Annotated in this window: 105 protein-coding genes and 1 rRNA gene; 31 read left to right on the forward strand and 75 right to left on the reverse strand. The window is 47.2% G+C overall.

Features of this window, described 5'->3' with window-relative positions; genetic code table 11:
* The first annotated feature begins 218 nt into the window (after positions 1-218).
* The 3 genes from G9G57_RS12760 (at position 219) to G9G57_RS12770 (ending at position 2,800) form a co-directional block, all read left to right on the forward strand.
* Positions 219-731 (forward strand): histidine phosphatase family protein, encoded by a 513-nt coding sequence (locus G9G57_RS12760; RefSeq protein WP_164965027.1) that lies wholly within the window; start codon positions 219-221, stop codon positions 729-731.
* A gap of 28 nt (positions 732-759) precedes the next feature.
* Entirely contained in the window at positions 760-2,172 is a 1,413-nt protein-coding gene (locus G9G57_RS12765; protein WP_031463480.1) for a hypothetical protein, read from the forward strand.
* A gap of 199 nt (positions 2,173-2,371) precedes the next feature.
* Positions 2,372-2,800: a VOC family protein gene (locus tag G9G57_RS12770; RefSeq protein ID WP_044786539.1), complete on the forward strand. Its 429-nt coding sequence runs from the start codon at positions 2,372-2,374 to the stop codon at positions 2,798-2,800.
* Positions 2,801-2,873: 73 nt separating this feature from the next.
* Here the strand turns inward: G9G57_RS12770 and G9G57_RS12775 are convergent, their stop codons facing one another.
* Complete coding sequence (locus tag G9G57_RS12775; protein WP_017428532.1) at positions 2,874-3,257, reverse strand: winged helix-turn-helix transcriptional regulator; 384 nt, start codon at positions 3,255-3,257, stop codon at positions 2,874-2,876.
* A 231-nt stretch (positions 3,258-3,488) separates the two neighbouring features.
* On the opposite strand from G9G57_RS12775, the gene G9G57_RS12780 reads away from it, so the two are divergent.
* Positions 3,489-4,064: an NAD(P)H oxidoreductase gene (locus G9G57_RS12780; RefSeq protein WP_016818994.1), complete on the forward strand. Its 576-nt coding sequence runs from the start codon at positions 3,489-3,491 to the stop codon at positions 4,062-4,064.
* Between the two features lie 74 nt (positions 4,065-4,138).
* On the opposite strand, the gene G9G57_RS12785 is transcribed toward G9G57_RS12780, so the two are convergent.
* The 4 genes from G9G57_RS12785 to G9G57_RS12800 all read right to left on the reverse strand — a co-directional run bounded on the left by G9G57_RS12785 (position 4,139) and on the right by G9G57_RS12800 (position 7,766).
* A complete protein-coding gene (locus G9G57_RS12785) occupies positions 4,139-5,146 on the reverse strand; it encodes a FecCD family ABC transporter permease (RefSeq protein WP_164965028.1) in 1,008 nt (335 codons plus the stop codon).
* Positions 5,143-6,168: a FecCD family ABC transporter permease gene (locus G9G57_RS12790; protein ID WP_017428530.1), complete on the reverse strand. Its 1,026-nt coding sequence runs from the start codon at positions 6,166-6,168 to the stop codon at positions 5,143-5,145. The genes G9G57_RS12785 and G9G57_RS12790 overlap by 4 nt, the downstream gene beginning before the upstream one ends.
* Before the next feature lie 33 nt (positions 6,169-6,201).
* Entirely contained in the window at positions 6,202-7,185 is a 984-nt protein-coding gene (locus G9G57_RS12795; RefSeq protein ID WP_017428529.1) for an ABC transporter substrate-binding protein, read from the reverse strand.
* A gap of 131 nt (positions 7,186-7,316) precedes the next feature.
* The gene (locus tag G9G57_RS12800) at positions 7,317-7,766 is read right to left on the reverse strand and encodes an immunity 63 family protein (RefSeq protein ID WP_164965029.1); all 450 of its coding nucleotides are present in this window, start codon (positions 7,764-7,766) and stop codon (positions 7,317-7,319) included.
* A 177-nt stretch (positions 7,767-7,943) separates the two neighbouring features.
* Here G9G57_RS12800 and G9G57_RS12805 point away from each other — a divergent pair, with 177 nt between their 5' ends.
* Positions 7,944-8,378 (forward strand): hypothetical protein, encoded by a 435-nt coding sequence (locus tag G9G57_RS12805; RefSeq protein WP_164965030.1) that lies wholly within the window; start codon positions 7,944-7,946, stop codon positions 8,376-8,378.
* A gap of 47 nt (positions 8,379-8,425) precedes the next feature.
* Here G9G57_RS12805 and G9G57_RS12810 read toward each other — a convergent pair whose 3' ends face one another.
* The 9 genes from G9G57_RS12810 to G9G57_RS12850 form a co-directional block, all read right to left on the reverse strand.
* Entirely contained in the window at positions 8,426-9,346 is a 921-nt protein-coding gene (locus G9G57_RS12810; RefSeq protein WP_164965031.1) for an aminoglycoside phosphotransferase family protein, read from the reverse strand.
* A 216-nt stretch (positions 9,347-9,562) separates the two neighbouring features.
* Complete coding sequence (locus G9G57_RS12815; RefSeq protein WP_164965032.1) at positions 9,563-11,584, reverse strand: oxidoreductase; 2,022 nt, start codon at positions 11,582-11,584, stop codon at positions 9,563-9,565.
* 288 nt (positions 11,585-11,872) lie between these two features.
* Positions 11,873-12,403 (reverse strand): hypothetical protein, encoded by a 531-nt coding sequence (locus G9G57_RS12820; RefSeq protein ID WP_019687171.1) that lies wholly within the window; start codon positions 12,401-12,403, stop codon positions 11,873-11,875.
* Positions 12,404-12,543: 140 nt separating this feature from the next.
* Positions 12,544-13,419 carry an N-carbamoylputrescine amidase gene (gene aguB, locus G9G57_RS12825; protein ID WP_016818981.1) on the reverse strand — a complete coding sequence of 292 codons (876 nt, stop codon included), beginning with the start codon at positions 13,417-13,419 and terminating at the stop codon, positions 12,544-12,546.
* A gap of 29 nt (positions 13,420-13,448) precedes the next feature.
* The gene (locus G9G57_RS12830) at positions 13,449-14,480 is read right to left on the reverse strand and encodes an agmatine deiminase family protein (RefSeq protein WP_164965033.1); all 1,032 of its coding nucleotides are present in this window, start codon (positions 14,478-14,480) and stop codon (positions 13,449-13,451) included.
* Positions 14,481-14,596: 116 nt separating this feature from the next.
* On the reverse strand, positions 14,597-15,148 hold the full coding sequence (gene yfcE, locus G9G57_RS12835; RefSeq protein WP_107735026.1) for a phosphodiesterase: 552 nt from the start codon (positions 15,146-15,148) through the stop codon (positions 14,597-14,599).
* A 166-nt stretch (positions 15,149-15,314) separates the two neighbouring features.
* Positions 15,315-15,902, reverse strand: coding sequence for a sugar O-acetyltransferase (locus G9G57_RS12840; protein ID WP_019687167.1), 588 nt, complete (start codon positions 15,900-15,902; stop codon positions 15,315-15,317).
* A 156-nt stretch (positions 15,903-16,058) separates the two neighbouring features.
* On the reverse strand, positions 16,059-17,474 hold the full coding sequence (locus tag G9G57_RS12845; protein WP_016818977.1) for a glycoside hydrolase family 1 protein: 1,416 nt from the start codon (positions 17,472-17,474) through the stop codon (positions 16,059-16,061).
* A gap of 259 nt (positions 17,475-17,733) precedes the next feature.
* The gene (locus G9G57_RS12850; protein ID WP_031463469.1) at positions 17,734-18,642 is read right to left on the reverse strand and encodes an ROK family protein; all 909 of its coding nucleotides are present in this window, start codon (positions 18,640-18,642) and stop codon (positions 17,734-17,736) included.
* 319 nt (positions 18,643-18,961) lie between these two features.
* On the opposite strand from G9G57_RS12850, the gene G9G57_RS12855 reads away from it, so the two are divergent.
* From G9G57_RS12855 to G9G57_RS12865, 3 genes are all read left to right on the forward strand, one after another.
* Positions 18,962-19,297 carry a ribosomal protein L7/L12 gene (locus G9G57_RS12855; protein ID WP_090891228.1) on the forward strand — a complete coding sequence of 112 codons (336 nt, stop codon included), beginning with the start codon at positions 18,962-18,964 and terminating at the stop codon, positions 19,295-19,297.
* Positions 19,298-19,313: 16 nt separating this feature from the next.
* Complete coding sequence (gene ybaK / locus G9G57_RS12860) at positions 19,314-19,793, forward strand: Cys-tRNA(Pro) deacylase (RefSeq protein ID WP_016818974.1); 480 nt, start codon at positions 19,314-19,316, stop codon at positions 19,791-19,793.
* Positions 19,794-19,882: 89 nt separating this feature from the next.
* Positions 19,883-21,073 carry an oxalate decarboxylase family bicupin gene (locus G9G57_RS12865; RefSeq protein WP_029514310.1) on the forward strand — a complete coding sequence of 397 codons (1,191 nt, stop codon included), beginning with the start codon at positions 19,883-19,885 and terminating at the stop codon, positions 21,071-21,073.
* Between the two features lie 13 nt (positions 21,074-21,086).
* Here the strand turns inward: G9G57_RS12865 and G9G57_RS12870 are convergent, their stop codons facing one another.
* The 3 genes from G9G57_RS12870 to G9G57_RS12880 all read right to left on the reverse strand — a co-directional run bounded on the left by G9G57_RS12870 (position 21,087) and on the right by G9G57_RS12880 (position 23,812).
* Positions 21,087-21,947, reverse strand: coding sequence for an NmrA family NAD(P)-binding protein (locus tag G9G57_RS12870; RefSeq protein WP_107735024.1), 861 nt, complete (start codon positions 21,945-21,947; stop codon positions 21,087-21,089).
* A 390-nt stretch (positions 21,948-22,337) separates the two neighbouring features.
* The gene (locus G9G57_RS12875) at positions 22,338-22,922 is read right to left on the reverse strand and encodes a TetR/AcrR family transcriptional regulator (protein WP_025364796.1); all 585 of its coding nucleotides are present in this window, start codon (positions 22,920-22,922) and stop codon (positions 22,338-22,340) included.
* A gap of 170 nt (positions 22,923-23,092) precedes the next feature.
* Positions 23,093-23,812 carry a YebC/PmpR family DNA-binding transcriptional regulator gene (locus G9G57_RS12880; RefSeq protein WP_025364795.1) on the reverse strand — a complete coding sequence of 240 codons (720 nt, stop codon included), beginning with the start codon at positions 23,810-23,812 and terminating at the stop codon, positions 23,093-23,095.
* Positions 23,813-24,001: 189 nt separating this feature from the next.
* Between G9G57_RS12880 and G9G57_RS12885 the strand changes: the two genes are divergently transcribed.
* The gene (locus G9G57_RS12885; protein ID WP_031463465.1) at positions 24,002-24,766 is read left to right on the forward strand and encodes a spermidine synthase; all 765 of its coding nucleotides are present in this window, start codon (positions 24,002-24,004) and stop codon (positions 24,764-24,766) included.
* Here G9G57_RS12885 and G9G57_RS12890 read toward each other — a convergent pair.
* The 4 genes from G9G57_RS12890 to G9G57_RS12905 form a co-directional block, all read right to left on the reverse strand.
* Entirely contained in the window at positions 24,763-26,508 is a 1,746-nt protein-coding gene (locus G9G57_RS12890; RefSeq protein WP_164965034.1) for a proline--tRNA ligase, read from the reverse strand. The genes G9G57_RS12885 and G9G57_RS12890 overlap by 4 nt on opposite strands.
* Before the next feature lie 323 nt (positions 26,509-26,831).
* Entirely contained in the window at positions 26,832-27,527 is a 696-nt protein-coding gene (locus tag G9G57_RS12895) for an adenylate kinase (RefSeq protein ID WP_017428508.1), read from the reverse strand.
* Positions 27,528-27,625: 98 nt separating this feature from the next.
* Positions 27,626-28,669 (reverse strand): carbohydrate kinase family protein, encoded by a 1,044-nt coding sequence (locus G9G57_RS12900; protein ID WP_031463462.1) that lies wholly within the window; start codon positions 28,667-28,669, stop codon positions 27,626-27,628.
* A 238-nt stretch (positions 28,670-28,907) separates the two neighbouring features.
* On the reverse strand, positions 28,908-30,197 hold the full coding sequence (locus tag G9G57_RS12905; protein ID WP_090891209.1) for a glycoside hydrolase family 27 protein: 1,290 nt from the start codon (positions 30,195-30,197) through the stop codon (positions 28,908-28,910).
* 210 nt (positions 30,198-30,407) lie between these two features.
* Here G9G57_RS12905 and trhO point away from each other — a divergent pair, with 210 nt between their 5' ends.
* Both trhO and G9G57_RS12915 read left to right on the forward strand, forming a co-directional pair.
* Positions 30,408-31,301 carry an oxygen-dependent tRNA uridine(34) hydroxylase TrhO gene (trhO, locus tag G9G57_RS12910; protein WP_017428505.1) on the forward strand — a complete coding sequence of 298 codons (894 nt, stop codon included), beginning with the start codon at positions 30,408-30,410 and terminating at the stop codon, positions 31,299-31,301.
* Between the two features lie 207 nt (positions 31,302-31,508).
* On the forward strand, positions 31,509-32,435 hold the full coding sequence (locus G9G57_RS12915) for an AEC family transporter (RefSeq protein WP_025364789.1): 927 nt from the start codon (positions 31,509-31,511) through the stop codon (positions 32,433-32,435).
* Between the two features lie 16 nt (positions 32,436-32,451).
* Here G9G57_RS12915 and G9G57_RS12920 read toward each other — a convergent pair whose 3' ends face one another.
* The 3 genes from G9G57_RS12920 to G9G57_RS12930 form a co-directional block, all read right to left on the reverse strand.
* Positions 32,452-33,231, reverse strand: a complete 780-nt coding sequence (locus tag G9G57_RS12920) for an ABC transporter ATP-binding protein (RefSeq protein ID WP_017428504.1) — start codon at positions 33,229-33,231, stop codon at positions 32,452-32,454.
* Between the two features lie 237 nt (positions 33,232-33,468).
* Positions 33,469-34,494, reverse strand: a complete 1,026-nt coding sequence (locus G9G57_RS12925; protein ID WP_017428503.1) for a cupin domain-containing protein — start codon at positions 34,492-34,494, stop codon at positions 33,469-33,471.
* Between the two features lie 193 nt (positions 34,495-34,687).
* Positions 34,688-35,551: a YheC/YheD family protein gene (locus G9G57_RS12930; protein WP_107735022.1), complete on the reverse strand. Its 864-nt coding sequence runs from the start codon at positions 35,549-35,551 to the stop codon at positions 34,688-34,690.
* Between the two features lie 209 nt (positions 35,552-35,760).
* On the opposite strand from G9G57_RS12930, the gene G9G57_RS12935 reads away from it, so the two are divergent.
* Both G9G57_RS12935 and G9G57_RS12940 read left to right on the forward strand, forming a co-directional pair.
* A complete protein-coding gene (locus tag G9G57_RS12935) occupies positions 35,761-36,597 on the forward strand; it encodes a DUF6492 family protein (RefSeq protein WP_017428501.1) in 837 nt (278 codons plus the stop codon).
* A gap of 69 nt (positions 36,598-36,666) precedes the next feature.
* Complete coding sequence (locus G9G57_RS12940; RefSeq protein ID WP_017428500.1) at positions 36,667-38,025, forward strand: sugar phosphate nucleotidyltransferase; 1,359 nt, start codon at positions 36,667-36,669, stop codon at positions 38,023-38,025.
* A gap of 112 nt (positions 38,026-38,137) precedes the next feature.
* Here the strand turns inward: G9G57_RS12940 and G9G57_RS12945 are convergent, their stop codons facing one another.
* Both G9G57_RS12945 and G9G57_RS12950 read right to left on the reverse strand, forming a co-directional pair.
* Positions 38,138-38,863 carry a succinylglutamate desuccinylase/aspartoacylase family protein gene (locus tag G9G57_RS12945; protein ID WP_164965035.1) on the reverse strand — a complete coding sequence of 242 codons (726 nt, stop codon included), beginning with the start codon at positions 38,861-38,863 and terminating at the stop codon, positions 38,138-38,140.
* Between the two features lie 5 nt (positions 38,864-38,868).
* On the reverse strand, positions 38,869-39,903 hold the full coding sequence (locus G9G57_RS12950; RefSeq protein WP_017428498.1) for a glycosyltransferase: 1,035 nt from the start codon (positions 39,901-39,903) through the stop codon (positions 38,869-38,871).
* 353 nt (positions 39,904-40,256) lie between these two features.
* Here G9G57_RS12950 and G9G57_RS12955 point away from each other — a divergent pair, with 353 nt between their 5' ends.
* A complete protein-coding gene (locus tag G9G57_RS12955; RefSeq protein ID WP_017428497.1) occupies positions 40,257-40,730 on the forward strand; it encodes a C40 family peptidase in 474 nt (157 codons plus the stop codon).
* An 82-nt stretch (positions 40,731-40,812) separates the two neighbouring features.
* Here G9G57_RS12955 and G9G57_RS12960 read toward each other — a convergent pair whose 3' ends face one another.
* On the reverse strand, positions 40,813-42,189 hold the full coding sequence (locus G9G57_RS12960) for a sensor histidine kinase (RefSeq protein WP_044786570.1): 1,377 nt from the start codon (positions 42,187-42,189) through the stop codon (positions 40,813-40,815).
* Positions 42,186-42,899 (reverse strand): response regulator transcription factor, encoded by a 714-nt coding sequence (locus G9G57_RS12965; protein ID WP_107735020.1) that lies wholly within the window; start codon positions 42,897-42,899, stop codon positions 42,186-42,188. Before G9G57_RS12965 ends, G9G57_RS12960 begins: the two co-directional genes overlap by 4 nt.
* Positions 42,900-43,046: 147 nt before the next feature.
* Here G9G57_RS12965 and G9G57_RS12970 point away from each other — a divergent pair, with 147 nt between their 5' ends.
* The gene (locus G9G57_RS12970; RefSeq protein WP_016818951.1) at positions 43,047-43,697 is read left to right on the forward strand and encodes an undecaprenyl-diphosphatase; all 651 of its coding nucleotides are present in this window, start codon (positions 43,047-43,049) and stop codon (positions 43,695-43,697) included.
* A 38-nt stretch (positions 43,698-43,735) separates the two neighbouring features.
* On the opposite strand, the gene G9G57_RS12975 is transcribed toward G9G57_RS12970, so the two are convergent.
* The 5 genes from G9G57_RS12975 to nadA form a co-directional block, all read right to left on the reverse strand.
* On the reverse strand, positions 43,736-44,407 hold the full coding sequence (locus G9G57_RS12975; RefSeq protein ID WP_016818950.1) for a phosphatase PAP2 family protein: 672 nt from the start codon (positions 44,405-44,407) through the stop codon (positions 43,736-43,738).
* Between the two features lie 108 nt (positions 44,408-44,515).
* Positions 44,516-45,292: a GNAT family N-acetyltransferase gene (locus tag G9G57_RS12980; protein ID WP_107735019.1), complete on the reverse strand. Its 777-nt coding sequence runs from the start codon at positions 45,290-45,292 to the stop codon at positions 44,516-44,518.
* 189 nt (positions 45,293-45,481) lie between these two features.
* On the reverse strand, positions 45,482-46,315 hold the full coding sequence (yidC, locus tag G9G57_RS12985) for a membrane protein insertase YidC (RefSeq protein WP_016818947.1): 834 nt from the start codon (positions 46,313-46,315) through the stop codon (positions 45,482-45,484).
* Positions 46,281-46,601 (reverse strand): hypothetical protein, encoded by a 321-nt coding sequence (locus tag G9G57_RS12990; RefSeq protein WP_017428493.1) that lies wholly within the window; start codon positions 46,599-46,601, stop codon positions 46,281-46,283. Before G9G57_RS12990 ends, yidC begins: the two co-directional genes overlap by 35 nt.
* A gap of 121 nt (positions 46,602-46,722) precedes the next feature.
* Positions 46,723-47,829 (reverse strand): quinolinate synthase NadA, encoded by a 1,107-nt coding sequence (gene nadA, locus G9G57_RS12995; protein ID WP_164965036.1) that lies wholly within the window; start codon positions 47,827-47,829, stop codon positions 46,723-46,725.
* 167 nt (positions 47,830-47,996) lie between these two features.
* Between nadA and G9G57_RS13000 the strand changes: the two genes are divergently transcribed.
* Both G9G57_RS13000 and G9G57_RS13005 read left to right on the forward strand, forming a co-directional pair.
* Positions 47,997-49,151, forward strand: coding sequence for an IscS subfamily cysteine desulfurase (locus G9G57_RS13000; RefSeq protein WP_019687145.1), 1,155 nt, complete (start codon positions 47,997-47,999; stop codon positions 49,149-49,151).
* A complete protein-coding gene (locus tag G9G57_RS13005) occupies positions 49,148-49,687 on the forward strand; it encodes a transcription repressor NadR (protein ID WP_016818943.1) in 540 nt (179 codons plus the stop codon). The genes G9G57_RS13000 and G9G57_RS13005 overlap by 4 nt, the downstream gene beginning before the upstream one ends.
* A gap of 129 nt (positions 49,688-49,816) precedes the next feature.
* Here the strand turns inward: G9G57_RS13005 and greA are convergent, their stop codons facing one another.
* Entirely contained in the window at positions 49,817-50,296 is a 480-nt protein-coding gene (gene greA / locus G9G57_RS13010) for a transcription elongation factor GreA (protein WP_013371005.1), read from the reverse strand.
* A 370-nt stretch (positions 50,297-50,666) separates the two neighbouring features.
* Here greA and G9G57_RS13015 point away from each other — a divergent pair, with 370 nt between their 5' ends.
* Positions 50,667-51,014: a hypothetical protein gene (locus G9G57_RS13015; RefSeq protein ID WP_016818941.1), complete on the forward strand. Its 348-nt coding sequence runs from the start codon at positions 50,667-50,669 to the stop codon at positions 51,012-51,014.
* 231 nt (positions 51,015-51,245) lie between these two features.
* Here the strand turns inward: G9G57_RS13015 and G9G57_RS13020 are convergent, their stop codons facing one another.
* On the reverse strand, positions 51,246-54,281 hold the full coding sequence (locus G9G57_RS13020; RefSeq protein WP_164965037.1) for a chitinase N-terminal domain-containing protein: 3,036 nt from the start codon (positions 54,279-54,281) through the stop codon (positions 51,246-51,248).
* 102 nt (positions 54,282-54,383) lie between these two features.
* Positions 54,384-56,285 carry a serine hydrolase domain-containing protein gene (locus G9G57_RS13025; RefSeq protein ID WP_017428490.1) on the reverse strand — a complete coding sequence of 634 codons (1,902 nt, stop codon included), beginning with the start codon at positions 56,283-56,285 and terminating at the stop codon, positions 54,384-54,386.
* A gap of 102 nt (positions 56,286-56,387) precedes the next feature.
* Here G9G57_RS13025 and G9G57_RS13030 point away from each other — a divergent pair, with 102 nt between their 5' ends.
* Positions 56,388-56,528: a hypothetical protein gene (locus G9G57_RS13030; protein ID WP_164965038.1), complete on the forward strand. Its 141-nt coding sequence runs from the start codon at positions 56,388-56,390 to the stop codon at positions 56,526-56,528.
* A 22-nt stretch (positions 56,529-56,550) separates the two neighbouring features.
* Here the strand turns inward: G9G57_RS13030 and G9G57_RS13035 are convergent, their stop codons facing one another.
* The 12 genes from G9G57_RS13035 to G9G57_RS13090 all read right to left on the reverse strand — a co-directional run bounded on the left by G9G57_RS13035 (position 56,551) and on the right by G9G57_RS13090 (position 123,297).
* Complete coding sequence (locus tag G9G57_RS13035) at positions 56,551-67,758, reverse strand: non-ribosomal peptide synthetase (protein WP_164965039.1); 11,208 nt, start codon at positions 67,756-67,758, stop codon at positions 56,551-56,553.
* Between the two features lie 165 nt (positions 67,759-67,923).
* Positions 67,924-110,292: a non-ribosomal peptide synthase/polyketide synthase gene (locus G9G57_RS13040; RefSeq protein ID WP_164965040.1), complete on the reverse strand. Its 42,369-nt coding sequence runs from the start codon at positions 110,290-110,292 to the stop codon at positions 67,924-67,926.
* Positions 110,293-110,343: 51 nt separating this feature from the next.
* Positions 110,344-112,209, reverse strand: a complete 1,866-nt coding sequence (locus tag G9G57_RS13045) for an ABC transporter ATP-binding protein (protein WP_164965041.1) — start codon at positions 112,207-112,209, stop codon at positions 110,344-110,346.
* Positions 112,184-114,013 carry an ABC transporter ATP-binding protein gene (locus G9G57_RS13050; RefSeq protein ID WP_164965042.1) on the reverse strand — a complete coding sequence of 610 codons (1,830 nt, stop codon included), beginning with the start codon at positions 114,011-114,013 and terminating at the stop codon, positions 112,184-112,186. Before G9G57_RS13050 ends, G9G57_RS13045 begins: the two co-directional genes overlap by 26 nt.
* A gap of 211 nt (positions 114,014-114,224) precedes the next feature.
* A complete protein-coding gene (locus G9G57_RS13055) occupies positions 114,225-115,049 on the reverse strand; it encodes a thioesterase II family protein (RefSeq protein WP_017428487.1) in 825 nt (274 codons plus the stop codon).
* Between the two features lie 813 nt (positions 115,050-115,862).
* Positions 115,863-116,840: a class II fructose-bisphosphatase gene (glpX, locus tag G9G57_RS13060; RefSeq protein ID WP_117289914.1), complete on the reverse strand. Its 978-nt coding sequence runs from the start codon at positions 116,838-116,840 to the stop codon at positions 115,863-115,865.
* 217 nt (positions 116,841-117,057) lie between these two features.
* Entirely contained in the window at positions 117,058-117,861 is an 804-nt protein-coding gene (locus G9G57_RS13065) for a pyruvate, water dikinase regulatory protein (protein WP_016818475.1), read from the reverse strand.
* Positions 117,862-117,874: 13 nt separating this feature from the next.
* Positions 117,875-118,489, reverse strand: coding sequence for a helix-turn-helix transcriptional regulator (locus tag G9G57_RS13070; protein ID WP_238799288.1), 615 nt, complete (start codon positions 118,487-118,489; stop codon positions 117,875-117,877).
* Between the two features lie 239 nt (positions 118,490-118,728).
* Positions 118,729-119,940: an ABC transporter permease gene (locus G9G57_RS13075; protein ID WP_017428484.1), complete on the reverse strand. Its 1,212-nt coding sequence runs from the start codon at positions 119,938-119,940 to the stop codon at positions 118,729-118,731.
* Positions 119,937-120,656 (reverse strand): ABC transporter ATP-binding protein, encoded by a 720-nt coding sequence (locus G9G57_RS13080; RefSeq protein ID WP_016818473.1) that lies wholly within the window; start codon positions 120,654-120,656, stop codon positions 119,937-119,939. Before G9G57_RS13080 ends, G9G57_RS13075 begins: the two co-directional genes overlap by 4 nt.
* A 6-nt stretch (positions 120,657-120,662) precedes the next feature.
* On the reverse strand, positions 120,663-122,120 hold the full coding sequence (locus tag G9G57_RS13085; protein WP_117289918.1) for an efflux RND transporter periplasmic adaptor subunit: 1,458 nt from the start codon (positions 122,118-122,120) through the stop codon (positions 120,663-120,665).
* Positions 122,121-122,133: 13 nt separating this feature from the next.
* Complete coding sequence (locus G9G57_RS13090; protein WP_117289920.1) at positions 122,134-123,297, reverse strand: TolC family protein; 1,164 nt, start codon at positions 123,295-123,297, stop codon at positions 122,134-122,136.
* 318 nt (positions 123,298-123,615) lie between these two features.
* Here G9G57_RS13090 and G9G57_RS13095 point away from each other — a divergent pair, with 318 nt between their 5' ends.
* The gene (locus tag G9G57_RS13095; protein WP_019687137.1) at positions 123,616-123,804 is read left to right on the forward strand and encodes a hypothetical protein; all 189 of its coding nucleotides are present in this window, start codon (positions 123,616-123,618) and stop codon (positions 123,802-123,804) included.
* A 181-nt stretch (positions 123,805-123,985) separates the two neighbouring features.
* Here the strand turns inward: G9G57_RS13095 and G9G57_RS13100 are convergent, their stop codons facing one another.
* From G9G57_RS13100 to G9G57_RS13110, 3 genes are all read right to left on the reverse strand, one after another.
* Entirely contained in the window at positions 123,986-124,309 is a 324-nt protein-coding gene (locus tag G9G57_RS13100; RefSeq protein WP_016818470.1) for an MGMT family protein, read from the reverse strand.
* Positions 124,310-124,425: 116 nt separating this feature from the next.
* Positions 124,426-125,586: a rhamnogalacturonan acetylesterase gene (locus G9G57_RS13105; RefSeq protein WP_117289922.1), complete on the reverse strand. Its 1,161-nt coding sequence runs from the start codon at positions 125,584-125,586 to the stop codon at positions 124,426-124,428.
* A gap of 268 nt (positions 125,587-125,854) precedes the next feature.
* Entirely contained in the window at positions 125,855-126,277 is a 423-nt protein-coding gene (locus G9G57_RS13110; RefSeq protein ID WP_016818468.1) for a hypothetical protein, read from the reverse strand.
* Between the two features lie 168 nt (positions 126,278-126,445).
* On the opposite strand from G9G57_RS13110, the gene G9G57_RS13115 reads away from it, so the two are divergent.
* The 4 genes from G9G57_RS13115 (at position 126,446) to G9G57_RS13130 (ending at position 130,204) form a co-directional block, all read left to right on the forward strand.
* Positions 126,446-126,871 (forward strand): CHRD domain-containing protein, encoded by a 426-nt coding sequence (locus G9G57_RS13115; RefSeq protein WP_016818467.1) that lies wholly within the window; start codon positions 126,446-126,448, stop codon positions 126,869-126,871.
* A 199-nt stretch (positions 126,872-127,070) separates the two neighbouring features.
* Complete coding sequence (locus G9G57_RS13120; protein ID WP_016818466.1) at positions 127,071-128,264, forward strand: acyltransferase; 1,194 nt, start codon at positions 127,071-127,073, stop codon at positions 128,262-128,264.
* Between the two features lie 107 nt (positions 128,265-128,371).
* Positions 128,372-129,082, forward strand: a complete 711-nt coding sequence (locus G9G57_RS13125; protein ID WP_016818465.1) for a response regulator transcription factor — start codon at positions 128,372-128,374, stop codon at positions 129,080-129,082.
* Positions 129,083-129,097: 15 nt separating this feature from the next.
* The gene (locus tag G9G57_RS13130) at positions 129,098-130,204 is read left to right on the forward strand and encodes a sensor histidine kinase (RefSeq protein ID WP_016818464.1); all 1,107 of its coding nucleotides are present in this window, start codon (positions 129,098-129,100) and stop codon (positions 130,202-130,204) included.
* Positions 130,205-130,219: 15 nt separating this feature from the next.
* On the opposite strand, the gene G9G57_RS13135 is transcribed toward G9G57_RS13130, so the two are convergent.
* From G9G57_RS13135 to G9G57_RS13170, 8 genes are all read right to left on the reverse strand, one after another.
* Positions 130,220-130,975 (reverse strand): LutC/YkgG family protein, encoded by a 756-nt coding sequence (locus G9G57_RS13135; RefSeq protein ID WP_016818463.1) that lies wholly within the window; start codon positions 130,973-130,975, stop codon positions 130,220-130,222.
* On the reverse strand, positions 130,968-132,488 hold the full coding sequence (locus G9G57_RS13140) for a LutB/LldF family L-lactate oxidation iron-sulfur protein (protein WP_016818462.1): 1,521 nt from the start codon (positions 132,486-132,488) through the stop codon (positions 130,968-130,970). The genes G9G57_RS13135 and G9G57_RS13140 overlap by 8 nt, the downstream gene beginning before the upstream one ends.
* Positions 132,485-133,213, reverse strand: a complete 729-nt coding sequence (locus G9G57_RS13145; protein ID WP_016818461.1) for a (Fe-S)-binding protein — start codon at positions 133,211-133,213, stop codon at positions 132,485-132,487. The genes G9G57_RS13140 and G9G57_RS13145 overlap by 4 nt, the downstream gene beginning before the upstream one ends.
* Before the next feature lie 166 nt (positions 133,214-133,379).
* Positions 133,380-134,138, reverse strand: coding sequence for a DeoR/GlpR family DNA-binding transcription regulator (locus tag G9G57_RS13150; protein WP_016818460.1), 759 nt, complete (start codon positions 134,136-134,138; stop codon positions 133,380-133,382).
* Positions 134,139-134,158: 20 nt separating this feature from the next.
* Positions 134,159-135,634, reverse strand: a complete 1,476-nt coding sequence (locus tag G9G57_RS13155) for a rhamnulokinase (protein ID WP_164965043.1) — start codon at positions 135,632-135,634, stop codon at positions 134,159-134,161.
* Positions 135,631-136,851: an L-rhamnose isomerase gene (rhaI, locus tag G9G57_RS13160; RefSeq protein ID WP_164965044.1), complete on the reverse strand. Its 1,221-nt coding sequence runs from the start codon at positions 136,849-136,851 to the stop codon at positions 135,631-135,633. The genes G9G57_RS13155 and rhaI overlap by 4 nt, the downstream gene beginning before the upstream one ends.
* A gap of 393 nt (positions 136,852-137,244) precedes the next feature.
* Positions 137,245-139,314, reverse strand: coding sequence for a bifunctional aldolase/short-chain dehydrogenase (locus tag G9G57_RS13165; protein ID WP_164965045.1), 2,070 nt, complete (start codon positions 139,312-139,314; stop codon positions 137,245-137,247).
* Between the two features lie 273 nt (positions 139,315-139,587).
* The gene (locus G9G57_RS13170) at positions 139,588-140,601 is read right to left on the reverse strand and encodes an LLM class flavin-dependent oxidoreductase (RefSeq protein ID WP_164965046.1); all 1,014 of its coding nucleotides are present in this window, start codon (positions 140,599-140,601) and stop codon (positions 139,588-139,590) included.
* A gap of 245 nt (positions 140,602-140,846) precedes the next feature.
* On the opposite strand from G9G57_RS13170, the gene G9G57_RS13175 reads away from it, so the two are divergent.
* The 3 genes from G9G57_RS13175 (at position 140,847) to G9G57_RS13185 (ending at position 143,263) form a co-directional block, all read left to right on the forward strand.
* The gene (locus G9G57_RS13175; protein ID WP_016818455.1) at positions 140,847-141,323 is read left to right on the forward strand and encodes an RrF2 family transcriptional regulator; all 477 of its coding nucleotides are present in this window, start codon (positions 140,847-140,849) and stop codon (positions 141,321-141,323) included.
* Between the two features lie 30 nt (positions 141,324-141,353).
* Positions 141,354-142,235 (forward strand): Hsp33 family molecular chaperone HslO, encoded by an 882-nt coding sequence (hslO, locus tag G9G57_RS13180; protein WP_025364754.1) that lies wholly within the window; start codon positions 141,354-141,356, stop codon positions 142,233-142,235.
* 158 nt (positions 142,236-142,393) lie between these two features.
* The gene (locus G9G57_RS13185) at positions 142,394-143,263 is read left to right on the forward strand and encodes a class I SAM-dependent methyltransferase (RefSeq protein WP_164965047.1); all 870 of its coding nucleotides are present in this window, start codon (positions 142,394-142,396) and stop codon (positions 143,261-143,263) included.
* A 1-nt stretch (position 143,264) separates the two neighbouring features.
* Here G9G57_RS13185 and G9G57_RS13190 read toward each other — a convergent pair whose 3' ends face one another.
* Positions 143,265-146,594, reverse strand: coding sequence for an S-layer homology domain-containing protein (locus G9G57_RS13190; protein WP_164965048.1), 3,330 nt, complete (start codon positions 146,592-146,594; stop codon positions 143,265-143,267).
* A gap of 314 nt (positions 146,595-146,908) precedes the next feature.
* On the opposite strand from G9G57_RS13190, the gene G9G57_RS13195 reads away from it, so the two are divergent.
* Positions 146,909-147,778 carry an aminoglycoside 6-adenylyltransferase gene (locus G9G57_RS13195; protein ID WP_164965049.1) on the forward strand — a complete coding sequence of 290 codons (870 nt, stop codon included), beginning with the start codon at positions 146,909-146,911 and terminating at the stop codon, positions 147,776-147,778.
* Between the two features lie 103 nt (positions 147,779-147,881).
* On the opposite strand, the gene G9G57_RS13200 is transcribed toward G9G57_RS13195, so the two are convergent.
* The 14 genes from G9G57_RS13200 to G9G57_RS13265 all read right to left on the reverse strand — a co-directional run bounded on the left by G9G57_RS13200 (position 147,882) and on the right by G9G57_RS13265 (position 159,915).
* On the reverse strand, positions 147,882-148,226 hold the full coding sequence (locus tag G9G57_RS13200) for a cupin domain-containing protein (RefSeq protein WP_016818451.1): 345 nt from the start codon (positions 148,224-148,226) through the stop codon (positions 147,882-147,884).
* Between the two features lie 114 nt (positions 148,227-148,340).
* A complete protein-coding gene (locus tag G9G57_RS13205) occupies positions 148,341-148,676 on the reverse strand; it encodes a YolD-like family protein (protein ID WP_016818450.1) in 336 nt (111 codons plus the stop codon).
* A 12-nt stretch (positions 148,677-148,688) separates the two neighbouring features.
* Entirely contained in the window at positions 148,689-148,883 is a 195-nt protein-coding gene (locus tag G9G57_RS13210) for a hypothetical protein (RefSeq protein ID WP_017428465.1), read from the reverse strand.
* A 104-nt stretch (positions 148,884-148,987) separates the two neighbouring features.
* A complete protein-coding gene (locus G9G57_RS13215; protein WP_016818449.1) occupies positions 148,988-149,476 on the reverse strand; it encodes a hypothetical protein in 489 nt (162 codons plus the stop codon).
* Between the two features lie 84 nt (positions 149,477-149,560).
* Positions 149,561-149,923 carry a response regulator gene (locus tag G9G57_RS13220; protein WP_014599711.1) on the reverse strand — a complete coding sequence of 121 codons (363 nt, stop codon included), beginning with the start codon at positions 149,921-149,923 and terminating at the stop codon, positions 149,561-149,563.
* A gap of 271 nt (positions 149,924-150,194) precedes the next feature.
* Positions 150,195-150,617: a MarR family winged helix-turn-helix transcriptional regulator gene (locus G9G57_RS13225; protein ID WP_013370959.1), complete on the reverse strand. Its 423-nt coding sequence runs from the start codon at positions 150,615-150,617 to the stop codon at positions 150,195-150,197.
* Between the two features lie 11 nt (positions 150,618-150,628).
* Entirely contained in the window at positions 150,629-152,890 is a 2,262-nt protein-coding gene (locus tag G9G57_RS13230; protein ID WP_044786612.1) for an ATP-binding cassette domain-containing protein, read from the reverse strand.
* A gap of 202 nt (positions 152,891-153,092) precedes the next feature.
* Entirely contained in the window at positions 153,093-154,091 is a 999-nt protein-coding gene (locus G9G57_RS13235) for a metal ABC transporter substrate-binding protein (protein WP_016818448.1), read from the reverse strand.
* A 35-nt stretch (positions 154,092-154,126) separates the two neighbouring features.
* Entirely contained in the window at positions 154,127-154,975 is an 849-nt protein-coding gene (locus tag G9G57_RS13240) for a metal ABC transporter permease (RefSeq protein WP_016818447.1), read from the reverse strand.
* Positions 154,921-155,628, reverse strand: coding sequence for a metal ABC transporter ATP-binding protein (locus G9G57_RS13245; protein WP_170973163.1), 708 nt, complete (start codon positions 155,626-155,628; stop codon positions 154,921-154,923). The genes G9G57_RS13240 and G9G57_RS13245 overlap by 55 nt, the downstream gene beginning before the upstream one ends.
* Positions 155,629-155,844: 216 nt before the next feature.
* Entirely contained in the window at positions 155,845-156,864 is a 1,020-nt protein-coding gene (locus tag G9G57_RS13250; protein WP_019687115.1) for an ABC transporter substrate-binding protein, read from the reverse strand.
* A 68-nt stretch (positions 156,865-156,932) separates the two neighbouring features.
* Positions 156,933-157,721 carry an ABC transporter ATP-binding protein gene (locus G9G57_RS13255; protein ID WP_019687114.1) on the reverse strand — a complete coding sequence of 263 codons (789 nt, stop codon included), beginning with the start codon at positions 157,719-157,721 and terminating at the stop codon, positions 156,933-156,935.
* The gene (locus tag G9G57_RS13260; RefSeq protein ID WP_019687113.1) at positions 157,718-158,830 is read right to left on the reverse strand and encodes a FecCD family ABC transporter permease; all 1,113 of its coding nucleotides are present in this window, start codon (positions 158,828-158,830) and stop codon (positions 157,718-157,720) included. The genes G9G57_RS13255 and G9G57_RS13260 overlap by 4 nt, the downstream gene beginning before the upstream one ends.
* Positions 158,827-159,915, reverse strand: coding sequence for a CobW family GTP-binding protein (locus G9G57_RS13265; protein WP_019687112.1), 1,089 nt, complete (start codon positions 159,913-159,915; stop codon positions 158,827-158,829). The genes G9G57_RS13260 and G9G57_RS13265 overlap by 4 nt, the downstream gene beginning before the upstream one ends.
* A 231-nt stretch (positions 159,916-160,146) precedes the next feature.
* On the opposite strand from G9G57_RS13265, the gene G9G57_RS13270 reads away from it, so the two are divergent.
* From G9G57_RS13270 to G9G57_RS13280, 3 genes are read left to right on the forward strand one after another with little or no spacing between them, the layout of a single operon-like run.
* On the forward strand, positions 160,147-161,148 hold the full coding sequence (locus G9G57_RS13270) for a permease (protein ID WP_164965050.1): 1,002 nt from the start codon (positions 160,147-160,149) through the stop codon (positions 161,146-161,148).
* Between the two features lie 8 nt (positions 161,149-161,156).
* Positions 161,157-162,134: a TIGR03943 family putative permease subunit gene (locus tag G9G57_RS13275; protein ID WP_019687110.1), complete on the forward strand. Its 978-nt coding sequence runs from the start codon at positions 161,157-161,159 to the stop codon at positions 162,132-162,134.
* Positions 162,135-162,152: 18 nt separating this feature from the next.
* Entirely contained in the window at positions 162,153-163,262 is a 1,110-nt protein-coding gene (locus G9G57_RS13280) for a CobW family GTP-binding protein (protein ID WP_164965051.1), read from the forward strand.
* 240 nt (positions 163,263-163,502) lie between these two features.
* Here the strand turns inward: G9G57_RS13280 and rrf are convergent.
* Positions 163,503-163,576 (reverse strand): 5S ribosomal RNA (gene rrf / locus G9G57_RS26410); the annotation flags it as partial.

The following is a 163,576-nucleotide window of genomic DNA, read 5'->3' on the forward strand; positions in this document are numbered from 1 at the left end:
TCAGTCCTGATCTACTATAAAACTGGATAAGTAGCTTTTAATCGTTTGTTATAGTTATATTTTTTTTGATTTTTAGATTTTAACTTCGCAAAAATTAGGTGTCAAAAAAAGGACAGCATAATCATGTGAAAGCTCACACATGTTAGTCTCTGGGCGAAAAAAATGTTTACTTAAATTCCTTTAAAGGATAATTTTATCCGAAGAAAGAGGGGTGTTAAATGAGTACTGATGTAAAGCTATATGTGGCTCGCCACGGTATTGGAACTGGTAACGAGCCAGATGCTCCACTCAGTTCAGATGGCTTTAATCAGGCGGAACAGTTAGCTGGTTTTCTGTCCCAAATGGAAGATTTACATGTAGACCGTTTCATTTCCAGTCCATATACGCGAGCCTGGCAGACTGCGGAAATCATCGAAGAAAAATTAAAAATCAAACTTGGTCCACCTGGAAACCGCCTTAGAGAGCAAGGAGTAAGAGGCGTTACCGAAGAGGAATCGGATGAAATGGTTATCGCCCGGGTCACTTCCCTAACGGAAGAATTGCTGAAAAGCGATCAACACACCTTTCTGTTAGTCACCCATCGCTTGATCCTAACACTTCTGTTGCATCACTATGCTCCAGATTTTGTTCTGGAGGAGATAACAAATCCGGATCTCTATCTTTTAACGTTTCGTGATGGAAAGTGCCAGGTAAAGCGTTTGTGGAATACGATGCAGCCTGTTGTAGTTTAATTCAAAAAAACTGGGAGGTAAACTAATTATGCAAGGAATGCTGGAAAGAAATCGCATCACTACTGTTACCAAACCGGATGTATCCAACATGTCTCTTTGTATCGAAAATGTGAAGAAGGCTGTGCTCTCCAATCTTCAGGGACCGTCAGATCCTACAGACTATCATCAACTGATGGGAAGACTCCACGCGGCCAAAGCCAAGCTGCCTAAAATATATCAAGAAACGGTTGCAAGTCCGTTTATTAAAGAACTGGACGAGCTCGGGCAACAGGGCTTCACTGAAATTTTAATTCAGGACCCAAGCAGAACTAGAGCTGCTGGACTCATGCTGGATATCGCTCAGAGCATTTTGCAAAATGGAGAAGGCTACAATGTCCTCGCGACCGATGCTTTTCAGGAAATTGTGAGCGACCTGTATGACGGTTTTCTTAGCGCAGAAGATCGCCAAGGAATAAAAGAACCAGATCTCAGCATCATTCCAGCTCTTGTAAAATGGGGAGCGCCGGAAAATGGCCCATACACATGGCCCGCTGACGCCACAGCTGTATTTAAAGTGCAAGCAGCTATAGTTAGCCTTCCTCCTGCACATGCGACAAACGGTCTAATGGCTTGGTCCAGTATCCCGCATGAAGTATGTGGTCATGATATTTTGCATGCTGATCTGGGTCTACTTCAAGAGTTGGCCAATGTCGTCAGAAACAGATTAAACAGCGAAAATATTGGACAAGGGCTACCGGACTACTGGGCTTCTCGCATTGATGAAACCGCGTCTGATGTATTGGGTGTCCTAAATTTGGGACCAGCAGCTGCCATTGGTTTAGTCGGTTATTTTCGGGGTATGAATGCCGCGTTTTCCGGCAGGGCTCAACTTCGAAATGAGGGACCTGCCCGTGATCCACACGCCGCAGATATTTTACGGGGATACTTGGGTGCCTACGCCACTGCACTGTTGGAATTTGACCAAGCTGGAGCATGGGCGGAAATCATTGAATCGGAAACCGACAAGGATTTGTCCAATATTAAACTTAACGGCAGAGCTATCGACGCTAACACAGCAAAACGTTCTGCACGTATTGTGGCAGAATCCATAATGAAGACTAAACTTATAAGCCTCGAAAACCACAGTCTGGATGAAATCCAGAACTGGAGAAACGAGGATGAGAGCGTCGCCGCACATTTACGAACCTTGCTGCAAACTACAGGTTCGCTTACTGACGAGCACCGTTCCGGCTTCTACGCTGCGCATGTGGTAGCTGCTGCTATCACCGAGGGTCTTTCTCGCGAAGCGGATCTGCAAGTTATATTTAATCGGATGATATCGCTGTTAAAGCTGATGCACGACACCAATCCTGCTTGGGGACCACTTTTCGTACAGCATCCCGGCGACATTTCACGTCATCTGCTCTATCATCCAGCCTCTCCAAACTTGATTTCCATCTAGCCAATCCATAATCATAACCCGCAAAAAGTTTGTTTAAGGGCAAGCATCCTTTTTGCGGGTTACTTTCCTTTAAAAGACGCTCCCCCCTTAACGGCTACGTGTTAGGATGTCAGCAAGAGTGTATTTTTGCTTGTGCACAGGTTAATAATGAAAATAAGAAATTAGCCTGTAAAAAATCAGCCAAAAGGGAATGACGCAGATGTCAGTTGATGTTTATCTTAACTTTAATGGAAACTGTCGCGAGGCAGTAGAATTTTACGCACATGCTTTTGGGACTGAGAAACCAAAGATCATGACGTTCGGGGAAGCACCGCCCAACCCCGATTATCCTCTAACAGAAGAAGCCAAAAATCTGGTCATGCATACGCGGCTTCAAATTGATGGAAGTAATGTGATGTTTTCAGACGTTTTTCCTGGTATGCCTTTTGTTGCGGGAAACAACATCAGCCTCGCCATCGTCAATAAGGACGAGGAGAGAATTCGTTCATACTTTCACAAATTAAAAGAAGGCGCGACCGTAAACATGGAGCTTCAAGAAACATTCTGGAGCAAATGCTACGGTAGCCTTAAAGATAAGTTTGGAATTGAATGGCAATTAAGCTATGATAACGAAATGACCGGCAGATAGGCCTTTTATATTGTCATACGACAGTGGAGCCTTCGCAAGCTTTTCTGATTGAATGCTTTGTGAGGGCTTCATATCAATCGCAGCCTTGAAATTCTTCCAAAACCTTGGATTTGTCTCCATGGATCTTATCCAGGTGATTCTCTCCCCAATAGCATAAATGGTCTAGTGCGGGTTTTAATCCCCAGCCGTACTGCGTTAACTCATACTCCACTTTAGGTGGGATTTCATTATAAACCTCTCGTGTAACAATCTCATCCTTTTCCAGGTTTCTGAGCTGAGTGGTCAGCATTTTTTGAGTAATGCCAGGCATTAACCGACGAAACTCAGACGATCGTTTCCGTCCTGTCATCAGATGGTAGATAATTAAAGGCTTCCATTTTCCTCCCATTACCTCTAAAGCTGCTTCCACTCCAACTTGATACTTCTTTTGAACCCTATTTTTGGTCGGTTCATTCATTCCTTTATCCTCCTTTAGAAGGCTACGTTTGCTAAAAACAACCCATCACTTCAATTCGTGACTCAGGTCAATTTAGGTAATCTACCTAGGGCACTTCCATGTTCCTATGGCACCTGTATTATCCTATAGAACGTAAAAGTGCGTACTTCCAGATTATTTTCCTAATGTTTATAATAGCAGCAAGCATGGAGCATGCCTAGAAGTTAGCCTATTGAGAAAGGTAGTGAAAACATGAAAGTACTAGTCGTTGTTTCACACCCAAGAAAAGATTCCCTGACCTTTAAGGTTGCCGGTCGTTTCGTACAAGGTCTTGTCGATGCGGGCCACGATTATGAGATATTGGATTTGCATGGGATCGGTTTTGATCCTGTTTTAAAAGGAGTAGATGAACCGGATTGGTCCGTTGCGGAGCAGTCTTTTTCCCCTGAAGTAGAAATGGAAATAAGGCGGTTGAAAGAGCATGATGCGTTGGCATTTATTTTTCCACTTTGGTGGTGGCATTTGCCAGCTATGCTGAAGGGTTATATTGACCGTGTATGGAACAATGGGTTTGCGTACGGTTCGAATCACCTTCATCATCAGCATATCTTGTGGATTGGCTTGTCCGGCGTTTCGAAAGAACAGCTGAAAAAGCGTAGATATGATGAAATGATTACTCATTTGCTGAATGTGGGTATTGCAGATTATTGCGGTGTTTCCAACTCCAAGGTTGAATTCTTAGATGAGACTCTGGGTTCAAATTCTGCTCATTATGAAATATTGCTGGACCAAGCTTATCGCTTGGGTCTGAATTATGCCAAGGATTAGGCTTTATTTACAAGCCGCTAACCCATCCATATTTTCCATGGAAGTGGGTTAGCGTTTTTTTCGTTTATTAAACTTTAACTGGCCTTCGACAACAAATAGAGAAAATAAGGGGTAACCAAGATAGTGATTATGATTCCGGTTGGAATATCAGCACCAAAACTGATCGTGCGTGTAAGGGTATCAGCAATCAATATAACGAGCGAGCCAACCAATGCAGTAGTAGGTAACAGCAGCTTATGATTGGGTCCTACCAACCTGCGAGCCAGATGGGGACTAACCATGCCCACAAAAAAGAAATTCCCACCAAGTGCCACGCTACCAGAAGCCAGAGCCACTGCTGCGATCGTCAAGCCGATAAATTCCCTTTTAATGGCTACGCCAAGCCCCGATGCTGTCTGATTGCCCAAGTTCAGCGTATTGAGTGTGTTAGACCTGTAAAAAACATAAAAGCAGATGGCCAGCACCCAGGGAAGCAGCACCATAATATAGTTCCAGTCGTCCCCCCACAGGTCTCCAGCCTGCCAACGCAGAGCAAAATCATACTGTTGCTTGTCTAGTCGGAGCGTCAGTAGCAGCGACAATGCGCTGTAGCCACTCCCCATAGCAACACCCGTTAAAATTAGGCCTGTAGGTGAAATGTCTCTTCCCCGCCTAAAAGCAAACATAAAAATCAAAAATGCTGCTGTGAGCCCACCTGCAAAAGCCAGCCCTGGAAGAATAATAGGCGATAGTAATCCCTCACTAGCGAACAGCGTAATATATAAAAGCACGAATAACCCCGAGCCCGAGCTGATGCCTAGTGTGCCCGGACTGGCCATGTCGTTTTTGAGCAAGCTTTGCATAATACAACCCGACATCCCCATGCCAATACCCACTAATACGGAAAGCACAATACGTGGCAGTCGAAATTCAAATACGATCAGATTCTGCTTGCTCGTTCCTTCGCCGATGATGACCTTGAAAACTTCGAGTGGGGACAGATTCATTTTCCCGACATTCATGCTGAGTACAGCAACCAGCAGTGTCAACACAGTTAACAGTAAAATAATGCTTATACCCCTGCTATTGCGGGACAGATTCAACTAAACTCCCTCCTTTGCTTGCGCACAAGGTAGAGAAAATAGGGTACGCCGACCAAAGCAAAAATTATGCCTAGCGGCGTTTCATGAGGGCGATTAATCATTCGACCCAGCAAATCTGCTGCCAGTAGAAACACTGCTCCATACAACGCTGAGGCGGGAATAATATATCGATAATCTGTACCGACCAGATAGCGTATAATGTGTGGCACGATCAAACCTACAAACCCAACAGGACCGACTACAATAACCGATAACCCCGTTAAAATTAATACGATTAAGGTTGAAAATAGCTTGATTCTATTCGCTCGAATTCCTAGGCCTGATGCCACCTCCTCTCCAAAGCTCAAGATCGTAATGGAGGGAGACAGGGCGATAGCACAGACCAAGCCCACTACAAATAGTGGTGAAATGAAAGCCAGTTCACTCCACTTGGCACTGGCTGTACCACCAGCAGACCAATAATCAAGTGCTTGACCAATCTCATACTTAATTGCGAGAAAAGTGCTGAACGCACCAAAGAGCATAGAGATGGACATTCCTGCTAGCACTAAGCGCTGAGGCGTCATCCCCCGTTTGCCTATAGACGCGATGTAGTACGTAATTCCTGTGGTGGTTGCTGCGCCCAAGCAAGAATACAGCATGGTTTCACCATAGGTGCGCCCTGGCAAAAAGACCATACATAGTGCAATAGCAAATGTCGAGCCTGAGCTTATACCAATGAGTCCCGAGTCGGCCAATGGATTGCGAGTCGTTCCCTGCATGATCGCCCCGCACACAGCTAGGCTACACCCAACAATGATGTCCGCCACAGTGCGTGGAAAACGCAATGTATGAATAATTTGGTGTTCCGTAATATTGGGATCAAATTGAAATACAGCCCCCCATGCCAGCTTCAAGCTCATTTCCGCAGCACCAAAGGTGATGGATGCTGCGGAAACTATCATGAGCAGAAACACGCCCACAATCATGTAGCTTACAAAATGAAATATTCCTTTTTTATTTCGTTCTTTGTGAGTAGACATTGATTACACCCTTAGTTGGTCACATATGCATCATTACTTCGTTTGCTCCAGTAATTTTCCAATAATATAATCTAGCTGTCCTGTCATACTAGCAACGTCCGAATAGTAGAACAGTCCTGCATATTTCGCTGGAATTTCGATGATGTGCCCATTTTTGACGGCTGGAATACTGCTCCAGATTTTGGTTTTCGCATATTCGGATTCTTTGCCTTCCTGCTTAAACCACAGGACATAATCGCCAAAGTATTCAGCAGCTACCTCGTAGGATAAAGAACCTCTCCCCTCTCCAGAATTTTTAACCAATGTGTTGAGTTTTTTCGGTTTGTGAAGTCCTAGATAATCGTAAATCAACGTTCCTCCACGTGAGCCTGTTTCATAATATATTCCGTAGGAGCCACTGCCCCAGTCCTCAAAAATGCTAAACGTTTTGTCTTTGAATATGTCGGAATTTAGTTTTTCTTTGGCCTCACTCAACTTGCTTTCAAACTGTGAAATCACTTTATCCGCTTCTGCTTCATGTCCTGTGGCCTGACCAAGGAATTTCATCCGTTCCACAGACGTCATCTTACCCTCAGGTATTACAAGAACAGGTGCAATTTTGGACAGCTTATCATAATCCTTTGTATCATATGTAATGATGAGATCTGGATCGTACTTCATAATTTCCTCAGTCTCCCATTTTTCAATAACAGGAATCCCGTTAAACTTATCGTAAAAAGGCATGGTTTCTTGTTTCCAACCAAATACCGCAGCTGGCTTGATTCCCAGCGTGAATACATCGCCAATATACCAGTTCACCACTACCCGTTGGGGGTTAGCAGGCACCTTTACATCTCCTTTTATCGTAGACACTGTACGTGTACCAGACTCACTGCTTGCCTCTTCCTTCGCCGAAGATGCAGGTTGAGCAGATGAATCTGAGGAACTGCCAGCATTTCCACACCCTGAAATAACGAAGATTATTACGAATAATGCACACAAAATCATGTAAAATTTCTTGCTCATCATATAATGCATGTTGTAAATTCTCCTTTAACATATTGTAATTGTAGAGCATACTTAAAATTAGTGATATTGATAATCATTATCACTAATATAAAATTGTAAATTTCACCTCCAAGATTGTCAACTGTTTCTTTACGTTTTAGTTACTTTAATGGATTTTCCAACGTTGCCCTTCTATTCGCTTCATGCCATTCCTGATAGATTCCTCCAATTTCAAAAAATGCTTTATTTATTTCAGTTGTCAGCTCCTTCATGATCTCCTTGGTATATTTTAGATGAGTATTTCGGTTATCTACTTTATATTTACGAAGCAGATTTAGGTGAGCAATGATATGAATCGTATCTTCGATGATCCAATACATCACATCCTCTACATCTTTGGTAAGCTTATTTAGCATCTGTACGCCTCTTTCATACATTTGGAGCGTGTACCCCTGTTTGCCAACTTTCACATGCGGACTCAGATCATCATAAAAACCTGTACGGAAAGGTCGGCTTACATATTGCTCATACTGTTCTTCGTACATCGAAGTTTGTTCGAGCAGCTTAACGGTCATTTCTATGATTTCTTGTTCATTGTATATTTTTCTCATCCTATTTCATCTTCCTTTTCTATACTAAAATTTAAGTCATCATCATATTAGGTTATAAGTAATGCAATAAAATACCAAACTATTTTTTTACCAACCATTAACAATTCTTTTTGCTGCAAACGATAATTAGAATAGAGGGAATTTCCCTCGATATTTCATATTGAAAGGGACAGGCAAATGAATAAAGTATGGGCGAAAGCATCGGCTATTTTATTGGTAGTGGTATCCCTAATCTTCAATGGAACATACGCGCTCGCAGCTTCAGCAGCATCCACGTATATCATTACGTTTCAGCAAGCAACCCTGGTCTCGAATGACCATGTAGGCAACGATTGGGCCATCGCTGCCCAGGTGGCTGGTCAGTCCATTAGTGAAGGTAACAGTGTAAAAGTAAAAGCCAAGTCGGGTAGTAGCATTAAGCTGTATGCGTACGCTGAGGAACAAGACAAAATTCCTGATGTAGGCGAAACCACGAAAAATGTAAAGGTCTCTTCGGTTTCTTCCAAAGGTTCTACCGTTAAGTTAAGAGTCACTGTTACTGAAAATCGTGGACGATACTCAGGTCATCAAGCCGTTTGGGAATTCACCTATAAGATTAAGAAACAATCATAAAGCACTATAAATAGACCGTCACTCTCAGGAGCGGCGGTCTTCATATTTTACAAGTCAGGACAACTAGGTAGATACCATTTCGGGATATAGATTTGAAAGCAATCATATGCCTCCAAAACCTCTTCTGCTTGTTGTACCATATCGTCTACCTCTTCTTTGCCAAATGGAATGGCCCAGGGAATCGATGAAAGCTGATTGCTTGCAATATACAGTGCCATTAATCTAAAAAATAAATCCGGTACATCATTATGGAAATAACCGTGAATACGACCTGAAGCAAATAATGGGCTTAATCCTGCACACCAGGTAATACGGTTGAATTCTTCCCAGGGATCACCATAATCCAGCCTATTAAAATCAATGATCCCCAGTTCACCAGATGGGGTAACCACCATATTTCCGACGTGATAATCCCCGTGCTGAAATGTCTGGGGGCGATTTTCTAATAGATGACGGTTTTGCTCAATAAAGCTTATCGTTTGGTCTGCTCCCTTTAAAGCAATACCGCATGACTTAAAGTTTCTAATATATCTGTTGATTTTGGCATTATAATGTTCAGCCCATGGGACCAGGTCCTGCTCTGCATGAATCTCATGCAATTTAGCCAATACCTCTCCCGCCTGAAACCCGAGTTGATACTGCTGTTCGGCGTTTAACGATGGGATAACACCTTCAGCATCTTCCCCGTTGACCCAGGTAAATAAAGAGTATACCGACTGTCCGTTGTTGCATATCCCAAAATCAAGCGGACGGGACATTAGAATATTATCTATATGATGCAGCTTTTTTACGGATTCAAATTCTCGCTGTTTCTTGTCATATTGGGCGATATCCGAAATTCTCAATAGTAACTCCCTACCGTCAGCGGTTTGAATATGATACTTGTTGTCACTGGACCAGCCCTTATGTATTTCTTGCACGTTGCTCCATGCGCTGGCACCCGGTATTTCCCTCAAGAGTTGACTCACGCTCGCATCCCTCCACGCTAATAATAACCTTGCTTGCTATGCCTTCCATAGTTTACCTTCAAAATGAGGGAGGAATCAATCTTCTTGCCAGCATAAACCCAAATAAAAAAGGCTGAAAAGAAAAATTATCTCTTCAACCTGACTATAAAATGAGTTGTTATCATAAATACCCATTATAATTACCTATCATAAGTACCTATCACTTATACCCTCAATTTAGTAAGCATAGGAAAACTCATTTTTAAATTCGTCTACCCGTTGAATAGTTTTCAGAATATTCCGACCTTCACGGGTACCATCAATAATACGACGTGCTTGTTTGCTGTCTCCGATGTTTACAACTTCCACTTGATGCTCTTTTCCATATTGAAGCAAGCTATCCATCAGTGGAGTGTATGAACGCATACCCAAACATACGAATCCGAGATCAAAAGGAATCTCAAACACCTGTTCTCCACGCTTTACTTTGAAACGGTCGCTGCACACTTCCGTCAAAGCTGTCTCTGTATGGACGTTCACTTCTCGTTCCTCCACCATTTTCATCATTGAAATGCGGGTAATCATATCCAGGTCCTTACCCAATAAAGGCATCATTTCAATAATGGAAACTTCTTGAGCCCCGCGTTCTGCATAATATTCTACAACATCCAGTCCCACGGCTCCACCACCCACTACAGCAATACGTTTGCCTTCAAACTCTTGAAAGTTCTCCATATTGTTCAACAGATCAAAGATAGAAAATACTTTTGTACCCGGTTTTCCTAGTTGATCGTGCAGACCTGCAATCGGTGGAAGCAGCGGTTTGGCCCCCGTTGCATTAACAATAATATCAGGGTTCAGAGCACTAATCATCGTCAGATCTGCTCGTGTGCCTGTGACAATATTCAGATTGGTTAATTGCTTGGTGCGCTGAATCAGATAATCTGGGAAGTCATTGATGCGCGTTTTGTCTGGTAAGCGTGCAATATCACGCGCAAGGCCACCCAGTTCTGCCTTTTCTTCAAAGAGGGTTACTTGGCAGCCTACCTCAGCCGCTGTACAGGCCGCTTCCATTCCCGCGGTACCCCCACCGATCACAACGACTTGGACATTGTTTCTAACTCGTTGTTTCCGGTATTCAGCTTCCTTGAACAAATCTGGATTTACCGTACAGCAAATTGGTTTACTTTTGGAGATACGGTGATCGGCACAACCAATGTTGCAGGAGATGCATTTTCTAAGCAAATGCTCGTAGCCGTTTTGCACTTTGAGTACCCAGTTCGGTTCTGCGATCAAGCCTCTGCCCATTGCCAGAAGATCAGCGTCACCTCTTTCCAATATGTCCTGCGCAGCCTGTGGGCTCCGTATATTACCTGAGGTCATCGTGACCTTTCCGAATTTATCTTTTACTGCTTTAGCCATATAAGAGCGCCAACCATCTGGCAGGTTCATCCCGTCTATCTGGTACTGAATGGAATCATTTAGAGCTGCAGAAACGTTCAAAATATCTACCTCATCATTGAGATACTCCAGTAACTCCAGTGTATCTTCCAAGGTATTCCCACCTTCTGTAAACTCCTCCGCACTAAAACGTAAGCAAATGGGGAAGAATGGACCCACCACTGAACGAATTTCATCAATGACTAATCTGGCAAAACGAGTACGGTTTTCTGCGCTGCCGCCAAATTCATCCGTACGTTTATTGTACACCGGCGAAAGAAACTGACTCAGCAAGTAGGAATGTCCCGCGTGAATTTCAACACAGTCAAATCCTGCTCGCTGTGCTCTTCCCGCTGCTTCTCCGTATTTACGTACAATGGCATAAATTTCTTCTTTTTGCAAAGGTCTTGGAATCGCTCCACCCTTTTTAGAAGGAATATTCGAAGAAGAAACGGGTTGAACTCCGTTCAGTCGTCCAGCATAAGCCGAAGCACCCGCATGGTTAATTTGTACAGAAACACATGCTCCGTAAGAGTGCAGAGCTTCTGTTAATCTAAACAGGCCAGGAATAAACTGATCATTATCCATCCGCAGCTGGGTTGTTCCGTTCGTACCCATAGGGAAATCCAAACAAACATTTTCTACTGTGATCAGGCCGGTCCCCCCTTTGGCCCGTTGTACGTAATAGTCAATATGATCCTGAACAAAGCTTCCATCCATGGCAGCAAAGTTGGTTCCCATCGGGGGCATTACAATCCGATTCTTCAAGGTCATACGCCGTATGGTCAGAGGTTCAAATATCGCAGGATAGTGGTTCATAGTTCTTCCTCCTTGCAGTTTTGCAAATTTCATTCATTTTCAAGTTTCATTACATAACTCATATATGTGATTTTTTTCACTTTAAAGAATATCGAAGTTTTATTGAGTACGATCATTCCTTATGACTTGATTTTATATTATTCGATCTATAAATTCTAATGCTATTTTATACGCTGAATCATAGTTTCAGTCTATAGATAAAATGTAGTCCTACATAAAAAAAGGAACCATCCTTTAAGAAATGTTCCTTTCAGCTCAAACCCAAATCATACTTTATTCGTTATTCACCTATGTATCCGTTCTTTTGAAACCGTAGGGCCTACGCTCCAATATTCCTTCCCTAACATATCTGTCCAACAGTTCACACATTGTAGCATATCCATTTTTGCTAAATGAAGGTGTGTAGGCTTTGGCTTTAGGAGAGGTGTTCAGATATTGAAGGAAGAATCCCTCATCTATCACCTGCGTATCGTAAATATAAGCTTCAATCGATGTATGCCGTTCTGGGTGATGCTCCCCAATATTCACAAACAGACAATGATCACCATGTAAATCAGCTGACCATATTCCATCTATAATCAAGTCTGTTTCTCCTTGTTCCAGCCATTCAAACTGAGTTGGGAACGGAACGTACTCAGAAGGTCTCATTTGATGGGTTTCGGTAGCCATTCGTTCACATAAACGCTGCGCAGATAGCGTGTACTCGTCCCAAAAGCCCAAAATAGCCATATCTCTTGCGCGCGAGTATCCCCATTCTTGATTTTCTTCTGTCGAAGTTTTGAACTGTGCTAACGATTGGTCTATCCTCTTATGCCTCATTGCTGTTCTCCTTCCTCCGATCTATCACAAGATGTACTCCCATTTAGAAACCAAAAATCCCCCGCTCGAAAAGCCGTGTGAGTTCAAAAAAGAAACATCACGGCTTAACGGCAAGGGAAATATATCTATCTGTATACAGATTATACTTTTAGATCACCATCATAGGTGGCAATCATTTTGTATAGTTCGGGACGACGGTCACGGAAAATACCCCATTCGATCCGCCCTACTTCCAGCTCGTCCAGATCAAATTCGGCGGTAAGCACTTCCTCATCGGTACGACCAGCCTCTGCTATCTTATTCCCTTGAGGGCCAGCGATAAAGGATGAGCCGTAGAAATTGATGCTGGATTCTTCATCGGTTTCCTTTCCGATACGGTTGGAAGCAATGACTGGAATCAGATTGGAAGCTGCATGACCTAGCATGCAAGTCTGCCAGTGGTCCTTGGAGTCAATGGAGGAATCTTGTGGTTCTGAACCAATCGCTGTCGGGTAAAATAAAATTTCTGCGCCCATAAGCGCCATACAGCGGGCCGCCTCAGGATACCATTGATCCCAGCACACGCCTACTCCGATTTTGGCATAACGTGTATTCCACACTTTAAAACCGGTGTCGCCCGGATTAAAATAAAACTTTTCCTCATACCCAGGGCCGTCCGGGATGTGGCTTTTGCGGTATTTACCTAACACTTCACCATCTGCATCAATAACAGCAAGACTGTTGTAACGAGCATAGTTCTTCTTCTCGTAGAAGCTGATTGGCAGCACAACCTGCAATTCCTTGGCAATCTTCTTGAAATGGTTAACCGCTTTGTTGTGCTCCAACTCAGTTGCATATACATAATAATCAGACTTTTCCTTCTGGCAGAAGTATGGAGTTTCGAACAATTCCTGCAGCAAAATTATTTGCGCGCCTTGGGCCGCCGCTTCACGTACCAACTTCTCTGCTTTGCTGATATTTTCTTCGATATTGGTAGAACAGCTCATTTGAGTTGCTGCCACTTTTACTTTTCTCACCTTAGTCCTCCTTATAAATGTTGTATCGTTCAACGCTTTACAGCAGGCATCTGCTGGGTTGTACAGTGTACGTTACCGCCTTCACGGATAACTGCCATACCATCTACAGTGCGGATCTTGCGATTCGGGAATAATTTTGACAGCACTTGCTGGGCTGCAAGATCACTCTCAGCAGCAGTTCCGCCAAACACAGGCAAAATAATGCCGCCATTCACAAAGTAGAAGTTAATATAGCTCAGTGTCAGTCGGCTGTCTTCATAATCCACACGCGGCGGTTGGCCGATCTGAATCACTTCCAGCTTACGACCTTTGGCATCCGTTGCTTGCTCTAGAATACGCAGATTTTCCTGCGTGATTTCATAATTTTCATCCTCAGGATCATCACATACTTGCATAATGACCTTGCCAGGAGCAGCAAAGCAAGCAATATTGTCCACATGACCATCCGTTTCGTCGCCACTGAGTCCACGTTTTAGCCAGATAATTTTCTCGGCACCTGTATATTCGCATACGTACCGTTCTATTTCTTCTCGGCTTAATTCCGGATTGCGGTTGGGATTGAGCAAGCACTCTTCGGTTGTAATTAGAGTACCTTCGCCATCTACATGCAGTGAGCCGCCTTCCATTACTAGCGGTGCATCTAACCGCGGAACTCCAAGTTTGTCCAGTATTTGCGGCGCAACCTGGTCATCCAGATCCCATGGAGCATATTTGCCGCCCCAAGCATTAAACTTCCAGTTAATACCTGCCAACTGACCCTGCTCATCCGTCAGAAAAGTTGGACCGTTATCACGTAGCCACGCATCGCTGTGCTCTATTGGTAACAGTTCTACCCGTTCCCCGAGCTCAAGCGCTTTAACGCTCTCCAGATCATCTGGATTTACGACTACGGTAACTGGTTCAAATTCCGCCATAGCACTTACGATTTCGGCATAACCCTTACATACCTCGGCATGCATATCGGGGTAAACCATTGAAGATTTTACAGGCCAGGAAATATACGTACGTTCATGTGGCACCCATTCAGGCGGCATCTTATAATGTGAATCCTTAATTTGCATGTATTGAAACTCTCTTTCTTTTCAGAATGTAGACTCCGCTCCTATCATACAATAATATGATCTTTGTCTCAATCGAAGCGGAAAAGTTTTAATAATTTACATTGAAATTTGAGAAATTACTTTGAAAAGGTGATTGCTTTCACCGTACTGCCATCAAAATCCTTCACGGTAAATTGTGCTCCCTCAAGCACACCATAAGAGGATGGATAATTTTCTTTTGGTAATGCGATTGAACCAGGGTTCAGTACAAAGACCCCATTTTCCACATCTGCTACCGGAATATGAGTGTGTCCTTGAATGAATACATCACCCGCTTCTAGTGGCGGTAAATTTCCGATACTAAAACCATGTCCATGCGTGATATAGATTCGCCGTCCTTCATGGTACAGTAAAGCATAATCACCCATCATCGGAAAATCCAGCAACATCTGATCCACTTCTGCATCGCAATTCCCGCGTACCGACACCGCAATGTGGGATTTATATTGGTTCAGCATAGCAGCCACTTCCGCCGGGTTATATCCTTCCGGTAACGGATTACGCGGTCCATGGTACATATAATCTCCAAGCAAGACAAGGCGGTCAGCTTTCTCCTGCCTAAACTTTTCCAGTGCCAATTGCAACCAATACAGTGAACCGTGAATATCTGATATAAACATTAATTTCATAGTTTTTCCTTCCTTTCTGAATAGGCCATAGTAATTTGGAAATATTCCTCTTACGTTCATTATTACATTATTCCCTGAACAAATCTGTGCAAAAATGTTTCTTTACGTTTGGTAGTTCTCTGTAAAGACGCAAAACTACAGTTCCAAATGAACTGTAGTTTTATGGTTAATTTCTTTTATACTTGTGCTTGTCATCTTCGGTAATTTTACGGATGACCTTGCAAGGGTTCCCTGCGGCAATCACACCAGAGGGAATATCTTTGGTAACAACGCTTCCTGCACCAATAATTGAATCATCCCCTATCGTGACGCCCGCCAGAACGCAAACATTACCACCGATCCAAACATTATTGCCCACAGTAATTGGAAATACAATTTCCAACCCTTCATTACGTTGTTCCACATCAAGAGGATGACCCGCAGTATAAAATCCGCAGTTAGGAGCAACAAATACATTATCACCGAACACTATTTTTGCCCCATCAAGCATGATCGTATTGTGGTTACTATAAAAGTTTTCACCGATTTCGATATTATACCCATAGTCACACACAAAAGGCTGCTCAATCAAGAATCTATCCGTTGTCTTTCCTAGTAAAGTTTTGATGAGTGTTTCTCGTTCTTCCATATTTCTAGGATGGAGCTGATTATATTCGTAGCAGAGACCTTTGGCGTATAGACGTTCCTCAATCAATTCTTCATCATAATTAGCATTGTATAGGAGTCCTAATTGTGATTTTTCTTTTTCTGTCATCGCTTGTCCACACTCCGTTTATGTAGTTAGATTCTCGTGGTAAATGACGCTCATAAAAAAATTGGCGACCGCTTCCCCCATAATAAAGCAGAGGCGGTCGCCACGTAAAAAACATCATTATGTTTTTTATAATTTAGTTACTGGTTTATTAATAAATTAGCGTTTCAAGCTTCCACCGTTTGTGGAAATAACCTCTTTGTACCAGTGGAACGATTTTTTCCGGTATCTTTCAAGTGTACCGCTGCCATCATCATGACGGTCAACATAAATGTAACCATAACGTTTTTTAAGCTGAGCAGTCGACGCGCTGACAAGGTCGATACAGCCCCAAGATGTATAGCCCAGAACCTCTACTCCATCTTCAATCGCTTCCCCAACTTGAACCAAATGATCATTCAGATAGTTGATCCGGTAGTCATCTTCAACCGTTTTTTCACCTTTTTCATTGGTGATAAGCTCGTCCACAGCGCCCAGACCATTTTCAACGATGAACAGTGGTTTTTGGAAACGATCATAGAATGTATTCAGCACATAGCGCAGACCTTGCGGATCAATTTGCCAGCCCCACTCACTTGCCTCGAGATGCGGATTGCTCACCCCACCGAGGATGTTACCTTCACCTTTGACTTTTTTAGCTTCGTCTGCAGTCTCACAAGTACTCATGTAATAGCTGAACGAGATAAAATCAACCGTATGCTTCAGATCTTCAGCATCACCTGGCTCAAAATGAATAGAGATTCCGTTTTCTTTGAAGAAACGTTTCATGTAACCTGGATATTGACCTCTTGCATGAATATCGGCAAATGCCATGTTTCTGTGATCAAATTCCATTGCTGCAATTACATCGTCTGGATTAGGTGTCAGCGGATAAGTAGGCATACTCAGTACCATACAACCAATTTTGAAATCAGGATTAATCTGATGACCGATTTTTACCGCTCTTGCACTCGCTACCAGCTCATGGTGAATCGCTTGATAAAGATCTTGTTCACTAAGTTGATCTTTTGGTGTGCTAATCCCGCCACTCATGAAGGGTGCTTCAAGAATGGAGTTGATTTCATTGAATGTCAACCAGTATTTTACTTTATCTTTGTAGCGATTAAATACAGTTGTTGCATAGCGCTCATAGAAATCAACAAGCTTACGGTTTACCCAACCATCGTATTCTCTGGACAAATGTAAAGGTGTTTCATAGTGAGATAATGTAACGAGTGGCTCAATGCCATATTTATGAAGTTCATCAAACAAATCATCATAAAATTGCAAGCCTTGTTCATTAGGTTCCAACTCGTCACCTTTAGGGAAGATACGTGACCAAGCTATGGAAGTACGGAACACTTTAAAGCCCATTTCCGCAAAAAGTTTAATATCTTCTTTATAATGATGGTAAAAATCAATACCGATCAACTTCATATTATCTTCTGTTGGTACATCCGTAACCGGCCCCCAGCCACCACGAGGAGTTACATCCTGAATGGACCAGCCTTTTCCGTCTTCTTGATAAGCGCCTTCGAGCTGATTAGCAGCAACTGCTCCGCCCCACAGGAAATCTTTTGGAAACTGTGTACTCATATTTTCTCCGCCTTTGCTGATGTTTTTTCATTAACTAGGACATAAACACGTTACCTCTACGCTAATGTTTATAAAGTACTTCTAATTGAATCTTAAGGTTTGTAACGCGTTTCATGTCAAGTATTATTTTAAAAACTTGCAGAGTCTATAATCGTATTATCTCCAATACTTACTTCCATATTTATAACAACGTCCCGACCCATCTATCCGTTAATTACCAATTGTAACTGGGTGAGCTATTCTTCAAAGCGGAAGGCTTCTATTTTCTTTTTTCCACCAATTGTAAATTGTAGGTCAGGCTTTCAAGGGTAACTGAAATCAACCCATACATGTATTCATCGTGCGTATCGTTTTTTACAAAAATCTCAGGCATATGTTCTTTGGGTACATCTTTAAGACAGCCGTTATAAATATCATCCAACAGTGCTGGCTTAGATAACTCTCCAGTCAAAGCGATCGATACAGGGTCTATAATCGCAATAATGGATGTTATCGTTTTGATCGCCAAAGGAACAAATTCCTGTGTGCTATTTAACTGTTTAAGCTGTTCCTCTCTCGTTATGCCAAAGGGTAAAAAGGAAACTTCCCCAGCAAATTTGGTATTTCCTTTTAACAAATGTCCATCGACAATAAAACCCGCTCCCGGAAAATTATCCTTGGGAAACGTAACAATAGCAAAGGTTTTGTCCTCATCATAATTTTGCATGTTATAAAATCCATAGACGGTCAGATGCATATCATTTTCAATGGTGACTTCTAACCCGTATTTATCTTGAAGGCGTGGTCCTACAGGGACTCCTATCAGCAGATCAAGGTCACAGACATCAATAACCCCTTGATGAACAACCCCCGGAATGCCAATACCAACGGCTTTGACGTTTCCATAGGTATGAATTAGCTCTCCGACTTGGTCATCTATAACTTCATAATCAATATGCGGCACAACGGATGTATTCTCTGCGATAATATCGCCAAGCATATTGGCCACAGCATAAGTAAGAGAATGTACTCCTCCTTCTGTTTTCACAGTTAAACAAATAATATAGGAATAATCAGCGTTATATTTGTACCGTCTAGCCGGGCGACCGCCACTCGACTCTTCCAATTCCATCTCTAATACTTCTCCGGTTTGAAGAAGCTCATTCAGAATATTCCCACAGGTTGCCACACTAAGTCCTGTAATACTGGCTATAGACGACTTGGTTGCAAATTCCTTGGATTTCAGTGTGTTTTTAACTAGCTCTACATTAATTCGTTTGACCCGAATGGTATTATTGGAGACTGGTTGTATTTGAATACACCCCTTTTGAAGTGATTATTAAAAGGTTAATAATAAGCTGTAATATAACGCCCGGTCTGCAATAAGTCAATTTGCACAACCCGTACGCAAGAATATGATTCTCCATTCGATTAGTCGATCATCATGATATACTATGGATAAGAGACAAAAATTTAGTGATAAAACTAACAAGAAAAGGGAGATTCTATTGGCAACTAGCGAATATGTAGCAATCATTGCGTTGATCCTCTCCGTCATACTTTTGTTCAAGGTCTACCGTCTTCAATCTCGACTTAATGATTTGAAATCCGATGTGGAGCGTCTTGAGAACCGTTCAGGACCAACGGAAACATCGATGTCAAGTACAATTACTCCCCCTCCTCCACATTTCCTAGACGCAGAAGCTTCAAAAGAAATCAATCAAAGGCTGCTTCTACTGATCAGGGAAGGAAATAAGATTCAAGCCATAAAAGAATTAAGAATCGCTAAGGATCTGTCTCTTAAGGATGCAAAAGATTATGTAGATCATTTGGAAAAGCTTTAAGAAAGGAAGAATTAAAATGAGTGTCAGCAAAACAAACGCCATGCGCATATTAGACGGGCAACACATCCACTACAATATTTTGAGTTATGACCATCAAGATGGAAAAATAGACGGTATGAACGTAGCCGAAAAGATCCAAAGAGCACCGGAATCCGTTTTTAAAACCTTGGTTGCACATAGCAAACAAAATCTGTTTGTTTTTGTGATTCCTGTACATAAAGAGCTTGATCTCAAAAAGGCTGCCAAATCTGCGGGAGAGAAAAAAATTGAAATGCTTCCTGTTAAGGAGTTGCAAAAGCATACAGGATATATTCGCGGTGGCTGCTCTCCCATAGGAATGAAAAAGCTCTACCCCACTTATATCGACCAGCCCGCAGTTGAACTGGAAACGATCGTTGTAAGCGGCGGGAAAATTGGAACTCAGCTGGAACTGAGTCCGCACGATTTGGCTCAAATCATTCAAGCACAGTTTACAGATCTATCGCACACGGTATAAAACTCATCATGTCATCATAAAATCTTTATGCGTATTTTCTCTTAATCCTATGCTTCATCATGCTTCAACCTAGAGAGGAAGATCAAATGATGCATAATGATTGCTCAAAGAAAGTCGGAATCCCCCAACCCATCAGAAGTGATGGTGCAGGGGGCATCGACAAGGGTCCACGTGATGTGATGAGGGATTTACAAAATCCGGATATGCTGGTTCCTCCCGTAACGGACAATGGTCTCATACCGAATATGCGGTTTTCTTTTTCAGATGCTCATATGCAGCTTAATCATGGTGGGTGGTCAAGAGAAGTTACAGTAAGGGAGTTACCCATTGCCACAACTCTTGCCGGAGTGAACATGAGTTTGACACCGGGCGGTGTCCGTGAGCTTCACTGGCATCAGCAGGCAGAATGGTCTTATATGCTGTTAGGAAGTGCACGTATTACGGCAGTTGACCAAGATGGACGTAATTTTATTGCTGATGTGGGCCCAGGCGATCTCTGGTACTTTCCACCAGGCATCCCGCATTCTATACAGGGCCTTGAAGAAGGCTGTGAGTTTTTGCTGGTTTTCGATGATGGCAGTTTTTCCGATCTGAACACCTTATCCATCTCAGATTGGTTCGCCCATACTCCCAAAGAGGTGATTTCTGCAAATTTCGGGATTCCAGAAACCGATTTTGCAGCCATTCCTCAAGACCAAGTCTACATCTATCAGGATTCCGTTCCCGGTTCAATCCAAAGTCAAGCGGTTCCCTCTCCCTATGGGACGTTGCCCCTATCCTTTAAGCATGAATTACTAGCTCAGCCCCCGATCAAAACACCGGGCGGAAGCGTACGGATCGTCGACTCCTCCAATTTTCCGATTTCCAAAACTATCGCAGCTGCCCTGGTTGAGATTGAGCCCGGAGCCATGCGAGAGATGCACTGGCACCCCAATAATGATGAATGGCAATACTACCTTGCAGGGCAAGGACGGATGACTGTCTTTGGCGGTAATGGTGCAGCCCGGACATTTGATTTTAGGGCCGGGGATGTTGGATATGTGCCTTTTGCTTATGGTCATTACATTCAAAATACTGGCTCCAGCACACTATGGTTTCTTGAAATGTTTAAAAGTGACCGTTTTGCAGATGTGTCCTTAAATCAATGGATGGCTCTGACACCTACAGAGTTGATTCAAAGTAATTTACACGTTGGTTCTGATGTAATCTCTAATTTACGAAAGGTCAAATGGCCCGTCGTCAAGTATCCTGGTTACTCTTATGACCCTAAAAATAAATAAAGGAATCACTTCGTCATGATGTCTTCCAGCTGTTTCTGTGGCTCAGAACAAACTGCTCAAATGAGACCGGACAGCGCCCAGTGACAAGCTTAACGGTATCGGTCACTTGATCTTCACTTCCGTTTTCACGTATCCTTCTATCCAATCCTGCCAGCATATCTGCATATTCTTCAGGCATTCCAGCGCGAACCATGCCCGCTTTCAACTCTTCATCAGACAAAGAGATATGCTGGATCGGTTGGACTGTTGATTTCCCAATAATTTCAGCCACTTCGTTATATGTTAGTGTTTGAGGTCCAGTGATGACATGAGCTGTGTTGTGTGGTTTATCGTCAATAAGAGCCCTCACTCCCACTTCTGCAATGTCATCTGCACTTACGAAGCCTATTCTCCCGTTTTGGGTTGCACTATAAATGGCCTTGTTGTTTTTGATCGTTTCCACATGCTGGCCTTCTGTGAAATTCTCCATAAAGTAGGATGGCTGTAATACAGCCCACTCTGGAGCTAATCTACGAAGTGCTTGATGCACAGGTCCAAATACTGGCCCGTCCTCAGGCACAGATGCGCTGCCTAAAAGCACGAATCTTTGCACTCCTTCTCTCAAGGCCCTCTCAATAAAAGGAATCATCACTTTGGCGGGATTGACGTCCAACACAGGTACTACCAAATAAATTTTATCTACATTCATCAGCGCCTGTGTATGTGTTGATTCATCATACCAATCAAAATATACATAATCTTCTTCTTCCCAATTGCCAGGTTTAGTACGCCCAGCCAAACGTACTGGATACTGAAGTTGCGTAAGTTTGGCAGCTACACGGCTGCCTGTTTTGCCGTTTGCTCCTGTAATCAACGTTATATTTCTGTCTTTCATAAAATTCAACTCCTATTTAAATTTTTTATCTTAGTCTAGATTTTCATATCTCCATGAGGCTTGAACTCTTTCATTCATGATTCCAAGGCTTCAAGAGCGACCAAAGGGTTCCAGTAATCTTTGTAGTGAGTAATGCTCCATATTTTCTTCTAACATGTTGCTCATAAATTTATGCATGACTGTTTGCGCTTGCTGTTTTGCTTTGTCGGTATTCGGATTGATTGTCATAGTAGACACCTCGCATAATTATTTTTAGTTCCTGCTTAAAACAAATTCAAGACAGAAATTAAACATAAGAATTCTAGATTGATCAGTCTATAATACTCAAAAAAATTTGACTAATCGGTCTAGAATATTCAAAAAATAAACGCTATTAAGCGTTTATAAAGATCACTCCAAAATCGACAGCGTCGTACGCACAATATCTCTAAGCACCTCAGGGCTTGCGCCTGTCTTGGCGGTAAATGTCAGCGATAATCGGGCATGATTTAGAAATCTGGCGATTGACAACAGTTCAGATTCCGTAGCATGAATCTCCCCCTCACTTTGGGCGCGGACTAGGGCGTTGTAAAAAGCAAGTTCAAGCTTTTCAGTGTTTTCAGTAATAAAAGCTTTGATCTCATGATGATGCGGAGCCTGTTCAATAGCACTGTTCATAATAAAGCATTCCTTCGACAGCCTCTTATCCATCAAGACTCTAACAGATTCATTAAAAATCATCGCTATTGCATCCTTAATGCTCCCAGGTTGACTGAGCAGATGTACTACGGCTTCGGTTTTGTCACGTATGTAAAGCTGAATAGCCGAAAAAAACAAATCATATTTCGTGCCGTAGGTATCATAAAGACTCTGCCGCGCTATACCCAGCTGATCCAGTAAAATGGTCAGAGAAGTTCCCTCATACCCATGCTCTCCAAATACAGCCATAGCTTTTCGCAGAACACTTTCAGTATCAAATTCTTTAGCTCTTCCCAAACCTCATGTTCACCTCCTTGCTTATGATTATAATTTTTTCAGACTGATCAGTCAAGAAAATAAAATTGATTTTATATAATTTTATTTACAAAAAAACCATCGTACCGAAATACGATGGTTTAGGTATGTTTATTTTATCCAAACGCTCAGGTGTAAATGATGCAATCTGACTATTCCTCAGAGTCTACGTTATGGTAAACCTGCTGAACATCCTCCAAATCTTCTAATGCATCAATCAATTTATCAAATTGAGCCTGTGCATCCTCTGGAAGAGTAATATCATTTTGGGCAAGCATGGTGAGCTCGGCAACGGTAAACTCCGTTACTCCTGCCTGCTTGAAAGCTTCCTGAACAGCATGGAATTGATCAGGTTCTGCATATACGATGACAGCTTCATCTTCTTCGATGATGTCACGAACCTCGACATCTGCCTCCATCAACAGCTCCAGCACTTCATCTGGAGTTTTACCCACCAGACCAATAACTGCTGTTGAATCAAACATATAGGCTACAGATCCGCTCACGCCCAGGCTACCGCCATTTTTAGTAAAAGCAGAACGCACATCTGATGCTGTACGGTTTACGTTATTGGTCAGTGCATCTACAATGACCATGGAACCGTTCGGTCCGAAACCTTCATAACGAAGCTCTACGTAGTTTTCATCGCCAGCACCTTTTGCTTTTTCAATAGCGCGGTCAATGATCGCTTTCGGTACATTGTACGTTTTTGCACGTTCTAACACGACTCTTAGGACCCGATTGGATTCAGGATCAGGCTCGCCCTGTTTGGCTGCCACATAAATTTCCACGCCAAATTTAGCATATATACGACTCGTATTAGCATCCTTGGATGCCTTCTTTTCTTTAATGTTATTCCACTTACGTCCCATAATATCCCGCTCTCTTCCTGTATGAATATACACAACGAACTTCATTATATCCTTGTATATTATATCTCCTAAAGGACATACGAACAAGTTCAAACACTCCGTTATGGAAAAATAAACAATTCTGCCTACAATCCTCCTCATCTATGGACAACAATCCTATGAATGTCTAAGATGAGGAGGAAGTCTGACTTGAAGGAGATTATTCACTTGGATGTCTTATATAAAAAGTTGAGCAATAACCATGAAATCACGGTATATGAAACCACGGAGCTGTATGGTGAAAAGGGGTTATTTCGTGTGATGGAATTTTCAAATGCGGCTGTCCAAGGTGCGCTAGATTTGAATCATCCGCAACGCATTCTGTTCGAATATCCCAGAGCAATCATCCATCTTATGGAGCTGAACGATCCGTCATTTGAAGACGTGTTTGTTATCGGGCATGGTATAGGCACGATTGCGGGTCACTTTACAGATAAACGTTTTAAGATTGCCGAGCTGGATTCGCAAGTAGTAGAATTCAGCCGAACATTCTTTGGGTACGACCAGAACAATGTGACTATTGGCGATGGACGTCGCATCCTGGAGAAGGAGGCCCCGGATGCTTATGACTATATTATATTGGACGCCTTCACGGAGCAGGGTACACCCTTGCATTTAGTATCCTGGGAATTTTTCAAGATGGCTAAAGAAAAGCTGGATTCCGAAGGATCGCTAATTATGAATGTAATGGGCAAAAGTGAACACGATCATCTAGTCCATGCCATTCACACAACGTTGCGTGAAGAATTCGCCTATGTCACAACGTTCTCTCTACCATCGGAAGGCGTTGCCGACATTCAAAATATCATTATGATAGGTCGAGACAAGCCCATTCGTTTTCAGGCACGTCAGATGGCGGACTTTCATGAGATTACACTTGGAGAAGGTCATATTCTGCGGGATACAGATGCTTAGTGTTGTATGAGACTCAATATTCTTCTCTCTACATCATGGATATGAATCGACTCTTTGTTGCTGTTTCTTCGCTCTACGAATTCTACTTTTCCGTGTTCAGCATCTTTACCAACGACGATGCGCACGGGAATACCTACTAAATCTGAATCTTTAAATTTAACTCCTGGACGTTCGTCACGATCATCTAGCAGAACCTCTATACCGCGATCCTGTAGTTGGCTGTATAGCTCCTCGGCTATTTGCATCTGAAGCCTGTCTTTCACTGAAATCGGAATGATATGAACCTGAAACGGAGCCAGTGCGTGGGGCCATATCATTCCGTTCTGGTCATGATTCTGCTCTACAATGGCGGACAGGATTCGGGAAATGCCAATACCATAGCAGCCCATAATCATCGCTTGATTGGTTCCAGACGCATCTAGAAAGGTCGCCCCCAACTTCTCACTGTACTTGGTGCCCAGTTTGAATACGTGTCCAATCTCAATTCCACGGTGGAGTACCAATTTCCCTTCGTCACATCGAGGACATCTATCCCCTTCTATAACATTACGTAAGTCTGCCACATGCCGAAGATCTAGATCGCGCCTTGGATTCACATGCCGATAATGGTAGTCCTGCTCGTTCGCGCCTGCGAAACCGCTGGACATTTGGACAACGGCGTAATCCACCCACACAGGGATTGTCAAGCCGCATGGACCTATGGACCCGGGTGGGGTTCCAGTTGCCTTTGTGACGGCATTTGCACTTGCTATTTCGAATTTTTCACTACCTAAAATTCGTTTAACTTTTACTTCGTTGACCTCATGATCTCCTCTGACAACTACCGCAATCGGCTGATCGTCAGCCATATAAATCAATGTTTTGATGATTTCTTTAGGCTCTATGTGAAGGGTATCAACCAGTTGATCTATGGTGCGTAGACCTGGAGTATACAGTTTTTCCATTTCATCTGTATCGATAGAAGGATGGCTGTCATGTTCATTTTCATCGAAGACAGAAGATATTCCTATGCTTCCCGTCGAACGCGGCTCCGCCTTCTCAAGATTGGCAGCATAATCACAGCAGGTACACGCCACTATGGTATCCTCTCCTATATCAGCCAGCGCCATAAATTCGTGGGTTTCACCTTCACCACCAATAGCACCAGCATCTGCTTCGACGGCGCGAAAATTTAGACTGCAGCGGGTGAAAATACGTTGGTATGCCTGGAACATGGCCCAATAAGTGTGATCTAGTCCCTCCCAATTGGCATCAAACGAATAGGCATCCTTCATCAAAAATTCTCTGCTGCGAAGCAACCCAAACCGAGGACGTCGTTCATCCCGAAACTTGGTTTGAATTTGATACAGTGTTACAGGCAATTTCCGATAGGAATTCACTTCATTTCGTATTAAAGACGTAATGACCTCTTCATGTGTAGGCCCTAATGCAAACTCCCGATCATGTCGATCTTGCAGACGCATCAGCTCTGAACCGTACACATCGTATCTCCCCGATTCTTGCCACAGTTCCGTTGGCTGTAATACAGGCATCAGCAATTCTCCAGCTCCTGCACGATCCATCTCATCTCGTACAATTTGTTCCACTTTTCTGAGTACCCGTCTGCCCAGTGGCATATAGGTATACATTCCAGCCGCCAATTGGCGGATAAATCCTGCCCGCAGCATAAGCTGATGACTAATCACTTCGGCCTCTGCAGGTGCTTCACGCAAGGTTGTCAGTAATAATTGGCTTTGGCGCATGTGTGGCTTCCTCCTTGTAAGAACGATAAAATGTACGCAAAAAAGACACATCCGTCAGGGACGAATGTGTCGTGGTACCACCCTTCATTTGACCGTAACCATATTCGGCACGGTCCTTCTTTAGATAACGGCATCTGGCCGGTAACGGTTTATCTTACGCACCGCTACAGCTCGCAAGGCAGGAAAACGTTCATTCGCGGCGAGAAACCTTTCAGCCCATGGGTTTCTTCTCTGTACAGCGGGTAATTGAACCTTTGATCCTTGGTCTACACTATTCCTATATATTACAATTTTCACCACTTTACTCGAAACGCAGATTCAAGTCAAGGAGATAATTGTCTATCTGGGCTCAGCCAAGGACATGAACGATATTTAGATTTTAAGATAATCAAATTCCTTTCATTACCATATTGCAAAATGAGCGGCCATATTTTAGGACGGATACGCCTGCGAAAACCCAGAACAAATCGGACAAACCGAGGTGAAATATCCCAAATACGAACGGCTTCTTGCTCTACTCCTTTGGGTAGCTCCTTGGAAAATAAAAAACGGTTAAGCGAACGCGTGATAACACCTGATATCGCCTCAATCGTGCTGACATCCATTACGATGATTGTGTCGGAACGCTGGAGTCGCTCGGTAAAATAACGTTCATGATAATTGCCTTCGATAATCCACTCTTCCCCTTGCAGGACTTCACCCAGCTGTTTATGAAATTGTTTGTCTGTACTCCGCTTCCACTCCGGTCCCCAATACAAATCATCCAACGAAATATACGGCAAATGAGTCCACATCGACAGTCGTTTGGCCAAAAAAGTCTTGCCGCTCCCCGGTGAGCCGATTACGATAATACGTTTAGCATGCTGCACAGCTAGAAGCTCGTCACTCACTTCCCCACGTAAGGTTAGCGTTGAATAGATCAGTCGATATAGAAATCCTACTGCCAAAGCCCCTCCCTTTAAAAGCAAATAAAGAAGAAACAGCGGCAGAAAAACAATAGCGTATTTCACACTGTCCATCAGACAACCTGCCCCTTTTATACATTCAATATTTGAGATCATTACATCTGTGAAGCTCTAAATACACGCTGTTGTAGGTTAAGTGTTCTCTTCTTTACTTATGTATTTTTCTTTTTAAAATACACACCCTTAAAAAATACAAAATTTTGCGAATGTGTGCCATACAGCTCCTGGAACCTAGAATGGAGTTTATTCACAGAAATGGTGTCTGAGACTGTCCGATCCGTTTGTATGGTTAAGTCGACACAACTGATTCCAAACTGGCACACTTGCTCCATAGGATAACCTTGGGTAATTCCATAAATCATCCCGGCAATAAACGCGTCATCTGCGCCTGTGACATCAATGACCTGTTGAACTGGAGGGATAGGGATTTGTCCATGAGTTCCATCCTGAGAAGCAAACAACACATGCTCAGCACCGCAGATAATAATGACATTTTGAACCCCTAGTTTGTGAAAAACTCGAGCTGCGTCCAATATCTGCTGGTCATCTTTAAGTTCCAGTCCCAAATAAGCTTCAGCCTCTTCCGGTTGGCATACCAGCCATTCCACCCCATGCAAATTTCGGGGAAGCTTTCTCATCTTGGAAGCCGACACCGATGAAACGACAAGCGGAACCTGATGTTCCTGACAGACATGTATGGTGGCCGCTATTACGTTCATAGAGAAATTAGTGTCCAGCAGAACAAGTCGGGACGAGGCGATTAAAGGAATATTTTCAAAAATTACTGAAGGACGAATCTGATCATAAATCTCCATTTCTGCTGTCGCTACAATCATCTCACCATGCTCGTTTAGCAAGGCAGTATAAACGCCAGTTGACGACTCACCTTTGACTTGAAGAGGAATCACATGCATGTAACGGCTAGACTGTTCGATGATAAATTCGCCTTCCGCATCATCTCCAACTGCGGTTAGCAGGCTGACCCGTCGGCTCAACCTCCCTAAATTTTCAGCTACATTCCGTGCTACCCCACCGCAAGATTGCAGCCTAGTGCTGCTCGGATTGGAGGTGTGAAGCTGAAATGTACCCTTAACCATGATTTTACGATCCAGATTTGCCCCTCCTATACACAGTATTTGTTCGCTAGAGGGCCAAGGCTCGTCCTGTTCATTTTTGTGAATTTTTTTTAATTTCATCATTTGACTCCTTTCTCGACTCTATTCGGCTAGAATGATTTAAATTTGTGCAGAAATAGGCACTCTATAAACCTAACATGTTCTAAATGTCAAATTCCCAAGAATCATGTCGAGTCCGTTAAAATATCAAAAAGTTACACATGCTAAAAAAGTCACCTCATCGTAAAGATACCCTCCACTTTACGATAAGATGACTAGAACTGAACTTGCAGCTTAGATCCTTCTTCCTAGCATCCTGTTATTTTATAGAGAATAGAGCAGCTCCATGAGGGGGTAAATCTGCGGACAGTTCCTGCACTATAACACCTAAATCCACATGGTTCCACAAGTCTCTGGCACTTGCCTGCCCTTCAATTCCAAGCTCCTGTAGGGATACACGGACTGTTGAAGCTTCATCTCCAACATTAAATAAAGCCGCATATACGTGACCTTCCTCATTGTGAGAAGTCCAAACGATATGTTCATCCTTTCTGTAGACCTGTCGCGCATTCACACCGTTGTGATGAACATCGAGCACTTCTTTGTTCGTCAGCAATGAAAGTGTCCATGCGTCATTATCACGCAGTTCTCCTCCGAACATCAGTGGAGACCGGAAAATGCTCCATAAGGTCATCATCGTCAGCTGCTCATCCTTCGTAAAGCGTGTCCAACGATCATGACTGCCAGAATCTACTGAATCTACCGAACGAATACCTAAATGTCCGAGCGGCAACATGTCGCAATCCGGCCAGTGACCTGGACCTACATGTTCCGCCCATTTCTCGCAGCGTTCGAACATACCATACAGTAAAGGCCATACATCCCAGAAATCATCAGTCATACGCCACATATTCGCATTTGCGATTAAATCAGATGCATGTTCCAGCGGTGCGGGACCAGGCGATAGACTTAACACCATCGGACGTCCGCATTGGGCGATAGCCCGCTTAATCATTTCGATTTCCGCCAAATGAATACCATAGAGACGTGATGCAGCAATGTCATCTACTTTGACAAAATCGACCCCCCATTCCGCATACAGGTCAAACAAAGAATTATAATACTCCTGTGCGCCTTCCTTGGATGCATCTACCCCATACATATCTGTGTTCCAAGGACAAATAGAGTTAGGATGTGCAATTTGTCTGGCCGTAGCTGTAGTTCCCAAAATCGGGGTATCCTGATGAACCGCCTGTCTAGAGATGCCCCTCATAATATGTATCCCGAATTTCAATCCCAAACTATGCACATATTCTGCAAGAGCATGGAACCCACGACCGTCTGCTGCCGAAGGGAACCGATTCACCGCTGGAATCAGACGTGAAAATGAATCCATTTCCAATGAAACAAATGGTCGGTACTGTGAAGATACTGCTCCCGACTCATACCATTGAATATCCACCACTACATATTCCCATCCATACTCCTTCAGGTGCTCCGCTATATATTGAGCATTTCCCCGTACTTCCTCTTCCCTTACTGCTGCGCCATAGCAATCCCAGCTATTCCATCCCATAGGTGGTGTATGCGCTGTCAAAAGATGTTCCATTGAATTCATCCTTTCATCTGTTAGACCTTAACCTGTTACCGCAAATCTCATCAACCCCACAATACCATTATAATGTAACCCCTTACTTTTGTCGCTCGTCATCTTTTCCATTTCCACTTTTTATACATTTATGTTGACTAACTTAAAGAATGTGGTACATTTAAACTTGCTTGTTAAAAAACTTTGACTTGAATCAGAGGGTGATTTTACATGTGTGAACATGCTTATCGAATTTTGTTGTTTTACAAATATGTCAATATTGAAGATCCTGCCACCTTTACGGCAGAGCATCTGGCTTACTGCAAAGAGCTGGGCGTCAAGGGAAGAATCTTGATTGCTGAGGAAGGAATCAACGGAACACTGTCCGGTACAGTAGAGCAAACGGAGCAGTATATCCGTGATTTGCGCGCCAATCCGAAATTCCACGATATCGTTATTAAAATAGATGAATCTGACGGTCATGCGTTCAAGAAAATATTTGTACGTCATCGCCAGGAACTGGTTACGCTACGTCATGAGGACGAGCTGGACCCTAATGTAATTAGCGGCAAGCGTCTGTCACCAAAGGAGTTTTATGAACAGCTTCAAGATGAAGATGTCGTGGTTCTGGACGGTCGTAACGACTACGAATATGACATCGGTCATTTCCGCGGAGCCATTCGCCCCGAAGTTGAATCGTTCCGTGAATTTCCACAATGGATTCGCGATAATATGACTCAATTTAAGGATAAAAAAATCCTGACATACTGTACTGGAGGTATTCGTTGCGAAAAGCTGTCCGGTCTGCTGATTAAAGAAGGCTTTGACGATGTAGGCCAGTTGGATGGCGGCATTGTGACTTACAGCAAGGACCCTGAAGTACAAGGGCGTTTGTTTGACGGTAAATGCTATGTGTTTGACGAACGGATTTCGGTTCGGATCAACCATACGGATGAAGACGTTATTGTCGGTCAATGCTATCACTGTGAAACGCCAAACGATCATTATATTAACTGCCCGGTGTGCAATCTCCAACATATCGTGTGCCCAGACTGCGAAGAACAGCATCAACACTATTGTTCTGACGAATGCCGAACGAAAGCAAAAACCATGGCTTCTGCTTAAACCATTAGAATACTCGGTTTCACATAAAAGGGATGTTCCTACTAGCCGTTCAACATGGCTGTGGACATCCCTTTTGTTGTTCTCAGAATAAGTGCGTTAAGCTTCATAGTATATACCTATAACCTTAATTGTTTATCCATCTTGGACGGGCTCAAAAGTAGCGCCTTATAATGGAAAATGTCATTACAGAAAGGATGGGTGGAATTCATGATTCAAATCGTACTTTCAACTCTTTTATCCGTTATCGTTCCGCTGTCCATTCCGGTGATTGCCGGATTTTTACTCGGCAAATTCATGAAGCTGGAAACAAAACCGCTCTCGACTTTGTACTTATATTTTTTAAGTCCTGCTATGATTCTGGACACACTGCTCAAAGCGCAGCTTTCCTGGCATGATGTGACACAGACAGCCGCTTTTTCATTACTCAACCTGCTACTATTGTGGGGAATTGCACAATTAGCAGGGAAAATCTTTAGGCTGAGCGCCCCGGAAACGGCTGGGCTCACCTTAATCTCCACACTGACCAATAGTGCAAATTATGGGTTGCCGCTCATTTTACTTGCCTTTGGGCAGCTTGGTCTGGATAAAGCCTCTGTATATGTCGTCATCCAAATGATTATGGTCAATACTATTGGCGTTTATTTTGCAGCCCGCTCTGAATTTTCTGTTCAAAGTGCCGTGAAGTCGGTATTTTCTCTCCCTGCAATTTATGCGGCTCTTCTCGCACTGGGACTTCGAGCACTGGATTGGCATCTGCCCTCCGGCATTCAATCGAGCGTCTCAATGATTGCAGCTGCTTATTCTCCGGTTGTGCTGGCGATTCTGGGTACCCAAATGGCTTATGTGAAAATACTCAAGCTGGAGCCATCTATTAAAAAAGCCAGCTACGCAGGACTAACAATCCGACTTCTGCTTTCCCCGCTCGCGGCTTGTCTTGCCATGCTGATACTGGGAATTTCAGGTCTTTTGTTCTCCGTTCTCTTCATTCTGGCCTCGATGCCAGTGGCTGTGAATGCAGTCATTTTAGCCGAAAAATTTAATGCATCGCCAAAACTGGTTTCCACCTGCATCTTGTGGAGCACGCTTGCCTCATTCCTGGTTCTGCCCATTCTGATTATGCTGGTAGCAGGTTAGACAGACAAAAGGCTCTCTACACCATAGAGAGCCATGCACGATCCTGTCTCCAGTCTACTTGCACAGGTGTTTCAAAAAAAGTACTAAGCGTTTCACTGCTCAGGATATCAGTCGTTTTACCTTTGGCAAACACCGTACCCCGGCGAATCAGAATCGTATGTGTGTACATCGGTAAAATTTCTTCAATATGGTGTGTAACATACAATAAATTGGGAGAACCCGGCGTCTCGGACAGTTGACGAACGCTATCCAATAATGCTTCTCTAGAGAAAAAATCCAACCCGTTGCACGCCTCGTCCAAAATCAGCAGCTTGGGCGAGGCCATTAACGCGCGAGCAATAAGCACTTTTTGCTTTTCTCCCTGTGAGCATCCCTGATACAACCGATCGACGAGATGAGCACAGCCCAGTTGGCTCATAAGCTGAACGGCCTGTTCATAATCTATATCCGTCGTCTGGTCATACAGTCCAATGGAGGCAAATTTACCGCTGATGACGACATCCTGTGTACGCTGGCTTCCATTAATCCTTTCCTGTAAAGAGGAACTGACCCAACCAATAGATTTGCGCAATTCCCTCAGATCTACATCCCCAAAAGTATGACCCAATACACCGACACTACCTGTGGTTGGCCATATGTAGCCATTTATCATATTGAGCATCGTTGTTTTGCCTGATCCATTCAAGCCGAGTACAGCCCAATGCTCTCCCTCAGATACCTGCCAATTGATTTGATCCAGTATGGTACGGTTATCTCTCTTCCAGCTTACATTGTTAAGCTCAATGACAGAATTCATGGCTGTACATCCCTTCTATACATCGTATCATCAGATGTTTTTAGGCGTAATAATATATCACTTTTACTGCGTTAATCTTCACTTTCGTATAAGAATAGCACAGGGTTGCAGGTTGTTCAATTTTAAATTCACTATATTGCTTTCTACAAAACAATAGAAATAGAATCAAGTTCAATAGCCCGCTTAGGCTAACTTGGAATAAGGTAGTCTAAGCGGGCATTTTAGTTGTTTTAAGATTTAAGATTTCGAAGCGATGAAGACCGATTTATGAGGTAGTTTATGCGCTATTTCTCGAGGAAGGCTCAGATTCGTTGCCAATACATCAACAGGGTTGCCAGCCATCCACTCACTCAAATCAATGGCCTCGTAATGACCACTGTTAAAACCAATCAAAATACGGCATACGTCCGATCCGGTATTTTTAATATAATGCCCGGCTCCCATAGGTACATACCCTACATCTCCGGCCTCAAACTGCTCTGTCACTGCATTCCCTTCTGCCAGAAATACAGTCATTTCTGCTTTGCCGTCCAAATAGTACTGCCATTCATCCGCATTGGGATGCCAGTGCATTTCTCGCAATCCGCCCGGCTCCAGTTCAATTACAGATCCGGCCATCGTCGAAGAAATAGGAAAATCTTCTACTGTAACGGTCCGCTGAGTCCCTCCACCCGGTGCCAATCTGGGCTGTTTGGCCATTAAAGGATAGCGGTGTTTAGTAATCAGATCAGAAGAAATGCGCGGATATGCATCATGAGATGCGGTAGATGGGACAGGCCCTTTTGCAAAATAAGCTTCCTTCTTTGGCAAAAGAGCGAGCTCGTCGGCTGCAAATCCGAGATTCTGCATGACAACATCTGCGGGAGTCTGAGCGATAAAATCAGTAATGCTGAACGTATGGTCCTCCGAAAAATCACCATTATCGAAAATCAGGATAAAATGACACTCTCCAGGACCAAGACCTTGAATGGAGTGACCATAACCACGCGGGAAATACCATACATCACCGGGGTTAAAAATATCGACATAGGAAGTACCGTCTGGATGGATAACAGTTGTCCGACAGGAACCGCTAATCACATAGGCCCATTCAGCTGCATTGGCATGCCAGTGAAGCTCGCGCATTCCACCCGGCTCCAGACGCATCGAAACCCCTGCTATTCCTTCTGATACAGGGAAATCATGGACTGAAGCCCCACGTGTGATACCCCCTGGCCCGATTCTGGGTTCCTTTTTCTCCAAAGCATACTTAAATGATTTCATCGCGATTCCTCCTTAAAATCATTCTTCCCATATGTCTTTATTCACTTATTGATGCTGTGCAGGTCTATTATATACTTTTAATGTTAAAGAGATCAAATTTGTCCATTTTTTTCATCAAACTATGTCCGAATCGCCCCCTCGCGGTTAGGATTAGGGTAAATAGGCAAGAGAAAAAGGATGAATCATAAACAATTCATCCTTTTTTTGATTTAGTTTCTTTATTTGTATGATCAGCTTTATTTGCATTTTTATCTTTATTCTTGTCGTTATTCTTCTTATCCTTGCTTGGGACTGTAACTTTCTTTTTTTCATTAGCCAGTCGCCAATAGCTTATTACTTTTCGGTACATAGACTTATCTGTCAATTGGTTAAAAATGTATGGGTCTGGCTTCGTGTTCACCTCAATGATCCACGGGATAAAGCGATGATCCAATCCAATGTCCACACCAATTTGCCGGAAATTCGGATATGTTTTTTGTAGTTGTGTGGCAATGGTAATCCCCAGTTCATTGAGCTTCTTAACCAGCTCAGCCTGCTTACTTTGCGATAAATGGGATTTCAGTAGCTGTTCCAAGGCCATCGGCTTACCACCACTATGATAATTGGTCACGATTTTACGGGGATGGCCCAAGCGTCCAATAATTCCGGTAGATTCCCATGTCCCTTTTGCATTACGCTGCACCATGACCCGGATATCAAAATAACGATTTTGATGGCGCAGTAAATGAATTCCCTTTTGAATGAGATAACTTTTTTTACCCATGTGTTTCGATAGGCTGGTAATCAGTGCATCCAACTGTTTGAATTCCAGACGTTTTTCCTCATATTGGTAGGCGAAGCGCTGACCTGCCTCCTGTTCGACTTTCATCACACCTTTGCCAAAGGTACCTCGATCAGGCTTTACATAGACCATCCCATACTTCTCCAACATTGATTTCACAGTTATTTTGCTGTATTTACGGGTTTCAGGTACAAAAGGCTTGATACTGCCATGCTGGAGCAACAATTGGGTTTTATGCCATTTGCTACGCAACGCCTGCGCTTGTGAAGAATTCACTTGCCCCTCTCCTCTCTACTCTCAGGGTAGAACGCTCCTGTTAAAAAAGATCAATCTATCGTATGCGCCAAAACCCCATTCGAAGCTCCATTCGCCCTCTTCTACACAGAATTAGACAGTTGGCCTTGCCCGGTCGAAAGCGCCTGTCCAGGCATACAATAATATGAGATACCGGTAGCGTATATTTACACGTATAGGGAGTGAATAACATGTCTGCGCAATCCGATGGGCTACAGAAGGGTTCCCTCTCAATCGATGTTCTAATCCCCGCAATTGAAAAAGATCTGGCTACACTACCACTAGTAATTGACAGTCTGCGCCGTCACGTGCAGCACCGAATTGCAACCATCTATATCGTTTCACCGCAAAGCACCAAACTTCGCAGTCTATGTGCAAACAAGAAGTGCACATTTATAGACGAAAAAACGGTGTTGCCCATCACTAAAAAGCATATTCATTACGGAACAACGCGCTGGGATCGCTCAGGCTGGCTGTATCAGCAATTGCTCAAAATGAATGGCGACAAAATCAGTAAATCGTCTTTTTTTCTCGTCATAGATGCGGACACCATTTTGATTCGTCCACATACGTTCCGTAAAGACGGAAAAACAATTTTTTACTATCGCAGCTGGAGTCAACCTGAGTATTTTCGAACTTACCGTAAGCTGATGGGTGCTAAAGCTCCCTCACCAAAGTCCTTTGTCACTCACTATATGCTTTTTGAAAAAACACGGCTCACCCAGCTCAAGCAAATTATTGAGGCCAAGCATGGGAAACCTTGGTACAACGCCATTATTCAAAGTATAGACCGGACAAAACAGTTTGGATTTTCCGAATATGAAACGTATGCCAACTATCTATACAGCAATCAGCCCTCTCGGATGATTTTGCGCAAGTCATTAAATAAAGCGCTTCATAGTCGTGCTTCTTCGCTGTCACAAAAACAGTTGGATATCTATGCCCAAAGCTACCGCTCCTTATCTTTTCATCAACGCAAAGTGTACCAGCTAGCTTCAAAAACAAGGATTCAATCTTCATTGAAATAGTTCCTAAAATAGAAAATCCCGCAATTGTTGATGCAATCTAATGGATTTGCATTGAAGGAGGAAACGTCTGTGCGCATCGTATTGTTATGCGGTGGTGCCGGAAAACGGCTGTGGCCATTATCCAATGATATTCGGTCAAAGCTGTTTCTCCGGTTGTTGCCCGCTCCTGACGGGCAGCAGGAATCTATGCTCGGCCGGGTGTATCGTCAGCTTACCTTAGCCGGACTAGATTCCTCTGCCCTGCTTCTGGCTCATCAGAGTCAGGTAAATCTAGCCTTTCGCCATACAGAAGGTCGTCTGCCTGTTCTTGGCGAGCCGGCTAAACGGGGAACCTTCACAGCTGCTGCACTCGCTGCTGCTTATTTTCACACAAGAGGCATGGGGCTGGATGAAGTTCTCTGTATTGCTCCAGCAGATATGTTTGCAGGCGACGACTTCTTCCACAGCATAGCAGCGCTCTCCGGTCTATTGCTCGAGAGCGGAGCCGATCTAGCTATGCTTGGGACAAGGCCTACCCATGCCTCAGACCAATATGGCTATGTCGTTCCGGGTCTGCAAATGAGGCAGGAAGGGAAATCGGCTTATGCACAAGTTGCTCGCTTCACTGAAAAGCCGGATCTCTCTGGGGCGCAGCAGCTTATTAACCAAGGCGCACTGTGGAACTGCGGTATTTATGCTTTTACGTTACGATATATGCTGTCCTGTATGGAGCAAAGTCAATTGCCGCTGAACGATAAAGAACTGTGCGCAATGTATGATACCCTCCCGGTTCGCAGTTTCGATGAGGAGATTGCGGAGCGTACTGAACGGGCCGTTGTCCTGCCTTACGAGGGCGAATGGCACGACATCGGCAACTGGCAGACCTTAACAGAGCAGCTAGGAAGCCAAGTGATCGGGCGCGGACAAATCAGTGGTCAAACTCACGGCACACACATCGTCAATGAGCTGCCCTATCCACTTCATGTCATTGGTGTAGAGGATATTATTGCTGCTGCAAGCCTTGACGGTATTCTCATTGCATCCAAAAGCCATGCCCACGCGATCAAGGAACAGCTAGGCAAACTCCAACTTCACCCCATGCATGGTGAAACCTCTTGGGGCAGTTACCGGGTGCTGGACGAATTTGAGCACCGAAGCCCAAATGACATATTAGCTATACGACTGACGGTGTTGCCGGATCATCGCTTGAATGGACGTATTCACGGCAGCGGACTTAAAGTATGGACGATCGTATCCGGTCGGGGAGAGGTTATGCTGAACGGAGAACGCTTTGCTGCGGCAAGCGGCTCTGTATTTAGCATTCCGGTCGATACGTATCACACGATCCGCGCCGATCTGGATTCAAAACTGGAACTAATCGAGGTTCGCCTAGGTAACAGTTTGGTGAGCGCCTTCTATAAATCCGATTCCTGCAACACGGAGTTATAACATCTAAACAGATCGATTTCTGCACGAAGATCACACATCAAAAAAATCGCTCTTGAGCAAGGTGAGTAACATCCTTTGCTCATGAAGCGATTTTTTTTTGTAATATTACATCTCATAAGGAAACCGTTCTAACCTTGCCAGATAAATAAACCTTGTTGGCCTTAATCATCCCGGCCTCTCTTAAAAAGTGCTGCACGATCTTCATCTGATAGTGTATGCGTTCTTTCTGGGGCAGGCTCCACCCTGTTTCCACGGTTACCGCACGCGCCCCTAAAATACGGGCTGCAGCGGTACGAGAGGAACCTGGGAGCTCATGCAACCGCATGTTGAAATGGCATTCTTTCACCTTGATCGAGCGATTCATTCGCTTAATAATCCGGCGCGTCGTGGGAATTATCGGATTGCCCTTATTGGAGATCAGCGTTTGGCCAAGCACCTTGGCATCCTTTTGTGATAATCCATTCGCCTCATGCAAGTCGAGATACCAATCAGGGTGATGCTTTTGTAATAATTTGAATAGAGCAGTGGAAAGCGGTTGTGTTGCCGCCTGCTTTTTCCGGCGCGGAAAGGTTCGATTCAGATCCGGTTTTCCTCTAATCTGCTTGCGATAAGCCTTTTGATTCACAATTGGCACAATAATAAGCTTGCCATGGCTGAATCTCAGCTTTTGCTCATTCAAAAGCTTTACCAGTTTCTCAGCCGCACGTATACTTGCTATTTCATTACCATGTATGCCTGCAACCACCATCGCACACGGACCTTGTTGTCCCTCTATGGCTACATAATAAGGAGTCGCCCAAGAAGAGCCCTTTCCAAGCATATATCGTTTGACCTGCATCCCCTTCACCTCCGTATAGGCTTTCGGTGTCCTCTCTTCTGTTCTCGCCGACGAATGATTTCACGGTATAGTCTCAAGTAGTTGCTGGTCATCTGTTTGTTGGTAAATCTTTGGCTAACATACAATCGAAGCTGCGCGGGTGACGGGTAATTCTTTTGCTGTGCCTTTCGTGCCATTTGTCCAACTGATTTGCAAATCAACTGCGGAAAGCCTGATAGCACCTCGGGAACAGAGCCATTTTTTAGTGCCAGCACCGGTGTTCCACAAGCCATAGCCTCTACCATTACAAGTCCGAACGGTTCTTCCCACAGTGATGGAAACAACAGACACTCTGCATGTTTCAGAAGCTTCTGTTTCCGATCACCCCCAACTGGTCCCACATAGCGTATATTCGGATTGCGCTGAATTCGTGTCTGAATCTCTCGGCGAAAAAATACAGGGGCTTTGATGGGACCCGCAATAAGCAGTCTTTTTCCTGTTCGCTCTGCAACCTGAATGGCCTGCAATACACCTTTATCCGGTATAATTCTGCCCATGAACAGCAAGTAGCTGCGCTTCTCACTGCTGAACTCGTATTCATGCGTGTTGATGCCGTTATAGATATAAAATCCTTTGCCCCCGCCCATCAGCTGACGTGCTCGTTTACTGACATATACCGGGTTTTTACCGTGTCTTCTCACTGGAAGATGAACGGTACACAATGATGAGCAAGGCAGCTTCCTACGCGCTACAGCAGAACGAAAAGTATGGTCATGAATGATATGTGTGCCGGAAGGCATATGCCGAAGTACATATTGGGGGATCTGACTATGTTTCAAACCCTTGGGATAAGTAATCAACCGCGCGCTGCTCCTGCTCCCACGGGCGGCAAAAAGAGATACATGATGCCCTCGTCTCACTAATTCCTCTGTTAATTCATGCACGACCTTTTCCGTTCCGCCCTTGATGGAGGGAACAGGCTGTGCATCGGGATAGTTGGATATGACCTGCACAATGGTTAAAGGTCGGTTTTTGAATGCTTTACTCTGCTTTGAAGCCATACGAATTCCCCTTCCTGACCGGAAATACGGTGTGATCTTTACGATGTCAACGGGAATCTGAGCATACTCCCGTGCAGGTTATAAATTGTAGTATATAGGTATGTATGTTTTGCATGATTGCTTGTGCCAATCGTCTGCAAGTCACTTTTTGTCATACGAGCCTAGTCATAAGGGGGCGTTATTTAATTTGTCAAGCTAAAGTTAAGGAGAAAATTCTCATCGTTTTCTAATAAAGCAGTGCAAAACGTTGGGGTAACAGGATTGTAACCATGAGTGGTAAATTCCGGATATTTTATTTGTGTTATTGTCATTTCAGGACATCAACACAATACGAATAACGGAGGAAATTATATATGAAACGTACTTCTAAAAAATTGTGGATGGGTATTTGCTTTACGATGACTTTGGCACTGAGCGCTGGGAGCTTCGTCGTTGGACCAGACACCACTCATGCCGCTTCGACAAGTAAAGCTGATCGGATTATCTCAAAAGGCTCCCAGTATATGGGCGTCCGTTATGAACATGGAGCTCCAGCTGGCAGTACAAGCTCTTTTGATTGCTCTTCGTTCACTCAGTATGTTTTTGCACAAAATGGAATCAAGCTTCCACGTTCGTCCAAACAGCAGTCAACTGTGGGCACTTATGTACCGCGTAGTCAGCTTAAAAAAGGTGATTTAGTCTTTTTCTATGCGCCAATTCATCATGTAGCCATTTACATGGGAGACGGGAAAATTCTGCATACGTTTGGTAAAGGCGGCGTAACGGTTACAGATCTAAATTCGGGATGGTGGAGCTCCCATTACACAACAGCACGTCGTGTCCTTTAGGATCATTTTGGATGATCTCCCATCCACCGAACGCATAACTTACAAATAACATTAAAAAGGCTGTTCCTTTGAGTAGAGATGTCTACTGGAGGGACAGCCTTTCCTGTTGTTTTTGAGGCAGCGTAACGATGACATCCGTCCCTTCGCCTTCTGCGCTTTCCATGCGTATCGTACCCTGGTGAGCATCTGTTATTGCCTTGGCAATTGGTAACCCAAGCCCGGTTCCTCCGGTTTTACGATGTCTGGAGCTGTCTACTCGATAAAATCGTTCAAAGACACGCTTGATCTCACTCTCAGGAATGCCAATTCCGTAATCCTTAACGCGGAGGTGAACATCTTTTTCATCTGTAGATAGCCATATTTCGATTTCTTCCGAGCTATACTTTAACGCATTATCCAGCAAGATGACTAGTAACTGCTTGATTTTTGCAAGATTAGCATCCAGCCAAATTTCCTTCTCTTCTGTAAAAATAGAAATTTGGCGCTCATGTACAGGCTTGAGATGTGCTACCACCTGTTGACAACAACCGACCAGCTCTACCCGCTCATACGGACCGGAATCTTGCTGCTGTGAGGAGGCCAATGTCAGCAATTGCTGTGTCATCGTACGCATTCGCTGAGTTTCTTCATAGATCGATTCAATCGATTCCTTGCGTATGTCCTCGTCACGCGTACCCCACCGCCGCAGCATGTTGGCATAGCCCTCAATAATCATCAATGTCGTATTCAGTTCATGTGAGGCGTCGGAAACAAACTGCTGCTGGCTCTGAAAGCTTTCTTCCAATCTCTCCATCATTCGATTAAAAGTAGCGGTCATTTGGGATAATTCATCTTGATTAGGACTGCCAGCAGGAATTTTTTTGAATTTCAAGCTTCTTTCGATTTCCTGCATCGTTTGAATACTACTGGCAATGGGCAGCAATATCGCATTTGCCAAAATCGTGCTGCCCACCAGACTGAGCAACATAGCTCCAACAGTCGATGTGATAAGAATTGTATTTAAGATATCGAGATTGTTTTCAAGCGCATCCCATTTTTCTACGATCTCCAGTGTCCCCTTTTGACTACCTTCTGGTGAAAGCACTGGAAGATGGATAATCAGGATTTTATGATCCTGTAGATCCGTTAGTTGAGAGCTTTGAGAAAGGTTAAAATGTATATCGTTCAGCTTAAAGCGGGACTGACGGCTTACTTCATACAAAAGACGAGATTGCTGATCAAATACCCTCAGAATGGTGTCCGCAGAAAGTTCATCTTTCAACTTGGACCCCCAAGCATTTTTCAGAATCATCGTAGCTCCTGTTTCGGCAATGATTTCGGTCCATTTATTTTGTAGCACTTCTCTTTCATTACGAGTAGCAATTTTGACAAATAATAGATGAACCGTGACGTCCACAAACAGGAGAATCGTCATCACTAAAATAGAACTAAGCAGGGTAATTTTGGTCCGCAGCTTCAATGGTCTTCCTCCCGGATACAGTACCCAACACCGCGAACGGTTTTAATCAGTTTCTTTTTGTATCCATGATCAATTTTTTTGCGAACATACCGGATATATACATCTACCACATTCGTATCACCGACAAAATCAAACCCCCACACATCCTGAATCATTTGATCCCGATGCAATACCTGATTTTTGTGCTCCATCAGATAGAGAAGCAGATCAAATTCTTTGGGCGTAAGTTCGATACGTTTTCCTTCCCTCACCACGGACCGCGTCTTGGGTTCCAACACCAGGCTATCGACTTGAAGTTTGGACTGCTGCTTTTCCTCTTTTTGCGAAGTAGTAGCTGCCGGCTCCAACTGATTCCTCATACTGGCCCGCATCCGCGCTAATAATTCCTCAATTTCAAAGGGCTTTGTAATGTAATCATTAGCTCCTTCATCCAGACCTGAAACTTTTTCAGGAGTCGTGTTACGTGCAGTGACCATAATTACCGGGGTATAATTGTCCACTTTTCGAATCTGCTTCAGCACCTCGACACCGTTCATCTCGGGCAGCATCACATCCAGTATGATAATATCCCATGTAAGGGATAGTGCTTTTTCCAATCCTTCTTTTCCCGTCTGTGCAATTTCAACCGCATATCCTTCGTGGGATAACTCCAGTTGAAGCAATCTGGATATCTTCGCTTCATCATCAATGACCAGCACCGACTTTTCCATTGCAAAACCACCTATTTTTTATAGAGAAAACTAATAAGCAATGCACATACCATTCATTTTTTATTTGATTTTAAGCTTTTATCCGTATAGTCGCTCTATAATATAACTTTGTAATTTAATTTTTTGAGGTTAAGGAGTAATTTATTCATGTTAATTAATGTAGACTTTGCTTTGTTTCACTGGATCAATGAATTGGCTAATCACCTCGCCTTTTTGAATGGAACTATGCGTTTCTTGGCGCAATATGCACCGTATTTATTTGGAGTGGCTTTACTGCTATACTGGTTCACCTTTAAAATGCCGCATCGGATGATGGTTTTAGAAGCCGTTATAACGGTTTGTATCGGTTTTACAATTAGCTGGTGTCTTGGACATTTGTTTTACAGAGATCGGCCTTTTGTCGGACACTCTGTCATTCAGCTGATTCATCATGATCCCAATGCTTCATTTCCGAGTAACCATGCACTTGGAGCTTTTGCTTTGGCAGCAATTCTATGGCTTCATCATCAAAAATATCGTGTCCTCTGGATTGTCTTGGCTGTGCTTATTGCGATATCCCGCGTATGGACCGGTGTGCATTATCCTTCAGATATTTTGGCAGGGGTGCTCATTGGGGCAGGTTGCGCAGTTGGTGTTCACAAATTCATTCGCAGTCGGAAGCTTCCAGGCATCTTCATCCAAGCAGCTATTATTTTTTATGAAAAATGGGAGCAGAAGCTAGGAATAAAGCATGTAGAACAGACGAGAACAAAGATGACCCAATCTACTTCCTCTGTGCAAATAAAAAGCAGACGCTAATGCGTCTGCTTTTTTTAGCCTCATGATTTATGCACTCATTATGCAGTCGATTTGGTACGAAGTGGTAGCATTCGTTCTTCATACCGCTGGTAGAACCAAATGCAAGCCGCCATCCAGCAACCACTCATGAAATAGCCACCCACAACGTCACTCGGATAATGAACACCCAAATAAATGCGGCTTGTCCCGATCGTTACAATTAGTAGGCTACTGAGCACAACAAGAAGGATACGACCTATCCTGGAAGGAACGTGCTTCCACAATAAAAACGTCAGCGCCGCATACATACTGAAAGCGGTCATGGAATGTCCGCTTGGAAAGCTATATCCATTCGCTTCGATAATACGGTTGATTTCAGGCCTCGCACGCCGAAATAGCATTTTTAGTACCGTATTCAACAGCACTGATCCCAGCACAGCAACCGCTAAAAAAAGCAATTCTCGTCGGTGTCCCAATACACTATAGAGCACGAACATGGCAATTAAAATGATGATTACCACTGGAAGCCCGCTGCCGATAATAGTGAAACATTTCATAAGACGTGTCATGAAAGGCGATTCCAGTTGTCCAATAGCCGTAATGATCTTGTGGTCAAAATGCCGTACTTGCTGGTCGCTAACCCATAATGCGATTAAGCCAAAACCAAGGGCACATACTATACATGTAAGTAGAGCCACGGAAATCGGTAGCTTTGTATATATTTGCTTCATTTTTTAGAGGTCCTCCATGAAATTCATCCCGTGATCAAACAAAACGCAGCATTCACATCGTCCATGTATTTACTTTACCCACTTTTCTTGTATCATTTCATAAAAAGATTAGCTTTTAGAATAAAGCATGGTTAGCTTTTTGGCAAAAGAACGAGGAGTCATCCTGTGATATGAAATCAATTCCCCATTACAGATCACGTGAAATACGCCATACGGTGTCGGAGACAGTTCCATGAGTTGTGAACGATCTCGTATATCAATAATCTCGGGTTGTATCCCCACAGTCTCAGCTGCTTCAATCACATTGTGCGTGGCTATTTCCAGATAAGGGCATTGATGAGTTCGTAAAATGGTTAAGCCTTCACTAAAATGATCCAGACGTTGAACCCAATTATTAGGGAAATAAGGATCTGAATGCTCTTGATTAAACTTATAAACATACAACTGAAAAGAATATGGAGCATCCTCCACATGCCGGAATCCGTTTTTCAGAAAAATTTCGGGACCTGGCGCCCAGGAGGTATCTATATTTGTAACGACTGCCACTCCCTTCTTCCCCAACGTAATAGCATCTTGAATGCAGCGTTGAATAAGCTGTGAGCCTAATCCCAAGCCGGTTACAGCAATCCAGATACAATGAATTACTAGATATCCATCCGCATGAACAGCTCTCCATGCTTGTTCACCCGATGCATACTCTATAAATCCTGCTGGTTTATTGTCTTTTCTCAATTGTATGTAAGTCAAATTTTGAGTGAATTCTTTTTCTGTCCAATTCATTTTTTGTACATATCCCGGTGCTTTTTGCATGCTTCTCATGCAAAAACAGCCGTCTTCCCTTATTTGATTTTCATACCATTCAATGGTTGTTGTTGAATTTTCCATTTAGTCTCTCCTAACTTTATGAATATTGATATAAGGATTTCATAATGATTACAAAACCGCAAGCGAAATATAGTTAAAAAAACAGCAAAAAAAAGACACCACTCAAGCCTTATTGGCTCGAATGGCATCTGTCATTGCATGTGAGACACTGCTAACACAATTCTATGTCAAACAAATAGCATCTTCTTATTAGGTTGGCGTGACTTCACCAAGTTTAATCTTATTCTCTGCTTCTTCAATTGGATAGCGTTTGCGGAACCACAGCGATTGAAGCAGCAAAAAGGTGCCGCTTACGGTCCAATATAAAGGCATGGCCGCAGGAGCGTTGAAGGAAAAGACCGCCATCATAATCGGTGAAAGATAACCCATAATAGCAAATTGCTTGCGCTGGTCAGCCGTCATCTGTTGCTGAGAAAGCTTAGCCTGTGCCAAGTATACAACTGCGACGACAATTGCCAGAATCCAGTCCGGCTGTCCGAGCCGGAACCATAAGAATGAATGTGACGCCAACTCCGGCGTGAGTCGGATGGCAGTATACATACCGCTTAAAATCGGGAGCTGAATGAGAATAGGCAGACAACCGATATTGAGCGGATTGAATTGATGCTCTTTGTACAGCGCCATCATTTCCTGCTGCATACTCTGCTGGCTGGTGGTATCTTTTTTATTCTCATACTTCTTTTTAATTCGGTCCAAGTCGGGCTGCATAGCGCTCATCTTGCGCTTCATACCCTGCTGGGCACGCGTTTGACGCATCATTAGCGGCAATAAGGCCAGACGGACAATGAATGTCAAAGTCATGATCGCCAGCCCAAAACTTCCACCAAACCATTCCGCCAAATGCTGAATGAGCCAAGAAAGTGGGAATACCACGTAATGATTAAAAAAACCAGGTGTCTGTGCATTAATCTCCGCAGCATTCGCACCACAACCAGACAGCAGCATGACCACCGCCAACGCTACGATTAAACCCAATATCCGTTCTTGTTTACCCCAAAAAGTGAATCCCTTGAATCGTTTCATATGTTCCTCCTCGTTGATTGGCTGTGCCATTTTTCAACAAGGGGGAACAATCGGAAGCATCTTCATCTGGCGCTTCCTTCCGCCGAATGTGACGTGCTAGCCGGACAGGCATGTCCTGTCCGCGGGCAGACATCGGCATCAGTGGAGAAGCATGCGAGCGAACGGGGCCGCCTTCGACCCAGCATTCAGCTACGCTGCCATGCAAATGAGCAAGATACGTATATGTCACTGTGCACAGCAAGCCGATCGTAAGCAAATAGGGGAGTAGGTCCTGAAGCTCAAACAAGGGATTCACCTCCTTCGGTATGTTGCTACAATTATAGCACGAAACCGGACAATCGACTAATCTTTAAATAGAGATAGAGATCGGATTACACAAAAAAGTACGCTCTACGTAACGGTAAAACTTAACGTATAGCAAGCATACGATTCAGTGCCTGTACAGCGTCCTGTCTGATCTGAGCATCCACCCGAATTACACCTACAGGCTCTCCCCGATCAATCTGTTCCATTGCCCACAGCAAATGCGGAAGATCGATCCGGTTCATGGTCAGACAAGGACACATATCGGGATTGAGCGATTCAATCTGCTGTTCAGGGTGCTGTTGTCTAATTCGTTGCACGAGATTCATCTCTGTGCCAACGGCCCAACGGGTTCCCGGCTCTGCCGCACGGATCGTATCGATGATGAATTTGGTGGAGCCAGCACAATCTGCGAGTTGTACAACCTCATAAGAGCATTCGGGATGAACGATGACTCGGATATTTTTATCGCGTTCACGGACGTTGCGAATATGATCTACCGTAAATTTTTCATGAACTGAACAATGCCCTTTCCATAAAATGATTTTTACGGTTGCCGGGTTTCGTTCAGTCTCCAACTGATCGGTCATAGGATTCCATACAGCCATTTCATCTAGCGGAATTCCAAGATCATGGGCTGTATTGCGTCCCAAATGTTGATCCGGCAAAAATAAAATACGTTCCTTTTGTTTCAGTGCCCAGTCTAGCACCTGCTTTGCATTCGAAGAAGTCACGGTAGCCCCGCCATGCCGTCCTACAAAGGCTTTAATCTCTGCTGTGGAATTTACATATGTTAACGGAATGATCGTATCACCAACCAACTCCTGCAAATGCCTCCACGCTCGTTCCGTCTGCTCCATATTCGCCATATCTGCCATTGAGCAGCCTGCGCGCATATCCGGCAGAACAACGGTTTGCCGGTCGGTAGTCAGCATATCCGCTGTCTCCGCCATAAAATGAACCCCGCAAAACACAATAAACTCCGCTTCCTGATTTTGTGCCGCCATTTGAGCGAGCTGTAGAGAATCTCCTGTTATATCAGCAAATTGGATAACTTCGTCTTTCTGATAGTGATGGCCCGGAATGAGCAGCTTTGAGCCCCATTTTTGTTTCAGCTCGGCTACGCGTTGCTCCATGTCAGCAACCGTCAGTGTTTTATAATGCTCTGGCATAAGTCCACGATTTCCTTGTAAAACGTCTAGCATAGACATTAGATTCCCTCCATATCGTTGCGGCTGACTGTCCCTCGCTCACGAATAGATAACCGCTATGTGTACAAAACATATTTACATGTGTCTTGACACCTATATTTACACATGCCTACAATAATCTCAAGAGTTTTTGGAATGGAATTATTTTTAAGCGGGGAGGATTTGCTGTGATTTACCTGGACTACGCCGCTTCCACACCCATGTGTGACGAAGCTTTGCATATATATAGCGTAATGAATAAGGAAATGTTCGGAAATGCCAGCAGCCTCCATGATGCAGGCGGTCAAGCAGCCTACACACTAGATTACAGCAGGCAACGAATGGCAAAAATGATTGGCGGGCAAAAGGAAGGCATCTATTTTACATCAGGGGGCACAGAATCCAATATGGTGGTCGTGCAATCAATCCTGAACGGGCTGCCGCCAGACAAAAAGCATTGGATTATGAGCGCTTTGGAACATCACTCGATGTATAATCTTGCTACTTTGCTAGAACATCAGGGCTATGAGCTAACTATTATACAACCGGATCGGGAAGGACGAATAACCCGTGAAGTTCTTGTACCCCATCTTAGAGACAACACCGGGCTCGTATCGATACAACACGCCAATTCGGAGACAGGGCTGATTCAGGATCTTGCTGCCTTGTCTCCCCTGCTTCACGAACGTGGTATTATGTTGCACAGTGATGCGGTACAAACATTTGGGAATGTTCACATAGATGTAGAAGCCATGGGAGTGGATGCACTCTCTATATCAAGCCATAAAGTATATGGCCCCAAAGGTGTCGGTGCTGCATATCTCAAACCCGGAACCCCATGGCGTCCGTTGTATCCTGATACACTGCATGAAAACGGATTTCGTCCTGGTACAGTTAATGTTCCTGGGATTGCAGCCTTTGTCGCAGCGGCAGAAATGATGACGGAACAGATGGAGATGCATCAGGAGCGATATGCTACCCTGCGAAGATACTTTATTACGAAAATTCAGGAAAGATCCATTCCATTACGTTGGGTCGTAGAGGAAAGCGAAAAAAAAGCAGTGCTTCATCATATTGTAGGATGTTTTTTTCACGGTTACGAGGGACAATATGTTATGCTGGAATGTAATCGTAGCGGTGTCTGTATATCTACCGGAAGCGCATGTGCCGCCGGACATCACGATCCTTCACCTGCCTTACAGGCACTTGGAGCATCTGAACGTGAAGCCTTACAATTTATCCGTATTTCTTTCGGCAGGACAACCACCATCGAGGAATTGAATGTACTGGTAGATATTTTGACAGACCTGACGCATCGACAAGAAAGGAGCTTATCCCGTTGACTGAATCTTTAAAACGGTCAGGTACGGATCGCCGCGAACAGCTGCTATTGTGGCTCAAAAGCGAGTCACCGCTGACCGGGAGCGAGCTGGCACGCAGGTCCTCCGTTTCCAGACAAGTAATTGTACAAGATATTTCCCTGTTAAAAGCAAGCCAAGAGCCTATACTTGCAACGAGTCAAGGATACATTTATATGGAACCTGCGGCTCAAGCCGCTCCCTTAGCCTCTCGTATTATTGTGTGTAATCACCGACCTGAACAAACAGAAGAAGAATTAAAGCTAATTGTAGACTACGGTGTCAGTGTGCAGGATGTTATAGTTGAACATCCAGTATATGGAGATCTGACTGCTCCAATACGGGTCGGAACTCGCAAAGAAGTGGACGATTTTATACGTAAGATCAGCTCCACCCAAGCCACGTATTTGTCCCAGCTGACCGGAGGCATCCACCTGCATACCTTGCATGCGTCGGATGAAGATAAAATTAATGATGCCTGTGCTGCATTGGAGCAAGCCGGCTTCCTAATGACAGATTGATCTTAATACGATAGCAAAGCAATAAAAATCCTTTCCAGTTTGTGGAGTGCAAATGCACTCCGCAGGGATGGTATGTAAATAGCTTGAAATGAAAAATCCCGGCCCCCTATAAAGGGAATCGGGAATGGACTAAGTGAGCTTAATTTCTAGCAACTCATATTTGATTACAGCCATAGGTGCATCGACATGAATGATACTGCCCACTTCTTTCCCCAAAAGTGCCTTACCTAAAGGACTCTCATAGGAAATTTTGTTGTCCAGAACATCTGCCTCCGCAGGACTTACAACTTTGTATTCCACCTTCTCCGAAAATTCGATGTCATTCAGAATAACAGTAGAACCGATACTGACCGTTTTAAGATCCAGATTACTTTCATCCACTATCCGAGCTTTGGTCAACATTTTTTCCAAGACCATGATTCGTGTTTCCATAAACGCCTGATCGTCCTTGGCTGAGTGATATTCACTATTTTCCTTCAGATCTCCATAGCTGATGGCCAACTTGAGGCGTTCGGCTAGCTCCTTGCGTTTTACTGTCTTCAGTTCCTTGAGCTCTTCCTCCAGCTTGGCTAATCCCTCTTTAGTTAACAATACTTCTTCATTCGACATGGTCTTATTTCAACTCCTATTTCAGCACTTTGCATAATTCAAGTTCAATACTCGAAGGTACAATATATACGAGCTAAACCGTTAGGGTCCATCTATTGCTAATTGGATAAAGCTCCTGGAATTGATGCAAAATGCTCATTTAGCTTGCTTTATTGTAGTTTACTCTAAATTGGACCAACATGCGAAAAGAAATTCAGGAAATAGCAATCAGCTACCTTCGACCACTGTGATCCATATGGTAACCAAAGCTTTCTTGTTCGCATATCGTATGATCATAACGTATTTTAATGAGCACGTGCAGTGCCACTGCCCTTGTCCCAAATTTCATGCAAATCAGGCAGGAGCAGTGTATGGCGGGAGGAAGGATTCAATGGCTTCCTTAGGAAAGAATGGCAATGGGAACGGGAATCGCAAATCCAAATCCCCCCCTAACGGTCAAAAGAAAAATGGATTAAACAGTAATTCGGCTATCTTTTCAGCACTTCAAGGAAAAAATGTAGAGGTCCTAGTCGCAGCCCTCCTACTAACAGGAAAACTAAACGTCGATTCCGTGACTTTATACAGACAAGCAACATTATTTTTAGGTCTCACAGGAAAATACAAAACATTAGCATCTGCCCCTACTAATGTCGACAATATGGTGAAATTTTTAAATGATAACGGCAATATGACGTTGGATCAGGTGATACAAGCCTTTTCGCAGAAAATAAATAATTAACAGGTGGCGAAAGGAGATAGTTGTGGTGAGTGAGTTTGATGGAGAATCTTTTGCAGAGTTTATCATTATTGTGATTCTAGTTGCCATGATCTTCTATGGCTCCTCAGATATAGAGGGACTTTCCGCTTCGCCAACCCAATCCTAAAATGCTAATTCCCGCAAAAAAGAGCATCTATAGACTCTCGCGAGGTCAATAGATGCTCTTCCTTTTTAACGGCTCATTATTTCGAATTAACGTTCCTTCACTTCTACACTTATGGTTTGACTGGAAACCTCTCCTGCAGCATTGACTAACTCGGCCCGATACTCATATATACCCGGCTTTTGATTTTGGATGTTGGTCACAGCACTTTGGGCCTGCGGACTTTGGCTCGACAGATCCTGCGTGTCGATCAGCTCTCCATTTTCATACAGGTTGTATTGGGTTGCATTCGTACCCCACCACATGTTCATTGTCAGGGTATAGTTGCCGTCACCATCCCAATTGTTATGAGACAACACCGGTATGCCAGGAGTAGCATCGATCACTTCGACAGTTAACGGGTCGCTGACCGTTTTACCGGAAGCGTTGATCAGCTCAGCAGTATACGTGTAGGTTCCATTGCTCTTGCCTGTAACAGAAATGACTGCATGCTGTGCTTCAGGGGAAGCCGCTTGCAACGATTGGGTCGCGATCAGCTTGTCATTTTCATACAACTTGAGTTCATCACCATTCGTGCCCCACCACAGATTCATGGTGATATTGTAGTCTCCATCCTTCAGTCCGGTGTCCTGACCGTTATCATGAGACAGCACCGGTTTACCCGGCACTTCACCTACAGTGTTTTTCTCGACTCTAACGGTTACTGGATTGGATACGACCGTTTTACCGTCCAAGGTGACGCTCGCTGTAATCTCGGCGCTCCCCTCTTTTAGGGCCCGAAGCTCTCCATACGTATCCAGTGCAACAGATTCATGGCTGCTGATATACTGAACAGAGGCATTACTTAAATCAGCTTGGCTGCCATCTGTGAGCGTACCCTTGAGATGTGTGGCTGCTGTATCCCCAACGTTAAATGTTGTTTGATCCAGTGAAAGCACTACTTCCTGCAAAGCTGCGCCTATCTGAGCTGAAAAATCATCTAGCCCGCCCGGCTTTAACTGATAATTTCCTTTGAAAACCGCCGAAATTCCCTTCAGCTTCACTTGCTGTCCTTCTTGATACGGAAAAGATGTCCGTGTTAAGCCTGTACGTGCATCAACTCGCACATGATGGCTAACCTCACCCGCTACTACATCAAATTCAAACGAACCTACAGGAGTTGCATCTATTATATTACGAATAATGGCAGTAGGAAGCTCAACCAGCTGTCCTTGGTTCGCATCGCTGAGTTCAGTGACCTGCACAGCTTGCGGAAGTTGTCCTTCTCCCGTTTTTTCAATAGCCACTGGATCAGTCAACTCGACTTCACCATTGTACAGTGCCAAACTTGCTGTAATCTTTACTCGATCACCTTGGTGAAAGCCGCTTTGGTTTTGATAAACATAAATGCCGCCACTTTCATCCTGCATATAGAAGGCTTGACCGCCAAAAGCCCCTGGTTCTATCGTCACAACACCCTCCAAGGTCACAACTTTGCCAGCCGAAAGATTCCGCGCTTCTGCGACACTGATTCGAGCTGGAATTGTATTGCCATCCTCAGGCAACGGCTGGGCTGGGACATCTGCCAGCACGACGGATTGGGTCAGCAGGTTGCTGCCATTTTGTCTCAGCCTAAGATTAGCTGCACCACTGGTACCCGGCTTGATCCGCACCGTCAGGTCCCTATAGGCATGCCCCTTGCTGTCGGATTCCAGACTAAATGTTCCGCTATAACCGTAAGAAGTCGGCCAGCTTCCATCCGGATTTTGAATCTGGGCTACTTGATTGCCGCCCGCTACATAAATACCTGCACTGAATCCGCTAATCGTACTATTGGGAGCCAGTTGGTCGGCAACTATGCGAATTTGAAAAGGCTGTGCATTCGGTAGTTGCTCCTGCCGAACGATGCTGTACACAGGCTGCGCACTGGCTGTAGGTCCGCCATAGGAGCCGGCCTTGAACGTTCGCTGATCCCACCATTTGTAGCCGGCTGCAGGAGCGGACCAAGGCTCGGCTTGCGGTTCCGTGGAAGCCTGAGGAGCTTCAAAAGACAGCAATGCCGTCGGCTGATCTAGCTGTAAGTTTTTTACATCCGACAGGCTGGTATACTCCTCCTTCTTGGACAACCAATCGACGATATTGACCAGTAACACAGCGTCATCCTGCTCCTTAAAGCCGTCATACGTTGTCTTCTTGGTTCCTGTCTCTTCACGCAGATATTTCGGCGTTGCATCTTCAACAGGAGATGAATCCCCAATGAAAGCAGCTTTGCCTAGACCTACTTTTGCTACAGCTGCATAAGGTCCTTCCGCTATACCACCTCCGTTATAAACGCCCTGATCTACTGCATTCCCCCAAGCCTGATTGGTTTTAGGCAGATATACGATCCCCTTGGCTTTGGTCGGGTCAATAATCGCCAATGTTGATCCTGCGTGCATTGCCACATTACTCACTCCTGCTGTAATGCCGAACGCCTGGACAGGTTCAACAATCTGATTAGCCGTGATATCGCCTAATGCATTGTAGCGAAAGCGTATACCAAACTGGTTACCCAGCCAATCTGAGCTAACCACGCCCTGCATCGCTGCCGAGCTTTTTTCTTCCTCACTCATTCCCTTTGCAGGGTCTTCCCATGCACCACGACGGTACCCATTGATACTTTCCGATCCGTCCCAGCGATTCTTGTTGCGGTCGGCGTTATAATGATCACCAATGAAAAAAATGCTATTGCCTGCTTTAACATACTGTTCCATTGCGGCCTGTTCGCTTTGTTTAAAAGGAATATTCGGCTCCGCTGTCACAAATACATCATAATTCTTTAAATCATTATAAGTAATGGGTGTAGATTGGCGAAGTTCATGAACATCGTAGCCATTGTTTGCAAGGGCTTGGCCAAAATCTGAAAATCCACCATCAATCACCCAATCTGCTGCGCCGGCTGTCTGTCCATGTGTATTATCGAACAACACTTTTTTACCAGCGTTTTCGTTGACCACTTTGGCTGCAATGAAAGGGGCCGGGTCTGCCGGACCTTCTGCGCGTGCCGGTTGCATGCCGCCCACAACACCAGCGTACAACGATAAAGTGAAAACCATAGCTGTTGCGTATTTGAAGCTGCGGGATGTAAAACGACGAAAGATTCCCATTCTATTCCTCCTGTTAATTGGTTTAAGGCCCCTCTCAAGAGGGGCACTAAATATAAATGTTAGCATTCATTTATGTGTGGACATGCGTTGTTTTGTAAATCTTTAGGAATAATGAAAAGGGAGGAAATTCCAATAAAAAAGGTAGGCTGTATGCAGCAAAGTGAGTATCGCAAATACAATTTTCCCGGCAGCCCGGGTTCTTTTTTCCCCTGTAATCAGCTTGGTGCCATTCACGATCAATACCCACACGGCAATGAGTGCTGAAATGAGCGGCAGCGTACAAATTCCCCAGATATACCAGGCGGAATAGCCATACACCATCTGATTGTTACCATAGACGACCTGTACCCCGAGAAAAATCGTATTTAGTAACGCGATGTATGCCAGGTTGGACGAAATGTGATTATTCGTTTTGCGGATAGCTCTGATCACATATCTTATGATCCATATCAGTAGGGTTGTGACGAAAAATAAGGATGCGGCTGCATAGCTGACGAGTAGCGTCCAGGTACGGTGCCAAAGTGTCGTCTGCTTCATGGTCTTACTATCCGGGGCAATCATCATCCACGTACCCTTTTCCTGATACAGCAAAATTTTAAGCTGGCCCCCCTTTTCCACAAACAGCCCATCACCTGCTGCTTGAAAAACTTTGTCTGTTGCTTCATTCTGATCCGGGTATTTTCCTTTAACAATTAGCGTATGATCATCTTGAATATGAACGGTGTATTTAATGCTTCCCAGTATCCGAATCCATTTTCCCCACCCATGAACAGGAGTAGTATCCACCTGATATACGCCCTCGATCTCTGGCGAAAGCTTCACTTGCGTGACAGAACGAGCCAGTGACTGAGAAGCGGCCTGTGGCTTTACGGGCAGCATTTGAGCTATCGTATTGATGACTTTTCCATGAAGCAGGGTGTCTGTGTCAGCTGAATTGATGGTCACAAAAATACCGATCTTTTGGGATGGAATCAGTACCATTTCGGAAATAAAATCATCAATTTCTCCAGTAGCCCACAACATGGGTACTCCCGTCTTCAGTTGACCACGGAAAAATCCGTAGCCCAAGCCATCCAGACGGGCATCCGCTGCAAATTGCTGTGCATGCATCACTTTTACCGTTTGTGGCTGGAGTACCGCTTTGCCCTCATACTCTCCTTGGTTTAAATGAGTGATCAGATAGTGGGAAAATTCGTTGGGTGTGACGTTCAACGCTCCTGCTCCCGGCAGATTGATATACGATAAGGGTTGTTTCACATAAGCTCCATGCTTCCACTGATACGATTGCGCCAATTCTGGATGATTTAATGGCAACTCCAGTGTCGCGCTGGGCATATTCATCGGCTGGAATAGATGTGTACGAAAGTAATCATTCAGTCCCTGACCGGTTACTTGCTCCACGATATTACCGATCAGACCGAAGGCGACATTACTGTATTCATACTGAATTCCAGGTTTGCGGATAGGTGGCTGATTTTGAAAATACGTGCTGAGATACTGCTCTGTAGGTAAAACGCCTGCGCGAGTTGAGCTGTTAATGTCGTATATCGCTTCATCTAATCCCGCAGTATGTGTCAGAAGCTGATGCAGATTAAAAGGATGATTTTGGTATTGCGAAGCTTTATAGCTGTGAAGATAGCTGTTCACGTCTTCATTCAAATCAAGCTTGTTTTGCTCGACCAGTTGCATTGTGGCACTTGCACTAAATGATTTGGTTAGCGAGCCAACACGAACAATGGTCTTTGCCGGGTCGAATACCATTTTCCGCTCCAGGTCTGCATATCCATATCCTTTACTAAAAAGAATTTGGTCTTCCTGGGTCACAACGACGGCCGCTCCCGGAATATGCAATTTTTCCAATTCTATACTCATGATATCGTCCACTGCTTTTTCCACTGAATTAGGTGTTATACTATCTGCTGCCCATGCTGAATTAATGAGCAGATTCCAAAGAAACAACGTTGTTAAGAATGCGGATAGGTAGCCAATACCTCTATTCTTCATATTGAAGTACCCTCCTTACCTATGAAGTTGATTTCATGATTTAAACCGTGCGGTGATTGCATAGCGGAGCAGATATTTACACTCCGTATGGGAGCCATCAGCATGGCGCTATGGAATCATCGCACTTCCCTCGCGGGAGTGCGCATGATAAAGCGAATCCTGATCGAATCGCGTAAGCAGAAGGCTTCTTACCTGTTCGATCAGGATTCATGCATTACAGATAAAATTAGTAATTCCAGTTAGTTAAATCATCGACTGTAAGTTTTCAAGAATTATGATGGGCCAAACCTTGTGTCACGTCTTTGCCCATGCTCCGGGTTATCTTGTGTATTGTGGCACGGATACATTTTACATTTTCTTCGATAAATCCGGGTTCCAGCAGTTCATAATGATTACCAATCAAGCTATGCTCTTCATAGCTTCCTTGTGTAGCATCTTTCCATAAAAGTTTATTATCTCCTGTGCCCTTCACCGTTTCCGATCCAGCGGCAACAAAGCCATGAATATTCGCCTGAACATTTTCTGTGTTCACAAGCTGGTTGCCATACACCGCATAAGCGATCATTTTACGCTGGTACGTTTCATTCAACAGCTCACGATAGGATTCGGGAACCTGTTCCAGCATGGCATGAATTTCCTGCTCTGTTTCTTCATCTGTGAAAGGCAGAGCTTCTGCCCTTTTGACCGAATCGAGCATTAAAATATCGGATACAGTATGACCTTGACGCTCCAGTGTGTCGGCAACCTTATGCGCCAGATTCCCACCTATAGAATAACCAAGCAGCACATACGGACCTTGCGCCTGCGTGCTGATGATTAAATCAACATATCGTGCCAACATTGCCTGCTCATCCGTAACATCATCTACGAACTCTAATCCATACACAACTGCATCTTGGTCCAGTTGTTTTGCAAGCTCTGCGAACGACAGTCCGTATCCAAGCATAGGAGGAAAGCAGAAGATGGAAACCGGACCGTGTTCATTCAACCGGATGATTGGACTATCGACCTTGTAGTCCAGATCGGCTTTCAATAATGTGAGCGCCTGCTCTTCTATGGTCGAGAACTCCAGAACACTACGGATGGGCAGCTCAATATCTGTAGCAAGACGAACTTTGCGTATAAGCTCCAGTACTTTCAAGGAATGTCCACCCAACGTGAAAAAGTCATCGTGGATTCCCACTTGCGGGATTTCAAGCACCTCCTGCCAAATAGCTGCCAGCAACTGCTCCACATCGGTTCGTGGTGCGACATATTCTATCCCCGTGTGCAATGCTTTGTCCGGCACAGGTAAAGCTTTACGGTCAATTTTGCCGTTAGTCGTTAGCGGAAACCGATCCAGCTGTACAAAAGCGGACGGAATCATATAGCTCGGCAGACTGGCCGACATCACAGTTCGAAGCTCACGGATGGTCAGCTGTTCATCGGCAGTGAAGTAAGCACATAATTGCTGCTGACCTGCTCCATCCCGCAAAGCGATAACAACGCTATCCCGTACAGAAGGTACACTTGCCAGTCTCGTCTCCACCTCGCCCAGCTCAATCCGGTAACCGCGAATTTTAACCTGTTGATCAATCCGTCCAGCGTATTCCAGTATGCCGTCTTCACGCCAGCGAACAAGGTCCCCAGTACAGTACAGGCGATCTCCGTCCACCCACGGATTAGCAAGAAATCTCTCAACCGTCAGTTCAGGGCGATTCAAATAACCACGCGCAACTCCGTCTCCACCAACAACCAGCTCACCCCAGGCTCCGACCGGTTGCAAGTTAAATGATGAGTCCACAACATACGCCGTCGAATTGCAAATGGGACGTCCGATTGGCACAGAATCTCGCTGTTCTTCCGTAATGTGATATGTCGTCGAAAAGGTTGTATTTTCCGTTGGTCCATAGCCATTAATGATGTTCATATGCGGATTATCGCGCAGGACCCGGTTAATATGGGGTGCAGACAAAACATCACCACCAACCAACAAATACTTCACATCACCAAAAAGTTTACTATCCTGCTGCGAAAGCTGATTAAATAACGGTGTAGTCAGCCACATCATGTTGACGTGATGATCCTGTATCGTCTCTTTCATCTTGGCTGCGTCCAAAAGATCATCCTTATGCAAGAGAACAAGCTGACCGCCGTTCAGCAGTGCACCCCAAATTTCAAATGTAGATACATCAAATACAAACGCACATGTCTGCAGCATTCGGGTTGATTCATCAAATGGGACATAATCCGTATTGCGGACGAGACGCACAACACTTCGGTGCTCAACTACGACACCCTTAGGCTTACCTGTTGAGCCTGAGGTATAAATGACATAAGCGGCATGATTACTCGCTCCATCTATACCCGGATTGGAAGCATCTGCACTGTACGACTTATCATCATTCAGATTGACAATCTGTCCGTCAAAATAGCACCGATCCAATAAATCCTGCTGAGCCAACAGTAGCTTGGCTCCCGAGTCCTCTAGCATATAACGGATACGATCCTCTGGATATTGAGAATCTATCGGCACATACGCGCCTCCAGCCTTCAAAATGGCAAGTGTTCCCGTAATCATATCCAATGAGCGCTCCGTCAAAATGCCAACAGGTTCATCAGGTTTGACCCCTGCATCCCGCAGTATACGCGCTAATCGATTGGCTGTCTCATTGAGCTCCCGATAGGTCAATGTTTGATGATCCAAAGCTACGGCAATATGATCTGGTGTGTGTTCTGCCTGCTCCTCAAACAGTTTATGAATCGTCTGATTGTCTGGATAGGCAGAGGAAGTGTCATTAAACTCTCCAGTAATTTGCTGTTTTTCTGCCGCTGTAACCAGTTCCAGCTCTTCTACGCGAACATTTGGGTTAAGCAAAGTTTGCTCCAACAGGTTCACAAAATGTCCATGCAGACGCTCAATGTCTGTTTGATCATAATTTAACGCATTATACATAAAACGAATCTTCACGCATTCTCCCGGCATTACAACTACATTCAGATCATAGTTGGTCTGCTCAAGAGCTACCACGTTGGAAATCGGGGAAAGTTCCTGCCCATCAATTTCCATCTCCTCGACCTGCTCATCCACCGGATAATTTTCAAACACCATAATATGGTTAATTAAATCCTGTTTCTGGTCAGTCAATGCCTGAATTTCAAACAGTGGGTACGTATCATACGCATGAGAAGCCAGCGCCTGTTCCTGCGTTTTCTTCATAACTTCTGCAAAAGATTCCCCTGCCTCACTAAGGATGCGAACGGGAATGGTATTAATGAACAAGCCGATAATACCCTCGACTCCGATAATATCCGATGGGCGGCCTGAGACGACACTACCAAATACGACATCACGGTGGTTGTTATATTTTTGCAGCACAATTCCCCATACGGTTTGTAATAACGTATTCATGGTTACCTGATATCGCTTAGCCGTCTCCTCCACCCGGAGGGTAAGCTCACGCTCCAAAACCGTCACCCAATCACTAGCTGTATAGCCTCCACTCTTGCGGCCGGATTTTACAGCTGGTAATGCTGTTTGCTGCTCATACCCGGATAAATAGCTGCTCCAGTAATCAGTTGCCGCCTTGCGATCCTGTGCTTCCAGCCATTCAATAAAGCGGCTGTACGGCACTGCCGGTGCCAGCTCTGGCACTCTGCCCTCCTGAAGTGCTGCATAGCTCTCAAACACTTCTTTATTTATTAGGGACAGACACCAGCCGTCCATGACGATATGATGGAAGCTCCACACAATATGGTAACTGTCTTCCCCGGTGCGCAAAATCGCTATACGCATCAGGACATCCCGACGCAGATCAAATCCCCTTGCTTTATCTTCCAACTTGAAGTTCTTCAGCCAAATGCCCCTTGTATCGCTATCCAACTCGCGTAAATCTTCATAATAGAAGCCACAATCCCGATTTCGGTAGACCACCTGCAACGGCTCCGTATCCCGGCCGAAATAAAAATGTGTACGTAGCACCTCATGTCGCCGAACCAGCATATTCAGACTTTCTGCAAAATTCCCGATGTCTATCCGACCCCGCATATCATAAGAAACCTGCTCAAAATACGCGTCATTCGCGGCTGCTTGACTATCAAGCTGGCTGTGAAACAACATTCCTTTCTGCATCGGGGTTAGTGCATATACATTGTCGATCTCACCCGCAGCGCCCATTTCAGATAACAGGCTGTCCAAGCCCTCCACACTCATTCCTTTATAGGAAATATCACTTGGGGTCAGCTCTGGGTGTTCTTTATGGGTGCAATGTGTCAAAATTTCGCGCAAGCTCGATTCCAGTAATCTCGCCAATCGCTCAATCGTCTCTGGTCGGTAGCTGGTACGGCTATAGCTAATTGTCAGCCCCAACTGACCTCCCGAAATGATGCCGCCAAAATCCAGTGTATATGTCCGAGCCATTGTCGGGCTAAGTGGCATCCCCCCCTCATATGGGGATGACTGCAAGTCGTTTCCTTTCATATCCTGATCGAACTGTCCCAAATAGTTAAAACTAATTTCAGGAGCTGTCGTAAATATGGCTGAAGGTCCCTCCGATGCCTGTGTCTGACTGTCGAATAAATATTTCAGTGCGCCGTAGCCGATCCCTTTTTGCGGGATACTGCGCAGTCCTTCCTTCACATGTTTGATTCGCTGTGAAAGAGCAGTCTCTTCTGGCATATCGAGTAAAACAGGATATTGGCTTGTAAACCACCCTATCGTCCGGGTAATATCCACCTCTGATAAAATGGGTTCACGTCCATGTCCCTCTAGATTTATCAGGAAACGATCATTTCCGCTCCATGCCTGTAACGCCATTCCTACCGCAGTCAGCAACAGGTCATTAATTTCTGTACGGTAGGCACGATTGGCCTGCTTGAGCAGTTGCTCTGTCTCTGCATTTGTCCATAAAGCAGTAACCGACTCACTATCGCCAATCAATGGCTTATCGTGCTCGTTATGTCCGTAATCCTGCGGCAAAGGAGCCAGTTCCGCTTGTGCAAGCTCCTCCCAATACGCCCGCTCACTTTCCATAGCTGGGCTGTTGGCATAGGCGTGCAGCTTTTCGGCCCACGTTTGGAACGAATCCGTCTTGTGAGGTAACTGAATCACCTGCTCACCCTTGGAGGCTTGCTCATAAGCTGTCGCCAAATCCTCAAATAAGATGCGCCAGGACACTCCATCTACCACCAAATGATGAATTGCGACCAGCAGATGATCCCCATCCGGGCAACGGAACAGGCCGAGCCTCATCAACGGCCCTTCGCTTAGAGAAATACCAGATTGAATTTCATTGCATTTGGCTTCAATTATCTTCGCCAAGTTCCCTTCAATAGCATCACTGTTCCTATAGTCAAAGCACTCCAAATGGTACGGTTCGCCTTCATCTACACCTCGGTTCCATGCTGTATATCCGTTCTCCGACGACCGAAAAATCATACGCAATGCATCATGATGCGTTGTAATCTGATGGAGCGCCTGCCGAAGTGCCTGTTCGTCATAGCCTTCCTGCCGATAGAGCATGACCGATTGGTTGAAATAGTGTGGTTCACCTGTTGGCTGTTCAAAGAACCAGCGCTGAATCGGTGTAAGCACAACATTTCCGGTAACCTCGCCCTGCTCGGCTACTCGGTTAACTGGCTGAATATAAGTACTTAGATCCGCAATTGTAGGGTATTTAAACAAGTCCTTCATTTCCAGCTTGTATCCAGCCTGAAACAAGCGAGACGACACTTGAATGGCCTTGATGGAGTCGCCACCCAAATGGAAGAAGTTATCCTGTATCCCAACCTTCTGAATGCCCAAGATGGCTCCCCATGCCGCAGCCAAAGCCTGTTGAACATCCGTTTCAGGTGCCACATAATCCATGCCTGTATCGACATTAGGCTCAGGTGCAGGCAGTGCCCTGCGGTCTACTTTGCCATTCAGTGTCAAAGGCAGTCTGGAAAGCCGTACAAAGTAAGAAGGCACCATATAGCTCGGCAGATCCTGTGATAGAGCGTTACGTAAGTCGCTAGCGCTTAGTTCGCTGTCTGTTACAAAATAGGCACACAGCTGTTTTTGCCCGTGATCATCCTGTCGCACTATCACAACCGATTCCTTCACACCTGCAATCGTGGACAAACGGGTTTCAACTTCACCCAGTTCGATGCGGTAGCCGCGAATTTTGACCTGCTCATCCATTCTTCCCTTGTACTCCAGTACGCCATCAGCACGCCAACGCACCAAATCCCCTGTACGGTAGCAATATTCTCCAGGCCGGAATGGACTTTCAATAAACTTTTCTGCCGTAAGCTCAGGCCGATTCAGATACCCGAGTGCCACGCCATCGCCACCGAGAAGTAGTTCGCCCCATGCCCCCACAGGCTGCAATTTTAACGAACGATTGACCACATAAACGGTGGAATGATCAATCGGACGCCCAATGGGAACACCTTGAGTTTGCGGTTCCATAATTTCATAGGTGGTGGAAAAGGTTGTGTTCTCCGTCGGCCCATAAACATTACTCAATCGAAGGTGCGGGTACTCCTTCAGCACGCGGTTAGCGTGTGGTACGGACATCACATCACCACCCACGAGCAATTCCTTCAGGGATGCAAACACTTCAATGTCTTGCTGTGAATGCTGATTAAATAAAGCCGTGGTCATGAACATGGTGTTAATCCGATACTTATTCATCGCCTGTTTGAACTTGGCAGCATCCAAAATAGTGTCATGATTTACTACATATAATTGGCCACCGTTCAGCAGCGTTCCCCAGATTTCAAATGTGGAGGCATCGAATACAACTGCACCCATTTGCAGCATACGCGTATTTTCGTCAAGCGTGGCGTAGCTAGTGCTCTTCACCAATCGTACGACATTACGGTGATTGACCATAACGCCTTTCGGCTTGCCTGTCGTACCAGAGGTGTATATGACATGCGAAAGATCTAAGGCAGATCCCCCATTTGAAATAGCATCTGATCCATGGGTATGAGTGTAGCCTTCAAATTCACTGCTCCATAGTTGCGCATCGCTCAAATCGATGACTGGAATACCTGGTTCAAAAAAAACCTGCTCACGTCGCTGTGACAGTAACAGCTCGGCACCGGAATCCTCTAGTAAATAACGGATGCGTTCTTCCGGATACTCGGGATCAATAGGAACGTAAGCCCCCCCTGCCTTCAAAATAGCCAGCATGCTCACGACCATTTCAATGGAACGCTCAGCCACTATCCCTACTCGCTGTATCTGAGTCCCGGACCCGTGCCGTATCCCATGGGAAGTAAGGATGCATGCCAAACGATCGGAACGCTCATTCAGCTCGTGATAAGTGAGTTGTGTGTCCGCAAAGGTGATCGCTAGTCGATCTGGCGACTGTGCAACCTGTTCCTCGAACAGCACATGCATTAATTGATCCCGTGGATACGGAGAGTCTGCTGCTGTAGTGCTGAATTGCTTCACCAGCTGCTCTTTTTCTTGGGTCGAAACCATTTCTATAGCCGCAAGAGCGATCTCCGGCTGTTCTATAACCACATTGATTAGCTGCTGTAAATGTACAGCCAGTCGTTCGATGGTTTCGCGTTTGTACAAACGGGTTCCGTATTGAAAACCGCAGGCAATTTGTTCCCCATCCTCCTGCGCGAACAGACTTAGATCAAATTTAGCCGTCGTTTGTTCACTTGGATAAGGTGCTAATTGCAGCTCTGCCAGCTGCTGCTCTGTTTGTTCCAGGTTTTGTAGAGCAAACATGGTATCAAATAACGGATTGCGGCTTAAATCTCGATCCACACCCAGCTTTTCTACTAGCTCTTCGAACGGATAATCCTGATGTTCAAAAGCCTTTAACGCGTTATCCTTGACCTCCAGCACATAATCGCGGAATGTTTTCCCGCCTTCCGGATAATTACGGATTGCCAGTGTATTGACGAACATACCGATCAGATTGCCAAGATCAGCATGAGGCCGTCCCGCGATTGGTGAACCGACAATGATATCCTCCTGCCCGCTGTATTGGCTAAGCAAAGCCGTATAGGCAGCCAACAGCACCATATATAAAGTCGATTCGGTCTGCATCGCAATGCTTTTTAATCCTTCGCTTTGCCGTTGATCGAGCGTAAATTCTAGTACATCCCCTTCAAAGCTTCTCACCGCCGGACGTGGATAATCAGTCGGAATATCCAGCACAGGCAGCTCTCCTGCAAAGGTATTGAGCCAGTAGTCTTCCTGTTCTTGATAGCGTTCACTTTGTTGCTGCTCCCGCTGCCAAGCAGCGTAGTCCTTATACTGAATACGCAGCGACGGAAGCGTATCCCCTGCATATAAGTGGATGAAGTCCTGAATCAATACATTTATAGAGGTGCCGTCAGAAATGATGTGATGCATATCCAACAGCAAAATATGATGCTCTGGACTAATTTCAATCAGACCAGCCCGGAACAGCGGAGCCTGCTCAAGATTGAATGGCTGGACAAAGCCATGCACCAGCTCATCTGTCTCCCTCTGGTCAGCTCCGGGGGCATGAATCAACTCCACGCGAAAAGAAACCTCGTTATGTACTCGCTGGACAGGTTCACCATTCATGGTCTCAAAGCTCGTTCGCAATGTTTCATGGCGGTCAATAAGCTGACGGAACGCATTATCCAGTGCCTTATGATCAAGTGAACCGATCAGTGTCAGGGCTCCGGGTATGTTATAGCTAATTCCCGCTCCATCAAGCTGATTGAGAATATACATCCGTTTTTGGGCCGAAGATACCGCATAAAATGGCTTATTCTCCGAAACAGGGATGGATTCATAGGTGGTTTGCTCCAGTGCTTCAATAACCTGCGCAAACTGTTCGATGGTTGGGTGCTGGAATAGATCCTTTAGCTGCACATTTTTATGCAATTGCTTATGGATGAGTGATATGACATGTGTCGCCCGCAGGGAATGTCCTCCTGCTTCAAAAAAGTTATCCTTAATGCCAATACGTTCAATTTCAAGCACTTCTTTCCAGATTATGACCAGTTGTGCTTGTAATTGATTTTGAGGAGGTACATATTCTGCGCCTGAGCTTATGCCTCCCTCGGGTCGCGGCAACGCCCGGCGATCCACCTTGCCATTAGGTGTCAAGGGTAATTGTTCCAGCTGTACAAAATACGACGGCACCATATAACTTGGTAGCTCTCGGTTCAAAGCACTGCGAAGCTCACTTAACTGTACATCCGCATGGGTTACCACATAAGCGCAGAGCTGCTTTTGCCCCTGCTCATCCTCCCGTGCAATCACAACTGCTTCTCGGACTGCCTCCAGCTTCAACAGCTGCGCTTCCACCTCGCCCAATTCAATCCGATAGCCCCGGATTTTCACTTGTGCGTCGATCCGCCCTTTGTATTCCAGCGTTCCGTCCGCATTCCACCGCACCAGGTCCCCTGTTCGATAGCAGCGTTCGCCGTTACAAAACGGACTATCGATGAACTGTTCAGCCGTCAAGTCCGGACGGTTGCGGTATCCACGTGCCACCCCATCACCGCCCACTAGCAACTCACCCCATACCCCGACGGGCTGAAGCTGCATCGAACGGTCCACGACATATGCTGTCGAATTATGGATCGGTCTGCCAATTGGCACAGATTCCGATTGCACACCGTTGATCGCATGCACTGTGGAAAAGGTCGTATTTTCAGTTGGGCCATAGATATTACTGATTCGCAGGGACGGATGAGCCTTCAGCACCCGATTCATATGTGGTACGGACATCACATCACCGCCGACCAGCAGCTCCCGTATCCCCTCGAACAACGCCAGATCCTGCTGAGACAGCTGGTTAAAGAGCGGTGTGGTGAGAAACATCGTGGTAATGCTGTGGCTGCGTACAGCTTCCTTAAGCTTGAGCACGTCCAAAATGACATCCTGACTCACTAGCACAAGCTGTCCACCATTTAGCAACGCCCCCCAAATTTCAAAGGTGGACGCGTCAAAGACAACAGACCCAGTCTGCAAAATGCGCGTGTCCGCATCCAAACGTGCATAGTTTGCATGTTTCACCAAACGAACGACATTGCGATGTTCCACCATTACCCCTTTGGGCTGGCCTGTTGTTCCTGAGGTGTACATAATATAGGCCAAGCGATCAGCTGCGGTCGCCTTCGGTTGTTCTTCAGCTGCATAAACCTGCTGTATTGGTTTAGCTTGTTCTGATTGCGTATCTTCTGTTGGGATAGTTGTAGTAGAAGCAAGTTCGGGACTAGCAGAAATAGAATAGAGTGGGTTTAAGCAGTCCACATATCCCATATTACCCGTATCTGTACTCATCCCGTTATCATACGACAAAACGGAATTGCAGCGATCAGCATCATCTGTTTCATAGATCGCATCATCACTCAGGTCAAGTACTATTCCCTTAAAATCTGTGGGCCGATGCTCCATTTTTTGTACAAGCAGTATCTTGGTCTCGGAATCCTCCAGCAAATAACGCACGCGCTCGTCCGGGTAATCAGAGTCAATCGGAACATACACCCCGCCTGCTTTAAGAATCGCGAGCATGCCTACAATCATCTCAATTGAGCGCTCAGCTACAATGCCGACTGTCTGTTCGGTACGGATTCCCTGCTTACGTAAAAAATGAGCCAGTCGGTTGGCCTTTTCATTTAATTTTTCATAGGTTAGGCTATTGGGTCCAGACACTACTGCCACCTGCTGTGGTACCTGCTTCGCCTGTATCTCGAACAATTCATGAATGGAAGCATCACGTGGATAATCTACAGCTGTATCGTTGAAAGTATGAACCAGCTGCTCTACTTCTTGTTCTGACAGCACTTGTGCTGTGCAAATCTCCAACTCTGGCTGATGTAAAACAACGGTATACAGCCGTAATAGCTGCTCAACAAAGCGTTCAATCGTCATCTGGTCGTAACGGTCGCTACTGTATTTCACGTTTAGAGAAACTGCAGCATTTTCCCATTGAAATTGAAAATCTAGCTCAGATTGCACGTGATGTAGAAAATCAGAAATGTGAATATTTCGCAAGGAGGCCGTGGTGTGGATAAGAGGCTTGTCGTCCTTGTTACGTAGGATTTCAAGCCCCTCGGTATAGTTCCAAAAAGGAATATTTTGGTGTTCAATAGCTTCGCTGACAGAGGTTTTGATCTGAGACAGCAAGGTTTTGAAGGTCGTTGAAGAATCCAGCGTATTTTTCAATAAAAGCAGATGGTTGATTGGCTTGGTAGCACCGTTGCCAGACTTGGCTACTGGAATGCCCAGCAGCACACTTTCCTCACCTGTGTATTTATGCAATAAGCTCTCAACTCCAGCCAGCAGAACCATAAACACGGCCCATGGAGCTCCACCTGTTATAGATAATATTCTTTGGGAAATTTCAGATGGAAATGTGAGCGTGTACGTAAGAAAATTAGAACTCGTTGCAGCTGTATCCTTGGACACATGATTGGTGTATGGCAAGCAAGTGATATGATCCTCAGATTCCAGCTTATGACTCCAGTAGTTTTTTTCCTTCTCAAATAAGGCTTTCAATGACATCCCTCCTGCTTCATGGGGTCTGTACCCCTGTTGGAATGGTGCTTTGTTACGTAATTGAGCAATGTGTCGGAAAATTAATACTTTGCAGGCAAGGGCAGTCGGACAAGCCGCCGCCCTCTGCGCATGCAAAGTGAAATCATTTCTTTTTAGAAAACTGATTTAGAAAATAAAGTCGATGGAATCTGGCGAGAAGCCTTCCGGCTGCTCGCTCGAGTTCACCTGAATATCGCTTAATAGCAAATCTGGATTAGCTCCAACCTGGGACAGGATCGCTATCAAATCTCCGGTTAATCGTTCAATAGCATCTGCGCCAAACAGCTTTGTGCAATATTCGAAGGAACCCTTGATCTGCCCGTCTTCATCACTCATGGACAAGGTCAAATCGAATTTGGAAATACGATGCTCCTGAACATACGGACTAAAGGACAGTGTTTCAAGCTTCGCTTCCTGTGACTCCGTATTTTGCAGTACAAACATGGTGTCAAACAACGGATTACGGCTTGCATCCCGCGCTACATCCAGCTTTTCCACCAACTCCTCAAGCGGATAATCCTGATGCTCGAAGGCTTGTAGCGTACGTTCTCGGGCTTCCAGCAGGTAGCTGTGGAACGTTTGGTCGCCCTGCGGCTGGTGCCGGATGGCTAGTGTATTGACGAACATGCCGATCAGTGGCTCCAGTTCTGGCAACAAGCGGCCTGCTACCGGCGTACCGATGATCAAATCGTCCTGACCGCTGTATTTGGACAGCAGGACGGTATAGGCACTCAGTAGCACCATGTACAGCGTACTTCCGGTCTGTGCCGCGATTCGGCGCAGTTGCTCGGATACATTCGAGTCAACAGTAAAATCATACATTGCTCCCTCGAAGCTGCGAACAGCAGGTCTAGGGTAAGCAATCGGCAGCTCCAGTACAGGCAACTCTCCGGCTAAATGCTCCAGCCAGAACTGTTCCCGGCGTTGGTATGATTCACGCTGCATTTCCTGCTGCTGCCACACCGCATAGTCCTTGTACTGAATGGGCAGCGGCGCCAAGGCCTGTCCCTCGTACAATTGTCCCAGCTCCTGCACGATATTGTTAGACGACACACCGTCTGAAATAATATGGTGCATGTCGTACATCAGGAGGTGACGTTCGGGTCCGGTTTGAATGAGACGGACACGCAGCAGAGGTGCCTGCTGAAGATCGAAGCTGCGTACAAAAGACTCGATATAGGCTTCGGCTTCGGACTCATGGGCCTGCAGGCGCTCTACTGCAAACGCTACCTGATCGTAAACCCGCTGAACAACCTCGCCGTCCACCATTTCGAAGGAAGTTCGCAGCGTTTCATGGCGGGCTATTAACTGACGGAACGCATCCTCCAGTCGATCTGCCTGAAGCGGCCCCTCCACGACTAATACACCCGGCATATTGTAGCTGACCTCCCCACCGTCCAGATGGCTCAAAATATACAGTCGTTTTTGAGCCGAGGAAGCAGGATAGTAAGACTGTTTGGCAGCTGTAGGGATCACCGTATAGGTGTCTGTGCCCTGCGCGGTGATCAGCTGGGCTTGCTGCTCAATCGTAAAGTGCTGGAACACCTCACGCAGTGTAATTCGGCTGCCCAGTTCCTGATGGATTTTGGCCACCAGCGTCGTGGCCCGCAGGGAGTGTCCACCCACATCGAAGAATGAGTCGGTGACTCCTACGCTGGACAGCTTCAAGACATCCTGCCAGATTTGGGCTAGCTTGGCCTCCAGTGGCGTCCGCGGTGCCACATACTCCAGGCCTCCTTCAAGGCGTGCTTCCGGTGCTGGCAATGCCTTCCGGTCAATTTTCCCGTTTGGCGTCAGCGGGAAACGATCCAGCTGTACCACATACGTCGGGATCATGTAATCCGGCAGCTTCGGCTGCAGCGCATTCCGCAGTTCCGGTAGACTCAGCGACTCCGAAGCTACGATATAGGCACACAGATCCTTGTGTCCGTCCTCGTTTTCCCATGCTGTGACTACGGCTTTCTGAATGCCGTCCACGGTCAGCAGCTGTGCTTCCACCTCGCCCAGCTCGATCCGATACCCGCGAATTTTGACCTGATGGTCGATCCGGCCTAAATACTCGATACTGCCATCCGGCAGCCACCGTGCCAGGTCGCCTGTCCGGTACATCCGGTTTGCGTAAGTGCTGTCCGCTGGATCAGCGGCCGTCGCATCAGCAAACGGATTCGGGACAAACTTCTCAGCCGTCAGTTCCGGCAGGTTGAGGTATCCTCGTGCGATACCTGCCCCTCCGATATAGAGTTCACCCGCGATCCCTATCGGTACCAGCTGTTGTCGAGTGTTCAAGATGTACACAGCCTGGTTGGCTATCGGCGTTCCGATGGATACCGTGTGCTCCCCTTTTTCCAGCAGTACATTCAGCGACTCTACATCTTCAATCGTATAGGCGGTCGTATCTACGGTCGCTTCGGTCGGACCATACACGTTCGTAATGACCGGACGATACCCGGACCATTTGTGCAGGAACACATGGACCAACTGCACGGATAAGGCTTCGCCCCCGATCAGGTAATGCTTCACATCCGGCGCTTCTGTCACGCTGACGCTTTCGTTCAAAATATGCAGATGCGCTGGTGTGCCGTCCGACAGATCAATCCGGTGCGTGCGGTAGTAGGCGATCAAATGCTCTCCGCTCAGGCTGACGTCACGGGACACCACATGCAGGGTATGACCTAGCAGCAAGCTGGCAAAGATTTGCTTCACCGAAGCGTCAAATACAAATGCGGACAGCCATGCGATGTGAAGCGGCTGAGCATACCGACTGTACACTCGCTCATATAAAGCGTCTACCAGATTGCCGACACTGCCTTGCTCAATCATAACCCCTTTCGGCTGACCGGTTGTACCTGACGTGTAAATCATATAGGCCAGGTTATGCAGGCCGGCGACAGGGATCAGGTTGCTCGCATCCTGTGCTCCCCATTGAGCTTGAACGTCCTCATCGTCAAGAACGATAGCTTGTACTGTCGATGGCAGTTCGAGTGACAGGTTGGCAACTCTGCTGGTGATCACGACCTTGGCCCCACTGTCTTGAAGCATGTAGTCGATCCGTTCCTGTGGATACATCGTATCCATTGGCACATACGCGCCTCCGGCTTTCAGTACTCCCAGAATGCTCACCAGAAGATCCGCAGAACGTTCCAGCAGTACGCCTACCGGTTGATCTGCTTCAACTCCTTCTGCCCGTAACACACGGGCCAACCGGTTCGCCTGCTCATTCAGCTCAGCGTAGGTTAGACCTATGTCCCCAGATACAACGGCTATCCGCTCAGGGCTGTTTTTCGCTTGCTCTTCAAAACGCTCGCTGAGCGACAGACCTTGGAGTGTTCCACGCACGCTGTGCGCGTTCGGATCATTGAACACCTCCAGAATCTGTTCGGTTTCTTCGGTCGTAATCAGTTCCAGCTCACCCAGCTTCGCATCCGGGTTTGCCGCCACGGCTTCGGCTAAGCGAATAAAGTGACGTGTCATCCGTTCAACGGTTTCCCGTTGATACAACGCAGTTGCATATTGCAATCCGAACTGGATGCCTGCCTCTTCCTCTCTGGCTTCCAGCGTAAAGTCAAACTTCGCTGGTGTTTGCTCCAAGCCGTATGGACGGAAGCTCAGGTCTGCCAGTTGCAGTTCGCCTTCCTCGGTCGTTTGCAGAGTAAACATCGTATCGAACAATGGATGGCGGCTCATATCCCGCTTCACATTCAGCTTTTCCACCAGTTCCTCAAATGGATAGTCCTGATGCTCGTAGGCTTGCAGGGCCCGAACCTTCACTTCTTCCACGTAGCTGCGGAAGGTATGTTCCGCTGTCGGATAGTTTCGCAATGCCAACGTACCGACGAACATCCCGAGGATTGGCTCCAAATCGGCATGCGGTCGTCCGGCAATCGGCGTGCCGACAACGATGTCCTCTTGGCCGCTGTATTGATGCAAGAGTGCGGTGTATGCCGCCAGCAGCACCATATACAGCGTAGAGCCTGTGTGCGCCGCCAGTTCCTTCAGGCGTTCGCTCACTTCGCGTTCCAGCCCAAACACCACGGTATCGCCTGCCGTACTTCGTATCGACGGACGGGCAAAGTCTGTCGGTAAATCCAGCACAGGCAGTTCCCCCCGGAAGGTGTCCAGCCAGTAGGCTTCCTGACGCTGCATCCATTCCTGATGGGTCTCACTTTGTTGCCATACAGCATAATCTTTGTACTGAATCCGCAATGGCGCTAGCTGTTCACCGTCATACAAGCGGACAAATTCATTAGTTAGTACCCCCATAGACACCCCATCCGAAACGATGTGGTGCATGTCGAGCATGAGTACATGCTGCGGTTCCTGCTCAGTTCCGGATACGCCTAGATCTACCAAGCCTACCCGCAGCAGCGGTGCAGCTTTGAGATCAAACGGACGGACAAAGCAACTCACCAGCTCTTGTACTTCCTTGTTGACCCTCGTGTCTGTGTCCGTAGTCGCACCCTCAGCTTGTACCTTCGTAAATTCGACCTCGAACGGTACGGTGTCCTCAATAGACTGCACTGGCTCGCTGTCCACCAGATCAAAGCGGGTACGCAACGTCGCATGACGGGCAATCAGTTGACGGAATACGTCCTCCACTCGCTTCACGTCCAGCGGACCGCTCACTTGCAGCACCGATGGCATGTTGTAGTTCACATCCTGCGGATCGAACTGATGCAACACATACAGTCGTTTTTGCGCCGAGGACAAGGGATAGAAGCTGCGCTCTTCCGTTACTGGAATGGACGCATATGTTACTTGATCCAACTGTTCCAGTACGACTGCCAGTTGCTCAATCGTTGGTGCTTCAAAAATACTGCGCAGTGGAAGCGGCTTGTTCAGTTCCTTGTGAATCTTCGAGGCCAGTGTGGTCGCCCGCAGCGAGTGTCCGCCAATCTCGAAGAAGTTTTCCTTCACACCGACCTGAGTGAGGCCTAGTACATCCTGCCAAATTTGCGCCAGTTTCACTTCCACCCACGTTCGCGGTGCGACATAGTTGGCTCCGGTTTGCAGGCTGCCTTCTGGTGCTGGCAGGGCCTTGCGGTCGATTTTACCGTTCGGTGTCAGCGGCATTTGCTCCAACTGTACCAAGAAAGAAGGCACCATGTAGTTTGGCAGCTCCTCACCCAGTAAACTGCGCAGTTCACCAGCGCTTACTTCTCTTTCAGCGACATAGTACGCCACCAGTTGATTTTGTCCCTGCTCGTCCGCTTGGGCCAGGACGATGACCTCTTGTACGTCCTCCACTTTCAATATTTGTGCCTCGACTTCGCCCAGCTCAATCCGGTAACCCCGAATCTTTACTTGATGGTCAATCCGGCCCAAGTATTCGATGTTTCCGTCTGGCATCCATCTTGCCAAGTCGCCTGTGCGGTACATCCGCTCATACCCGGCTTCGCCAGCCGCAAACGGATTCGGTACAAATTTCTCCGCCGTCAGCTCTGGACGATCCAGGTAACCACGTGCCAGACCCGGACCAGACACGCACAGCTCACCCGCTACGCCTATCGGAGCCAAATGCCCGTGTACATCTACCATGTATACCCGATGATTCGGCACAGGACGTCCAATGGAAATCAGCTGTCCTGCTCTCTCATCCTTGGATACCGGCCAGATGGATGTCGCTACCGAGTTTTCAGTTGGACCATAGCCATTGTAGTACGCCACCTGATCCTTCCACTTGTATACCAGCTCTGTTGAAGCGGCTGAACCCGCAGTGACCAGAATACGCAGATTTGGCATCCGCTGCGGCTCCAGATACACCGCATAGGTAGGCGGCAATGCTGCCACCGTGATGTGGTGATCCGCCATATATTGTTCAAACCGTTCGTAGTCCAAAATCGTCTCTGACGTTGGCACGTACAACGTGGCTCCGCAGAATAGAGCTTGGAAGATTTCCCAGCAAGCCGCATCAAACGAGTAGCTGGCGAACAGCAACATATGATCTGAGGTACTGATCTCGAATTCCTGATCAAAATAGGTTTTCAGATTGCATAGCCCGTGATGCTCCAGCATAACACCCTTCGGCTGCCCCGTTGTCCCCGATGTATAGATCACATACGCCAGATCGTTCGGACCGGACAACGGCTCCAGGTTAGAACCATCCTCGTGATACACACTTTGTGCCCCATTCAGCACCAGCATGTGACCGTCGAAAGCTACTTTGTCCACCAGATGACCTTGAGTTAACAACAGCTTCGCTCCCGAGTCATCCAGCATATAGCGGATACGCTCTTCCGGATAGGTTGGATCGATAGGTACATATGCTCCTCCGGCTTTCAAAATCCCGAAGATACCCACGATCATGTCTATCGAGCGTTCGGTCATCAGACCTACCAAACGATCATTCGTCACACCTTGACTGCGCAAGGTACGAGCCAAACGATTCGCGCGTTCATTCAGCTCGCGATAACTCAGTTGCTCTCCTTCGAAGTACAACGCTGGCTGCTCTGGTGTGTGCGCCGTTTGTGTCTCAAACAGACCATGGATCGTTTGCTCGCTTGGATACTCGGCGGCTGTATCTCCCCATACGCTGAGAATTTGCTCGCGTTCCTGCTCGCTTAACACCTCCAGCTCTTGCACCCGAATGGCCGGATTCGCTACCACCTGCTCCAACAGCTGTATCAAATGCCCCTGAGTCCGTTCCACGGCTTCCCGATCAAATATTTTTGTATTATATTCGAATCGGATTTTCATCGCTTCCTGCGGCATAACGACCAGATTGAAATCATAGTTCGTTTGTTCAATCATGCCTGCATTGCTGATTACAAAATCCGACGCTGCACCTTCGCCAAGCTGCTCGACCTGCTCCTCCACCGGATAGTTTTCAAACACGATAATGTGGTTGATCAGCTCTTGCTTTTGCTCGGTCAAGGCTTGAATTTCATACAGCGGATACGTTTCATAATCTTGAGAAGCCAGCGCCTGCTGCTGATTCGTTCTAATCAGGTCGGCAAAGGTGTCCTCAGCTCCACTGCGGATACGTACGGGAATGGTGTTAATGAACAAGCCCACCATATTTTCGATCCCCGGAATATCAGCCGGACGACCCGACACGACACCGCCAAATATAGCATCATCACTACCGTTGTACTTTTGAAGCAGTAAGCCCCAGGCTGTTTGCAGTAATGTATTCGGGGTCACGTGGTACTGCTTGGCTACCATTTCCATGCGTCCTGTCAAATCCTTACCTAGATCGCACAACACATGCTCAAATTGTGCACCGTCCGCTTTCGTGCCGACTTTTCCGGTTGGAATCGACGTTTGTTGATCATAGCCCAGCAAATAATCTTTCCAGTATGAGGCTGCTGCTTCTACATCCTGGGCTTCAAGCCACTCAATATACTGACTGTATGGAGTCACCGGGGCGAGCTTTGGTTCTCTATGTTCTACGGCTGCAAAATAAGCCTCAAACACCTCATCCGTTACCAACGCCACACACCAGCCGTCCATTAGGATGTGATGAGAGCTCCACACAAAGTAATAATCCTCATCACCTGTCCGTAAAATCGCCACGCGCATCAACGCATCCCGGGACAAATCGAATCCGGCTGCCTTGTCCTGGCGAATAAATTCCTGCACATACGCGTCACGTTCCTGATCATCCAAATGACGCAAATCTTCATAGCTGAAACCAACATCCTTGCGCCGGAAAATCACCTGCACGGGCTCATCCTGCCAGCCGCTAATGAAATTAGCTCTAAAGATCTCATGCCGCTGCGCCAAATGATTCAAGCTATCTTGGAAAATATCTGCCTGGAAGCATCCACGCAAGTCAAAGGTCGTTTGTTCAAAATAAGCCCCTGACGCTGCATCCATCAGGCTATGGAACAACATGCCTTTTTGCATCGGTGTCAAGGCATATACATTTTCCAGTTCCCCGATGTCACGAGTCCGCTCTACTAACTGATCCAGCTCGGCCAAGGTTACAGGTTTAAGCATCACATCGCTTGGCGTCAGCTCCTGCTGTTTGCGACCCGCGCAATGTGCGATGATGTCCTGCAGGCTGGTTCTGAGCGCTTCGGCTAGCTGTTCCATCGTTTCCTTGCGATATTCCTGATGGCTGTAGCTGATCGTCAATTGCAATTGACCTTCTGAAATCAGTCCGTTCAGATCCAGCGTGTGCGATCTGGCTGCATGTGCGCTCAGCTCGGCACCGCTAGCGTAAGGAGACACGCCAATGGATTGATTTTGCATATCCTGATCAAATTGTCCCAAATAGTTAAAGCTGATTTCAGGTTCGGTTCCAAACCGCTCTTGCTCACATGCCGCGGACAGGTATCTCAGCATACCGTAGCCAATACCCTTTTGCGGAATCCGGCGTAGCCCTTCTTTCACCTGTTTGATGCGCTGTGAAAGGTCTTGCCCTGCGCTCATATCCAGCACAACCGGGAATTGGGTCGTAAACCAGCCTACCGTACGCGTAATATCCAGCTCTGGCAGAATGGATTCCCGTCCATGGCCTTCCAGGTTGACGAGCACTCGTTCAATCCCCGCCCAGCGATGAATAGCCAGGCCGAGTGCGGTCAGCAGCAAATCATTCATATCCGTGTTGTAGGCACGATGCGCTTGTTTTAACAGCTGCTCCGTTTCTTGAGCTGTCCACGTGACTGTCATGAGCTCGCTGTCTTTATTCAAGGAATGAGAAGGTGATTCGTCTTTTGGAAGCGGCTCATACACACCCTGCTCCATTTCTTGCCAGAAGGCGAATTCTGCTGCCATTTCTGGACCGTTCGCATAGTGAGACTGTCCCTCAGCCCAGGTACGGAACGAATCCGTTTTGTGCGGAAGACGAGCCGGTTGTCCGTTCAACGCCTGTTCGTAGGCTGTCGTAAGATCCTCGAACAAAATGCGCCAAGAAACGGTATCTACTACTAAGTGATGAATAACCATCAGCAAATGATCTCCATCTGGGCAATGGAACAGCCCCAGCTTCATCAGCGGTCCTTCGCTTAAATGAATCCCCGCCTGAATTTCATTCGCTTTGGCCTCAATCGCCGCAGACACTTCCGACTCCTTCCTGAAGTCTGCCTGATCCAGCGTATACAGCTCACCCTCACCCACCGCGCGATTCCAAGCTTCATACCCGTGTTCGGTAGGACGGAAAACGATCCGCAGTGCATCGTGATGACTAACGATGTGATCCATCGCTGTGCGCAGTGCCGCTTCATCAAAACCATCCTTGCTATGCAGCATGATGGACTGGTTGTGATGATGAGCATCCGCCAGGTTTTGCTCCAAGAACCAGTGTTGAACGGGTGTCAGCTTCAAAGCGCCTACCACTTCACTCTGATCCGCCAATCGGGTAACGGATTGGACTTTCAGCGCCAATGCAGACACCGTTGGATGGCTGAACAGGTCTTTCATCTCCAGTCGATAGCCTGCTTGTAGCAAGCGGGACGATACTTGCAGCGCTTTGATCGAATCGCCGCCCAGCTCGAAGAAGTTATCCTGCGTGCCTACGGCCTCCACGCCGAGCACTCCGGCCCATACCGTAGCCAATACTTGTTCCACCTTGGTACGCGGGGCTACATAGGCTGCTCCCGTATGGATGCTGCCTTCCGGTTCCGGCAAGGCCTTACGGTCAATTTTGCCGTTGCTGGTCAGCGGGATCGTCTCCAGTCGCATCAGCCGTGCTGGCACCATGTGCGCTGGCAGTCCGGCTTCCAGCTCTGCTTGTACTTCCTCGATCCGCAGCTCGGTTTCTCCCGTGATGTATCCGCACAAATACTTGTGTCCACGCTCGTCCGTCCGGTCGATGACTACGGCTTGACGCACACCCGGTACCCGCTGGATCGCCGTTTCAATCTCGCCCAGCTCGATCCGATAGCCCCGGATTTTGACTTGATAGTCCATCCGGCCGATAAAGTCTACATTGCCGTCCGGCATCCACCGTGCCAAGTCGCCGGTGCGATACAAACGTTCACCCGGTACGTACGGGTTCGCCACGAATTTCTCGGCTGTCAGGTCCGCACGGTTCAGGTACCCCCGTGCGACCCCGATGCCGCCGATGCACAACTCGCCCAGTACACCGATCGGTACCGGGTTCAGCTGGCTGTCTACGATGTAGAAGCGTGCGTTCAGCCACGCCTGTCCAATCGGCACATTCCCGCTGCTTGGCAGTTTCGGCAGCTCTTCATCGTAGAAGCTGGAGTCAATCGCCGCTTCCGTGACACCGTAGCTGTTGATGATGCGGATATCTGCGCCAAACCGTTCTTGCAGCACCCGGTAGTCCGTCACGCTGCAGCTATCCGAGCTCGTGATCAGCAGTTCCAGACTGCTCATGTCCAGCCCGTGTTCATGCACATGCTGCATAAACGGTACGATCAAGGCTGGAGTCGATTCGAACACGGTAATCTGATAATCGCGAATCCAGCCGTACAGACGGCTTGGATCAATCCGATCCTCTTTCGGACAGATGACCATCGTGCCGCCGTTATAGAGAGTCCGTGCAATATCGCCGACGAACACGTCAAAGGAGAAGCTGGCCAGTTGCAGCAGTCGGACCGGGAACTGGTTCAGACGGTAATCCCGGCGATAGGCCGCAGCCGTGTTCACCAAGCTGCGATGCTCGATCATGACGCCTTTTGGACGTCCCGTTGTCCCGGACGTATAGATCACATATGCCAGATCGTGCGGCTCGTTGATGTGATCGACGTCTGTGACATCTCCGGTATACAGCGACTCATCGTCTAATGCTAGTACAGTGTGCAGACGCAGCCCTGTTGCCAGCTCGGATGCTGCTTCGCGGCCAGACTTCGAATCTGATTTCAAGCTTACGCCTTCATTCAGGCGGTCTCTTTCCATCGTTTCAGCGCTAACCGCTGTTTCCAACTCACCCTCGGTCTTTCCTTCGCCCAGAGCCCCTTGGCTTTCATTCAGCCATGCTTGCGTGCGCTCCTGCAAACTGGTTTGGGTCAACAGCACCGTCGCACCGCTGTCCTCCAGCATGAAACGAATGCGCTCGGACGGATAGTCTGCATCCAGCGGCACATAGGCGCCTCCAGCCTTCCATACCGCTAGTACGCCGACCAGCATGTCTACCGAGCGTTCACTCAAAATGCCGACAATCGATTCGCGTCCAATGCCTTCCTTTCGCAATTTACGCGCCAATTGGTTCGCACGCTCGTTCAGCTGGCGGTACGTAAGCTGCTGCTCCTCGTACACCACCGCCACATGATCTGGCACAAGCTGTGCCTGTTCTTCCACATAGGCATGGAATAAGACTTCTGCTTCAGCCGCAACCTCCGATACGCCTACATCTCCAAAACCATAGAGGATTTGTGCCTTCTCCTCGACGGTTACCATATCCAAAGCTGCCAGTGGCTGCTGTGGATGAAGTGTAATGGCACGTACGAGTTCGGTAAAATGCTGTGCAAAGCGTGCAATGGTCTCCGGCTTGTACAGCGCCGTGCTGTATTCCAGACTGCACAGAATGCCTTCTGGCTGCTCTACGGCATCCAAGGTCAGATCAAATTTGGACGTAGGATTGTCCGTCGGATACGGCTTAAAGGTTAGGCCTTCCAGCTCGAACTCCTGCTGCTCAAATGTTTTCAGCTCAAACATCGTGTCAAACAGCGCATTCCGGCTCGTATCCCGCGTTAAATCCAGCTTTTCAACCAGCTCTTCAAACGGATATTCCTGATGCTCATACGCACGGAGCGCATGCTCTTTGACCTCTTGCAGATAATCCAGGAACGTTTTGTCGCCACACGGAGAATTGCGAATCGCCAGCGTGTTGAGGAATACGCCTACCAGGCTCCCCAGTTCCGCATGTGGTCTTCCGGCAATCGGCGTGCCGACGATGATGTCCTCTTGACCCGTGTATTTATGCAAAAGCGTGCTATACGCTGCCAGCAACACCATGTACAAGGTGGAGCCGGTTTGTGCGGCCAGCTGCTTCAACTGCTCACTGTCCTCCATACGGATCGCAAACTCAAATCGAGTCCCTTCCAGACGCTGTACAGCAGGTCTTGTAAAATCCGTTGGCATATCCAGCGCCGGGATTTCACCAGACATGGTTTTCAGCCAATAGCTTTCTTGCGCACGCAGACGTTCACTTTGCATATCTGCATGCTGCCAAACCGCATAGTCCTTGTACTGAATCCGCAGTGGCGGCAGTTCCTGGCCTTCATACAATTGAGAGAACTCCTGCACGATAATGCCTTCCGTGACGCCATCCGAAATAATATGGTGCATATCATAGAGCATGACGTGACGCCCCGGTCCATTTTCGATCAACTGAACCCGCAGTAACGGGGCTTGTGCGAGATCAAATGCACGTACAAAGTCCTGTGCGTACTGCGGTGTCTCTTCTTCGCTTGCCTGTACATACTCCACGCTGAATGGGGCGCTGGATTCAATCCACTGAATCACCTCACCATCCACCATCTCGAATCGGGTTCGGAGGGCCTCATGACGGGCAATCAGCTGGCGGAAGGCTTGTTCCAGTCGTTTTTTATCCAAGGAACCTTCGATAATCAAAGCTCCTGGCATGTTGTAGCTAACCTCTCCACCTTCCAGGTGACTCAGAACGTACATCCGTTTTTGTGCCGAGGAAACGGGGTAATATTCGCGCTCCTCTGCCACAGGGATAGATACATACGTTTGCTGGGTCTGATCTTCACCCATCACCTGTACCAATTGCTCAATTGTTGGATATTGGAAAATATCTCGCAAGGCCAGCTTGTGATTCAGCTCCTGATGGATTTTCGCCATTAGTGTTGTAGCGCGCAGCGAATGTCCTCCCACTTCAAAGAAGTTATCCTGGATGCCTATTTGGTGATGATTCAGAACGCTTTTCCAAATACGGACCAGCTGCTCTTCCAGCTCTGTGCGCGGCGCAACGTACTCCGTGCCTCCTTCGAGGCGCGCTTCCGGTGCGGGCAACGCTTTGCGGTCGATTTTCCCATTCGGTGTCAGCGGGAAACGATCCAGGGGTACGACGTAGGTCGGGATCATATAGCCCGGCAGTTTGGGCTGCAGTGTGCTGCGCAGCTCCGGCAAATTCAGCGCCTCCGAGGCTACGACATACGCACACAGATCCTTGTCTCCGTCTTCGTTTTCCCAGGCGGTGACGATCGCTTTCTCAATGCCAGCCACAGTCAGCAGCTGCGCTTCCACCTCGCCCAGTTCAATCCGGAAGCCCCGGATTTTGACCTGATCATCCATCCGGCCGATAAAGTCTACATGGCCGTCCGGCATCCACCGCGCCAAGTCGCCGGTACGATACAGTCGTTCACCCTGCACGTACGGGTTCGCTACGAATTTCTCCGCCGTCAAGTCCGCACGGTTCAGGTACCCCCGTGCGACCCCGGCTCCGCCAATGCACAGCTCGCCCAGTACGCCGATCGGCACTGGATTCAGCTGACTATCCACGATGTAGAAGCGTGCGTTCAGCCACGCCTGACCAATCGGCACATGGCCGCTACTTGGCAGCTTCGACAACTCTTCGTCATAGAAGCTGGAGTCAATTGCTGCTTCCGTAACACCGTAGCTGTTGATGATGCGGATCTCCGCACCAAACCGCTCCTGCAGCACCCGATAATCCGTCACACTGCAGCTGTCTGAGCTCGTGATGAGCAGCTCTAGACTACTCATGTCCAGTCCGTGTTCATGCACATGCTGCATAAATGGTACGATCAAAGCCGGTGTGGATTCGAACACCGTAATTTGATAATCACGAATCCATCCGTGGAGACGGCTAAAATCAATCCGGTCGTCTTTCGGACAGATGACCATCGTTCCCCCGTTATAGAGTGTCCGCGCAATATCGCCGACGAACACGTCGAAGGAGAAGCTGGCCAGTTGTAGCAGTCGTACCGGGAATTCGCTCAGGCGATAATCTCGGCGATAGGCCGCAGCGGTATTCACCAAGCTGCGATGCTCAATCATGACGCCCTTCGGACGTCCGGTTGTCCCAGACGTGTAGATCACATACGCCAGATCGTGCGGCTCGTTGATGTGATCGACGTCTGTGACATCTCCGGTATACAGCGACTCATTGTCCAATGCCAGTACGGTGTGCAGACGCAGCTTTGTTGCCGATTCAGATGCTGCTTCGCTGTTAGGCACCGAATCTGATTTCAAGCTCAAGCCTTCATTCAGGTTGTCCCTTTCCATCGTTTCAACGCTAACCGCCGTCTCCAGCTCACCCTTAGCATTTACATCACCCAAAGCCCATTGGCTTTCATTCAGCCATGCTTGTGCGCGCTCCAGCAGGTCGGTTTGAGTTAACAGTACCGTCGCACCGCTGTCCTCCAGCATGAAACGAATCCGTTCGGATGGATAATCTGCATCTAATGGTACATATGCACCTCCGGCTTTCCACACCGCCAATACACCGACCAACATATCCACCGAGCGTTCACTCAAAATGCCGACAATCGATTCGCGTCCAATACCTTCATTTCTCAGTCTGCGCGCCAATTGGTTCGCACGCTCATTCAGTTTGCGGTACGTCAGCTGTTGCTCCTCGTACACCACCGCCACGTGATCTGGTACAAGCTGGGCCTGTTCTTCCACATAGGTATGGAACAGGGCTCCTGCTTCAACAGCATCAGCACCTAGTACCCCCACATTTCCAAATCCATCGATGATTTGTGCCTTTTCCTCGGCGGTTACCATATTCAAAACTGCCAGGGGCTGCTGTGGATGATAGGCAATAGCTCGAACGATTTCCGCAAAATGCTGTGCCAATCGCGTCATGGTCTCCGGCTTATACAGCGTCGTGCTGTATTCCAGACGGCACAGAATACCTTCTGGCTGCTCTATGGTCTCCAAGCTCAGATCAAACTTGGCTGTATGATTGTCCAGTGGATAGGAGCTCAAGGTCAGACCTTTCAGCTCGAACTCCTGCTGCTCCATTGTTTTCAGCTCAAACATCGTGTCAAACAGCGCATTCCGGCTCGTATCCCGCGTTACATTCAGTTTTTCAACCAGTTCTTCAAACGGATAGTCCTGATGCTCATACGCACGGAGCGCATGCTCTTTGACCTCTTGTAGATAATCCAGGAACGACTTGTTGCTGGACGGATAATTGCGGATCGCCAGCGTGTTAATGAACACACCCACCAGATTACTGAGCTCTGCATGCGGTCGTCCGGCAATCGGTGTGCCAACGACGATGTCCTCTTGAGCTGTGTATTTGTGTAAGAGCGTAGTGTACGCCGCCAACAACACCATATACAGAGTAGCGCCGGTGTGTGCCGCCAGTTCTTTCAGGCGTTCACTAACCTCACGTCCCAGTACAAATTCGATCGTATCCCCTGCCGTACTCTGCACCGCTGGGCGGGCAAAGTCAGTGGAGAGATCCAGTACAGGTAGTTCACCTTGGAAGGTGTTAAGCCAGTACGCTTCCTGACGCTGCATCCATTCCTGATAGGCTTCGCTTTGCTGCCATACGGCATAATCTTTGTACTGAATCCGCAATGGCGCTAGCTCTTCACCGCCATACAAGCGGACAAATTCGTCGGTCAGGACCTCCATGGATACCCCATCCGAGACGATATGGTGCATGTCAAGCATAAGCAGATGTTGAGCTTCCTGCTCTACTCCCTGAGCGCCCAGATCCACCAAGCCTACCCGCAGCAGCGGCGCAGCTTTGAGATCAAACGGACGAACAAAGCTCCGTACCCGCTGTTGCGCTTCTATGTTGACTCTTGTGTACGTATCTGTAGTTGTGTCCTGATCTGTGTCCGCAGTCGCACCCTCTGCCTGTACCTTCGTATATTCCACCTCGAACGACACAGTGTCCTCAATCCATTGCATTGGCTCGCTGTCGATCAGCTCAAAGCGAGTACGCAAGGTCGCATGGCGGGCGATCAGTTGACGGAATACATGTTCCACTCGTTTCACATCCAGCGGACCGCTCACTTGCAGCACCGACGGCATGTTGTAATTCACATCCTGCGGGTCGAACTGATGCAGCACATACAGTCGCTTTTGTGCCGAGGACAGTGGGTAGAAACTACGCTCCTCCGTCACCGGTATGGACGCATACGCCACCTGATCTAGACCTTCCAGAACGGCTGCCAGCTGCTCAATCGTTGGCGCTTCAAAAATACTGCGCAGAGGAAGTGGCTTGTTCAGCTCTTGGTGAATCTTCGAGGCCAGTGTCGTCGCCCGCAGCGAATGTCCGCCAATCTCAAAGAAGTTTTCCTTCACGCCGACCTGCGCCAGACCCAGTACATCCTGCCAAATTTGTGTCAGCTTCACTTCCACCCACGTCCGCGGTGCGACATAGTCGGCTCCGCTTTGCAGGCTGCCTTCCGGTGCCGGCAGGACCTTGCGGTCAATTTTTCCATTGGGACTCAGCGGCATTTGCTCCAGCTGTACAAAGTACGATGGCACCATGTAGCTTGGCAGCTCTCGGCCCAGCTCACTTCTCAGCTCGCTGGCACTGATTTCTTGCCCCGCGACATAGTACGCCACCATTTGTTTTTGGCCCGTTTCATCCGCACGAGCCATGACCACCGCTTCTCGTACCGATTCCACTTGGAGTAGCTGCGTTTCGACCTCGCCCAGCTCAATTCGGTACCCCCGGATTTTCACCTGATGGTCAATCCGGCCTAAGTATTCAATATTGCCGTCCGGCATCCATCTCGCCAAATCACCAGTGCGGTACATCCGTTCATACCCAGCTTCCCCGCCGGCAAACGGATCGGCAACGAATTTCTCGGCCGTTAGCTCCGGACGGTTCAGATAGCCCCGTGCTACGCCGACACCACCGATGCACAGTTCCCCTGCAACCCCAATCGGCTGCAATTGCTCCGTGCCTTCCTTCACGATGTAGAGACGGATATTTTGAATCGGTTTTCCGATCGGGATCACCGCATATGCCTCATCCGGCTCGCAATCGAAGTACGATACGTCCACCGTCGCTTCGGTTGGGCCATACAGGTTGACCAGCTTCGCTCCGGCCAGGCTCGATACGAGCCGCTGGAACCGGGCCACATGCTGTGGCGGCAACGCTTCACCACTGGCAAAGACATGGCGCAGCGTGCCCAGCTTCGCTTGCATCACTTCCCGCGGCTGCTGCTCCACATACTCCAGGAACGCATGCAGCATGGCGGGTACAAAGTGCATCGTGCTCACACCGTCGCGGGCAATCGTGTCCACGATGTCTTCCGGGTTCTTTTCCCCGCCGACGGACAACAGGCTTACCTTCGAGCCGACCATCGACCACCAGAACAGCTCCCACACCGACACATCGAAGGTGAAGGCGGTCTTTTGCAGGATCGTATCTTTCGCGCTTAGGCCATAACGTTCATGCATCCACAAAATCCGGTTCAGCACGGAATGGTGCTCCACCATCACGCCCTTCGGTTTTCCCGTGGAGCCTGAGGTATAGATGACATAAGCGACATGGTGCGGTCCGGCCAGTGGCTCCAGATTCGAACCATCTTCGTGATAAATGTGCTTGTCATCCTGCTCCTGACGATCCAGCACCAGTACCTGGCCGTCGAAACTCAGCGAGGCTTGCTCCGCCAGATGTGATTGTGTCAGCACCAGCTTCGCTCCCGAATCCTCCAGCATAAAGCGGATGCGATCAGCCGGATATTCTGGATCGATTGGCACATAGGCTCCGCCGGCCTTCAAGATCGCGTAGATGCCTACGATCATGTCCAGTGAACGGTGGACCAGAATACCCACGGGCTGATCCGGCTGAACCCCTTGCGCACGCAAGGTCCGGGCGAGACGGTTCGCTCGCTCGTTTAGCTCACGGTAGGTCAACGACTCCGCTCCGCACAACACCGCCACTTGCTCCGGTGTATTCGCTGCCTGCTGCTCAAACAGACTGCTTAGCGTCTGATCCTGCGGATAGGCTGCCGCCGTATCTCCCCACACCTGAACGATCTGTGCCTGCTCTTCCGCTGTCACTAGTTCCAGCTCATTCACTCGGATATGCGGATTGTCAATAATTTGCTCGATGACATGCAGTACATGTCCCTGCATCCGCTCGATCGTCGCTTGATCGTATACATTCGCGTTGTATCTGAACATGATCTGGAAGGTTTCATCTGGCATCACAATTAAGTCCAGATCATAGTTCGTTTGCTCGACAACCTCTACATTCGTAATGTCAAACGCGGATGGACGAACTTCACCCAACTGCTCGACTTGCTCCTCGACCGGATAGTTCTCAAATACCATAATGTGGTTAATCAGATTTTGCTTCTGTTCGGTCAGCGCCTGAATCTCATACAGCGGGAAGCTGTCATAGACGCCTGAAGCCAGCGCTTGCTCCTGCGTTTTGCGCATGATGTCCACAAACGTGGCATTTCGCTCACTTTGAATCCGCACTGGGATGGTATTAATGAACAGCCCGATCATATGCTCTACACCCGGAATATCCGTCGGACGTCCAGATACGACACTACCGAATACAACATCCTCGTTGTTGTTATATTGCTGCAAAATAAGGCCCCACACGCTCTGCATCAGCGTATTGATCGTGACTTGCTGCTGCTTCGCAATCCGGTACATGGCTTCGCTCCACGTTGGATCCAGCTCTACCGTTATTTTTTCAGAAACATATTTGCTGGTATCGCTTGTTGTCGTAGACAGAACACTTTCGCTGCTATCCGCCACTTGGTCTTTCAATGAAGTATCCGCTCCAGGTAACAACGTCTGCTGTTCAAAGCCCGCCAAATAACTGTTCCAATACTCTTTTGCCGCACGTTCATCTTGACGCTCTAGCCATTCGATATATTGGCCATACGGTGTAATCGGAGCAAGCTCCGGCTGTTTCTGCTCCAGCAGCGCAAAGTACGTACCAAACACCTCGCCCGTAACAAGCGATAAGCACCAGCCGTCCATGACAATGTGATGGAAGCTCCAGACCAAGTGATACGTTTCTTCATCGGTCTGCAACACTTGTACGCGCATCAGTGCATCCGTACCGAGATTGAAGCCTCTCGCCTGATCCTCCTGCTTAAACGTCTGGATATATGCCTGTTGCTCCGCTTTCGGCATGTTGCGTATATCCTCGAAGGAAAGATCGCTATTTTTATGACGGAACACGATTTGCAATGGCTCCAGACCGTGTCCTGTCTCAAATTGATGGAAATTCGTCCGCAGCGCTTCATGACGCTGTGTCAGCAGATCCAGACTCTTACGGAAAATAGCAACATCAAAGCTACCTTTTTGATCAAACGACGCTTGCTGGAAGTATGCGCCTGAGTCCGGCTCCATCAGACTATGGAACAGCATCCCCTTCTGCATGGGAGAAAGAGCATACACATTTTCAAGCTCGCCCACAGAAGCTGTTTGCTCCGTCAATTGCTCCAGCTGCTCCAGTGTCAAGCCTTTGAACAAGACATCGCTTGGCGTTAGCTCACTCCGCTCTTGGGAGGCACAATGCTTGATGACTTCCTGCAAGCTTTCCTGCAATAGCCGGGCAAACTTCTCTACGTTTTGCTGTTGGTATACATGGCTGTCATAACGAATTTCCAGGGTCAGCACGCCTGCTGTAATCATGCCGTTCACATTCAGCGGCTGCTCCAGTACGGTGCGGTCACTCAACGGCTCTCCACCTGGATGTGAAGACAGCGTGATCTCCCCATTTTCCAAGTCCTGATCAAATTGTCCCAAATAGTTAAAGCTGATCTCAGGCTGCAGGCTCCAGGAAGAGGTAGCATCATCCGAAGACATATACTTCAACATACCGTAGCCAATGCCCTTATGCGGTACATGCCGCAGGTCCTCTTTTACCCGCTTGATGCGCTGCCCTACTTCTAACTTTCCATCCACATCGAGGAGTATCGGATACTGACTCGTAAACCAGCCCACGGTACGTGTGATGTCGATATCGGGAACAATGGCCTCCCGGCCATGGCCCTCCAGATTGACCAGCACTTGCTCCTGCCCGCTCCAGTTGTACAATGCGGTACCGAGTGCGGTTAACAGCAGATCATTGACCTCGGTGTGGTACGCACGATGTGCTTCCTGCAGCAGCAGTCGGGTGTCCTGTTCGCTCCACGCCACGCTCACCGTCTCACTGTCTCTGACCACAAAATGCTGTCCTGCCGCTCTTTCTTGATCCTTAGGTAGCGATGCGACTTCCGCGTGGGCAAGACGCTCCCAATATTCGCGTTCTTTGTCGATGGCCGGACTGTTGGCATATTGAGACAAACGTTCTGCCCAAGTGGAGAACGAGTCCGTTTTATATGGCAAGCGAATCGCTTCTCCCCGAGCGGCCTGCTCATATCCAGTCGCAAAATCCTCAAACACAATCCGCCATGAAATGCCGTCTACAACCAAATGGTGAATGGCAATCAGTAAATGATCTCCATCCATGCAGCGGAAAAGTCCCAACTTCACCAGTGGTCCTTCGTCTAGACGAATGGAGCTTTGAATGGCATTGGTTTTCGTTTCAATGGTTGCTGTCACCTCTGCAAGGGTTGGCATATCTGTCAAATCCACAACGTCCAGATGATACAGCTCGCCTTCATTCAAACCGCGATTCCACGCTTCATAGCCCTGTTCGGTCTGACGGAAGACCATACGCAGCGCATCATGATGCTCCGTCAACTTGGTCACCGTGTGATGCAATGCGGCTTCATCGAAGCCTTCTGCTCGATGCAGCATCACCGACTGGTTGAAATAATGCGGCTCTGCCGAGGCTTGTCCAAAGAACCACTGCTGGATCGGGGTCAGCTTGACGCTGCCTGATATCTCGCCCTGATCGGTCGTACGGCTAACTTTTTGTACACGACCGCTCAGCAGCGAAATGGACGGATATTGGAACAAATCCTTCATATCCAGCTTGTAGCCCGCTTGCAGTAAGCGGGACGATACCTGGATCGCTTTGATCGAATCGCCGCCGAGGTCAAAGAAATTATCCAAAATCCCGATTGTCTTCGCTCCTAAGACAGACTGCCAAATCGAAACCAACGTCTGCTCCAGTGCTGTGCGCGGCTCTACATAATCCGCTCCGCTTTGCAGGCTGCCCTCCGGTGTCGGCAGGGCCTTGCGGTCGATTTTTCCGTTCGGTGTCAGCGGCATCTGCTCCAGCTGGATGAAGTACGAAGGCACCATGTAGTTGGGCAGTTCCTCACCCAATAAGCTGCGCAGCTCACCCGCGCTGACTTCTCTTTCAGCGACATAGTACGCCACCAGTTGGTTTTGTCCCTGCTCGTCCGCTTGGGCCAGGACGATGACCTCTTGCACGTCCTCCACTTTCAATATTTGTGCCTCGACCTCGCCCAGTTCGATCCGGTAGCCCCGGATTTTCACCTGATGATCGATCCGGCCCAAATATTCAATGTTGCCGTCCGGCATCCATCTCGCCAAGTCCCCCGTACGGTACATTCGTTCATACCCTGCTTCGCCAGCCGCAAACGGGTTCGGTACAAATTTCTCCGCCGTCAGTTCTGGACGATCCAAATATCCACGCGCCAGACCCGGACCAGACACGCACAGTTCACCTGCTACGCCGACCGGAGCCAAATGTCCATGTACATCCAGCATGTACACCCGGTGATTCGGCATAGGGCGTCCGATGGAAATGAGTTGGCCTGCCCTTTCATCCTCGGATACCGGCCAGATGGACGTTGCCACCGAGTTTTCGGTTGGACCGTAGCCATTGTAGTACGCCACCTGATCCTTCCATTTGTATACCAGCTCGGTGGAAGAGGCTGAACCCGCGGTGAACAAAATACGCAGATTTGGCATCCGCTCCGGCTCCAGGTACACCGCATAGGTCGGCGGCAAAGCGGCCACCGTAATCCGGTGATCGGCCATATATTGCTCAAACCGCTCGTAGTTCAAAATCGTCTCTGTCGTTGGCACATATAACGTAGCGCCACAGAACAGCGCTTGGAAGATTTCCCAGCAAGCTGCATCAAACGAGTAGCTGGCGAACAGTAGCGCATGATCCGACGTACGGATCCGAAGCGTCTGATCAAAATACGTTTTCAGATTGCACAGGCCGTGGTGCTCCAGCATCACGCCCTTCGGCTGCCCGGTTGTACCTGACGTGTAGATCACATAGGCTAGATCATCTGGACCGGCCCCCGGCTCCAGGTTGGAACCATCCTTGTGGTACACCGATTGTTCCCCATCCAATACCAGCACTTGACCATCGATAACTGCTTTGTCCACCAGATGACTTTGTGTCAACAGCAGCTTCGCACCCGAGTCGTCCAGCATATAGCGGATACGTTCCTCCGGATAGGTTGGATCGATAGGTACATAGGCGCCTCCGGCTTTTAAAATCCCGAAGATGCCCACGATCATGTCCACCGAGCGCTCAGTCATCAGACCCACCAAACGATCCTTCGTCACGCCTTGACTGCGCAAGGTACGAGCCAGACGATTGGCGCGTTCATTCAGCTCGCGATAAGTCAGCGTTTCTCCTTCAAAGAATAAGGCTGTCTGCTCCGGTGTCTGCGCCGTTTGCGCCTCGAACAAGCCGTGAATCGTTTGCTCGCTTGGATACACTGCTACTGTATTGCCCCAGACCTCAACGATTTGCTCGCGCTCCTGCACCGTAACCATATCCAGCTCACACACGCGAATGTCTGGATTCGCTGTCACTTGCTCCAGCAGCTGCACCAGATGACCTCGAATTTGCTCTACGCTTTCCCGTTCAAAGGCCAGGGCATTATACCCGAAGCTCATGTGAATGGTATTCCCCGGCAGCACTACCACGTTAAAGTCATAGTTGGTCTGCTCGACAGACTCGGCTCCTGTGATGGTGAAGCTGGACGCCTCACCGCTACCTAATTGCTCGATTTGTTCCTCGACCGGATAATTCTCAAAAATAAGAATATGATTAATCAAATCCTGCTTAAGCTCCGACAGCCCCTGAATTTCATACAGCGGATACGTATCATACACATGGGAAGCAATCGATTGCTCCTGGGTTTGCTTCATCACGTCGGAGAATAGATTGTCCACTTGACTGCGGATACGCACCGGAATCGTATTGATAAACAGACCAATGATATGCTCCACGTTCGGAATGTCTGCCGGACGTCCAGCTACCACGCTGCCAAACACGACATCATCGGTGCCATTATATTTTTGCAGCAAAAGGCCCCAAACGGTCTGCATCAACGTATTGATGGTCACCTGATAACGCTTGGCTATACGCTGAATACCAGCGGTTAGCTCTACGCCCAAATCAAAATCCAGACGCTCCGCCTGATACCCTGTTTTGCCCTGGATTTTTGCCTGTGGCAGACGGGACTGCTCCTCATATCCATCCAGAACCTTGCTCCAATAACTTGATGAGGCCTGACGATCCTGCTGCTCCAGCCATTCGATATATTGACTGTACGGGGTTACAGGGGCCAGTTTCGGTTGTTTATGAGCCAGGATCGCAAAATAGCTTGCAAACACTTCGTTTGTCACCAGTGACAAGCACCAGCCGTCCATCACGATATGATGGAAGCTCCATACAAAACGGTACGTATCCTCACCTGTGCGCAACACAGCGACACGCATCAAGGCGTCTTTTGCTAGATCAAAACCTCTTTGCTTGTCTTTACGTGTAAATTCGAGCATGTACTCGTTTTGCTGCTCTTCCTCCATATCCCGCAAATCCTCAACATACAGTTCACTGCGCTTATTCCGGTACACAACCTGAAGTGGTTCATCCTTCCAGCCGCTGTAGAAGTTCGTGCGCAGTACCGTATGCCGCTGCACCAAGACATCCAGACTGGCCGCAAATGCAGCGATATTAAAATGCCCTCGCAGATTAAAGGATGCCTGTTCAAAATACGCTCCCGATTGCGAATCCATCAGATTGTAAAAGAGCATCCCCTTTTGCATTGGCGTCAGTGCGTACACATTTTCCAGCTCACCGATATGTGCCGCTTGTTCCGCAATCTGCTCCAGCTCTCCCGTCGTCAGACCTTTGAAGGACACATCACTTGGCGTCAGTTCCGGTTTTTCCTGAACGGTGCAATGCGCAATGACCTCTTGCAAAGCGGATTGCAGCAGTCCCGCCACACGCTCCAGCGTTTCTTTACGATACTGCTTACGGCTGTAAGCAATTGTCAAACGCAGCGTGCCTTCCGAGATCATCGCGTTTAAATCCAGCGTGTACGGCAAGCGGGAATGGGCATCCTCTGTCTCCCCTGCATGGTAGGACGACAACGTGATTCCACTGTTTTGCAGATCCTGATCCACCTGCCCCAAATAGTTAAAGCTGATTTCCGGTTCGGCTGCAATCGCACGGTCATTCGATCTGGACCCAGAGGACAGGTAACGCCAAATGCCATAGGTCAGCCCTTTATGCGGAATCCGGCGCAAGCCTTCCTTGGTTTCTTTAATCCGCTGAGCCAGTGTCATTTCCTTGCCGGTCTCCAGCAGCACCGGATACAAGCTCGTAAACCAGCCTACGGTACGCGTAATATCCACCTCTGGCAGGATCGCTTCCCGGCCGTGTCCCTCTAGGTTCACCAGCACATGGCCTGCGCCTGTCCAGTTGTGGAGCGCGAGTCCCAGCGCGGTCAGCAGCAAATCATTGACCTCGGTGTTGTAGGCGCGATGGGCCTGCTTCAGCAGTTGCTCGGTTTCAGCTTCGGTCCACGCTACGGTCAGCACTTCGCTGTCTGCGTTCAAGGAGCCCTCGTAGGCAAAATCCTTAGGCAGCGGCGCAGCTCCCGCTTTGGCCTGTTCCAGCTGCTTCCAGTACATGTCCTCCGCTGCCGCCTCTGGACGGTTGGCGTAAGAGGATAGCTCCCGTGCCCAAGTTTGGAAGGAATCCGTTTTATACGGCAATCGTACGGGCTCGCCCTGGATCGCCTGCTCGTAGCCTGTCGAGAAATCTTCGAACAAGATCCGCCACGACACCCCGTCCACCACCAAATGGTGAATGGCGATTAGCAGATGGTCGCCCTCAGTGGTTCGGAACCATCCCAGCTTCACCAACGGTCCTGCGGACAGGTCCATGCTGCTTTGAATTTCCGTTGCCTTCGCTTCCAGCGCTTCCGCATAGTTTTCCTGTTTACGGTAGTCCACTGTTTCCAGCGTATACAGCGTGCCTTCCTCTACAGCCCGTGTCCAAGCCGTATAACCAGCGGAAGTCTGACGGAAGACCATACGCAGCGCATCATGATGCTTCACGAGGTGATCCATCACTTGACGAATCGCCGTCTCCTCAAAGCCCTCAGCGCGATAGAGCATGACCGCCTGATTAAAGTGCTGCGGACGCTCGCGCTCCTGCGCAAAGAACCAATGCTGGATCGGAAGTAGCGCCGTTTCCCCGCTCACTTCTTCTTGATCTGCCATACGACGGACCTCATGCATATGCGGTGCCAGGGCTGCAACTGTCGGATATTGGAACAAATCCTTCATGTCCAGCTTATAGCCGGCCTGGAACGCACGGGATGCGATTTGGATGGCTTTGATCGAATCACCGCCCAGATCAAAGAAATTGTCCAAAATACCGACCGTCTGTAGTCCCAGTACGGACTGCCAGACCGCGACCAGCGCGCGTTCTTGCACCGTACGCGGCTCTGCATAGTCGGCTCCGGTTTGCAGGCTGCCTTCCGGTGCTGGCAATGCCTTGCGGTCGATTTTGCCATTGGGACTCAGCGGCATTTGCTCCAGCTGTACAAAGTACGATGGGACCATGTAGCTTGGCAATTCTCGGCTCAGCTCACTTCTCAGCTCACTCGCTCCTAGCTCTTGCCCTGCAACATAGTAGGCGACCATTTGTTTTTGGCCCGTTTCATCCGCACGAGCCATGACCACCGCTTCTCGTACCGATTCCACTTGGAGCAGCTGCGTTTCGACCTCGCCCAGCTCAATCCGGTACCCCCGGATTTTCACCTGATGGTCGATCCGGCCCAGATATTCAATATTGCCGTCTGGCATCCATCTCGCCAAATCACCAGTGCGGTACATCCGTTCATACCCAGCTTCCCCGCCGGCAAACGGATCGGCAACGAATTTCTCTGCCGTCAGCTCCGGACGGTTCAGGTAACCACGGGCCACACCGACACCGCCGATGCATAGTTCCCCTGCTACACCAATCGGTTGCAATTGCTCCGTGCCTTCCTTCACGATGTAGAGACGAATGTTTTGAATCGGTTTCCCGATCGGAATCACTGCATATTCCTCATCCGGCTCGCAATCAAAGTACGACACGTCCACCGTCGCTTCGGTCGGACCGTACAGGTTGACCAGCTTCGCTCCGGTCAGGCTCGACACGAGCCGCTGGAACCGGGCCACATGCTGTGGTGGCAACGCTTCACCACTGGCAAAGACATGGCGCAGTGTGCCCAGCTTCGCTTGCATTACTTCCCGTGGCTGCTGCTCCACATACTCCAGGAACGCATGCAGCATGGCGGGTACAAAGTGCATCGTGCTCACACCGTCGCGGGCAATCGTGTCCACGATGTCTTCCGGGTTCTTTTCCCCGCCGACCGACAACAGGCTTACCTTCGAGCCGACCATTGACCACCAGAACAGCTCCCACACCGACACATCGAAGGTGAAGGCGGTCTTTTGCAGAATCGTATCTTCCGCACTCAAGCCGTACCGATTATGCATCCACAAAATTCGGTTCAGCACGGAATGGTGCTCCACCATCACGCCCTTCGGTTTTCCCGTCGAACCGGACGTATAGATGACGTACGCAACATGATGCGGCCCGGCCAGTGGCTCCAGATTCGAGCCATCTTCGTGATAAATGTCCTTGTCATCCTGCTCCTGACGATCCAGCACCAGTACCTGACCATCGAAGCTCAGCGATGCTTGCTCCGCCAGATGCAATTGCGTCAGCACCAGCTTCGCGCCTGAGTCCTCCAGCATAAAGCGGATGCGGTCTGCTGGGTATTCCGGATCAATTGGCACATAGGCTCCGCCGGCCTTGAGGATCGCATAGATGCCTACGATCATGTCCAGTGAACGGTGGACCAGAATACCCACGGGCTGATCCGGCTGAACCCCTTCCGCACGCAACGTCCGAGCCAAACGGTTGGCTCGCTCGTTCAGCTCACGGTAGGTCAACGACTCCGCTCCGCACAACACCGCCACTTGCTCTGGTGTGTTCACTGCCTGCTGCTCGAATAGCGCACTTAGCGTTTGGTCCTGCGGATAAGCTGCCGCTGTATCTCCCCACACCTGAACGATCTGTGCCTGCTCTTCCGCTGTCACCAATGCCAGCTCATTCACACGGATATACGGATTGTCTACGATTTGCCCGATGACGTGGTTGATATGACCATAGATACGCTCCATTGCAGACCGGTTATACACCAGCGCATTGTACTCAAGCAGAATAGAGATATCTTCATCAGGCACGACAATCAGGTTAAAATCGTAGTTGGTTTGCTCTGTAAGTTCCACATTAGCAATGGAGAAGCCTGTGTGTGCGTCCGCTTCGCCGGAACCGCCCATCTGCTTCATCTGCTGCCCGATGGGATAGTTTTCAAAGACCATGATGTGATTGATCAGGTCTTGTTTTTGTTCAGTCCGTGCCTGAATGTCGTAGAGCGGGAACGTGTCATAGACACTGGAGGCCAAAGCCTGTTCCTGCGTACGCTGCAATACGTCAGCAAATGTAGCATCCTGTGCACTGCATATGCGTACCGGAATCGTGTTGATAAACAAACCGATCATGCTCTCCACACCTGGAATTTCTGCCGGACGACCGGATACCACACTACCAAACACAACATCCTGATGATTATTGTATTTCTGTAAAATAACGCCCCAAATGCTTTGCAGCAATGTGTTAATCGTGACATGTTGTTGCTTGGCCATTTGGTTTAATGCGGCACTCCGTTCTTTACCCAACATAAATGGCAGCTTTTCCAAAACATAGCCGGAATTTGAACTTTGACCGCTTCGGTTGGTATCTTCATCCCGTTCTGCTACAGAAACTTGCGCATTCTCACTAGGCAACAAGGTTTGCTGCTCAAAACCTGCCAAATAGTCACTCCAATAACGAGATGCTTCCTGTGCATCTTGGTGTTCCAACCATTCGATATAGTCACTATACGGCTTGACAGGTGCAAGCTCTGGCTGCTTGTTCTCCAGCAAGGCAGCATATGCACTAAATACTTCGTCTGTCATTAGTGACAGGCACCAGCCATCCATTACGATATGATGGAAGCTCCATACAAAACGGTATGAGCGATCACCCGTGCGGAAGACGGCTACGCGCATGAGCGCATCCTTGCTTAAATCAAAGCCTCTGGCTTTATCCTGAGACACAAATTCAGCTACAGCCTGTTCACACCCTCTGACATCCTCATAACGGAAGCTCGGATCTTTATGACAATAGACGATTTGCAAGGGTTGTCCATGCCAGCCGCTGTAGAAATTCGTCCGTAATATAGCATGCCGGCTAACCAGCAGCTTCAAGCTATCCTCGAATATAGATGGCGCAAAGTGGCCTTCAAGTTCAAAGGTAGCCTGCTCAAAATACACCCCTGTTTCTGCATTCATCAGACTGTGGAACAGCATCCCCTTTTGCATGGGGGTCAATGGGTACACATTTTCCAATTCCCCGACCGCCTTGGTCTGCGCCTTAATCGTATCGAATTGCTCCAGGGTCAGACCTTTAAACAGTACATCACTTGGAGTCAATTCGGCCTGCTCCCGTGTAACACAATGCTCGATCACTTCAAGCAGATTGGATTTCAACAGATTGGCTAGCATTTCGACTGTGTCCTTACGGAAGGTTTTGCCATTATACCGAATGTCGAGTTCCAGGATGCCATTGGTTACGATTCCACTCACATCGAGCGCATATTTCAACTTCGTCCGGCCACTCACGACCGATCCCATCGAATAAGGAGACATGCGGATATCGCTGTTTGGCAAGTCTTGATCCAACTGTCCGAGGTAGTTAAAGCTTACTTGTGGCTCGGCAAAAGCTTGATGTTGACCAACGGCTTGGCCGGATTCACTCCAATATCTCCAAATTCCGTAGCCCATTCCTTTATTCGGAATATGGCGCAGACTCTCTTTGACCCGTTTGATGCGTTCCGACAAAGCGTGACCACGACCGATATCCAGCCACACCGGATATGGACTCGTAAACCAGCCTACCGTACGAGAAATGTCTGTATCCGGCAAAATGTTCTCCCGTCCGTGTCCCTCTAAATGAATCAGGCTGCGTTCATGCCCCGTCCACGTGTACAGCGTCATGCCTAGTGCAGTCAGCAGCAAAGCGTTCACTTCCGTGTTGTACGCGCGGTGTGCTTGCTTCAATAGTTTTTCTGTCTCTTCTTCCGTAAGCTGGAAGACCACTGTATCCGTGTCAGCTAGGATAAACGGTTCGGCCTCCGCTTGATCCTCAGGCAAACGTACTTGGTCAGCCAAAGCGGTTGCGTTCCATTGCTCCCAGTAGGCGTATTCGCTGTCCATGGCTGCGCTATGCGCATACTTGAAAAGTTCTTGCGACCAGAAGCGGAATGAATCCGTTTTGTCTGGTAACTGAAGTACCTCTGCATGAATGGCCTGTTCATAGGCTACGGCCAAATCCTCGAATAAAATACGCCATGATACCCCGTCCACGACCAAATGGTGAATCGCCATCAGGAGATGATCCCCATCTGCACAGTGGAACAAACCAGCCTTCAACAGCGGCCCTGCATGCAGCTGGATACTGCTTTGAATTTCACTGGCTTTCGTCTCCATGGCTGCGCTGAGCGTGGCTTCATCCGTCAAGTTTGTAAAGTCCACCACATCCAGGTGATACAGCTCGCCTTCCTGTACTCCGCGGTTCCAGGCTTCATAGCCTTGCTCGGTCTTGCTGAATACCATCCGCAGAGCATCATGGTGCGCTGTGAGTTTGCCAAGTGCCTGACGCAAAGCGGACTCATCAAAACCCTGCTCCCGGTGCAGCATCACCGCCTGATTAAAGTGATGTGCGTCTACTTGCTTCTGGGCAAAGAACCAATGCTGGATGGGAGACAAAGTTGTTGCCCCGCTCACTTCTCCCTGATCTACCCTACGGCTTACCTCGTGCATATGCGGTGCCAGCGTTGCGACGGTTGGATAGCGGAACAAATCCTTCATGTCCAGCTTGTAGCCTGCCTGGAACGCACGCGATACGATTTGAATCGCCTTGATCGAATCGCCGCCCAGGTCAAAGAAATGGTCCAAAATCCCGACAGTGGGCACGCCCAGGATGGACTGCCAGATCGCTACGAGTGTCCGTTCCGTTACAGTTCGTGGCGCTGCATAATCTGCACCGCTGTGTAGACTGCCTTCCGGTGCTGGCAGGGACTTGCGGTCGATTTTGCCGTTCGGTGTCAGTGGCATCTGCTCCAACCAGATGAAATACGACGGCACCATATAGCTTGGCAGCGCTTGTCCCAGCTCCTGTCTCAGCTCACTACTTCCAAGCTCTTGACTTGCAACGTAGTACGCCACGAGCTGGGTTTGACCCGTTTCGTCCGTACGGGCCATGATGACTGCTTCTTGTACGGACTCCACCTGCAGTAGCTGCGATTCGATCTCGCCCAGTTCGATCCGGTAGCCCCGGATTTTAATCTGGTGATCCATCCGCCCCAAATATTCAATGTTACCGTCCGGCATCCATCTCGCCAAATCGCCTGTACGATACATTCGCTCATGGCCTGCCTTGTCATCAGCGAACGGATGATTTACAAATTTCTCGGTCGTCAGTTCTTCACGTTTCCAGTACCCGCGGGCCAGTCCTTCCCCTCCAATACATAACTCACCCGGCACACCGACGGGCTGCAATTCCCCATTCGCATTCAGGATATATATTTGGGTATTCGCGATAGGGCGTCCGATGTTAATTTGTTGAGCATGGGTCAGTTCCTGTACGGTCGACCAAACCGTCGTTTCTGTAGGTCCATACATGTTATAAATCCGGGGACCGTTGATTTCTTGCAGTGCTGCAAGCAGCCTGGACGGAAGGGCTTCGCCCCCGACCATAATGGCCTTCACGCCTTGCAGCGCGCGGGAACCTGCTTCATGACCCAGCAGCATTTGCAACCGGGACGGCGTCATTTGCAGCATTTCAATATGATGATGAGCAATCAATTCACCCAGCGCCTGAGGATTCACCTGATGCTGACTATCGCCAAGCACCACCGTCATTCCGCCTAACAGTGGCAGGATGGTCTCCAAGACAAAAATGTCGAAAGAAATGGTCGTGAGTGACAACATCGTTTTGCTCGTTTCAAAGTCAATGACTTCGCGCATCCCTGTGATAAAGTTGAGGACGGAGCGATGCTGGAGCATAACTCCTTTCGGATTTCCGGTCGAACCAGAGGTATAGATGACGTAAGCCAAATGTTCTGGACGTACAATTGCCTCAAGGTTACTACTTTCTCCCTGATACAATGCTGCATCCTCAAGAAATAGGGCATTGGCGTGGCAATGGTGCTCTTCTGCCAAATCACGACGGGTCAGAAGCACTGCGGCCTCGCTATCTTCCAGCATGTATTGAATACGAGAGGACGGAAATTCGGGATCGATCGGCACATAAGCACCGCCTGCTTTTAGCACGGCCAGCAGACCCACGATCATTTCCACGGAGCGCTGTACCATCAAGCCGACCAGTTTGTCGGGTCCTACTCCCTGTGCTTGAAGGATGCGTGCCAATGAATTCGCCCGTTCATTCAGCTCCCGATACGTCAGACGCTGATGTCCAAACACCAGTGCCACCTGATCCGGTGTCTGTGCCACCTGTTCTTCAAACAGCTGATGGATCGTCTGATGAGACGGAAATGCACAAGCGGTATCATTAAAGGCCGCTGTAATTTGCTGTTTTTCCGCTGCTGTGAGTAGTTCCAGCTCTTCCACTCGAACATGCGGGTTGAGCGAAATTTGCTCCAAGAGACGCGCAAAATGTCCATACAGACGTTCAATACCTGCTTGATCAAAGCTGAGCGTGTTATACATAAAACGAATCTTGATGCCTTCACCTGGCATCACGACAACGTTCAGATCGTAGTTGGTTTCCTCTGTAGACACCACATTTGAAATTGTGAAGGGATCCTGTCCATCACTGCCCAGTTGCTCTACCTGCTGCTCCACCGGGTAATTTTCAAATATCATAATATGGTTGATTAAATCCTGCTTCTGCTCGGTCAGTGCTTGAATTTCATACAGCGGGAACGCATCGTAAGCATTGGAAGCCAGCGCCTGCCGCTGTGTTCGTTTCATCAGCTCGACAAAGGTTTCACCTGGTTCAGACTGCACACGCACTGGAATTGTATTGATAAATAGCCCGATCATATGCTCCACACCTGGAATATCCCCTGGACGGCCGGATACAACACTGCCGAACACGACATCCGTACTGTTGTTATACTTCTGCAACAGAACGCCCCATACCGTTTGAATCAACGTATTGATCGTGACCTGATTTTGTTTTGCCACCCGTTCGATCTGGGCAACCAGCTCTGGCTGGAATTCGCAATCCAGATCTTCAGCGATATATTCCCCGGCTTGCATCGATTTCGACTGTGTTTTTTGCTGCGGAAGCGTAATTTGCTGCTCGTAGTCCGCCAGATACCCACGCCAGTATTGCAGGGCTGCCTCACGATCCTGACGTTCCAGCCATTCGATAAAACGACTGAACGGCGTGACAGGCTCCAGCGCGGGCTCATGACCCGCACGCAGTGCCAGATAGCTACCGAATACTTCCTGTGTCATAAAGGACAAGCACCAGCCATCCATCAAAATGTGATGGAAGCTCCAGATAAAGTGGTACGTTTCATCCCCGGTTTGCAGGATGGAGATACGAAGGAGTGCATCCTCTGCGAGGTTGAATCCTTTTGCTTTATCCTCGATAACAAAAGCTTCCACCCGAGCTTCTCGTTCCTCTTTTTCTAGTCCGCGCAGGTCTTCATAGTACAATTCGCCGCTGCGATGGCGGAAAACGACCTGCACAGGCTCATCCTTCCATGAGTTGATAAAGTTCGTCCGTAATGCTTCATGACGCTGTACAAGCAGATCCAAGCTTTTACCGAAAGTAACCACATCGAAGCGCCCATTCAGCTCAAAGGATGCTTGCTCAAAATAAGCCGCCGAGCTCTCATCCATCAGGCTGAAAAAGAGCATCCCCTTTTGCATCGGTGTCAAAGCATATACATTTTCCAGCTCGCCCAGATCTCGCGTATCTTCCACCAATTGCTCCAGTTCGTCTAGCGTTACCTGTTTTAACAGCACATCACTTGGAGTCAGCACTGTTCTTTCTTGGGCAACACAATGGCTAATCACCTCACGCAAGCCAGATGCCAGCAGCTCTCCCAGCCGCTCCATCGTTTCATGACGGAACTGTGTTGTGCCGTAGCGGATCGTGAACACCAACTCGCCATCTTCGATTAATCCGTTGATATCCAGCGCAAAATCCATAGTCGCGTTCGTGCTGACAGGCACACCGATGGAATAGGATGAAGGCTGTAGATCGTTGCCTTTATAATCCTGATCGAATTGGCCCAAATAGTTAAAACTGATCTCAGGCTGAGCCTGTAACTGTACGCCTGCTTTCTCTAGCACATTTAGACCCGACAGGTAGCGTAAAATGCCATAGCCGATGCCTTTTTGCGGAATATGACGCAGCCCTTCCTTGGTCCGCTTGATCAGGTGAGCAGTATGTCCCCCTTCTCCCAGACTTCCATCCAGGACAACCGGGAACTGGCTCGTAAACCAGCCGACCGTGCGCGTAATATCCACATCCGGTACAATGGCTTCCCGTCCATGACCCTCCAGGTTGACCAATATCCGCTCGGAACCCGACCAGTCATACACCGCTTTTCCGAGCGCGGCTAGCAACAGGTCATTCATTTCCGTGTTGTATGCGCGATGAGCTTGTTTGAGCAGCTGCTCCGTCTCCTGCTTCGTCCAGCGGACCGTCACCACCTCACTGTCTCCGAGCCGTGCATTATCATTCGCAAAATCCTTCGGCAAAGGCTTCGCGAGGCTTGCTTCGGCTTGTTCGATATGCTGCCAGTAAGCCAGCTCCTGCTCCATCGTCGCACTGTTGGCATAGGCTGACAGTTGTTTGGCCCATACCTGGAACGAATCTGTTTTATGCGGCAGCCGAATAGCTGTGCCGATTTGACCTGCAACTGCCTGCTCATAACCAGATGCCAAATCCTCCAGTAAAATACGCCACGATACACCATCCACCACCAAATGATGAATGACGATTAATACATGGTCGCCCTCCGCGCAATGGAACAGACCGAGCTTCACCAGTGGACCCGCGCTCAAGTGAATGCTGGCTTGAATTTCACTCGCCTTAGCTTCAACAGCGGTAGATTCGTCTTCCACTCCGCTGAAATCTACAATGTCCAGCGTGTATAGCTCGCCTTCCTCTACACTGCGGTTCCAAGCGACATAGCCCTGCTCCGTCTCACGGAATACCGTGCGCAGTGCGTCATGATGCTGGACCATACGGTCCATCGTACGGCGCAGCGCGTCGACATCAAAGCCCCCAGCTCGGTACAGCATCATCGCCTGGTTGCTGTGGTGCAGATCAGCCGGCTGCTGCTCGAAGAACCACCGCTGAATAGGTGCCAGTTCCACCTGGCCTACTGCCTCTTCCTGACTGGCCACCTTGCCATCGGTACGAAGTAATGGACTGAGTGCCGCTACCGTCGGATGGCTGAAGAGGTCTTTCATGTTCAGTCGATAACCTGCTTGCAGCAAGCGGGAGGATACTTGCAAGGCCTTGATCGAATCGCCGCCCAGCTCAAAGAAGTTATCCTGCGTGCCTACGGCATCCACGCCGAGCACTGCGGCCCATACCGCAGCCAGTACCTGCTCCACCGTAGTACGCGGTGCCACATAGGCTGCTCCCGTATGGATGCTGCCTTCTGGCTCTGGCAGGGCCTTGCGGTCGATTTTGCCGTTGCTGGTCAGCGGGATCGTCTCCAGTCGCATGAGCCGTGCTGGCACCATGTGCGCTGGCAGTCCTGCTTCCAGCGCGGCCTGTACTTCCTCGATCCGCAGCTCGGCTTCTCCCGTGATGTATCCGCACAAATACTTGTGTCCACGCTCGTCCGTCCGGTCGATGACTACAGCTTGACGCACACCCGGTACCCGCTGGATCGCCGTTTCAATCTCGCCTAGTTCAATCCGGTAGCCCCGGATTTTGACCTGATAGTCCATCCGGCCGATAAAGTCTACATTGCCGTCTGGCATCCACCGCGCCAAGTCGCCGGTGCGATACAGTCGTTCACCCGGCACGTACGGATTCGCTATGAATTTCTCGGCTGTCAGGTCCGCACGGTTCAGGTATCCCCGTGCGACCCCGGCACCGCCAATGCATAGCTCACCCAGTACGCCGATCGGCACTGGATTCAGTTGGCTGTCTACGATGTAGAAACGGGCGTTCAGCCATGCCTGACCAATCGGCACATTCCCGCTGCTTGGTAGCTTCGACAGCTCTTCGTCGTAGAAGCTGGAGTCAATCGCCGCTTCCGTGACGCCATAGCTGTTGATGATACGGATATCTGCGCCAAACCGTTCTTGCAGCACTCGGTAGTCCGTCACGCTGCAGCTATCTGAGCTCGTAATCAGCAGCTCCAGACTGCTCATGTCCAGTCCGTGCTCGTACACATGCTGCATAAACGGTACGATCAGAGCCGGAGTCGATTCGAACACGGTGATTTGATAATCACGAATCCAGCCATATAGACGGCTTGGATCAATGCGATCCTCTTTCGGACAGATGACCATCGTGCCTCCGTTATAGAGCGTCCGTGCAATATCGCCGACGAACACGTCGAAGGAGAAGCTGGCCAGTTGCAGCAGACGTACCGGGAACTGGTTCAGACGGTAATCCCGGCGATAGGCCGCAGCCGTGTTCACCAAGCTGCGATGCTCGATCATGACGCCTTTTGGACGTCCCGTTGTACCGGACGTATAGATCACATACGCCAAGTCTTGCGGCTCGTTGATGTGATCGACGTCTGTGACATCTCCGGTATACAGCGACTCATCGTCAAGTGCCAATACAGTATGCAAACGCAGCCCTGTTACCGGTTCGGATGCTGCTTCGCTGTCAGACTTCGAATCTGCTTTCAAGCTCAAACTTTCGTTCCGGTTGTCTCTTTCCATCATTTCAACGCCAGCCGCTGTTTCCAGTTCGCCCTCCGTCGGTCCTCCGACCAAGGCCCGCCGGCTTTCCGCGAGCCATGCTTGTGCACGCTCCTGCAAACCGGTTTGCGTGAGCAGCACCGTCGCACCGCTGTCCTTGAGCATGAAACGAATTCGTTCGGATGGATAATCTGCATCTAGCGGTACATAGGCGCCTCCTGCCTTCCATACCGCTAGTACGCCGACCAGCATGTCTACCGAACGCTCGCTCAAGATGCCGACAATCGATTCGCGTCCAATGCCTTCATTTCGCAATCTACGGGCAAGCTGGTTCCCACGCTCGTTCAACTCGCGGTACGTAAGCTGCCGATCCTCGTATACAACGGCCACGTGATCCGGCACAAGTTGCGCTTGTTCTTCCACATAGGCGTGGAACAACAATTCCGATTCCTTTTCATCACTCCATGCAGCTACGCCTACTGATCCAAAACCATCGATGATGTTCGCTTTTTCCGCAGCAGTCACCAGCTCAAGCTCATCCACCAGTGCATCTGGTCGGTGAATCGCTTCTTCAATTATATGCAGCAAATGCTCACGGATTTGCTCTACAGCTGTACGTTCCAACACCTGCGCGTTGTACTCCAAATGGACATGGATTTCATCGCCTGGCACCACCGTAATGTTGAAATCATAGTTTGTTTGCTCTGACATGGAAGCATTGGCAATCGTAAAACCATTGTTCCCACGACTACCCATCTGCTCCATGCGCTGTTCCACGGGGTAGTTTTCAAACACGATAATATGGTTCACCAGGTCCTGCTTCTGCTCGGTCAGGGTCTGAATTTCATACAACGGATAGGTTTCATAGGCACGGGAAGCCAGTGCCTGCTCCTGAATCTGCTTCATTAGCCCAGCAAACGTCATCTCTTTCTCACTGTGAATCCGTACAGGAACGGTGTTAATGAACAAACCAATCATTTTATCGATGCCCGGAATATCTGCTGATCTGCCGGATACGACACTGCCAAACACCACATCCCGACTGTTGTTATACCGCTGTAGCACAACGCCCCACGCTGCTTGCAGGAGTGTGTTGACCGTCACTTGCTTTTGCTTAACCAGCTTGTTCATCCGCTCCGTCACTTCACGGCCCAGTGTAAATGAAAGCTTGTCCGCTTCATATGCTTTTGCGTGACCGTCCAGCTGTTTGACCTGCGGCAATACGGTCTGCTGCTCAAAACCTGCAAAATAATCACGCCAGAACCGTTCTGCTTCCGCGTTGTCCTGTCGATCCAGCCATTCAATATATTCACTGTATGGCGTTACCGGGGCAAGCTCCGGCTTGCGGTCTTCAAGGATGGCAAAGTACGTATGAAACGCTTCCCCGACAACCAGGAACAAGCACCAGCCGTCCATCAAAATATGATGGAAGCTCCACACAAAACGGTACGACTCCTCACCTGTACGTAAAATAGACACCCGCATCAGCTCGCCTGAGCTGAAATGAAAGCCTGCCGCTTTGTCACGTTCCGCAAAATCAGCAAGGTATGCGGCCTGCTCTCCTGGTCCCATTGAACGTATATCTTCAAACCGGAATCCAGCCGCTTTATGGCGGTACACTACCTGTAAAGGCTGCTCATTCCAGCCACTATAAAAATTCGTTCTGAATATTTGATGGCGATCCACCAGCTGATTGAGGCTTTCAGCAAAAGCCTCCACTTGGAAGCTGCCTTGCAGATCAAATGTTGCCTGCTCAAAATACGCCCCGGATTGCGGCTCCATGAAGCCGTGGAACAGGATGCCTTTTTGCATAGGGGTTAACGAATAAATGTTTTCCAGTTCTCCCGCAGCAGCCGTCTGCTCTACAATATGATCCAGTTCTCCGGCTGTCAGTCCCTGGAAGGACAAATCGCTTGGTGTCAGCTCCGGCAGCTCTTTGGCCACACAATGAGCCAACACCTCACGCAAGCTCTCCTGCAGCAGATCAGCCAGTTTTTTAACCGATTTTTTCATGAACATTTTGTTGCTGTAGCTGATCGTCAGTTCCAGGGCACCGTCCGTGATCATGCCGTTGATATCCAGAGCATACCGCTTGGTCAACGTGTCACTCATGGAAGCTCCGACGGAATAAGGAGATATACGGAATGCATTCTGCTTCAAATCCTGATCGAATTGGCCGAGATAGTTAAAGCTGATTTCCGGCTCGGCCACAAAAGTGGCTTCTTCTGCCCTGTCAGCAAGATATCTCAAAATTCCGTATCCAATCCCTTTAAGCGGCAAACGGCGTAGCCCTTCCTTGACGTTCTTGACACGCTGTCCCACATTCCGGTCCTCGCCCATATCCAGGACCACTGGAAATTGGCTGGTAAACCAACCGACGGTGCGCGTAATATCCATATCCGGCAAAATGGCTTCCCGTCCATGCCCCTCCAGATTCACAAGCACCTGACCGATGCCTGCCCACTCCTGAACGGCTGTACCCAGAGCTGTGAGCAGCAGGTCGTTTGCTTCTGTATTGTAGGCCCGATGAGCTTGTTTCAAAAATTGTTCCGTTTCTTCGACCGTCCACGCTACGGTCAGTGTCCGATCATCGCGACGCTGTGGCTTGGCCTGAGACTTACGAGTATAATCCTTAGGCAATGCCTCTTGTGCAGCACCAGCTCGCTCCACCTGCTCCCAATATGGCCGTTCCTTCTCTAATGCTGCGCTAGTCGCATAGGTTGACAGCTGATCCGCCCAAAGGCGGAAGGAATCCGTTTTATTCGGCAAGCGGACAGACTCGCCCCGTAAAGCCTGCTCATAGCCGGATGCCAAATCCTCCAGCAAAATACGCCAAGACACGCCGTCGACCACCAAATGGTGGATCGCTACCAACAAATGGTCTCCATCAGTACAACGGAACAGAGCGAGCTTCACCAATGGGCCTTCATCTAGACGGATGCTACTTTGAATTTCGCTAGCTTTGCTCTCCAGCAAATGGGCAAAGTCAGACTCCTGGGTATAATCCACCACTTCGAGGCTATACAGCTCTCCTTCTTGCACGCCACGGTTCCATGCTTCATAACCACCCTCTGCATTTTGGCGGAATACGATGCGCAAAGCATCATGATGCTCGACAATGCGTTGCAATGTTTGATGAAGCGCCGTTTCGTCCAAACGATCCTCACGGTGCAGCATCAGAGCCTGGTTATAGTGCTTAGGATTAGATGGCTGCTGTTCAATAAACCAGTGCTGAATCGGTGTCAAGGCCACGTTTCCTCTGACTTCTCCTTGATCGGACACGCGGGTCACCCGCTGCACCCGTCCATTCAGCTCAGCAATCGTTGGATACTGGAACAGTTCTCTCATTTCCAGCTTGTAACCATTTTGCAGCAATCTCGAAGACACCTGGATGGCCTTAATCGAGTCGCCTCCCAAATGGAAGAAGTTATCCAGTACACCAATTTGTTCGATACCCAGTACAGATTGCCATACCGATACCAATGTCCGCTCTACCTCATTACGGGCGGCTACATAATCCTCGCCGGAATCCACGCTTCCCTCCGGCTGTGGCAACGCCCGCCGATCCACCTTGCCATTCGGTGTCAACGGCAATTGCTCCATCTGTACAAAATACGACGGCACCATGTAACCTGGCAATTCCTGGCTCAAGGCGCTTCGTAGCTCACTTGCCGTAATATCCGCAAGGGTGACCACATATGCGCAAAGCTGTTTTTGTCCCTGCTCATCCTCACGTGCAATGACGACGGCTTCTTGCACCGCCTCCAGCTTCAACAGCTGCGCTTCCACCTCGCCCAATTCAATCCGGTAGCCACGGATTTTCACTTGCGCGTCGATCCGTCCTTTGTATTCCAGCGTCCCGTCCTTATTCCAGCGAACCAAATCGCCTGTACGGTAGCAACGCTCTCCACTGCGGAACGGACTATCTATGAACTTTTCGGCTGTTAAATCAGGACGATTCCGGTAGCCACGTGCCACCCCGTCGCCGCCGACGATCAGTTCACCCCATGCCCCCACAGGCTGAAGTTGCATGGAACGGTCTACGACATACGCTGTGGAGTTGTGGATCGGACGCCCGATCGGCACTGCTTCCGATTGCACGCCAGCAATCGCATGAGTTGTAGAAAAAGTTGTATTTTCCGTCGGGCCATAGCCATTGATAATCCGTAGGGACGGATGAGCCTCAAGCACCCGGTTAATGTGCGGTACGGACAGCACATCACCGCCGACCAACAGTTCTTGTACCCCCTCAAACAACTCCAGATCCTGCTGGGATAGCTGGTTAAAGAGTGGCGCAGTCAGCCACATTGTTGTAATACCATGGCTGCGGACAGCTTCCTTGAGCTTCGGAGCGTCCAAAATGACATCCTGACTTACCAGTACAAGCTGTCCTCCATTCAGCAACGCACCCCAAATTTCGAAGGTGGACGCGTCAAAGACAACAGCGCCGGTTTGCAAAATGCGCGTGTCAGCACCCAATTGCGCATAGTTTGTATTTTTTACCAAGCGCACGACATTGCGATGCTCTACCATAACTCCTTTAGGTTGTCCGGTCGTACCCGAAGTGTACATAAGATAGGCAAGTCGATTACCAAATGGATGTGCTCCAGTAGTACTGTCTACGACAGACGAAGAAGATTCCTTTAAAAACTCATTTTTCTGATTTGAATAATGTGTAAAATCCGCATGACTAGCTTCGTTTTGTTCCCCATGCATATTATTTACATCTTGACTATTCTCTGCCCCGTACACAGCGGCATCGCTCAGATCCAGCACAATTCCGGTGTAATCCTCCGGTTGCTGTTTCGCATGCTGCACCAGCAGCAACTCCGCTCCCGAATCTTCCAATAGGTAGCGCACACGTTCAGCCGGATAATCAGGGTCAATCGGCACATATGCGCCGCCCGCTTTGAGAATCGCCAGCATGCCGACGATCATATCTACGGAACGCTCAGCAACGATACCTACAGTTCGCTCAGCGGTAACACCGTTCCCGCGCAGCGTGTGAGCCAGCCGATTGGCTTTTACATTCAATTCGCCATAAGTTAAATGGGCGTTGTCAGACACAACTGCTGTCTGATTCGGTGTACGTGCCGCCTGTTCCTCAAACAGCTCATGAATGCCTGCTTCGTGTGGGTATTCCACTGCTGTAGCATTGAATACGTCGACGATTTCCGCACGTTCTTCCTCACTGATCAGCGACAATTCCTCTATCCGCTTGTGTGGACCCTGTACCATATGCTCCGCCACACTCAAAAATTGTCGAATAATTCGAGCAATTTCCAGCTCACTAAACAGCTCGGTACGATAATCCAGGTATAATACGAGTCTGTCGTCATCCAGCATTTCAACCATATGAATATCGAAGTCATTCACTGTATCTCCGCAGAAATCGTTATCCACCTGCTGAATCGCTTCATCAAAACGGGAGAAACTCAAGGTACGGTACTGAATAGATGCCCCAAATAGACGCTGGATGTCCAGACTACTTTGCTGTTCGCGTAAATCTTGAATAATTTTGTTGTACGGGTAACGCTGATGCCGCAAAATGGACGCCTGCTCCTTCCCTACACCCTGCAAGAAGGCCAGCAGTTCGGATTCCGGTTCGACCAACAGACGAGTAGCCACGGTGCTGACGAACATGCCGATGGTATCCTTTTCTTTCTTAGACGTACGGTTGGCATAGAGAGTCCCTACGGTTAAGTCCTGCTCACCCGTCACTTTATGCAAATAAATATACAGAGCCGCCAGGAAGAACGTGAAAATACTGATTTTATGTTCCTCGCAAAAAGCCGTAACACCACGATACAATTCATGCTTCAGTATAAAACTCTCCCGGCGTGCAGCTGTGCTCAATGTCAGCGGGTTATATGATTTTAAGCCTGTGGTCTCTGGCAAATCAGCAAACTTTTCCGTCCAATACGTCTTGTCCTTTTGATAGCGATCAGATTGCTCATAGCTTTGCTCTACCTGAATAAACTCTAGATAAGGATTGCCTTTGGTCGGTGCATCCTGACCTGTACCATGCACAATATCCATATAATGTCCAGTGATTTCATTAATGGCCTGATTCATGGACACGCCGTCCGAAATAATATGATGCATTTTAAAATTGAACCAGGTTTCTTCTACCCCTAGCTGTAAAATAACAAATCGGTACAGCTGCGAATCCAACAAAGAGAACGGTTGTGGATTATGGCGCCTTAACCATTCATTCGCTTCTTCCGGGGTTACTTGAAGCGTTTCAATATTTTCCGCTGTAAACGGCTCTACATATTGATATGGGATTCCATCCTGAGCAGTGATTTTGATACGGAAAGAATCGTTTTGGGCAATCACTCGGTTCATTGCTTGCTGCAATGCATCTATACGAACAGTTCCTCTGATTTTTACAGTACCGATAATGGTTGAAGTGTTCCGATGAGGATACAAAAGCTCCGTATACCAAATACGTTGCTGTGGCTGGCTTAAGGAAAACAATTGAACATCTTGCTGTGTCATCCGTCTCTCTCCTCGCAAAATAGATATTTGGTAAAAAGAAAATTCGCATATTTATGCGGTTTGTTCCTCTGGATGCTTTCGAAACTGAAGCTCATATAGCTCCGCATAATGACCACCCTCAGCAAGGAGCTGGTCATGAGTTCCCTGTTCTTTGAGCTCGCCATCGGCAAGAACACAGATCGTATCCGCCCTCTCAATCGTAGACAATCGATGGGCAATAACTAATGTCGTACGATCCTTCATCAGCTCATCTAAGCCCTGCTGAACTTCATATTCCGACTCTGCATCCAGGGCCGAGGTGGCTTCATCTAGCAGCAAAATCGGCGCATTTTTGAGCAGAGCACGGGCAATCGCGATTCGCTGTCTTTGACCCCCGGACAAATTGGCTCCGCGTTCACCGACAATCGTGTCATACCCCTCCGGAAGCTCAGCTATGAAGCCGCTGGCATAGGCTGTTTTGGCCGCAGCCTCTACTTCCTCATCCGTGGCATCCGGTGAGCCGAAGCGGATATTGTCTGCTACTGTACCGTGGAACAGTGTAGCCTCCTGTGGTACATAGGCCATTAAATCCCTAACCTCATCCAACCGAAATTCTTCTGCCAAGCGGCCGCGAACCCGCAGCACACCTGCATCCGGTGGGTAAAATCCCAGCAACAACTTCATCACGGTGCTTTTCCCACCACCACTCGGACCGACAATCGCGGTTACCTGCCCTTCTGGCACGACTAAGTTCAATCTTCGCAGCGTTGGACGGTCTGGCTGATAGCCAAAGGTGATATTGTGCAGCTCCAGCGCAGCAACAGTCTGTTCAATAGAGAGGTCTGAATCCACAGTCTCGACACCGTCATAGGATTCCTTAGGTTCACGGGCTGATGAAGCTGACACCTCTGGATCGATAAGCCCGGTTACTGATTCCTTCTGTTTCGCCGCGGGAAACTGTTCCTCTTCCTTCGACTCATTCAAGATTTCGCGGATACGCGCCAAGCCTGCCAAAGAATTTTGTAACAGGGATACAGCTGCCCCCAGCTCCAAAAATACCGTTGAAATACCCGTTTGCAGCTGCACAATCTGTCCCAAAACTCCGAGCTCCATTTGCTTCTGCGAAACCAAGATCAATCCAGCAACAAGCACACCGCCCAGCGTAATAAATTCAATAACAAAATTACACATATCCTGCAGTCCCATATGACGTCCCTGTCGGATACTGATGCGATTTATGTCCTCGCTTGCATCGTTGCAAAGTCCACCCACTTTTGTCCTTAACCCAAATAACTTCACCGTCTGTAAACCAGAAAGCAAATCACTCAATCGTTCCGTGAACCTGCTCATCCGTCCCTGTAATTCTTCACTCGTCTGTCGCATTTTCTTCGCAAAATGAGCATTTATCCAGGCTGAAGCCAGTCCTAGTAGAACCGCCATAATCCCAAATCGCCAATCCAGCACCATCAGAATGACTAGTGAGCCTAAGAAAAGCGAAGTTTCCAGTATAATCGAGCGAATATGAACGGTGTAAGCCTGCTCCAGCGTTTGGACATCGTTTGTCATGCGGGAAACAAGATTACCCGAATGGTGTTTTTCGGCTTTTTCATACGATAGCTTGACAACATGACCGAATAGTTTCATTCGTACATCGGCAATTGCGAGCTTGACACATCGTTTATACATATAGCTGCACACTGGGGAAATAAGACTTAACGCCAAAAATGTGCCGCTGACCAAATAGACCGCTCGGTACAGCTCCTGTACATCGCCATTAACCGCAAAATTCAGCAAATAATGCACCACAAAAGAAAGCAAAATTGTGATGCTGGCATTGGTCAGACTGTTGCCAACCAACCCCGTAAAATACCATTTTCGATGCGGCTTCATCAGGGACATCAATTGCTTAAATTCATAAAACCCCTGCTTGAAGGTCACGACGCTCACTCCTTTCCTCAGGCAGTGAATACCCGTTTTCCTCCGTTTGCTGTCCTTCAAAATTTTGCAAATACAGCTTTCGGTACACACCATCACGGCCTAGTAATTCCTCATGTGTACCCGATTCCACAATGCTCCCCTGATCAAGTACGATAATGCGGTTCGCCTGGCGTACAGTTGACAGTCGATGAGCTATGACCAGTACCGTCCGGTTTTGCATTGCTGCATTCATTGCAATCTGTACCTGAGCCTCCGACTGGCTATCGAGTGCTGAAGTCGGCTCGTCCAGTAGAAGCAGCGGAGCATTTTTCAGCAATGCTCTTGCTATAGAAATACGCTGCTTTTGTCCTCCAGACAATCCGCCTCCCCGTTCGCTCAACAGAGTTTCATAGCCCTCGGGTAGCTGAACAATAAAGTCATGCGCATGTGCCGCTTTCGCCGCCTCGACAATTTCTTTCCGGGTCGCCTCCAGACGTCCATATCCGATATTTTCTGCAATAGTGGCCGGAAAAAGCGACGATTCCTGAGATACCATCGAAATATGGCTACGCAGGCTTGTTAGGTTCCAATCTGTCAAATTCTTACCAAACAATTGAACGGTTCCGGCATGCTCTCCAGGTTCATTAAATCCGCAAAGCAGCTTGAAGATTGTGCTTTTACCGCCACCGCTGGCCCCAACAATCGCTACCGTTTCTCCTTGTCCTACCTGGAAGCTAATCTCCTTCAGCACCGTGTTCCCTTCGTTGTAGCCAAAGGTTAAATGCTCAAAGCTGACTACAGGAATGTCGTCCTTGCTTTCTGCATCGTCTTCCTCGAGATCTTGGCTTATTGAAGTGATTTTCCCGTCTTGCCGCTCATCTGGCCAATCCAGCACCTCAAACAAATGCTTCGCTGCTCCCCCCGCTTCCTTCATTTGCGAAATAATCGTCGGCAGCATGGCAACAGGCTGCAATATGAACGAAATAAGATATAAAAAAAGGACAATGCCACCAGCATTCAACTCACCTTGTTGAATCAAATATCCACCGTACACAATGACCAAAATAATCGGTGTTGCCAGCATCATCACACCTACTGGAGTTATGAACGCATAGCGTTTTTCTAGCCGCAATCCGCGCTTGATGACCTCCTCCGTAATCACCATATACTTCTTCAACAGCACAGCCTGCATATTAAATGCCTTGACGATAGGAATTCCTCCGATCGCATCCTGTCCCACCGCGTTCAAATGAGCAATTTTCTCCTGAAGCTCCTTGGAGTATTTCTCAATTGGCTTGCTCATCAGTGAGGTTATGATCATTCCTACAGGCATAAGCGCAAGACTTGCCAAAACCAGTTTCCAGCTTGTCAGTAAAAGCAACGTTAAGGATGCCGTAAACACAAGTGGCAAATAAAACAGATTAGCAAACTGCTGGATAAAAAAGTTCTGCAACAGCGCCGTATTGTTTGTTAGACGGGATACCAAATCTCCGGTGAACTTGCTCTCCACGCTGGAAACAGGTAAATCATAAAACTTATGTACGAGATCGCCTCTCAAGTCGCGCAGGGCACTAACACTAAATCGTGCCGAAGCGTACCTCATCACAAACTTACAAGGCATTCCAATTACCGTCATACCAACAACTAGATAGATCATGTTCTGGGTGGAGGAGAATGTTCCCTGTGCCATTTGCTCTATGGCCTTACCCAAAATAATGTCAATAGCTGCCAAACACAAGGAGGAAATCACGGCTATAAAAACCCAAAGATTATAAGGCTTTATATAGCGTGTGAGTCTCCGAAAAGCAGAATTTGATCGAAACAAAGGCATCCCTCTTTTTCATTGCCACACTTTAGCAGTGCGAACTTTTTAGATTGGCGATGGACGTCATTGAAGTAAACTCTGTGTCTGAAATGATGAGGGCCTGTACAGAAAAATTGAATTTAATCTACGCTGGAAAATGCATCATGGTGGGTGGTTTTATCGGTTATTGCTGAGATGGTGATAACGAGGTGTATCGTGATGTGTGGGACATTCAACTCTGCCTGAATCGTGGTTGTGGAGTGCTTGTGTTGTAAGTTGTATGAGCTGCCGCAGCGTGGGCCATCGGCGAGAATGCGGAGAGAATGTCCTCGACTGCGCTCATAACCTCTTGCTCTTGTTCATGGATGAAAAAGTGATTGCCTTCGAACATCCGGACATCCATAGGTGACATCGTATGCTGCTGCCAGGCACGAAGTGAATCTGTGCTAACCTCAAAATCCCTCGTTCCCCCTAAAACCGTCATCGGGCATGCCAGTGGATCTCCCGGCTGATAAACATAAGTTTCACATACCTTAAAATCTGCACGCAGACGAGGCATAATAATTTGCATCAATTCTGCATTTTGCAGCACCTCTTCGGGGGTGCCCTGCATCAAGCGAAGCTCTTCGGTGAAAGAATCGTCTGCTAAATCATGGAGTCGTTTTTTGGAGTATGGAAGATGAGGGGCGGATTTACCAGATACGATAATATGCACAGGTAGTTTTCCAGTTTTACTGTACAACTGCCGCGCTGTTTCAAATGCAATCAGTGCCCCCATACTGTGCCCAAAAAAGGCAAATGGCTTATGTATGTATGGAGCCATAGCGGGAACCAACGATTGGACGATGTCTTGAAGGGTTTCCATTGGAGCTTCAGTGGAGCGGCTCTCACGTCCTGGGAGTTGTATTGGCAACACAGTAATATCAGGCGCGAGCCTGGACTTCCAAGAGTTAAATATGTAAGCACCACCACCGGCGTAGGGGAAGCAGAATAGTTGGAGCTTCGCAGCCGGTTGGGCCTCTGTTTTAGCGAACCAAGATTGTGATCGAGTCGTCATATGAATTCCTCCATCCTCTATGCAGTTCATAATTTTACAGTAAATCCTTATATCTCTTTTTTTCTTCCAACACTTTCTAGCTTTTTTAAATATACAAACTTTAAAACGGCTTGACACGGGACAAAAGGGCTAAATTACTAGACTTCATAAAAATAAAACAAAATCCATATTATGCTATTTGTTTCCAAACTACAAAAACAACAATTTGACTTTTTCGCTCATTATCTGCCCATCATGATCTGTAAATCTATCCTAAAACATAATTTCACATTTTCACGAACATTGTAAAACTAAAATCATTATGATTTACAATTACGCCCAAACCCCTTATCCTATAACAATTTTATCTTTACATGCCATTAACAAAAATGTAACAAATTCAACCTGATATCATCCGACAAATTCCGCCTTTTTCCGCGCCCACCTTCAACCTCCTATATAATGGAACTAATTTAAAACAAGCACACACAAACCAAAATTAATAACTCTTTAAATTTTTAATAAACCGGGTTTTTAAGTAGTTCTAAAGAACTATATTATGCATAATTTTTTTTGACTCTTCGTCTAAAAAAATTAGTTCGAATTGATTTTTTCGCTTCCAAAGCTATGTTTTTTTCTTTTCAAGCCTAATAGAAACTTTTCAATTTTACTTCATAAGTACCTGTTTTTTAGAAATTTATATCCTTGATTTTACTCTTTCATCCCCCAAAAACAGTAACAGCAAACAGCAAGTCTCCCTTTAGTCAGAGACTTGCTGTTTTATAAGTTTATTATGATTGAATTCACCAGCGAGGGAAGTCTTGACTTCAAATTTCAAGAGGATGCCGCTGCCGCGAGCGTACCGGAAGAATCAGCAGTATGATGAATACTTCGCACGAAACGAATCGTTTTTGTATCTGAATGCATTACAACTGAATGGGTTTCAGCTCTGTGACCAGGCAGAGAACGAACCCCCTGCAACCACTCACCAGGCGTCACGCCTGTAGCGACAAACATCACGCCTTGGCGTCCGACCATGTCCTCCATCGACAGCAACGCCCCTGGATCAGTAATACCCATGCGTTTGCAACGTGCAATCTCTTCTTCTCCATGAGGCAGCAAGCGGCCCTGTATTTCTCCGCCCATGCATTTCAGCGCGGCCGCTGCCAATACACCCTCAGGAGCGCCGCCAGAGCCGATATGCAAATCTACACCGCTGTCCAGGCAGGTTTCAATTGCACCCATCACATCCCCATGACCAAGCAGCTTGATCCGAACGCCGCTTTCCCGCAGAAGCTGGATGATCCCGGCATGCCGTGTACGTTCCAGAATGGACACCGTAAGATCGGACAAGGGTTTCCCCAGTATGCGCGCTGCTTTTGACAGTGTAGTCGGGATCGTGTCCTCTAGTGACAGCTTTCCAGCCAATGCCGGACCAACAGCTAATTTTTGCATGTACATATCCGGAGCGTGTAGTAGACTACCACGAGGTGCAGCAGCAATGACCGACAGTGCGTTATTCAAACCGTTCGCCACCGTTTCCGTCCCTTCGAGAGGATCAACAGCAATGTCCATGGCTGGCCCTCTGCGATTGCCCACTCTCTCCCCGATATACAGCATGGGAGCCTCATCCATTTCGCCTTCGCCAATCACGACCGTGCCGTCCATGGATACCGCATTAAAATGAGTACGAATGGCTACTGTTGCCGCCTCGTCCGCGCTATTCTTATCTCCACGCCCTGTCCATTGTGCCGATTGCAGTGCCGCTGCCTCTGTTACCCGAACGAATTCCAATGCCATTTGACTCTCCATACCTATCCCTCCACCTCTCCTAAAAATGATATTACCTACAGGCAAATAAATATTTTCAGGGCAGCTTTGCTGCCATTTTATTCATATCTTTATATAATCTCCTATATCCTACGGCCGATCCTTATCTTTAGAGCAGCTTTGCTGCCTTTTATATTTACACTCCTGTATCCCGTAATTATATTTTCTTTATAAGCGCTGCTTCTAAGTTGTTTCGCTTCTATAACATTCTGATAATCAAGCCTGCTGTCTCTTCAATGGCTTTATCTGTAACATCAATGACCGGACAATTCAGCTCTTTAAACAAAGACTGCGCATACGCGATTTCCTCTTCCACCCTTGTCGCTGTGGCGTATTGCACATTATTAGGAAGCCCCATAACCTTTAGTCGTTCACTGCGTATTTTCAACAGCAGCTCCGGCTGGATCGTCAATCCGAATACTCGGCCATGCTGAACATCCTTCAACTGAACAGGCGGTGTAAGCTCCGGTACAACCGGAATGTTGACTGTTTTATAACCTTTATGTGCGAGAAACATGGATAAAGGAGTTTTGGAAATACGTGACACTCCAAGCAATACTATATCTGCTTTGAGAATGGCGCTCACATCTTTGCCATCATCGTATTGAACTGCAAAATCCAGTGCCTCTACACGCCGAAAATAGTTGTCGTCCAGTCGGTGCAGTAGACCAGGCTTCTCTTTGGGATCGTTATGAAACGTATCGGCAAACGCCTGCATCATCGGTCCCATAATATCGACAGCCCGCACATTCAGCCGAACAGCCTCTTCTTTCATCGCCTCTCTCAATTCCGGCTGTACCAGCGTATAAGCTACAAAGCCTTTACGCTCGGCAACTTCCTCCATTACCCGACTCAGCTCGTCTTCATCCCTCACGTTCATAAATCTTTTGATCTCTGTGTCTGGTAACTCAAATTGGCGCATGGTCGCCTGTACGACAGCTTCTGCCGTCTCGCCAATCGAGTCTGAACAGATCGCTATAAAATGACTGCTCGCCTGAACCATTCGATTCCTCCCATTAATCCTCTGCTACCATATCGAGCAACATTTTAATAATATTTGTTTTTGTAATACGTCCCACGACTTTCCAGTGCTCTCCTGGTTTGTCAGAATCCGAAGGGACGACGACAGGCAGGCTGTCGATTTGACGAGCAATAATTTTGCGTGCTGCCTCTAGTACGGTATCCTCTGGGGAAACAGTGACCACATTCGCCTGCCGGGTCATCACAAGACTGACAGGAATGGTTGCTGCATTGGGATTGCCTAACGTTACCTTGAGTAAATCCTTGCGGGAAGCCACCCCTGCCAAATCTCCGTCTTCATCGGTGACGATCAAATTGCTCACATTTTCCAAAAATAGAGATACGACAGCTTCCTGAATTGTGGTTGTTTCACGTACGATGACTGGAACCCCGTGAAGATCACCGACTTTCATTTTCAAAAGCCGGAATTTTTCCTCCCGGTTCGGCGTGCCCCGCTTTCCAATAAAATAACCGACCTTGGGCTTAGCATCTATGTAATTCAGAATGCCCAATTTGGATAGGTCGGTCCGAATGGTCGCCTTACTGAGATTAAGCATTTCCGCAATCTGGTCACCCGTTATCGGGGCATGCTTTTGTACGATGTTTAAAATTTCTACTTGTCTTGCCGTAAGGTCGATGATGAACGCCCCTCCTTTTTTTGCTTGCGATCTGATATTGAATATAATACGTCATATATAATAATAAATCAACCTAAAAAAAGCATATAAAACATCACATATATAAAATTAAAGTGGTTATTCATGTTTTTTTATCATTTAAAACACTTATTCCATTCAAAAAACGGGTGCTTTATCCCCCCTCTTTCGAGTAAGGCAAAGCACCCGCTTTCCTATTCGTATCTTAAAGCATCAATCGGACGCAGCTTCGAAGCCTTGCGCGCCGGATATACTCCAAACAGTACGCCGACTCCCATGCAGCACAGAAAAGAGTACAACACTGGCTCTATCGAATACACAATCGGCATTTGGACGAATTTCTCAAGCAGCTTTGCACCCCCAAGACCCACCATTACACCGACTAGTCCACCCATTAGACTAAGAAAAACAGCCTCAGCCACAAACTGCAGCATAATATCACTGCGCTGCGCACCAATCGCTTTGCGAATTCCGATCTCCCTCGTACGCTCCGTGACGGACACCAGCATAATATTCATAATACCAACACCGCCAACACCGAGCGCAATTGCAGCTACACCGATCAGCAGCATATTCATAACCCGGTCAACCCCAGACACTGTTTTTAAGATTTCCGTCTGGGTCATGATTTGAAAATCATCGCCCTCTGATGGCTTTAGCTCATGTCTGGCACGCAGCACCTGCCGGATTTCAGCACTTGCCTGATCAATCCTGTCCTCCGTTGTTGCAGAGGCATTCACCTGCTGAATGCTCATATTGCCCAGCCGTTCCATTCCAGTTGTAATCGGTACATATACCTGCTGCCCGCTGTTGCTCATATTGGAATTGGAATTGGTCAGCACACCAACCACCTTAAAAGGCAACTGCTTGATCATGATGGTCTCACCGACTGCCCTGGAGGCATCCGGGCCAAAAATATTACGGGCTGCATCACTCCCCAGCACAGCCACATTCATCCGTTTATCCACTTCATAGTGAGTAAACGACCTGCCCTGAGCTAGCGACAGCTTTCTCACATGGACAAATGCCAGCGAAGTCCCCTCAATTTGCCCGCTGACCTTATTGCGACTCCACGTAATATCTGCACTGGTCATCGCACTTGGTGCTACCTCTGCGACTGCTTTTTGCTGCTCTAGCGCCTCGATATCCTCCAGAGATATCCCTTTCGTCTGATTGAACGACATGGAGCTGGACCCATCATATGGAGCATAAGGATAGATCATCAGCAGATTATTTCCCATACTATTGATCTGCGATGTAATTGTAGCGGTTGATCCTTTACCGATGGCTACAATCGCAATCACGGCGGCCACTCCGATAATAATGCCCACCATGGTCAGCAAGGATCGCAGCATATTGGTTCGCAAACTATTGAGCGATACACGAATAATTTCCTGAAATTTCATGCCTTCACTTCCTCTGCCGCCATTCTTCGTTTCTCAACAGGCTGATCCTTTTCAATCCGCCCATCTCGAAAATGAATCAGACGCTTGGCATATTCCGCAACCTCCTGATCGTGAGTAACCAGTACAACCGTTTTCCCCTGATCGTTCAGACGCTGAAAAATCCCCATGATTTCCACACTTGTTTTGGAGTCCAAAGCTCCTGTCGGTTCATCGGCCAAGAGAATAACCGGATTGTTCACAAGTGCCCGTGCAATGGATACCCGTTGCTGCTGACCGCCTGACAATTCGTTTGGCCTGTTGTTCATCCGGTCGCCTAGACCTACACTTGTGAGGGCATCCATGGCTCGCAAACGACGCTCCTTGGCAGAAACCCCCGCATAGATCATAGGCAGTTCCACATTCTCCAGAGCCGTTGACCGCGGGAGCAAATGGAATTTTTGAAATACAAATCCGATTTTCTGATTACGTATAATAGCCAGTTCATCCTCGCGGGCATCTAAGATCGAATATCCATCCAAATAAAATTGTCCTGACGTAGGTAAATCCAGACAGCCGATAACATTCATCATCGTGGACTTGCCTGAACCAGACGGTCCCATAATCGCAACAAAATCACCGTCAGCAATATCAAGTTGAACCTCACGCAGAGCATGAATTTCCTGATCTCCGACATGGTACACTTTTTTCAAACCCTCAATCTGAATAACATATCTCATGCCCGTTTAAAAGCCCCCCTGCATGCCGCCCATTGCGGAAGGATCTGGCGGAGGTTCAGGAGCAGGCACAACAATCGTGTCCCCCTCCTTTACACCGGATTTAAGCTCTACTCGGTCTGGCGTGTAAAATCCGAGTTCTACGGGCTTAAATGTGCGTGCCCCGGGATTCGCAGCGTTAGCAGAAACATACACGCCATCCTGGCCTCCTTCGGATCTCAGTGCAGTCGCAGGAACGAACAGTACATTTTTGTGTACTCCCAAAATAACGGCCACATTCATAATCATGCCTGTTTTTAGCTTACCTTTCGGGTCATGTACAGACATCTCCATCAAATACGTCGTCATCCCTTCATCCGTAGAGGCTTCCGGTGAGACAAATTGCACCTTGCCTGGAAACGATTCACCCGGATATGCATTGGTCGTCAACACAGCCGTAAGCCCCTTTTTGACCTTGACAATGTCGGTCTGACTTACCTTCACAACTACCTTAAGGTCGTTGGAATCCGAGTTATTCATTACAATAAATGGAGCCGTCGGACTGGTTCCCACATCCCCGTTCACCTTTAAAATCACACCGTCCCACGGCGCCGTGACCTGAAGCTTGTTCAACTCATTTTTTTTCTGCTCCAGCTCAGTCGCCAGTCTTCGAACCTCTATCCGTGAGGATTGAATACTCGATGCGTCAGCCGGAACCTGAGTCTTGTGAAGCTCAGCCATTGCTGCACGGTAGCCAATTTCAGCCTCTGAAATGGTGCGACGTTTTTGCGACATAATTTTGCGGAACTGTAAATCTAGATTATCATAGTCCGTTTGTGCTTTATCCAATGCTTGCTCAGCCTGCTCCAATTCACTGTTGGATACTGCCCCGGCATCGTGTAAAAACTTTTGGTCTTCATATGCCTTCCGTGCCTGCTCCAACTGCTTTTTGGAAGCTTTCTTCTGACTTTCGGCTTCTTCCAGCTCAAATGATTCTTGCGCTGTATCGACAGCCATTTTGGCCCGAAGTACATTTGTTTTCTGAATTTCAATATCCTCCGCCTTCGGACCCTTCTCCAATTCAGCCAGTTTGGATTTCGATATCTCCAAAGAATCAGACGCACTTTGTATTTGCATTTTAATTTCTGAACTGTCTAGAAGCGCCAGCACTTGCCCTTTTTTGACCTTGTCCCCGGCTTTCACGTTCACCGCAGCCAGCTTGTTATCGCCTGCACTCGTAAAGTTCAGCTTCACTTCCTTGGATGCTTGCACGGTGCCGGACGTGTCCAGCTTCTCGCTCACATCGCCGCGCTCTACTTTAAACGTCTCGTCCTGAACTATAGGTGCTGCCTGCTCTTTGGGCATATTCAGATAGACTGCTGCTCCGCCTCCGCCTACAACCAGCAAAACAATCGCAGTCCAGATCCACTTTTTTCTCCGTTTTCTCCGTAGCTTGATTAAAGCATCATTTAAAACCGTTTCTGCCAACGCCTTTTCCTCCCTATGTGCTCCATGGCTTGTTCAACGTAAACTCATTTTGATCCAACTCGATCGCCAGCTCTTCCATTTGCCGTTCAATCTGGTTTACTTTCAACTGGTTGTTTTTCAATTCCATCTCAATAATTAGACCTCTGGCCCACTTTTTGTGTGATAACTCCAAGGCTTCTTTTGCTGTACGCAAGCTTTCTTCCAGTTGTACGTATTTCTTTTGGTTTTCCTTAACCGTGGCATACAAATTGCGGAGTGATTCAGCAAAATCCTTTTGACCTTTGGCGAGCTCCTCCTTAGCTGTATCAACATCCATTTTAGCTAGATCGTAAGCACCTGCACCGTTATTAAAATCAAAATATCTCACATTGAGTTCCGAAGTTTTGATACTATCCTCCAGCTTCCATAAATTCGGATTCATGTCTGTCAGCTGTTGTATATGTAATTCAATATCCAGCTTCTTCGGTTCCTTGTACACGGGTCGATCCACCATTTCATAGGCTGTTCCGTTAGGCTGTCCCATGAGGAAGTTCAGAGCATCCCTGGATTTTTGCAACGCAATTTTTCCCTGCTCGACTGCTTGCTCCGCCTGGACTCTGGCCTGTGTACTCTCGTTTTTCGCATATTCAGACAACTTGCCTCGCGCAAATTTGGCAAGTGCAATCTTTTCCTCCGCTTGGGCGATTTCAAGCGCCTCCAGATCATTTTTCACCTGATTCTCTGCTACAAACACACTTTGGTAGCTTTTCATTACATTAAAATAAATCTGGTCTTTGGCATATTGCGCTTGCTTTTTGCTGGCTAGATAGGATAGTGTCGAGGAACTGTAATTCCTCCAGGACGTTTCATTATCAACATACTCATTGTCTATATAATCGATAGGTGAATTACCCAGCTCCTTTTCGGCATTTTTCAGTTCAAGTCTACGGCGCTCTACATCCCGCTCGGCGGTACGCGTATTGTAGCTGTTCGTCTGTGCCCATTCCACTGCCTGCTTAAGCGTTAATGGAGGTAGAGCCTGTCCCGTTACGGATGATGTCTTTGACGTAGCTGCAGCAGATGAATTAACTGACATATTTGCTGACATGCTTCCTGATGGACTGTCAGCCTGTACAGTGGTGACCAAGCCTGTAGAAAAGGACAATACAAGCAGCACGGCAGCCGCTTTTTGCTTCATAAATGAATTTCTCCCCTTTCGGTGCATCTTCGAATCTTTTCCATTCTTTTCGACATAAATTTCCACGAATTCTTCGCATTCTAATTGTACTTTCAGGTTTATGTTGGTACAAGGTGTCAAAACAATACATTTTTGTAACCTTTACTGCCAGATTACTCGTTGTAAACTACTTTACACCCCACCAGACATAGATTTAATCTGTTTTTACCTGAACTTTACCTAAATTTCAGCTAATTTTAAGGAAACTAACAGCATCTATTAAGGTTTGGAACATATACTAGAGAAAGAATAACAGCCGCTCACTAGGAGGGTTAATAGATGATAAAAGAATCTCGCATGACAACTACTAACGAACCGTCTGATTTATGGATGACTCGCTTTCTACGCGAATCAGATCAAAAAAAGAAACAACTCATTCGGGAAGCCCGAAAAAATAATGATATACCGCTAATGAACAGTATTTCTTTTCACCTTGCCCAGCGTGACCAGCAGCATCTGATTGGATAAGCTTAACTGGGAAATCTAGTGCTATATATGAATACCCCCCTTCGTTAATCTACATGATACGCCAGTTTAAAAAGAGACGGGACAAATCAAAACTATGATTTGTCCCGTCTCTTTTTGGCGAGGATTCAGACTAGTGTTGTATTGTGTCTCAAAAACAATGCCACCTTTGCTCGTTCCTCGCCTATTCTTCCATCTCCGTCTGCGGATGATATAGATATTGATCCAGCGGGATACGTCCGTTTGCATTAAACTGTATGCCCTCCTCTTCCAAGTACAGGCGCTGCAGGGATGCGGACTCATCCTCCTGCAAAGCAATCTCTCCCAAGCGGTTGACTACTCTATGCCATGGAAGTCGATGTTTTTGGCTCAGTGTATGCAAAATTCGCACCACCTGTCTAGCACCTCTTGGGCTTCCGGCCTCTGCCGCAATTTGACCATAAGTCATTACTTTTCCCTCAGGGATCAGCAATATAATCTGAAGCACTCGGGCAGTGAAAGGCTGCATGTTCTAATTCCTCCGCGTTACTATTGCTTTTTTCCATTATTATAGCACCCTGAACAGAGGCCAAAAACCCCTGCTCCTACAAATGTAAGAAACAGGGGGGAACCTATCATTGCAATTTAGAATCCACTCAGGCCCTGTCTTTGTAAATCCTGTGCTACCAATCGCGCCAGTTCCCTTGCACCCGCAAAGTTTGGATGTAGTGTATCACCGTTCATATACAAAGCCAGCGTAGCATCTTTGCCAATAGAGGTGAAATAAGCTGAACTAAGAACATTCAGATCGACTAAAGGCGTTTGTTCCTCTTGAGCCAGTGCCAAAATAGCGCTTCTATACCATCTGTTTTCAGCGTTGTGTACATTGTTAGCATTAAAGTCAGTGGCTCGGCCTTGCGGTGTTGACAGAATTACCGTTGCCCCCTTAGCCTTCACCTGCCGAATCATATCCCGCATCCAATCCTTAAACTCCGCTTCGCTTTCGTTATGCTTTGGATTGGTGTCATTAATGCCTAATTGGAGAATAAAATAATCCCCTGGCTTGATATATTGAACGATCGCCTCTAACTGACCATCGTGATGGAAGCCTCTAGCAATCTGGCCCCCTGACGCCATATTGCGAATTTGAAAAGTATTCGTGTTTACAAACTCTGGAAGTAGTTGACCCCATCCTGCCTGCACACTGCTATCTAGCGGATAATAGTTACATACCGTAGAATCCCCGCCGATATAAATCGTGCGATTCGTAACTGGATTGCTAGACAATTGCCTGATTTCCAGTGCACTGAGTGTGAAGACTGCGCCCTCTTTGCCTTCAGTAACTAGCAGATTTAATTGTCCGTCTGTCACTGGAATTTGAAAACGATCCTTGGCCCCATTTCCCGTCATATTTATGACCTGATACACCCCTTCGGCCGCAACACTCGAACGAGAAGTATTTCCTAAAGTAACTGACACCTCATACAAACCTGGAGGAAGATCGACGTCGAAAGTATTCTCGCTTTTCGTACCTGTAGCCAAGAATTGTACCGCATCACTTGCCACCCCAGTTCCCGATGCACTGACATTACGCATATTCTCCGGGGTACGAAAGCCATAGCCACGTGCTGAGTCATAGGACACCGAAGCGCTCACTCCGGTATACCCCGTTTCGACCGTACCCCCGCCAAAATCAAACTTGTACTCGCCAGTTGATGCATGTGCCGGGGTTGCTATACCCAGCCCCGGCGCACCACATAAAAAGGCTGCTAAAAGCATACCAGTCAATCCTTTTTTCCACTTCATTCTTCATTCCTCCTCCAGATTTTTAATTGTAAGAAGCAAAGAATATTCAATGTAAGCGCATACATAAAATTCTACCAATGGTTGCACGGTTGTACCTATGTAATTCTTATGCAATTGAAAAGTAGCTTATTCGTTAAGCTGAACTTATACTTGTCAGCCTGCATAGTGAGTATGATCCAGTATATTATATGCCTGTACACAAAAAAGCTTCGCAGATCCAACTGCGAAGCTCCCTGAAGCAAAATTCCGTTAGTTCAAAACTACTGCATTAATCCGAAACCAAAATCCCGTCAAAGCTCTCTGGGCCTACTCGTATTGTACCCAGCAGGTTAGCTGATACAAAGGCTGTATACACCAATTGTGGCGTAATCGGTGGGTTAAAATCATCTGCTGAGAACGCAATAACCTGTGGAGCTAATAAACTTAAATTAAAAGTTGACGTAGCCGAATAAACAACAGGGTCTGTTATCTGCGTACCTCTGACAATAGTAATTGTAATCCCTACTAAAGCAAGTGGAATTTGGAGAGATATAGTTCCTTTAAGCAGAACCCGTGGTGTACCTGTAGCTCCTTGGGTGTTTAATCCGATCTGTCCGAACAATTGCGGCGTATTTAAAAGAGTGATTGGGATGGCAATAGAGTTGGCTGTCGAAGCATTTTGGGATGTTCTTCCATCAATAAATGTTCCCATAGTTTCTCCTCCTCTCTCTATCAGATACTCATAGTCTATGAAAAAATCAGTTTTGTGCTTGGACTGAATAACTTGTAAAACACACAACTTCTGATGAATAGGCGAATGTACAGCCCCTTCTCTGATCCTGTGAATACACTAAACCAACACTGGGAAAGGAGGGACGTAATGTCCAATAAGTTTAGAGCCACGTTGAGGGGGGCTAATGAAGTGCCTCCTGTCAGAACGAATGCGACAGGAACTGCGGAATTTCGTTACCGTCCAGCGAGCCAGCAATTAAGCTTTGAGCTGACGGTTCGCAATATTTCACGGGTAACTGAAGCGCACATTCATCTGGGACGAAGAGGTGAAAATGGTCCTGTTGTTGCTACACTGTTTGGCCCTTCGAAGTTTGGGATTACCGTAAGAAGAGGTGTCGTTACCGGCGTGCTGCGTGCAATTGATCTTACCGGTCCACTCAGAGGCAGAACCATTAATGATTTGGTATGCCAAATTAGAGAGGGCAATGCCTACGTCAACGTCCACACGATCCGTCATCCGAACGGTGCCATTCGTGGGCAAATCAGACGCGCACCTATCAAACGTTGCAAATAACGAATGAACATGAGTACTAAAAAGAACTTCCATGCTGCTCATTTTGAGCCTATGGAAGTTCTTTTTTTTAATTCTTAACAAAAGTTAAGAAGTTCATAAGCGATTCTTAAGCCGCTCCCTTTCAGGTTGTTAAGAACTTTATCTTTTAATAGAAAGAGTTCAACAAGATACAGTTCACTACTGAAAGGAAATGAAGCTTATGAAGCCTACGACCAAAGAAAAAATTCCTGAATTACAGTTGGTCAGAGCCATGGCGATTTTAGCCGTCTTAATGGTACATGCCACTTCCTATGCAACGGTCCAACTTACAAATTCCAGCCTTTATGTTGTATATAATGCGCTCAATGTGTTGATGAAGTACGGTACCCCTGTATTTATCGCGCTTAGCAGTATGGTGCTGTTCTATAACTATAAGGATCGTCCGCTGGGACGACAGCTCTTGAGGCGCTTTTATAAGCAGAGATTGCTGTACATCCTCTTACCTTATGTCATGTTTTCTCTGTTTTATTTCATCCTGTCCCTTATGGCTGGCAGTACCGAACCATGGAGTATAACTACACTTGCGGAAAACTTTGCTCTGAAACTGGTTACGGGCAAAGCGTACACCCATTTATATTATATTTTTATCATGATGCAATTTTATCTTGCATTTCCATGCATACTGTGGCTATTCCAGCGTTATCGGCAATTTCCGCAATGGTCTATTGTCATTGGGCTGCTGCTACAGTGGTCATTTATAATTAGCAACAAATTTCTCTTTCAGGTTCAAAATAAAGGCAGCTGGGCGCTGTCCTATGTGGCCTGCTACATGCTGGGCGCAGCTCTCGGCTATTACTATCCCCAGCTTCGAACTTGGTTTCTGATGCGTAAGGAGGAACGAAGCTTTACAAGTGTGCTGACATGGATCGCAATTTGGGCTTTATGGATGATTTCAGCCACCATTCATGTCTATCTGTGGTACGAAAATAGATTGTACGGAACCTCGTACAATTCGCTAGTTTTTGAACTTATGTATAACATGTACAGCCTGTCTAGTACGCTGGTATTACTACAGATTTCCTTTTTAATGTATAGAAGACAACATTCCTTTGTCATTCGCAAGCTGGAACGTCTGGGCACACTGTCCTTTGGTGTGTATCTCATACATCCATTTTTCCTACTCTTGTATCGGCAGTTTTCACCACACATTGGCTCACCGCAGCTTATTCATGTGTGGTACGCTGGAGGTTTTTTCTGTGCACTTCTTTGTTCTTGGCTCGTCGTGTCGGTCATCGCCCGCTTCCTGCCATGTGCGTGGATTTTGTTCGGTCAGCTACCGGGTACAGGAAAAAGGAACTTCAAGCAAGAAGAGCGCATGTCTTCGCCCGAAACGCTACTATTCAAAGGACGATGATATCCAACAAACGACCTGAGAAGAGTGTCCATAGCCTCCATCGCCAAAAAGGTATATAATACGCCCATATTGTATACTGCTGGAAAGAACAGAAAGGGTGCACAACCATGCATAACTTGCATAACGGAACCATTTTATTAGTAGACGATGAACCTGAAATTATTAAGCTCATGCAAATATATTTAGAAAATGAAGGATATCGCTTGCTCATGGCACGGGACGGACTGGAAGCACTGGAGCAGGTTAATCGGGAACAGATAGATGTAATGGTGCTGGATGTGATGATGCCCAACATGGACGGGATTGAAGCCTGCATGAAAATCAGGGAAACCGAGCATTTTCCGATCATTATGTTGTCTGCGAAGGGACAAGATATGGACAAAATTACAGGGCTTAGCGTTGGGGCCGATGATTATGTCACCAAGCCGTTCAGCCCGCTGGAGCTAGTGGCACGCATCAAATCCCATCTACGTAGAGTACGGAAATATACCCACTCCTCTCCTATATTGGAGCATGAAATGGTTCTGGATGAACTCTCCATTAACACTGTTACACATGAGGTCACTCTCGCTGGAGAATCCGTTAAGCTGACTCCGCGTGAATTCGCTATTGTTGAGCTTTTGGCTCGACACCGGGGTCAAGTGCTGAGCATGGAGCAGATTTATGAGAAGGTCTGGAAGGAACAATATCTGGAATCCAATAACACGCTAATGGTACATGTGCGTAAAATTCGCGAGAAAATTGAGACTGATCCAAGAAAGCCCAAATACCTGAAAACGGTGTGGGGCATCGGCTATAAAATGGAAAAATTCGATTAATGGAGGACTTGCGTCTTGAAGGCAAAACGATACGATACGCTGGGATGGAAGCTGGCAGCCCTTAGCCTTGCCGCCTTCACTTTAACTGGACTAATTTTAATGGTGTTTTATTATGGAGCGTCTTTGCTGTTATGGCTGAATCCCTCGCGTTCTTTTTTTGGCACTCGGCTGATCCGCTGGACCGTCAATCACATTGGTTCCTCACTGATCTTGCTGGTGTGTGGGCTGCCTTTATATATTTATTTCTTTTTCCTTTTTACCAAAAATACGATTGGCTATCTACGCGAGATTACGACAGGGATGCAGAATTTCGCGGACGGAAATTTATCCTATTCGATTCCGGTATCTTCCGCAGATGAACTGGCAACCTTGGCAAAAAATATGAACACCATGGCAGACAAGCTCCGTCTTTCAATAGAAGAAGAACGGGCTTCTGCCAAAGCGAAAAACGACCTGATCACTGGTGTATCCCACGATCTTCGCACCCCGCTAACATCGGTGATTGGCTTTTTGGAGTATATTGAAACCGACCGTTACCGGGATGAAATTGAGCTACGCTATTATGTAAACATTGCTTATGAAAAATCGCTGACGCTTAAAAAGCTGATCGACGAGTTATTTGAATACACGCGTGTGAGTGGTGGTAGCCTGCCACTGGAGCTGGAGCCTGTAGACCTCGGCAAATTGCTCACTCAACTTGCTGAGGAATTTGTACCCTCACTGGAACAGGCGGACATGTCCTATCGTGTCCGAATCGTTGAGCCTGTTCGGATTTTGGCCGACACGGGCGAGCTGGTGCGCCTGTATGAAAATTTATTTTCCAATGCGATTCGATACGGAAAGGATGGCAAGCGTCTCGATATCACGATAGGACGTGAAGGCGATGAAGCGATAGTGATTTGCACCAACTACGGTACCCCGATTCCACCGGAAGATGTCCCTCATCTGTTTGAACGGTTTTACAGAGTGGACAAATCACGCTCCAAGGAAACCGGAGGTACCGGGCTGGGCCTTGCTATTACCAAAAGCATTACCGAACTGCACAATGGCCGCATTTCGGTTAGGAGCAATCGTAGACAAACGGATTTTGAAACCCGTTTTCCGATCTATCGCGCCCGTTAGACGGGCAGCATAACGCTAACCAATCAACAACGTATAAACGATACCTGGTCCGTGTACACCGATCGTCAAATCATTTTCAATATCCGACGAGCGGCTCGGTCCAGTAATAAAATGAATGCCTGCGGGCAATTGCTCGCGCCCGGCTTCGTCAAAGCGGCTTAAAATCTCGCCCAGTCGTGTTCGCAGACGTTCCACGGGCAGGAGAATGATCAGCACGGTCGGCAGCAGACTGACCGAGCGCCCCTTCTCCGGCGAGGATAGCACTGCTACCGAGCCGGTGTAGGCGGCGGCCTCATCGGCCATGACGATGCCGATATCGGCCTCCGCGGCGCGTGCCTTCCAGTTTTGGGCTGGATCGGTGTTCCACACCGACAGTCGGACTTCCGGCAGCGCTGCTTCCAACTGGAGCGCATCCAGGTCCGGCTCATTCTGCCGGACGATATAGGCTGCTCCCAGCTCGCGCGCCTTGTGCGCGATCCAGTCTGCCGCCTTCTTCAGATCCGGCAGACGCACCACATGTCCGCCAACACTTGTAAAGTTGGCGGTGAACTCCTCGATGCGCTGCTCCGCACTCCATTCGAATTTGTGCCAAAACGCAGGTGCGCCACGAAACGGCTGCATCGGTGGCTCCGTCTGTCGCGGACGCTTGAGCCGCGCCGCAATGCCTTCCATAAAGCGCGCCTGCTTGACACGGGATTCTGCTTGCATTTGATGGAGCCATGCTTCATGCTCCGCTTTTGCTTGCATAGAAGGATTACGCTGTTCACTCATGCTGCATCCCTCCTTTTCTTCTATCCACCAAGATCGTCTCCATTCGGCTGAGAATGTCCGGATGCATGACCTTGCGTTCCTGCTCCAGCTCACGCGCTAGTGTGTTCCAGTGCTGACGGAAGGACTTATTCGCCAGACTTGGAGCCACACGATACGTATTCCAGCCTTTTAAGGGGCCAAGCTTAAGGGTAATTTCTCCCTTACGGACTACCGCTTTCTGTGCGATCTGTCCGAGTCTGATCGCCGCAGCGAATCGCTTCGAGCTGGAAACTACCGCTGCAAAACCTTTCATCCCGATCGTCTCCAGCTTATCCCCTTGTCCTGCCTCCACCTTGCGTCTACGCAAATAAACCAGCATATCATGCAGTGGTATTTTGACCGGACAGGCTTCATAACACGCTCCACACAGACTGGACGCACTCGCAATATCGTTCCACTCTTCAATGTTGCCATGAAGGGCAGGCGTAAGCACTGCACCGATAGGACCGCTATATGTCCCGCCATACGCGTGCCCCCCAATGTGTCGGTACACCGGACAAGCGTTCAGGCAAGCGCCGCAGCGGATGCAATTTAACAGCTCTTGAAACTCAGGATTGCCTAGCTGAAGCGAACGCCCGTTATCTACGATGATAATGTGCATTTCCTCCGGTCCATCGGCATCCTGGCTGCGCCGGGGTCCTGAAATACCGGACATATACATCGTCAGCTTTTGTCCGGTAGCGGAGCGTGGCAGCAATGTAGCCATCACCTCCAAATCTGTCCAGGATGGAATAATTCGCTCCATACCCATCAGTGTGATTTGCGTTTTGGGCAGAGTAGAAACCATGCGAGCGTTGCCTTCATTTTCAAACAAAACCATGGAACCCGTCTCGGCAATGGCAAAATTGCAGCCTGTCATGCCAATATCCGCTTCTAGAAACTTTTCACGCAGCTTTTTGCGGACAAAGCCCGCCAAAATCGTCGTATCTGCGGACAGCTCCTCCCCTGCTTCTTTAGACAGCAGCTCGGCAATCTGATAACGATTTTTGTGAATCGCAGGGATCACGATATGAGATGGTGCCTCTCCCGCCAGTTGAATAATATACTCACCGAGGTCACTTTCAATCGTCTCGATATCTGCACCTTCCAGCGCCTGATTCAAATGCAGCTCCTCCGACACCATCGACTTGGATTTGACGACAGAATGGGCTTGATTATGCGCGGCAATGTCCAGTGTAATGCGCACGGCATCCACTGCGGTGTCGGCAAAATGGATATGCACCCCGTTGGCACGGGCATTTTCTACAAACAGATTTAAGTAATAGTCCAGATGGGCAATGGTATGAAGCCGAATTTGACGCCCCCGCTCACGCCATTCCTCCCAATTTCCATGCTGCTCTGAAGCTGTCCGCTTGCCGTTGCGCAGTCGCTCGGTAGTGAAATGAACTGCATTCCGCAAAAAATCATCATTCAGAGCCAGCTCTGCACGTTTTTTGACCTTTTGATTCATAGAGTGCGTATGTACAGCGGTCATGCGTGCTTCACCCCTTCGTATAACAGCTCTGCCAGATGCATTACCCGAACTGGCTCTTTCCGATATCTGAGATTACCGGCGATATTCATCAAACAGGCCATGTCCAGTCCGACCAGTACCTCGGCTTCCGTCTCCCTGATATGGTCCACTTTTTCAGTCACCATCGCTCCCGAAATATCGGGCATTTTTACCGCAAAAGTACCACCAAACCCACAGCAGTCCTCCGCAAAAGGAAGCGGCACTAATTGCAAACCCTTTACGCTGCCAAGCAGCTTCATCGGTTCCTCCTTTACGCCGAGCAAACGTGTTCCATGACAAGACGGATGATAGGTTACCGTATGCGGAAAAGACGCACCCACATCGGTCACGCCAAGCACCTGCACCATAAATTGTGTAAACTCATACGTCTTTTGCTCCAGCCTCCGTGCCGACTCCAGCCACTCAGGCTCATCCTTGAACAACTCCGGGTAATGATGAATCATATATGTGCAGGAACCGGAAGGAGCTACGACAAAATCACTGTCATTAAACGCTTTCAAAATCGTTTTTGCCGCTGCCCTTGTTTCATCCCAATAGCCGCTGTTATAGGACGGCTGCCCGCAGCATGTCTGCACCTTGGGAAATTCCAGCTCGACACCATATCTGGCAAGCAAGCGGGCCATCGCTTCCCCTACCTTGGGATAAATCGCATCACTTAGACAGGTAATAAATAAAGATACCTTCAAACGGCACACCCCTTCCGTCCATTTTCCAAAGGAAAACTTTCATCATAAGCATACGCTTGCAGTGGGATTCTCACCTAAGTAGATCTTACTCATCAGAGAATCCCGCTGCAACAGCGATCGTAAATCAAATGAACCGCAGAGCGACCTCACGCCGGAAACTACCTGCTTACACAATCGTAACCGGAATGGACAACTCTGCGAGCTGACTGCGAATCGGGTCCGACAGCCGCGAATCTGTAATAATTTCGGACACTTGCGTCAAGTTCACGACATGGGTAAACGCCTGCTGCCCGAATTTGCTCGCATCTGCCAGTAAAATTACCCGATCCGCAATGCTGACCATTTTCTGCTTCAAACGAGCTTGCAGCTCATTTGATTCACTAATGCCGCGATCCAGATGAACTCCCTGACTGGAAAAAAACAGCTTATCCACATAATAGGTTTCTAATGAACGCTCTGCGAGCGGGCCCACGAATGACAGTGAACGTTGAAGCAGCTGTCCTCCCGTCGAAATGACCTCGATTTTTTCCTTACCTGCCAGCTCTGTAGCTACCCGAATCGAATTCGTCAGTATCGTTAAAGGAATATCCGGCAGACTGGACGCCATATACCAGGCAGTCGTACTGGCATCCAGCAAAATGCGATCGTGCGGCTGAATCTGCTTGACCGCTTCCTCAGCAATCCGACGCTTTTCCTCCGCGTTCATAATTTCCCGTACCGCATAGGGCGTTTCAGGCTGCTCGTTTTTGACACTAACCGCTCCCCCATGGGAACGGCGCAGTCGTCCCGCCTGCTCCAGACGATCGAGATCGCGGCGAATCGTTTCTTCCGTTACTTTACACAGCTCACTCAATTCGGACACCCGTATGCTTCCTCTTTCATTTACGAGCTGCACTATCATCTCATATCTTTCTGCGACCAGCATGGCAATCTCACTCCACATCTTTAATGTACAAAAAGTCCTGTCACCCGCCGGAACCGCCCGTAGGCATCCTCCCACGCTTCTGACTCGGCAGGTTCATATTCCTCTACGGTAATAGAATCCGCAATGACCCGGCGTGTTTCCCATATATCGGCGAACTTTCCCTGTGTCATCCATTGTACCGCAAGATTGCCGATTGCGCTCGCTTCTGCGGGTCCTGCCCATACGGGTTTTTGAATCGAATTGGCCGTCCATTGGCACAGCAAGCGATTTTGAATCCCTCCGCCGACCATATGCAAACCATTAAAACGCTGTCCTGACACCCGTTCTGTAAGCTCCAAAATGTAGCGATACTTTAACGCCAGACTTTCCAGAATGCAGCGCGTAATCTCTCCCGGCGTCTCCGGCATTAGCTGCCCGGTATTGCGGCAGTATTGGCGTATGCGTGTTTTCATATCCCCGGCATGCAGAAACAGTTCATCATCCGGGTCAATCAAACAAGTGAACGCTGGAGCCTGTTCTGCCATATGAACCAATTCAGGAAAGGAATAGGAGTTTCCCTGCCGTTCCCATTCTCTGCGCGCCTCCTGTAGAATCCACAGTCCCATGATATTTTTTAGCAGCCTGTAGGTTCGGCCTACGCCGCCTTCATTTGTAAAATTAAATCGAAGCGTATCATCATTAATTACTGGCTGTGCGGTCTCCGTTCCCATCAGGGACCATGTTCCGCAGCTCAAGTACGCAAAGGACCGCTCCAGCGCTGGTACGGCAGCCACTGCTGATCCTGTGTCATGCTCTGCTACTGCAATCACAGGAACCGCTCCAATACCCAGATCCGTCATGACCGATGAACGGATTGTACCTGCAACACTTCCCGGCTCCAGTACCTCTCCAAACCAAGAGCGGGGAATGTTGATTCCAGACAAAAGCTCATCATCCCATTTTTGCTGTAACGGATGATATAACTGCGTGCTGGTTGCATTAGAAAACTCATGATACATTTCACCTGTCAGAAAATACCGCAGCAAATCAGGGATCATCAGGAAATGTTCTGCCTGCTCCAGCAAGGGTGATCTTGCATTTTGCATAGCAGCTAGCTGATAAATCGTATTAAACATCAAAAACTGAATGCCTGTGCGCTGAAAAATAAAATCTTTTCCCAGCCGTTCCTGTACTTCTTCCATTACTCCATGGGTGTGCCAATCCCGATAATGATAAGGGTTGCCCAGCAATTCGCCGGTTTCTCCAATCAGTCCAAAATCGACCGCCCAGGAGTCAATCGCCAGGCTGGATGGGTTCACTCTCATATGCTTGGCTTTGAGCAATCCTTGCTGAACCTCGTGATAGAGACGCAATATATCCCAGTGCAGGCGCTCCCCAACCTTGACCGGATCATTGGAAAAGCGATGGATTTCCTCCACCACGATACGTGAATCGGTTAATTTTCCGAGTAGAACCCTGCCGCTGCTTGCCCCCAAATCATAAGCGAGGATGCTCACCAGCTCGCACCACCCTTGCCTCTTTGCAAAATCTGGGTACCATACTCAGATGCCAAATAGGCTTTCATTGGATCTGCAGGTAATCCTTGCTCTTCACGGATTGCTTTGAGCAACGGGGCCACATCAAACTCAAATGCTTGGCGTACGGCATCCTCGGCACCCAGCACGTCCTGACGGTTCGCCGCTTCCTCCACCTCTGCATGATTGATCAAAAGTGCCTTCGCATATTGAGTCTGCACATTTAGGACCGAGCGAATCATGGCCGGAATTTTGGGTTCGATATTGTGCGACTGATCGATTAAATAAGCAATTTTATCGACAGTATGACGGATATCTGCATCGACATCCTGAGCTGCGTTCAAAATCTGATAAAAGATTAAAAACAGCTCATACGGATTGGCGGAGCCCACGATCAGATCGTCATCCGCATATTTATAACTGTTAAAATGAAAGCCACCCAGTCGCTTCTCATCCATTAAAAACGCAACAATATGCTCCACGTTGGCTCCCGGCAGATGATGCCCTGTATCCACCAGCACCTGTGCCTGCGGCCCCAACTTGGTCGTGTAATGATAGGCCATGCCCCAATCGGCAATATCTGTATGGTAAAAAGCCGGCTCAAACGCCTTGTATTCAATCAGCATGCGCATATCCGGCGTAAGCGCCTTATACATTTCATGAAGCGCCTCCAGCATCCAATTTTTGCGTTTGCGAATGTCCCCCTGACCGGGATAATTCGTTCCGTCTGCAAACCATAAGCTAAAGTCGTTGGAGCCCGTTTCCTTTGCAATATCCACGCATTCCAGCAAATGGTTGATAGCCTTGCGACGGATTGCCGGGTCTACATTAGTAACGCTACCGAGCATGTAGTCCTCGTCTTGAAAGAGATTGGGATTTACCGCCCCAATTTGCAGGCCAAGACTTTCGGCATGACTGCGAAGCTTGCCGTAATTGTCAACTTTATCCCACGGGATGTGAATGGCAACGGACGGACATAAGCCTGTCAAGGCATGATCCTGTGCTGCATCCTCCAGCTTTTCGAACGGATCACGCGGCACACCCGTTTTCTGAAAGACTTTAAAACGTGTACCTGAGTCGCCATATCCCCAGGAAGGTGTTTCTATGCTAAGCGCTCTCAATTTGGTCTTTACTTGCTCTAGGTCAATGCCTCGTTGTTGCTGCTGCTCCTCGAATAAGGCGTACGCTTTGTCACTCATCGTGGTTCCTCCTTGAAAAGTAAGTGAGTTATGGGGGGAGGCCGCTTCGCGTCTAGATCATTCTTCCGATCGCTGTTATCCCCAGATTTTTTTATTTTATAGAACATATTAAAGGTGAAAATCCGGGGATAAAGGCGAACGCTACGCTTCTTCAGAACGATTCCATCCGCTCCGCTGCTGACCACCCATAAAGTCACTTTTATTTTAAAGTGTTAGCGTGTATATAAAGGCATTCGCGCGTAAATAAGTTAACACAACTTATTTACGTGTTCGAAACTAATTAAAAACCTCTTCGTACTATGGGCTTGTGGCCTGGATTATTGCAGTAAATTAGTACATTAAATTAGTTCGCTATGATCCTAAGTGTTCTATTGGACTGCCTTCCTTGGCTTCCTAGCGTGTAAAGGCTGCGGGTACACCGCCGTCGATGGTCAACATACATCCTGTTGTTTTCTCTGCCTTGGATGAGGCGAAAAAGGCAATACCCTCTGCGATATCCTGCGGATAGATATTGACCAGCAGTGTCGTCCGCTTGCGGTAATGCTCCTCCAGCTGGTCTGGCTCGATGCCGTAGGCAGCGGCGCGTTCATTGCGCCAATTGGAGTTCCAGATTGCCGAGCCTTGCAAAATCGCATCCGGCAAAATAATGTTTACGCGGATACCGTATTCGCCACCTTCTGCGGCAATACAACGGGCCAGATGCGCCTCCAGCGCCTTGACCGAGCTGTAGGCCGTTACATTTTTGCCTGCGTAGATCGAGTTTTTGGAACCGACGAACACCATGCTGCCGCCAATTGTCTGTTCCTTCATCAGCTTGAATGCTTCGCGTGCGACCAAAAAATAGCCTGTTCCCAGCACGTTTACATTTAAATTCCATTCCTTTAATGATGTTTCATCGAACGGACTGGATGTAGCAAGCCCTGCGTTGTTAACGATGACATCTACACCACCATAGATCAGCGCCGTCTCGGCATAGGCCGCCTGGATTTGCTCCTCCTGCGTCACATCCATTTTCACGGCAATTGCACGGTTTTCACCGTAACTGCTATTGATGTCTGCAGCTACCTTTTGCGCACCTTCCAGATTGAGATCTGCCAATACAACATGCGCACCTTCATCTACTAAACGCCGTGCGGTTGCACTGCCGATTCCGCCTGCACCACCCGTAATGAATGCAATTTTGCGTGAAAATTCTGCTTCTGCCGGCGCAAGTGACAGCTTATAAAGCTCCAGCGGCCAGTATTCCACGTTGTAAGATTCATTTTCACTAAGTGAAACAAATTCTCCTAACGCCGTTGCTCCTCGCATGACAGCAATTGCACGATGATATAAGGCGCCGCTCACCTGCGCATTGCTCCAGCTTTTGCCTGTGTTGATCATACCGATACCCGGAATTAAGATGACACGCGGTGCTGCTTCAAATCTCACGTCTCCTTCATGTCGATTGCGCTCAAAATAAGCTTGGTACTGCTCCTTATAGGTTGCTATACCCTCGGCAAGCTTAACTTTCAACCCCTCTACATCCTTCATATCCGGTGTCCAATCTACATAGAGCGGCTTCATTTTGGTATGAACCAGATGATCCGGGCACGCTGCCCCGATCTGAGATAAAGCAGCAGAATCCTGGCCGTTCACAAACTCCAGCACATCCTCCGCGTCATCAAAGGTGAGGATCATCTTTTTCTCATCACTGACTGCACCTCGAACGGATGGCATGATCTGGGACACCATGCTGCGCCGCTCCTCTAAAGTAAGCGCTTTATATTTTACGCCTCCAAACGCCTTCTTTTCCTCTTGGCAAGCTTTAATATAGCTTTCTGCTTCTTGGATGATTTCAATCGTTTTGGCATAAGCTGCTTCGGAAGTGTCTCCCCACGTAACCAAGCCATGCTTTTCCATCAGTACCAACTCAGCTTGTGGGTGATCGAGCACCCCTTGGGCAATCATTTTCGACAGCTTAAAGCCAGGACGGATATAAGGTACCCATACAAAACGTTCACCGAAAATTTCCTTAGCGATTTTCTTGCCGTTATGCGCACAGCACAAGCTGATGATCGCATCCGGATGTGTATGATCGACATGCTTAAATGGCAAAAATGCGTGTAGCAGTGTCTCAATGGAAGCCCGCGGATGCTTGGCATCTATCATACAGTTCGCCAAATATGCGACCATATCCTCGTCAGACATCTCTTCCCGTTCAAACAGTGGACGAATATCCTCCATACGAAGCCCTGTGAAGTTATGCGCTTTCATTGTTGCGAGATCGGAACCGCTACCCTTAACATACATCACCTCTACTTCACGCCCGCGAAAATCTTGTATCGTCGTTTTGGCCGAAGTGTTGCCGCCTCCCCAGTTGCACACGCTCCGATCTGTGCCAATCAGGTTAGAACGATATACGAGCTGTTCCAGCGTGCTTTTCTGCTCAGATGCTTGCGAAGAATTCCATAGACTTTGTACCATAGGAAAAAGACCTCCAAGTTCTGTTTTGGTTTTGAATGGCTTTATTAAGGTGGATATTTTTATTTACGGAGACTATAACACTTTTGTTTAAATTTGAAAATATAAAATACAAAAATAATCAAAAATAATTTTTAATTTTATCCATATGTAAACACGAATATATTCATCTGTAAAACAATCATGACCACACAGACACACACAGACAATAAAGGCCGTGCCAGGAATGGTTATAAGAACCTCTCTGGCACAGCCTCGTTTGTTTAACTCATTTATTTACTCATCTATGCGCATCACTTGGGCTAGCAACTCGTACGAACGCAAACGTGCCTGGTGATCATATACCTGAGCGGTGGTAATCAACTCATCGGCTCTCGTCTGGTTGATTATAAAATCCAGCCTTTGCTTGACTGTGTCAGGACTACCGATTGCTGAATACCCCAGCATATTACCACGAACCATCTCCTTCTCCTGCTCACTCCAAAGCTTATCCATGTCATCGACTGGTGGTTTTAGTCCTCCGCTATGTCCGCGCAGCACATTTAAAAATTGTTGTTCTTGTGAAGTAAAAAGCCGTTGTGCTTCTTCATCAGAATCTGCAGCAACCACATTCACACCAACCATCACATACGGTTGATCCAGTGCCTTGGACGGCCGGAAATTACGGTGATACAATTCCAGCGCCTGTAGCAAATGAGCCGGGGCAAAGTGGCTAGCGAACGCAAACGGCAGCCCAAGCTGACCTGCCAGCTGAGCACTGAATCCGCTTGAGCCCAACAACCAGATAGGTATATCCATCCCTTCTCCTGGAATCGCTCTCACCCCCGGCATGGCTCCGTTTAACGCTGGATTCAGGTAAGAGCGCAGCTCATTCAGTTGCTCGGGGAAATCTTCCCCCGTGGTGTGCAGCCCTCGTCGCAATGCTCTCATTGCAGGTTGATCCGTGCCGGGAGCCCGACCAAGTCCCAGATCAATTCGCCCCGGATAAAGCGACTCTAAGGTTCCAAACTGCTCCGCAATTATGAGTGGAGCATGGTTAGCCAGCATAATACCACCTGAACCGACCCGAATCTTGTGGGTATGTGCAGCCACATGTCCGATGATCACAGAAGTAGCAGCGCTGGCAACCGCCTGCATATTATGATGCTCCGTTAGCCAATAGCGTCGGTATCCCCATTGCTCAGCATGCTGGGCAAGATCCACCGTATCACGAAAAGAATCGGTAGGAGTACCGCCTTCAATGACAGGTGCAAGATCTAATATAGACAGTGCAACATTCCGCGTGGTCATTTTATATAAACCTCCTGTCAAACTATTATTTTACGTATTTCTTTCAACGCCTTAATTCTTTGACCTATCAATTGATGCATCAACTATAATAATGCGTCCCCTTATGAATTGCAAATAATTTTAATTTTTAGTATTTATCAAAAAATAGTTTACTTTTACGATCAGCTCGTCTATCATGCTCATATGTGGATAATAATTATCCATGTTAGCCTGGTTATAACATATTGAGGTGATTGCTAGTGCATATGAAAACAGGTGTCGAACAATCTGTCTACGCTCTCCTTCTGCTCACGATGCTACCGGACAAAGCCGTTTTACCTGGAGAGGCCATTAGCCAGCAGTTAGGCGCTTCACCTACTTATTTTCATAAGCTGTTACGAAAATTGGTTAGCTCTGATTTGATTACTTCTGTACCTGGTGTCAAGGGCGGATTCAAATTAAAGAAAAAACCTGAGGATATACGAGTATTTGATATTTATCTGGCGATTGAGGGACAGCAAACTCTCTATTCTTCCAGCGGTATATACAACGATATGCTTGAATTAAAGAAAGACGATCAGTGCTGTTTACTGGCAAATTTGATGGAAGAAGCGGAAGCCTCCTGGAAAGCCGTTCTGAAAAGAGAAACCATCGCGTCACTCTCTGCTGACTTTTTTAAAGAAGGATATGATGCGAAAATTACTTCTTTGAAGAACTGGATTCAAGAAAAAATGGTCTTGTAAAGAACTTCAAAAACAGAAAGGGATATGAACATGAATGATTATTTAGTAAAAGCTCTTGCCTACAATAACCAGGTGCGGGCTTATGCTGTGAGAACAACGGAAACGGTAAGTGAAGCCCAGCAGCGTCATTATACCTGGCCAACAGCATCGGCTGCATTGGGACGTTCCATGACGGTGGGCGTGATGCTGGGAGCTATGCTTAAACATGAGGATAAACTGACGATTCGGATTAACGGTGGAGGGCCCATCGGCACTATTCTTGTCGATACCAACGCCAAAGGAGAAGTTAGAGGTTATGTAAAAAATCCGCAAACCCATTTTGAGCTTAATCAGATCGGGAAGTTAGATGTCGCCAGAGCCGTAGGAACAGATGGAGCGCTGATTGTATCCAAAGATATCGGCCTAAAACAACCATTTGTTGGACAAGTCCCTCTCATATCGGGTGAACTGGGCGAGGATTTCACCTCTTATCTCGTTCAATCCGAACAAATTCCTTCTTCTGTGGGAGCAGGGGTTATTGTTAACCCGGATAACTCCATTCAGGCGGCTGGAGGTTTTATTATTCAGCTGATGCCGGGTACACCGGAAGAGGTTATCAGTTTTATCGAGAGACGGATTGAGAGCATTCCGAGCATCTCCGCAATGGTCATGGAAGGTCTTACGCCAGAGCAGATTCTGGTCCAAATTTTGGGAGAAGGCAACATGAACATACTGGAAACCATGCCTGTACAATTTCATTGTCCCTGCTCAGAAGAACGAGTTACCAATGCCATTATCAGCTTAGGGAATCAGGAAATAGAAGACATGATTCGTACCGATGGACAAGCTGAAGCCCATTGCCATTTTTGTAACGCACATTACCACCTTACCAAAGAAGATCTCGAAAACATGCTGGAAACAAACATCATTTAAATACGGGCTGTTCCCAAAAGTAGTTTTAGCTACTGAGGAACAGCTCTTTTCTTTCTCAATGCTTTCGATGGATGGTTTCCTTGGTCAAAAACGGTAGACTTGTTTATGACGCAAGTGTTAATGTTATATTATTCCAATTACATGAGGTGAGATGCACTATGTTCGAAAAAGATACGCATGAAATTCTGGCTTATTATGATGGCGGTGCAGAAATAGGCAGATTAGAGCGAGGCATCGGAAAAATAGAGCTGGAAAGATCAAAAGAAATCATTTCCCGTTATCTCAGCAAGTCCACTCATATTATTTATGATATCGGCGGCGGTGTAGGGGTCTACTCTTCGTGGCTGGCAGAACTGGGATATGAAGTTCATCTATTCGATCTCTCTTCGCAAGCCATTGAATTCGCTCGTCAGCAGCAACTGAATAAACCCATCATCAGCAAGCTGGAAAGCGCAGATGCCAGAAATCTTGATCGTAAAGATGAAAGCGCAGACATCGTGCTATTGATGGGACCTTTATATCATTTAACAGAACAGAAGGAAAGAGTAAAAGCACTGCAAGAAGCAGCGCGTGTCTTAAAGAAGGGGGGAACGCTGATTACTTCGGCTATTTCCAGGTTTGGCTCGCTACTGTGGGGGCTATCGGTGTACGGCGAGTGCAATACCATTGTGGAGGAAGATGCGTTCATGGATATGGTCAGACAGGAGTTAACAGATGGTCAGCATGTACGACCGGCGGCTTATCCCTCTTTTATCACACGCTCCTACTTTCATACACCGGATGCCTTGCGTGCAGACTGGCAGGCGGCTGGATTGCAGGAGCCTCGTGTACTGGGTGTCGAAGGCCCCGTCTGGATTGCACCCGGATTTGAAGAGAAATGGGCCATTCCTTCTCATCGCAGACGTTTGCTGGATATAGCACAGCAGGTTGAAGAGCAGGATTCTGTCATCGGCATGAGCCCGCATATGCTTGCGGTAGGTATCAAGCAAAAAGACGAGCCAAACAGGCTCGCCTCTGTATCATTCTAGATTACTGCTCCAAACTTTCCAATACGGTTTTAATTTCGCTGTTCAAACTAAGTGCATTATAAATCGCAGTCAAGGCTTCAGCACGTGACGCATGATACTTAGGTCCAAATTGACTCGTACTTATACCCGAAAGCACACCGGCTTGTGCTAATTGTTTAATCGTATCAGCCGCAAAAGAAGCGGACAAGTCGGTGAAGCTTTTTTCATTCGAGGTGTCCTTTTTCAATCGGTCTAAATCCAAGATCCGCGCCAAAATGACAGCCATTTCTTGACGGACAATTGTTTGATCCGGTTTAAAAGTACCATCCTCATAACCGTTTAATACTCCAGCTGCGGTCAATTTTGTTATGGCATCCTGCGCCCAGTGATCCCCAATATCGTTCAAAGCCACAGGCTGATTTCCACCACTAATATCGAAGATTCTAGAAATGATAGCAGAAAACTCCGCACGGGTAATTTCACCATCAGGTCTGAAACTGCCATCCTTATATCCATTTACGATACCCAGCTTAGAAAATGTGTCGACCGTCTTTTCTGCCCAATGTCCTTGTAGGTCTGACGGTTTAACACTAGTAGAAGAATTTAAAGCAGATTCTGCTTTGGACTTTATATTCTGCAGTACTTTGTTGTCTGCAACCACTACGTTACTGTTGAATATGTCTTGCACAGGAGCAGTTGGCTCAGTCACCAATTCTTCAGATACAGGTACAGTTACTGGTTCTTTAGATACAGTCACCGATGGAGATGATACAGCTGATGTTGCCGTATTGCTGCTGGAATCATCGCTAGAACGGTCCCTGTTTCGATGCCCAGACCCGCCGCCACTGGAACTACTGGAATCACTGCCAGCATTATTGGGTGCGGGAGCAGCAACAGCTGTTACGGTAACTGGAACATTAAAGCTATATCCGCTGTATGTGGCGGAAATTACCGTGTTCCCTTCTGAAAGTGCTCTAATCTCTCCCTGAGTAACCGTAGCGACATTCGCATTGCTGGAAGTCCAAGTTGCTTCTTCACTAACATCAATCTCTGAAGAGTCCGATTTTACAACTTTTGCTATAGCCCGTTCTGTACCCCCTACCAGCATTTGACCATTATTGATAGAAACACGCAATTCCGTGTGACTATCATCTGTTGGTATCGGATCTGGTGTTGGCACCGGATCTGGTGTTGGTACCGGATCCGGCGTTGGTACTGGATCCGGCGTTGGTACCGGATCTGGCGTTGGTACCGGATCTGGCGTTGGTACTGGATCTGGCGTTGGCACCGGATCTGGTGTTGGTACCGGATCTGGTGTTGGTACTGGATCTGGCGTTGGCACCGGATCTGGTGTTGGTACTGGATCTGGCGTTGGTACCGGATCTGGTGTTGGTACCGGATCTGGTGTCGGTGCTGGGTTGATAGTGAATGCAACGGTAGCTGTTGAACTCTTCGCATCTAATGCTCCGTTCGTTGTACCGTCATCAATCACAGTATAATCAAAACTTGCCGGGCCCTGGTAGCCTGAATTCGGAGTGAATAGTACAACCGCTCCGTCTAGAACTACCGTCCCACCTTGTGCATTTTCTACCGATGCGATGCTCAGATGTTGTAAGCTCTCGTTGACAGGGCCTGCCGTGTCGTTTGCTAAGAGTTCATCAATAGCGATAGATTGTGCCCCTGCATTTGCCGATAACGATGGTAGTGTATCATTCACAGCTATCGGACTGTTGTTTACCTCACTCACAGTGATTTTGGCTTGGTTCGGCTCGCTGATCCCTGTTCCCCTCATATCTAGTGATGATTGTACGTCGAAACTGAAATGATCACCTGACGGAGAGTTAGCATAAAGATTTGGCGTAAATTTAAGCCCTGCTTCGCCATCCGCTACAGAAATAAATTGACCATCTCGGATTTCCATTACCCCATCATTTTTATAGAGGGTTCCACCAATAATGTTGGAGATTCTAAAGTACGACACGTCAGATCCATCCACTTGATTACGAGTAATGATCAAACCGTCAAAGCTTTGTTTGTCTTCCTCTGTCAAAGCATCAGTCACGTTAGGGACATCAGCGACGGAATTTACTGTAAAAGAGGCTTGCTTGACCACCGACTGCGGGACTGAGACGCCGTTCGATGTTCCATCATCGGTGACGGTAAAAGAGAAGCTAGCGGTTCCATTAAAATTCGGCTGAGGTGTAAAAATTACATTTGTTCCATCTAAACGTACAGCCCCTCCTGCGATGCTGCTGACTGAGGATACCGTTAGGTGTTGACCATTCTCATTCGGACCGGCAGACGCATGCGCAAGCAGTTCTGCAAAAGGAATTGTCCGCTCTCCTGAGTCTTCTGTAATGGAGGATAGCGTTTCGTCTTGCGCTGCCGGGGGATCGTTTACTTCCGTAACATGGACAACAGCCTTGGTGGCATCGCTCAGTCCATTACCCGTTGCACTCTGAGCCGCCTGCACATCAAAAGAGAAGGTATCTCCCGCTGCGTTGTTGGCGTTTGCCATAGGCACAAACCTCACGCCATCCCTAGCTTCTGCTGCTGTGATAAACGTTCCGTTGGAAATCTCGGTGATACCATCGCTATGATACAGCCTGCCTCCGATAATGTTCGTAATTTGATAATGTGTCACTACCGTTGAATCTTGCGGGTTTGGTGTAATGGTTATATTAGATGTTGGGATATCTTCCTCAGTAGTCACAGCGGCTACCTCAGGCATTTTAGACGAAACAGCCGAGGCTGATGTTTCCAATATCAACTGGGGAATATCTACGCCGTTGTCGTCGGCTGAATATGTAATTTCCGAATAGTCTCCAGGGTTCCCTGCTTCGTTGGCAAGCAATGCAAATGAGACCATACCATCCGTCTGTTGTTGTACAAAATGGGTAACATCAAAATCAACCCATCCTACTTGAAGGTCTGAGCCTGTTTTCGTATCCGAAGGCTGATCCAGCGGGTTTAGCGGAAAAGCTCCGCTGCTCCAAACATCAGCAGTCGATCCATACACGATCAAAAAAGGATTCTGGTTAGAGCTGTAGCTGATAGAAGAGATATGAATACGCAAGGTTGCCTTCGTTACAACCTTCCCAGTCAGCTCGGGCATTTTAAACTGAATCGCTGATCTGTAATATCCTAACACTGCATCCGAAGATCTGCCAACATAGTTTTCTGGTGCATCCATCCAAACGTCGGCAGACTTGCTCCATGTTCCATCTTGGATTAATTTGGGCTGTTCGGTTGGTGCCGCACCAGCATCCGCCACTAAAATTGCCGATGAAAAGATTAGTGATACTGCTGTTAATGCACATGTGAATCGTTTAGTAGACTTGCAAAAATGCATACCTTTCCTCCTGTTGAAATAAATCTATGATTGCTGCTTGATATTATACAATTTCGTCACTGAACAAATTCTGAACAATTGCATTTTATCCTTCTATTCAACCAGCTCAGCAAGAATACGAGCAATTTGCCCGCTGTTTATTCAGTTGAATGGCTTCCGTGGATAAGCTATTGTAAGGATAGGATACTTTTCCCAGATAGAAGAACTTACAGGAGGTCGTTTTTCTTGATAATCCTTGAACTGGTGGGCTTTATTTCTACTGCTGTCTTATCTACGTTTTTTTCCTTTCGATACCGCTTGTGGAGACAACTATAGTGAGAAGTGAACAAGAGATGCTGCATACCATTCTCCAATTTGCTCAAGAAGATGAACGGGTACGTGCCGTGATTATGAATGGTTCACGCGCCAATCCACATGCTCCACGAGATATTTTTCAGGATTATGACATCGTCTTTCTCGTATCTTCCATGGACAGCTTTATTCAGGAACGTCACTGGATTCGCCGCTTTGGAGAATTGATCATTATGCAGACACCCGATGAGCATGTGGAGCCTACTGTGACGTTCCGTGATCGCTTTGCTTTTCTCATGTTATTTACGGATGGCAATCGCATTGATCTTACCCTCTGCCCTGTGACTAACATCGCCAATTGGCCCCGAGACAGCTTAAGTGTACTGCTGCTGGATAAAGACGGCCTGGTGGAGCCTTTCCCACCGCCAAGTCTTCAGGCTTATAAGACGGTCCCTCCAACCGCCCAAACCTATGCGGATTCCTGCAACGAATTCTGGTGGGTCAGTACTTATGTGGCTAAAGGATTAAGGCGACATGAGCTTCCCTATGCCAAATTCATGTTGGATCGACCTGTAAGAGATGCGCTTCACTTCATGCTGGAATGGCATATGGGTATACAAACTAACTTCACGGCAGATCCAGGTAAGCAGGGAAAATATTTCGAGAAGCACCTTGAGCCTGAACATTGGACGGCCTACATCCAAACGTTTGCGGATGCAGATTATGAACATATGTGGCAGTCTCTTTTTATCATGGGTAATTTATTTAGAGAAGTTGCCCAGAAGGTGGCGAACCATTATGGTTATAGATACCCGATTGAGGACGATCAACGTGTAACAAACTATCTCTATCACGTAAAAGCTCTCCCTGCAGATGCAACGGGCATCTATTAAAGAAAAAAACCAGTCGGGCACTTGATTTACATGTGCTAGCCTGGTTTTTTATACTCTAACATTATTTGACCTATATACGTTTGGAATCTGCTGTCTCCTAATATTAGTTTTCGGTCAGCACCCGGTCGCCTCTGCTCGCAGGCTGAGAGATAACCAAAAATTCAACATCCTCACTCGTTTCATTAAACATTTGATGAGGCACCATAGGAGGAACCTCACACCCTTCCTGAGATCCTAATTGGATGCGTTCACCATCCACTTCAAGTACCGCTGCACCTGATAAAATAAAGAAAAATTGGCGCGCATGATGATGATAATGTCTGACTTCATGTGTATTTCCCGGCATGCGCTCATGAATAATACTCAAATCATCATTTTTCACCAAGCGCCAACCATCACATTGTTCTCCCCATATATAATGTTCAGCATTATGTTTACTTATTTTCAAATTGACTCCCCCTTTGTAGTTACAGTTTTATTGTAAATCTGGATTCACTGAGCTACAATCTTAATTATAAAAAACGATAGAACCCATGTAAAAAAACTCTGAGTCCGACCATTTTTAGATATCCGCCTCGATAATTTCCTCCAACTTAATCCAGCTAAAATCCTCTTCCCCACGAGATAGCTTCACTTCTCGCCGACTTGTGTTAATCACTGTAACCAGTCCGCGCAGCTCCTCATCATCAAACGGATTAAACACTCTTAGTGTAATAGGCTTCCGTTCGTTATAGGATACGATAATGGCCTGTTCAATCTGCTGTATCTCCTGATCGTCCAGTGTCGGCTTGCCGCGTCTTCCCTGCTCCTTCATCAGTCTTACATATGCCTCCCGATGCTCAGGCAAAATCATACGCGAGCTTTCCCATATGCCATTTCCTTCAAGCTTTTTTCCCATCGTAAGCCCCTCCTATGCTGTTCTGGTTACCGGATGCCATGCCAATACATGATCTAATCGAAAAACACGTGGCTGACCAGTTTGCAAACAGGTGGCCCGGATTAAACCATTCTGCACACGATGCACCTCTATCTGCCGATGAGACAGTTTGCCCTTTCGGTCCATATACACGATTTCCACGATCTGTCCCACATATTTCTCCAGCATCATCCTTCACTCCTCATCAGAACGTTTGTTTGTATTATATGCGAACATGCGTTTGATTATCAATGTAAAAAAATCCCCTGAGGGAGTTGCCTCTCTCAAGGGATTTAAAACTCATAGGTGGACAGCTTAATATCCTCTTTATTCAAATCTTTCAGCGGATACACAGGGCCATTCCAATAAGTCAAAATATTAAGTGGCTCATTAGTACCATGCTCCTTTAAAGTGTGAGATAATTCGAGCAATACATGTGGAAGTTGATAAGAGCTTGTTAAAAATTGATATTCTTCTGGACTTTCGCAGTCTTCTGCTCGATAAAATACAAAGTAACCCTCGGTATAATCCCCAATGAGTACAATATAACGAGCAAGAAACATAATTTCACCATTGGCAAACGGAATGGAAAATGTCGAAGCAGAGATTAAATCTGTCTCTAATGCCTCTATACGAACGGTGAGTTCATTGTTTAGAGCATCCATTTTTCCCCTTTGTTCACTGATGAGGTGTTCATAATTTACAGGAACAAGCCCCCCACTCTTGATCGTAGCGATCAGTTCATCTATAAATACTTTTTGAGACAATACTCGATTGCTCATCCTATTCATCTCCATATTCGTGAAAAATAAGCATGAAACTCCCGCTTCAATATGTTCAATATTATGTATTAAAAGCTTGATTCATTAATTATCCAGCATTTTTGTGACGGCATTCACGACCCTTTCCATCTCAAATGGCTTCACAATAAAATCTTTTGCCCCTGCCTTAAATGCTTGTATAATTGCTTCCTGCTGACCCAAAGCGGAACACATTAAGATGTTGGCTTTAGGATCAAGCTCTACAATCTTTTTAACAGCCTCAAGCCCATCCATTTTAGGCATATTAATATCCATGGTAATTAAATCTGGTCGAAAGTGTGCATATTTCAAAACTGCATCATATCCATTTTCCGCTTCTGCAATAACAGAGTGACCTAAATCCAACAGAATATCCTTAAGCACAGAACGCATAAATAAAGAATCATCCACTATTATAACTGTTGCCAAGTTAACCTCTCCAATCCGTTGTCATATGATATGCACGCCCAAACTTCAATATCGGTGAAAAAACTAGTTATATTAATAGAAAGAATCTGTAAAAAGAAAAACGCTACCATTGAATTATAAAAGGAATTTGAAACTAGCTACTACAGCATTAATTTCAATAAAAACGTTTCGCAATGACGTAAATCATCTCTATAGTATGAAGATTACAAAGTACTAGTATCTTTTAAACCCTTAGCCCTATATAAGCCGGGTTGAAAAGCTGCGGGCTATCCTACAGCTTCTCAGCGTATAAGCTCGTAATTTTCTTGCACATCATTGAAAAGGACTGTACTTCATCTGCTGTTAATGCTTCTTCAATTAAATTCATGATTTCATTCCCGAAATCGTCAACACGGCTAAGAAACGCTTTTCCCTCACTGGTAAGTACAATGTTATAAGAGCGGCGGTCATTGGTTTGCCTTTCCTGATTTATATACTTTTTCTCCAGTAGGCGTTTTGTCAATTTAGAGATCCCCGACTGTGTAATACCTTTCATTTCAGCAAGTTCCTTTGTGGTTTTTGGACCTTGCTTATTCAAAGTATCCAGTATATAGTATTGTGCCGTTGATACACCTTCTACGCTGAACCGGTTAGAGTATGCTAAAATCATACATTGAAAAGGGACATAACGATCTTCTAAATCTTTTGTTGGCATTGCTTTTCCTCCTATGTGCGCCCGATATATTCCTTCAGGTAACTTCCTGTAAGTGAATGTCTGCATTTAACTAAATCTTCTGGTAAGCCTGTAAATATGATTTCACCACCATTTTGCCCGGCAAAAGGACCTAAGTCGATAATCCAATCAGCCTGACAAATAATGTCTAAATTATGTTCGATTACAATAAGGGTTGAATTTTGTTCCACTAGGCGATTCATTACACCAATTAACTGTTTTATATCCGCCATATGCAGGCCAGTTGAAGGTTCGTCCAGAACATAAATTTGCCCGTCATTTTCAAGCTCAGAAGCGAGCTTTATCCTCTGTAATTCCCCGCCTGATAAAGTGTTTAGTGGTTGTCCCAAAGGAATATAAGTGATTCCAACATCTGAAAGCATGTTTAATACCCTGCTAATTTCTTTTTCCTGAAAAAATTCCAAAGCTTCTGCTACGGTCATTTTAAGAACTTCACTAATATTTTTGCCTCTTAGCTTGTATTGGAGCACTTCATCGGTAAAACGATCCCCTTGGCATTCCTCGCACACGGTAACAATTGTATCCATAAAAGCTAAGTCTGTGTATGTAACACCCAAGCCTTTACAAACAGGACAAGCCCCTTGGGAATTGAAGCTGAACAGGGAGGCACTAACACCGTTCTTTTTTGCAAATAACTTTCTGATCCTATCAAAGATCCCCATAAAGGTGGCTATATTTGAACGCTTTGATGCTTGTATCCCTTTTTGATCAATGAATACAGTTTTAGGATAAAATTGAGGTAATACTTGATTGATAAGCGTACTTTTTCCTGAACCAGCGACACCAGTTACAACTGTCATTACTCCTTTGGGTATTTGAACCGAAATATTTTTCAGATTATGTAACGTTGCATTTTCGATGGAAAGCCAGCCTTTTGGGGTGCGTGTATTGAGTTTATACTCAGGCTGGAGTGATAAATATTTTCCAGTCAGTGTACCCGATTCCTTTAATCCCTGTAAGTCTCCCTGATATACAATTTCACCGCCATAAATTCCTGCACTCGGTCCCATGTCGATTATATGATCTGCAATCTTTATCAGATCGGGGTCATGTTCCACAATAAGCACGGTGTTGCCTTTGTCTCGCAAAAGTTTCATAAGGTCATTTATTTTGCTTATGTCATGGGGATGTAGACCTATGCTTGGTTCGTCGAAAATATAAGTAAGGTCAGTCAGGCTACTTCCCAGTTGACAGACCATTTTAATTCTTTGCGACTCCCCACCTGAAAGAGTAGATGTTTCTCTATTTAGACTTAAATAGCCTAATCCAATCGATACCATCTGCTGCAGCCGATTGGCTAACTCAGAAACGATTGTGACGGACACCGGAGTATGAATGGTCTCAATAAACTCTAAAAGTTCACTCACCTGCATTTCAGCACATTCAGCGATATTTTTCCCATTCACTTTACAAGACAGGACCTTGTCACTCAGGCGTGTCCCGTTGCAGTGTGAACAAGTCTGTTTGGTAACAAAATGCTCAATTTGTTTACTATATCTTGTCTTTTCTCCTTCTTCTTTTTTTAGAAAACTCCGCTCAATGCGCGGAATCAGCCCCTCATACAACGAGGTTTTATGCCATTCAGGTGAGGGATTTTTCACTTTTATACCATCAGCGTAGAGAAGCATTTCCAACTCAGCTTCGGAATAATCCTTAATTTTTTTGTCATTATCAAAAAAACCTGAATGAATATAGCGTGTTAATCGCCAACCCCCAGGTTCAAAGGTGGGAAAACAGACTGCGCCCTCGTTTAAGGATTTGTTTTTATCTAACAGCCGTTCGATATCAATTGTTTCAACCTTTCCCAAACCTTGACATTGGCTGCACATACCCGCCAGATTATTGAATGAGAACACATCAGAGTACCCCACAAACGGAGTTCCGATTCGTGAAAATAACAGTCGTAATAGAGAATAAATATCTGTAACGGTCCCTACTGTTGACCTTGCGTTACCACCCAACCGTTTTTGATTGATAATAAAAGCGACTGATAAATTTTCAATGGTATCCACATCTGGTTTTCCATAATGCGGCATACGGTGACGAATAAAACTTGTATAGGTTTCATTTAATTGCCGTTGTGATTCTGCCGCTATTGTATCGAATACCAAAGATGATTTCCCTGAGCCAGATACACCCGTAAAAACCGTAATTTCTTTTTTGGAGATCACCACATCTATATTTTTTAGATTTCGTTCCCTCGCTCCTAATACCCGTATACAATTGTCACTCATTTCATTTACCTTCTTTGCAATATAGTTGATTAGGGTTAATAGTTGATAGGCTCAACTATATTTTATCATTATTTTTATGAATGGCAATGTTGAACTTAGTCAGTAGACACGAGAATCACCAGTAACTAAAGTGCCGATAGTCATAAAAAAGACGCTGCTATTTATGCAGACGTCTTTTTTGAACTATTTATTTAAAGTTTACTTATTCATTCAGAGCTTTTTTCAAAGCCTCCAGGTTGTTTTTCATTACACCCAGGTAATCTAGATTCTTCTGCTTGTCTTCATCTGTCAACCCTTCAAGCGGATTCAGCACATCCGTTTTCGAACCAATTTCAGTAGCTACGGTTTCAGCAACCTTCGGATCAACCAATGTTTCAAAGAAAATCGTCTTCACATTATTTTCTTTAGCAAACTTGATAATACCTGCCAACTTGTCCGGCGTAGGCTCCTGCTCTGGAGATAATCCGGCAATTGGCACTTGGGTCAGACCATATTGCTTAGCCAAATAGCTAAAAGCAGCATGCTGCGTAATAAAGTCTTTACGTTTTACATTCTTCAGACCCGTTTTGAATTCAGTATCCAGCTCTTTCAGCTTAGCAATATAAGCATCAGCGTTTTTCTCATAGTCCGCTTTGTTTGTAGGATCGGCTTTTACAAGCCCTGCTTCTATAGCTTCTACTTCTTTCTGAGCTAAGACTGGATCAAGCCATACATGAGGGTCCAGCACATGATCGTGATCATGGCCTTCCTCTGCGTGTGCTTCTTCTCCTTCTTCCTCCTCGGCAGATCCTTCCATCAGGTTCAACCCTTTGCTTGCTTCAACTACTACACGCTTATCATTCGATGCGCTGCTCAAAGCCTGTTCTGCCCAACCTTCGACGATCCCGTTATATACAAATACGTCAGCATCCTTAACCTGTGCCATATCCTTGGCGCTTGGCTCCCAATCATGCGGCTCAGCACCGGCAGGAATCAACGCGGTTACGTTAGCATGATCTCCGGCAACTTGCTTGGTGAATTCATACATCGGATAAAAAGTGGTGACTACATTCAGCTTTTTACCACTGTCCGCTGTTTGTGCCGGATTAGGTTCAGTTTGAGATGCATTCGTGGCTGCATGATCAGATTTAGCTCCGCAACCGGCCAAAATAAGTGCTAGCCCCGCGGATAATACAAATGATTTTTTGAACCATGTATTCATATTCATAACTCCTTATGTGTTAGTTTTTTATAAACTCACTGACCTGCCGCATTCTTACGTCGGGAAGCCTGTTGCTTGCCAAGCTTACGGACCAGCTTTTGAATACTAGCTCCTACGATCAGGAATAATAAGAGCACCATAGCAATCGTCCCACCTGGGGGTGTACTGAGTTCATATGATGCGGTTAATCCCATAAATACGCCGATCAATGCGGTGATCATGGATATCCAGATAGCTGCCGCGAAGCTCGGTGCAATTCGAATCGCCAGCGCAGCAGGCAACACGATTAGTGAGGAGACAAGCAGCACACCGACAATCGGCATGGCTGCGGCTACAATCATCCCAGTCAAAATACTAAACGCAAACGAGATAGACTTGACAGGAAGACCATTGGTCTTTGCCGTTTCTTCATCAAAGGTAATCTGGTACAAAGGCCGTCGGAACACGAAAAAGAAAATACCTCCGATGACAGCCACAACGATCATCAACATCAGCTCGGTCTGATTGACGGCTACTACCGAACCAAACAAATAAGCGGAAAAGCCTTTGTTAATGCTCTGATTCAGATTCATTAAAATAACAGCCGTTGAGAGGCCACCTACCATAATAATAGCCACAGAAATCTCACTATACGTTTTATAAGATCTGCGGACGTATTCAACAATAATCGCACCGATCACCGCAACAATAAATCCAGTTATCGTCGGGTTAATCCCTAAATAGGCACCTGCTGCCACCCCTGCCAGCGATACATGCGATAGCATGTCCGCCATGAGAGCCTGACGCCGTAGCATCAGGTATACTCCAAGCACCGAGGCCAGCAGTGCAATTACCCCACCGGCACAAAATGCCCGCTGCATGAAGTCGTAGTGCAGCATTTCCATCCGCCATCTTCCTTCCTTTCAAGCTCAATAATACGATCCAGATAATGTTGTACTTCCGATAGTCCATGGGTAACCATGACTACAGTTCTTCCATATTCCTTAACCTGCTGATTCATCAGATCGTAGAAGTGATGTCGGCTTTCCTGATCCATTCCGGTCGTGGGCTCATCCAAAATGAGCAAATCCGATTCCTGAGCAAGTGCCCTTGCCACACAAATACGCTGCTTCTGTCCACCAGACAATTCGCCGATTTTGCGATGCCGTAAATCCCACATCCCTACTTGACGAAGCGCCTGCTCTGTCAGATCATGATCCTCAGCCCGCATCCGGCGCAGCCAAGAGCCATGAGTATATCTACCCGAACGGACAAATTCCAGGATGGTACTTGGAAACCCTCCATTAAAGGCAGCAATTTGTTGTGATACAAATCCGACAACGAGCTTTTTACCTTCACCTGTACGGTCGGACATAAACACTTTGCCCTTCCAAGGCTGAAGTAAACCGAGCAGCAACTTGAGCATCGTCGATTTGGAAGCACCGTTCGGTCCAGTGATTGCCACAAATTCTCCGGAAAAAATTTCAACATTGGCATCTACCAAGTTAGGAACATCTCCGTAGCCAAATGTGACCTGTTCCAATGAGGCCAATAACATGACGCAAATCTCCTTTTCCTTTAAAAAGCCTGGAGCCATCTGAGCGGTCGTCATAGCGCAGATTCTCCAGGTCGTTTATGATCATTAAACCATCTACCGTAATTATTACGATTTGGTAATAAAAAAATAAGCGCTTGATAAACGTAACCTTTACGCATTAGCAAGTTTAACAGTTTAGGCAAGGTTCGTCAATGTTTTGGCAACTCTTTTGTTTGTTTATTTCACTTTGTCCGGGTACAAGCCTGCTGCCAAGGTTTTCAGTGCAATCGGTGCTCGCACACCTTCAGCCGCTGCGGATAGAGGCAGCACCACAAATCGTTTGTTTTTGATCGCTTCAACACCAGCCAGCGCGGGCTTGCTCAACAGCAGCTTTTCTTTATCCGCCAGTGAAGTATCTCCGTAGTCGAGAATAATAATAACATCAGGGTTGCGGTTCACGACCTCTTCCCAGCTTACTTCCGTAAAACTTTTATCGATATCATCAAAAATATTTTTCGCCTTCACACTTTTAATCAAAGACGTCAGATAATTGTTGGCAGCCGTAAATGGCTTGTCTTCGCCGCTGTCATAAACAAAAACCTTGGGTGCCCGTTCAACCGTGCCAATTTGAGTCTGAATGGACTGCACTTGTGCACGAATGTCATTTACCAGTTTTTCTGCACGCTCCTCAACCCGGAAAATACGTCCTATATTTAGTATATCCCGATATACATCTTCTAATATAGGACCCGGCTTATTGGAGGATTCCTGTACATAGGTTTGCACGCCCTGTTGGGCAAGCTCCTCACGGGAACCCAAATTTTTATCATTAAAGGCACTCTTCCAGCCCGCATAGGCAAAATCCGGTGCAGCTGCCATAAACACCTCTTTGGACGGATATTGTTTGGCTAGAACCGGGATTTTATCATATTGAGTCTTATATTTCGGTAAAATCTGATCATCCAAATATGCAGTTCCTACCATGGAAGATTCCAGTCCAAGGGCCAGCATAACTTCTGTCGCATGCTGGTTCAATGTAACCGCACGTTTGGGCGCTTCGGGAAATACCATTTTTACACCCATGTTCTCAATCTCTACTGCCTTCTCTTGGGTTGTTGATTGCGATGCATCAGATTGCTGCCTGTTTGCAGATGAATTTGTGGTTTGAGCCGTGTTTCCTGCTGCGCAGGCCGATAATAACAGCATCGCCAAAGCTAGCATAACCAGCGGTAATGCGGGTTTGCTACATTTATTCATATGTAACGTCTCCTCTTTCATTCACAGTTTTATCTTACCTTATCGAATCACCATTCTGCCTGTTAATGTCATAGATGGTCTCCACCTCTAAGAGAATCCGGTAAAAAGGTAATACTCGGTTTCCCGGTTTTCGGATGAATGCGAATTTCTGTTTCCACCCCGAATACACTGCGTAGCAGGTCAGGCTGAAGCACATTCTCTGTTATGCCGGAGGCTACCACCTTGCCTTCTTTTAATACATACAATCGGTCACAATAACATGCCGCCAAATTTAAATCATGCAGTGCAGCTAAAGCAGTGATCTGAAGTGTTTTGACCAAATCGAGAATTTGCAGCTGATACCGGATATCAAGATGATTCGTCGGCTCGTCCAAAATGAGAAATTTCGCTTGTCCGGCCAAAGCCCTGGCGATCAATACCCGTTGCTTTTCACCGCCCGACAGGGTAGCAAACCCCTGATCCGCTTGAGCATTCATGCCTACCCGCTCCAGCGCCTGCTCAACCAGCTCATGATCGAAGACAGTATCTGCTTCCAGCAGTTTCTTATGAGGATGGCGGCCCATCAGGACGATGTCCCGTACTGAAAAATCAAACGTTTGGGGCGCATCCTGACTCACCACTGCCATTTGTCGCGCCGTCTCTTTGTACTTCATCCGCAATAAATCCTGGCCATCCAGCGTCACCAAACCACTGTCAGGCCTTAACACCCGATACATATTCTTAAGCAACGTAGATTTGCCGCTGCCATTCGGACCGATCAGCCCGACCAGCTCTCCTGTTTTCACTTGGAGACTGATGCCGTCGATCAACCGTTTATCGTGAATACTGAAGGTCACGCATTCGACTTCTATATTCATTTTTCACCTCCAAACGAGTAGGAACTGCGCCGCAGCAGCCACACAAAAAAGGGTCCGCCACACACAGCCGTTACAATACCAATCGGCAGCTCTTGTGGAGCCAGCACGAGCCGGGCACATACGTCTGCCCACACGACAAAGATAGCTCCCGAAAGCAGGCTGACGGGCAGGACACGTCGATGATCCGATCCCACTATTAGCCTAACGATGTGTGGAATCATAAGCCCAACAAAACCAATCGAGCCACTCACTGATACGACTGCCCCGGTTAAAAGGGAAGCGACAACAACCAATAATACACGGAACGCCTGCACGTTCACACCGAGCGTTACGGCGGCTTCTTCTCCTGTCAGCAAAGCATTCAATGAGCGGCATCGGGTCAAAAGGACAGCCGTTCCCACGGCTATAATAAGGCTTGGAATGAAAAGCGTATCCCATTGAGCGCCTGCCAGACTTCCCATCATCCAATACATCGCGTCACGGATGCCTTTTTCATTCGGGGCCATCGTAACGATAAAGCTAGTCACAGCCGACAGCATCATAGATACCGCCACCCCTGCCAACAGCAAGCGGGTCGTCGATATCCGTCCGGCCACACGAGCTAACGCAAACACCATAAGCATCGCAGCTAGAGAGCCTATAAAAGCAGATATGGGCAGTGTAAGTCGTCCCAAAAATCCAAAAGCTCCAAACACAATAACTAACGTCGCAGTCACTGAAGCACCTGACGAGACTCCTAGAATATAGGGGTCCGCTAACGAATTGCGAATTAATGCCTGTATAGCCGCTCCGGTAACAGCAAGTCCTGCTCCCACGACAACACCTAGCAGCACACGCGGAAAGCGAATTTCCCAGACGATATATTGCTCTGGTTTGGTCCATGTCACGGGTATCCACTGATCCAGCCAGGGCAGATGGGACAGCGCAATTCGCCATACTGTCCCTGGGGCGACAGCCACAGGACCCAGCATGACCGCAAGTGTAACTGACAGCACCAGTCCCGCAGTTAATAACAGCAGAATTGTTGTAAATCTCCATGGAGGCTTCCCTGCTAGATCAGCTCGAGAATGAGGCTTGGATGAATAAACGCTATTTGTTCTCGAAATCATGAACTAGCCAGTGGCTTTGCAGCCGCTTCAAGCTTTTTCAATCGTTCCCCGATCTCAGAAGCAGAGAAATTCTCGCCCATGATCACCGCTACATCGTTCACTGGCTTTTGCGGTCGGATCGGGATGATTTCCAGCTCACGATAGGCAAATTGAAACATCATCTGGCCCTCCGATTCCAAAAATCGCACGATTCCTTTGGCCCGGTAAATTTCAGCAGGCAAACTGCGGAACAACTGTTCAAACTCGAAGCGTGACACAGGTTGTCCAAAAAAATACGTATGAACAACTACATGGTCGTAGGAATGATAATGCTCTCCGTGTTCATGTTCATGGTCGTGATGCTCGGGCTCATGATAGTCATGAGGATGATGGCCTGTATGATCATCATGACCATACGTGTGAAAATGAGCTTCCGCATGCTGATGATCATTCGCGATATCGACTGTGGACTCCTTTTGCCGTGAAACATCCATCCGTTTCTCTCCTTGAATGGAGAAAAAGGCACCCAAATCTACGTCACTACGCTCCGTGCTTACAGTCAAAGCATAAGGATTTAATTCTTTTACAAGGGCCTGTACTTTTTGCAATTCTCCCGCAGCCAATAAATCAGTCTTGTTAATAATCAGTTTGGAAGCACATCGCAGCTGATCCTGCATCAAACGAAACGACTTGCTTCTCTCACTACCCAAGGAGAAATCCAGAAATTGACGCGCATCCACGACCGTGATAACAGATTGTAAAACCATAGAAGAATATATGGAGGCATCTGTCACTGCATCTACAATCTCCATTGGATTAGCCACTCCGGTACATTCTACAATAATCACATCTGGCTTATATTCCTCGGCAAGATTCATGAGCTCGACGCCCAAATCTCCGCGAATGGTACAGCATATACAGCCACTGAGCATTTCCTTCATGGGGGCTTGGTCGTTCACCAAACTGCCGTCCAGATTAACATCACCCAACTCATTCATCAGAATAGCTGGCTTGAGCCCCTGCTCCTTGTAGTAAGCCAGCGCATGCTGAAGAAGAGTTGTTTTCCCGCTGCCCAAAAATCCGGATAAAACAACAATCGGTATCATATAATCCTCCTTGTCTTTACAACACTAATATGGATCGTACCGTAAAAGTTTTCTTCTTGCAATCATTTATCGGATTTTAATCGTAATAATTACTATTAACAAACATAAATATATATGACCACGCTTTGAATTGTCAATATAGGAGGTGATTCAAGCATAATCCTGCGGCATGATTGTCCCAACACAGGCATAGGATGTAGATAAGAACCCTTATTCCCAAGGAGATGTGGAATGAAAAACAGTACGCTGTTGAAGATGCTGCCTTTTATGATTCCGTTTGCCTTTCTCATCCCTGTGCTTATTACGCTATCTCCTCAGTGGCTTCGTTTGTTAGATATAGGGCAGCTGCAGTCATTAAAGACGGTATTTATGGGTATTTTTCTGGAGGCTGTTCCGTTTCTCCTGATCGGTGTGCTTGTTTCATCCCTTTTACAGTGGCTTGTACCGGAGACATGGATTCGTAAAATAGCGCCTGCCCATCCTGTGCCGGGTGTCCTGCTCGCCTCCTTGCTAGGTATGCTGTTTCCCATCTGTGAGTGCGGCATGATCCCTGTCGTTCGCCAATTAATGCTCAAGGGAATGCCTGCCTATATGGGTATCACTTTTATCTTAAGCGGACCTATTATCAATCCGGTAGTATTGGCTGCGACGATGATGGCTTTCCCTTCCCACCCAGAGATCACTGTCGTGCGAATGGCTTTGGCCTTTGCCGTTTCCGCGACCATCGGATTGATTATATATGCCTGTGTGCGTGTGCATCCGCTCAAACGGTCGTTACTCTCCTTCAACCAACAGCAGCAGAACAATCTTACTCATCGGCATAACCGCACCTGGCTGGGCTTTTTTATACATGCTGGTGACGAGTTTTTGGACATGAGTAAATATCTCATTATCGGCGCATTATTGACTGCTTCCATCCAAACCTTTATCCCACGTGATGAAATGCTTTCGTTAAGCAATGGAACGGTCGGCTCATACGCCTTTATGATGGGCTTTGCTTACGTGTTGTCGCTGTGTTCCACCTCCGATGCCTTTGTAGCTACTGCTTTTTCGCATACCTTTACACTGGGCCCGCTGGCAGCCTTTCTTGTACTCGGCCCAATGCTTGATTTCAAAGGCACACTCATGCTGCTAAGCACCTTCCGCACCAAATTTGTCGTGATCTTGGGCTTGCTTATTGTTGTACTCGTCCTGATAGGCTCTATAACTGCTGAATGGTTATTGGGGAGGTAAAAACAAACGTGAATTCAACCTTTAGCATCCGCTGTCAATATGGCATGCGCTCCTTGCTCATGATCGGATTAGCTGCATACATCATCACATTACATCGCACAAGTGCACTTCATTACTACTTGGCTCCGCACATGCAAAAGCTGCTTTTACTCTGTCCTGTGCCACTCATATTCATCGCTTTGGCGATGGCATGGCACGTAATCGTGGGAAGCCGGGATGGTGAAGATGTATGCGATTGCGAACATCCTTTACCGCAAAGCTGGTTCAAAAAAACTCTCGTATATGGAATGCTGCTCATTCCGTTGCTGTTCGGATCACTGCTGCCCAATCAGGCGCTTGGCAGTGATATGGCAGCCAAAAAAGGTATGTCCTTCACCTATCCCAACCCGGATATCCGACGAAAAACAGACATACAAACCACGAACACACCCGCAGCCTCCCTTTTATCCACTCCATCTTTCACACCAACTTCGCTCCCTCTAAAGGGAAAATGGAGTCAGGAAGCGCTGGATAAGCTGTTCGTTCCGCCCGATGAGTACAATGTAGAATTCGCCGAGCTGGCGAAACGTCTGTATCAGCAACCCATTATACAGATCCATCCGGAGATTTTTTCCGAAACTATAGGAGCGATCGAACTGTATAAACACGCTTTTCAAGGAAAAAAAGTACAGGTGACCGGCTTTGTCTATAAAGACGACAATCTACCGGGTAAAGGTCTATTTGCAGTAGGAAGGTTCCTCGTTATGTGCTGTACTGCCGATGCCATGCCATTCGGGATTATCGTCCAATCCCAGAACCCTCCGTCCTTTGACAAGGATACCTGGGTGACTATTGAAGGAACACTGCATGCAACGCAAAAGGATAATGCACCCGTACTTGAAATTCGATCCGATAAAATAACGACTGTCAAGCAGCCAGAATCCCCTTATGTCTATACCCAAGCAGACTCGGTAGCAACCTATGATCGCTTGAATACGGCACACTAAACCCGCCAAGGAGGAAAAATGATGAACAAAGTTCCTGTTATATTAATCAGTGGTTTTCTTGGAAGCGGCAAAACGACACTACTTTTGCGGCTGTTAGCCTATACTCGTCAGATTCCTCTTCGTGCTGCTGTTTTAATGAACGAAATGGGCGAATATGATGTAGACAGCGCTATTATTTCAGAGGAAATGCCTGACGTAACAGTGGAAGGACTGCTAGAGGGGTGCATTTGTTGCAGCAAAAGAAATGAGCTGGCTGGCGCACTGCACACCCTGCTCAGCCAAGAGCCGGATGTGATCTTCATGGAGACCACCGGAGTAGCCAACCCCGAGCAGGTGCTGGAGGAACTTCGCTCCCCACTGCTGGCAGATCGGCTGTATCTGGTTCACGGCATCAGTGTGGTGGATGCTGAGCTGTTCCATGAATACAACAGCCGCTTCACTGCAGACAAGGAGCTGGTTCGGACTCTGCACGGACAGCTTCGCTCCGCCGACTTTATTGTTGTGAACAAAACGGATGTCGCAAGTAGCCGTGAAGTGGCTAAGGTCGTCAAGAACATCCGCAAGCTCAACGATACGGCCAAGTTGCAAACTACTGAGTATAGCCGCATTGACCTTGAACCACTGCTGGAACCTGTCCTGACCTCCGTATGGGTTGACCCGAAACCTGTACAAGTATTTCAACATACATCGGCACAGATGCAGCCCAACGATGCAGAAGCATCGCCTATCCCAATTCCCGCTAAAGATAACGAAAGACCTAGCAATGCCTCCAGAAGTACCGCATTCAAAGTAATTTCTGCACACCGTCAAAACCACAGTCACGATCACGACCTCCCCCATTCCTTTTCCCGTCTGGAGAGCTTAACACTGCATCAATATTCTCCTCAGCCATTGGAAAAGCAACGATTAGAAGACTTTCTGACTAGGCTAGGTTCCTCGCTGCTTCGTGCGAAAGGTTATTGTGTGCTTCCGCATGAGGGTACAATGCTTTTGCAATTCTCAGGAAGTCACTTGGAGTGGCAGCCCACCGCACTTCCGGTGAGCCAGGGATATGTCACACTCATTGGAGAGCAGCTTGACAAAGCATCCATTACCGAGCAATGGGAACAGTGCTTCGTTTCGCTGTAGTCGACAGATTCGGCTCGAAATGAAATTCCCCTCCAAAATGTCTACGAAATTAAATTATAAAAGGCTGTTCCTTTGACCTTTAAAAGTCATGGAACAGCCTTTTTTTGTAACTATCATAAATTTGCATATACGCAGTATATACCTTATAGGATGTTATGTTGAATGATGGGAAAACAAAAAAAAGCCGTCGAGGCATTCTCGACGACCTGAGTACGACTATGCAGAGTCATACTATTATTTGCTTGGCGGCGTCCTACTCTCCCAGGACCCTGCGGTCCAAGTACCATCGGCGCTGGAGGGCTTAACGGTCGTGT

The organism is Paenibacillus sp. EKM211P (assembly GCF_011066175.1).
Classification (GTDB): Bacteria; Bacillota; Bacilli; order Paenibacillales; family Paenibacillaceae; genus Paenibacillus; species Paenibacillus polymyxa.

What these genes read in the sequence shown, in the direction of transcription:
- G9G57_RS12760 (WP_164965027.1), top strand. Translation starts at nt 219, where the DNA reads ATGAGTACTGATGTAAAGCTATATGTGGCTCGCCACGGTATTGGAACT.
- G9G57_RS12765 (WP_031463480.1), top strand. Translation starts at nt 760, where the DNA reads ATGCAAGGAATGCTGGAAAGAAATCGCATCACTACTGTTACCAAACCG.
- G9G57_RS12770 (WP_044786539.1), top strand. Translation starts at nt 2,372, where the DNA reads ATGTCAGTTGATGTTTATCTTAACTTTAATGGAAACTGTCGCGAGGCA.
- G9G57_RS12775 (WP_017428532.1), bottom strand. Translation starts at nt 3,257, where the DNA reads ATGAATGAACCGACCAAAAATAGGGTTCAAAAGAAGTATCAAGTTGGA.
- G9G57_RS12780 (WP_016818994.1), top strand. Translation starts at nt 3,489, where the DNA reads ATGAAAGTACTAGTCGTTGTTTCACACCCAAGAAAAGATTCCCTGACC.
- G9G57_RS12790 (WP_017428530.1), bottom strand. Translation starts at nt 6,168, where the DNA reads ATGTCTACTCACAAAGAACGAAATAAAAAAGGAATATTTCATTTTGTA.
- G9G57_RS12795 (WP_017428529.1), bottom strand. Translation starts at nt 7,185, where the DNA reads ATGCATTATATGATGAGCAAGAAATTTTACATGATTTTGTGTGCATTA.
- G9G57_RS12800 (WP_164965029.1), bottom strand. Translation starts at nt 7,766, where the DNA reads ATGAGAAAAATATACAATGAACAAGAAATCATAGAAATGACCGTTAAG.
- G9G57_RS12805 (WP_164965030.1), top strand. Translation starts at nt 7,944, where the DNA reads ATGAATAAAGTATGGGCGAAAGCATCGGCTATTTTATTGGTAGTGGTA.
- G9G57_RS12815 (WP_164965032.1), bottom strand. Translation starts at nt 11,584, where the DNA reads ATGAACCACTATCCTGCGATATTTGAACCTCTGACCATACGGCGTATG.
- G9G57_RS12820 (WP_019687171.1), bottom strand. Translation starts at nt 12,403, where the DNA reads ATGAGGCATAAGAGGATAGACCAATCGTTAGCACAGTTCAAAACTTCG.
- G9G57_RS12830 (WP_164965033.1), bottom strand. Translation starts at nt 14,480, where the DNA reads ATGCAAATTAAGGATTCACATTATAAGATGCCGCCTGAATGGGTGCCA.
- yfcE (WP_107735026.1), bottom strand. Translation starts at nt 15,148, where the DNA reads ATGAAATTAATGTTTATATCAGATATTCACGGTTCACTGTATTGGTTG.
- G9G57_RS12840 (WP_019687167.1), bottom strand. Translation starts at nt 15,902, where the DNA reads ATGACAGAAAAAGAAAAATCACAATTAGGACTCCTATACAATGCTAAT.
- G9G57_RS12845 (WP_016818977.1), bottom strand. Translation starts at nt 17,474, where the DNA reads ATGAGTACACAGTTTCCAAAAGATTTCCTGTGGGGCGGAGCAGTTGCT.
- ybaK (WP_016818974.1), top strand. Translation starts at nt 19,314, where the DNA reads ATGAGTGTCAGCAAAACAAACGCCATGCGCATATTAGACGGGCAACAC.
- G9G57_RS12865 (WP_029514310.1), top strand. Translation starts at nt 19,883, where the DNA reads ATGCATAATGATTGCTCAAAGAAAGTCGGAATCCCCCAACCCATCAGA.
- G9G57_RS12870 (WP_107735024.1), bottom strand. Translation starts at nt 21,947, where the DNA reads ATGAAAGACAGAAATATAACGTTGATTACAGGAGCAAACGGCAAAACA.
- G9G57_RS12880 (WP_025364795.1), bottom strand. Translation starts at nt 23,812, where the DNA reads ATGGGACGTAAGTGGAATAACATTAAAGAAAAGAAGGCATCCAAGGAT.
- G9G57_RS12890 (WP_164965034.1), bottom strand. Translation starts at nt 26,508, where the DNA reads ATGCGCCAAAGCCAATTATTACTGACAACCTTGCGTGAAGCACCTGCA.
- G9G57_RS12895 (WP_017428508.1), bottom strand. Translation starts at nt 27,527, where the DNA reads ATGGACAGTGTGAAATACGCTATTGTTTTTCTGCCGCTGTTTCTTCTT.
- G9G57_RS12900 (WP_031463462.1), bottom strand. Translation starts at nt 28,669, where the DNA reads ATGAAATTAAAAAAAATTCACAAAAATGAACAGGACGAGCCTTGGCCC.
- G9G57_RS12905 (WP_090891209.1), bottom strand. Translation starts at nt 30,197, where the DNA reads ATGGAACATCTTTTGACAGCGCATACACCACCTATGGGATGGAATAGC.
- trhO (WP_017428505.1), top strand. Translation starts at nt 30,408, where the DNA reads ATGTGTGAACATGCTTATCGAATTTTGTTGTTTTACAAATATGTCAAT.
- G9G57_RS12915 (WP_025364789.1), top strand. Translation starts at nt 31,509, where the DNA reads ATGATTCAAATCGTACTTTCAACTCTTTTATCCGTTATCGTTCCGCTG.
- G9G57_RS12920 (WP_017428504.1), bottom strand. Translation starts at nt 33,231, where the DNA reads ATGAATTCTGTCATTGAGCTTAACAATGTAAGCTGGAAGAGAGATAAC.
- G9G57_RS12925 (WP_017428503.1), bottom strand. Translation starts at nt 34,494, where the DNA reads ATGAAATCATTTAAGTATGCTTTGGAGAAAAAGGAACCCAGAATCGGG.
- G9G57_RS12935 (WP_017428501.1), top strand. Translation starts at nt 35,761, where the DNA reads ATGTCTGCGCAATCCGATGGGCTACAGAAGGGTTCCCTCTCAATCGAT.
- G9G57_RS12945 (WP_164965035.1), bottom strand. Translation starts at nt 38,863, where the DNA reads ATGCAGGTCAAACGATATATGCTTGGAAAGGGCTCTTCTTGGGCGACT.
- G9G57_RS12950 (WP_017428498.1), bottom strand. Translation starts at nt 39,903, where the DNA reads ATGGCTTCAAAGCAGAGTAAAGCATTCAAAAACCGACCTTTAACCATT.
- G9G57_RS12955 (WP_017428497.1), top strand. Translation starts at nt 40,257, where the DNA reads ATGAAACGTACTTCTAAAAAATTGTGGATGGGTATTTGCTTTACGATG.
- G9G57_RS12965 (WP_107735020.1), bottom strand. Translation starts at nt 42,899, where the DNA reads ATGGAAAAGTCGGTGCTGGTCATTGATGATGAAGCGAAGATATCCAGA.
- G9G57_RS12970 (WP_016818951.1), top strand. Translation starts at nt 43,047, where the DNA reads ATGTTAATTAATGTAGACTTTGCTTTGTTTCACTGGATCAATGAATTG.
- G9G57_RS12975 (WP_016818950.1), bottom strand. Translation starts at nt 44,407, where the DNA reads ATGAAGCAAATATATACAAAGCTACCGATTTCCGTGGCTCTACTTACA.
- G9G57_RS12980 (WP_107735019.1), bottom strand. Translation starts at nt 45,292, where the DNA reads ATGGAAAATTCAACAACAACCATTGAATGGTATGAAAATCAAATAAGG.
- yidC (WP_016818947.1), bottom strand. Translation starts at nt 46,315, where the DNA reads ATGAAACGATTCAAGGGATTCACTTTTTGGGGTAAACAAGAACGGATA.
- nadA (WP_164965036.1), bottom strand. Translation starts at nt 47,829, where the DNA reads ATGTCTATGCTAGACGTTTTACAAGGAAATCGTGGACTTATGCCAGAG.
- greA (WP_013371005.1), bottom strand. Translation starts at nt 50,296, where the DNA reads ATGTCGAATGAAGAAGTATTGTTAACTAAAGAGGGATTAGCCAAGCTG.
- G9G57_RS13015 (WP_016818941.1), top strand. Translation starts at nt 50,667, where the DNA reads ATGGCTTCCTTAGGAAAGAATGGCAATGGGAACGGGAATCGCAAATCC.
- G9G57_RS13020 (WP_164965037.1), bottom strand. Translation starts at nt 54,281, where the DNA reads ATGGGAATCTTTCGTCGTTTTACATCCCGCAGCTTCAAATACGCAACA.
- G9G57_RS13025 (WP_017428490.1), bottom strand. Translation starts at nt 56,285, where the DNA reads ATGAAGAATAGAGGTATTGGCTACCTATCCGCATTCTTAACAACGTTG.
- G9G57_RS13030 (WP_164965038.1), top strand. Translation starts at nt 56,388, where the DNA reads ATGGCGCTATGGAATCATCGCACTTCCCTCGCGGGAGTGCGCATGATA.
- G9G57_RS13040 (WP_164965040.1), bottom strand. Translation starts at nt 110,292, where the DNA reads ATGACACAGCAAGATGTTCAATTGTTTTCCTTAAGCCAGCCACAGCAA.
- G9G57_RS13055 (WP_017428487.1), bottom strand. Translation starts at nt 115,049, where the DNA reads ATGACGACTCGATCACAATCTTGGTTCGCTAAAACAGAGGCCCAACCG.
- glpX (WP_117289914.1), bottom strand. Translation starts at nt 116,840, where the DNA reads ATGGAGAGTCAAATGGCATTGGAATTCGTTCGGGTAACAGAGGCAGCG.
- G9G57_RS13065 (WP_016818475.1), bottom strand. Translation starts at nt 117,861, where the DNA reads ATGGTTCAGGCGAGCAGTCATTTTATAGCGATCTGTTCAGACTCGATT.
- G9G57_RS13075 (WP_017428484.1), bottom strand. Translation starts at nt 119,940, where the DNA reads ATGAAATTTCAGGAAATTATTCGTGTATCGCTCAATAGTTTGCGAACC.
- G9G57_RS13080 (WP_016818473.1), bottom strand. Translation starts at nt 120,656, where the DNA reads ATGAGATATGTTATTCAGATTGAGGGTTTGAAAAAAGTGTACCATGTC.
- G9G57_RS13090 (WP_117289920.1), bottom strand. Translation starts at nt 123,297, where the DNA reads ATGAAGCAAAAAGCGGCTGCCGTGCTGCTTGTATTGTCCTTTTCTACA.
- G9G57_RS13095 (WP_019687137.1), top strand. Translation starts at nt 123,616, where the DNA reads ATGATAAAAGAATCTCGCATGACAACTACTAACGAACCGTCTGATTTA.
- G9G57_RS13100 (WP_016818470.1), bottom strand. Translation starts at nt 124,309, where the DNA reads ATGCAGCCTTTCACTGCCCGAGTGCTTCAGATTATATTGCTGATCCCT.
- G9G57_RS13105 (WP_117289922.1), bottom strand. Translation starts at nt 125,586, where the DNA reads ATGAAGTGGAAAAAAGGATTGACTGGTATGCTTTTAGCAGCCTTTTTA.
- G9G57_RS13110 (WP_016818468.1), bottom strand. Translation starts at nt 126,277, where the DNA reads ATGGGAACATTTATTGATGGAAGAACATCCCAAAATGCTTCGACAGCC.
- G9G57_RS13115 (WP_016818467.1), top strand. Translation starts at nt 126,446, where the DNA reads ATGTCCAATAAGTTTAGAGCCACGTTGAGGGGGGCTAATGAAGTGCCT.
- G9G57_RS13120 (WP_016818466.1), top strand. Translation starts at nt 127,071, where the DNA reads ATGAAGCCTACGACCAAAGAAAAAATTCCTGAATTACAGTTGGTCAGA.
- G9G57_RS13125 (WP_016818465.1), top strand. Translation starts at nt 128,372, where the DNA reads ATGCATAACTTGCATAACGGAACCATTTTATTAGTAGACGATGAACCT.
- G9G57_RS13135 (WP_016818463.1), bottom strand. Translation starts at nt 130,975, where the DNA reads ATGAGTGAACAGCGTAATCCTTCTATGCAAGCAAAAGCGGAGCATGAA.
- G9G57_RS13140 (WP_016818462.1), bottom strand. Translation starts at nt 132,488, where the DNA reads ATGACCGCTGTACATACGCACTCTATGAATCAAAAGGTCAAAAAACGT.
- G9G57_RS13150 (WP_016818460.1), bottom strand. Translation starts at nt 134,138, where the DNA reads ATGCTGGTCGCAGAAAGATATGAGATGATAGTGCAGCTCGTAAATGAA.
- rhaI (WP_164965044.1), bottom strand. Translation starts at nt 136,851, where the DNA reads ATGAGTGACAAAGCGTACGCCTTATTCGAGGAGCAGCAGCAACAACGA.
- G9G57_RS13165 (WP_164965045.1), bottom strand. Translation starts at nt 139,314, where the DNA reads ATGGTACAAAGTCTATGGAATTCTTCGCAAGCATCTGAGCAGAAAAGC.
- G9G57_RS13170 (WP_164965046.1), bottom strand. Translation starts at nt 140,601, where the DNA reads ATGACCACGCGGAATGTTGCACTGTCTATATTAGATCTTGCACCTGTC.
- G9G57_RS13175 (WP_016818455.1), top strand. Translation starts at nt 140,847, where the DNA reads ATGAAAACAGGTGTCGAACAATCTGTCTACGCTCTCCTTCTGCTCACG.
- hslO (WP_025364754.1), top strand. Translation starts at nt 141,354, where the DNA reads ATGAATGATTATTTAGTAAAAGCTCTTGCCTACAATAACCAGGTGCGG.
- G9G57_RS13185 (WP_164965047.1), top strand. Translation starts at nt 142,394, where the DNA reads ATGTTCGAAAAAGATACGCATGAAATTCTGGCTTATTATGATGGCGGT.
- G9G57_RS13190 (WP_164965048.1), bottom strand. Translation starts at nt 146,594, where the DNA reads ATGCATTTTTGCAAGTCTACTAAACGATTCACATGTGCATTAACAGCA.
- G9G57_RS13205 (WP_016818450.1), bottom strand. Translation starts at nt 148,676, where the DNA reads ATGGGAAAAAAGCTTGAAGGAAATGGCATATGGGAAAGCTCGCGTATG.
- G9G57_RS13210 (WP_017428465.1), bottom strand. Translation starts at nt 148,883, where the DNA reads ATGCTGGAGAAATATGTGGGACAGATCGTGGAAATCGTGTATATGGAC.
- G9G57_RS13215 (WP_016818449.1), bottom strand. Translation starts at nt 149,476, where the DNA reads ATGAGCAATCGAGTATTGTCTCAAAAAGTATTTATAGATGAACTGATC.
- G9G57_RS13225 (WP_013370959.1), bottom strand. Translation starts at nt 150,617, where the DNA reads ATGCCAACAAAAGATTTAGAAGATCGTTATGTCCCTTTTCAATGTATG.
- G9G57_RS13230 (WP_044786612.1), bottom strand. Translation starts at nt 152,890, where the DNA reads ATGAGTGACAATTGTATACGGGTATTAGGAGCGAGGGAACGAAATCTA.
- G9G57_RS13235 (WP_016818448.1), bottom strand. Translation starts at nt 154,091, where the DNA reads ATGAATACATGGTTCAAAAAATCATTTGTATTATCCGCGGGGCTAGCA.
- G9G57_RS13240 (WP_016818447.1), bottom strand. Translation starts at nt 154,975, where the DNA reads ATGGAAATGCTGCACTACGACTTCATGCAGCGGGCATTTTGTGCCGGT.
- G9G57_RS13245 (WP_170973163.1), bottom strand. Translation starts at nt 155,628, where the DNA reads ATGTTATTGGCCTCATTGGAACAGGTCACATTTGGCTACGGAGATGTT.
- G9G57_RS13250 (WP_019687115.1), bottom strand. Translation starts at nt 156,864, where the DNA reads ATGAATAAATGTAGCAAACCCGCATTACCGCTGGTTATGCTAGCTTTG.
- G9G57_RS13255 (WP_019687114.1), bottom strand. Translation starts at nt 157,721, where the DNA reads ATGAATATAGAAGTCGAATGCGTGACCTTCAGTATTCACGATAAACGG.
- G9G57_RS13260 (WP_019687113.1), bottom strand. Translation starts at nt 158,830, where the DNA reads ATGATTTCGAGAACAAATAGCGTTTATTCATCCAAGCCTCATTCTCGA.
- G9G57_RS13265 (WP_019687112.1), bottom strand. Translation starts at nt 159,915, where the DNA reads ATGATACCGATTGTTGTTTTATCCGGATTTTTGGGCAGCGGGAAAACA.
- G9G57_RS13270 (WP_164965050.1), top strand. Translation starts at nt 160,147, where the DNA reads ATGAAAAACAGTACGCTGTTGAAGATGCTGCCTTTTATGATTCCGTTT.
- G9G57_RS13280 (WP_164965051.1), top strand. Translation starts at nt 162,153, where the DNA reads ATGATGAACAAAGTTCCTGTTATATTAATCAGTGGTTTTCTTGGAAGC.